Origin of the sequence: Citrobacter sp. Cpo065, assembly GCF_030332805.1 — a bacterium.
Taxonomy (GTDB): Bacteria; Pseudomonadota; Gammaproteobacteria; order Enterobacterales; family Enterobacteriaceae; genus Citrobacter; species Citrobacter portucalensis.
The window spans coordinates 149,976-380,661 of the sequence record NZ_JAOWHC010000034.1 but is presented as its reverse complement, the minus strand read 5'-3'; the positions used below and the strand labels follow the sequence as shown (position 1 = coordinate 380,661).

Annotated in this window: 222 protein-coding genes, 2 tRNA genes and 1 pseudogene (2 of these 225 only partly in view); 113 read left to right on the top strand and 112 right to left on the bottom strand. The window is 50.9% G+C overall.

Annotated elements, in window-relative coordinates:
* The 5 genes in view from OGY68_RS17960 to OGY68_RS17940 are tightly spaced (at most 37 nt apart) and all read right to left on the bottom strand, a layout consistent with a single transcriptional unit that may run on beyond the window.
* Nucleotides 1–991, bottom strand: the 5' portion of a protein-coding gene (locus OGY68_RS17960) for a GntP family permease (RefSeq protein ID WP_196776256.1). 404 nt of this gene lie to the left of the window's left edge; 991 of the gene's 1,395 nt are visible here — the first part of the coding sequence; it begins with the start codon at nt 989–991; its stop codon lies beyond the left edge, outside the window.
* Nucleotides 992–1,028: 37 nt separating this feature from the next.
* A complete protein-coding gene (locus tag OGY68_RS17955; RefSeq protein ID WP_057067743.1) occupies nt 1,029–1,952 on the bottom strand; it encodes a 3-hydroxyacyl-CoA dehydrogenase family protein in 924 nt (307 codons plus the stop codon).
* Nucleotides 1,942–3,147 carry an acetyl-CoA C-acetyltransferase gene (locus OGY68_RS17950; protein ID WP_057067744.1) on the bottom strand — a complete coding sequence of 402 codons (1,206 nt, stop codon included), beginning with the start codon at nt 3,145–3,147 and terminating at the stop codon, nt 1,942–1,944. The genes OGY68_RS17955 and OGY68_RS17950 overlap by 11 nt, the downstream gene beginning before the upstream one ends.
* Nucleotides 3,148–3,157: 10 nt before the next feature.
* Nucleotides 3,158–3,814 (bottom strand): CoA transferase subunit B, encoded by a 657-nt coding sequence (locus OGY68_RS17945; protein WP_032943469.1) that lies wholly within the window; start codon nt 3,812–3,814, stop codon nt 3,158–3,160.
* 1 nt (nt 3,815) lies between these two features.
* Nucleotides 3,816–4,523, bottom strand: a complete 708-nt coding sequence (locus OGY68_RS17940) for a CoA transferase subunit A (protein WP_003020020.1) — start codon at nt 4,521–4,523, stop codon at nt 3,816–3,818.
* A gap of 142 nt (nt 4,524–4,665) precedes the next feature.
* On the opposite strand from OGY68_RS17940, the gene OGY68_RS17935 reads away from it, so the two are divergent.
* Entirely contained in the window at nt 4,666–5,556 is an 891-nt protein-coding gene (locus tag OGY68_RS17935; protein WP_003020016.1) for a LysR family transcriptional regulator, read from the top strand.
* 19 nt (nt 5,557–5,575) lie between these two features.
* Here OGY68_RS17935 and OGY68_RS17930 read toward each other — a convergent pair whose 3' ends face one another.
* From OGY68_RS17930 to OGY68_RS17900, 7 genes are read right to left on the bottom strand one after another with little or no spacing between them, the layout of a single operon-like run.
* On the bottom strand, nt 5,576–6,511 hold the full coding sequence (locus tag OGY68_RS17930) for an ABC transporter ATP-binding protein (RefSeq protein ID WP_286617301.1): 936 nt from the start codon (nt 6,509–6,511) through the stop codon (nt 5,576–5,578).
* Complete coding sequence (locus OGY68_RS17925) at nt 6,504–7,490, bottom strand: ABC transporter ATP-binding protein (RefSeq protein WP_057067748.1); 987 nt, start codon at nt 7,488–7,490, stop codon at nt 6,504–6,506. Before OGY68_RS17925 ends, OGY68_RS17930 begins: the two co-directional genes overlap by 8 nt.
* Nucleotides 7,487–8,383 carry a D,D-dipeptide ABC transporter permease gene (ddpC, locus tag OGY68_RS17920; RefSeq protein WP_008784785.1) on the bottom strand — a complete coding sequence of 299 codons (897 nt, stop codon included), beginning with the start codon at nt 8,381–8,383 and terminating at the stop codon, nt 7,487–7,489. Before ddpC ends, OGY68_RS17925 begins: the two co-directional genes overlap by 4 nt.
* Nucleotides 8,380–9,402 carry an ABC transporter permease gene (locus OGY68_RS17915; protein ID WP_008784784.1) on the bottom strand — a complete coding sequence of 341 codons (1,023 nt, stop codon included), beginning with the start codon at nt 9,400–9,402 and terminating at the stop codon, nt 8,380–8,382. Before OGY68_RS17915 ends, ddpC begins: the two co-directional genes overlap by 4 nt.
* Nucleotides 9,403–9,446: 44 nt before the next feature.
* On the bottom strand, nt 9,447–11,009 hold the full coding sequence (locus tag OGY68_RS17910; RefSeq protein ID WP_057067750.1) for an ABC transporter substrate-binding protein: 1,563 nt from the start codon (nt 11,007–11,009) through the stop codon (nt 9,447–9,449).
* Nucleotides 11,010–11,024: 15 nt separating this feature from the next.
* Nucleotides 11,025–11,612 carry a D-alanyl-D-alanine dipeptidase gene (gene ddpX, locus OGY68_RS17905; protein WP_003832991.1) on the bottom strand — a complete coding sequence of 196 codons (588 nt, stop codon included), beginning with the start codon at nt 11,610–11,612 and terminating at the stop codon, nt 11,025–11,027.
* A gap of 14 nt (nt 11,613–11,626) precedes the next feature.
* On the bottom strand, nt 11,627–12,493 hold the full coding sequence (locus tag OGY68_RS17900; RefSeq protein ID WP_057067754.1) for a MurR/RpiR family transcriptional regulator: 867 nt from the start codon (nt 12,491–12,493) through the stop codon (nt 11,627–11,629).
* A gap of 401 nt (nt 12,494–12,894) precedes the next feature.
* Between OGY68_RS17900 and hdeB the strand changes: the two genes are divergently transcribed.
* The 4 genes from hdeB to OGY68_RS17880 all read left to right on the top strand — a co-directional run bounded on the left by hdeB (nt 12,895) and on the right by OGY68_RS17880 (nt 17,081).
* Entirely contained in the window at nt 12,895–13,224 is a 330-nt protein-coding gene (gene hdeB / locus OGY68_RS17895; RefSeq protein ID WP_003019999.1) for an acid-activated periplasmic chaperone HdeB, read from the top strand.
* Between the two features lie 155 nt (nt 13,225–13,379).
* Nucleotides 13,380–15,326: a methyl-accepting chemotaxis protein gene (locus OGY68_RS17890; protein WP_057067756.1), complete on the top strand. Its 1,947-nt coding sequence runs from the start codon at nt 13,380–13,382 to the stop codon at nt 15,324–15,326.
* A gap of 176 nt (nt 15,327–15,502) precedes the next feature.
* Nucleotides 15,503–15,817 (top strand): helix-turn-helix domain-containing protein, encoded by a 315-nt coding sequence (locus tag OGY68_RS17885; RefSeq protein WP_032943458.1) that lies wholly within the window; start codon nt 15,503–15,505, stop codon nt 15,815–15,817.
* A complete protein-coding gene (locus OGY68_RS17880; protein WP_057067759.1) occupies nt 15,810–17,081 on the top strand; it encodes a type II toxin-antitoxin system HipA family toxin in 1,272 nt (423 codons plus the stop codon). Before OGY68_RS17885 ends, OGY68_RS17880 begins: the two co-directional genes overlap by 8 nt.
* Before the next feature lie 96 nt (nt 17,082–17,177).
* On the opposite strand, the gene OGY68_RS17875 is transcribed toward OGY68_RS17880, so the two are convergent.
* The 5 genes from OGY68_RS17875 to OGY68_RS17855 form a co-directional block, all read right to left on the bottom strand.
* Complete coding sequence (locus OGY68_RS17875; RefSeq protein WP_057067761.1) at nt 17,178–18,545, bottom strand: glycoside hydrolase family 10-like protein; 1,368 nt, start codon at nt 18,543–18,545, stop codon at nt 17,178–17,180.
* Nucleotides 18,546–18,557: 12 nt separating this feature from the next.
* Nucleotides 18,558–18,845, bottom strand: coding sequence for a VF530 family protein (locus OGY68_RS17870; protein WP_032943454.1), 288 nt, complete (start codon nt 18,843–18,845; stop codon nt 18,558–18,560).
* A 134-nt stretch (nt 18,846–18,979) separates the two neighbouring features.
* Nucleotides 18,980–20,308 carry an HlyD family type I secretion periplasmic adaptor subunit gene (locus OGY68_RS17865; protein ID WP_188093468.1) on the bottom strand — a complete coding sequence of 443 codons (1,329 nt, stop codon included), beginning with the start codon at nt 20,306–20,308 and terminating at the stop codon, nt 18,980–18,982.
* Nucleotides 20,308–22,047, bottom strand: coding sequence for a type I secretion system permease/ATPase (locus tag OGY68_RS17860; RefSeq protein ID WP_057067763.1), 1,740 nt, complete (start codon nt 22,045–22,047; stop codon nt 20,308–20,310). The genes OGY68_RS17865 and OGY68_RS17860 overlap by 1 nt, the downstream gene beginning before the upstream one ends.
* A gap of 10 nt (nt 22,048–22,057) precedes the next feature.
* Entirely contained in the window at nt 22,058–27,391 is a 5,334-nt protein-coding gene (locus OGY68_RS17855; protein WP_286579745.1) for a peroxidase family protein, read from the bottom strand.
* A 633-nt stretch (nt 27,392–28,024) separates the two neighbouring features.
* Between OGY68_RS17855 and OGY68_RS17850 the strand changes: the two genes are divergently transcribed.
* Together OGY68_RS17850 and OGY68_RS17845 are read left to right on the top strand one after the other, a co-directional pair.
* Nucleotides 28,025–29,212, top strand: a complete 1,188-nt coding sequence (locus OGY68_RS17850; RefSeq protein WP_286617299.1) for an OmpP1/FadL family transporter — start codon at nt 28,025–28,027, stop codon at nt 29,210–29,212.
* Nucleotides 29,213–29,451: 239 nt separating this feature from the next.
* Entirely contained in the window at nt 29,452–30,081 is a 630-nt protein-coding gene (locus OGY68_RS17845) for a winged helix-turn-helix transcriptional regulator (protein ID WP_008784772.1), read from the top strand.
* Between the two features lie 116 nt (nt 30,082–30,197).
* Here the strand turns inward: OGY68_RS17845 and OGY68_RS17840 are convergent, their stop codons facing one another.
* Nucleotides 30,198–30,584 (bottom strand): KPN_03583 family lipoprotein, encoded by a 387-nt coding sequence (locus OGY68_RS17840; RefSeq protein ID WP_057069443.1) that lies wholly within the window; start codon nt 30,582–30,584, stop codon nt 30,198–30,200.
* 243 nt (nt 30,585–30,827) lie between these two features.
* On the opposite strand from OGY68_RS17840, the gene OGY68_RS17835 reads away from it, so the two are divergent.
* The 3 genes from OGY68_RS17835 to OGY68_RS17825 all read left to right on the top strand — a co-directional run bounded on the left by OGY68_RS17835 (nt 30,828) and on the right by OGY68_RS17825 (nt 33,700).
* Entirely contained in the window at nt 30,828–32,810 is a 1,983-nt protein-coding gene (locus OGY68_RS17835) for an alkyl/aryl-sulfatase (RefSeq protein WP_057067512.1), read from the top strand.
* Nucleotides 32,811–32,963: 153 nt separating this feature from the next.
* The gene (locus tag OGY68_RS17830; protein ID WP_008784769.1) at nt 32,964–33,230 is read left to right on the top strand and encodes a type II toxin-antitoxin system TacA family antitoxin; all 267 of its coding nucleotides are present in this window, start codon (nt 32,964–32,966) and stop codon (nt 33,228–33,230) included.
* Nucleotides 33,218–33,700, top strand: coding sequence for a GNAT family N-acetyltransferase (locus OGY68_RS17825; protein WP_057067513.1), 483 nt, complete (start codon nt 33,218–33,220; stop codon nt 33,698–33,700). Before OGY68_RS17830 ends, OGY68_RS17825 begins: the two co-directional genes overlap by 13 nt.
* Nucleotides 33,701–34,098: 398 nt before the next feature.
* Here OGY68_RS17825 and OGY68_RS17820 read toward each other — a convergent pair whose 3' ends face one another.
* Genes OGY68_RS17820 through OGY68_RS17800 form a run of 5 tightly spaced genes read right to left on the bottom strand, consistent with a single transcriptional unit; the run spans nt 34,099 to nt 40,040 of the window.
* Nucleotides 34,099–35,214 carry a DUF4056 domain-containing protein gene (locus tag OGY68_RS17820; RefSeq protein WP_057067514.1) on the bottom strand — a complete coding sequence of 372 codons (1,116 nt, stop codon included), beginning with the start codon at nt 35,212–35,214 and terminating at the stop codon, nt 34,099–34,101.
* Nucleotides 35,215–36,345, bottom strand: coding sequence for a BamA/TamA family outer membrane protein (locus OGY68_RS17815; RefSeq protein WP_048235381.1), 1,131 nt, complete (start codon nt 36,343–36,345; stop codon nt 35,215–35,217).
* The gene (locus tag OGY68_RS17810) at nt 36,345–37,283 is read right to left on the bottom strand and encodes a hypothetical protein (RefSeq protein WP_008784763.1); all 939 of its coding nucleotides are present in this window, start codon (nt 37,281–37,283) and stop codon (nt 36,345–36,347) included. Before OGY68_RS17810 ends, OGY68_RS17815 begins: the two co-directional genes overlap by 1 nt.
* 28 nt (nt 37,284–37,311) lie before the next feature.
* Nucleotides 37,312–38,427, bottom strand: coding sequence for a BamA/TamA family outer membrane protein (locus OGY68_RS17805; protein WP_057067515.1), 1,116 nt, complete (start codon nt 38,425–38,427; stop codon nt 37,312–37,314).
* Entirely contained in the window at nt 38,427–40,040 is a 1,614-nt protein-coding gene (locus OGY68_RS17800) for a mechanosensitive ion channel family protein (protein ID WP_057067516.1), read from the bottom strand. Before OGY68_RS17800 ends, OGY68_RS17805 begins: the two co-directional genes overlap by 1 nt.
* Nucleotides 40,041–40,409: 369 nt before the next feature.
* Here OGY68_RS17800 and OGY68_RS17795 point away from each other — a divergent pair, with 369 nt between their 5' ends.
* Nucleotides 40,410–40,787 carry a hypothetical protein gene (locus OGY68_RS17795; protein ID WP_057067517.1) on the top strand — a complete coding sequence of 126 codons (378 nt, stop codon included), beginning with the start codon at nt 40,410–40,412 and terminating at the stop codon, nt 40,785–40,787.
* Between the two features lie 52 nt (nt 40,788–40,839).
* Nucleotides 40,840–41,673, top strand: a complete 834-nt coding sequence (locus tag OGY68_RS17790) for a DMT family transporter (protein ID WP_275383130.1) — start codon at nt 40,840–40,842, stop codon at nt 41,671–41,673.
* A 9-nt stretch (nt 41,674–41,682) separates the two neighbouring features.
* Here the strand turns inward: OGY68_RS17790 and OGY68_RS17785 are convergent, their stop codons facing one another.
* Nucleotides 41,683–42,204 (bottom strand): GNAT family N-acetyltransferase, encoded by a 522-nt coding sequence (locus OGY68_RS17785; RefSeq protein WP_048226507.1) that lies wholly within the window; start codon nt 42,202–42,204, stop codon nt 41,683–41,685.
* 110 nt (nt 42,205–42,314) lie between these two features.
* Between OGY68_RS17785 and tam the strand changes: the two genes are divergently transcribed.
* Together tam and OGY68_RS17775 are read left to right on the top strand one after the other, a co-directional pair.
* On the top strand, nt 42,315–43,073 hold the full coding sequence (gene tam, locus OGY68_RS17780; RefSeq protein ID WP_057067518.1) for a trans-aconitate 2-methyltransferase: 759 nt from the start codon (nt 42,315–42,317) through the stop codon (nt 43,071–43,073).
* 131 nt (nt 43,074–43,204) lie between these two features.
* On the top strand, nt 43,205–43,582 hold the full coding sequence (locus OGY68_RS17775) for a GFA family protein (RefSeq protein WP_057067519.1): 378 nt from the start codon (nt 43,205–43,207) through the stop codon (nt 43,580–43,582).
* Here the strand turns inward: OGY68_RS17775 and OGY68_RS17770 are convergent.
* The 7 genes from OGY68_RS17770 to sad form a co-directional block, all read right to left on the bottom strand.
* On the bottom strand, nt 43,579–44,493 hold the full coding sequence (locus OGY68_RS17770) for a bestrophin family protein (RefSeq protein WP_057067520.1): 915 nt from the start codon (nt 44,491–44,493) through the stop codon (nt 43,579–43,581). The genes OGY68_RS17775 and OGY68_RS17770 overlap by 4 nt on opposite strands.
* Nucleotides 44,494–44,708: 215 nt before the next feature.
* Nucleotides 44,709–46,160 carry a tagaturonate reductase gene (locus OGY68_RS17765; RefSeq protein ID WP_008784755.1) on the bottom strand — a complete coding sequence of 484 codons (1,452 nt, stop codon included), beginning with the start codon at nt 46,158–46,160 and terminating at the stop codon, nt 44,709–44,711.
* Between the two features lie 106 nt (nt 46,161–46,266).
* Nucleotides 46,267–46,794, bottom strand: coding sequence for a GNAT family N-acetyltransferase (locus OGY68_RS17760; protein WP_057067521.1), 528 nt, complete (start codon nt 46,792–46,794; stop codon nt 46,267–46,269).
* A gap of 80 nt (nt 46,795–46,874) precedes the next feature.
* Nucleotides 46,875–47,234, bottom strand: coding sequence for a DUF4186 domain-containing protein (locus OGY68_RS17755; RefSeq protein WP_048235398.1), 360 nt, complete (start codon nt 47,232–47,234; stop codon nt 46,875–46,877).
* Nucleotides 47,234–48,160, bottom strand: a complete 927-nt coding sequence (glsB, locus tag OGY68_RS17750) for a glutaminase B (protein WP_003832944.1) — start codon at nt 48,158–48,160, stop codon at nt 47,234–47,236. Before glsB ends, OGY68_RS17755 begins: the two co-directional genes overlap by 1 nt.
* 62 nt (nt 48,161–48,222) lie before the next feature.
* The gene (locus OGY68_RS17745; RefSeq protein ID WP_008784752.1) at nt 48,223–49,800 is read right to left on the bottom strand and encodes a methyl-accepting chemotaxis protein; all 1,578 of its coding nucleotides are present in this window, start codon (nt 49,798–49,800) and stop codon (nt 48,223–48,225) included.
* Between the two features lie 103 nt (nt 49,801–49,903).
* Entirely contained in the window at nt 49,904–51,292 is a 1,389-nt protein-coding gene (gene sad, locus OGY68_RS17740; protein ID WP_057067522.1) for a succinate-semialdehyde dehydrogenase, read from the bottom strand.
* Between the two features lie 102 nt (nt 51,293–51,394).
* Here sad and ptrR point away from each other — a divergent pair, with 102 nt between their 5' ends.
* Complete coding sequence (gene ptrR / locus OGY68_RS17735; RefSeq protein WP_057067523.1) at nt 51,395–52,270, top strand: putrescine utilization regulator PtrR; 876 nt, start codon at nt 51,395–51,397, stop codon at nt 52,268–52,270.
* 222 nt (nt 52,271–52,492) lie between these two features.
* Nucleotides 52,493–53,689: a sugar transporter gene (locus OGY68_RS17730; protein ID WP_032943422.1), complete on the top strand. Its 1,197-nt coding sequence runs from the start codon at nt 52,493–52,495 to the stop codon at nt 53,687–53,689.
* 43 nt (nt 53,690–53,732) lie between these two features.
* Here OGY68_RS17730 and OGY68_RS17725 read toward each other — a convergent pair whose 3' ends face one another.
* Nucleotides 53,733–54,398: a MarC family NAAT transporter gene (locus tag OGY68_RS17725; protein ID WP_003832936.1), complete on the bottom strand. Its 666-nt coding sequence runs from the start codon at nt 54,396–54,398 to the stop codon at nt 53,733–53,735.
* 257 nt (nt 54,399–54,655) lie between these two features.
* Here OGY68_RS17725 and marR point away from each other — a divergent pair, with 257 nt between their 5' ends.
* From marR to marB, 3 genes are read left to right on the top strand one after another with little or no spacing between them, the layout of a single operon-like run.
* A complete protein-coding gene (marR, locus tag OGY68_RS17720; protein WP_003832935.1) occupies nt 54,656–55,090 on the top strand; it encodes a multiple antibiotic resistance transcriptional regulator MarR in 435 nt (144 codons plus the stop codon).
* Nucleotides 55,091–55,108: 18 nt separating this feature from the next.
* Entirely contained in the window at nt 55,109–55,492 is a 384-nt protein-coding gene (gene marA / locus OGY68_RS17715) for an MDR efflux pump AcrAB transcriptional activator MarA (protein ID WP_003032424.1), read from the top strand.
* 30 nt (nt 55,493–55,522) lie between these two features.
* Nucleotides 55,523–55,741: a multiple antibiotic resistance protein MarB gene (gene marB / locus OGY68_RS17710; RefSeq protein WP_003832934.1), complete on the top strand. Its 219-nt coding sequence runs from the start codon at nt 55,523–55,525 to the stop codon at nt 55,739–55,741.
* A 30-nt stretch (nt 55,742–55,771) separates the two neighbouring features.
* Here marB and eamA read toward each other — a convergent pair whose 3' ends face one another.
* Complete coding sequence (eamA, locus tag OGY68_RS17705; protein WP_057067524.1) at nt 55,772–56,671, bottom strand: O-acetylserine/cysteine exporter; 900 nt, start codon at nt 56,669–56,671, stop codon at nt 55,772–55,774.
* Nucleotides 56,672–56,869: 198 nt separating this feature from the next.
* Between eamA and ydeE the strand changes: the two genes are divergently transcribed.
* Nucleotides 56,870–58,057, top strand: a complete 1,188-nt coding sequence (gene ydeE, locus OGY68_RS17700; protein WP_032943415.1) for an efflux MFS transporter YdeE — start codon at nt 56,870–56,872, stop codon at nt 58,055–58,057.
* Between the two features lie 40 nt (nt 58,058–58,097).
* Here ydeE and urtE read toward each other — a convergent pair whose 3' ends face one another.
* From urtE to urtA, 5 genes are read right to left on the bottom strand one after another with little or no spacing between them, the layout of a single operon-like run.
* Entirely contained in the window at nt 58,098–58,796 is a 699-nt protein-coding gene (gene urtE / locus OGY68_RS17695) for an urea ABC transporter ATP-binding subunit UrtE (protein ID WP_048214207.1), read from the bottom strand.
* Nucleotides 58,797–58,805: 9 nt separating this feature from the next.
* Nucleotides 58,806–59,603 carry an urea ABC transporter ATP-binding protein UrtD gene (urtD, locus tag OGY68_RS17690; protein ID WP_032943409.1) on the bottom strand — a complete coding sequence of 266 codons (798 nt, stop codon included), beginning with the start codon at nt 59,601–59,603 and terminating at the stop codon, nt 58,806–58,808.
* The gene (gene urtC, locus OGY68_RS17685) at nt 59,603–60,676 is read right to left on the bottom strand and encodes an urea ABC transporter permease subunit UrtC (protein WP_008784742.1); all 1,074 of its coding nucleotides are present in this window, start codon (nt 60,674–60,676) and stop codon (nt 59,603–59,605) included. Before urtC ends, urtD begins: the two co-directional genes overlap by 1 nt.
* Nucleotides 60,676–62,250: an urea ABC transporter permease subunit UrtB gene (gene urtB / locus OGY68_RS17680; protein ID WP_057067527.1), complete on the bottom strand. Its 1,575-nt coding sequence runs from the start codon at nt 62,248–62,250 to the stop codon at nt 60,676–60,678. The genes urtC and urtB overlap by 1 nt, the downstream gene beginning before the upstream one ends.
* 43 nt (nt 62,251–62,293) lie before the next feature.
* A complete protein-coding gene (gene urtA / locus OGY68_RS17675; RefSeq protein WP_286579731.1) occupies nt 62,294–63,565 on the bottom strand; it encodes an urea ABC transporter substrate-binding protein in 1,272 nt (423 codons plus the stop codon).
* 486 nt (nt 63,566–64,051) lie between these two features.
* On the opposite strand from urtA, the gene mgtS reads away from it, so the two are divergent.
* The gene (gene mgtS, locus OGY68_RS17670) at nt 64,052–64,147 is read left to right on the top strand and encodes a protein MgtS (RefSeq protein ID WP_003032406.1); all 96 of its coding nucleotides are present in this window, start codon (nt 64,052–64,054) and stop codon (nt 64,145–64,147) included.
* Between the two features lie 284 nt (nt 64,148–64,431).
* On the opposite strand, the gene OGY68_RS17665 is transcribed toward mgtS, so the two are convergent.
* Together OGY68_RS17665 and dcp are read right to left on the bottom strand one after the other, a co-directional pair.
* The gene (locus OGY68_RS17665; RefSeq protein ID WP_008784739.1) at nt 64,432–65,358 is read right to left on the bottom strand and encodes a diguanylate cyclase; all 927 of its coding nucleotides are present in this window, start codon (nt 65,356–65,358) and stop codon (nt 64,432–64,434) included.
* 530 nt (nt 65,359–65,888) lie between these two features.
* Nucleotides 65,889–67,934: a peptidyl-dipeptidase Dcp gene (gene dcp, locus OGY68_RS17660; RefSeq protein ID WP_286617296.1), complete on the bottom strand. Its 2,046-nt coding sequence runs from the start codon at nt 67,932–67,934 to the stop codon at nt 65,889–65,891.
* 137 nt (nt 67,935–68,071) lie between these two features.
* Here dcp and ydfG point away from each other — a divergent pair, with 137 nt between their 5' ends.
* The 3 genes from ydfG to ydfZ all read left to right on the top strand — a co-directional run bounded on the left by ydfG (nt 68,072) and on the right by ydfZ (nt 69,986).
* Nucleotides 68,072–68,818 carry a bifunctional NADP-dependent 3-hydroxy acid dehydrogenase/3-hydroxypropionate dehydrogenase YdfG gene (gene ydfG, locus OGY68_RS17655; protein WP_020996406.1) on the top strand — a complete coding sequence of 249 codons (747 nt, stop codon included), beginning with the start codon at nt 68,072–68,074 and terminating at the stop codon, nt 68,816–68,818.
* 86 nt (nt 68,819–68,904) lie between these two features.
* Nucleotides 68,905–69,591 (top strand): GntR family transcriptional regulator, encoded by a 687-nt coding sequence (locus OGY68_RS17650; protein WP_003032396.1) that lies wholly within the window; start codon nt 68,905–68,907, stop codon nt 69,589–69,591.
* Nucleotides 69,592–69,782: 191 nt separating this feature from the next.
* A complete protein-coding gene (gene ydfZ, locus OGY68_RS17645; RefSeq protein ID WP_003032393.1) occupies nt 69,783–69,986 on the top strand; it encodes a putative selenium delivery protein YdfZ in 204 nt (67 codons plus the stop codon).
* A gap of 74 nt (nt 69,987–70,060) precedes the next feature.
* Here ydfZ and OGY68_RS17640 read toward each other — a convergent pair whose 3' ends face one another.
* From OGY68_RS17640 to OGY68_RS17625, 4 genes are all read right to left on the bottom strand, one after another.
* On the bottom strand, nt 70,061–71,527 hold the full coding sequence (locus OGY68_RS17640) for a mannitol dehydrogenase family protein (protein WP_057068710.1): 1,467 nt from the start codon (nt 71,525–71,527) through the stop codon (nt 70,061–70,063).
* Nucleotides 71,528–71,688: 161 nt separating this feature from the next.
* A complete protein-coding gene (locus OGY68_RS17635; RefSeq protein WP_051642672.1) occupies nt 71,689–73,023 on the bottom strand; it encodes an MFS transporter in 1,335 nt (444 codons plus the stop codon).
* Between the two features lie 60 nt (nt 73,024–73,083).
* On the bottom strand, nt 73,084–74,298 hold the full coding sequence (rspA, locus tag OGY68_RS17630; protein ID WP_003832907.1) for a starvation-sensing protein RspA: 1,215 nt from the start codon (nt 74,296–74,298) through the stop codon (nt 73,084–73,086).
* A 107-nt stretch (nt 74,299–74,405) separates the two neighbouring features.
* Nucleotides 74,406–74,732: a YnfA family protein gene (locus OGY68_RS17625; RefSeq protein ID WP_057068708.1), complete on the bottom strand. Its 327-nt coding sequence runs from the start codon at nt 74,730–74,732 to the stop codon at nt 74,406–74,408.
* A 153-nt stretch (nt 74,733–74,885) separates the two neighbouring features.
* Here OGY68_RS17625 and OGY68_RS17620 point away from each other — a divergent pair, with 153 nt between their 5' ends.
* Nucleotides 74,886–75,227, top strand: coding sequence for a DUF1283 family protein (locus OGY68_RS17620; protein ID WP_003032382.1), 342 nt, complete (start codon nt 74,886–74,888; stop codon nt 75,225–75,227).
* Nucleotides 75,228–75,262: 35 nt separating this feature from the next.
* Complete coding sequence (gene speG, locus OGY68_RS17615; RefSeq protein WP_003832900.1) at nt 75,263–75,823, top strand: spermidine N1-acetyltransferase; 561 nt, start codon at nt 75,263–75,265, stop codon at nt 75,821–75,823.
* Nucleotides 75,824–75,828: 5 nt separating this feature from the next.
* On the opposite strand, the gene OGY68_RS17610 is transcribed toward speG, so the two are convergent.
* Nucleotides 75,829–76,539: a YnfC family lipoprotein gene (locus tag OGY68_RS17610; RefSeq protein ID WP_081305663.1), complete on the bottom strand. Its 711-nt coding sequence runs from the start codon at nt 76,537–76,539 to the stop codon at nt 75,829–75,831.
* 102 nt (nt 76,540–76,641) lie between these two features.
* On the opposite strand from OGY68_RS17610, the gene OGY68_RS17605 reads away from it, so the two are divergent.
* The 6 genes from OGY68_RS17605 to clcB all read left to right on the top strand — a co-directional run bounded on the left by OGY68_RS17605 (nt 76,642) and on the right by clcB (nt 83,087).
* The gene (locus OGY68_RS17605; RefSeq protein WP_008784729.1) at nt 76,642–76,950 is read left to right on the top strand and encodes a DUF1161 domain-containing protein; all 309 of its coding nucleotides are present in this window, start codon (nt 76,642–76,644) and stop codon (nt 76,948–76,950) included.
* A 148-nt stretch (nt 76,951–77,098) separates the two neighbouring features.
* Nucleotides 77,099–79,537 (top strand): selenate/tellurate reductase subunit YnfE, encoded by a 2,439-nt coding sequence (gene ynfE, locus OGY68_RS17600; protein WP_057068704.1) that lies wholly within the window; start codon nt 77,099–77,101, stop codon nt 79,535–79,537.
* A 10-nt stretch (nt 79,538–79,547) separates the two neighbouring features.
* On the top strand, nt 79,548–80,165 hold the full coding sequence (locus tag OGY68_RS17595; RefSeq protein WP_286579721.1) for a DMSO/selenate family reductase complex B subunit: 618 nt from the start codon (nt 79,548–79,550) through the stop codon (nt 80,163–80,165).
* Between the two features lies 1 nt (nt 80,166).
* Nucleotides 80,167–81,021 carry a dimethyl sulfoxide reductase anchor subunit family protein gene (locus OGY68_RS17590; RefSeq protein WP_057068699.1) on the top strand — a complete coding sequence of 285 codons (855 nt, stop codon included), beginning with the start codon at nt 80,167–80,169 and terminating at the stop codon, nt 81,019–81,021.
* 42 nt (nt 81,022–81,063) lie between these two features.
* Nucleotides 81,064–81,678, top strand: coding sequence for a Tat proofreading chaperone DmsD (gene dmsD, locus OGY68_RS17585; protein ID WP_057068697.1), 615 nt, complete (start codon nt 81,064–81,066; stop codon nt 81,676–81,678).
* A 119-nt stretch (nt 81,679–81,797) separates the two neighbouring features.
* Entirely contained in the window at nt 81,798–83,087 is a 1,290-nt protein-coding gene (gene clcB / locus OGY68_RS17580) for a voltage-gated ClC-type chloride channel ClcB (protein ID WP_057068714.1), read from the top strand.
* On the opposite strand, the gene bioD is transcribed toward clcB, so the two are convergent.
* The 3 genes from bioD to ynfL all read right to left on the bottom strand — a co-directional run bounded on the left by bioD (nt 83,043) and on the right by ynfL (nt 86,112).
* Nucleotides 83,043–83,738 (bottom strand): dethiobiotin synthase, encoded by a 696-nt coding sequence (bioD, locus tag OGY68_RS17575; RefSeq protein ID WP_020996409.1) that lies wholly within the window; start codon nt 83,736–83,738, stop codon nt 83,043–83,045. The two genes, clcB and bioD, sit on opposite strands and share 45 nt — an antisense overlap.
* Before the next feature lie 125 nt (nt 83,739–83,863).
* Nucleotides 83,864–85,084, bottom strand: a complete 1,221-nt coding sequence (gene mlc / locus OGY68_RS17570) for a sugar metabolism global transcriptional regulator Mlc (RefSeq protein ID WP_003832888.1) — start codon at nt 85,082–85,084, stop codon at nt 83,864–83,866.
* A gap of 128 nt (nt 85,085–85,212) precedes the next feature.
* Entirely contained in the window at nt 85,213–86,112 is a 900-nt protein-coding gene (gene ynfL / locus OGY68_RS17565; protein WP_032943386.1) for a multidrug efflux transcriptional activator YnfL/SxtR(Kp), read from the bottom strand.
* A gap of 107 nt (nt 86,113–86,219) precedes the next feature.
* Between ynfL and ynfM the strand changes: the two genes are divergently transcribed.
* Nucleotides 86,220–87,473, top strand: a complete 1,254-nt coding sequence (gene ynfM, locus OGY68_RS17560; protein WP_003832886.1) for a multidrug efflux MFS transporter YnfM/SxtP(Kp) — start codon at nt 86,220–86,222, stop codon at nt 87,471–87,473.
* 33 nt (nt 87,474–87,506) lie between these two features.
* Here the strand turns inward: ynfM and OGY68_RS17555 are convergent, their stop codons facing one another.
* The 3 genes from OGY68_RS17555 to OGY68_RS17545 all read right to left on the bottom strand — a co-directional run bounded on the left by OGY68_RS17555 (nt 87,507) and on the right by OGY68_RS17545 (nt 90,546).
* Nucleotides 87,507–88,193 carry a CPBP family intramembrane glutamic endopeptidase gene (locus OGY68_RS17555; RefSeq protein WP_057068954.1) on the bottom strand — a complete coding sequence of 229 codons (687 nt, stop codon included), beginning with the start codon at nt 88,191–88,193 and terminating at the stop codon, nt 87,507–87,509.
* A gap of 143 nt (nt 88,194–88,336) precedes the next feature.
* Complete coding sequence (locus OGY68_RS17550) at nt 88,337–89,827, bottom strand: sensor histidine kinase (RefSeq protein WP_057068952.1); 1,491 nt, start codon at nt 89,825–89,827, stop codon at nt 88,337–88,339.
* Nucleotides 89,824–90,546, bottom strand: coding sequence for a winged helix-turn-helix domain-containing protein (locus OGY68_RS17545; protein WP_057068963.1), 723 nt, complete (start codon nt 90,544–90,546; stop codon nt 89,824–89,826). Before OGY68_RS17545 ends, OGY68_RS17550 begins: the two co-directional genes overlap by 4 nt.
* Nucleotides 90,547–90,735: 189 nt before the next feature.
* Here OGY68_RS17545 and msrP point away from each other — a divergent pair, with 189 nt between their 5' ends.
* The 6 genes from msrP to OGY68_RS17520 all read left to right on the top strand — a co-directional run bounded on the left by msrP (nt 90,736) and on the right by OGY68_RS17520 (nt 95,527).
* A complete protein-coding gene (gene msrP, locus OGY68_RS17540; RefSeq protein WP_057068949.1) occupies nt 90,736–91,740 on the top strand; it encodes a protein-methionine-sulfoxide reductase catalytic subunit MsrP in 1,005 nt (334 codons plus the stop codon).
* On the top strand, nt 91,741–92,367 hold the full coding sequence (gene msrQ / locus OGY68_RS17535; protein WP_057068948.1) for a protein-methionine-sulfoxide reductase heme-binding subunit MsrQ: 627 nt from the start codon (nt 91,741–91,743) through the stop codon (nt 92,365–92,367).
* Between the two features lie 47 nt (nt 92,368–92,414).
* The gene (locus OGY68_RS17530; protein WP_057068946.1) at nt 92,415–93,902 is read left to right on the top strand and encodes a carboxypeptidase M32; all 1,488 of its coding nucleotides are present in this window, start codon (nt 92,415–92,417) and stop codon (nt 93,900–93,902) included.
* Nucleotides 93,903–94,039: 137 nt separating this feature from the next.
* Nucleotides 94,040–94,435: an acid resistance repetitive basic protein Asr gene (gene asr / locus OGY68_RS17525; RefSeq protein WP_048214236.1), complete on the top strand. Its 396-nt coding sequence runs from the start codon at nt 94,040–94,042 to the stop codon at nt 94,433–94,435.
* Between the two features lie 86 nt (nt 94,436–94,521).
* On the top strand, nt 94,522–94,605 hold the full coding sequence (gene ydgU, locus OGY68_RS22970; RefSeq protein ID WP_049259791.1) for a small membrane protein YdgU: 84 nt from the start codon (nt 94,522–94,524) through the stop codon (nt 94,603–94,605).
* Between the two features lie 100 nt (nt 94,606–94,705).
* Nucleotides 94,706–95,527 carry a trypsin-like serine peptidase gene (locus OGY68_RS17520; protein WP_057068944.1) on the top strand — a complete coding sequence of 274 codons (822 nt, stop codon included), beginning with the start codon at nt 94,706–94,708 and terminating at the stop codon, nt 95,525–95,527.
* A 34-nt stretch (nt 95,528–95,561) separates the two neighbouring features.
* Here the strand turns inward: OGY68_RS17520 and mdtI are convergent, their stop codons facing one another.
* The 3 genes from mdtI to OGY68_RS22965 form a co-directional block, all read right to left on the bottom strand.
* Nucleotides 95,562–95,891 carry a multidrug/spermidine efflux SMR transporter subunit MdtI gene (mdtI, locus tag OGY68_RS17515; protein ID WP_008784713.1) on the bottom strand — a complete coding sequence of 110 codons (330 nt, stop codon included), beginning with the start codon at nt 95,889–95,891 and terminating at the stop codon, nt 95,562–95,564.
* Nucleotides 95,878–96,243 carry a multidrug/spermidine efflux SMR transporter subunit MdtJ gene (gene mdtJ, locus OGY68_RS17510; RefSeq protein WP_162623449.1) on the bottom strand — a complete coding sequence of 122 codons (366 nt, stop codon included), beginning with the start codon at nt 96,241–96,243 and terminating at the stop codon, nt 95,878–95,880. Before mdtJ ends, mdtI begins: the two co-directional genes overlap by 14 nt.
* A gap of 107 nt (nt 96,244–96,350) precedes the next feature.
* Nucleotides 96,351–96,521: a protein YdgV gene (locus OGY68_RS22965; RefSeq protein ID WP_087050578.1), complete on the bottom strand. Its 171-nt coding sequence runs from the start codon at nt 96,519–96,521 to the stop codon at nt 96,351–96,353.
* Between the two features lie 138 nt (nt 96,522–96,659).
* On the opposite strand from OGY68_RS22965, the gene OGY68_RS17505 reads away from it, so the two are divergent.
* The gene (locus OGY68_RS17505) at nt 96,660–97,694 is read left to right on the top strand and encodes an AI-2E family transporter (RefSeq protein WP_003832866.1); all 1,035 of its coding nucleotides are present in this window, start codon (nt 96,660–96,662) and stop codon (nt 97,692–97,694) included.
* Between the two features lie 31 nt (nt 97,695–97,725).
* On the opposite strand, the gene OGY68_RS17500 is transcribed toward OGY68_RS17505, so the two are convergent.
* The gene (locus OGY68_RS17500) at nt 97,726–98,922 is read right to left on the bottom strand and encodes a multidrug effflux MFS transporter (RefSeq protein ID WP_286617293.1); all 1,197 of its coding nucleotides are present in this window, start codon (nt 98,920–98,922) and stop codon (nt 97,726–97,728) included.
* A 262-nt stretch (nt 98,923–99,184) separates the two neighbouring features.
* Between OGY68_RS17500 and OGY68_RS17495 the strand changes: the two genes are divergently transcribed.
* Entirely contained in the window at nt 99,185–100,036 is an 852-nt protein-coding gene (locus tag OGY68_RS17495; protein ID WP_057068941.1) for an aldo/keto reductase, read from the top strand.
* A 41-nt stretch (nt 100,037–100,077) separates the two neighbouring features.
* On the opposite strand, the gene pntB is transcribed toward OGY68_RS17495, so the two are convergent.
* Both pntB and pntA read right to left on the bottom strand, forming a co-directional pair.
* A complete protein-coding gene (gene pntB / locus OGY68_RS17490; RefSeq protein ID WP_003832859.1) occupies nt 100,078–101,466 on the bottom strand; it encodes a Re/Si-specific NAD(P)(+) transhydrogenase subunit beta in 1,389 nt (462 codons plus the stop codon).
* A gap of 10 nt (nt 101,467–101,476) precedes the next feature.
* Nucleotides 101,477–103,006, bottom strand: a complete 1,530-nt coding sequence (pntA, locus tag OGY68_RS17485; RefSeq protein ID WP_020996412.1) for a Re/Si-specific NAD(P)(+) transhydrogenase subunit alpha — start codon at nt 103,004–103,006, stop codon at nt 101,477–101,479.
* Nucleotides 103,007–103,531: 525 nt separating this feature from the next.
* Between pntA and ydgH the strand changes: the two genes are divergently transcribed.
* The 3 genes from ydgH (at nt 103,532) to folM (ending at nt 106,863) form a co-directional block, all read left to right on the top strand.
* Nucleotides 103,532–104,476, top strand: coding sequence for a DUF1471 family protein YdgH (ydgH, locus tag OGY68_RS17480; protein ID WP_003832856.1), 945 nt, complete (start codon nt 103,532–103,534; stop codon nt 104,474–104,476).
* 245 nt (nt 104,477–104,721) lie between these two features.
* Nucleotides 104,722–106,104, top strand: a complete 1,383-nt coding sequence (locus tag OGY68_RS17475) for an amino acid permease (protein WP_008784707.1) — start codon at nt 104,722–104,724, stop codon at nt 106,102–106,104.
* 36 nt (nt 106,105–106,140) lie between these two features.
* Nucleotides 106,141–106,863 carry a dihydromonapterin reductase gene (folM, locus tag OGY68_RS17470; RefSeq protein WP_020996413.1) on the top strand — a complete coding sequence of 241 codons (723 nt, stop codon included), beginning with the start codon at nt 106,141–106,143 and terminating at the stop codon, nt 106,861–106,863.
* Here folM and OGY68_RS17465 read toward each other — a convergent pair.
* A complete protein-coding gene (locus OGY68_RS17465; protein WP_008784705.1) occupies nt 106,860–107,195 on the bottom strand; it encodes a GlpM family protein in 336 nt (111 codons plus the stop codon). The genes folM and OGY68_RS17465 overlap by 4 nt on opposite strands.
* A 117-nt stretch (nt 107,196–107,312) precedes the next feature.
* On the opposite strand from OGY68_RS17465, the gene rstA reads away from it, so the two are divergent.
* Nucleotides 107,313–108,056, top strand: a complete 744-nt coding sequence (gene rstA / locus OGY68_RS17460; RefSeq protein WP_057095100.1) for a two-component system response regulator RstA — start codon at nt 107,313–107,315, stop codon at nt 108,054–108,056.
* 66 nt (nt 108,057–108,122) lie between these two features.
* Here rstA and OGY68_RS17455 read toward each other — a convergent pair whose 3' ends face one another.
* Both OGY68_RS17455 and OGY68_RS17450 read right to left on the bottom strand, forming a co-directional pair.
* Nucleotides 108,123–109,151: a HoxN/HupN/NixA family nickel/cobalt transporter gene (locus tag OGY68_RS17455; protein WP_286579471.1), complete on the bottom strand. Its 1,029-nt coding sequence runs from the start codon at nt 109,149–109,151 to the stop codon at nt 108,123–108,125.
* Nucleotides 109,152–109,271: 120 nt separating this feature from the next.
* Nucleotides 109,272–110,114 (bottom strand): aminoglycoside phosphotransferase family protein, encoded by an 843-nt coding sequence (locus OGY68_RS17450; RefSeq protein WP_057068937.1) that lies wholly within the window; start codon nt 110,112–110,114, stop codon nt 109,272–109,274.
* A 189-nt stretch (nt 110,115–110,303) separates the two neighbouring features.
* Here OGY68_RS17450 and OGY68_RS17445 point away from each other — a divergent pair, with 189 nt between their 5' ends.
* Nucleotides 110,304–111,095: an MBL fold metallo-hydrolase gene (locus OGY68_RS17445; RefSeq protein WP_286617290.1), complete on the top strand. Its 792-nt coding sequence runs from the start codon at nt 110,304–110,306 to the stop codon at nt 111,093–111,095.
* Between the two features lie 13 nt (nt 111,096–111,108).
* Here the strand turns inward: OGY68_RS17445 and OGY68_RS17440 are convergent, their stop codons facing one another.
* Nucleotides 111,109–111,465: a DUF1294 domain-containing protein gene (locus OGY68_RS17440; RefSeq protein WP_057068958.1), complete on the bottom strand. Its 357-nt coding sequence runs from the start codon at nt 111,463–111,465 to the stop codon at nt 111,109–111,111.
* Nucleotides 111,466–111,699: 234 nt separating this feature from the next.
* On the opposite strand from OGY68_RS17440, the gene OGY68_RS22920 reads away from it, so the two are divergent.
* The 3 genes from OGY68_RS22920 to tus all read left to right on the top strand — a co-directional run bounded on the left by OGY68_RS22920 (nt 111,700) and on the right by tus (nt 114,754).
* Nucleotides 111,700–112,218: a hypothetical protein gene (locus OGY68_RS22920; RefSeq protein ID WP_057068933.1), complete on the top strand. Its 519-nt coding sequence runs from the start codon at nt 111,700–111,702 to the stop codon at nt 112,216–112,218.
* A gap of 230 nt (nt 112,219–112,448) precedes the next feature.
* Nucleotides 112,449–113,750, top strand: coding sequence for a two-component system sensor histidine kinase RstB (gene rstB, locus OGY68_RS17430; RefSeq protein ID WP_286617288.1), 1,302 nt, complete (start codon nt 112,449–112,451; stop codon nt 113,748–113,750).
* A gap of 74 nt (nt 113,751–113,824) precedes the next feature.
* Nucleotides 113,825–114,754 carry a DNA replication terminus site-binding protein gene (gene tus, locus OGY68_RS17425; protein ID WP_057068932.1) on the top strand — a complete coding sequence of 310 codons (930 nt, stop codon included), beginning with the start codon at nt 113,825–113,827 and terminating at the stop codon, nt 114,752–114,754.
* On the opposite strand, the gene fumC is transcribed toward tus, so the two are convergent.
* Nucleotides 114,751–116,154: a class II fumarate hydratase gene (gene fumC, locus OGY68_RS17420; RefSeq protein WP_003028966.1), complete on the bottom strand. Its 1,404-nt coding sequence runs from the start codon at nt 116,152–116,154 to the stop codon at nt 114,751–114,753. The genes tus and fumC overlap by 4 nt on opposite strands.
* Before the next feature lie 141 nt (nt 116,155–116,295).
* Nucleotides 116,296–117,942 (bottom strand): class I fumarate hydratase, encoded by a 1,647-nt coding sequence (gene fumB / locus OGY68_RS17415; protein ID WP_057068930.1) that lies wholly within the window; start codon nt 117,940–117,942, stop codon nt 116,296–116,298.
* Between the two features lie 262 nt (nt 117,943–118,204).
* Here fumB and manA point away from each other — a divergent pair, with 262 nt between their 5' ends.
* Together manA and OGY68_RS17405 are read left to right on the top strand one after the other, a co-directional pair.
* Nucleotides 118,205–119,380 carry a mannose-6-phosphate isomerase gene (gene manA / locus OGY68_RS17410; protein ID WP_008784694.1) on the top strand — a complete coding sequence of 392 codons (1,176 nt, stop codon included), beginning with the start codon at nt 118,205–118,207 and terminating at the stop codon, nt 119,378–119,380.
* Between the two features lie 106 nt (nt 119,381–119,486).
* The gene (locus OGY68_RS17405; protein WP_071446516.1) at nt 119,487–120,995 is read left to right on the top strand and encodes a YdgA family protein; all 1,509 of its coding nucleotides are present in this window, start codon (nt 119,487–119,489) and stop codon (nt 120,993–120,995) included.
* A gap of 47 nt (nt 120,996–121,042) precedes the next feature.
* Here the strand turns inward: OGY68_RS17405 and OGY68_RS17400 are convergent, their stop codons facing one another.
* The gene (locus OGY68_RS17400) at nt 121,043–122,071 is read right to left on the bottom strand and encodes a Mal regulon transcriptional regulator MalI (protein ID WP_048226587.1); all 1,029 of its coding nucleotides are present in this window, start codon (nt 122,069–122,071) and stop codon (nt 121,043–121,045) included.
* 169 nt (nt 122,072–122,240) lie between these two features.
* Here OGY68_RS17400 and malX point away from each other — a divergent pair, with 169 nt between their 5' ends.
* From malX to OGY68_RS17385, 3 genes are all read left to right on the top strand, one after another.
* On the top strand, nt 122,241–123,833 hold the full coding sequence (gene malX, locus OGY68_RS17395) for a maltose/glucose-specific PTS transporter subunit IIBC (protein ID WP_048226592.1): 1,593 nt from the start codon (nt 122,241–122,243) through the stop codon (nt 123,831–123,833).
* Nucleotides 123,834–123,843: 10 nt separating this feature from the next.
* Nucleotides 123,844–125,016: a MalY/PatB family protein gene (locus tag OGY68_RS17390; RefSeq protein ID WP_057068928.1), complete on the top strand. Its 1,173-nt coding sequence runs from the start codon at nt 123,844–123,846 to the stop codon at nt 125,014–125,016.
* 198 nt (nt 125,017–125,214) lie between these two features.
* A complete protein-coding gene (locus tag OGY68_RS17385; RefSeq protein ID WP_071941349.1) occupies nt 125,215–126,564 on the top strand; it encodes a sensor domain-containing diguanylate cyclase in 1,350 nt (449 codons plus the stop codon).
* Nucleotides 126,565–126,608: 44 nt separating this feature from the next.
* Here the strand turns inward: OGY68_RS17385 and OGY68_RS17380 are convergent, their stop codons facing one another.
* On the bottom strand, nt 126,609–127,025 hold the full coding sequence (locus tag OGY68_RS17380; RefSeq protein WP_048235434.1) for a hypothetical protein: 417 nt from the start codon (nt 127,023–127,025) through the stop codon (nt 126,609–126,611).
* A gap of 442 nt (nt 127,026–127,467) precedes the next feature.
* Between OGY68_RS17380 and add the strand changes: the two genes are divergently transcribed.
* Nucleotides 127,468–128,469 (top strand): adenosine deaminase, encoded by a 1,002-nt coding sequence (gene add / locus OGY68_RS17375; RefSeq protein ID WP_057067257.1) that lies wholly within the window; start codon nt 127,468–127,470, stop codon nt 128,467–128,469.
* Between the two features lie 104 nt (nt 128,470–128,573).
* On the opposite strand, the gene OGY68_RS17370 is transcribed toward add, so the two are convergent.
* Nucleotides 128,574–129,614, bottom strand: a complete 1,041-nt coding sequence (locus OGY68_RS17370; protein ID WP_057067252.1) for an oxidoreductase — start codon at nt 129,612–129,614, stop codon at nt 128,574–128,576.
* Between the two features lie 241 nt (nt 129,615–129,855).
* Between OGY68_RS17370 and blr the strand changes: the two genes are divergently transcribed.
* The 12 genes from blr to gstA all read left to right on the top strand — a co-directional run bounded on the left by blr (nt 129,856) and on the right by gstA (nt 140,207).
* Nucleotides 129,856–129,981 carry a division septum protein Blr gene (blr, locus tag OGY68_RS17365; RefSeq protein WP_003029134.1) on the top strand — a complete coding sequence of 42 codons (126 nt, stop codon included), beginning with the start codon at nt 129,856–129,858 and terminating at the stop codon, nt 129,979–129,981.
* Between the two features lie 291 nt (nt 129,982–130,272).
* Nucleotides 130,273–130,488 carry a transcription modulator YdgT gene (gene ydgT, locus OGY68_RS17360; protein ID WP_008784684.1) on the top strand — a complete coding sequence of 72 codons (216 nt, stop codon included), beginning with the start codon at nt 130,273–130,275 and terminating at the stop codon, nt 130,486–130,488.
* Nucleotides 130,489–130,579: 91 nt separating this feature from the next.
* Nucleotides 130,580–131,020 carry a DUF2569 domain-containing protein gene (locus OGY68_RS17355; RefSeq protein WP_003832803.1) on the top strand — a complete coding sequence of 147 codons (441 nt, stop codon included), beginning with the start codon at nt 130,580–130,582 and terminating at the stop codon, nt 131,018–131,020.
* Nucleotides 131,021–131,095: 75 nt separating this feature from the next.
* On the top strand, nt 131,096–131,677 hold the full coding sequence (gene rsxA / locus OGY68_RS17350; protein WP_003029144.1) for an electron transport complex subunit RsxA: 582 nt from the start codon (nt 131,096–131,098) through the stop codon (nt 131,675–131,677).
* Entirely contained in the window at nt 131,677–132,255 is a 579-nt protein-coding gene (gene rsxB, locus OGY68_RS17345) for an electron transport complex subunit RsxB (protein ID WP_032943340.1), read from the top strand. The genes rsxA and rsxB overlap by 1 nt, the downstream gene beginning before the upstream one ends.
* A complete protein-coding gene (gene rsxC, locus OGY68_RS17340) occupies nt 132,248–134,365 on the top strand; it encodes an electron transport complex subunit RsxC (RefSeq protein ID WP_057095115.1) in 2,118 nt (705 codons plus the stop codon). The genes rsxB and rsxC overlap by 8 nt, the downstream gene beginning before the upstream one ends.
* Nucleotides 134,366–135,418 (top strand): electron transport complex subunit RsxD, encoded by a 1,053-nt coding sequence (rsxD, locus tag OGY68_RS17335; protein WP_057067248.1) that lies wholly within the window; start codon nt 134,366–134,368, stop codon nt 135,416–135,418.
* 9 nt (nt 135,419–135,427) lie between these two features.
* Nucleotides 135,428–136,048 (top strand): electron transport complex subunit RsxG, encoded by a 621-nt coding sequence (gene rsxG / locus OGY68_RS17330; protein WP_032943336.1) that lies wholly within the window; start codon nt 135,428–135,430, stop codon nt 136,046–136,048.
* A 2-nt stretch (nt 136,049–136,050) separates the two neighbouring features.
* Nucleotides 136,051–136,743, top strand: a complete 693-nt coding sequence (locus tag OGY68_RS17325) for an electron transport complex subunit E (protein WP_032943332.1) — start codon at nt 136,051–136,053, stop codon at nt 136,741–136,743.
* Nucleotides 136,743–137,378: an endonuclease III gene (nth, locus tag OGY68_RS17320; protein ID WP_003029161.1), complete on the top strand. Its 636-nt coding sequence runs from the start codon at nt 136,743–136,745 to the stop codon at nt 137,376–137,378. The genes OGY68_RS17325 and nth overlap by 1 nt, the downstream gene beginning before the upstream one ends.
* 613 nt (nt 137,379–137,991) lie before the next feature.
* Nucleotides 137,992–139,497: a dipeptide/tripeptide permease DtpA gene (dtpA, locus tag OGY68_RS17315; RefSeq protein WP_020996425.1), complete on the top strand. Its 1,506-nt coding sequence runs from the start codon at nt 137,992–137,994 to the stop codon at nt 139,495–139,497.
* Between the two features lie 104 nt (nt 139,498–139,601).
* Nucleotides 139,602–140,207 carry a glutathione transferase GstA gene (gstA, locus tag OGY68_RS17310; protein WP_003832787.1) on the top strand — a complete coding sequence of 202 codons (606 nt, stop codon included), beginning with the start codon at nt 139,602–139,604 and terminating at the stop codon, nt 140,205–140,207.
* An 83-nt stretch (nt 140,208–140,290) separates the two neighbouring features.
* Here the strand turns inward: gstA and pdxY are convergent, their stop codons facing one another.
* From pdxY to anmK, 5 genes are all read right to left on the bottom strand, one after another.
* On the bottom strand, nt 140,291–141,151 hold the full coding sequence (pdxY, locus tag OGY68_RS17305; protein ID WP_057067246.1) for a pyridoxal kinase PdxY: 861 nt from the start codon (nt 141,149–141,151) through the stop codon (nt 140,291–140,293).
* A gap of 64 nt (nt 141,152–141,215) precedes the next feature.
* On the bottom strand, nt 141,216–142,490 hold the full coding sequence (tyrS, locus tag OGY68_RS17300; RefSeq protein ID WP_020996426.1) for a tyrosine--tRNA ligase: 1,275 nt from the start codon (nt 142,488–142,490) through the stop codon (nt 141,216–141,218).
* Nucleotides 142,491–142,616: 126 nt separating this feature from the next.
* A complete protein-coding gene (gene pdxH, locus OGY68_RS17295) occupies nt 142,617–143,273 on the bottom strand; it encodes a pyridoxamine 5'-phosphate oxidase (RefSeq protein WP_003029169.1) in 657 nt (218 codons plus the stop codon).
* Between the two features lie 59 nt (nt 143,274–143,332).
* Nucleotides 143,333–143,662, bottom strand: coding sequence for a C-type lysozyme inhibitor (gene mliC, locus OGY68_RS17290; protein WP_003029170.1), 330 nt, complete (start codon nt 143,660–143,662; stop codon nt 143,333–143,335).
* Nucleotides 143,663–143,749: 87 nt separating this feature from the next.
* Entirely contained in the window at nt 143,750–144,871 is a 1,122-nt protein-coding gene (gene anmK / locus OGY68_RS17285; protein WP_008784673.1) for an anhydro-N-acetylmuramic acid kinase, read from the bottom strand.
* A gap of 274 nt (nt 144,872–145,145) precedes the next feature.
* Here anmK and slyB point away from each other — a divergent pair, with 274 nt between their 5' ends.
* Nucleotides 145,146–145,613: an outer membrane lipoprotein SlyB gene (gene slyB / locus OGY68_RS17280; RefSeq protein ID WP_003029175.1), complete on the top strand. Its 468-nt coding sequence runs from the start codon at nt 145,146–145,148 to the stop codon at nt 145,611–145,613.
* Between the two features lie 46 nt (nt 145,614–145,659).
* On the opposite strand, the gene slyA is transcribed toward slyB, so the two are convergent.
* On the bottom strand, nt 145,660–146,100 hold the full coding sequence (gene slyA, locus OGY68_RS17275) for a transcriptional regulator SlyA (protein ID WP_008784672.1): 441 nt from the start codon (nt 146,098–146,100) through the stop codon (nt 145,660–145,662).
* 192 nt (nt 146,101–146,292) lie between these two features.
* Between slyA and OGY68_RS17270 the strand changes: the two genes are divergently transcribed.
* The 3 genes and pseudogenes from OGY68_RS17270 to OGY68_RS17260 all read left to right on the top strand — a co-directional run bounded on the left by OGY68_RS17270 (nt 146,293) and on the right by OGY68_RS17260 (nt 149,432).
* On the top strand, nt 146,293–146,529 hold the full coding sequence (locus OGY68_RS17270; protein ID WP_003029180.1) for a DUF1656 domain-containing protein: 237 nt from the start codon (nt 146,293–146,295) through the stop codon (nt 146,527–146,529).
* Nucleotides 146,530–146,531: 2 nt separating this feature from the next.
* Nucleotides 146,532–147,395, top strand: coding sequence for an efflux RND transporter periplasmic adaptor subunit (locus OGY68_RS17265; RefSeq protein ID WP_032941777.1), 864 nt, complete (start codon nt 146,532–146,534; stop codon nt 147,393–147,395).
* A pseudogene (locus OGY68_RS17260) lies at nt 147,392–149,432 on the top strand (FUSC family protein). Before OGY68_RS17265 ends, OGY68_RS17260 begins: the two are co-directional and overlap by 4 nt.
* Here OGY68_RS17260 and sodC read toward each other — a convergent pair.
* The 3 genes from sodC to OGY68_RS17245 all read right to left on the bottom strand — a co-directional run bounded on the left by sodC (nt 149,408) and on the right by OGY68_RS17245 (nt 151,199).
* The gene (gene sodC / locus OGY68_RS17255; protein WP_048214268.1) at nt 149,408–149,932 is read right to left on the bottom strand and encodes a superoxide dismutase [Cu-Zn] SodC; all 525 of its coding nucleotides are present in this window, start codon (nt 149,930–149,932) and stop codon (nt 149,408–149,410) included. The pseudogene OGY68_RS17260 and the gene sodC sit on opposite strands and share 25 nt — an antisense overlap.
* Nucleotides 149,933–150,013: 81 nt before the next feature.
* Nucleotides 150,014–150,910, bottom strand: a complete 897-nt coding sequence (locus OGY68_RS17250) for an aldo/keto reductase (protein ID WP_048214269.1) — start codon at nt 150,908–150,910, stop codon at nt 150,014–150,016.
* A 49-nt stretch (nt 150,911–150,959) separates the two neighbouring features.
* Nucleotides 150,960–151,199 (bottom strand): DUF1289 domain-containing protein, encoded by a 240-nt coding sequence (locus OGY68_RS17245; RefSeq protein WP_003832768.1) that lies wholly within the window; start codon nt 151,197–151,199, stop codon nt 150,960–150,962.
* 101 nt (nt 151,200–151,300) lie between these two features.
* On the opposite strand from OGY68_RS17245, the gene OGY68_RS17240 reads away from it, so the two are divergent.
* The 4 genes from OGY68_RS17240 (at nt 151,301) to rnt (ending at nt 154,299) form a co-directional block, all read left to right on the top strand.
* Nucleotides 151,301–151,900, top strand: coding sequence for a TetR/AcrR family transcriptional regulator (locus OGY68_RS17240; protein ID WP_003832766.1), 600 nt, complete (start codon nt 151,301–151,303; stop codon nt 151,898–151,900).
* A gap of 53 nt (nt 151,901–151,953) precedes the next feature.
* On the top strand, nt 151,954–153,051 hold the full coding sequence (locus tag OGY68_RS17235) for an alkene reductase (RefSeq protein WP_213753028.1): 1,098 nt from the start codon (nt 151,954–151,956) through the stop codon (nt 153,049–153,051).
* Between the two features lie 97 nt (nt 153,052–153,148).
* The gene (gene gloA, locus OGY68_RS17230) at nt 153,149–153,556 is read left to right on the top strand and encodes a lactoylglutathione lyase (protein ID WP_003832762.1); all 408 of its coding nucleotides are present in this window, start codon (nt 153,149–153,151) and stop codon (nt 153,554–153,556) included.
* A 95-nt stretch (nt 153,557–153,651) separates the two neighbouring features.
* Nucleotides 153,652–154,299, top strand: a complete 648-nt coding sequence (gene rnt, locus OGY68_RS17225; protein WP_003029200.1) for a ribonuclease T — start codon at nt 153,652–153,654, stop codon at nt 154,297–154,299.
* 53 nt (nt 154,300–154,352) lie between these two features.
* Here the strand turns inward: rnt and grxD are convergent, their stop codons facing one another.
* The gene (gene grxD / locus OGY68_RS17220) at nt 154,353–154,700 is read right to left on the bottom strand and encodes a monothiol glutaredoxin 4 (protein ID WP_003832760.1); all 348 of its coding nucleotides are present in this window, start codon (nt 154,698–154,700) and stop codon (nt 154,353–154,355) included.
* Between the two features lie 334 nt (nt 154,701–155,034).
* Between grxD and OGY68_RS17215 the strand changes: the two genes are divergently transcribed.
* Nucleotides 155,035–155,865 (top strand): C40 family peptidase, encoded by an 831-nt coding sequence (locus OGY68_RS17215; protein ID WP_003832759.1) that lies wholly within the window; start codon nt 155,035–155,037, stop codon nt 155,863–155,865.
* A 127-nt stretch (nt 155,866–155,992) separates the two neighbouring features.
* Nucleotides 155,993–156,574 carry a superoxide dismutase [Fe] gene (gene sodB / locus OGY68_RS17210; protein ID WP_003029205.1) on the top strand — a complete coding sequence of 194 codons (582 nt, stop codon included), beginning with the start codon at nt 155,993–155,995 and terminating at the stop codon, nt 156,572–156,574.
* A gap of 39 nt (nt 156,575–156,613) precedes the next feature.
* Here the strand turns inward: sodB and OGY68_RS17205 are convergent, their stop codons facing one another.
* Nucleotides 156,614–157,783: an MFS transporter gene (locus tag OGY68_RS17205; RefSeq protein ID WP_008784665.1), complete on the bottom strand. Its 1,170-nt coding sequence runs from the start codon at nt 157,781–157,783 to the stop codon at nt 156,614–156,616.
* Between the two features lie 175 nt (nt 157,784–157,958).
* Nucleotides 157,959–158,048: a cytochrome bd-I accessory subunit CydH gene (cydH, locus tag OGY68_RS17200; protein WP_003029209.1), complete on the bottom strand. Its 90-nt coding sequence runs from the start codon at nt 158,046–158,048 to the stop codon at nt 157,959–157,961.
* A gap of 297 nt (nt 158,049–158,345) precedes the next feature.
* On the opposite strand from cydH, the gene purR reads away from it, so the two are divergent.
* The gene (gene purR, locus OGY68_RS17195; protein ID WP_003832757.1) at nt 158,346–159,371 is read left to right on the top strand and encodes an HTH-type transcriptional repressor PurR; all 1,026 of its coding nucleotides are present in this window, start codon (nt 158,346–158,348) and stop codon (nt 159,369–159,371) included.
* Here purR and punR read toward each other — a convergent pair.
* Nucleotides 159,368–160,300, bottom strand: a complete 933-nt coding sequence (gene punR / locus OGY68_RS17190; RefSeq protein WP_003029215.1) for a DNA-binding transcriptional activator PunR — start codon at nt 160,298–160,300, stop codon at nt 159,368–159,370. The two genes, purR and punR, sit on opposite strands and share 4 nt — an antisense overlap.
* Nucleotides 160,301–160,412: 112 nt before the next feature.
* On the opposite strand from punR, the gene punC reads away from it, so the two are divergent.
* The gene (punC, locus tag OGY68_RS17185; protein ID WP_032943314.1) at nt 160,413–161,618 is read left to right on the top strand and encodes a purine nucleoside transporter PunC; all 1,206 of its coding nucleotides are present in this window, start codon (nt 160,413–160,415) and stop codon (nt 161,616–161,618) included.
* A gap of 290 nt (nt 161,619–161,908) precedes the next feature.
* Nucleotides 161,909–163,057 carry a cyclopropane fatty acyl phospholipid synthase gene (cfa, locus tag OGY68_RS17180; RefSeq protein WP_048214272.1) on the top strand — a complete coding sequence of 383 codons (1,149 nt, stop codon included), beginning with the start codon at nt 161,909–161,911 and terminating at the stop codon, nt 163,055–163,057.
* Nucleotides 163,058–163,098: 41 nt separating this feature from the next.
* On the opposite strand, the gene OGY68_RS17175 is transcribed toward cfa, so the two are convergent.
* Nucleotides 163,099–163,746 carry a riboflavin synthase gene (locus OGY68_RS17175; RefSeq protein ID WP_003832752.1) on the bottom strand — a complete coding sequence of 216 codons (648 nt, stop codon included), beginning with the start codon at nt 163,744–163,746 and terminating at the stop codon, nt 163,099–163,101.
* Between the two features lie 217 nt (nt 163,747–163,963).
* Here OGY68_RS17175 and mdtK point away from each other — a divergent pair, with 217 nt between their 5' ends.
* Nucleotides 163,964–165,337, top strand: coding sequence for a multidrug efflux MATE transporter MdtK (mdtK, locus tag OGY68_RS17170; protein WP_008784661.1), 1,374 nt, complete (start codon nt 163,964–163,966; stop codon nt 165,335–165,337).
* A 37-nt stretch (nt 165,338–165,374) separates the two neighbouring features.
* On the opposite strand, the gene OGY68_RS17165 is transcribed toward mdtK, so the two are convergent.
* Nucleotides 165,375–166,073: an RluA family pseudouridine synthase gene (locus OGY68_RS17165; protein ID WP_057067234.1), complete on the bottom strand. Its 699-nt coding sequence runs from the start codon at nt 166,071–166,073 to the stop codon at nt 165,375–165,377.
* Between the two features lie 129 nt (nt 166,074–166,202).
* Here OGY68_RS17165 and OGY68_RS17160 point away from each other — a divergent pair, with 129 nt between their 5' ends.
* From OGY68_RS17160 to OGY68_RS17130, 7 genes are all read left to right on the top strand, one after another.
* A complete protein-coding gene (locus OGY68_RS17160; protein WP_048214274.1) occupies nt 166,203–166,994 on the top strand; it encodes a PhzF family phenazine biosynthesis protein in 792 nt (263 codons plus the stop codon).
* A 36-nt stretch (nt 166,995–167,030) separates the two neighbouring features.
* Nucleotides 167,031–167,339 carry a monooxygenase gene (locus OGY68_RS17155; protein ID WP_057067232.1) on the top strand — a complete coding sequence of 103 codons (309 nt, stop codon included), beginning with the start codon at nt 167,031–167,033 and terminating at the stop codon, nt 167,337–167,339.
* 245 nt (nt 167,340–167,584) lie between these two features.
* Nucleotides 167,585–167,980 (top strand): RidA family protein, encoded by a 396-nt coding sequence (locus tag OGY68_RS17150; protein WP_003832744.1) that lies wholly within the window; start codon nt 167,585–167,587, stop codon nt 167,978–167,980.
* 27 nt (nt 167,981–168,007) lie between these two features.
* A complete protein-coding gene (locus tag OGY68_RS17145) occupies nt 168,008–168,976 on the top strand; it encodes a threo-3-hydroxy-L-aspartate ammonia-lyase (protein ID WP_057067230.1) in 969 nt (322 codons plus the stop codon).
* 115 nt (nt 168,977–169,091) lie between these two features.
* On the top strand, nt 169,092–169,733 hold the full coding sequence (locus OGY68_RS17140) for a helix-turn-helix transcriptional regulator (protein WP_057067229.1): 642 nt from the start codon (nt 169,092–169,094) through the stop codon (nt 169,731–169,733).
* Between the two features lie 411 nt (nt 169,734–170,144).
* A complete protein-coding gene (locus tag OGY68_RS17135) occupies nt 170,145–170,639 on the top strand; it encodes a putative pterin-binding protein (RefSeq protein WP_003832739.1) in 495 nt (164 codons plus the stop codon).
* A gap of 17 nt (nt 170,640–170,656) precedes the next feature.
* Nucleotides 170,657–172,585 carry a putative bifunctional diguanylate cyclase/phosphodiesterase gene (locus OGY68_RS17130; RefSeq protein WP_048235445.1) on the top strand — a complete coding sequence of 643 codons (1,929 nt, stop codon included), beginning with the start codon at nt 170,657–170,659 and terminating at the stop codon, nt 172,583–172,585.
* Between the two features lie 12 nt (nt 172,586–172,597).
* On the opposite strand, the gene OGY68_RS17125 is transcribed toward OGY68_RS17130, so the two are convergent.
* Nucleotides 172,598–173,557, bottom strand: a complete 960-nt coding sequence (locus OGY68_RS17125) for a YbgA family protein (RefSeq protein ID WP_057067226.1) — start codon at nt 173,555–173,557, stop codon at nt 172,598–172,600.
* 320 nt (nt 173,558–173,877) lie between these two features.
* Between OGY68_RS17125 and OGY68_RS17120 the strand changes: the two genes are divergently transcribed.
* The 4 genes from OGY68_RS17120 to trpS all read left to right on the top strand — a co-directional run bounded on the left by OGY68_RS17120 (nt 173,878) and on the right by trpS (nt 178,776).
* Nucleotides 173,878–174,243: a VOC family protein gene (locus OGY68_RS17120; RefSeq protein ID WP_057067224.1), complete on the top strand. Its 366-nt coding sequence runs from the start codon at nt 173,878–173,880 to the stop codon at nt 174,241–174,243.
* Between the two features lie 299 nt (nt 174,244–174,542).
* The gene (locus tag OGY68_RS17115; RefSeq protein WP_003832733.1) at nt 174,543–175,652 is read left to right on the top strand and encodes an AI-2E family transporter; all 1,110 of its coding nucleotides are present in this window, start codon (nt 174,543–174,545) and stop codon (nt 175,650–175,652) included.
* Between the two features lie 119 nt (nt 175,653–175,771).
* Nucleotides 175,772–177,556: a diguanylate cyclase gene (locus OGY68_RS17110; RefSeq protein WP_057067223.1), complete on the top strand. Its 1,785-nt coding sequence runs from the start codon at nt 175,772–175,774 to the stop codon at nt 177,554–177,556.
* A 215-nt stretch (nt 177,557–177,771) separates the two neighbouring features.
* Nucleotides 177,772–178,776, top strand: coding sequence for a tryptophan--tRNA ligase (gene trpS, locus OGY68_RS17105; protein ID WP_032943285.1), 1,005 nt, complete (start codon nt 177,772–177,774; stop codon nt 178,774–178,776).
* Between the two features lie 109 nt (nt 178,777–178,885).
* Here trpS and OGY68_RS17100 read toward each other — a convergent pair whose 3' ends face one another.
* From OGY68_RS17100 to OGY68_RS17085, 4 genes are all read right to left on the bottom strand, one after another.
* Complete coding sequence (locus OGY68_RS17100; protein WP_057067222.1) at nt 178,886–179,929, bottom strand: ParB/Srx family N-terminal domain-containing protein; 1,044 nt, start codon at nt 179,927–179,929, stop codon at nt 178,886–178,888.
* A gap of 155 nt (nt 179,930–180,084) precedes the next feature.
* On the bottom strand, nt 180,085–181,779 hold the full coding sequence (locus OGY68_RS17095; protein ID WP_286617461.1) for an NAD-dependent malic enzyme: 1,695 nt from the start codon (nt 181,777–181,779) through the stop codon (nt 180,085–180,087).
* A 40-nt stretch (nt 181,780–181,819) separates the two neighbouring features.
* On the bottom strand, nt 181,820–183,202 hold the full coding sequence (gene dcuC / locus OGY68_RS17090) for a C4-dicarboxylate transporter DcuC (protein WP_032943282.1): 1,383 nt from the start codon (nt 183,200–183,202) through the stop codon (nt 181,820–181,822).
* A gap of 108 nt (nt 183,203–183,310) precedes the next feature.
* Complete coding sequence (locus tag OGY68_RS17085; RefSeq protein ID WP_286617286.1) at nt 183,311–184,459, bottom strand: M20 family metallopeptidase; 1,149 nt, start codon at nt 184,457–184,459, stop codon at nt 183,311–183,313.
* A gap of 114 nt (nt 184,460–184,573) precedes the next feature.
* Between OGY68_RS17085 and OGY68_RS17080 the strand changes: the two genes are divergently transcribed.
* Nucleotides 184,574–185,488 carry a LysR family transcriptional regulator gene (locus OGY68_RS17080; protein WP_032943279.1) on the top strand — a complete coding sequence of 305 codons (915 nt, stop codon included), beginning with the start codon at nt 184,574–184,576 and terminating at the stop codon, nt 185,486–185,488.
* A gap of 392 nt (nt 185,489–185,880) precedes the next feature.
* Here the strand turns inward: OGY68_RS17080 and OGY68_RS17075 are convergent, their stop codons facing one another.
* Nucleotides 185,881–186,222: a DHCW motif cupin fold protein gene (locus tag OGY68_RS17075; protein ID WP_048226653.1), complete on the bottom strand. Its 342-nt coding sequence runs from the start codon at nt 186,220–186,222 to the stop codon at nt 185,881–185,883.
* 226 nt (nt 186,223–186,448) lie between these two features.
* The gene (locus OGY68_RS17070) at nt 186,449–187,039 is read right to left on the bottom strand and encodes a GNAT family N-acetyltransferase (RefSeq protein ID WP_057067255.1); all 591 of its coding nucleotides are present in this window, start codon (nt 187,037–187,039) and stop codon (nt 186,449–186,451) included.
* Nucleotides 187,040–187,252: 213 nt separating this feature from the next.
* On the opposite strand from OGY68_RS17070, the gene OGY68_RS17065 reads away from it, so the two are divergent.
* The 7 genes from OGY68_RS17065 to OGY68_RS17035 all read left to right on the top strand — a co-directional run bounded on the left by OGY68_RS17065 (nt 187,253) and on the right by OGY68_RS17035 (nt 190,428).
* Nucleotides 187,253–187,435, top strand: coding sequence for a GNAT family N-acetyltransferase (locus tag OGY68_RS17065; protein ID WP_128611921.1), 183 nt, complete (start codon nt 187,253–187,255; stop codon nt 187,433–187,435).
* A gap of 161 nt (nt 187,436–187,596) precedes the next feature.
* Entirely contained in the window at nt 187,597–187,929 is a 333-nt protein-coding gene (locus OGY68_RS17060; RefSeq protein ID WP_063941528.1) for an EmrE family multidrug efflux SMR transporter, read from the top strand.
* Nucleotides 187,930–187,962: 33 nt separating this feature from the next.
* Nucleotides 187,963–188,511: a GNAT family N-acetyltransferase gene (locus tag OGY68_RS17055; protein WP_057067218.1), complete on the top strand. Its 549-nt coding sequence runs from the start codon at nt 187,963–187,965 to the stop codon at nt 188,509–188,511.
* Between the two features lie 168 nt (nt 188,512–188,679).
* Nucleotides 188,680–189,162, top strand: a complete 483-nt coding sequence (locus tag OGY68_RS17050) for a glutathione peroxidase (RefSeq protein ID WP_032943274.1) — start codon at nt 188,680–188,682, stop codon at nt 189,160–189,162.
* A 199-nt stretch (nt 189,163–189,361) separates the two neighbouring features.
* A tRNA-Val gene (locus OGY68_RS17045) sits at nt 189,362–189,438 on the top strand.
* 4 nt (nt 189,439–189,442) lie between these two features.
* Nucleotides 189,443–189,519, top strand: a tRNA-Val gene (locus OGY68_RS17040).
* Nucleotides 189,520–189,705: 186 nt separating this feature from the next.
* Nucleotides 189,706–190,428 carry a substrate-binding domain-containing protein gene (locus OGY68_RS17035; RefSeq protein ID WP_057067216.1) on the top strand — a complete coding sequence of 241 codons (723 nt, stop codon included), beginning with the start codon at nt 189,706–189,708 and terminating at the stop codon, nt 190,426–190,428.
* On the opposite strand, the gene OGY68_RS17030 is transcribed toward OGY68_RS17035, so the two are convergent.
* The 6 genes from OGY68_RS17030 to puuE form a co-directional block, all read right to left on the bottom strand.
* Nucleotides 190,415–191,167 carry an ABC transporter ATP-binding protein gene (locus OGY68_RS17030; protein ID WP_048235457.1) on the bottom strand — a complete coding sequence of 251 codons (753 nt, stop codon included), beginning with the start codon at nt 191,165–191,167 and terminating at the stop codon, nt 190,415–190,417. The genes OGY68_RS17035 and OGY68_RS17030 overlap by 14 nt on opposite strands.
* Nucleotides 191,164–192,168: a FecCD family ABC transporter permease gene (locus OGY68_RS17025; protein WP_003832715.1), complete on the bottom strand. Its 1,005-nt coding sequence runs from the start codon at nt 192,166–192,168 to the stop codon at nt 191,164–191,166. The genes OGY68_RS17030 and OGY68_RS17025 overlap by 4 nt, the downstream gene beginning before the upstream one ends.
* A complete protein-coding gene (locus OGY68_RS17020; protein ID WP_286617284.1) occupies nt 192,155–193,210 on the bottom strand; it encodes an ABC transporter substrate-binding protein in 1,056 nt (351 codons plus the stop codon). Before OGY68_RS17020 ends, OGY68_RS17025 begins: the two co-directional genes overlap by 14 nt.
* Nucleotides 193,211–193,367: 157 nt before the next feature.
* Complete coding sequence (locus OGY68_RS17015) at nt 193,368–194,378, bottom strand: ABC transporter substrate-binding protein (protein WP_286617281.1); 1,011 nt, start codon at nt 194,376–194,378, stop codon at nt 193,368–193,370.
* Nucleotides 194,379–194,387: 9 nt separating this feature from the next.
* Nucleotides 194,388–196,520: a TonB-dependent receptor gene (locus OGY68_RS17010; protein ID WP_057067211.1), complete on the bottom strand. Its 2,133-nt coding sequence runs from the start codon at nt 196,518–196,520 to the stop codon at nt 194,388–194,390.
* A 213-nt stretch (nt 196,521–196,733) separates the two neighbouring features.
* Nucleotides 196,734–197,996, bottom strand: a complete 1,263-nt coding sequence (gene puuE, locus OGY68_RS17005) for a 4-aminobutyrate transaminase (RefSeq protein ID WP_057067610.1) — start codon at nt 197,994–197,996, stop codon at nt 196,734–196,736.
* A gap of 106 nt (nt 197,997–198,102) precedes the next feature.
* Between puuE and pdxR the strand changes: the two genes are divergently transcribed.
* Complete coding sequence (gene pdxR / locus OGY68_RS17000) at nt 198,103–199,578, top strand: MocR-like pyridoxine biosynthesis transcription factor PdxR (protein ID WP_057067611.1); 1,476 nt, start codon at nt 198,103–198,105, stop codon at nt 199,576–199,578.
* Between the two features lie 43 nt (nt 199,579–199,621).
* Here pdxR and OGY68_RS16995 read toward each other — a convergent pair whose 3' ends face one another.
* The 4 genes from OGY68_RS16995 to OGY68_RS16980 form a co-directional block, all read right to left on the bottom strand.
* On the bottom strand, nt 199,622–200,830 hold the full coding sequence (locus OGY68_RS16995; protein WP_008784634.1) for a c-type cytochrome: 1,209 nt from the start codon (nt 200,828–200,830) through the stop codon (nt 199,622–199,624).
* A 3-nt stretch (nt 200,831–200,833) separates the two neighbouring features.
* Nucleotides 200,834–202,726 (bottom strand): NAD(P)-binding protein, encoded by a 1,893-nt coding sequence (locus OGY68_RS16990; protein ID WP_048235463.1) that lies wholly within the window; start codon nt 202,724–202,726, stop codon nt 200,834–200,836.
* An 88-nt stretch (nt 202,727–202,814) separates the two neighbouring features.
* Nucleotides 202,815–203,288 (bottom strand): ester cyclase, encoded by a 474-nt coding sequence (locus OGY68_RS16985; RefSeq protein ID WP_057067612.1) that lies wholly within the window; start codon nt 203,286–203,288, stop codon nt 202,815–202,817.
* 11 nt (nt 203,289–203,299) lie between these two features.
* Nucleotides 203,300–204,727, bottom strand: a complete 1,428-nt coding sequence (locus OGY68_RS16980; protein WP_057067613.1) for a gamma-aminobutyraldehyde dehydrogenase — start codon at nt 204,725–204,727, stop codon at nt 203,300–203,302.
* A gap of 315 nt (nt 204,728–205,042) precedes the next feature.
* Between OGY68_RS16980 and OGY68_RS16975 the strand changes: the two genes are divergently transcribed.
* Both OGY68_RS16975 and OGY68_RS16970 read left to right on the top strand, forming a co-directional pair.
* Nucleotides 205,043–205,768, top strand: coding sequence for a FadR/GntR family transcriptional regulator (locus tag OGY68_RS16975; RefSeq protein ID WP_008784630.1), 726 nt, complete (start codon nt 205,043–205,045; stop codon nt 205,766–205,768).
* Nucleotides 205,769–205,792: 24 nt separating this feature from the next.
* Nucleotides 205,793–206,491 (top strand): cache domain-containing protein, encoded by a 699-nt coding sequence (locus OGY68_RS16970; RefSeq protein WP_020996432.1) that lies wholly within the window; start codon nt 205,793–205,795, stop codon nt 206,489–206,491.
* Nucleotides 206,492–206,512: 21 nt separating this feature from the next.
* Here OGY68_RS16970 and OGY68_RS16965 read toward each other — a convergent pair whose 3' ends face one another.
* Nucleotides 206,513–207,994, bottom strand: coding sequence for an APC family permease (locus OGY68_RS16965; RefSeq protein ID WP_003832697.1), 1,482 nt, complete (start codon nt 207,992–207,994; stop codon nt 206,513–206,515).
* A 332-nt stretch (nt 207,995–208,326) separates the two neighbouring features.
* Here OGY68_RS16965 and OGY68_RS16960 point away from each other — a divergent pair, with 332 nt between their 5' ends.
* Entirely contained in the window at nt 208,327–208,467 is a 141-nt protein-coding gene (locus tag OGY68_RS16960) for a hypothetical protein (RefSeq protein ID WP_003832695.1), read from the top strand.
* Nucleotides 208,468–208,519: 52 nt separating this feature from the next.
* On the opposite strand, the gene OGY68_RS16955 is transcribed toward OGY68_RS16960, so the two are convergent.
* Nucleotides 208,520–209,413, bottom strand: a complete 894-nt coding sequence (locus tag OGY68_RS16955) for a LysR family transcriptional regulator (RefSeq protein WP_032943239.1) — start codon at nt 209,411–209,413, stop codon at nt 208,520–208,522.
* A gap of 305 nt (nt 209,414–209,718) precedes the next feature.
* Between OGY68_RS16955 and OGY68_RS16950 the strand changes: the two genes are divergently transcribed.
* From OGY68_RS16950 to OGY68_RS16935, 4 genes are read left to right on the top strand one after another with little or no spacing between them, the layout of a single operon-like run.
* Nucleotides 209,719–210,552 carry an ABC transporter substrate-binding protein gene (locus OGY68_RS16950; protein ID WP_032943237.1) on the top strand — a complete coding sequence of 278 codons (834 nt, stop codon included), beginning with the start codon at nt 209,719–209,721 and terminating at the stop codon, nt 210,550–210,552.
* Nucleotide 210,553: 1 nt separating this feature from the next.
* Nucleotides 210,554–211,372 carry an amino acid ABC transporter ATP-binding protein gene (locus OGY68_RS16945; protein WP_032943235.1) on the top strand — a complete coding sequence of 273 codons (819 nt, stop codon included), beginning with the start codon at nt 210,554–210,556 and terminating at the stop codon, nt 211,370–211,372.
* The gene (locus OGY68_RS16940; RefSeq protein WP_057067614.1) at nt 211,372–212,157 is read left to right on the top strand and encodes an amino acid ABC transporter permease; all 786 of its coding nucleotides are present in this window, start codon (nt 211,372–211,374) and stop codon (nt 212,155–212,157) included. The genes OGY68_RS16945 and OGY68_RS16940 overlap by 1 nt, the downstream gene beginning before the upstream one ends.
* Nucleotides 212,147–212,824 carry an amino acid ABC transporter permease gene (locus tag OGY68_RS16935; RefSeq protein ID WP_003832686.1) on the top strand — a complete coding sequence of 226 codons (678 nt, stop codon included), beginning with the start codon at nt 212,147–212,149 and terminating at the stop codon, nt 212,822–212,824. Before OGY68_RS16940 ends, OGY68_RS16935 begins: the two co-directional genes overlap by 11 nt.
* Before the next feature lie 9 nt (nt 212,825–212,833).
* Here OGY68_RS16935 and ydhT read toward each other — a convergent pair whose 3' ends face one another.
* The 9 genes from ydhT to ttrS form a co-directional block, all read right to left on the bottom strand.
* Entirely contained in the window at nt 212,834–213,598 is a 765-nt protein-coding gene (ydhT, locus tag OGY68_RS16930) for a protein YdhT (RefSeq protein WP_411801003.1), read from the bottom strand.
* 51 nt (nt 213,599–213,649) lie between these two features.
* Nucleotides 213,650–214,435, bottom strand: coding sequence for a thiosulfate reductase cytochrome B subunit (gene phsC, locus OGY68_RS16925; protein WP_057067616.1), 786 nt, complete (start codon nt 214,433–214,435; stop codon nt 213,650–213,652).
* Nucleotides 214,432–215,100: a 4Fe-4S dicluster domain-containing protein gene (locus OGY68_RS16920; protein WP_020996435.1), complete on the bottom strand. Its 669-nt coding sequence runs from the start codon at nt 215,098–215,100 to the stop codon at nt 214,432–214,434. The genes phsC and OGY68_RS16920 overlap by 4 nt, the downstream gene beginning before the upstream one ends.
* Before the next feature lie 64 nt (nt 215,101–215,164).
* Complete coding sequence (locus tag OGY68_RS16915; protein WP_057067617.1) at nt 215,165–215,830, bottom strand: YdhW family putative oxidoreductase system protein; 666 nt, start codon at nt 215,828–215,830, stop codon at nt 215,165–215,167.
* Nucleotides 215,831–215,840: 10 nt separating this feature from the next.
* On the bottom strand, nt 215,841–217,943 hold the full coding sequence (locus OGY68_RS16910) for an aldehyde ferredoxin oxidoreductase (protein ID WP_003832676.1): 2,103 nt from the start codon (nt 217,941–217,943) through the stop codon (nt 215,841–215,843).
* Between the two features lie 119 nt (nt 217,944–218,062).
* On the bottom strand, nt 218,063–218,689 hold the full coding sequence (locus OGY68_RS16905) for a ferredoxin-like protein (RefSeq protein WP_003029338.1): 627 nt from the start codon (nt 218,687–218,689) through the stop codon (nt 218,063–218,065).
* 494 nt (nt 218,690–219,183) lie between these two features.
* On the bottom strand, nt 219,184–219,393 hold the full coding sequence (gene fumD / locus OGY68_RS16900; RefSeq protein ID WP_003029345.1) for a fumarate hydratase FumD: 210 nt from the start codon (nt 219,391–219,393) through the stop codon (nt 219,184–219,186).
* Nucleotides 219,394–219,485: 92 nt separating this feature from the next.
* Nucleotides 219,486–220,070, bottom strand: a complete 585-nt coding sequence (ttrR, locus tag OGY68_RS16895; RefSeq protein ID WP_057067875.1) for a tetrathionate respiration response regulator TtrR — start codon at nt 220,068–220,070, stop codon at nt 219,486–219,488.
* A complete protein-coding gene (gene ttrS, locus OGY68_RS16890; RefSeq protein WP_103014617.1) occupies nt 220,045–221,778 on the bottom strand; it encodes a tetrathionate respiration histidine kinase TtrS in 1,734 nt (577 codons plus the stop codon). The genes ttrR and ttrS overlap by 26 nt, the downstream gene beginning before the upstream one ends.
* 227 nt (nt 221,779–222,005) lie before the next feature.
* Here ttrS and ttrB point away from each other — a divergent pair, with 227 nt between their 5' ends.
* Genes ttrB through ttrA form a run of 3 tightly spaced genes read left to right on the top strand, consistent with a single transcriptional unit; the run spans nt 222,006 to nt 226,821 of the window.
* Complete coding sequence (gene ttrB / locus OGY68_RS16885; protein WP_325757434.1) at nt 222,006–222,740, top strand: tetrathionate reductase subunit TtrB; 735 nt, start codon at nt 222,006–222,008, stop codon at nt 222,738–222,740.
* Nucleotides 222,741–223,763, top strand: a complete 1,023-nt coding sequence (gene ttrC / locus OGY68_RS16880) for a tetrathionate reductase subunit TtrC (RefSeq protein ID WP_057067869.1) — start codon at nt 222,741–222,743, stop codon at nt 223,761–223,763.
* A complete protein-coding gene (gene ttrA / locus OGY68_RS16875) occupies nt 223,756–226,821 on the top strand; it encodes a tetrathionate reductase subunit TtrA (protein ID WP_286617277.1) in 3,066 nt (1,021 codons plus the stop codon). Before ttrC ends, ttrA begins: the two co-directional genes overlap by 8 nt.
* A gap of 94 nt (nt 226,822–226,915) precedes the next feature.
* Here the strand turns inward: ttrA and OGY68_RS16870 are convergent, their stop codons facing one another.
* From OGY68_RS16870 to OGY68_RS16860, 3 genes are read right to left on the bottom strand one after another with little or no spacing between them, the layout of a single operon-like run.
* Nucleotides 226,916–227,728 carry a MetQ/NlpA family ABC transporter substrate-binding protein gene (locus OGY68_RS16870; RefSeq protein ID WP_057067865.1) on the bottom strand — a complete coding sequence of 271 codons (813 nt, stop codon included), beginning with the start codon at nt 227,726–227,728 and terminating at the stop codon, nt 226,916–226,918.
* A gap of 21 nt (nt 227,729–227,749) precedes the next feature.
* A complete protein-coding gene (locus OGY68_RS16865; RefSeq protein WP_048214308.1) occupies nt 227,750–228,418 on the bottom strand; it encodes a methionine ABC transporter permease in 669 nt (222 codons plus the stop codon).
* Nucleotides 228,411–229,433 (bottom strand): methionine ABC transporter ATP-binding protein, encoded by a 1,023-nt coding sequence (locus OGY68_RS16860; protein ID WP_032943213.1) that lies wholly within the window; start codon nt 229,431–229,433, stop codon nt 228,411–228,413. The genes OGY68_RS16865 and OGY68_RS16860 overlap by 8 nt, the downstream gene beginning before the upstream one ends.
* Nucleotides 229,434–229,807: 374 nt before the next feature.
* On the opposite strand from OGY68_RS16860, the gene ynhH reads away from it, so the two are divergent.
* Together ynhH and pykF are read left to right on the top strand one after the other, a co-directional pair.
* Nucleotides 229,808–230,002, top strand: coding sequence for a protein YnhH (ynhH, locus tag OGY68_RS16855; RefSeq protein ID WP_244293978.1), 195 nt, complete (start codon nt 229,808–229,810; stop codon nt 230,000–230,002).
* 7 nt (nt 230,003–230,009) lie between these two features.
* A protein-coding gene (gene pykF / locus OGY68_RS16850; protein ID WP_003029366.1) for a pyruvate kinase PykF crosses the window boundary here: on the top strand, nt 230,010–230,686 show its start. The gene runs 736 nt beyond the window's last position; the window shows 677 of its 1,413 coding nt (coding positions 1–677); its start codon is at nt 230,010–230,012; its stop codon lies beyond the right edge, outside the window.

The following is a 230,686-nucleotide window of genomic DNA, read 5'->3' as shown; positions in this document are numbered from 1 at the left end:
CATACTCTGACGCGGTGTTCATCGCCGCGAGGATCGCGCCGCCAACCGCCGTTCTGCTGCCTTCCGCCAGGCGACCTTTTATGTTGCGGTAGCCGAAGAGCACCACCAGCAGGATCCCAGAAATCAGCGCTGCTTCCACTGCCCAGATAGCGGTGATTTTACCGACTTCGGTGGTAATCGGCTTGGCAAGGCCCGGAAGTTCAAGCTGATGCGTGGCGCCATACCATTGTGGGATCCAGCGGGTAAACAGCAGGTTAAATACCCCAACCAGGATCAGCGGAGAGATCGCGATGATCGGGTTCGGCAGATTAATGTTATCCGGCGTTTCCGGCTCGTTTAACAGTTCAGTCCCATAACCCTCATTCTTAGCCTGTGCTTTACGACGCTGACGTTCGAGATAAACCAGACCAACAACGATGATAAATACGGAACCTATCAAACCCAGCCACGGCGCGGCCCAGGCGTTGGTACCGAAGAAACTGGTCGGAATAATGTTCTGGATCTGCGGTGTGCCTGGCAGGGCATCCATGGTGAAGGAGAAGGCACCCAGCGCAACGGTTGCCGGGATCAGGCGTTTAGGAATATTGCTCTGACGGAACAGTTCAGCCGCGAACGGATACACCGCAAAGGCCACCACAAACAGCGATACGCCGCCGTAGGTCAACAACGCACATACCAGCACAATCACCGGGATGGCATGACGACGACCGAGGATGTTGATAGCGGCGGCAACAATGGAACGTGAAAATCCAGATAACTCGATTAACTTGCCAAACACTGCCCCCAGCAAGAACACCGGGAAGTACAGCTTCACAAAACCGACCATTTTTTCCATAAACAGGCCGGTGAAGGCAGGGCCGACGGCGCTGGGTTCGGTAAGCAATACAGCACCTAATGCTGCGATGGGGGCAAACAGAATGACGCTGTATCCGCGATAGGCTGCGAGCATCAGCAGGCCCAGCGCTGCCAGGGCGATTAATACACTCATCATGACTCCTTATTATTATATTGGGGTACAGAAAGAGACGTTATGGCTTCAGGGCAAATCGCAGCTGATGCTCCCTGCGTTGCTGGATGTATTCCTTGCGCGAATCATCCCAATGATAAAAACCCTGACCACTGCGTACACCGGTATTACCGTTGGCGACCTTGTCAGCGACCAGCGTCATCATGTCGCTGCCGGTTGCCAGTTCCGGGAGCAGATGCCGACAAATGTCCTGCACCGTAGAAAGTCCGGTCATATCAGCAGCCTCCAGCGGACCGACCATTGCATAGCGACGTCCGAGCGAGGCGCGCATCACCTGATCAACCACTTCTGCGCTGGCGATGCCGCTTTTAACGATATGTAGCGCTTCACGCAGCAGAGCAAACTGCAGTCGATTGCCAACAAACCCTGGGGCGGCGCGGTCGAGCACCACGGCCTCAAGTTGCATCGCGATCAGTTGTTGTTGCAATTCATGGAGATACTCTGGCTTTGTTGCGGTGCCAGGTACAATTTCGACCAGCGGAATAAAATGTGGCGGGTGCCAGAAATGGGCGATCAGCAACCGTTCGGGATGGGCGAGTTTTTCTGCCAGCGCATCCGGCGGCAGGCCGCTGGTATTACTGGCAATAACGGCCTCCGGCGCGATCAGCTCTTCCAGTTGCGCATACAGTGCGTGTTTGAGTTCGAGCCGCTCCGGGATCGCTTCAATCAGTAACCGGCATGCGGCAATATCCTGTAGTGAGGTTGTGCCGTGCAGGCGAGCCACGACCGACGTTTTTTCACCAATTGCAAATTGATCGGTGACAATCAGCTCATCCAGAATACCGCCGGCTACGGCGCTTATTTCTGCAATTCGGCTGCTATCGGTATCGTATAACCAGACATCGTAACCAAAACGGGCGAAGTGGGTAGCAATGCCGACACCCATTAACCCCGCGCCCAGAACGCAGATAGGCTTACTTTGCATGAGCTACCCCCTGCGGACGTTCTACCGCCAGCGCCACCCCATGACCACCACCTACGCACAGCGTGGCCAATCCTTTGGCTGCGTTGCTACGCGCCATTTCATGCAGCAGCGTCACCAGAATTCGGCAACCTGATGTGCCTATCGGGTGTCCAAGCGCAATCGCACCGCCGTTCACGTTTACCCGGTTGCTGTCCCAGTTCAGGGATTCACCAACCGCCAGCGCTTGCGCGGCAAAGGCTTCGTTGGCTTCGATAAGATCCACGTCATTTAGCGTCCAGCCAGCACGCTTCAGGCACTGGAGTGACGCTTCTACCGGCCCAATCCCCATAATGGCGGGATCGACGCCAGAAACCGCGTAGCCTGCCACCCGGGCAAGCACCGGCAAATTGAGTTCTGCTGCTTTGGCGGCGCTCATCAACATCACCGCGGCGGCACCATCATTGATGGATGATGCGTTTCCAGCGGTCACCGTGCCGTTACCAGGACGAAACGCGGGCTTGAGCTGCGCCAGCTTTTCGGCCTGAGTATCCGGACGAGGTTGTTCGTCACGATCCACCACACGTGACAGCTTTTTGCCCTGCGGGACGCTAACCGGCGTGATTTCCGCGTTAAAACGACCCGCTTCAATGGCGGCGGCGGCTTTTTGCTGGGAGTGCAGGGCAAAAGTATCTTGCTGCTCACGACTGATTACGAACTTATCCGCCAGATTTTCGGCAGTAATACCCATGTGATAGTCGTTGAACGCATCCCACAGGCCGTCATGCACCACGCTGTCTTTCATACTGGCATGACCCAACCGCAAACCGGCCCGCGCGCCGTCGAGAAAATAGGGCGCATTGCTCATGCTCTCCTGGCCTCCGGCGATCACGATTTGCGCATCGCCACAGCGAATCGCCTGTACCGCCTGATGCACCGCCTTCAAACCTGAGCCACACAGCAGGTTGATGGTTAACGCGGGCGTGGTGACCGGCAGTCCTGCCCGTAACGCCGTTTGTCTGGCTGGATTCTGGCCGCAGCCCGCAGTCAAAACCTGACCTAAGATCACCTCATCGATTTGCTCAGGTGCCACAGCCGTTTTTTCCAGCAGCGAACGGACTACCGCTGTACCTAACTCCACGGCGGAAAGTGGTGCCAGTGCGCCATGAAAACTGCCAATCGGGGTGCGCGTTGCCGCGACAATTACAACATCCTGCATGGTCAGCTCCTCAGCTAAAGTGCATTTCGGGGACAGTTTCGGGAACGATCAGCTTGCCGGCGGTTCTGGCGACAATTTCATCCACGCTGATGCCCGGTGCACGCTCACGCAGAATGAACGCACCGTCGGCAATTTCCAGTAGAGCCAGGTCGGTAAGCACGCGTTTGATGCAGGCCACGCCGGTCAGCGGCAGGGTGCAGGCGGGAAGCAGTTTGGACTCACCGCTTTTGGAAGCATGGGTCATTACCACAATGATATTGTCGGCTCCTGCAACCAGGTCCATCGCGCCGCCCATGCCTTTCACCATTTTTCCGGGGATCATCCATGAGGCGATATTGCCGTTAACATCGACTTCAAACGCACCGAGCACCGTCAGATCAACGTGGCCGCCGCGGATCATGGCGAAGGATTGCGCCGAGTCGAAAATCGCCGCGCCTTTGCGCGCCGTCACTGTCTGTTTCCCGGCGTTGATCATGTCGGCATCAATTTCGTCTTCTGTGGGAAACGGGCCCATACCCAGCAAACCGTTTTCTGATTGCAGCATCACATCCATGCCATCAGGGATGTAATTTGCCACCAGCGTGGGAATGCCGATCCCAAGGTTGACGTAATATCCGTCTCGCAGCTCTCGGGCGACGCGCATCGCCATTTGTTCACGCGTTAACATGTCAGGCTCCTTTCTGGCGCAGGGTGCGTTGTTCAATACGTTTTTCAAACTGCCCCTGAATAATGCGGTTAACGAAAATTCCGGGAGTGTGAATCGCAGCAGGGTCCAGTTCTCCGGGAGGGACAATTTCTTCAACTTCCACGACGGTAATGCGCCCGGCGGCGGCCATCAGCGGATTAAAATTCTGTGCGGTGTGGCGATAGATGACGTTGCCGTACCAGTCGGCTTTCCAGCCTTTAACCAACGCAAAATCACCGGTTATCGCCTGCTCAAGGATGTAAGGGCGTCCGGCAAACTCGCGAACCTCTTTCCCTTCCGCCACGGGGGTTCCATATCCGGTCGCGGTAAAAAATGCCGGGATCCCCGCGCCGCCCGCGCGCAACTGCTCTGCCAGCGTACCCTGTGGCGTCAGGATGGCTTCCAGTTCGCCGCTAAGCACCTGTTTCTCAAACAGGGCGTTTTCCCCCACATAGGACGCGACCACTTTGCGCACCTGACGCGTTTCCAGCAGCACGCCAAGGCCAAAGCCATCCACGCCGCAGTTGTTTGATACAACGGTAAGTCCCTGAACCTCCCGACGGCGTACTTCGGTAATCAGGTTTTCAGGGATCCCACATAGACCAAAACCACCTGCCAGCAGCGTCATGTTGTCGGTCAGTCCTTCCAGCGCCTCTTGATAAGTGGCAACACGTTTATCCAGTCCAGCCATACACTTGCCTCCCCAGTTGTCCTTGCCGACATCATTGGGGGTGAAAAATGATTTGTTAATTTTAAATTTGTGACTCACTCATTGGGTTTTTTTATCAATTTAATGTTAATTAAAGGTATTCAACAAGTTAAAGGAATGCGAAATGGGAATGAGCATCAAACAGTTACGCGCGTTTTTAGCGGTAGCTCACACTCTGAATTTTGCTCATGCCAGCGAAAGACTGAATATGTCGCAACCCGCGTTAAGCCTGGCGATTAAAGGACTGGAAGATTCGCTGGGCGGGGCGTTACTGTTAAGAACAACTCGCAAAGTGACCCTGACGCAGGAGGGAGAAACGCTGCTGAATATGGGGCGACAGCTGCTGGCGGACTGGGAGAATACGGAAGAAGCCATGCGCCAGCGCTTTACGCTGCAGCGCGGTAAAATATCGATCGCCGCCATGCCCTCATTTGCCGCTAACGTCCTGCCATCGGTACTGAAAACATTTCGTGATTCTTATTCCGGTATCAACGTAACGGTTCACGATGTGATCAATGAACACGTGATTGAAATGGTCAGTGAAGGCCGGGTCGAGATGGGCATAGCCTTCGAGCCGGACTATTCGGGACATCTGCATTTCACGCCGCTCGGCGTGGATCGTTTTATCGCGATTGTGCCGCCAACCTGTCGACTGGCAGACAGGGATCGTATAGCGTGGCGCGAACTGCTGACGCTGGATTTTATCACCCTGCAACGCCCGTCCGCCGTGCGGCTGATGCTGGAAGAACAACTGGTGCAAAGCGGACATACGCTGGAAGTAGCGCTGGAGAGCCATCAACTGGTGACCGTTGGCCGTCTGGTGGCTAACGGTCTGGGCGGTAGCGCCGTACCTGCACTATGCCGCACGCAAATGACAGAGTTAGGCGCAACCTGTATCGATCTGGATACGCCGGTGATCCAGCGTCGGATCGGGGTTTTGCGTTCGGCGCATCATAAATTATCTACCGCTTCCGAGGTGCTGGTGGATTCACTGAAAAAGGCGTATCGCACCTGACTTTTCTCAACGGCTCAGGTCATGTAACCGCCCGCCAGCAGCGAACGTCACATCCGGTATCACTCTTCAGCAATGCCTGTTTCTTCTCACAACCGTGGGTTGCCAATGGACATCTGTCACGGTAAAAGCAGCCCTGGGGCAACGTTCGGTTTCCCGGTAGCTCGGTTTTACGTAACACCAAATCTTCCGCCAGCGGTGCGCCCGTTTTAGGTACCGAGTCCAGCAATAATTGTGTGTACGGATGGGCGGGGTGAGTGAGAACCTGTTGGGCATCGCCCAGCTCAACAATTTGCCCGAGATACATCACCGCCACACGGTCGCTCATATGGCGGACCACCGACACGTTATGTGATATCAATACGTAGGTCAGGTTTCTGCGCGCCTGTAGTGACACCAGAAGGTTGAGAATTTGCGCCTGCACGGAGATATCCAGCGCTGAAGTGGGCTCATCGAGGACGATAACATCCGGCTCTGACGATAGCGCCCGGGCAATAGCAATACGTTGGCGCTGTCCACCGGAAAACGCGTGCGGCAAGCGGTCGAGATATTCAGGACGAATCCCCACCTGTCGTGCCAAATCCTCGGCAAGCATGCGTCGTTCACGCTCCGGGCTCCGTTTTTGGATCCACACCGGTTCGGTAATTATCCGCCACACCGGTAAGCGCGGATCCAGTGATGAAAGCGGGTCCTGAAAGACCATTTGCATACCGTTATGCTGCTTATCACCACGGCGAGAATAGCTTCCCTGACTGGGTTTCAACATGCCCATCAACAGTTGCGCCAGCGTACTTTTTCCACAGCCGGATTCGCCAACAATCCCCAGCGTTTCACCCTGGCGAATCTGTAAATCCAGACCGTTGAGCGCATGCACCCGTTCCGTAACCTTGCCAAGCCAGTTTTTACGCGCAGGAAAGTTGACATGAACATCCTGCAGCGCCAGTAAAAAATCAGACATGTGTTGTCTCCAGCTGCGGATACCAGCAGGCAGATTGTTGATCTGCACCTCCCTGACTACTTAACACCGGCGTTTCTTCACAACGAGGACCAGCTGCAAAGCAGCGCTCGCGAAACGCGCATCCGGCAGGTAAGCAGGTTAGGTTCGGCACGGTGCCGGGAATGGCGGGCAGCAATGCGCGCGGTTCGCCGTGTTCCGGTGCACATTTCAGCAAGCCGATGGAATAGGGGTGAGTCGGGCGTTGAATAACGGTTTGCGTCGGGCCACTCTCAATCACACTCCCGGCATACATGACATACAACCGGTCACATAACTGTGAAACCACCGCCATATCATGGCTGATAAATAACACGGCTGTTCCGCTGGCGCGTGCTTTTAACTTCAGCAAACGCAGCACCTGCAGTTGCACCGTGACGTCCAGTGCAGTGGTCGGTTCATCGGCAATGATAAGCTCCGGCTCGCACGAAAAGGCCAGCGCAATCATCACGCGTTGGCGCATACCGCCGGAAAGCTCAAACGGAAATCGTTTCATGACCTCCGGCGCGTCCGGGATTTGCATCTCTTCGAGTAGAGCGACGGCTTTCTGGCGGGCATCCGTGCGGCTTAACGCCTGATGATGGCGGATCACCTCCACCATTTGCTGGCCGATACGGCGGGTCGGATTCAGTGCCGTCATGGGCTCCTGAAAGATCATTGCGACACGTGCGCCGCGCCATTGGCGCATTTGTTTCTCACTGGCGTTGAGCACATCTTCACCCAGCAGCGAAACGCGTCCCTGGTGAATACGATAGCTCCCCTCCGGTAGCAGACGCATGGTGAGCATGGCGGTCACGGACTTACCGGAACCGGATTCACCCACCACACCAACGATTTCTCCGCGGTTGATGTGCAGTGATACATGGTTCAGCGCATGCACGTCAGCTTTATAGCCGGGGAAACTCAGATGCAAATCTTCGATTTCCAGTACGGGTTGTGTCATGATTGTTTTCCTCCGGCTTTCGGATCCAGCAGATCGCGAATACCATCGCCAAAGAGATTAAAGCCCACGGCGGTAATCAGAATGGCGGCGCCGGGAAAAGCACAATACCACCACTGATCAAGCACGTAATTGCGGCCAATTGCGACCATCGCCCCCCATTCAGCGCTGGGCTGCTGGGCGCCCAGACCGATAAACCCGAGCGTGGCGGCCATCAGGATCGCGCTGCCGATATCCAGTGATGCCTGCACAATGAGCGGCGGCAGAGAATTGCGTAAAATGTGCCAGCTAATCAGATGCCAGCGTGAAGCGCCGTAGGTCCGGGCAGCCTGTACAAAAGTAAACTGGCGTACCACTAACGTCTGACCACGGGCGAGGCGTACATAGAAAGGGATACGGACGATTGCAATCGCCAGCATGGCGTTAAACAGGCTGGGGCCCAGCGCGGCGGCTAACGCCATCGTCAACACCAGCGAAGGAATGGACAGCATAATGTCCATCATCCGCATAATTATCGCGTCGGCACGCCCACCCATGACACCCGACAAGCAACCCAGCAGTGAGCCCAATCCCCCGGCGATACCCACTACCACCAGACCAGCAACGACAGATTGCTGACTTCCTACCAGAACGCGGCTGAACAGATCGCGACCGACTTCATCGGTTCCAAACCAGTGAGCGGCTGACGGGGGCAGCAGGCGCGCACTCAAATTGATGGCATTCGGATCGTGGGGTGTTATCCACGGCGACAGCACCATCAGCAGCAGTATCAATACGATGATGACCCCGCCAACCAGCGTCAGCGGGCTACTTTTCATCATCCAGAACAGTTTGGCCCAGTCCGTGCGGCGGCGTGCAGTCTGAGGGGCGGTCGGCGTTTCTTGTGTGAGCATCATTCAGCACCTCCACGTCCAATTCGAGGGTCTACCCACAGATAGAGTAAATCCACCACCAGGTTGACCAGCACATAGGCGAACGAGACCACCACCGCAAATCCCATTACCGCCGGGAAGTCGAGAGCCTGAATTGAGGTCACCACCCAGGCGCCCATGCCAGGCCAGGCAAAGACCGTTTCGGTCAATACCGCACCGTAGAGCAGATCGCCCAGCGCCAGGCCGAGGACGGTGATTGATGGGATAAGCGCATTCGGCAACGCGTAACACAACACGATGTACCAGCCCGGCAGCCCGCTGGCGCGCGCGGTACGAATGTAATCTTCACTCAGTTGCTCCAGCATGGCGGAACGAATCTGACGGGCAACGATCCCAAGATGTACAAAAGCCAATGTCAGCGATGGCAAAATCAGGTGCTGAAGCGCATTGAAAAAGACTTCGCCGTTGCCTTCCAGCAGAGCATCAATCAGGTAGAAACCGGTGACGTGAGCAGGTGGATCCAGCCAGTCGTCTAAACGCCCACCGCCGGGTAAAATTTGCAGATGACCGTAAAACAGCACGATAACCCCCAGCCCCAGCCAGAATGCAGGCGTGGAGATACCGGTAATTGCCATTAGCCGAACAAGGTGATCAAGCCAGCGGTTACGCCAGACCGCAGACAAAATACCCAGCGGGATACCTATCACCAGCGCCAGCAACAAAGAGCAGAAAGCCAATTCAAGGGTCGCGGGGAAGAAAATGCGCAGCTCATCCAGTACCGGACGCCCGGTGCGAATGGATATGCCTAAATCGCCGTGAAAAATATCGCTGACATAGCGAAAAAACTGGACATACAGCGGCTGATTCAGCCCCAACTGTTGGCGAATATTTTCGACAATTTCATCACTGGCGCGATCGCCCGCCAGCAGCCGCGCGGGGTCGCCAGGTATCAGGTGTGAAATAATAAAGGTGATTACGCAAACACCGATAACCACCAGAATAAGTCCCCAGCATCGCTGGCGTAAAATACTCCAGAACGTCATTAGCTTCCCCTTGCGGAGCCAGAGCGGCTCCGCATAAACGTGGCTTATTTACTCATGGTGGAGATATTGAAGACCTGTTCCAGCATGGGGTTGAACACAAATCCTTTGACGTCTTTGTTCATCGCCAGCTGATAGTTTTTCTGGAATAAATAGACGTAGGCCGCTTCATCAATCACGATGGTTTGCGCCTGCTGGTAGTCATTGGTTCTGGCCACCTGATCGGTTGTGGCCAGCGCACTGCGCAGCAGTTTATCGACCTCTCCGTTTTCATAGAACGAACGGTTACCCGGCAAGCCTTTCTTATCTGACTCAAACCAGTAGTTCATAAACATGTACGGGTCGGCAAAATCCGGACTCCAGTTGCCAATGGCAATGTCGTAATCGCCTTTGCCCACGCGGTCGCGCATGGTGGCGTTTGCCAGTTTTTCCAGTTTCACCTTAATACCCAGTTTGCCAAGGCTTGCCTGGGTGGCGAGCGCGATAGGTTCCCAGTTAGGGTCATTATCGGAGTACAGGAAGCTCAGGCTTTCAGGTTTGCTAGCAACTTTGTCCCACGCGGCTTTGGCTTTGGCTTCATCGAAGCTGTACTGCATGGCCTTATCGTCAAAACCCCACATGCCTTCAGGGATCGGGCCACGCATTTGCTTTCCATTGCCGCTCAGGATCCCGTTAACCATGCCTTTATAATCAGTGGCCCACGAGATGGCACGGCGTAAATCCACCTGATTGAGCGGGGCTTTACTGTTGTTGAGATACAGATAGGTCACGCGCAGCGAGGGATAATCCGCCACGTTCACTTTGCCTTCCTGTTTCAAAGCGGCAAGCTGGTCAACAGGCAGCGCATCGGCAATGTCGATATCGCCACGCGACAATTGCAGGCGACGGGAGGCGCTTTCACCAATGATTTTGACTGAGACACGCTTAAATGTCGGTTTTGTACCGGGATAATGCGGGTTAGGCACCAGCACCAGTTGTTGTCCCTTTTGCCAGCTCTTCAGCATGAAGGGACCAGATCCAGCCGTGTTCTGCGCCAGGAATCCGCGGGCATCGTCTGCGGCATGCTCTTTTAAGATGGCCGGGTTAATGATTGAGGCACCGTCATTTGCCAGCGTATACAGAAACGGGGCAAACGGCTGGCTGAGGGTAAATTTCACCGTGTTGTTATCAATGACGTCGACCTTCAGATCTTTTGGGAAAGCCTCCGCAGGTCCCTGACCAATCTTGAGCAAACGTTCAAAGGATTGCTTTACCGCATCTGCCGTTACCGGCGTTCCGTCGGCGAATTTGGCATCGTTTTTCAGGGTAAACGTCCACTCTTTCTGATCGTCAGAGGCTTTCCAGCCGCTGGCTAAATCACCTTCAACTTCCGTGGAGCCTTTACCTCCGTCGGTTTTGTATTGAACCAACCGCTGGTAGGAAGGATAGGTGACCGTCCAGTCATTGTTATCGATGGTCACGGCGGGGTCGAGCGTCTGCGGATCGGCGGCTTTACCAATCACCAACATATCTTTGGGAACGGCAGCCTGTGCGGCGGGCAGGGCAAATGCTAACGCAACGGCTATCAGAGCGGGGCGGAAAAACGCGTTTAACGCAGGGGTAGTCTTCATAACCAGGCTCCAGAATTAAAGGGGATGTTGTGTTGTTATAGGCGTGACAGTGTAACAATCTATTTGATCGTCAAGCAGCGGATAGCGAGCGGCATCAGGTAATTCAAAATGCCACCACTCGCTGTTGATACCGACAAAACCACCGCCAAACATAATGGCATTGAGCAGCAGGCGGTTACGCTGCGCTGCCGGAGGAACAGACGGATGCCATGCATGGGAACGGTCGTGCATTTCATCAAAACCGGCCCCCATATCAAGGAGATGGCCGCGATCGTCCATCAACGTGACGTCAATGGCCGTACCCCGACTGTGATTGGAACCAATCGCGACATCGACAACATACTGCGGGTCGGGACAGGCATTCCACAGTATCGCCTGCGCCTGCTGGGGGCGATACGCGTCGTACACCACAAGCTGCAGGCCGGCCAGTTGCGCAATACTGATGCTTTTAGCCAGCGCGGTTACCGCCTCAGTGTGCAACAGACAACGCGCTTCCCGGTAGATTGGTGCGCCGGTAATGTTGTCGGCAGTAGCGTATTTAAGATCGATATGCAGCGACGGAAATATCACCGACAGATCGACCAGTTCTGGGAGTTCTGACATAGCACGTTTCCTGTTTATTGTTCGAATTGACCAAATTGTTGTTGTAACTGGCGATTGGTTTGCAGGCGTCCTGCGAGGGTGTCACCCAGTTGCGCTACCACCGCAGAAAGTAATAAGTTGAACAGACAGCTCACCGGTGCCAGTGAGTCCCAGAAATGCCCGGTGTCAGTTTTTACCTGAAGTAAATCAATGGAATAATCCCTGGCCCATGGGCACCACACATCGGTAATGAGCGCCAGCGGAATACAGCGTTCTGTGGCGACGCGGCAATATTGTCGCGAAATAGCGGAGTAGGCGCGCATATCGGTAATAACCACGTAAGGCTGGCTGAATCCCGAGTTCAGCGACTCTACCCAACTGCCGGAAAGGCCTTCGGAGTAGCTGACTTTAGGTCGCAGGTATTCCAGGTGACTAAAAAAGGCGTTGGCGATCCCGCGGGTGGACTGGATCCCGAGGATGTATACGGCTTCCGCATGCGCCAGCTGCTGCGCAATGCGTTGAAACGTCTCACCCTGGGCAAGTTGATAGACGTGGGTAATGGCGTCGATCTCCAGTAACAGCGACTGCTGTGCCCGATCCGGCAGGCTTTGTTGCTGGTGCCAGGAATCCAGTCGTTCATTCATTCCCCAGGGCTGATACGGAACAACGGGCAGCTCACGCAGACTGGCTTTTGCATCCTCCAGGTTACGAAAACCCAGTTTACGCAGATAACGTCCGACGGTAATGCCGCTGGTTCCGGTTGCTTTGGCGATGCCATCTGCGGTTTCAAATGGGATCTGCACAGCATGGGCTAACAGCCACCCGGCCACGCGCTTTTCGCTGGGCGTCAGCTGGCTAAAGGTTTGCTCTATGCGGGTAAATAACTCTGGTTTGGCTGTCATTACCTTCTCGCTGTTAGTTGCCTGTCAGATACCGTATTTCTGTTAGCGAATTAACAATGCAGGACGCGTGCCATGTGCGTAACAGCGGCACGCCGGCTGTTTTTGTTAAAAACCAACCGATATTCATTAACCAATGATCAACATTTGTGCAGCGTAGTTCAGTTTTGGTGCAACGGTAGAGGAAGATGGGTATGAATCTGCTGATTTCGTCGGAACGATCACATTGTGGGCAACATTTATCCCTCAGACATAAGAATCAGTAATAGGAAATATAAATTTCAGCCATATCAATAACAGCAATCTTTATTCTTATGACGGTAGGGGTATTATTTTTCGCGAGCTACATTAACGGTGTTAAGCGCAAGTGTAGATATTATTTATATTATAAATGGAGTACTACAATGAATAAATTCTCCCTTTCTACAGCAGGTATTCTGGTCGCAGCGCTGTTAACCAGTGTCAGCGTCAATGCAGCAACAGATAACGCTAAAACTGAAGTGACTCCGAAAGGTATGAACTGCCAGGAGTTTATTGATTTGAACCCACAAACTATGGCTCCGGTGGCCTTCTGGGTGCTCAATGAAGACGAAGACTTCAAAGGTGGTGACTACGTCGACTATAACGAAACCGTTACGACTGCAGTTCCTCTGACCGTTGAACTTTGTAAGAAACATCCGCAGAGTGAATTAAGTAAAATAAAAGACGAAATCAAAAAAGAATTATCTAAATAAGATTAAGACGTTATTAAAACCCAGCCAAAGTGCTGGGTTTTGCTATTTGTGACGATGTCACTTATTTGTTTTGCAATACTTAAGAAAACTTTATAAAGATATAAACGCCTGTGCCGATACTGGATAAAAGTTAGCCTTTTGCAGAAGGAGTTTGTATGGCCTGGTATCCTACTCGTATTTCAACGCGTTTAACCATCGGCGGCATTCTGCTGCTTGCAGTAACGACCCTTGTTATCGTGGTGATTATGCTCTGGCGCGGTCAGCCGCGCGTCGTTGAAATCAACACCGCTCTGATCGAAGAAACAGGGCAAGGTTTAACCCGTCAGTTGAGTACCGTATTGTCCCGAATTGAAGGTGAGACCGTCAGCCTGTCGCGACTGGCTGAAGTATTGCCTAACGATGAATCTCTGTACCAAAGCGTTATTCCGCATCTTATTGGTGAAGGTAAAGACTCGATTATTACCGGCGGCGGCATCTGGCCAGAACCAGACGCCTTCACCGCAGGTGTGGAGAAAAGAAGCTTTTTCTGGGCGCGTAATGCTGAAGGAAAGCTGGTGTATTCCAATGATTATAACGTCGAAGGATCGAGTGGATACCACAATGAAAGCTGGTATCAACTGGCCAAAGGCCATTCACAAAACAGCTGTTTATGGTCTGACGTTTACCAGGATGCCAGTTCAGGCGTCAACATGGTGACATGCAGCGTGCCTTATCAACAGGCAGGCAAGTTTGCCGGTGTCGCTACCACTGATATCCGTCTGGATAACGTCGCTACCTTCATGCAGCAGCAGGGAAACAGCACCGGTGGTTACGCATTTGTGGTAGACAAGCAGGGACAAATTCTCTATTTCCCGCAGGCCGACCTGGCAAAATATAAAACCATTAACGATTTGGCGCAAAGCGCGCAGTGGCTTATCCCGGTGCAAAACGGTCTGAAATCTTTGCGCCCGACAGATGGGGTGAAGACTATCACGCTGGCAAACGACAACGTCCTGAATACCGCGTCACAGGTAATGCTGTTCCCGATGCCAGATACCGGCTGGGTCGTAGGACTTGCAACTCCGGAATCTCGTATTGTCGGTCTTGCCAAAGTGATGATGCAGGACGTTCTGGAAGTATTGATCCCTATCATGACGCTATTGCTGGTGGGATCATGGCTGGTGGTTCGTCGACTGATTTCACGTCTCGATGATACCCGTCAGGCACTTGATGACATCGCGCAGGGAGAAGGCGATCTTACCCGTCGTCTGGATGTTCGTGGCAAAGACGAGATTTCGGCTATCGCCGAGGCGTTTAACCTGTTCGTCGATAAAATCTCGGCCATCCTGATCACCGTCAGAAGCAGTAGCACAGTGGTAGCGAATAACGCCGTTAGCCTGGCTGACAGTAATATGGAGCTTTCATCTCGCGTAACGCAGCAGGCCGCTGCGCTGGAAGAGAGTTCGGCGGCCATGGAGCAGTTAAATGCGACCGTTCATCAAAACGCCAGTAATACACAACTGGCGGATGAGCTATCCGATAGCACCGCGCAAACGGCCAACCGCTGCGGCGATGTGATGCAGGGCGTGATCTCAACAATGGATAACGTCAGCGCCTCATCCGGCAGAATGGTGGAAATTGTCGCGGTCATCGACAGCATTGCGTTCCAGACCAATATTCTCGCCCTGAATGCCGCGGTTGAAGCCGCCAGAGCGGGCGATGCTGGCAGAGGATTTGCCGTCGTGGCCTCCGAAGTGCGCACGCTGGCTCAGCGCAGTGCCACCGCCGCCCAGGAAATTAAAACGTTGATTGATGAATCCGTTTCTCATGTTGGTAGCGGAAGTCAGCAAATTCACAATGCCGGTGAGCGTCTGGGAGAACTGGTCAACAATGTGCGTCAGGTGCGCCAGTTGATGGGGGAAATACGCGTTGCGGGTGAAGAACAACGTAAGGGCGTTTCCGAAGTTACGCTGGCCGTTACCGAGATGGACAGCACCGTTCAGCAAAACGCCTCATTAATTGATGATGCCGCAGCACGGACGCAGGCGCTGAAAGAGGAGGCGGAACAACTGGCATTGCTGGTCTCTTCCTTCAGATTACCTGAGCCTGGCGTTGCCGGATAACCACACCATATCCGGGTACAGACAATGTGCCCGGATAACTCCAGTATAATCTCCCTTAAGCAAGATTTTCCGGTTTAACTCCCTTTTATTGTGTCTTATAAGATTTTGAATCATTCCCAACTTAACTCTATAATATTGGGTGTAAAGTCGTTTTTATCCCAATAAGAGCCAATATTATGGATTTAACGCTAAATACTGCAGCTGATATCGTCAAACTGCTTTGCGACAGATTGCGTAAAGAACGACTCGCCCGGCAAATGACGCAGGCTGATGTTGCCGCGCGTTCAGGGGTCGGTGTGAATACCGTGTCGAATCTGGAAGCGGGGAAAAATGTAGGATTTGAGAATCTGGTCAAAGTCGCGATGGTGTTAGGCTATGGCGATGCACTGGAGGGGTTATTCAAACCCAGGATTGATAGTCTGGATGATATTTTGCGTTACGAAAAGAGCGCGGCACGTCAGCGGATCAAAAGGAAAAATTCTGATGCCTGAGCAAGTTGATGTCTTCTATGAAGGCTGGGGTGAGAAATGGCTGTGGGGCAAACTGGTGTCTTCCACAGCCCTGACCGGACGTCCGTTGATCGCCTTTGAATACAGTGAAGAGGCCTTACGTAAGGGGCTGGAACTGTCCCGACTGATGTTACCGCTGAACGGTCCCCGTTTACGCAGGGATTTCCCGGCTCATCAGCTGGGATTACCTGGGCCAGTCTATGATTCGCTTCCAGATGGCTGGGGTATGCTGTTGATGGACCGACTATTTAAACGCCGCGGGCTCAACGCAGCACGCATAGGTCCATTGGAGCGCTTAACCTGGGTCGGCAACAACGCGATGGGCGCCATGACATTCCAGCCCGTTCAGTCAGATGTCGAGACGCTGTCAAAAGAGAATGTTCCTCTCGCACAACTGGCCGCTGAGGTTCAGGAAGTCCTGAGCGGCGAAGGCGGGGAATTCTTGCAAAAACTACTCCAGATGGGCGGTTCGCCACAGGGAGCAAGGCCTAAGGCGTTACTTTATCGTGACACTGTCACGTCTAAATTCACCACGGTGCCGCTACCCGGGAGCGAAAGCTGGCTGATTAAATTTCCCGCCAGGCATGAGCATGCTGAGGTATGTGCCATCGAAGCGGTTTATGCTGAATGCTTGCGCCAATGTGGGATAACCACGCCTGATACGGCGTATTTCAATCTGCCCGGCGGACAGGCGGCATTTGCCACTCGCCGTTTCGACCGTGACCAGTCGACACGAATTCCTATGCAGAGCCTGGCTGCACTTACCGGGGCAAATTACCAGATACCCGGTGCTTTAGACTACCGGGATTTTCTGCGCGCCACGCAGATTTGTACCAATGATGTCAGAGAAAAGGCAAAAGCGTTCGAACGCGTGGTTTTCAACGTGGCTTTTAACAACCGCGACGATCATCCGAAGAATTTTGCCTATTTAATGTCAGCCGATGGAAACTGGACTCTGGCTCCGGCTTACGATGTCACCTGGTGCGAAGGGCCTGGCGGGTATCACCAAATGGACGTGCTGGGAGAGGCGCTGGATATCGAAAGAAAGCACCTTCAGTCGCTTGGCGTTCAGGAAGCTGAGTTATCTGCTGACCATGTGAACGGCATAATCGAAAAAGTCTGTCACTTTGCCACGGCATTGAGCGCTATCGCCAGGGACAAATACCCCGATCAGATAACGCAATCCACGCTGAAGACGATACAGAAACAAATTGATGATAATGTCCGTCGGTTAATGTCCCGGTGACGCAGATACGGCCGCTACACTTACCGGAGAATTAAAGCTGAGCGGGGCAATGTTTCCCCGCTACATTTCCTCGCTAAACTGACCAGAGGACAACTATTAACGTCCCCAACGATTACGAATATAGGTCACGGCTTCCTGCGTTTGAGGTTGATTAAGATAATCTTCGCGAAACAGGATCGTGCCGTTGATGTACGGTTCGGATTCGTTTAAATCGAGCTGCTTTTTCAGTTCCGGCACACCGCCTTTTACTGTCCAGTCCGGCTCTTTTCTCGATGGTTCACCGACTTTATACAGTGCCACACCAATGTAGAGGCGGGTGTTGGTTGATTTCACGACATCTGCCCACCATTTTGTCAGTACATCGTAACGCGCTGCGTCACGGGCAAAAGGCCAGTAGAGTTGCGGTGCAATGTAATCCAGCAAACCTAGTTGCACCCAACGGCGGGTGTCTGCATACGACTCATCATACGCTGCCGCGCCGCGCGTGTCGGAGCCCGCTGGATCGTGCGAACGGTTGCGCCACACGCCCGCAGGACTGACGCCGAATTCAACCTCAGGCTTGAGTTTCTTGATGGTCCGCGAAACCTGGGCAATCAGCCGTTGCGTGTTATCGCGACGCCAGTCTGCCTTGGAAGCGAATCCCTGGCCGTATCTTCTGAAGGTCTGGCTGTCGTTGAGCGCAGAGCCGGGAGATTCGGTATAGAAGTAATCATCAAACTGCACGCCATCAACCGGGTAATTCTCAACCACTTCCGCCACGATGCTGGTGATCCAGTCGCGCACGTCGGGAATACCGGGGTCTAACACAAAACGCTCGCCCGCAGTGCGGATCCAGTCCCGATGCAGGACGTATACGCTGGACGGCGTCTGTGACAGCGTGCTGTTTAGTTCAGAGACCGTCGAAGGTTTGGTGTTTACGGACACGCGGTAGGGGTTAAGCCAGGCATGAACTTTCATTCCGCGTTTATGCGCTTCATCGAGCATAAACTGCAGCGGATCGTAACCCGGATCCTGGCCAATCGTACCGGTCAGGGTATCTGACCACGGTAGAATCTTTGACTTCCACAATGCGGTCCCATCGGGCTTAACCTGGAAAAAAACGGTGTTAATACCAAGCCGTTTCAGGTTGTCCAGCTTATCCGTCAGCGCTTTTTGCTGCTGGCTGATGCGTACGGCAGGCGAACTGATGTTCACGGATGAGATAGGCGGCCAGTCAAGACGTGAAACCGTCGCCAGCCAGATCCCGCGCACTGGCTCCTTGCTCTGCTGTGGTTTGCTCACCGGAGGTAGCGGAGTGGTTTTGGGGCCGGGCGGTTGCGAAGAACAGCTGCCAAGTAACAACATACTGCCTACGAGTACAGCAAACCATTTCATGTTGGTCAGCGGTAGTCTGGCACGAGAACGGGCGAGAATCTTCGCCAGTTTTTTCTGATAATTTCCTGAAAAGAAACCGGATGCTGCCATCTGATTTTGCTCTTATTTCTTTTTATTGCGGCTGTTAGCCCAGGGATCGAAGGCCGGTTCGGGGGTGTTGTTTGAGGCCAGGTCATGCAGCGAATCAAGGTACAGCGCTTCAACTTCTGCCCGCGCCCACGGCGTACGGCGCAGAAACTTCAGACTGGATTTAACGCTCGGTTCATTTTTAAAGCAGTTGATATTAATGCGTTGCGCCAGTTCAGCCCAACCATAACGTTCAACCAGGGCATTGACCTGCATTTCAAGCGTTACGCCATGTAAAGGGTCTTTAGAAATATGAGCATTCATATGAAGTCCAGTTCAGTGGTTCCAGATTTTGTCAGTAGTGTGACGGGAAGAAGGTTACAAGAAAGCAAAGCTGCCAGCAACGGCAGAAAGCGGTATGGCGCGACAAGCCGTACGCCATACCGGCAATGGATGGCTCAATACTCTTTAAAAGCCAGTTCCAGACGGGCAATCAACGGTTTAAACAGGTAACTCATCAGGGTTCGTTCACCGGTCTTGATCGTCACGCTGGCGGGCATTCCCGCTTTAATTTTGTAATCGCCCAGCAAACGCGCGCCCTCTGCTGAAACCTGTACTTCCGCAAGGTAGTATGGCTGCTGAGTGGCTTCATCAATTAAGCGGTCCGCCGAGATAGTCAGAACCCGGGCCGGAACCGACGGCAACAGGGCATGGTTAAGGGCAGGGAAAAGCACATCAACGGTTAAGCCGGGGACCAGTTTATCAATGGCATGCACGGGTATTTTGGCATCAATTTGCATGGGTTGTCCGGCGGCGACAATATCCATAAGATGTTCGCCGGGTTGAATGACGCCGCCCACGGTACTGACTTTAACATCCAGCACGATACCGTTAATCGGTGAGCGGATCTCGGTGTTATCCAGCTCGTGACGTGTGGACACCAGTTCATCCTCCAGCATCGCCACTTCTTTTTGGTTTTCCGTCAGTTCAGACTCAACTTCACGTAAATATTGATGACGCACCTGGTAGGCTTTAATTTTTAATTCGTTTTGCTGCGATTTCAGTTTGGCAATGTTAAGAATATCTTCTGAAACGCTGCCAGATATTTCAGCCGCTTCGCGCTCCAGCACCAGTAATTGCGCTTTGGGGTAATAGTTCTTTTCGCTCAACGCGCGAATAGCCCCCAACTCCCGGTTAATCAGGGAAAACTGGTGGTCGCGATAGCCTTTTATTTTATTGAGATTATCCGTTTGCCCAACCAGACCATCGAGCGTCTCCTCAATCATCGACAGTTCGTCCTGAATCGTTTTGCGACGCGTATCGAAAAGCTTGGCCTGCAGATTTCTGACTTCTGTCAGCCGTTTATTGCCAGAGAATTGCTGCGTCAGCGTCGTATTAAAGACGATCGCTTCCAGGCCATCGCGTTCTGCCAACAGGCGATCTTCGATACTTTTTGCAGAAATATACTGGGCATTTAACGCGCTGAAACGCATTTCAAGCTGCATTTTATCCAACCGGACGAGAACCTGATTTTTCTTCACGAAGTCGCCTTCTTTGATAAAGATATCCGTTACCCGACCGCCGCTCAGATGCTGAATAGTTTTGCGGTTACTCGATACGGTTACCGTACCATCAGCGACCACGCCCGCATCTAATGGAGCTTGCACTGCCCAGAGGATAAAACTACCGACACCAAGCACAATGACGATCACGCCCCGGATAATCGGCGACCAGATATTGGTATCTACGCCAGCAGATGCCGTGTTGTGGGGATTCTTTTTCATCATCAGGCCTCACGTTGCTGTTCAGTCGTGGATGGAGAAGGCGTAGCCACCGGTTTCAGTACGTTGGCCTGACGCAAATGAGCAAAAACCTGATCGCGGGTACCAAACTCCTGTATGGCGCCATCGTTAAGCAGCAAAACCTTATTGACCACGCCGAGCAGCGTCGGGCGGTGTGAGATAATGACGGTAGTTTGTCCCTGTGTACGCAGGGTATTGATGGCTTTAACGAGTGCAAATTCGCCCGCGTCGTCAAGATTAGCATTCGGTTCATCAAGCACGATGAACGCAGGATTGTTATACACGGCGCGTGCCAGTCCGATGCGCTGCCGCTGCCCGCCGGAGAGCTGGTATCCACCTGCGCCCAACAGCGTGTCATAACCTTGTGGCAAGCGCAGGATCATCTCATGAACGCCTGCCAGTAATGCGGCGGCGACGATAAGCTCACTGTCATTCTGCGCGAAGCGGGCAATGTTTTGCGCGATGGTACCGTCAAACAGTTCCACATCCTGCGGCAGATAGCCAATAGACGGGCCCAGCAGCGCTTTATCCCACTGACAAATATCTGCGCCGTCTAATCTGACTTTCCCTGATAGCGGTTTCCAGACGCCAACCAGAACCTTTGCCAGCGAGGTTTTCCCTGAGGCTGAGGGGCCGATAATCCCCAGAACTTCACCTTGCTCCAGCTGGAATGAGATATTACGCAGTAGCGGGGAAGGCTGGCCGGGGGCTGCAGCGAAGACACTTTCGACGCTGATGTTGCCGTTCGGACGCGGCAGGGTCAGTACCTCTTTCGGTGCCGGATACTCCTTCAGCAAGGTTGAGAGCTGATGCCACGCGCTACGAAACTGCACGAACTGCTTCCAGCTGCCAATAACTTGTTCTACCGGGTTGAGGACGCGGCCAAGAATGATCGAGGCGGCGATCATCAAGCCCGGAGTAATATGGCCGCCGATCACCAGTAAAGCCCCGGCACCCAGCGCAATAGATTGCAGCAACACCCGCACAAAGCGGCTGAGGCTGCTTAACCCGGCCGTTTTGTCGGCAATCTGCGTTTGTAGCGCCAGCACTTTGTTATGTTGCTCCTGCCAGTTGGACTTCAGGGTCGAGAGCATACCCATCGCCTCAATGGCATCGGCGTTTTGCAGCTGTTTATTCAGTTTGCTGGCATTGTTAATGGTTAAGGCGTGCGCTTGCTGAATCGGGCGCTTGGTAGAGATTTCAGATACCAGCGTCAGAATGAATAATAACGTTATTCCGCCGAGAGAAAGGTATCCCAGCAGGGGATGGACCAAAAAGGCGATGAACAGATATATCGGCGTCCAGGGAATATCCAGTAAGGCGAATAGACTATTCCCGGAAAGAAACTGACGAACCTGATCCAGCTCGGCTAAAGATTGCGCCGGGTTGTTATCGCCGGTAACCATCTTTCTTTTAAAGGCTGCGTTAAAGACCAACTGGCTTAGCTTTATATCAAGCCTGTTGCCAAGCCTGACCATAACCTGCGCGCGGGCAGATTCAATCATGGCAATAACGATGTACAAGCCGACAATCAATAAGGTCAACATTAACAGCGTGGTGGTATTTTTACTCACCAGCACGCGGTCGTATACTTGTAGCATATAAATTGCCGGCGCCAGCATAAGCATATTAATCACACAACTAAAAAACAGCAGCATCAGAAAAGTGGGTTTCGTTCCTTTTAATGCATCATTCAGTTCTGTTGGCGTATGCTGGCGCGACATAGTCTTCTCCTTATACGATCAATGAACTATTGCCATTGTTACTGGCAAGGGTAGTGGGCATTTCCAGATAAAAGTCACCAATATTCACGGTGGTCGAATTGACGCCCACCAATGTGATGGTATCTGTACCGATAGTCACAATGGTGTTGCCATTGTTTCCGGTGATAGACACGCTGCTGGCAAAATTACCCGCGTTGATACCTAACAAGACGAGATCAAGGAAGTCCTGCCCGCCGTTGGGGTTACTGTCAAAACCGGTAATTCGGTCCTGCCCAAAGTTGGCGCCAAAGGCGAAGATATCGCTCCCGGCACCACCGTCCAGAATGTCGTTACCTTCCTGACCATTAAGAATATCGTCCCCGCTACCGCCGGAAAGGGTATCCGCGCCCGCACCGCCAATCATGACGTCGTTACCAACTCCGCCTTGCAGGTTATCAGCGCCATCTCCGCCATCGAGGAAGTCATTCCCGATACCACCAAACAACTGGTCGTTACCGCCCATGCCGAACAGATAGTCGTTACCGGTCCCTCCCGTAATGGTGTTCGCAATGGCATTACCAGTACCGATAAAACTACCGCTGCCGGTAAATACCAGTTCTTCCACGTTATCGGTGAGGTCGTAGCTGCTGAGGTTGGTTCGGACAACGTCCGTGCCGCCATTCACACCTTCGATAACTACATCACCGAAATCATCAACGATGTAGGTATCATCGCCCGTGCCGCCGGTCATACTGTCGGCACCAAGCCCGCCATCAAGCGTGTCATTACCGGTATCACCTTGCAGAATATCTTGCCCCGCCTGACCAGAGAGGTTGTCGTTTCCCGCACCGCCAATGAGCAGATCGTCACCTGCACCGCCGAGTAAGGTGTCATTACCGCCTTCACCGCGTAGGATATCGCTCCAGGCAGTACCGACGAGGGTGTTAGCCCCGTTGGTACCCACAATCAGATCGCCCACGGGCTGGGTGGTGGTCGACGTCAGGACAACAGGGGGGTTGCCTTCATCGTCGACGACGGTAACGACCACCTGCAACGTTCTGCCAACCATAGCCTGACCCGGCGTATAGGTGGCGGAAGTCGCACCGTTAATGTTGACGAATCCGGTTGGCGAACTCATTCTCCATTGATAAGTGAAATTACCGCCGCTCAGACCATCGGCGTCAGCAATGCCTGAAACCACTGCGGTCAGCGTCAGGCTTTCAGTTGGGGTGAGGTCGTTAATTACCGGCACACCGGTCGTGGCCTGATTTCGCGGTAGGATCGCCTGAGTTTGTGCCGACACCAGGGTTTCAGCGTCACCCATGCGGTCGTTAAAGCTGGCTACCACACGCAGCGGTGCGCCCTGAATAGCACCAGGCACTCTGAACTCAACGCCGGTTGCCTGATCTCGCCATTGGCCGTTGACGAATGCCTGCCAGGTCATGGTGATGGCCACATCCGCCGCAAGCCCGTTACCATCCAGCAAGTTCGCCACGTTGACGCGCAGCAGGTCGCCCACCGAAGGGTTAGGGTTACTGATGGTCAGATCGCCCGTCGCTTGTTGCCCCGTCACCCACAGCTGCTTCCCATCGCCAAACTCCAGTTTTTCGATGTTCAACAGACGATCGATGCCATCATTCAGGTTCAGCGCGGCATCCGGCGTGGCGTGATCGACGCGCAGGCTACCGTCCGCCATACGGGTAAAGACATAGTTGCTGCTGACATCACGGTACACCGCGACGTCAGTTTCCGTGCCGTTACCTTCATGCAGGATTTCTCGCACAATCGACAGCTGATTCGGTTTCAGCGTGCCGGCCAGCATGTACGATTTCAGTTCAGCCATACCTTCGGCGCTGGTGAGTCCTGCCATACCCGTAACGGCAATACGCACGTTGAGCCATGCATCACCATCAATGATATCGTTACCGGCTTTACCCATAATGCGGTCGCTACCGCCACCGCCGAGTAAAATATCGCTACCATCATCAGGATTCAGGAGCACCGCGTCCGGATTTGTAGAACGCTCTACGCCGAGAATAGCCTGTAAACCGGTGATCCGATCCGCACCTTCCTGGGTCAGGTTGTTAGAGAGGGGAACGCCCTGAACAGGCGCAGTACCTATCGGCTGTTCTGTCCCGGTCAGGATATCGTCGTATTTCCAGCCCGACAGCCCTTCAACAAGATCAAAACGGTCGCGTAGAATAAACTCCTGCTGGTTGACGAAAATAGGGATCCCAAGGTCAGAGTTAGCGCCATTTGGGTCGCCTTTATGGATAGCCCAGTCGAAACCGGCCATGCCATTATTGCGCTGGATCCCCGCGCCCTGAACCATGATGTCGTCACCGGCTTCGCCATCGTAGTCGGTGTCGTTACCCTGGCCGTTGAGGACATCGTGACCGATAATGGTACTGTTGAAGAACAACTCAGAGTTGTCACCCGCCAGCGTGTCAAACCCGTCACCGCCTTCCAGCCAGTCATCGCCTTCGTTGCCCATCAGGAAATCACCACCCGAGCCGCCAAGCGCAAAGTCGTTATCCTGACCCGAGAAGACCTCCTGCGCATCTTCGCCGACCACCACGAAGTCGCTACCGCTGCCACCAAAGACCAGATCGTTTCCGTTACCGGAGAAGATAACGTCATGTCCGGCATCACCGTGCAGGAAGTCCGCATCACCAACAGGCGTACCGGTATCGGTAATAATGTCATCACCGTCACCACCATGGACCACGTCTGCTTCGTCGCCGCCGTCCAGTCGGTCATCTCCGCTATCACCCCACAGACTGTCGATCCCTTTACCGCCGATTAACGTATCATTGCCTGCCGTCCCTCCAAGCACCACATGCCCATCGCCGGTATATTTCAGATACCCGCCATCGGCAAAACTATCGCCGTCAACATCCACACCTGGGTCGCGACGCACCAACAACGGCGAGAGCAGATCCTTCAGTGGATTTCCCCATTTCGGGTCGATTTCCGTTTGCAGCACGCGGTTCACTTCAAAAATATGGTCCGGTGTCTGGAACAGATTTGCGGGCAGGTGGGAGGATCCCTCATCACCAAGATCGCTGTTACGCATTACTAGTGCGGAAAACGAGTTGGCCTCCAGTTCATTGAGTAAGTTTAATCCCTGAACGCGGCTCAGATAGTAGAAACGATCGCCGTCCTGAAGCATTTCCATTTGTGTTTCAAAGACGAAGTTGAAGGTTGAGCCGAGCATGCCGCCAAATTCATTTTTGCGCTCTGCCAGCCCGCCAATCCAGAAATCGACCATATTCAGGCCGGTCTCTTTGGTTGCCCACGCTCCGGTACTGTTAAAGAAATCCATCGCATCCGCAGGCGGGGCATTGTTAGCATCACCAAACAACAGGAAGTTTACCGCTGCACGCTTACCTTCAAGGCTGGTGGCATTGAGGATCAGCTCATGCTGACCATAGGCGGCCATAAAGTTAATGATTGAAGCGGGATTTTTCAGGTAGGTAGTGAAGTCAGCCCAACTGGTATAAGGCTTCAGTTGACTATCACCGCTTAATGCAAAAAACTGCTCGCGGGCCTGGTTCAGCGTCGGCATTGCGGTGTCACGGCCACGGGCTATATTAAGCGCGCCTAAATCGAGGGGCAGGCCGATGAGATTATTACGCAGAGCATCGGTAATAAATTCATCAATTTCGTTACCCACCTGACGCGTCATACCACGCACAATTGCGCCAATAGCCTGATCGTCCGTGACGGTGGCCCCGTTGATTTGATTAAATGCTACCGGATTCAGGAATGCTGAAATCAGGTCAATATCGCCGCTTTGCATATCAATGTCGGTGCGCGCCACGGTTTCTGTCAGCATTGAATGCCCGAAACGGTAAACCACATGCGCAAACTCGGCAAAGATCATCGGGTTTATATCCGCCGTGTTGGAGAAAACAAACGGATCGACGGCGGGTTGTACGGTACGGGCAAACTCCTCGAATACGAGGTGCTGATATTGCATTTCCGTGGAGAAACGACCTGCCTGGAATAGGTACTCACCATTCCATACCAGCGTACTGGTATCGGCAGGTAATTCCGTGATTTGATGATTGGGCATCAACCACTGATTAATGAGGTCGATATCACCGGTTTCCAGCAGTGTTGTTTTATATTGCTCAACCAGACGGTTATGCTCGCTGTGAAAAACGGCGTGCACCGCGGTTAAACCTATATTTTCGTTCCCACGCCCGTCACCGGTAATAAAGTGACGATCGAGCAGTTCGTTATCATAGGTTCCTGCCGGTTGCGCTCCTTCGCCCCCAATCGCAGTGTCATCATCTGCCAGCAGACCCGCTTTTGGCGCGGCAGTATGCGCAATATCATCAAGAAACGCATGTCCGGTGCGGAATGTTCCCTCAGGCAACAGACCGCCGTTGGCTTCAACCAGTCCCCCGGTGGTAACAATCTGTACCTTTCCATTTTCACTTAAAATCAAATTACCATAGCGATCCGTAGCCAGCAGGGGAACATTAAACACATCCTGATCGGTGAGTTTAATGCCAAGCAGAGTTTCAGCCTGGTTTTTAACGTCGGCCCAGGTCGCCAGTCCACCGTTCGCACCGCCTAATAAATTCCCGGTAGGCTCAGGTTTCCCATCAATAATGACGTATTCGCGGATGAAAATCTGATGTGAAGGATGGGAGGTGTAGGTTTGGTTTTGGTCGATGAAGGGGGTAGTCAGGTTTACTGTCTCTCGGTTTTCATCCACCGTTGCCCGGGTTAATAGCATAAAGTTTGTCGACGACCCTTCAACATATAAAGGGTCATCCGGCTGTAGCGGAATGAAAACGATACCGTTGCCTCCTTTGGGAATCAAATCCAGACCGTGGTCAAAAAACTGGCCAAAGAAGGTCATCCAGCCGTTAAAAGCAGGGGAGAGACCGATATCGGGAGACTGGTTAGGAATGGATAACGTTTCTCCGTCTCCTGTAATAGTCCCCCCGCCGGGGGCATCTTTTAACGCGTTAAATACCTCCAGTGCGGCTGGGTTAGATGCCGTTTGATCGGAAATTAAGTTACTAATAATACGTGGGTCGGCATCAATAACGGTGCCACCAATTTGGATATAACTGGTCATTTGGTCCGCATCTTGCCAGTTTAACGCGGTTAATCTCGGCATTGTCTGGTCGGCAGAGCCATATAACTCCTGACCCGGTAGAAGATTATTCCATGAACCATCTACCGTGCGAAGTCCATAAGGTAATAGCGGGCTGGAAACTAATTCTCTAAGCAATTCAGCATTAACGCTACCATCTGGGTTAGTTGCCGCTTCGGATATTTTGATCTGCTTAAGAATAAAAGCAAGATCGTGCAGGGTGACAGTAAAGTCATATTGTGAGGCCATAAGTCATTACCCCTATCTTTACCTGTATTAGCTATCATCACTCTTTTCTTCCGCTTACAAAAAATGACAGAAGAATGAGTCGTATCAGATACCTGATTGTTATTGCATGATTAAAAGTCCATATTTTAAAATATGATGTATCCATGACCAGATTAGCGTTATTCTCCTGAGGATTAGTTAGCACAATAAGATATTCACCTCACTTATATATTAGGTTTTAGAGGTTAACGATCATCGTGTCCCATTGAAATCAAAGACATATTTGAGACACGAAGTTTTGAGAAGACAAGGTCTCCTCAAGGCTGTAAAGGTTTTACTTTTTAAAACGCATATTACAGTTATGTGATGATCATAACTATGGTTTTTCCGTTGGCGACTTCACTCATACTTTTTTATGAAAAGATTAAATTTTCATTTCTTTACATTAGAATTTATGTCAAATCACTTATTAAGAAGAGTTCTCATTAAGTCGGCTTTTAAGATGTCGTTGTGTTGAATTATAAAATTTAATATTGGATAAAATTTAACACGACATCATTCCTGATGCCTGATTATGCTATTAGCATAAATCAATACCATGTGATAGCTGACCCTACATTTAGTAAAGAACGACCTCTCCAAACAGGTAATACAATGAAAAAAAATATAATTTTTCTCTCCGGGATGATCTTTTCATCGGTCGGTCACGCCAGTGCGCTCTATTTCTATGAAATCGGAACGGAGGATACCGCACTGGCTGGTGCAGGGCAGGCCGCTCGTGCTCAGGATACCTCTACGCTGTTAACAAACCCGGCGGGGATGACTCGTTTACCTGACCATATGGTCACCGGAGGATTACAGGCGATGGGCGGAGATATTCCCTATACGCTGAATAATACGACAGATGGCAGACAAAGCCCCGGTAATGTAATGACGCTTTTCCCCAATGCCAGCATGTTTTATACGCAACGGCTGAGTGATACCGTTTCTGCCGGTTTGGGTTTGTACGGCAACTATGGGTTAGGTATCGACTTCGGCAACTGGGCAGGGGCTCGGTTAATTAAACAAAGTACCATGGTTGCGATGACGCTGAGTCCCGCCGTTGCATGGAAACTAAGTGATAAGGTGTCGGTTGGCGCAGCTGCAGGGCTAAACTATGGTTTTCTGTCGCTAAGCAGAGATGTCGATGGCCACGATGAGAAACAAAGCGATCATGACTGGGCGATGAATTACCACCTTGGGTTATTAATGGACATAACTGACAATACTCGGGCGGGTGTAACCTGGACCAGCAAGACTGATTATCATTTCAATATTGACGGGACAGCGCGTTTTCCCAATATACCTAATATTGGATATGATCTGCCGATCTCCACACAGGTCCGTGCTCCGCAGCAGGTGATGTTTAGTCTGGTTCACGATATCAACAGGCAGTGGTCAGTAATGGGCGATCTAGGCTGGCAGGACTGGAGCCAGTTTGGCAGCCCGCAGATTACAATGAATGGTCAGCAAAGCGATCGTGATAATCGTCTGAAAGATACATGGCATACAGCGCTTGGCGTGCAATATCATCCCGATGAGCAGTGGCGCATTAATGCCGGTATTGCATATGACAGTTCACCGTACAAATCGCAAAGTGATGTAGCGCTTTCGATGCCAACCGGCGATGAATGGCGACTTGCCACCGGTGCACAGTACCAGATTACGCCAGCCAGCAATATTGGCGTCGCCGTTGAGTATTTGCACATGCAGTCGTCCAACGTCAAATCTGATATCTTTGCAGGCCAATATAAGAACCCGTGGTTATGGTTTGCCAGTGTCAACTACAGCTATCAATTCTAGCGCCGTTATTCCCGATTAAATATCTCACGAATTGTTAATAGTCACCATAGCGGATTATCTATCCGGCGGTGTCTGGTGACCATCTGCTGGTGGTCTTATCACTTACGCTTGTTTAAATAAAAATAAATTTGTACTTTTATTATTGAGCAATTTATGGTTTTAATATGAATCTGTACTACCTTCATGGAATATAGGTAAAAGCATATTGTTTTCTCGATCAAAATAATACAGGTTTGATTATGCAAATTTCACCTCCGGTACGCCCAGAACAAAGCATACAACGCTTAATGCAAGCACTTGAACCGATTGCAGAAAAGATGAAGGTTGTGCCGCGGCGGCGTATCATGTGGAAATACAAGAATAAGCCTCAACTCTACCTTTTTTTGCAAGGGGAGCTGTCCATTTTACGTTCTTCTGATGGTCTGTTAATCGTGACCGTCTATGAACCCCATCTGTTCGGTATTGCCGAAATGATCCAACCGGTACACGGCCATTTATTGCGCGCTGAAGCTGAATCAACCTTATTACGCGTCGATGCCGATAAAGCACGAGAACTCTTTCATCAACAAGGCTTGTGGGAAGATGCGGCGGCAGTGCTTTCATATCATACGGGTTATCTCTTTTATCGTGATGATTTAGTCGTACAGCAGCGTACTTATTCAGTGATACGTAACCACCTCGAAGAGATGATTTTGTTGCCGGAAGAGACGCGCAAGCGAGTTTCTATTTTGGATTATATTCAGGATCGGACCCACTTATCGCGCAGCAGTGTTTTAAATGTTGTATCTGCGTTAAAAAAAGGAGGGTATATTGATTTTGAGCGCGGAGGGTATCTTACTTCCATCAATAAATTACCTGAGCGCTTTTAAATAAACCCACAAACAAGTTACAAATCGATTTTCTAAATTTAATATTCTATTGTAGTGGCATGCTATATATCAATCGCAATAAATCCTCCTCATCATTCTCTGAGGAGGATTTATTGTTATTCAATAAGATAGTTCACGGACTGATTAATGCTTAACAGTCCTGTTTGATTATGCTCCTTATAATAAAAATTGTTCATTTGCTGCATTTGTTCGAGCTTGGTTAAAGAAGCATAAACCTGGTATGCCTGGCTATGAACGTCAAACATCTCTCTTGGCTTAACCTCATGAAGATATTCATTTTTTAACGAACTCACGACGTTTTCAATTTGCTGTTTATTATCCTGGTATAAGGACAGGGATGCCGAGTCACTACTTGATTTTGACTCGGGTTGTGCCTGAACAACAGGGATCACCATTTTATTGATTTTAACAACTTTCTCTGGGGGAGAAGTATTACAGCCAGAAAGTATCCCAGTGATGAGAAGTAGATAGAGAGTGCGCATATATAGTGTTCTAAAGACAATGGATGCCAGCCATTATCTTTTTATACAGTCAGGTGTCTACAGCTATTTTGTTTAAATAAAAACAAAATGAAATTTAAAATTAAATGTCATTGCATTATATTGTTTCATAAGATCATGTTAGCCTACGAGCATTAGATCATAGAAACCTGATAAACACAGTATTACGGAAGCTTCTCAACAATCGGAGCAGCAGGGTTTCTAATATATTATTAGTGAGGATTTATGAAACTTAATAAACTAGTGAGTTATCTGGCATTAGCTGGCGTGTGTTCAACATCATTAATATCACTACCTGTATTGGCACAGGAAGGGGCAAAAGATGCGACTGCTCAGACCAAAAGTGCGAATGACGCCTTATATGGTCAATTGCCATTCACTGATAAAACCGATTTTATGAACGCTCATAAAGGTTTTATTGCTCCACTTCCCAGTGAATTGATTAAAGGTAAGCAGGGAAATGTTGTTTGGGACCCTCAGCAATATGCCTTTATCAAAGAGGGCGAAAAAGCCCCCGACACGGTTAATCCAAGCCTGTGGCGGCAGTCGCAGTTGATCAATATTGGCGGTTTGTTCCAGGTCACCGATGGCGTGTATCAAATCCGTAATCTTGATCTCTCGAATATGACAATTATGGAAGGGAAAGAGGGTATTACGGTCATTGATCCGCTGGTATCGGCAGAAACCGCGAAAGTAGGAATGGACCTTTATTATAAGAATCGCGGTAAAAGACCCGTTGTTGCCGTCATTTATACGCACAGCCATGTTGACCACTACGGTGGCGTTCGCGGCGTGATTGATGAAGCTGATGTAAAATCCGGTAAAGTGAAGGTATATGCACCGGCTGGTTTTATGAAGGAAGCTGTATCTGAAAATATTATGGCAGGTAACGCCATGAGTCGCCGAGCCAGTTACATGTACGGCAATCTGTTGAAACCGGATGCAAAAGGTCAGGTCGGTGCGGGTCTGGGAACGACAACCTCCGCGGGTACGGTGACGCTGATTGAACCCACGAACTATATTACCCACACCGGACAGAAAGAAGTTATCGACGGCCTTACCTATGATTTCATGATGGCGCCGGGATCGGAAGCACCTTCTGAAATGCTGTGGTATGTAGAAGAGAAGGGAATGATCGAAGCTGCAGAGGATGTCACCCATACGCTGCATAACACTTATTCATTACGTGGCGCGAAGATCCGCGATCCGCTGGCATGGTCAAAATATATCAATGACGTTATTAGCCGCTGGGGTGGAAAGGCAAACATTATTATTGCTCAGCATCACTGGCCGACCTGGGGTAATGAAAATGTGGTGAAGTTAATGAAAAGTCAGCGTGATATGTACCGTTACATCAACGATCAGACGCTGCGCATGGCTAACCAGGGGCTGACCCGTGACGAAATCGCCGCTAACTTCAAACTGCCGTCTGGTCTGGAAAAATCATGGGCCAGCCGTGGATACTATGGTTCTGTCAGCCATGATGTGAAAGCAACGTATGTCTTTTACCTCGGCTGGTTCAATGGTAATCCGGCAACACTGAATGAATTACCGCCCGTTGATGCCGCGAAGAAATATGTCGATTATATGGGCGGCGCCGATGCAATCATGCAAAAAGCGAAAACTGATTACGCCCAGGGCAATTACCGTTGGGTGGCGCAAGTCACTAACAATATCGTCTTTGCTGATCCGAGCAATAAAGAAGCCCGTAATCTGGAAGCAGATGCCCTTGAACAAATGGGTTACCAGGCTGAGTCCGGTCCATGGCGTAATTTTTATCTGACAGGTGCACAAGAATTACGCAACGGTGTGGTAAAAGGCGCGACGCCAAATACCGCCAGCCCGGATACCGTTAAGGCCATGTCGCCGGAGATGTTCTTTGATTATCTCGCGGTACATATTAACGGAGAAAAAGCGGCAAATGCGCAGGCAGTCTTCAACGTCGATTTAGGTGCTGACGGCGGTAAATACAAACTGGAACTGGAAAACGGTGTTCTTAACCATAGCGCTGATGCACAGGCCAGCAACGCTGATGCCTCCATTACACTTAACCGTGCAACATTGAACAAAATCATTCTCAAGGAAGAATCGCTGAAACAGGCAGAAGAGAAGGGTGATGTACAAATTTCCGGCAATCATGCCAAGCTTGATGAGTTCCTCGGGTATTTAGATAGCTTTGATTTCTGGTTTAACATGGTAACGCCTTAACTTCAGAGACAAACTATGCCATAACCCGCCAGCACTGGCGGGTTTTTTATTGTTGCTTATCAGAGTATTGAGTCGTACGAGACTGTATAGCAGTTGCTATACATAAGCTTTATGATATGCTTGTAAAGCAATTGCTATACAAGAGGCTTAATAATGAAATCAGATGTCCAGCTCAACCTTAGAGCTAAAGAATCCCAACGCGCGCTTATTGATGCGGCCGCAGAGATTCTACATAAATCGCGTACAGACTTTATTCTGGAAATGGCCTGCCAGGCGGCAGAGAACGTCATTCTCGATCGCCGAGTGTTTAATTTTAATGATGAACAATACGCTGAGTTTATCGAGATGCTTGATGCTCCGGTTGCCGAAGATCCCGCTATCAGGAAGCTACTGGCAAGGAAACCACAGTGGGATTTGTAACCGCACCTGAGCCGCTAACTCACATTCATCAATTGGCGGAATTTGTCAGCGGAGAAATTGTTCTCGATGATTGGTTAAAGCAAAAAGGGTTGAAAAATCAGGCTCTCGGTGCAACCAGGACGTTTGTTGTCTGCAAAACAGACACGCGACAAGTCGCTGGCTTTTATTCACTGGCCACTGGCAGCGTCAACCACACAGAAGCAACAGGCAATCTTCGGCGTAACATGCCAGATCCAATCCCCGTAATTATCCTTGCCAGATTGGCCGTAGATCTTTCTGTTCGTGGAAAAGGGTTAGGGGCCGATCTGCTTCACGATGCGGTACTGCGGTGTTACAAAGTGGCAGAAAATATTGGCGTGCGTGCCGTTATGGTGCATGTGCTCACAGACGAAGCTAAACGTTTTTATCTTCACCACGGATTCAAAGCATCTCAACTGCAGGAACGAACTCTGTTTCTCAGGCTTTCATGATTGTAATGAGCAGAGGAGGTCAATGGCCAAACGTGGGCCACATGGGGACTTAACTGAGTACGTATCAAATTGCATTTAACATAATATACATTATGCGCACTAACGTAGATAAAGGCTGAATCTGATGTTTTATGGTCATCCTTGTGCTGCTCAATAATGACGCCTCAAAACCCTTTCAAGCACAGTTTCCTCAACAGCGCTAACAGTTCTGGATGATGGCTCTCGACTACAGCTGGTTATGCAAATAGCTGTTTATGTCTTCTACAATTCCACCGCGACTCTCACTTCACTGAACATTAAAACTGATAACTGTAGTTCACACTGGCAAACCACAGATACGGATTATCGTAACTCCCCTGATAAATTGATGGTGACTGTTGCCAGGCTAAATCACCGGATTAAAAGCGCGACTTGTGCATACGTTCGAGCTGGATTTTGTCTGCTTCACTCGCTGTGTCAGCCAGGGACTGAAAACTATCTGGTGCGTAATAAGTTTTCGGTCGCGGAAGCGATTGCATGGAAGTGCCCGGGTAAATTTGTAACTCGCCCAGGCGCGCAAGCCGATATCCTTCGATCACGGCGGGAAAAGTCAGTTGCAGTGGCGTGGCGTTCTCGTACGAAACTGGGGTTGGTAACCGGTTATGCTCAAGATTATAGTTACGCTTTAACACCAGAAATTTATCTGGAACCCTACGTTTACTGTTCCACCAGTCACCGTCCAATTCGCGAAACTTACGCTCAGTTTCAGTCCGGGTTGCGACGCCAAGTTGCAGTAAAACCCGCTGCAGTTCGCGATCCACCGCCGCGTTGTATTCCGTAATGGATTCCACCCTGCCCTGTAAAATCACGTTGATGGCGATACGAGCACCCAGTAGATTTGAATAGAGATCTTCCGGGGAAAATGCAGAAATCTGCTCAGAAAAACCGGGAACAGACTCGAATCCATACCACTGTGCAATTTCGTGCCATTGAGCCAGTTCAAAGGCCAGATTCCCCGCCAACCAGGCGGCCAATGTGTAACGCTGCGCCATTGCTGCAGGAGGTGTGAAACCGTGTAGCTGTATCCGTCTGACGCCCAATTCTTCGCTGTAAAAAAAACGCCACTGTTGACCAAGTTTTGGATAAATACGAGAAAAGAGGTAAAAGGTGTTATCCGCCGTATCGCGAACGTGAGCTATGTCGATAAACCCCCCACGGTGGGTATAAAGCAGTCCGTCTTTTTCCTCACTCAGTCCAACGATATTTTTCACGGCCCCCAACGCACTATCGTTATAGTGATGACGCCCCAGTGAATTTAACGTTAATACATTGCCAATCTGGTAGACAGGGATCGGCACACCTATCGCCCTGACATGAAGATCATAGCCAAACGCGCAGCATGGGCGTAGTGACTCCGGCGGTGCTAAATGGCTGACAACGGGATACGCCTTATGCGCTTGTTTAAGAGTGAGGCCAGGAACTTCCGCGCAGGCGAATCCGGCTACCAGCAGTAAAAACAGAAATCCTTTAGCCATTCAGAATGCCTCCGCAATTTGAAAATAGAATCCTGCACTCTCTCTCCCAAATCCTAAATCCAGGCGGATATTCATGGCGGGCTTCACTTCAAAGCGATAGCCGACACCCGCATTAGGTAAGATCGGATGATGTCCCATATCGTCAATGTTTCTGCCTAAAGCTCCTGCGCCCAACCACAACACGTAACCATGTCGCCAGTTGAGTTTTTTTCGATATTCCACCTGCCCACTTACCACATCCTTATCCCGATAACGCCCCTGGTAATACCCCCGCAGACGGCGGTCGTCTCCGGCCATTGATAAACGATCCCACGGCACGTCTCCACGAGTGAAACGTCCCCATAAATCGAACGCCAGCACAGTCCTGTCATCAAGTAAAAGGTAACGATCGTACTGAACCTGTGCTGCCGTAAAATGAGTATCTGAACCAAAAGACGGATCAAACCAGGTGTACTCCAGCTTAAAATAGTGTCCATGCTGTGGCCGCGTGACAACGTCACGCGTGTCGTAACTCAGACTTACACTGGGTCCAGACGATAACGGCGATGTCTGCGCATTATTTAGGCTGAACACGTCCCCCTGATGCGGATCGTCAACGTCCGCCTGCATAGAAGAAAAATCCCAACCCGCGCCGAGATAAACGCGTTCAGCGATTTCTCGCATCAATACAGGATGCAAACTCACAGAGTTGTTGGTGTAATCCTGTTCATTACCCTGGGCTGCGTCGTAGCCAATGCCCCAAAAACCCGTTGGCACTTTGTTCACTGAGCCGTCCACAAACAATCGCCAACGGTCGTCGGTAAAAAAGGTATAACTGCTGATCCCCATTCCCAACGCCCCGCTGGCGCTGACATAACCCGTCAAGGAAACAGAAGAGTTCTGAGTTGTTTTATCTGCCGCATCCACCCGGTAGATCCCCGCCACCGCCATGCCAAGACCCAGCTTCAGCTCTGGAGTGTAAAATGGCCCCGGCAACACGCTCCAGTTCACCCCTTTTGCCGGATCGTACTGGTTATCCGCACCCAGCTTCCCGAGGAAAGCGTCAATTGAGGGTTGATCCAATGTTAACGCCTCCGCAGACCAGGTCGTCAGAGCCAATAGCGATGTCAACATGACGCGATAACCGTTCATCAGAAGCGATATTCACCGGCAATAAAGAAGCTATTGCGTTCGTTAAATCCAAACTCCGTCAGGACGTTAAATTGTGGCGTCATTTCAAACTGAGTCCCCAGCAGCATGTTCCACGGAGAGGTCAGATTCTGTTTAACATCAAATCGCCCGTTGCCATCCTGGTTTACGGCCTGGATCAGTGGCTGAAGCTCAGCGGGCATATGCAGATCGGAGAGGCTACCCCTGAACTCCTGCTGCACGTTCTGGTACATACTCCCCACCCAGACGCTCAGATGCGATTCGCCCACCGGCCCCTGAAATTTAAAGCGATACCCAACACGGGGAGACACGGTAAGGGCTGAAATTTTGCCATCCAGAATGTCAAAATCAGTACGGGTATAGTTGGTATCCACCAGGGCAAACCAGTTTTCGTATCCTCCTGCCAAAGTAATACCGGTTCCCCAGGTTGTGCCTTTAAAATCGAGAACAAAATCAATATCCTGTAGCTCACCGCTCTGATAAAGCTGATGCACAGATGATGCGATAATGCGGTCAACACCGGTGTAGCGCGAAGGGTCTGCATCTACTGAAACATTCGAGACCGACGATCCGCGTGTGTGCCCTACCAGCCCGTAAATGTTCAAAAACGGGAAGACCCACATGTCCAGACGTAGGTTTTCAGTTTTGCTCTGTTCACGCGTATGGCCGGCATCAATATTGAACATATCGACAGGAATCGGGTGATTGCCAAGCGCCAGTCCGGAAAAACTGATGCTATCGACATCAATATTTTGCCGCATGTTCATATAGCTCAGGTTTATGCCAAACGGTAGCGGAATGGCATATCCCCGCGCCCTGGCCTCCTCGCCCCAAATCGGAAACGTGCTGGCATCAGTTTCAGCTGCGCTGGCCACGCCGGAAACCCACAGCAACGGAACAACCGCGTGGAACCATTTCATTATTTGTCCTCATTCATTCCGCTCATCCCTACAGGCCAGAGCCAACATTAAAATAAACTGCTTGTTCGTTATCGCTAAAAGCGACATCTACACCGGTACGCAGTCCGTATTCGCGCGCAATCAAATATCGAATACCGCTGCCCCAGGTCACTTCTGCGCTACGGTAAAGCTCTGATGTACTGTCTGCCGCACTTCCAGCACCGACAAAACCCAAAACAATCCAACGCGACGACATTTGCCAGGCTAACTGCGTCTGAACGGTACTCACGTCATCCCCCTGGTAGCGATAGCGAGAGATACCACGAAGTTCGATATAAGGGCGCGCCATTGGTGGCAGATGTTTATCCTGCTGCGACAGCGTTTGATAGTCCCCTGCAAGTGAAAGCGTCCAGTCGGCGTTCAGTGGCAGGAAAAACTTGCCTTCGAGTGTCAGCAGGTCGTAGCGATAGTCGCCCCCAAGATAGTGGCCGTAGAATTGATACTCGCCGCTAAGAGAAAGCCCGCGTCCGGGCCAAAAGAAGTTATCAGTTGTGTCGTATTCTGCTACCAGCCCCAATGCAGAGGTGATGCTGCTTTCACCCAATAGCTGCCGCCATACCTGGTTGACGAGCGGATTATTGCGGGCAGAGATATCCATCTTTGCCCAGAACTGTGATGCTCCCAGAAAAACGGGAGAATCCCCTGCGCGAAAGAGAAGCTTTTGCATACCGCCATAACCGCGAGTTTCGGTTTCCACGGCCCGGTTATTGCCAAAGCCCAATACGTCACCGGAATATATATCCAGATTGACATCGGCATAGCCTCCTGCAACCAGATAGCGAATGTGGTCATCCTGCCAGGTGTGGCGATGCCCCCCTCCTACAAACCAGGTACCGTTTTGCGTTCCGCCACCGCCAAACGCGCTCATGGCCGGGGGAATAAACTGCCCATCAACCTGTCGTCCCTTGCCATGCAGAAACAGACCGAACAGGCCGCCGCCATAACCAACGGCCGGTTCGGTAATAACCAGCGGAATCGGTAGAAAACCGTACGGGTTTTCTTGTAAATAACGGCTCATGTCCACCATGCCGTCTTCAGGATCAATAAGCCCTGTCGCCATAGCGCGCCAACACAGCAGAGGAATTAGCAGAAAAAGCCAACGCATTATTTCCCGCCTTCTGGCGGTGTTGCGGGTGCGGTATACCAATTCTCTTTGGCCACCATCACGCTGTTTTCTGGCTGTAGCACAAAATTCGGAGACATAATCTGCACGTTAAATTCGTTGAATACGTCCTGGATATTGCTGTGCAGTTCATTGCGGGCATCTGCCAGAGATACATCCGGCAGCAGGCGCACCTGCAATTCATAGGAAATATACCAGTCCATCAGACTCAGCTGACGCACCAACGGCGGCTGTGAAAGGTCGATTCCTTTGGCACGCTTGGCTGCCAACTCCAGCATTGCGTGAACCTGGCGCCAGGGCGTGTCGTAGCCAATGGTAACGCCGACCGTCAGGTTAACGCCGCCGTTGGTGCTTTGCGCGCTAAGGTTAGTAATTTTTCCACTAACCACTACCGCATTTGGCACTGTGACCACGTAATTTTCACGAGTGATAATTTTGGTCGCGAGCATACCAATTTCGCTTACCAATCCCTCGTTGTCCGCTACCCGAATCATGTCGCCTTTGCGCAGAGCGCGCGAATAGATCAAAACCAGTCCGCTCATTGCGTGGTTCATCACCCCGGCCGACCCCAGCGTGAGCATCAGGCCAAAGAAAACGCTGATGCCTTTAAACGCCAGTGAATTGGCTCCAGGCAAAAAGGGATAAGCTGCAGATAGCGCAAAGAGCCACACCACCACAGAGATCAACTTCCTGGTTGCGCCCACGGTTTCAGGGTGAATTCCAGGCAACTGCAAACGCCCTGCCTCCACCTGGTTGAGAACCACCTTAAGCAGCTTCAGGATGAACGCGGTGATGAGAAAAATGATCAGGACGATCATCAAGCCAGGTAACGCTGAGACAATTGACAATGCAATATCACGCACTACGCGTACAGACCAGTCACCAAGGGACTCTCCCCAGACGCGCGTCCAGGGAAACAGGCTAAAGACCCAACTCAGCCAAACATAAAGTGCAACGATACCAAGCAGGATCATCAACAGTGCGTACAGGCGTGTCTCGATAGCGCCGATAAAACGCCGCCAACTCTGGGGGATCCAGCTTTTGTTCTCAAAAATGCGACGACGATAAACGCGTCTAACCCAACGCCAGGAACGGTATGCACCGAACCAAAACAGCACCAGTCCCACCAGACCAGCCACCGTTTTCACCGCCGACAGCGCCAGCCAGGCGCTGTTATACTGATCGCTCAATGCAGACCGCTGCGCCTCCATGCGCGCCAGTACGCGCTGCGCCGCCTGGTCGAGCGTAAGATCGTCTCCTTCGTCGAGATCGCCTTGTGTCAGCAACATCACCGGTTTACCGTTCATCACGATAAGCCTTCCCGGCTGGTTATAACGCGTGACCGACACAACTTGTAGCGGTTCGCGAACATCGGCTTCAGTGAAATTTCGTAGCGTATTGCGGATGCGCAGCACCCGCTCCTCTGGCGTGGTAAGGCCGAATTTCGCCTGGAGCATGACAATCGGTTGATGAAAAATATAAACCGTTCGCGCGCGTTCCTTTTCGGTGGGCTCCTGACGAGGTTCCGCCGCATATGTGTTAACAACCAAAGAGGAAAGGAAGCACATTAAAAAAGCGATCACAATCCTGTTCATATTCGCCACCGAAAACACGAGAATTATCGTTATTATTCAAAAAGCCAACGCAAATTTGATTGCTTTTTTTAGCATAGACCAGCCTTTCACTTACGCAATGTTAGTCAGAATGAGATCTTCATTTGATGTGAACTCTGGGAAGGCTCTTATCTTTATCGTCGCTAATTTGAAACGCATACCTCTGACCAAAAGTACATAGTCTCAATTATTACGTCATGAGATTCTGGCTTTGGTAGCTTTCATTTAAAAATATAAAGCCGCACATCTTTGATTTTTAAGCAATGGTATGTAATCGTTCGTTATATACTGAACCAGGTGACTTCACTTACTTTCAGAAATACGATAATAAAATTGAGTACATATCGGACAATGCGAAACAAAAAAAGCAAAACCATCCTACGCTTCATGCTCTTGCTACTATTTACCTCTACGCTGTCGAGCTGCACATTAACCCGTGTTTCCGACAGCACACATGCCAAAGAGGTCGATGAGCTGAATGTTATTGGTCTGAGCCTGGAGGCAGCAAGGCAAAGAGCAACTGAAAAAGGTTTTGTGTGCAGCGAATACGGAAACGTGAACACGGTTGTAACCGAACAGGGTGAGCATCGATGGCTACAAACTGAGTGCCGCAAGAAAAGTGCAGAGCTGTTCTGCCCGCAAATGCGTTTTGTCGTTCTTAATGTCGATCCCAACACGAATAGAGTCGTTGATGTTGGCAATTATGTTAATCAACACACCTGTTTTTAAAGACAACACCTGCATCTTGCGCTAATAATCGTATCGACTAAAGGACGTTATCTTGCTCATCAGAATCATCATCGCAATGGTCGCATTTGCCGGCAACTCCGTACTTTGCCGACTCGCGTTGAAGGGGATGCATGCTGATGCTATTTCATTCAGCAGTCTCCGGTTGATAAGTGGCGCAATTGCCCTTTTTTTATTTATTACGATAACATCTGACAGCAGAAAATTTGAGTTCAAGTGGTTAAATGCCCTGCTACTTTGCATCTATGTTTTTTCATTCTCCATTGCCTATGTTTCTCTCAGCACCGGCGCTGGTGCCCTGCTGCTCTTTGGTACCGTTCAGCTCGTCATGACAGTATGGGGGATAGCTCAGGGAGAAAAGCTCGTAATTTTAAAAATAACAGGAATACTCGGAGCATTGGCTGGAATAGCCATATTGCTGCTTCCTGGTGCAGAACGCCCTTCCTTGTATGCTGCATTAATGATGGTTATTGCTGGGTTAGCCTGGGCTTTCTACAGTATCACAGGGAAAAAAATCACGGATGCTGCTTCTACCGGGGGAAATTTCATCCTGTCAATCCCGGTCGCATTGATTATCCCTCTGTTCTTCCGCTCTCATCTTCATATTGATATATATGGATTAGTTCTGGGCGTGCTTTCTGGTGCAATTACATCGGGAGGTGCATATCTGCTCTGGTATTCATTGCTCCCCTTACTCAGGTCCACAACGGCCAGTACTATTCAACTCAGCGTACCTTGTCTGGCCACTCTCGGTGGGATCCTATTTTTGGGCGAAACGCTCACCGTCAGAATCCTTCTCGCAAGCGTCATTATTTTGGCTGGAATTGGCTTAGTTATTTTCTCTGATATGAGAAAAGGAGCAAAATAGACTGATTAATTATCGGCAAAGACGATACAGAACATGTTGTGCCAATCGATGATCTGGCGGCAACGCGGGATGCGTGAACTCTTCTGTTTTATTCATACCAAGTCGGATCATCAGATTCTCTGACGGTTTATTCAGCACAGAAGTAAATGAAACGACTTCATTTAGTGCCAGTACGTCAAAAGCAAATGCAAGACTCGCTTGCGCGGCTTCTAACGCCAGACCCTGGTGCCAGTATGCTTTAGCAAGGCGCCAGCCAATTTCGGTACAGGGTGAAAAATGAAATTTATCAGGTTGTGGATGCAACCCCACACAGCCCACAAACTGGTGTGTTTCTTTTAGCTCTACGGCCCAAAATCCCCAGCCGCGTTCTGCAATACCTTCACTAAATCTATCGGCCAGGTTATCGCTTTCAGCTTTCTGTAGCGGCGCGGGGAAAAAACGCATCACGTCAGAATCGGCATTGAGTGCAGCAAAAGGGGCTCGGTCTTTAGCCTCCCACTGTCGTAATATCAACCTTGATGTTTCCAGCATATTCCTGCCCTTATCATTCATTTTCATATAATCTTCTAAAATAAGTGGCTCATCGGCAAGGTCTTATACCGTCCTTTTCCGACTTTTCCTCTCATACTGGAGATTTATACATGGCCGACTGGAACCCTTCGCTTTATCTGCAATATGCAACTGAACGTTCAAGACCCGCAGCAGAATTACTCAGCCGTGTGGCGTTAGAAAATGTCCGCTCAGTTGTTGATCTTGGTTGTGGTCCGGGAAACAGTACGGCATTGCTGCATCAGCGCTGGCCCACGGCAAAGACAACAGGTGTCGATTCTTCACCTGCTATGCTGAATGAAGCACGCAACGCATTACCTGACTGCCATTTTATCGAAGCGGATATTAGCCAGTTTAAGCCCGAGCATCCCGTGGATCTGCTTTATGCAAATGCGTCGTTACAGTGGGTGCCCGATCACTATGAATTATTCCCACATTTGGTCTCACAGCTGAGTCACAACGGCGTTCTGGCCGTGCAAATGCCGGATAACTGGCTGGAGCCCACGCATGTACTGATGCGCGAAGTGGCTTATGAACAAGATTACCCCGACCGGGGGCGTGCTCCGCTTCCTGGTGTTCACGCCTACTATGATATTTTGACCGAAGCGGGTTGTGATGTAGATATCTGGCGTACAACGTATTATCACATTATGGATTCGCATCAGGCGATTATCGACTGGGTAAGCTCAACGGGACTACGCCCCTGGTTGCAGGATTTGAGCGAAAGCGAGCAGCGTCATTACCTGGCTCGCTACCATGAACTACTTCAGGATCAATATCCGTTGCAGGAAAACGGCAATATTTTGCTGGCATTTCCGCGGTTGTTTATTGTTGCCAGACGCAATAGTTAAGCGTTTATCATCAGACAGATCACAGGACTGGGCTACCGAGTATGCGCGCCCTCGCCTTTTTATCATAAGGATCTAGTGACTATGTCTGGCATCTGCTAGTGTCTTGCCACATGTTTCTGACGGGAGTTGTTATGTCTAAAGTCTACATTGGTGGGTGTCTGTGTGGCTCGATCCGCTTCACTGCCAGCAGTCCTAATAATTCCCATACCTGCTCATGCGATATATGCCGGAAACATACGGGGGCCCCGACCGTCGTCTGGATTGAGTTTGATGCAGAAAATGTAGAATGGACAGGAAAAGCCGGAAAACCGACAACCTGGCGCTCATCTGAAACCACCAGTCGGGCTTTTTGCCCTCAGTGCGGTAGTTCCGTGGGCGCCATCGATGACGCTCCGGTCATTGCGCTTTTAGCCGGCGCTTTTGACGATCCTAATGATGAAGCTCTGGCGCCGGAGTTTCATTCGTTTTCTGATATGCGGCCAGCATGGTGGGAAACTGAACGAAACTAAGTTAGTTGGTAATGTTTATCCGGCATATGTTTTGCTGGCACATTGGTTTCATCGTTCATTTGCAGTAAATCGATTTCGATTGCATTGCAAATCGCATCCAGCGGCAGGTCATTGTTCTCAGTACCAAACGGATCTTCAAGCTCTTCCGCAAGCGCATCGAGCGAGATAAAAGTATAGGAAATAAGCACTGAAATAAACGGCGTCATGTAGTGAAGATCCACCACCAACGCGAATGGCAGCATGATACAAAACAGATAAACAGTGCGATGAAGGATCAAAGTATAAGCAAACGGAACGGGTGTATTCGCGATTCGCTCACAACCTGCCAGTACTGCCGACATATCATTTAATCTGTTGTTTAAACTATGAAATAATATATCGGACAGCTGTCCATCACGTCTGCGTACGGCCAACCACTCCCCCATCAGCAACAAAATGCGGTTTGCTGGCGATTGTGCGGCAAATACCGTCTGCAGATCTTTCTCGCTGAGATATTTCGTCAACGGCTCTGCCTGTGGGTTTCGACGTAATGTCATGCGTAAACAGTGGGCAAATGCGATTTGCAGACGAACAAACTGCCCCAGTTCGGCGTCATCCGGTAAGGTGGTTTTCACCTCGCGAAGTAGTGACCGGGAAGCAATCATCAACTGCCCCCACAGGTGTCGGGCTTCGACATAACGTGAATAGCAGGCGTTATTGCGAAAACCTAAAAAGATAGCAATCGCCACGCCCAGAATACTGAACGGTGCCAGGGTAAATTTGATACCCAACATCGTATACCAGGGCAACATGATGATAACGGCGATGGAGAGCAGGAAGTTCAGCAGCAGTCGTGAAAATATTTTAGATAATACGGAACCATGCCAGACGAATATCAGGCGCAGCCAGTGTTGTTGGGGACGAACGATCATGGTTATCTTCGGGAAAATGTGAAATCCGTCACATTAGACGCGATAGCGATCAATGTTGCAAGTTAATCGCAACATTATCCCAACAACTTTGTCCCTGCTTAAAATGAAGCCGCACCTAAGTCACAGACCGGGTTTATGATATAAACCACACAGTATGTTGTAACTAATGTATATCCAGAAAAAACCCGGCCTGAGCCGGGTTGTCGGTAGTCGTCTTAGCACAGTGGCTTAACGGCTTCACGCATACCTTTTGCCAGAATGGTATCCAGATCGGCAGAGACCTGTTCCACCAGTCCAGAAACCTGCGTCAGATCTTGTTCCCAGTGTTCTTTGACACCCAGTACAGATTTGACCAACGCTTCGGTACTTATCTGGCGATCGCGATGCTGGGACCACAGCTGTTGAAAACGTTCTATCCAGTGCGCATCATCCTGAACCGGATAAGACTCACCGTTGCGCTCTCCACGATAAAAAGCAATTAACGCGGCAAGCGCAAACGTCAAACGCGCCGGCAGCTTACCGCTGGCCTGTTGCCCTGCCAGCAGTTGCGGCAATATACGGGTGCGGAACTTGGTCATGCCATTCAGGGCAATCGACAGCAGCTGATGTTTTATATACGGGTTGCAGAATCGACCGGTTACCGCGCTGGCGAAAGAAGCTAACTCATCACGTGGTAAATCCAGTACCGGAATGATCTCTTCATAGATCGCTTTCTCCACGAAAGCACAAATCTCAGCGTCATTCATCGCCTCGCCCACGGTGTCCAACCCTGCCTGCCAGGCAACAGGGACCAGCGCGGTGTGAGCACCGTTGAGAATCGCCACTTTGCGCTCTTTGTACGGTTTGATGTCATCCACGATCAGGACATTCAGCGGATACTTATCCAGACGTAGTTCTGCGGCTAATGACTTCGGCCCCTGAATGACAAACAGATAGAAATGTTCTGCGGTATCGAGGAAAGCATCATGATAGCCCAGTTCAGCTTCGAGCTTAGCTACTTCATCACGCGGATAGCCGGTAACAATACGGTCCACCAGCGTTGAGCAAAATGCATTGGCCTGATCCAGCCACTGAATAAACGCTTCCGGCAGCGCCCATTCCTGAGCGTAGCGCAGAACCAGTTCACGCAGTGCATCACCGTTATAATCAATCAGTTCGCAAGGGATGATAATCCAGCCTTTATCCAATGCGCCGTTAAAATAGCTGAAGCGTTCGAACAGCAGACGCGTCAGTTTAGCCGGATAACTAACCGCTGGCGCGTCGTCAAACTTATCGCCTGCGTGGTAACTGATACCTGCTTCCGTGGTGTTAGAGAACACAAAACGCATATCAGGATTATGCGCCAGCTTCAGGAACTCATCGTATTCGCTATAGACGCTGATTTCACGGTTAACTGAACGAATTAGACGGGCATCACTGACGGCCTCGCCCTTCTCATTCAAACCACGAATGATAGTGGTATAGAGGCCATCCTGCGTACTCAGCGATGGCGGGAAGGAACTTTCGATAGGACGAACAATGACCACACCAGCGTTCAGATCGGTATGCTCGTTGAGCAGATCTACCTGCCAGTCTACAAAGGCGCGCAGGAAGTTTCCTTCACCAAACTGAATAATGCGTTCAGGATACTGAGCACCGGGGAAATCGCGACGATTTAGTGTTTGCACAATGGGTTCCCTTTATGATTAGTCATACAACCTGATTGAATTGGTCCAATAGGTTAGCAAACTTTAATACATTGAAACCCTGTTTTGATCAATCCCCGGCGACAAATTAGAGCGTTTTATAGAAAAGTGTGGTTCCGGTCAGCGTCCCGTTGGGCATTTGGGCATAGTCAGGTATCACCCCTACCTTTTTCCACCCACAATTGTGGTAGAACAACTCCGCACCACTGCCCGTCGCCGTATCAAGCACCAGCAGCGTTTTACCTTGTTGACGCGCGCAACTTTCCAGTTCGTTCATCAATTCACGGGCCAGGCCACCGCGTCGCGCTGAGGGGTGAACCAGCAGTTTGGCGACATCAGCACGATGAGGTTGATTTTCGGGTTGATCGATAATGAGTTGGACGGTACCGACAAGCACCCCCTGCGCATTCTGCGTAGCAAGAACGATCCGTTCTCCGCGAGAAACACTTTGCGCGACCTTCATCCAGAAAGGCTCTGATTTTTCGCGATTAAAGGGCAGCATAAAACTGACGGAGGCACCGTCATTGACGCACTGTTCAAGAACATCGCTGAGCTCGTCGATTCTCGACAGAATCTGTGCCGCGCTCAGCACAAAGCAGGGTTTGCCGGAAGCCATGGTTTCTCCTTAGATTGACCCCTTCATACTGCTTTTAACAATTACACAACTCAAGGGGGCATATCATAGGATAATGTTATCTATGGCTTGTTCATTTGGAGCACTAACCAGTAGTAAATAACCGTGACAACGTAACGTTGCTGTTCATCGTTTAGCGCTACACCCTGAGGTATATCATGCCATTTCGCCAGACACCCTCGACAGCACGTCGCCGTAGCATGTTGAGCAATAAATACCGGGTGACCACGCATAGGGGTCTGTTTACCATCATTGGCGGGAAACGCAGGTGCCAGTCGTTTAGCTATAAAATCCGCAGCATGTTGTTCGATAACTGGCGCCCCTTTATCCAGACAATACTGCCTTTCTTTCTGACCAAGACGAAACCGCGAGCGAAACGTTGATTTCGCCAGCCGGGCAAAAAGAGGATCGAGCGTTTTCATCAGTAAACCGAGCGCCCCAGCTGTTGTGTTAATTGCTCCAGCACGGCGATACCGGCCAGTGAATTTCCCGCCGGATCCAGTTCCGGACTCCAGACAGCAATCGCCATCTCGTGTGGCACGATCGCCACGATGCCGCCACCCACACCAGATTTCGCCGGAAGCCCGACCCGCCAGGCAAATTCCCCTGCGTTCTGATACATGCCACTGGTCGCCATCAGCGCATTGATCTGCCGGGCCTGCATCGGAGTGACCACAGGCTCCGCAAGATGAAAGGCATGCCCTTGATTTGCCAAAAAGACAAAAGTCCGCGCCAGTTCCACACAGCTCATTTTCAGCGCGCAGTAGTGAAAATAGTTCTGCAAAACGGTGGGCACGTCATGGTGAAAATTGCCGAAGGATTTCATCAACCATGCAATAGCGGCGTTACGCGCCGAGTGCTCAAACTCCGATCGCGCGACCGTCGCATCATAGGCGATATCCGACACGCCGCTTAATGCCCGCACCACTTCCAGCATCCGTTGACGCGGTGCGCTTAGACGCCCTTGCAGCATATCGCAAACCACCAGCGCCCCGGCATTAATAAAGGGGTTGCGAGGGATACCCTGCTCCATTTCCAGCTGTACCAGGGAGTTAAAAGGATGACCGGAAGGATCTTTGCCGACGCGCTGCCAGATCTCCTCTTCCTGATAGTGACGCATCGCCACGACCAGACTGAGCACCTTTGAAATCGACTGTATAGAAAAACGTTCTTGCGCATCTCCCGCCTGATAGTGCTGTCCATCAACGGTACAGATAGCAATACCCAGTTTTGAACCGTCGACGGAGGCTAATGCCGGAATGTAATCAGCGACTTTACCCTGACCAATCAGCGGACGAACCTGCTGCACAATGGTCTCTAAAATTGAATTGTCCATGGCCCTGGCCACAACATGCTCCTTGCTCGCAGGTATGAAAGGCCTGCGAGTATAACAGAGCTGAATACGCAGCGTCAGGCCGGAAGACGGAATCTGGCCACGGCCTGCATAAGCTGGTTAGATTCATGGTGAAGCTGTAAGGAAGAATCAGATGCAGCATTCACCAGATCACTGGTTTGTCGGGCTTCGCCGTTCAGGACATGGAGCTGACGGGTTAACTGGTGAATACTGTTCCCCTGATTTAACGTTGCAGTCGAAATATCGTTCAGTAACGCGCCGAGGTTTTCCACCAGTGCGATAACCTGCTGCAAATTCTTATCCAGTCCGTTAACCGCGTGAAAGCCCTCTTCAATGCCCTGTAACGAGTGTTTAATCAGTGTCTGAATGTTTTGCGTAGACTGACCGCTTTTTCGCGCCAGCAGCCCAACTTCTTTCGCAACCACGGCAAACCCGCGCCCTTGCTCCCCGGCATGTGCTGCCTCAATTGCGGCGTTGAGAGCCAGGATATTTGTCTGAAATGCAATGTTGTCGATAAGCGTTGTAATCCCTCGCATTTCAGACGAGCGAGTCACAATCGCCTGCATTGACGCATTTACCGTCGCCATCATTCGGTCTCCACCTGCCGCAATATCACGCGCCTGCACTGCGCGTTGATTCGCCAGTTCAGCAAAGCCACTGTTATCCTCAACATGCGTTTCCAGAACCGAAATATGCGATGTCACAGTGCTCAACTCTTCACTTTGTTTTGCCGACTGCTGGTATAGTTGTTTATTGTTCTGCGCAAGTTCGTTGATATTTCCTACCATTGCGGTGGTGGCATCATTCACCTGCCGCACCAGCGCGCAGAGCCCCTGCTGCATTGCAGCAATACGCGAACTTAATTGCGTCACTTCCCGATTAAACTGACTCACCTGCGGGGCTGGCCGAGAAAGATCACCCGCCGCTAAAATATCGATATGATCGATCAGCCGTCGCAGCGGCATAATCACCCAACGGAACATACTACGCCAGACCAGAAAGGCGATAACCACCAGCACCAGAGGAATAAACAAAAATAGATTCTGTAAACGCTCAAGACTGGTCAACAGCTGCTGACGCCCAGCTTCCGCATGTCGCCCACTGTCCTGCTGAAAGCGCGCGTAATTACCGTTAAAGTCTGTCTGAAAGGCCTGCACGGGTACGGCAAAAAACGCATCAATGGAACCTGACTGCATCAGCCCATCCGCCTGCTCCTGAATACCGCTATAAAAACGCTGATAGCTCTCCGTTAGATCCGGGTCCGACTGCGGCTTCATATCCCGCCAGGCATCCCATGCACTTTTTGACTGCGCCAGCGCCCGATACGCCTCTTCCATTAACGGACGCCAACTCCCGTCCGAACCGGTGGCGGCATCCTGCATAAAATAAATTCCCGCACGGTTGAGTAAATCGCTGGCAGATAATAACGCCACCCGCGCTTCATCGACCTTTGCCTGCTGCAAAAGCGCGAGTTGATTACGCCCTTCATTATGCTGTGCGTCGCTGACTGAGGCCGAGAGCATCAAGGAGGACACGACCTGCAAAACAGAGAACAGCGCAATAATGCAAAAAATGCCGGTTAACAGACCGAACTGACGGGGTATTAGACGATGGAAAATTTGCGTTATGTTCATATTACTCTTCTGTATCAAAGCGTTAGCCGCGAGTGTACGGAGAGTAAATGACAGAAAAATTGCAGAAATAAGACAGGTGCCCCCAGCGGAGGCACCCACACCATCAAAGGCGGTTTTTCCAGACGGTCTGCACGTTACAAAACTCATGCAGGCCAAAGTGAGAAAGTTCGCGGCCAAAGCCACTTTTCTTCACACCACCAAACGCAACGCGGGCATCGCTGGCACTGTAACCATTGATAAATACGCCACCACACTCCAGGCGTGACGCCATCTTCTGCGCCAGCGCTTCATCCGCAGTGAACACCGTGGCGGATAAGCCGAAATCACTGTCATTCGCCAGCGCTAAGGCATGTTCAGCATTCTTCGCCACGGTAATTGCCGCAACCGGACCAAACAGCTCCTGGCGGAACGCCGTCATCTCTGGAGTGACATCGCCCAGTACCGTCACGGCATAGTAATTGCCCTGACCAGCAATTTTTTCCCCGCCGAGAAGTAACCGTGCCCCTTCGGCAAGGGTGGCTTCTACCTGCTGGTGCAGCTCATCACGCAGATCAAATCGCGCCATCGGCCCCAGATCGTTTTCTTCGTTCAGCGGATCACCCATTTTGAGCGCGCTCGCAGCGGTCACAAAGCGTGAAGTAAACTCTGCCGCAATCCCTTCTTCGATAATAAAGCGCTTGGCTGCCGCACAAACCTGCCCGGTGTTCTGATAACGCCCAGCGACTGCCGCCTTAACGGCCAGATCGAGGTCAGCATCATTGAGGACAATAAACGGATCGGAGCCGCCCAGTTCAAGCACACATTTTTTCAGCGCGGCACCCGCCTGGGCGCCAATCGCCGCCCCAGCACGTACACTGCCTGTCACCGTTACCGCCGTAATACGCGGGTCATTGATCATCTGACTGACCCCAGCGTTATCGGCATTAACCCAACCGTAAACCCCCGCGGGTACACCAGCATCAGCGAAAACCTGCGCAATAATTGCAGCACAGCCGGTTACGTTAGGCGCATGCTTTAACAAGTAGCCATTTCCAGCCAACAGTATCGGGACGGCACCTCGCATTACCTGCCAGAGCGGGAAGTTCCACGGCATGATCGCCAGAATGGTTCCTACCGGACGATATTCAATCACCGCCTGATTATTCTCCACCAGCGTAGGTTCCGGATTGAGCATCGCCGGTCCATGCTCGGCGTACCAGTCACACAATGCAGCTGACTTGGCGACTTCAGCACGCGCCTGCTTAATGGGTTTACCCATTTCACGTGAGATACACTGCGCCATCTCTTCCGCACGATGGCGCAGAGATTGCCCGATCTGGCGCAGCGTTTGCGCACGGTGCTCAACGGAAGTATGTTTCCATTCGCTATAGCCATTCGCGGCAAGGTTCAGCGCATGATCAATCTCTTCCGCGCTGGCCCACGGCGTCGCCGTCAGCCTTTCACCGCTGGCAGGGTCAATGGAAATCGCATGTGTTGCTGCTGTGATAGTCATAAGTGCCTCTCTTTATCGCAGGGTATGGTTATATCATGAGCATATTTACTCTTTCTGAAAAATGAATAATATTAACCATACCATTCACGAATAGAGAAGATTATGGATCTGACGCAGCTGGAAATGTTCAATGCCGTCGCGGAGACTGGCAGTATTACGCAGGCCGCCGCGAAGGTGCATCGCGTGCCATCCAATCTCACCACCCGTATACGTCAGCTTGAAGCCGACCTGGGCGTTGATCTGTTTATTCGTGAAAACCAGCGCCTGCGGCTTTCCCCATCCGGGCACAACTTTTTGCGCTACAGCCAGCGGATCCTGGCACTGGTTGAGGAAGCCATGATGGTCGTCGCCGGGGATGAGCCACAAGGACTCTTCTCTCTCGGCTCGCTTGAAAGTACAGCAGCAGTTCGCATCCCCGCTACGCTGGCTGAATATAATCAGCGTTACCCCAAAATTCAGTTCGCGCTGGCGACAGGTCCTTCAGGCACAATGCTGGACGGCGTACTCGACGGAACATTGAACGCGGCCTTTGTCGATGGTCCAATTACCCATCCGGGACTTGAAGGAATGCCGGTCTACCGTGAAGAGATGATGATCGTGACGCCGCACGGCCATCCCCCCATTCAGCGGGCCAGCGACGTCAACGGTTGCAGTATTTACGCCTTTCGCGCCAACTGTTCCTATCGCCGCCATTTTGAAAGCTGGTTTCATGCCGATCGCGCCATGCCCGGCACCATTCATGAAATGGAGTCATATCACGGTATGCTGGCCTGCGTCATTGCCGGCGCGGGTATCGCACTGATCCCGCGATCGATGCTGGAGAGCATGCCAGGGCATCATCAGGTCAACGCCTGGCCGCTAAGCGAGAACTGGCGCTGGCTGAATACATGGCTGGTCTGGCGCAGAGGTGCAATGACACGTCAACTGGAAGCGTTTATTGAGGTGTTGAACCCTCAGTTATCACACGACCCGGAGTAACTGGCGATCCTCAAAGAACATGAATACCTGTAAATCCGGGTGAAGTCATACGCCCGGAATTTCATTATTATTGAAATACTTAAAAATACGAGGAATGTTCGGCAGCAAATTGTAGCGCCCTACCAATGAAATGAGATCCATATCACAAAATGATTGTATTTTCGCCAGCAAACGTTTTAAGATCGTGGCCTTACCTTTTCGCAGCTAATCCTCTTATTTGATATGACAACAGACACTGTTTCCCGCAAGGTCGCGTGGCTACGGGTAGTTACGCTTGCCATTGCCGGTTTTATTTTCAATACCACCGAGTTTGTCCCTGTCGGCTTGCTGTCCGACATCGCACAAAGCTTCAATATGCAGACCGCTCAGGTCGGGATCATGCTGACGATCTACGCCTGGGTTGTAGCCCTGATGTCGCTCCCTTTTATGTTACTTACCAGTCAGGTGGAGCGCCGAAAACTGCTGATCTGTCTGTTTGTTGTGTTTATCGCCAGCCATGTGCTCTCTTTCCTGGCATGGAATTTTACCGTGCTGGTAATTAGCCGTATTGGTATTGCTTTTGCGCACGCTATTTTCTGGTCGATTACCGCATCGCTGGCGATCCGCCTGGCTCCTGCCGGTAAACGTGCACAGGCTCTCAGCCTGATTGCCACTGGCACCGCGCTGGCGATGGTGCTTGGGCTGCCAATCGGGCGTATCGTCGGTCAGTATTTTGGCTGGCGCACAACCTTCTTCGCCATCGGTATGGGGGCGTTAGTTACCTTGCTTTGCCTGATAAAGCTCCTGCCCAAACTACCCAGTGAGCACTCCGGCTCTTTAAAAAGCCTGCCGGTGTTATTCCATCGTCCGGCATTGATGAGTCTGTATCTACTGACGGTGATTGTGGTCACCGCACATTACACGGCCTACAGCTATATCGAGCCGTTTGTGCAGACCGTCGCGGGTCTGAGCGCAAACTTTGCTACCGTGCTGTTGCTGGTTCTGGGTGGCGCGGGAATTGTCGGTAGCGTCATTTTCGGTAAGCTGGGGAATCTGCATGCGTCAGTGCTGATTAGCAGTGCCATTGCCCTGTTGACGGTATGCCTGGTGCTGTTACTTCCCGCTGCTGACAGCGAAATGCACCTTGCTGTCCTGAGTATTTTCTGGGGCGTCGCCATCATGCTGATAGGTCTGGGTATGCAGGTGAAAGTGCTGGCGCTTGCTCCGGATGCGACTGACGTCGCAATGGCACTGTTCTCAGGTATCTTTAATATCGGTATTGGCGCTGGTGCGCTGGTAGGCAATCAGGTGAGTTTGCACTGGTCGATGTCTACGATTGGTTACGTCGGCGCAGTGCCTGCCGTTGCCGCGTTGATATGGTCGGTGATTATCTTTCGTAAATGGCCGGTATCGTTGGAAGAACAGCCTCAGCATTCGTGAAAAATGTGCCCGGTAGACATTAACGATTACCGGGCACAGCGTTCTAAGCGTAGGTTTTAATAATTTCCAGCACGCCGTTAATAATAAACTGCACGCCCATACACACCAGTAAGAAGCCCATCAAACGAGAAATCGCTTCGATACCACCTTTGCCGACGAGGCGCATGATCCCCCCGGAACTGCGCAAACAGCCCCACAGGATAATCCCAACAACCGCAAAAATAATCGGCGGTGCAACCATGATCACCCAGTCCGGAAATTCGGAACCATGACGCACGGTTGACGCGGAACTGATGATCATCGCAATCGTTCCCGGACCGGCAGTGCTTGGCATAGCCAGCGGTACAAAGGCGATATTGGCAGTCGGCTCGTCTTCCAGCTCTTCTGACTTGCTTCTTGCTTCCGGAGAATCATGCGCCTTCTGCTGCGGAAACAGCATCCGGAAGCCGATAAACGCAACGATTAACCCACCCGCAATACGTAGTCCGGGAATCGAAATCCCGAAGGTATTCATCACAAGTTGCCCGGCATAGTACGCCACCATCATGATGGCAAACACGTAAACGGACGCCATGAGTGACTGACGGTTACGCTCTGCGCTGTTCATATTGCCGGCAAGGCCAAGGAACAACGCTACGGTGGTTAACGGGTTTGCCAACGGTAACAGGACTACCAGCCCAAGTCCTATCGCTTTAAACAAGTCCATCATAATGTCATCTTTCCTGTGCGTTAATCGTCAACGGCAAGTATACGGTGAAATCCGCGAGATAAGCCATTTTCGCGATGTAAGGATTCATTTTTCATCCACGCGTATAAACCATAATTATCAGATCGTTAAAATTTCACTCATCGGATGTTGAGTCCGATGATTTAACAAAACGTGGCATTTGCTGACTCATTCATTTGACTTATATTTGCCTAAGCAATAATATCAGCCGTGACTAACTACTTGCCAGGGCAACCATTGTGAAAAACACCAGTGATCTGTTTAACGAAATCATCCCACTGGGTCGTTTGATCTATATGGTTAATCAGAAAAAAGATCGTTTGTTAAACGACTATCTGTCACCGCTGGATATCACGGCATCGCAGTTCAAGGTGCTCTGCTCCATCCGTTGCGCGGTGTGCATCACCCCTGTCGAATTGAAAAAAGTGCTGTCTGTCGACCTTGGCGCCCTGACGCGGATGCTGGACAGACTGGCCTGTAAAGGCTGGATCGAAAGGCTTCCGAATCCACATGACAAGCGTGGCGTGCTGGTGAAACTCACTGAGCATGGCGCAGCAATTTGCGAGCAGTGTCATCAATTAGTAGGGCAAGACCTGCACCAGGAACTAACAAAAAACTTAACGGCGGATGAAGTAGCCACACTTGAGCACTTGCTTAAGAGAATCCTGCCGTAAACAGAAAGAGGTATGACGATGTCCAGACGCAATACTGACACAATCACTATTCATAGCATTTTGGACTGGATCGAAAATAACCTTGAATCGCCGCTCTCGCTGGAAAAAGTGTCTGAGCGTTCAGGTTACTCCAAATGGCACCTGCAACGGATGTTTAAAAAAGAAACCGGTCATTCACTGGGTCAATACATTCGCAGCCGTAAAATGACTGAAATAGCGCAAAAATTAAAAGAGAGTAACGAGCCCATTCTTTATCTGGCAGAGCGTTACGGTTTTGAGTCTCAGCAGACGCTGACCCGGACATTCAAAAACTATTTTGATGTTCCGCCGCATAAGTACCGTATGACGAATATGCACGGCGAATCACGCTATTTGCTTCCACTCAATCAATGTAATTGCTAATCGCCAGTTAACGACGTAACCGAGGAAATCATGAAACTTCTGTCTTATGCAATGCTGGCCCTGCTGTTTGTTGTTTCGGGCCAGAGCATGGCGGAACAGACCGCGCAACCTGCCACCCAGAACAGTCGCGACGCGATGATTATGCCCCCTGCGCACGATCAGTCCCCGTTCGATTTTAATCATATGGGTGCAGGCAGCGACAAGTCCGACGAATTAGGTGTGCCTTATTACAATATGCGCAACCTGTAATTATATTGCCCCGCCACTGCGGGGCTTTTTTTAGCCCCTCACCGACGCAACCTTACTCAACCGAAAGCCAAACACATTGATATACAACCCTGCCATGATCAGTAGCGCACCGAGCAGTTGCAATCCGGTCAGCGTTTCATCCAGCAGCACGACCGCACTCGCCAGTCCAACGACCGGCACCAACAGCGACAACGGCGCGACACGCCAGGTTTCATAGCGTCCGAGTAACGAACCCCAGATACCGTAACCCACAATGGTCGCCACAAACGCCAGATAAACCAGTGAAAGAATGGTGGTCATATCTATCTCCACCAGACTGTGGATCATTTGCGTTGGACCATCGAGAATTAATGAAGCAAGGAAGAACGGAGCAATAGGGATTAACGCGCTCCATACCACCAACGACATAACGGCTGGGCGCGAGGTATGCTGCATGATTTTTTTGTTAAAGATATTACCGCAGGCCCAGCTTAGCGCCGCCGCCAGCGTCAGCATAAAACCGAGCATGCCAACATGCTGACCGTTCAGACTGGCCTCAATCAGCACCAGCACGCCAAATACCGCCAGCGCAATCCCAACCAATTGTTTACCCTGCAGGCGCTCACCGAAAGCAAATGCGCCCAGAACAATGGTAAAAAACGCCTGAGCCTGCAATACCAGAGAAGCTAACCCTGCAGGCATACCGAATTTGATAGCGCTAAAGAGAAATGCGAACTGCCCAAAACTGATGGTCAGGCCATAGCCGAGCAACAGCGAAAGTGGGATTTTCGGCCTGGCAACAAAGAGTATTGCCGGAAACGCAACCAGTAAAAAACGTAATCCCGCCAACATTAGCGGTGGCATATTGTGCAGACCCACTTTAATAACGACAAAGTTCAGCCCCCAAACCACGACAACCAGTAACGCTAACAACCCGTCTTTACGCGACATACCACCGCCCCTGCAAATATTAAATTTTTGTAAACAAGTTAAAGTAACGGAAATCGTTGTGCCGTAACAGATCATTATTTCAGGTAGGCCACGCAAGGCATTTTCGGACAACTTATTGAGTGTACATCACAGTTTTGACATGCTATTTGTTTCTTATATCTAAAAAAAACATAACAACATGCATTGTCGGGCAGGCAAATGAATATCTCCTTGAGAAGGTCCACTCTCGCGTTACTCGCGTCATCTTTGTTATTAACAATTGGCCGTGGCGCCACTCTGCCATTTATGACGATTTACCTCAGTCGGCAGTATCATCTGAGCGTTGACCTGATCGGCTATGCGATGACGGTCGCGCTGACCATTGGCGTGGTGTTCAGCCTTGGCTTTGGTATTCTGGCCGACAAGTTCGATAAAAAACGCTATATGCTGCTGGCAATTTGTGGCTTTGCTTCCGGCTTTATTGCAATCCCGCTGGTGCATAACGTGGTGGTAGTGGTTTTACTCTTTGCCCTGATCAACTGTGCCTACTCCGTCTTCGCCACGGTGCTGAAGGCCTGGTTTGCCGATAATCTGTCAGCCACCAACAAGACTAAAATTTTCTCGCTTAACTATACCGTGCTGAATATTGGCTGGACCGTTGGTCCACCGCTGGGCACTCTACTGGTGATGCAAAGCATTAACCTGCCATTCTGGCTGGCTGCCGCCTGTTCAGCATTGCCACTGGTGTTTATCCAGACCTGGGTAAAACGTTCGACAGCACCATCAGAAGGTTTAAACGCCGCGGTGTGGTCCCCTTCGGTACTCCTGCGCGACCGGGCATTATTTTGGTTTACGTTATCGGCCTTTCTGGCATCGTTTGTTGGCGGTGCTTTTGCGTCCTGTATTTCGCAATACGTTATGGTGGTAGCGGATGGCGATTTTGCCGAGAAAGTGGTAGCAGTCGTCCTGCCCGTTAACGCCGCCATCGTAGTATCACTGCAATACGCACTTGGTCGTAGGCTCACCGCCACGAATATCCGCCCGTTGATGACAGTGGGTACAGTCTTCTTTGTCGTTGGCCTGGTCGGTTTCGCTTTCTCCGGCAACAGTCTGTTGTTATGGGGAATTTCTGCTGCCTTTTTCACTATCGGCGAAGTCATTTACGCGCCGGGTGAATACATGCTTATCGACAACATCGCGCCAGCAGGCATGAAAGCCAGCTATTTTTCCGCCCAGTCGTTGGGCTGGCTTGGCGCAGCGGTTAACCCATTAGTCAGCGGCGTCATTTTAACCACATTGCCGCCATGGTCGCTGTTTGTCGCGCTGATAGTGGCGATCGTTCTTGCCTGGGCGCTCATGATAAAAGGCATGCGCGCCAAGCCCTGGGGGCAGACGGTGGTCTGCTGATGAGTATAGCGACAGAGCCGAAGCCGCTCTGTCGCATACCTCAGATTGCAACCAGTCCCCGAACGCCCTCGGCCTCCATATTTTTACCATCGCCGCTTTGAATAATGCTGCCCCGCGACATGAGCAGGTATTTGTCGGCCAGCTGCTGCGCAAAATCGTAGAATTGCTCCACCAGCAATATAGCCATATCCCCCCGGTGCGCCAGTTGAGAAATCACCTGACCAATCTCTTTAATCACCGACGGCTGGATCCCTTCCGTTGGCTCATCAAGAATCAACAACTGTGGGCGACTTGCCAGCGCTCGTCCAATGGCCAGTTGCTGCTGTTGCCCGCCGGACAAATCTCCGCCACGCCGATGCTTCATCTCCTGTAAAACCGGAAAGAGCGCGTAAATATCATCAGGCACATGTCGGGCCTCCGGTGCTGAAAAACGGGAAAGACCGAGCAGCAGATTCTCTTCGACCGTCAAACGCGGAAAAATATCACGCCCCTGTGGGACATACGCCACACCGGCTCTGACCCGCTGGTGTGGCTTCCAGTGAGTGACATTTTTATCCTGCCAGAGTACGCTTCCGCTACGGGCCGGAATAAGCCCCATCAGACACTTTAGTAGTGTTGTTTTCCCCACGCCGTTACGCCCCAGCAAGCATGTCACCTCACCGATACGCGCTTCAAAGCTCACCCCGCGCAGAATATGGCTGCCACCATAATATTGATTCAGTTCTTTCACCTGCAGCATGTAAACTCCTTAACGCCCGAGATAAACTTCAATAACCTGCTCGTTGGCCTGCACATCGCGAAGACTCCCCTGAGCGAGGACACGTCCCTGATGTAATACTGTGACGCGATCGGCAATGGTTTCAACAAATCCCATATCGTGCTCAACAACCATCAGAGAGTGCTTACCGGCAAGCTGGCGAAACAGCTCCGCCGTGTATTCCGTTTCCGCATCCGTCATCCCCGCCGCGGGTTCATCCAGTAGCAGTAAATGCGGCTCCTGCACCAGCAGCATGCCAATTTCGAGAAACTGTTTTTGCCCATGCGAAAGCAGACCGGCGCGGCGGACCCGCTCATTACCCAGCCGCAACAGCGCCAATACTTCATCAATACGATCCCTTTGTTCGCCTGAGAGTCGTGCCCGTAGAGCCCCCCAGACAGATTTATCATTTTTCAGCGCCAGCTCCAGGTTCTCTTCCACCGTTAATGCTTCAAATACCGTGGGCTTTTGAAATTTCCGTCCAATCCCCTGACGCGCGATGGCAATGGGATCGAGCGTTGTTAAATCGGTCGACTGATCGTATATCGCACGACCACTTTGCGGTCTGGTTTTACCGGTTATGACATCCATTAACGTCGTCTTCCCGGCGCCGTTGGGGCCAATAATACAGCGCAGCTCCCCGACGCCAATATTGAGCGAGAGATCCGTTAACGCCTGGAATCCGTCGAAATTAACGTTAATTTTTTCCAGTTGGAGTACCGGGTCCGTTTGTTCGCGAAACCGATCTCCAGGCATCTGGCGAGTAAAAAGTCCTTCATCCGGCTGCATTATTTGTCTCCTTTGCGAAACAGACCAATCACACCACGGGGTAAAAAAAGCGTAACGCCAATAAAGATCAGGCCAAGAAACAGCTGCCAGTATTCCGGCATAATGACGGTAAACAGGCTTTTAGCACCGTTCACCAGTACAGCGCCAAATACCGGGCCGATCAGGGTTCCACGTCCGCCGAGAGCAACCCAAATCGCCGCTTCAATCGAGTTGGTCGGCGACATTTCGCTGGGGTTGATAATCCCTACCTGCGGGACATAAAGCGCCCCGGCCAGGCCGCACAGTACAGCGGAAAGCGTCCACACCAGTAACTTGAAACCTTTCGGATCGTAACCACAGAACATCAGACGGTTCTCGGCATCGCGCACGGCGGTCAGAATACGACCAAACTTACTGCGGGCCAGCGCAAGTCCCAGCCATATTGCCAGCACCAGCAGCATAACCGTCGCCAGAAACAGCGCGATCCTGGTGGACGTCGCGGTCACCGGAAACCCCAGAATGGTGGTAAAACCAGTAAAACCGTTATTTCCACCAAAGCCGGTTTCATTGCGGAAAAACAGCAGCATTCCGGCGAAAGTCAGGGCCTGGGTCATGATGGAGAAATAGACACCTTTGATTTTTGAACGGAAGGCAAACCAACCAAATACCAGCGCCAGCAGGCCCGGCACCAGAACAACCAGCAGCATCGCCCAGAGAAAATGTTGCGTCCCCCACCAAAACCAGGGCAGCTCGCTCCACGACAGGAACGACATAAAGGCCGGTAATCCTTCGCCGGAAGCCTGGCGCATCAGGTACATTCCCATCGCATAGCCCCCCAGCGCGAAGAAGATACCGTGTCCCAGCGAGAGCATTCCGGCATAACCCCACACCAGATCCAGCGCAACGGCCACAATGGCATAGCAGAGAATTTTCCCGGCCAGCGTCAACGTCCACACTGATATGGCCAGCGGATGCTCCGCAGGTAACAGCGCAAGAAACGGCAGAATAATCAACGCCAGCAGTAAGCCCAGACCCAGCACGCGTGTTGTACGCGGCGCTTTACGCGCCAGCGTTATTGTCATTGGCATCGTCATCAGTCAATAACCCTCCCTTTCAGCGCGAACAGTCCCTGAGGTCGTTTCTGAATAAACAGAATGATCAACACCAGGATCATGATTTTGCCAAGAACCGCCCCCACCTGAGGCTCCAGAATTTTATTGAAGATCCCCAGCCCAAAAGCTGCAGCCACGCTCCCGGCAAGCTGTCCAACGCCGCCCAGTACCACCACCAAAAACGAATCGATAATGTAGCTTTGCCCCAGCTCCGGTCCTACGTTACCTAGTTGCGAGAGCGCCACACCTCCCAGTCCGGCAATTCCTGAACCAAGGCCAAAGGCCAGCATATCGACTCGTCCCGTGGGTACGCCGCAGCAGGCCGCCATATTGCGATTTTGCGTCACGGCACGCACGCGCAGCCCGAGGCGTGTTTTATTCAACAGCAGCCAGGTGAAGAACAGCACCAGCATGGCAAAGCCAAGCACAACTATTCGGTTCCACGGCAATATCAGATTGGCATAAACCTGAATGCCGCCGGAAAGCCATGCCGGATTGGCGACTTCCAGGTTTTGCGCGCCGAAAGTCATACGCACCAACTGGATGAGCATCAGGCTGATACCCCAGGTCGCCAGTAGCGTTTCAAGCGGACGGCCATATAAATGGCGTATCACCCCACGCTCGAGCAGCATTCCTACTGCCGCAGTCAGCAAAAAGGCGACCGGAAGTGCAATAACCGGATACCAGGCTAACCCGTGCGGGAAAAACTGCCCCATCAACTGTTGCACCATCCAGGTACAGTACGCCCCGAGCATTAACATCTCGCCATGCGCCATATTGATGACGCCGAGTAATCCATAGGTTATCGCCAGACCCAATGCCGCAAGCAGCAAAATAGAACCCAGTGACAGTCCCATGAAAGCCTGCCCAAGAAGATCCCCAACCTTCATGCGATGCGAGATGGAATTCAGACTTTCGTCAGCGGCAGCACGCACTCGGGCATCGGGTTCATGTTCAGCCCGGGTGAATGGCTGCAGGCGCGCCTGAGTTTCAGGATCATTTGACGCCCCTAATAGTTCGATAGCCTGAAGCCTGACCTCCGGCGAGGTGCTGCTCAGTTGCAGATTTGCCAGTGCAATAGCGAGTACGGATTTCACATCACCATCTGACTCCTGAGCCAGTCGTTGCTGTAAAAACGGCAGCATGCCCGGCTGCGCCTCACGCTGTAATGTACGAGCTGCCTTTACCCTTACCGTGACACTGTCACTTAAGAGCTGATGGACAGCCAACGCTCCGGCTACCAGATTACGCAGGCGGTTAGTCAGGCGAATTTTTTTTAGCTCGCCGTTTGGGGCTGTCGCTGTTCCTAACGGCTGTACGTGCGAGCCGTTCATGATAAAGGCATTTTTCGTGTTATCGGTCAGCAGGTTCTCATCTCGCAGTGCGCTGAGCAGCGGGATGCGCTGAACGTCAGGATTCACCGCCCATTGTTCAAGCAAGGCGCCCTGCTGAGCACGGTTGGCGGCGGTAAAGGTATCAGCATCTGCGGCCTGGGCTATCCACGGCAAAAACCACATCAGCAACAACACACCACGAATAAAGCGCATAGCTTTCATGAGCGTTCTCCAAAGCATTACCCTCCCGCAGGAGGGCGTTAGATCAGTTGCTGGCGGTTTTCACAGGCTGTTCAGATTTTTTATCATTACCAGCGATGTACGGACTCCACGGCTGGGCGCGGACCGGCTCATCGGTTTGCCACACCACGTTAAACTGGCCGTTGCCTTCAATCTCGCCAATCATGACGGGTTTATGCAGGTGATGGTTGGTCGCATCCATGGTCAGGGTAAAACCTGATGGCGCAGCGAAGGATTGCCCCGCCATAGCAGCACGAACTTTATCCACATCGGTAGTTCCGGCTTTTTCTACCGCCTGCGCCCACATATGCAGGCCAACATATGTGGCTTCCATTGGGTCGTTCGTCACCACCGAATCAGCATTCGGTAATTTGTGCGCTTTGGCATACGCCCGGTAATCAGCGACAAACTTTTTGTTGGCCGCATTATCGACGGACTCAAAGTAGTTCCAGGCGGCAAGGTTACCCACCAGCGGTTTGGTATCAATACCGCGTAGCTCCTCCTCACCCACGGAAAAAGCCACCACCGGCACATCGGTGGCTTTCAGCCCCTGATTCGCTAACTCTTTATAGAACGGTACGTTAGAATCCCCATTGATGGTTGATACCACCGCCGTTTTTCCCCCTGCGGCGAATTTTTTAATGCTGGCGACAATGGTCTGGTAATCGCTGTGTCCGAATGGGGTGTACACCTCTTCGATGTCTTTATCGGCGACCCCTTTTGAGTGCAAAAAGGCGCGTAAAATTTTGTTGGTCGTGCGCGGATAAACATAATCTGTGCCCAGCAGGAAGAAGCGTTTCGCGCTACCGCCGTCCTCACTCATCAGATACTCAACCGCAGGGATCGCCTGCTGATTGGGGGCTGCGCCAGTATAGAAGACGTTAGGCGACATCTCCTCACCTTCATATTGCACCGGGTAAAACAGCAGACCGTTCAACTCTTCAAATACCGGTAGAACCGATTTACGCGAAACCGATGTCCAGCAGCCGAAAACTGCCGCCACCTTGTCCTGACTCAGCAGTTGTCTTGCTTTTTCAGCAAATAACGGCCAGTTCGAGGCCGGGTCAACCACCACCGGTTCCAGCTTTTTACCCAACACACCGCCCTGAGCATTTATTTCATCGATGGTCATCAACGCCACATCTTTTAGCGGCGTTTCGGATATGGCCATCGTGCCGGATAACGAATGCATGATGCCAACCTTAATGGTGTCGGCTGCCTGAACGATAAAACTCACGCCCATTGCGACAACAGAGGCAGAAAGTGCAAAAGCTTTTAAAAATGTACGACGCTGCATAGTTTCACTCCTGAAATTAGACTTGCTGAAAGCTCCGGTGCAGCCGGGCAGACAAAACGGTGCAAATTAAGGGTGTTCAGAAGTGATAAGGCAAAAACGATGCCAGATATTAAAACCTCATATAAAATCAACAAATTAGCATCTCGCGCACATAGATCAGTATTACATTTTCCCGCCAAAAGGATTAATCACACGAAAAATTGAACCACCATGAGACAACTCTGCATTATAAACGTGCAACAATCTGTATCAGCAGCACACCGTCATAACAGCGTCTCAGGGTTTAAAAACAGGGTTATTTGTACGCAGATAAATGTGTCTCGTCACTATTATTTATTTTATTCGACGTGATCATGTCAAAAATTTACTTTTCAGTCGAAATAATCACACAGTTCAGCCTTTGTTTAAGATTGAATTGCTACTATAGTCATAAGCGAGGTGAACTTAAGGTAAGAGAGGAAACTCACAGATAAAGGAGCATTTACTATGCTGGGTAATATGAATATTTTTATGGCTGTTCTGGGAATTATTTTATTTTCCGGTTTCCTGGCCGCGTATTTTAGCCACAGATGGGATGATTGATGAACGGAGATAGTCCTGCACCGACCCGGCCCCTTGTAGCGTAACTGCACAAGGGGCCATTTTTTTACCTGAATCGCACTCGCTGTGCCTTTTTCCTGATTTACAGATAAAAAAAACCGCCGGATAAACCAGCGGTAAATGCTTGCATGGATAGATTTGTGTTTTGCTTTTATACGCTATCTGGCAATTCCCTGCGAAGATAACGGATAGTCAGCTAACCTATCATCGACAACCCCAATGAAAGTTAAACGAAACGCAACTACCTCAAAGCGTTTTTCGAAAACTCACGCACTGAGGGGATACGAGGTTCCGTCATTGGTGTCCACCAACGCAATTTGCTCATTTTCATCCATAAACATGCAGCGATTCCTGCCGGTCTGTTTCCCCTGATACATCGCCCTGTCGGCCCGACCAAGCGCGGTATCCAGCGTTTCACCCTGTTGAACCCGGGTTATGCCTGCCGTCACCGTGATACCGATCTCTCCCTCAGCGTAGGGAATTTTTTTCTGACCAATCAGACGACAAAGTCGCAAACCCGCCTGGCATGCCTGCTCGTCCGTTTTTGTTCTGATGATGATAATGAACTCTTCTCCACCGTAGCGGTACGCCGCCTCATCATATCGCGTCCATGACAATAAATTTGATGCCAGAGCCCGCAATACCACGTCACCAACCAAATGGCCGTAGGTATCGTTAACGTATTTAAAACGATCGATATCTAACAACAATATATAAAGATTAAGCGGTTCGGCATCGAGCAACTGCCGATCAAAAGACTCATCGAGCATTCTTCTGCCAGGTAAACCTGTTAATGCGTCGATATTACTGCGGATACTCAATAAATATATTTTGTAGTCCATTACAGATGAGGTAAATGCCAGCAGCGCATCCTGGAAGCTGTCGAAATGCCATGAATGGCTACGATTCTCCACGATAGCCATTAGCAATTTCTTGCCTGATAAATGCATCTTTTCGTGGGTGGCGCTTATCTTGCTTACGTAACTACAATCATCCTCATTGTACCGTGATTGATTATTAAGCCACTGTCCAAATCGACAAGCAAAATGCGAGTTTTCACCCATAATATCTGGCTGCGTAACATCTGAAGACACCACGCAGCGGAACATGGTCACTAACCATTTGTAGTGGGCATCAATGGACTTGTTCAACTCAATCAAAATTGCATCTATTTCCTTCGTATTTCTCATCATCACGTTCTCCCTCCCTGTTCGAGCGTTTCTGATGGAATTATCTTAACGATAAAAAAGAAAATTTATGTAAATTTTTTAATAGTAATTAATAAGCCGCGATTAACAATAGCGTTGCGCTATGCCACTGGTCGCCGCATAGCGTACATCACTCAGTTCATACCAGACTCAAATTGAACACGGCCATTGAGCTTTTTATTTTCGCGGATAGATAAAAACCGCTAAGAAAGCTGATGTGTATGCTTTAAGCTTTTTATAGCTATCTTTTCCGGTTAGAGACCTAAATTGCAAGGTTATTTCTTAGGTAATATAAAAACCGGGCGTTACACCCGGTTGGGGATGCACGAAAAGATAGTGAGCAGTAGGCCGGATAAGGCGTTTACGCCGCCATCCGGCAATCTGTTACAAGCAGCCGGATGGCGCTTCGCTTATCCGGCCTACAGCGTAATTTCCTTTTCAGCACAATGATGAATTTATCGGCGTCATTATGTTTAGCTAAGCTGAATTGAGGACTTTCCCCCTCTGAACAAACCTTACGCGCTCAAACCACGATGTTCCAGCATCGGCTCCATTTTTGGATCGCGCCCGCTCCATTGGCGATAAAGTTCAGTTAAATCAGTACCGTTACCGCGGGACAAAATCGCTTCGCGGAATTTCTGCCCGTTTTCGCGAGTTAATCCGCCCTGCTCTACAAACCACTGATAGCCGTCATCGGCCAACATTTGCGTCCACAAATAGGCGTAATACCCTGCGGCATAGCCGCCGCCGAAGATATGGGCAAAATAGCTGCTGCGATAACGAGGCGGCACAGCCTTGAGATCCAAACCTTCAGCCGCCAGCGCCTGCTGTTCAAATTGATCGACCGAAAGAGATAACGCGCTCTTTTCCAGACTGTGCCAACGCATATCCAACAATGCGGCACTGAGCAGTTCGGTCATGTCGTAACCTTTGTTAAACAGGCTGGCCAGCTGCATCTTATTCCGCAACGCCTGCGGCATTTGCTCCCCGGTATCAACATGACGAGCAAAACGAGCAAAGACCTGCGGATGACTCGCCCAGTGTTCGTTGATCTGCGAAGGAAACTCAACAAAATCACGCGGAGTGTTGGTCCCTGAAAGCGTGGCATAACGCTGAGTGGCGAACAGGCCGTGCAACGTGTGCCCAAACTCATGAAATAACGTAATAACATCATCCCACAATAACAATGCAGGCTGACCCTTTGCTGGTTTTTGATAATTACACACGTTGTAAATAACCGGCCGGGTTTCATTGAGTTGCGATTGCTCAACAAAATTGCCCATCCAGGCACCACCGCTTTTCGATTCCCGGGCAAAGAAATCGCCGTAAAATAACGCCAGCCCTACGCCATCGTGATCGAATATTTCCCATACCCTAACATCCGGGTGATAAACAGGAATGTCGAACCGTTCTATAAATTTTATGCCAAAGAGTTGATTAGCTGTCCAGAAAACGCCCTCGTTCAGCACCGTATCAAGGGCAAAGTAAGGTTTGAGCTGCGCCTCATCAAGTGCATATTTCTCACGACGAACCTGCTCGGCATAAAATGCCCAGTCCCAGGCCTCGACGTTAAATTTCCCCTGTTCTTGATTGATAACATTCTGGATTTCGGCCTGTTCATCCAATGCCCTGGCTCGCGCAGCGGGAACAATCGCCCGCATGAAATTGAGTGCAGCTTTCGGTGTTTTTGCCATCTGATCGGCAATTTTCCAGGCGGCGTAATTGGCAAAACCGAGTAGTTTCGCCTGCTGCATCCGGATCTCGACCAGTCGCTGAATAATCGCCCGAGTATCGTTAGCGTCATTGTTTTCTGCTCTCGCCCAGGCGCGGTTGAACAGATTCTCACGGGTCTGGCGATCGCGTAACGCCGCAAGCGCCGGTTGCTGAGTCGTGTTCAATAGCGGGATAACCCAACGCGCTTCAAGCCCTTTCTCCTTTGCAGCTTCGGCGGCAACAGCAATTTCCTCTGCGCTGAGTCCGTCCAGGTAACGTGCATCATCCACCACCAGAGCACCGGACTTGTTCGCCGCCAGCAGACGTTGATTAAACTGGCTGGTCAACGTGGCGGACTCTGTATTGAGCGCTTTAAGGTTCGCTTTATCGACCTCATTTAAACGCGCGCCGGCTAATACAAAACGCTGGTGGATGACCTCCAGCAAGCGTAATGATTCGTTATCCAGCCCGAGCGAACCTCGCTGTTGCCAGACCGCTTCAACGCGCGAAAAAAGCGCGCCATTGAGATAAATATCATTGGCAAGGTTCGCCAGTTCTGCGGAAAACTCTTCGTCAAGGCGCTGTAGTTCATCGTTTGTGTGCGCCGCCGTCATCGCGAAGAAAACGCTGGTTACGCGTGTCAGCAAAGCGCCGCTTTGTTCAAGCGCCAGCAACGTATTGGCAAAATCAGGGGCCTGCGGGTTTTGCACAATCGCCTCGATCTCTGCACGTTTTTGCCGCACGCCTTCATCGAACGCTGGGCGATAGTGCTGCACCTCTATCTGATCAAACTTCGGTGCCTGGTACGGCAACGTGCTGTGACGTAAAAAAGGATTCGTTAACGACATCTTTCACTCCTGAAAACGATTTGTTTACCAGAGTAGACTTCCCAGGAATCAACCGCAATCGCGTTACGCAGGAATAGCTCTGAACGGAAATGACGTGCTATGGTAGTACGACATAAAAAGCGTTGAGGAACAGTGAGATGATCGTTTTAGTAACCGGAGCAACCGCAGGTTTTGGTGAGTGCATTACGCGTCGTTTTATTGAGAATGGGCATAAAGTTATTGCCACCGGACGCCGCCAGGAGCGCCTGCAGGAACTGAAAGAGGAATTGGGTGACCGCCTCTATACCGCGCAACTGGACGTACGTAATCGTGCATCGATTGAAGAGATGATGGATGCCCTGCCTGCTGAATGGCGCAATATTGATGTTCTGGTCAACAACGCGGGTCTGGCGCTGGGCCTTGAGCCTGCTCACAAGGCCAGCATTGAAGACTGGGAAAATATGATCGACACCAACAACAAGGGGCTGGTTTATATGACCCGTGCCGTTCTGCCAGGCATGGTTGAACGCAACCGCGGTCATATTATCAATATCGGTTCTACCGCGGGCAGCTGGCCATACGCTGGCGGTAACGTCTACGGTGCGACCAAAGCGTTTGTTCGCCAGTTTAGCTTGAATTTACGTACTGATTTACACGGCACTGCAATTCGCGTTACCGACATCGAGCCGGGTCTGGTTGGCGGTACGGAGTTCTCTAATGTCCGTTTTAAAGGTGATGACGCCAAAGCTGAAAAAGCCTACGAAAATACCACGGCGCTGACTCCGCAAGATGTTACAGAAGCGGTATGGTGGGTGGCTTCTTTACCGGCTCATGTCAATATCAACACCCTTGAAATGATGCCTGTCACACAGTCTTTTGCCGGGCTGAGTATCCACCGGAGCTAATTTCTCTGCCCGGCCTTGCGCCGGGTATAGATAGCCTGAAAGAAGTGATAAAATATCCGGGTTAACTCTCTAAAAAGTAAGAATGAATGACCGTAGAAACGCAGCTCAACCCTACACAGCCAGTAAATCAACAGATTTACCGTATTCTTCGCCGTGATATCGTGCATTGTCTGATTGCACCCGGTACACCGCTGTCGGAGAAAGAGGTTTCCGTACGTTTTAATGTGTCACGCCAGCCGGTACGAGAAGCATTCATCAAACTGGCCGAGAACGGTCTGATTCAGATCCGCCCGCAGCGTGGCAGCTACGTGAATAAAATTTCGCTGTCGCAGGTGCAAAACGGCTGTTTTGTTCGCCAGGCAATTGAATGTGCCGTGGTACGCCGCGCCGCATCGCTGATCAACGATCAACAGTGCTATCAGCTTGAACAGAATTTGCATCAGCAGCGCATCGCAATTGACCGAAAACAGATTAATGATTTCTTCCAGCTTGATGATGAGTTTCATCAGAAACTGGCTTTAATCGCCGAGTGCCAACTCGCCTGGGATACCGTTGAGAATATAAAGGCTACAATTGACCGCGTTCGTTATATGAGCCTGGATCATATTTCCCCGCCTGAAATGCTGCTACGCCAGCATCACGATATCTTTGCCGCCCTTGAGAAGCATGATGGCGATGCGGTCGAGCGCGCAATGATGCTCCATCTTCAGGAAATTGGTGAGTCCGTTCAGCTTATTCGTCAGGAAAATAGCGACTGGTTCAGCGAAGATTAATACTACGCTCACCTCACTCCGGGGTGAGTTTCTCCTGCGTTTTCCCCTCTCCCGCATAACTGCATAAAAAAAGCTGTGATTTTGATCGAAAACAAAAAAAATCATTAACGAGAAGCGTATTTATATTGCGCCCGTTACGTGGGACTAAAAGCCCACGGGCTTTGACGGTAAGTTGGAAAGGAGAAAACACCATGAAAACATACGATCGTAACCGTAACGCAATCACCACTGGCAGCCGCGTCATGATCAGCGACACCGGACTCACAGGCCGCATTACAGCGATAGATACCGATGGCCTGACCGCTGAGCAGATTCGCCGTGGGAAAACAGTGGAAATCGAAGGATGTGAAGGCAAATACGCCCCCCTCGAGCTGATTCGTTTAGGCATGAACTAATTGGTGTGAATGCCAGAAAACACAGCGCCATCTGGCCGTTGCAAGCCAGATGGCGGCATAAAGCATAATCTTTGTTACTTCAGTTTTGCTGCATACTTCGCAACCGTCGCCTTCGCCCCTTCAGCCAGTAAAGTAAGATACGCTTGTGTGACCTGACGGTTGAACAGTTCAACCTGTGGCAGTTCACGGCCAAAAATAGCATCGATTGCCAGCAGCGCCTGAACGCGCTCTTCTCCCTCGTTACTGCTACGCACTGCATTCTGGATCACCGGCAACAGTGGATCGCTAATTTCAATCGCCTGGCCCTGTTCATCCACACCACCGACGTAACGCATCCAACCAGCGACACCCAGTGCCAGCAGCGCAAAGTCACTACCGTGCACAATGTGCCAACGAATGGAATCAAGCATACGCTGCGGCAGTTTTTGGCTACCGTCCATGGCGATCTGCCAGGTACGATGACGCAGCGCCGGATTGCTGTAGCGTTCAATTAACAGATCGGCGTAGCGCTGTAGGTCAACACCTTTTACTTTCAGCGTAGGTGCTTGTTCCTGCAACATCAGCGCACGTGCAGCAAGACGATAGTTTTCATCGCCCATGCAATCGTTAATATGTTGATATCCTGCCAGATACCCAAGATACGCAAGGAAAGAGTGGCTGCCGTTGAGCATACGCAGTTTCATCTCTTCAAACGGAATGACATCAGCCACCAGTTCCGCCCCGGCCTTTTCCCATTCAGGACGGCCGGCAACAAAGTTATCTTCAATTACCCACTGGCGGAACGGTTCGCATGCCACGCCTGCCGGGTCGCGTACACCGGTGATATGTTCAATTTTGTCTAGTGTCTCCTGCGTAACCGCCGGGACAATGCGGTCAACCATTGTTGATGGGAAGGTCACATGTTGTTCGATCCACGCGGCCAGTTCCATATCCACCGCTCGGGCATATGCAGTGACAACATTGCGCATCACATGACCGTTTTCTGGCATGTTATCGCAGGACATCACGGTAAAGGCGGCTAAACCCGCAGCTTTGCGACGCGCCAGGGCTTCAACCACCACGCCCGGCGCAGTTTTAGGCTGTTTGGGGTTTTGCAGATCGGCTGCAATCATTGGGTTGTCTAACATCAGTTGGCCGGTCGCCGGAGAATGGCAGTATCCTTTCTCGGTGATGGTCAGGGAAACGATCGCAACCTGCGGTTCACACATCGCTGCCAGTACGCTTTCCAGACCATCAACCTGCGCATGCAATGCATTTTTCACCACGCCCACGACTCTCGCAGTCCAGGCATCAGCAGACATCTCTGCAACGGTATACAGATTATCTTGCTGTTTCAGATCGAAAATCTGCTGCTCGCCGCCAATCAGGTTCACTTCGCAGTAGCCCCAGTCACTGACGTGATCGGCGGCCAGAATGTCAGCGTAAACACCCTGATGTGCGCGGTGAAACGCGCCAAACCCCAGATGAACAATACGCGGAACCAGTTTTGTACGATCGTAGTCAGGAAGTGCAGCCTTTGCCGCTAAGAGCTTGTTTTGCATGGTATGGCCTACTTATAAATGAAATCAGGACTGTTCCAGAGTAACGCCTGTATGGTTGTATGTTTTGATTTGCATTAAGCTTTTTATGATTGGTATGACATCATTTGTTGAGTTATATACCAAAGTCAGTGAATTTGGCGGCATACTGCCGCCAAAGGATATTAATGTTTCTGCCACTGCTGATATTCACGCTTAAGTCTTTGCGGAGCGGTTTCCGGCATCATCAACAAACCAATAATTGAGATAACTCCAAGTACAATCACATAGGTTGCAAGTCCATAGTAATGTCCACCTGTTACTTGCAGAATTTTTACTGCTACCAGTCCAAGAATGCCACTGCCTATTAGCGACCCCAGTTGCCAAATTAAAGCTATTCCGCTACAGCGAATATGAGTTGGGAAAAGCTCCGGAAAATAAGAAGCCTGAGGTGCATAACACATACTATGCCCAACACTCAGTACCAGGATCATTACTATTTGTGTAAGCCAAAAACTATCCTGATTAATCGCAAGAAAGAAAGGAATAATCATAACGACCTGCAGCAGCGCACCGATAATATAGACTGGTTTACGTCCAATTTTATCGCATAGCGACCCCATCAACGGTATTGCAATTATTTCTATTATGACCGCAACGATCATTGTCTCCATCAAAATATTAGCATCAAGATTGTTTGCCTTGCCGTAAGCCAAAACAATCACTGTGAACATTGCAAATGTGCAAGCTTCAATCAGTTTCGCGCAGACCCCCTTGACAACAATGCCAGGAAAATCGCGGATAACTTCAACTAATGGACGTGATTCTTCTGCTTTTGTCTCCCTAATCTGAGCAAAGACAGGTGATTCATCAATTTTTAAGCGGATAAACAGTCCAACAATAACCAGCAACAGACTCAACAGAAACGGTATACGCCACCCGTAATCCATCATTGCCTCTGGAGAAAGTGTGGCATTTAACAGCGCAAAGAGCGCTAACGGCAGGAGGAAACCAACCGGCGCACCGATTTGAACCCAACTGGAAAAAAATCCACGATGTTTGGGTTCAGAATATTCAGCCGTCATCAGTACTGCACCAGCTTGCTCACCTCCAACGCCAAATCCCTGTAATACACGAATAAAAATAAGTAAAGCTGGAGCCCAGACACCTATTTTCTCATATGTAGGTAATAACCCTATACAGAACGTCCCCAAACCAACAATTAATATAGTAATAACCAGTGCTTTTTTACGCCCAACCTTATCGCCAATATGCCCAAAGACGATTCCTCCTAATGGTCTTGCGAGGAAACCAACAGCATAGGTTGCAAAAGCAGCGAGAGTACTTATTAACGGATCGTCACTCGGGAAAAATAGATGACCAAAAAAGAGTACAGCTGCAGTCCCGTATGCAAAAAAATCATAATACTCAGCAGCAGTACCAATTGCGGATGCTGAAGCCACTCGACGAATAATAGGCTTATTATCTACGTTATTTTTAATATCGACTGAACTAACCATAAGTTTAACCTTCTGTAGGGTATTGGGTTAATCAACATCTTTCGTACGTAAAATTTATATTTACCAGTTCCACAGCGTGCCATCTTCCAGGCGAGCAACGGGCAGATATGCAGGGTCATACGGATATTTCGCTGCCAGTTTTTCGTCAAACTCGATCCCAAGACCAGGTTTGTCTCCTGGGTGCATATAGCCGTTATCAAAGGTCCAGTTATGTGGGAACACTTCCAGCATTTGCTCGGAATAGCCCATATATTCCTGTACGCCGAAGTTCGGCACCCACAGATCAAAATGCAGCGCGGCGGCCATGCACACAGGCGACAGATCGGAAGGTCCATGTGAACCGGTACGAACCTGATACAGCGACGCGAAATCAGCAATCCGGCGCATACCGGTGATACCACCCGCATGGGTGATGGTGGTGCGGATATAGTCGATCAGTTGTTCTTCAATAAGCTGTTTACAGTCCCAGATACTGTTGAACACTTCCCCTACCGCAATCGGCGTGACCGTATGCTGGCGGATCAGGCGGAAGCACTCCTGGTTTTCAGCTGGCGTTGGGTCTTCCATCCAGAACAAACGGTACTGTTCAATGCTTTTGCCAAAACGGGCCGCTTCAATTGGCGTCAGACGGTGGTGCATATCGTGCAGGAGATGTTCGTTGAAACCAAACTTGTCACGCACGGCAGCAAACAATTTTGGTGTGAAATCCAGGTATTTCTCCGTTGACCACAACTGCTCTTCCGGCCATTGCCCTTTGGTGGCGGGTTCGTAGGCCAGTCCTTTGCCTTTAGACATACCGTAAGTGGTTTTCATACCCGGCACGCCGCACTGTACGCGAATCGCTTTAAAGCCCATTTCTTTATGACGCGCATAATCTTCGAGTACGTCATCAACGGTATGGCCTGTGGTGTGGCAGTAGACCATAACCCCTTCACGAGAAGCACCGCCGAGCAACTGGTACAACGGCATATTCGCCGCTTTCGCTTTGATATCCCAGAGAGCCATATCCACCGCAGAAATCGCCGACATGGTGACCGGACCACGACGCCAGTACGCGCCTTTGTAGAAAAACTGCCAGATGTCCTCAATACGATGCGCATCGCGACCAATAAGCTGCGGACACACGTGATCTTTCAGATAGGACGCCACGGACAGCTCGCGTCCATTTAACGTGGCATCTCCCAGCCCGGTGATCCCATCTTCTGTCGTAATTTTCAACGTTACAAAATTACGCCCAGGACAGGTGACAAACACTTCAGCCCCAACAATCTTCATTTCTTATTCCCTACATCTGTTCTTGTGATGCAGGAAATTTACTCAACTGAGCTACTACCATACAAGTATGAAGATCAAAAAAGCGCTGTTTGATCACAAAAAAGGCGCTATGCGCGCCCCCATCCAGCGACAATGATCAGCATGCCGCACAACGCCACCAGCGCGCCAGACCAGTCATATAAACTGAGTTTTACACCATCGACAATACGTAGCCATAGCAGCGCGGTCACCACGTAAACACCGCCATAGGCTGCGTATACACGCCCGCTGGCTGCCGGATGCAGTGTCAGCAACCAGACGAATAAAGCCAATGACACCCCGGCGGGTATCAGCAACCAGGCTGTAACTCCTCGCTTAAGCCAAAGCCAGGGTAAAAAGCAGCCAATGATTTCGCATAACGCGGTGATGAAAAAAAGAAATGTGGTCTTAAGCATTGATGTTTTTCAGTTACCTTCGGTTTAACCATGATACGACAGAATCTCGTTAGCGTATCCATATCCACCGGGTGGGTATGCCCGCAAACTGGAATAGTGTAGAATTTAACCCTGTTTTATCGTTTTTACCCTTTCCCATAAAAGGAATTCACCATGAAAATTACACTGACCAAACGCCTGTGCCTGACGGCTATGCTGACGCTGGCTGCGGCTGTGTACACCTCTTCCGCATTTGCTGAAACCAGTAAACTGGTCATTGAATCCGGAGACAGTGCGCAAAGTCGTCAACAAGCCGCAATGGAAAAGGAACAATGGAACGATACGCGTCAGCTTCGCCAGAAAGTCAATAAACGTGCAGAGAAAGAGTGGGACAAAGCCGATACGGCCTTTGATAGCCGTGATAAGTGCGAGCAAAGCGCTAATATTAATGCGTACTGGGAACCTAACACCCTGCGCTGCCTCGACCGCCGAACTGGCCGCACCGTTGCCCCATAATCATTGCACTTTGAAGGATATTGAAAGGATACGATATGACTAGCGCCCTCAGTGTTAAGTTGCGCCCGCTGGAGCGTGAAGATTTACGATTCGTCCATCAGCTTGATAATAATGCCAGCGTAATGCGCTACTGGTTCGAAGAGCCTTACGAAGCGTTTGTTGAGCTGTCAGACCTGTATGACAAACACATCCACGACCAAAGCGAACGCCGCTTCGTGGTGGAGTGCGACGGTGAAAAAGCCGGGCTGGTGGAATTGGTTGAAATTAACCATGTACACCGCCGGGCCGAATTCCAGATTATTATTTCGCCGGAATATCAGGGGAAGGGTCTGGCCTCACGGGCAGCAAAGCTGGCAATGGACTATGGCTTTACCGTGCTCAACCTCTATAAGCTGTATCTGATCGTCGATAAAGAGAATGAAAAGGCTATCCACATTTACCGTAAACTCGGTTTTATGGTGGAAGGCGAGCTGATCCATGAGTTCTTTATCAACGGCCAATACCGCAACACTATCCGCATGTGCATCTTCCAGCAGCAGTATCTGGCAGAACACAAAACGGCAGGCCCTAACCTGCTGCAACCTACCGCTCAGTAAAGCGATTAGTAGTAATCGATCGTGTTTTCAATCTTGTAATGATGTTCAACTGCCGGCTTCACGCTCTCATCAACGATAACAAGCTGGCAGTTGATCGGATTTGCGTATTCATCGTATTTGCACGTTTGTTTGACATTGCCTAACGGATGATTGTTGAGCAGACTCACCGCGGTGTAATCTAACTTCTTCAATGGGTCAACCGACGGTTTAGCATCAACCTGCAAAGTACTGTCCTTACTGACGGTTGTTTTGCCCAGCGGGTAGCCTTCGGCATCATATCGATACTGCACCTTCATCTCTTTCCCCGTGGCGGAAACGACAAAACCGTTATCGTCGGTATCCCACACCACACCTGCAGCAGGCAGTTCCGCCAGTTGGCATTTGCCCTGTAAACGGATCCGTTTTTCCAGCGTTTCGGCATCCCGATAGTAGTTAGCATCCAGGACCAGCGCCATACCGGTATTGTTTTCGATATCGTGCAGTTCAAGTGTATCGAAACACCCTTCCTGTGACAGGGTACCAGCGACGCGCTTGGTGACCTCACCTTTGTCGTTGAGCAGCGTCTGACTGAAATCTTTCACCGGCCCGCGCAGCGGATCGAAATCAAACTCATTGGAAAAACTGGCCATTTCCGGCGTAAAGGAAACCAGCCCTTTGGCGTTATCACACCCGACCAGCACGACACACAGGAAACCTAACAGGGTCTGTTTCTTCACATTTTTCACCGGGATAAGAAGATAATTCTCAATCATATTAGCAAATACAGTTATTTACACCAGAAATGCTAATCTTAGTCTATGTCGATCATAAAGGAGCTGATGATGAAATACGTAACAGGAATTGCCGCGATCTTACTGGCAGTTGCATCCCCACAGGTTCTGGCCGCACCTGCGTCATGTGAACGCGTGAAAAGCGATATCGAGCAGCGCATCATCAATAATGGCGTCGCAGAGTCCAGCTTTACGCTGAACATTGTCCCCAACGATCAGGCCGATCAACCTGATTCGCTGGTGGTAGGACATTGTGCAAACGATACGCACAAAATTCTCTACACCCGGACTAACAGTGGAAACGCCCCTGCCAACAGCTCGCCTGCACAGGACGGGCACGTCGCCGAACCGCAATAAATCATACCCTCCGTACGCGGAGGGTTACTCCAGTTTGATATGCATTAAGATGCCATACTCATAAATGGGTAAACTCACTCTATTATTAGCATGCTATTAATTTCGCTGTAGAGATTAATATATAGCGATAACTATAATGGAGTGAGTTATGTCTGATACTGAGCAATATGGAGGCATTAGCCGCAGGATGTTAGTGAAATCCTCGGCTATAGGTTCGTTGGCGCTTGCCGCTGGCGGGTTATCGTTACCTTTTGGGATGCGCACCACAGCTGCTGCGGTACAACAGGCGATACAACCGGCTGAAGAGAAAGTGGTTTGGGGCGCTTGTTCCGTGAACTGCGGCAGTCGTTGTGCCCTGCAACTCCACGTCAAAGATGACGAGGTCGTATGGGTGGAGTCTGATACGACCGGAGACGATATTTATGGTCAGCACCAGGTGCGTGCCTGTTTACGTGGACGCTCAATCCGTCGACGGATCAATCATCCGGATCGTCTCAATTATCCTATGAAGCGCGTGGGCAAACGCGGTGAGGGTAAATTCGAACGCATAACCTGGCAGGAAGCGCTGGATACCATCAGCACCAGTTTAAAAAATACCGTACAAAAATACGGTAATGAGGCCGTGTACATCAACTACACCTCTGGCATTGTCGGCGGCAATATTACTCGCTCCTCCCCTTATGCCTCGCTGGTCGCTCGATTGATGAACTGCTATGGCGGATTTCTGAGCCATTACGGCACATACAGTACCGCACAAATCGCGGCGGCAATGCCTTACACCTACGGCTCAAATGACGGCAACAGTACCTCCGACATTGAAAACACGAAGCTGGTGGTGATGTTCGGCAATAACCCTGCCGAAACGCGCATGAGCGGCGGTGGCATAACATACTTCCTTGAGCAGGCCCGCGAGCGTTCTAACGCCCGCATGATCGTCATCGACCCGCGTTATACCGATACCGCTGCGGGTCGTGAAGATGAGTGGATCCCTATCCGTCCGGGAACCGATGCCGCACTGGTGGCGGGAATCGCCTGGGTCCTGATTAACGAAGATCTCGTCGACCAGGCATTCCTTGACACATATTGCGTCGGTTATGACGAGAAAACCCTACCCGCTGACGCCCCCGCTAACGGACATTACAAGGCCTATATACTTGGCAATGGCGATGACGGTGTCGCTAAAACGCCCCAATGGGCCTCGCATGTCACAGGGATCCCGGCCGAGCGCATCATCAAACTGGCACGAGAAATCGGTAGTACAAAACCGGCGTATATTTGTCAGGGTTGGGGTCCACAACGTCAGGCTAACGGCGAACTGACTTCGCGCGCGATCGCAATGCTGCCAATCCTGACCGGCAACGTTGGCATCAACGGCGGCAATAGCGGTGCACGAGAATCAACCTACACCATCACGATTGAACGCATGCCGCTGCCGGATAATCCCATCAAGACCCAGATATCATGCTTTAGCTGGACCGACGCCATCGCCCGGGGTCCGGAAATGACCGCAACCCGCGATGGCGTGCGCGGGAAAGATAAGCTCGATGTACCGATTAAATTTATCTGGAACTACGCGGGTAACACCATTACTAATCAGCACTCAGATATCAATAAAACGCATGAGATCCTTCAGGATGATACGAAATGCGAAATGATAGTGGTCATCGAAAACTTCATGACATCCTCGGCGAAATATGCCGATATTCTGCTGCCGGACCTAATGACCGTCGAACAGGAAGACATCATTCCTAACGACTATGCGGGCAACATGGGATACCTCATTTTTATTCAACCCGCGACGTCACCGAAGTTCGAACGCAAACCGATCTACTGGATAATGAGCGAAGTCGCCAAACGCCTTGGCAATGATATCTATCAACGGTTTACGGAAGGCCGTACTCAGGAACAGTGGCTCCAGTATCTGTATGCAAAAATGCTGGCCAAGGACCCCGCGCTCCCTTCTTATGACGAGCTGAAAAAAATGGGGATCTATAAACGCAAAGATCCTAACGGGCATTTTGTCGCTTATAAAAAATTCCGCGACGATCCGCAGGCCAATCCGCTCAAAACACCGTCTGGAAAGATTGAAATTTACTCCAGCAGGCTGGCGAAAATTGCCAACACATGGGAGTTGCAGAAGGATGAAGTAATTAGCCCACTTCCCGTCTACGCCTCCACGTTTGAAGGGTGGGACGATCCCAAACGCAGCGCATTTCCGCTGCAGTTGTTTGGCTTCCATTACAAATCCCGTACGCACTCCAGCTACGGCAATATCGATGTTCTGCAGGCGTCCTGTCGTCAGGAAGTGTGGATCAATCCCGTCGATGCCCAAAAGCGTGGTATTGCAAATGGCGATATGGTGCGGGTCTTTAACGACCGCGGGGAAGTTCGTATTCCGGCCAAAGTGACGCCACGGATCCTGCCTGGCGTCAGCGCAATGGGCCAGGGTGCATGGCACGATGCCGATATGGCCGGCGACAAAATTGACCATGGCGCCTGCGTCAATACGCTGACAACACAGCGCCCTTCACCGCTGGCAAAAGGCAACCCACAGCACACTAATCTGGTCGAGATCGAGAAGGTTTAAGGACTAACCCATGACAACTCAGTATGGATTTTTTATTGATTCCAGTCGTTGCACCGGGTGCAAAACCTGCGAACTGGCCTGCAAAGACTACAAAGACCTCACTCCTGACGTCAGTTTCCGGCGGATTTACGAATATGCAGGTGGTGACTGGCAGGAAGACAACGGCGTCTGGCACCAGAACGTTTTTGCCTACTATCTCTCCATCTCCTGTAACCACTGCGAGGATCCGGCCTGCACCAAGGTTTGTCCAAGTGGTGCGATGCATAAGCGTGAGGATGGTTTGGTGGTGGTCGATGAAGACGTGTGCATTGGCTGTCGCTACTGTCATATGGCCTGCCCGTACGGTGCGCCACAGTACAATGCTGCAAAAGGACATATGACCAAGTGTGATGGCTGCCATGATCGTGTTGCAGACGGCAAAAAGCCCATCTGCGTCCAGTCCTGTCCGCTGCGTGCGCTGGATTTTGGCCCCATCGACGAACTGCGCAAAAAACATGGTGAACTGGCTGCCGTCGCCCCGCTGCCGGGTGCGCACTTCACCAAACCAAATATTGTGATCAAACCAAACGCCAATTGCCGCCCGACCGGGGATACCACGGGTTTTCTGGCTAATCCAAAGGAGGTGTAAAATGGGAAATGGATGGCATGAATGGCCGCTGGTACTGTTCACGGTGCTGGGCCAGTGCGTAGCCGGGGCGCTGATCGTCAGTGGTTACGGCTGGCTGACCGCTAAAGACGAGCTGGTAAAACAACGTATCGTTCGCAGTATGTTTTTTCTCTGGCTGGTAATGGGCATCGCCTTTCTCGCCTCGGTTATGCATTTAGGTTCGCCGCTGCGCGCGTTTAACTCGCTGAACAGAATTGGCGCATCGGCGCTAAGTAACGAAATCGCCAGCGGTTCGCTGTTTTTCGCCGTCGGTGGCCTGTGGTGGCTGGTGGCGTTTCTCGGTAAAATGCCCGCAGCGTTAGGTAAAATCTGGATGCTGTTGAGCATGTTGCTGGGCCTGGTATTTGTCTTTGCGATGACCAACGTCTACCAGATAGACACCGTCCCAACCTGGTATAACGGCTATACTACACTGGCGTTTTTCATGACGATGCTGCTCAGTGGACCGCTATTTGCCGCTCTGCTGCTGCGTGCTGCAGGTGTTTCTTTTAACGCCGCCAGATACGCCGGTATCAGCGTATTGGCTCTGCTGGTTACGGTGGCCGTTATTGTGCTGCAGGGACTGTCGCTCGGCGAGATCCACAGTTCGGTACAATCCGCCAGCGCGCTGGTTCCCGACTACGGCAGTTTACAGGTCTGGCGTGTGCTGCTGCTGGCCGCGGGTCTGGGTTGCTGGATATGTCCGTTGATCCGTCGCAAAGGACCGTCCGTTGGCGGGTTGGCGCTCGGGTTAATTCTGGTGCTTGTCGGTGAAATCATTGGCCGCGGTTTGTTTTACGGTTTACATATGACAGTCGGAATGGCTGTCGCAGGTTAACTTTCGGGTGCGGGGCAACCCGCACTGTTCAGGATTGTTTGCATGACCCATTTTTCACAACGTGACAACTTTTCTACCGCAGCGCGCGTGCTTGGCGCGCTGTTTTACTATGCCCCAGACGGTGCGGAAGCTTCGGCACTGGTCAGTGCGTTAAGAACCGATGGCTGGCAGGCGCAGTGGCCGCTTGAAAAGACAACGCTTTCGCCGTTAGTCGCTCAGTTTCAGGCTGAGGCCGATGAGTCTCTCCCGCAGGCCTGGCAACGTCTGTTTGTTGGGCCTTATGCGCTCCCTTCTCCGCCATGGGGATCCGTCTGGCTGGATCGTGAAAACGTGTTGTTTGGCGACTCCACGCTGGCATTACGTCAGTGGATGCGGGACAACGGCATCCAGTTTGCCATGCAGCAAAATGAGCCAGAAGATCACTTTGGTTCGCTGCTGCTGCTGACGGCCTGGCTTGCCGAGAACGAACGCCACACCGAGTGCGAGCAACTGCTGGCCTGGCATCTGTTCCCATGGTCATCACGCTTTCTGAATGTTTTTATCGAAAAAGCCGATCACCCGTTCTACCAGGCGCTTGGTGAGCTGGCGCGCCTGACGCTGGCACAGTGGCAATCGCAGTTACTGATCCCGGTAGCCGATAAGCCTTTGTTCCGTTAATTTCGTCACAGGCAGGAATTGTCCTGCCTGTGATGCATCCTGTTGCGCACGCTGAGCTTTTGCTTCTGTTGCCTAATAGCCGCAAAATAGAGCGTCTGAATTTTCCAGTCTGGCCACTCATGCATCATTTACATGCTTACCCTGACCTGCGTGCCATGTTCCGCCGCCTGCTGATCGCCGCGTTGATTGGCGTCCTTGCTGCGCTGGCCGTCGCAGGATTTCGTCATGCCATGCTGCTTCTCGAATGGTTGTTTCTGAGCAACAACACGGGAAGTCTGGTCAACGCAGCGACAAACCTATCGCCTTTAAGGCGTATGCTGACACCTGCACTCGGCGGTCTGGCGGCTGGATTACTACTGTGGGGTTGGCAAAAATTTAACCGTTTACGTCCGCAGGCTCCCACTGATTATATGGAAGCCCTGCAAACCGACGGACAATTTGACGTCAGTGCAAGCCTGGTGAAATCGCTGGCCTCGTTACTGGTCGTCGCCAGCGGGAGCGCCATCGGACGTGAAGGTGCCATGATTTTACTGGCGGCGCTGGCGGCCTCCTGCTTTGCTCAACGCTTTACCCCGCGTACAGAATGGAAGTTATGGATTGCCTGTGGCGCCGCTGCAGGTATGGCTGGAGCCTATCATGCCCCGCTGGCGGGCAGTTTATTTATTGCCGAAGTATTGTTTGGCACGCTGATCCTCGCCTCACTGGGACCGGTAGTGGTATCCGCCGTAGTCGCATTACTCACCACCAATCTGCTTAGCGACAGCAATGCACTGCTGTATACCGTGCACCTGTCGCGGGAATTACATGCTCTGGAATACGTTATGATTGTCAGCACCGGTCTGGCTGCTGGCATCTGCGGACCGCTCTTCATGTGGTTGATGACCGCCAGCCATAATGTATTTTTGCGCTTAAAACTCTCGCCACCGTGGCAACTGGCGCTTGGCGGGTTGATCGTTGGCCTGCTTTCATTGCTCACGCCTACGGTCTGGGGTAATGGCTACAGCGTGGTGCAGTCATATTTACTTTCACCACCGCTGCTGGCCGTGGTTACCGGGATTTTTATCTGCAAATTACTGGCGGTGCTTGCCAGCAGTGGCTCCGGTGCGCCGGGTGGCGTGTTTACGCCAACGCTGTTTGTCGGTCTGTCTGTGGGCATGCTGCTGGGTCAGGTATGGGGATTATGGCTTCCGGGCTCGGATGAAATTGCCATTTTGCTGGGATTAACGGGGATGGCCACGCTGCTGGCAGCAACCACGCATGCGCCAATTATGTCTACATTGATGGTTTGTGAAATGACCGGGGAGTATCGCCTGCTCCCCGGATTACTGATTGCCTGTGTCCTGGCGTCGGTGCTCTCGCGTACGTTACGCCACGACTCTATCTACCGACAGCACGCTGCCGAGCATTGACAGGCGGATGTACTGCGACAACTCACGCTGCTCTGCACGAGGCAGATAAGGCAGTTCACCGATCAGCGGTGCAGGTAATTTTTTACCCAGCACATCAATGATTTCCGCATAATGCGCCAGCCCCGGGTTAATGCGATTCGCAACCCAGCCAATCAACGGCAGTCCGTCGCTGGCTATCGCCTGCGCGGTGAGGATCGCATGATTAATACAGCCTTCCTGGATACCCACTACCATCAGCACCGGCAGTTGTTCCTGCACCACCCACTCCGATAACGGACGCAGATCGTTCATCAAGCTCCGCCAGCCTCCGGTGCCTTCCACGACGACGTGATCGACTTTTTCGCTAAGGCTTGCGAGACCGTTGGATAACAGGGTGTAATTGACCGGACCACTATGCGCCACGCTACTTTCATCTTCGCTTAACGCAATTGGGTTAATTGCCTCATAGGGCAGCTCGATAGATGACACACTTTGCAGCACCAGTGCATCTTTGTTGCGCAGACCTTCGGGCGTCTCTTTGCTGCCTTTGGCTACTGGTTTGTAACCTGCTACGCTTTTACCCCCTGACGCTAACGCTTGTAGTAATGCGCGGGAAACCACGGTCTTCCCAACAGAAGTGTCTGTACCTGTAATAAAGAAACGCTTCAGCATCACTAACTCCACCGTTATGCTTTGAAAATATAAGTCAGGAAAATAAAACAGTGGAGAAAGTCTAAGGTATGACGACCAGGATCAGCTTGAGATAGCGCAATTTTTCGTACAACAGTTAAAAAATGTTAACCCTGTAATAGACGAATCAACAAAGAACCGTTATACATCGCGTCCTTCACGAGCGCCGCCCCCGCCATCGTCCCCTGATTGGTAAACTGGGTACTTTCTACGACTATATGCTGACTGTAAGCCGGAAGCGCCTGCTGACGAATGCTGTCAGCGATGGTTGGGAACAAGATATCTGCCGCTTTACTGAGCGGAGAGCCAATCAATATCTTTTGCGGGTTGAACAAATTCACCATGATGGCAAGAATTCGACCGACGTGGGTCCCAACGCCGCTAATGATATCTTTCGCCAATAAATCACCCTGCATGGCCGCCAGACACAGCGCGTCTACCGTTAACGGTTGCCCATGTAGAGAAGAACTCATTGACTGCTTCAGGCGCACCTGCGCCAATTCGAGCACGCTATCTACGCTGGCGATTGTTTCCAGACAACCATGGTTGCCGCAATAGCAGCGTTTACCGTAGGGATCGACCTGCGTATGGCCAATCTCCACCAGGCTACTGCTGCCTGCATGCAGCAAATGGCCGTCAGTGATCACCCCTGCACCCACGTTATGATCGATCACCACCTGAATGACGTCGCGCGCACCGCGCGATGCGCCAAAAAGCGCCTCGGCCATCGTCCAGGCGCTGATATCGTGCTGAATATACACCGGCACGCCGGTATGGTTCTCAAGCGCTTCGCCCAACGGCATCTCTTTGACATCTTCGTAAAATGGCATGCGATGAACGATACCGTTTTCAGTATCGATAATACCGGGTAAGGTGATGGCGATGGAGGTTAAGCGCTCCAGCTTTTGCTGGTGGCGGATGAAAAACTGATCGACCTGGGTTATCACGCGATCCAGCAACGGTGTTTCGCTGACCAGCGCCATTTCAAGACAATCTTCAACCACCAGCTTGCTGCTCAGATCGCGTAGCGCCAGAAAAATCTCGCCACGACTGATACGAATGGATAAGTAGTGCCAGGCCTCCGTTTCGACAACCAGCCCAACGGCCGGACGACCACGGCTACCCGCTTCCTTAATTTCCAGCTCTTGCACCAGATGCGCTTCGAGCATTTCGCGGACAATTTTGGTAATGCTGGCAGGCGCCAATTGTGCCAGGCGGGAGAGATCAATACGCGATACCGGACCCAGCTGATCAATCAGGCGATAAACCGCACCCGCATTGGTCTGCTTAATTTGATCGATATGCCCAGGCTGACTATCAGCAACCACCACTTACTCCCTTTATTTTCGCGCTCCGAAATAATCTGCGGGCTATGGTGAAGCACTTCAATGGCTTCCGTCAACTTTTTACTTAGCCTTGTGATTTACTGCACATTTTCGCCCATTTTTAAACTAAATTAACCGCTCTGAACGGCCGCCAGAAGCTGCTCGCGAAAGCGTTGCGCGGCGTGACTTTGCTCATGATGCTTTGGCCACACTAACCACATTTCCGAGACAGCATCTTCTTCCGCTATCGGGATCCAACACATTTCATACAGCTGCACCCGTTTAAAAGAAGCAGGAAGTATAGAAACCCCTAATCCTGCGGCCACCAGCCCAATGATAGTCATCGCCTCGCCAACCTCCTGCGCAATCGTCGGTTTCAGTCCATAGCGACGCATCAGGCCCAGAATATCGTCATACAACCCTGTCCCCACATGGGGGTCAAAAAAGACAAATGGCTCATTCGCCAGTTCGGCCAACGTGACCACGGGTTTTTGCGCCAACGGATGCGCACGTGGGATCATTGCCATCAGTGGTTCATGCAGAATGATTTCACGCTCCAGCGTTTCCGGAAGCTGCGTATTACGCAGAAGTCCCAAATCCAGCGTTCCTTCATTGAGCGGGGCTATTTGCTCACGTGTGTTCATTTCACGGGTTTGCATATGCACTGCCGGGTAGCTTTGGCGAAACAGAGATAACGTATCTGAAACCGCTTTGATAAACGGCGCGGACGACGTAAAGCCGATACGCAATTCCCCTGCTTCTCCCAGATGCAAACGCTCAGCCCTGGCGGCGGCTTCATTAACCAGCCCTAAGATCTGCCGACTGTCTGCCAGAAACTGCTTTCCGGCAGAGGTCAGCGCCACGCTACGGTTAGTACGGGCAAGTAACCGGGCGCCAACCTGCTGTTCAAGGATCTGGATCTGCTGACTTAGCGGCGGTTGCGAAATGTTTAACCGCGCCGCCGCCCGACCAAAATGCAACTCTTCGGCAACGGCCACAAAGTAACGTAAATGACGCAGTTCGATATTCATATTTTTAAAATATTATTTGAGATTATTAATATATTAGACAGAATATTGTGATTTTCATACTCTTAAGGCTGGTCCTGTAGACGTAATTGAATGAGCAAGGATTTCAAGTGAGCCGTACAACAACTGTCGATACCGCGCCAACAAGCGATGTTGATGAACAGATAGTTACCCCGCCGGATGGATTTATCAAACGCGGAACATCCCCATTTATGCGCGTCACGCTGGCGCTGTTTTCCGCCGGACTGGCGACTTTTGCCCTCCTCTATTGCGTACAACCCATACTACCAGTGCTCTCGCACGAGTTTGGGGTCTCTCCCGCCAGCAGCAGTATCTCGCTTTCCATCTCGACGGCGATGCTGGCGATAGGGTTACTGTTTACCGGCCCACTTTCAGATGCTATTGGCCGCAAGCCGGTGATGGTTACCGCGCTGCTGCTCGCCTCTTGTTGTACGCTGCTTTCAACGATGATGACCAGCTGGCACGGTATTTTAATCATGCGTGCTCTGATAGGACTTTCACTGAGCGGCGTCGCGGCGGTAGGGATGACCTATCTGAGTGAAGAAATTCATCCTAGTTTCGTCGCCTTCTCAATGGGCCTGTATATCAGCGGTAACTCAATTGGCGGAATGAGTGGTCGCTTGATCAGCGGCGTGTTTACCGACTTTTTTAACTGGCGTATCGCGCTGGCGGCGATCGGCTGTTTTGCCCTTGCCTCTGCGCTGATGTTCTGGAAAATCTTACCGGAATCCCGTCATTTCAGACCTACGTCGCTGCGCCCGAAAACGTTGTTTATCAACTTCCGTTTGCACTGGCGCGACAAAGGTTTGCCGCTGCTGTTTGCGGAAGGTTTTTTACTGATGGGATCGTTTGTCACGCTGTTTAATTACATCGGCTACCGCCTGATGCTCTCCCCGTGGGAGCTCAGCCAGGCGGTGGTAGGTTTGTTATCTGTGGCGTATCTGACCGGGACCTGGAGTTCGCCAAAGGCGGGTTCTATGACCACTCGTTATGGCCGTGGCCCGGTAATGCTCTTTTCAACAGGCGTGATGCTGGTTGGACTTTTGATGACCCTGTTCACATCGCTATGGCTGATCTTCGCCGGGATGCTGCTCTTTTCAGCCGGGTTCTTTGCCGCGCACTCCGTAGCAAGCAGTTGGATTGGACCACGAGCAAAACGCGCTAAAGGCCAGGCTTCTTCCCTGTATCTGTTCAGCTATTATCTGGGATCCAGTATTGCCGGTACGCTGGGCGGTGTGTTCTGGCACAGCTATGGCTGGAACGGCGTGGGCGGATTTATCGCCCTGATGCTGGTGTTGGCGTTGCTGGTCGGTGCGCGTTTGCACCATCGACTGCACGTATAATCCACGATGCCCGGGTTCCGGGCATCACCTTCATCACCCTGGCTGTAACGTCTGAGCCGCGATCTGCAGAGCAATAACCGTCCCGTTCATCACTATATGCAGCAAAATTGGCATCAACAGACCGTTGCTTTTCAGTCTGGCCAGGATCAACACCTGCGACACAAGAAACAACATCAGCAACGTGCGTAGATCCACATACTGCGTATGCATGATGGCAAAAATGACCGATACCACCACTGACGACAGCCAGGTTTTATTATTGAACCAGTACTGGAACGCGTTGAATAAACAGCCTCTGAAAACAATTTCTTCATAAACTGGCGCGATAAATATCAGGGTCAACGTAGATAACCACAACGCATAACTACTTAAGGATATTTGGCTGGTCACCCACGCTTCGGTTTGTCTGAGCCCCAAAATCAATGGCAGGATAAGCTGAATAAACAGCAGCCCCGCGAACAAAATGGCAAACCACCTGGCGTTGAAAATGCCTTTGCCCAGTCCCTCTCTTTTTCTAAAGAAGAAGTAATACAGCGGAACCAGCACTATAAATTCCAGCGCAAACAGCAGCGGAAAAAGTAACCCTTTGGCAAGCAGGTCCTGACTCGCGGGGAAAAACAACGGGGTAAACGTGAGGCCAAACATCAGTAAAAACATTGAAAAGCAGCCAGCAACTGCTTTAGTCCTGGCGATATACAGGTTGTCGGCATCCTGTGACATACGATCTCCTTGCGCTCATCGAAGATAAGTTGATGAATTACCTATGCATGATAAAAATTCTCATTATCACTGACAACCTACCAACTTTTACGCAATGCCCATGAGTACAATACCAAAACCCTCTTTACTCCGGAACTTCACCGTCAACTACTCAGAGGAGAATCCGCCAGCGGCAACGAGAAACGGAAGCAGGCCCCTGCCGTTGAGCTAACCAGATGTATATCTCCTCCATGCAGTTCGAGCATTCTACGCACGATCAGTAAGCCCAGGCCGCCGCGCTCGGCCCGCTGCTCACGGGGAATTAACGCGGTCGGGCGCTGAAACAATACTTCTCGCACAGCTTCTTCTACCCCTGGCCCGCTGTCCTGCACTTCGGCTAACAAACGGTCTTCATCACGCCAGACTTTTAGCCGCACTTCGCCTCCGTCAGGCGTATGACGGATAGCGTTATCCAGCAAATTCGTCACGACTCTTTCTATCATCGATAAATCGGCATTCACCAGCGGTAACGGCCCCGTTACGTCAAGGTGCAACTGCAAATGACGCGTGGCAACAGGGAGATCAAATTTCTGTGCCACATCCTGGATCAATTCACCAATAGCAAAACGTTCACGCTGCGGTTTTATACCGCCATGCTCCAGCCTTGCCAGCTCAAACAGCTGTTGTGACAGATGACGAACTTTATGCCCCTGGCGCAGCGCGATGCTAAGATAATGCCGGTTTTCCTCCGGCGTCATCGTATCGGCTTTCAGCGACAGCATTTCCAGATATCCCAACAGTGAAGTCAACGGCGTGCGTAAATCGTGCGAAATATTGGCAATAAACTCTCTGCGCTGACGATCGCTGTCTGCTAATAAATCCCACTGCTGGGCAATTTTCTGCGCTAACTCGATAAACGCATTGTTCAGCAGCGCTATTTCATTCTCCGGTACCGGTTCGGGATTTTTTTGTGCCAATTGTTTGATGACGGTAATGCTGTCCTTCTCCAGTTTTACCACCTGACCGGTTAGCCTTTTCACTGGATTCGTCACCCATCGCCACACCAGAAAACCTGCAATTCCACCGGCTAATAAAACCAGTATTAACGTCCAGGCCACGGTATTCCAGAGTGTTTTTTGCCAGGCGGTATTCGCCAGCATATTCAGATCTTCGCCCTGCAGAATAATGTACAAATAGCCATGTAGCTCACCGTTATATAAAACTGGCGCGGCGCTGAATACCTTTTGCTGGCTGCTACGCGGATCGTTGCCATAGACAGGCAACGCATCTGAGTTAAGGAAATCCTGTATCGGCTGTACGCTAATTTTCTGCCGCTGGATATGCCCCGGCGGTGCGGCATCAGCAAGTATTTCACCTGACGGTGAAATCAGATACAGCTCCACGCTGGGGTTGAGCGTCATCAGGTGATTAAACAATCCTTTTAAGGTCTGGCGATTAATCTGCCCGCTGGCATCAATAAGCGACTCACTTTTGACAATCTTGCTCGCCAACTCCAGCGAGAGCCTTTGCACCATGGCGTCGCCATACTGTTTACTGCTGCGGATCTGGACAACACTGACGGTAACCGCACAAATCAGCATAATGGCGGTAAAGACGAGGGTCAGACGCTGGCTCAGCGACAGGCGATAAATCATGGCTGATGCTCCGCGTTAACCGCAGCAAGCTTATAGCCTCGTCCCCAAACCGTGAGAATAATTTCCGGCTCGGCAGCATCCTTTTCAATTTTGGTCCGCAGGCGATTAATATGACTGTTCACCGTATGCTCATACCCTTCATGCTGGTAGCCCCACACCTGATCTAACAGCGCCTGACGCGAAAAGACCTCGCCTGGATGACGGGCGAAAAAATAGAGCAGATCGAATTCGCGCGGCGTTAAATCGAGGGATTTACCATGCAGCCGGACTTCCCGTGCTAATGGGTCAATCTCTACGCCATGAACGGTGATAATCCCCGCCTCCAAACGTAGGTTCTGACTCATCGCTTCCTGACGACGAAACAATGCCTTTACCCGGGCCATCAACTCCAGCACCGAGAAAGGTTTGGCCAGATAATCATCGGCACCCATCTCCAGCCCCAATACACGGTGCGTTTCGCTGGTGCGGGCGCTGATGATAATGACGGGCAAATAAAAACTCATTTGGCGAATGCGACGACAAATCTCCAGCCCGTCGACACCCGGCAGCATCAGATCGAGGATAACGGCATCCCAGACGTGTTTCTCCAGTTGTTCAAGCGCACGAGCTCCGTCTGCCTCATGAACAATCTCGTAACCCTCATCCTTCAGGCTAAGCTGCAAAAGTGAGGCAATATCGCTGTCATCTTCCACCAAAAATATCTTTTTCGCGCCTGCCATCAGTGTCATCCCCCTCTCGTCATGCTGAAAGCTTACCTCAGGCAAGGGGCGGAAGTTATCACAAAATTTTTAACTTTTCGTGAGGATCCAGGGATACGCATACGCGCAGTATGTCGTTATAGACACGTCAGGCATAAACAGGGAAACGTCGCTTTGTTTTCCTTAACATGAAAATAAAAAGGAAAAGTTATGCAGAAAAAACGTCCACTTCGGGAAGCTGATGTTACAGCCGAATCAGTTTTTTTTATGCAACGACGACAAATCCTCAAAGCACTTGGGATAGGCGCGGCGGCGGCCACGCTGCCTTACCCAACACAGGCTAATTTGTTGGATTGGTTTAAAGGCAACGATCGTCCACCCGCACCCGCAGGCAAAGCGCTCGAATTTACTAAGCCCGAACGCTGGCAAAACAGCCTGTCTCTGACGCCAGAAGACAAGGTGACGGGCTACAACAACTTCTATGAATTTGGTCTGGATAAAGCCGATCCTGCCGCCAAGGCCGGTAGTCTGAAAACCGATCCCTGGACGTTAACCATCAGCGGTGAGGTCAACAAACCTTTAACCTTAGATCATGATGCGCTGACCACACGCTTTCCATTAGAAGAGCGTATTTATCGGATGCGTTGCGTTGAGGCCTGGTCAATGGTTGTGCCGTGGGTGGGTTTTCCGTTGCATAAATTACTGGCGCTGGTTGAGCCAACCAGTCACGCCAAATATGTTGCCTTTGAAACACGCTACGCCCCTGATGAAATGCCGGGTCAGAAAGACCGTTTTATTGGCGGTGGGTTGAAATATCCCTATGTCGAAGGTCTTCGTTTGGATGAGGCTATGCACCCGCTCACACTTCTCACCGTAGGCGTATATGGCAAAGCATTGCCGCCGCAAAACGGGGCGCCGATACGCCTGACCGTACCCTGGAAATACGGCTTCAAGGGCATTAAATCGATAGTCAGTATCAAGCTGACGCGTGAACAGCCACCGACGACCTGGAATATGTCAGCACCGAATGAATACGGATTTTACGCCAACGTAAATCCTCAGGTGGATCACCCTCGCTGGTCTCAGGCTACTGAGCGTTTTATCGGTTCGGGTGGCATTCTCGATGTACAGCGACAGCCCACGTTACCTTTTAATGGTTATGCCGATGAGGTGGCATCGTTATATCAGGGCATGGATCTTCGGGAGTATTTTTAAGTGAGGTTGACTGCAAAACAGATAACCGGCCTGAAAGTGCTGCTGCATCTCGCCGGTTTTTTACCCCTGCTATGGCTCTTCTGGGCCGCGCAGCATGGCGGGTTAGGCGCCGACCCGGGAAAAGATATCCAGCACTTTACGGGCATTACCGCGCTGAAGTTTTTGCTGGCTACCCTGCTGGTATCGCCGCTTGCGCGCTATGCAAAGCAGCCTTTGTTGTTTCGTACCCGGCGGTTGTTAGGTTTATGGTGCTTTGCATGGGCCACACTGCATATAACCAGCTATGCTCTGCTGGAACTGGGTATACAAAACCTGGGATTGTTGGGTCGTGAACTGGTTTCACGCCCATGGCTAATGCTGGGTACGGCCGGTTGGATTATCTTATTCCTGTTGACGTTGACCTCGACACAAGCCGCTCAGCGTAAAATGGGCAAACGCTGGCAAACATTGCACAACTACGTCTACCTGGCCGCCATTTTGCTACCGCTGCATTATCTGTGGTCGGTAAAAGTGCTATCACCGCTCCCTATTATCTACGCCATCTGTTTTGTGGTTCTGCTGGCTTTTCGCTATAAAAAGCTGTTACGGAAAACCGGGTACAAAGGTGTGTTTATGAAAAGTGAGTGAATCACGGTAAACTTCTTAACCACACCTAAACAGAACGAGAACAAAAAATGAGTAACAATGATAATTACCATCAGCTCACCCGCACGTTCCAGCGGCTCTCTCGCTTCTCCCACCTCTCGGCAATCGCCAGTTGGGACATGTTTACCATGATGCCGCCAGGAGGCAGTAAAGCCCGAGGCGAAGCGCTGGCCGAGCTGAGCGTGCTTGAGCACCAACTGTTAACCGATCCGAAAGTGGCAATGTGGATCGCCGCAGCGCAACAGGAAGATCTCAACGATGTAGAACAGGCGAACCTGCGCGAAATGTCGCGATTGCATCACCAGGCATCCTTGTTGCCCGAATCGTTGGTAGAAGCAAAATCTCTTGCGGGAAGCCGCTGTGAGCATGCCTGGCGTAGCCAGCGACCAGCTAATGACTGGGAAGGATTTTCCGATAACCTGAAAGAAGTTGTGAAGTACAGCCGCGAAGAAGCCCGACTGCGCGCAGAAGCTAAAGGTTGTTCGCCGTATGACGCGCTACTGGACATCTTTGAACCAGGAATGACCAGCGCTCAGTTGGATGTCCTTTTCGCAGACGTTAAAAGCTGGCTGCCCGATCTGCTAAACAAGGTGGTGGCAAAGCAGTCTCAACAATCGCTCATCGCCCCAGTAGGTCCCTTCCCATCAGCTGTACAGCGAGAGCTGGGTCTTGAAACAATGGCACAGCTAGGTTTCGACTTTACCGCTGGTCGGCTGGATATCAGTGCACATCCTTTCTGTGGCGGCGTACCAGAAGATGTTCGCATTACCACCCGCTATGATGAAAACGAATTACTCAGCGCACTGTTTGGCGTGATCCATGAAACCGGTCATGCGCGCTATGAGCAAAACCTGCCACGCAGCTGGTCTGGGCAACCTATTGCTCTGGCACGCTCAACCGCCATTCATGAGTCCCAGAGTCTGTTCTTTGAGATGCAACTGGGACGCAGTAAAGCCTTTCTGATGCGGTTGATTCCGGCTGTAACGCGCCACTTTGGCGATCAGGCAGCGTTTGAAGAAAGCAATTTCATCGCCTGGAACCAGCAGGTCAAACCCGGGTTTATCCGTGTTGATGCCGACGAGGTAAGCTATCCCGCTCACGTGATCCTGCGTTATGAAATCGAACGTGCGCTTATTAATGGCGATATTGAAGTGGATGATATCCCGGCATTGTGGAACGAGAAAATGCAGGCCTGGCTGGGGCTGTCAACGATCGGAAACTACCGTAACGGTTGTATGCAGGATATTCACTGGACTGACGGCGGCTTTGGCTACTTCCCTTCCTATACCTTAGGCGCCATGTATGCAGCGCAGTTGTTCAGTGCCGCTAACCGCGCATTGCCTGATTTGAATCAGTCTATTGCCCAAGGTGAGTTTGGTGCCCTGTTTGACTGGTTACGTCAGAACATCTGGCAGCATGGCAGCCGCTTTACTACTGAACAGCTTATTACCCAGGCGACCGGGGAGCCGCTCAGCAGCCGTTATTTCCGTTCTCATCTGGAAGCCCGCTATTTGTAATCTCATACCGTGAGTCATTGTACATATCGTTACACGCCGAAACCAATGACTCACGGAAGCCCTGTGTTTACAGCGATATAGTTATTTCAACGGCCCCGCAGTGGGGTTGAATGAAAAACCAAATCGAGGGTATGAGAATGAAAAAAGTATTAGCTCTGGTTGTTGCCGCTGCTATGGGTCTGTCTTCTGCTGCGTTTGCTGCTGAGACAACTGCTACTACCGCTCCGACTGCTGCTGCAACCACCAAAGCAGCGCCGGCAAAAACCACGCATCATAAAAAACAGCACAAAGCAGCGCCGCAGAAAGCGCAGGCTGCCAAGAAACACGCTAAAAAATCCACCACTAAACCGGCTGTAGAACAAAAAGCGCCAGAGCAGAAAGCTCAGGCTGCTAAAAAACACACCAAAAAAGCAGCAACCAAGCCAGCAGCAGAACAAAAAGCACCAGAGCAGAAAGCTCAGGCCGCTAAAAAACACACCAAAAAAGCCGTAAAACACGACACCGCTAAACCAGCAGCTCAACCTGCAGCATAACGCATTTGTAGTTACTATGGCGTCCCCCACGCCATAGCATACGGCGCTAGATCGACCTGATGTAGCGCCGCCTTTCGGAGGGTAAAATGGTGTCACATTACCGCTTTGAGTTCATTCTTATTACTCTGATAATTTGCGCCCTTATTGCCATGCATTTTTATCTTTCCTGAGTGTAGTTATCTGATTTTACTCCCACTTTCTCGCCGTCCCGTCTATAGTATTAACTGAGGGTTTGCTGTTTATAATCATAATTCCCCACCAGAGTGTGATATGCATAAAACCATTGCTGTATTACTGGGCTCAATTTGTTTTTTTCCTGTTGTTGCGCATGCGGATCAGCCAGCAACGACCACCGCTGAAGCAGAAAGCATAAAAACGCTGTTTTTTGGTCATGACGATCGCACGAAAGTAACGGACCCAACGCAATCACCGTGGGACGCTATCGGACAACTGGAAACCGCCAGTGGTAATCTGTGTACCGCCACGCTCATTTCACCGCATCTGGCCCTGACTGCCGGACACTGCTTGCTCGCTCCACCGAAAGGCAAACCGGATAAAGCCGTCGCGTTACGCTTTGTGTCGAAAAAGGGTGTCTGGCGCTATGAAATCCATGGAATCGAAGGACGGGTTGATCCCTCACTCGGTAAGCGTTTGAAAGCCGATGGCGATGGCTGGATTGTGCCGCCATCAGCAGCCCCGTGGGATTTTGGTCTGGTGGTGCTGCGTTACCCGCCTTCCGGAATCACGCCCCTACCATTATTTGAAGGTGATAAAGCGGCGTTAACCGCGGCGTTGAAAACCGCCGATCGCAAAGTCACACAGTCGGGCTATCCGGAAGATCATCTGGACGATTTGTACACCCATCAGGATTGCGTGGTGACCGGCTGGGCGCAGAATACCGTCTTGTCGCACCAGTGCGACACGCTCCCGGGCGACAGCGGTTCACCGTTGATGCTGAAGACAGATTCAAGCTGGCAGTTGATTGGCGTACAAAGCTCCGCTCCGGCGGCGAAAGATCGCTGGCGAGCCGATAATCGCGCCATATCCGTGACCGGTTTTCGCGATAAGCTGGAAGAGTTGGCGCAGGAGTAACATATGCTGCCCGCATTAACGGGCAGCACGGATATCAGGCAAGTTTAATCATCACCATTCCGGCCAGCAGCAGCGCCACGCCGATCCAGCCTTTATTATTCAGGCGCTGACCAAACAACACCCAACCAGCCGCTAACGTCGCGGCAATCCCAAACCCGCCCCACAAAGCGTAGGCAACAGAAAGGTCAATACCTTTTACCGCCTGCGACAGCGCGCTAAAGGCCGCTAACACGGCAGCCAGCGACAGCACGCCATAAACCTTGCGGCGAAATCCATCAGAAAATTTCAAAAAGACGTTAGCGACTATTTCCAGCACGATGGCCATGCCAAGCCAGGCACCATGAACCCACTCAAACTGCTGCATGGGTCACCTCTTTGCTCGTTTTGGCAGGTTTTCGAGTACCAGACTTGATCAGCACAATGCCTAATACCAGCGAGACCAGTCCAGCCACTTTCATCGTGGACAAGGTTTCGTCAAATAACAACACACTAAACAGCGTAATAAATAAAATACCGATACCTTCCCACAAGGCATAGGCCACACCAAGGGCAATTTTTTTAACAGCGAAACTAAGAAAAATATATGATAAGGCGATCATTACCAGCATTAAAATAAAGCCTGAATTACCATGGCCAACGCTTGCCCATTTCATTGACAGCGTACCAGTAATTTCAGCCGCGATGGCCAGACCTAATAATATCCAGTAAAACATGATGCTTCTCCTGCTTGAGAATATAGTCCTTTAGGCCTACTGCATGCAGTAAACCAAAAAATAAAATTAGTTAGCTCAGCGCACAGCGCCAGCTCAGGCAGAAGAAGGGACTAAAGCGCGTTGCGCCAGTGTTGCTCACCCGCAAGCAAGAAAGTAGAGGAGGTACGAAGAAGTGTAGGTAAACGCAAAAACATCCTGAACATATTGTCCATAATATTACAATTATCCGCAGTGTTGCTTCTCATCATCGCGGATGATAATTGTCCTCGGTAGTTAAACACAGATGATTTGTATCATAGCTTCAAGACGAACTCAAAGTCTTTTCACTTCTTTACCTGCCCCGTTTGATTTTTGTTATAACGGCTCGACGCAAATCACATTATTATGCAGATTCAAAAATGAAAAATGCGGGAATACACATGGCGAAACCGATCATCACGCTTAACGGTCTAAAAATAGTCATTATGCTGGGCATGCTGGTTATCATCCTGAGCGGTATTCGCTTTGCCGCAGATATCATCGTCCCCTTTATTCTGGCGTTATTTATAGCCGTTGTGCTCAATCCCGTGGTGCAGCGGATGGTCAAGCTTCGCATACCGCGCGTAATTGCGGTGTCATTGCTTATCGTTATTATTGTAATGTTAATGGTGCTGCTGTTGGCGTATTTAGGTACATCCTTAAATGAACTTGCGCGAACGCTACCGCAATATCGCTCTTCACTGGTTATCCCACTAAAAAATCTTGAACCATGGTTACAACGCGCAGGGATCGGCGTTTCCGTGGACGAGCTCGTCAAATATATCGATCCTAACGCGGCAATGACGCTGGTGACCAATTTACTGGCGCAGCTTTCAAATGCTATGTCATCGATATTTTTACTGCTACTGACGGTAGTTTTTATGCTGCTGGAAGTACCGCAACTGCCCAACAAACTCAAACAAATGATGAGTCGCCCCATTGAAGGTATGGCGGCGATTCAACGCGCCATCGACAGCGTCTCCCACTATCTGGTGCTTAAAACGGCAATCAGCATTGTGACCGGGTTGGTCGCCTGGGGCATGCTTGCTGCATTGGATGTGCGCTTTGCCTTTGTCTGGGGATTACTGGCCTTCGCCCTGAACTACATCCCTAATATCGGTTCTGTATTGGCGGCCATTCCCCCTATTGCTCAGGTGCTGGCATTCAGCGGTCTTTACGATGCGCTGGTGGTTCTGGCAGGCTATCTGGTCATCAACCTGGTATTCGGGAATATCCTCGAGCCGCGGATCATGGGCCGCGGGCTGGGGCTGTCCACGCTGGTAGTATTTCTGTCGTTAATCTTCTGGGGCTGGTTGCTCGGTCCCGTGGGGATGCTGCTTTCTGTGCCGCTGACCATCATCGTGAAAATCGCGCTTGAGCAAACCAACGGCGGTCAAAGTATTGCCGTACTACTTAGCGATCTGAACAAAGAATGAGTTTTCGCCCCGCCATTGCGGGGCATTTCCTTTATCGTTTCACGCGGAAAGCCAAAACGGCGCTTAACAGCGTAAATAGCGCTATTATCCACGCCATGGTCCAGGGCGTGCCATCACTGAAGGCGGCCAGCAGCAACGATGAGATAATACCGCTGCCATATTGCAACGCGCCAATCAGCGCCGAAGCTGAACCCGCAATGTTCGGTACCGCGTCCAACGCCGCGGCAGTCGACGTCGCGGCAATAATGCCATTCATCGAGAACAGCAGAAAAATGGAAACGATAATGGCAACAATTCCGCCTGACTCCAGCTTAACCAGCAGTGCAAGCGCCACTGCGGCCAGCGCCGCCAGCATCGTCGCATATTTCAGCAGTTGTTCCAGAGCATGTCGTTGAACCAGACGACGGTTAACCACGCTCATCGCCATAACACCGATAATGTTTAGCGCAAACAACCAGCCGTAATGCTGTGGATCAACATGGTAATAGCTAATATAAACAAACGGTGACCCGGTAATAAACGCGTACGCACCGACGTAATAAAACGTCAGGCTCAGGGTATAGCGCATAAAACGCCCATTCGTTAACAACGAGCGGTAATTACGAAATGCGCCAGCCAAAGAGGCTTTCACTCGTTTATCTTCCGGCAATGTTTCGGGCAGCCAGTTTAGGGAGATAAACATCAGCGCACCAATCACCACCAGCAGCCAAAAAATTGAGTGCCAGGTGCTCAGGCGAATAATTTGCCCGACAATCAACGGTCCGGCGATTGGCGCAATCGCCATCACCAACACCAGGGTCGAGAGCATTTGCGCCGCACGAGTACGTGCAAAGAGATCGCGGATCATCGCTCGCGCCAGCATAGGTCCGGTACAGGCTCCAAGCGCCTGAAATACCCGCCAGAAAACAATTTGCGTGATACTTGTAGACAGCGCACACCCTGCGGAACCAATGATAAATAGCACCATGCCGATAAACAGCGGCTTGCGCCGCCCCATATGATCGCTAATCGGCCCCCAAATCAACTGTGCGATAGTAAAACCAATTAAGAAACCAGTAATCGTCAGCTCAACATTGCCATGTAAATCCTCGGCCATCGTCGGCATTGCTGGAAGATAAATATCGGTAGAAAGCGATGTAAAGGCCATCAGGCCACTGAGGATCAGAATAAAAGTAAGACCGGTCTGGCTTGCGGTAGTTACCGGTGAGGCATGTTCACGTGTACGCATAGTGCCCTGTCATGTTCTAAAAAGTCAGGTCGCAGTATATAGACAACGTATTGCCGTGATTAGACGGTTAAAACCGCATGAGTTTATGAACTGAAATCATGAATGGTGAAATCATATGCGTCATATTTTGTGACTGACTTCCAATAATTACCTTTCAGAAATGAATTCTACTCATAGGTCCATGCGAATTTCACAGACTAATCGTATCAACACAGATTTGCTAATCTGCAGCCAATGCAACGATGATGCTCAGGAGAACCCAATGAATACAACAGTTCTGAATAACGGTGTTGAGATGCCCCTGCTCGGATTTGGCGTTTATCAAATGACCGATGCCAGCGAATGTGAGCAAGCCGTACGGGATGCCATTGATACAGGATATCGCCTGATTGATACCGCTGCCTCCTACCAGAATGAAACTCAGGTCGGCAATGCACTTAAGCAAAGCGGAGTCCCCCGCGAGGCGCTTTTTATGACTACCAAACTGTGGTTACAGGATACCAACTATGCAGGCGCAAAGGCGCAATTCGCACGTTCTCTGCAACGGCTTCAACTGGATTATATTGACCTTTATTTGATTCATCAGCCCTATGGCGATGTGCACGGTGCCTGGCGCGCGATGGAAGAATTATATGAAGAAGGGAAAATCCGCGCGATTGGCGTGAGTAACTTTCATCCGGATCGTCTGGCGGATTTAATCGCTTTCAATCGCATTATTCCAGCCGTTAACCAGATTGAGGTGAATCCTTTTCATCAGCAACCGCATGCCGTAGCCTGGATGCAGAGCCGGAATATTCAACCACAAGCCTGGGCGCCGTTCGCTGAAGGACGCAATGACCTGTTTCAGAACCCGGTCTTATCGGCTATTGGTGAAAAATATGGCAAAAGCGTTGGTCAAGTCGTGCTGCGTTGGATTTATCAACGTGGGATAATTTCGCTGGCGAAAACCGTGCGTAAAACGCGGATGGCCGAGAATATTCAGGTGCTGGACTTTGCCCTAACGGCGGAAGAGATGACGCAAATTGCCGCGATGGACAGCGGAACCAGCGCGTTCTTCTCGCATCGCGATCCGGCTCGTGTGGAATGGATCACCCAACGTAAACTGGATGTTTAAAAAAACGGCCTCCGCAGAGGCCGTCTTACTTTTACTGGCAATTACAGCGCTTTCAGGATCGCATCCACGCTGGCTTTGGCATCGCCAAACAGCATATGGGTGTTATCTTTAAAGAACAGCGGGTTCTGCACACCTGCATAGCCGGTGTTCATTGAACGTTTGAACACAATTACGTTCTGTGCTTTCCACACTTCCAGCACCGGCATGCCGGCGATCGGGCTGCGCGGGTCATCCTGCGCCGCCGGGTTTACCGTGTCGTTGGCACCAATGACCAGCACGGTATCGGTATCGGCGAAATCATCGTTGATCTCATCCATTTCCAGCACGATGTCATAAGGTACTTTGGCTTCCGCCAGCAGCACGTTCATATGACCTGGCAAGCGCCCTGCTACCGGGTGAATACCAAAACGCACTTTGATGCCGCGCGCGCGAAGTTTCTCAGTAATTTCCGCGACCGGATACTGTGCCTGAGCCACTGCCATGCCGTAGCCCGGGGTGATGATCACGGAGTGCGAGTTCTTCAGCATTTCTGCTGTGTCTTCCGCAGTAATCTCACGATGTTCACCAACTTCTTCATCAGATCCGGTAGAAGAACCGTCAGAACCAAAGCCGCCCGCAATAACGCTGAAAAATGAACGGTTCATCGCCTTACACATAATGTAAGACAGGATTGCACCAGAAGAACCGACCAGCGCACCGGTAACGATCAGCAGATCGTTGCTCAGCATAAAGCCCGCCGCCGCCGCCGCCCATCCTGAATAGGAGTTAAGCATTGAAACAACAACCGGCATATCCGCACCGCCAATGGACGCCACCAGATGCCAGCCAAAAGCCAGTGCAATAATGGTCATCACCAGCAGCGCCAGAACCTGCAGGCCCACGCTTTCGGTACGAACAAACACCACCAGCAGCAGGAAAGAAACAACCAGCGCCGCCAGGTTCATTTTGTGACGATTCGGCAGCATCAGCGGTTTAGAGGAGATCTTGCCGCGCAGTTTGCCAAAGGCCACCACAGAACCGGTAAAGGTCACCGCACCGATGAAGATACCCAGGAACACTTCCGTCAGGTGAATGTTCACCAGAATCGGCTCCAGGCCCGTATCGTGATACAGGTAGCTGTTGAACCCCACCAGTACCGCAGCCAGACCGACGAAGCTGTGCAGAATCGCCACCAGCTCCGGCATCTCGGTCATTTCGACTTTCTTCGCCAGACGAATACCAATCGCGCCGCCGATGATCATCGCTACCAGGATCCACGCAACGTTGCCGGTATCCGGGCCAAAAATCGTAGCAATCAGCGCAATCGCCATCCCGGCGATGCCGTAGTTGTTACCCTGCTGAGAGGTTTCGTGTTTCGAAAGCCCCGCCAGACTAAAAATAAACAGGATCGCGGCAACAATGTATGCAGCTGTAACTAATCCTCCAGACATATGTTACCCCTTAGTTTTTCCGGAACATTTTCAGCATGCGCTGAGTCACGGTGAAGCCACCGAAAATATTAATGCTGGCAATAAGCACCGCGATAAAGCTCAGGAAACTCACCCAGCCACCCTGGCCAATTTGCAATAACGCCCCAACCACGATAATCCCCGAGATGGCGTTAGTCACAGACATCAGCGGAGTATGCAACGCATGTGACACATTCCAGACCACGTAGTAACCCACCACGCAGGAAAGCGCGAACACCGTAAAGTGACCAAGGAACTCTTTCGGCGCGACGTCGGCGAGCCAGCCAAACAAAATCACTACCAGCGCCATCAGCGCATATTTGCGCCACGGAGAGACAGGTTTTTTCTCTTCTTTCGGCGCAGGTGCGGCTTTTGGCGCTGCCTGCGGCTGAGCAGAAACCTGGATCGGTGGCGCAGGCCAGGTGATTTCACCATCACGAACCACCGTGACACCACGCACAACCACGTCGTCAAAATCGACAGTGATATTGCCGTCTTTCTCTTTACACAACAGTTTGAGCAGGTTGACGAGGTTCGTGCCGTACAGCTGGGAAGATTGCGTTGGCAAACGGCCAGGCAGATCGGTATAGCCGATAACCTTCACCCCGTTCTCGGTGGTGGTCACCTGATTAGGCACGGTATATTCGCAGTTACCGCCGTTTTGCGCGGCAAGATCGACAATTACGCTGCCCGCTTTCATCGAATCGACCATTTCACGGGTGATCAGTTTCGGGGCCGGTTTGCCCGGAATCAGCGCTGTGGTAACGATAATGTCGACGTCTTTCGCCTGCGCAGCGAAGAGTTCCATTTCAGCTTTGATGAACGCTTCGGACATCACTTTGGCATAGCCATCGCCGCTGCCCGCTTCTTCTTTAAAGTCCAGTTCAAGGAACTCTGCGCCCATACTCTGCACTTGTTCCTTCACTTCCGGACGGGTATCAAAAGCGCGCACGATAGCGCCCAGGCTGTTTGCCGCACCGATCGCCGCAAGACCTGCCACACCCGCACCAATCACCATGACCTTGGCAGGTGGAACCTTGCCTGCGGCGGTGATCTGGCCGGTGAAGAAGCGACCGAATTCATGTGCAGCTTCAACAATAGCGCGATACCCGGCGATGTTCGCCATCGAGCTTAAGGCATCCAGCGACTGCGCGCGCGAAATACGCGGCACGGAGTCCATCGCCATGACCGTCACGTTGCGCTCTGCAAGTTTTTGCAGCAGCTCAGGGTTTTGCGCGGGCCAAAGAAAACTCACCAGCGTCGTGCCCGGATTGAGTAACGGAATTTCCGCCTCCTCCGGCGCATTGACCTTCAGGATGATCTCTGACTGCCAGACTGCATTTCCATCAACAATTTCTGCGCCTGCTTGTACAAACGCCTTATCGTCAAAACTCGCCAGTTGACCTGCACCGCTTTCAACCGCGACGCTGAAACCCAGTTTAAGCAGCTGCTCAACCGTCTTCGGCGTGGCTGCAACGCGGGTTTCATTGGTTAACCGTTCTCTTGGTATGCCAATTCGCATAATGTTCCCTTCCATCTGTAATTATGATGATGGTTTATCAATGTTCGCACGAGGCATGCGCGCACTCTCGAAAGAGGTCAGTGTTACCTCAATAAAATAAAACAGTAACAAACTCTGTATAACCTACTGAAAATGACGCCTGTGATCTAGCGCCAAAAAACAGTATTTATTATGAAATTCGCGAAATAGAGATGAATCGAACCTCAGACAGATAAAATGCCCTAAAAATAGCCCACAAAGGCTGATAATTCGCTCAAGCGAAGCGGCAAAACATGATTACCTACCTGCCAAAAACAATTAATTAACATTAAATTAACTTATGAAATTCAACTGCTTTATCAGTTTTGGTCACCAAACGCCGAAATTTTCGGCATATCACAAAATGTTATCGCTGTTGTTACCTAACGTGACACGATGAGTGAAAAATGACGCAGACACTGACACAATTTAAATGCAATAATCAGCGACGTTTCTAGTCAATAACAATACCAGTACCTGGTTTGCGCAAGGCGAAGGATTATTTTTATGAAGCTTAAGAACACTCTCCTGGCGTCCGCACTAATTTCTGCGACTGCTTTTTCTGTAAATGCAGCGACAGAATTGACGCCGGAGCAAGCGGCTGCCCTGAAACCCTATGACCGCATTGTGGTCACCGGTCGTTTTAATGCTATCGGTGATGCGGTTGCTGCCGTTTCGCGCCGTGCAGATAAAGACGGTGCAGCCTCCTTTTATGTTGTTGATACCTCAGATTTTGGCAGCGGCGGTAACTGGCGCGTTGTTGCCGACGTCTATAAAGCCGACGCTGAAAAAGCGGAAGCGTCAAAAAACCGTGTCATTAACGGCGTTATGGAATTGCCAAAAGATCAGGCCGTTCTGATAGAACCTTACGACACCGTTACAGTGCAAGGTTTCTACCGTAGCCAGCCTGAAGTAAACGATGCCATCACCAAAGCAGCGAAAGAGAAAGGTGCTTACTCCTTCTATATCGTGCGTCAGGTCGATGCCAACCAGGGCGGCAACCAGCGTATTACTGCATTCATCTATAAAGCTGATGCTAAAAAACGCATTGTACAAAGCCCTGATGCGATCCCAGCAGATTCAGATGCTGGTCGTGCCGCATTAGCAGCAGGTGGCGAAGCCGCGAAGAAAGTTGAGATCCCGGGCGTAGCAACTACCGCTTCTCCGAGTGCTGAAGTCGGCCGCTTCTTCGAAACGCAATCGACCAAAGGCGGACGTTACACTGTCACGCTACCGGATGGAACCAAAGTTGAAGAACTGAACAAAGCGACAGCCGCCATGATGGTACCGTTCGACAGCATCAAGTTCACCGGTAACTACGGCAACATGACGGAAGTCTCTTATCAGGTAGCAAAACGCGCAGCGAAGAAAGGCGCGAAGTACTATCACATTACCCGCCAGTGGTCAGAACGTGGTAACAACGTGACGATCAGCGCCGATCTGTATAAGTAATACCCAATGCCTTATCAGGTCTACAGTCCTTGTAGACCTGATAATTTCGCGCAGTTCTGTTTCCAGACAAAACAAAAACAGCAGTATTAAGACAACTTTTCACACTATTAGTCACAAATCTCTCTATCCCCATTGCATGCGTTCTCTTCTCTCCGTAAAATCCCGCGCCTTAGTGGCTTTCACCATTTTTATGCGGTTTGCCAAAATAATTATTCTCTCACTCTCGTTTTTGTAACTGGATACAAATGGAAAAGAAATTGGGTCTGAGCGCACTGACCGCGCTGGTTTTAAGCTCAATGCTCGGCGCTGGCGTTTTCAGCCTGCCACAAAATATGGCAGCAGTAGCCAGCCCGGCCGCATTATTGATTGGTTGGGCGATTACCGGTGCGGGTATTCTTTTGCTCGCCTTTGCCATGCTGATCCTGACGCGTATCCGTCCTGAACTGGACGGCGGTATCTTCACCTATGCACGTGAAGGTTTCGGCGAGTTGATTGGCTTCTGCTCTGCGTGGGGATACTGGCTGTGCGCTGTTATCGCTAACGTTTCATATCTGGTCATCGTCTTCTCTGCGCTCAGTTTCTTTACCGACACACCGGAATTACGTCTGTTCGGCGACGGTAATACCTGGCAGTCGATTGTCGGCGCATCGGTACTGTTATGGATAGTCCATTTTCTGGTGTTGCGGGGAGTACAAACCGCGGCCAGCATTAACCTGGCCGCTACTCTGGCAAAACTATTGCCGCTAGGCCTCTTTATCGTGCTGGCATTCATGCTGTTTAAGCTCGACACCTTTACTCTCGATTTTACCGGCGTCGCGTTGGGCGTGCCTGTCTGGGAGCAGGTCAAAAACACCATGCTCATCACCCTGTGGGTTTTCATTGGTGTGGAAGGCGCGGTGGTGGTATCTGCCCGCGCCAGAAATAAACGCGATGTTGGTCGCGCCACGCTGTTAGCTGTACTCGCCGCACTGGGCGTTTACCTGCTAGTCACCCTGCTATCTCTAGGCGTTGTCGCGCGGCCAGAACTGGCAGAGATCCGCAATCCATCAATGGCCGGTCTGATGGTTAAAATGATGGGGCCATGGGGCGAAATTATTATTGCCGCGGGTCTGATTGTTTCCGTGTGTGGTGCCTATTTAAGCTGGACGATTATGGCGGCTGAAGTGCCGTTCCTCGCCTCCACGCACAAAGCGTTTCCGCGTATTTTTGCGCGACAGAATGCACAGGGTGCGCCATCGGCATCGCTGTGGCTAACCAACATCTGCGTACAAATCTGCCTTGTGCTAATCTGGCTCACAGGCTCCGACTACAATACGTTACTGACAATCGCCTCAGAGATGATTCTGGTGCCCTATTTGCTGGTCGGCGCATTTCTGTTAAAAATTGCCACCCGTCCGATTCATAAGGCTGTCGGTATCGGCGCGAGTATTTATGGCATATGGTTATTGTATGCGTCAGGTCCGATGCACCTACTGCTGTCTGTAGTGTTGTATGCGCCAGGGCTGTTGGTTTTCCTTTATGCCCGTAAAACGCACACGCATGAAAACGTATTAAAACGCCAGGAGATGGCGCTGATCGGCCTGTTGCTTGTTGCTGCTGTGCCGGCTACCTGGATGCTGATGGGATAACGTTATACCCATCGTTCGCGACATATGGAGATTACGATGGGTAAAAAAAACCCTTTGCCAATTCTTATCACCGGAGGCGGTCGTCGTATCGGCCTCGCCGTCGCATGGCACTTTCTGAACCAAAAACAGCCAGTTATCGTCAGCTACCGAACTCACTATCCTGCCATTGACGGCCTGCGAGAAGCGGGCGCGATTTGTATCCCGGCTGACTTTTCCACGGATGAAGGCGTACTGGCCTTTGCTGATGAGGTCAAAGCGCAGACGGATGGCTTGCGCGCCATTGTGCACAATGCCAGCGCCTGGGTCGCCGAAAAACCCGGCACACCGCTTAGCGAAGTACTTTCACGCATGATGCAGATCCACGTCAATACGCCCTACCTGCTCAACCACGCGCTGGAAGGATTGCTACGCGGTCATGGGCACGCAGCCAGCGACATCATCCATTTTACGGATTATGTTGTGGAGCGTGGCAGCGACAAACACATTGCTTATGCTGCCAGCAAAGCGGCGCTGGATAATATGACCCGCTCGTTCGCGCGCAAACTGGCACCGGAAGTGAAAGTGAACGCGATTGCCCCCTCACTTATCCTGTTTAACGAGGGTGACGATGCAGAGTATCGCCAGCAGGCACTAAACAAATCACTGATGAAAACCGCGCCTGGTGAAAAAGAGGTCATTGATTTAATTGACTACCTACTAACCAGTTGTTTTGTCACCGGACGTAGTTTTGCCCTTGATGGCGGGCGTCATCTACGTTAGTGCAGTTTGATCCAACAAAAGATCAGTAACCACGCGCTCAGGCTCCAGCACACTACTGCACCGCCGAGCGCGATGGGTAAGCGCATAAACCCGGTGAAATACCACAGTGAAACAAGGTAGACAAAATAGGGAATAATCGACCACATACTGAATACAATGGTTGTACGTAACGCCTCGATCCCACGCTCACTGGCCACGATGTAGTGGGCAATCAACGCAAACGTCGGGAACAGTGGAATTAATCCAGCAATATAGTAATTCTTTGTTTTCGCCAGCAAACCTATCAACACCACCACCAGCGCACCGAGCGCCGCTTTTATAACGAGTCCCATCACTCTGCCTTAACACATCAATAACATCAGCCTCTAGCATAACGGAAGCGTTCTTGTTTAGAAAAGATTAATGGAAGGAAAAACCGGGGCGGTGTATGTTGGCGTTTTATATTCAAAATGAATGATATGAACACCATCGTATTTGTTGAAGATGATCCCGAAGTTGGCTCACTGATTGCAGCCTATCTGGCCCGGCATGATATTGAGGTTATCCTTGAACCTCGTGGTGATTTGGCCGAGGAGAAAATCCTGCACGTTCAACCCGATCTGGTGTTATTAGATATCATGCTGCCGGGCAAAGACGGGATGACTATCTGCCGCGATTTACGCGGACGCTGGCAAGGCCCGATTGTTCTGCTCACCTCGCTGGACAGCGACATGAACCATATCCTGGCGCTGGAAATGGGTGCCTGTGACTACATCCTGAAAACAACGCCGCCAGCTGTGCTGCTGGCTCGCCTGCGCCTGCACCTGCGCCAGAATGAACACTCAGCACAGTCTAAAGGCATTCAGGCGGCAACCATCACACCGCACACAACGCTTCGTTTTGGCACACTCACTATCGATCCCACCAACCGATCCGTGCTGCTCGGCGGCGAGCAAATCTCTCTTTCCACCGCTGATTTTGAATTACTGTGGGAGTTGGCAACCCATGCCGGGCAGATTATGGACCGTGATGCGTTGCTAAAAAACCTGCGTGGCGTAAGTTATGACGGCATGGATCGCAGCGTCGATGTCGCGATTTCCCGCTTACGCAAAAAACTGCTCGATAACGCGACTGAACCCTATCGAATCAAAACGGTACGCAACAAAGGTTATCTGTTCGCACCGCACGCCTGGGATGACGAGCCTCATAAGTAATCCAACCGGGCCGATCACTTTGATCGGCTCTCTTAATTATCTGGCGTTACACTGTCACATTGATAGCTAACTAAACGTCAGTCCGTCGTATTTTTTCCAACGATAGTTTACGGCGGAGATAATCCAGCAGCCGATAAAGACGCCAATAATCGCAAAACCGACATTCCCCATATGGTCACTCAAATTGCTGACGGTATCCCACCCCCCCCCCTGAAGCGAAAACGCGTCAGAGAGAAGTCCCAGCGCCTCCAGCCCGCCAATAAATAGCGCAACAATCACGGAAGTCCCGGTAATGGTCATATTGTAATAGAGCTTACGTTGCGGCTTATTGAACGCCCATCCGTAGGCCTCAACCATCAGAATACTGTCGAGACAATCAATTAACGCCATACCGCAGGTAAACAGCGCCGGGAATACGAGAATTGACCAAACTGACATGCCGCTGGACGCGCTTGAAGCAGAAATTCCCAGCAAAGAAATTTCAGTGGCGGTATCAAAACCCAGACCAAACAGAAAGCCGACAAAATACATATGCCAGTCTTTACCTACCAGCCGAAACGCTGAGCGGAAAAGCCAGTTCAGAGGGCCTGAAACTGTAATGTCTTCCGTGGTGCCATCGTAAGTACCGGTGCGTTTAAGATGGCGGAATGCCTTCCAGACCTGGCAGAAAATAATGAGATTGATGGTAGCCAGAATCAGCAAAAATACGGCAGAGACCGTAGTTCCTATCAGACCACCGACATTCTGAAACCATGCCATATGTTGCTTAAACACGCTGGTAGTTAGCGCAATGCCAATGCTGGCCAGCACCACAATGGTAGAGTGTCCCAGAGAAAACCAGGCCCCCGTTGTCAGGGCACGTTTTTTCTGCTGCATGAGTTTACGCGTCGCGCTGTCTATCGCGGCGATATGATCGGCATCAACGGCATGGCGCAAACCATAGCACCACGCAATCAGACTCAGTGCCAGTAAGGAAGTATTGTTGCTAAACGCGGTGAAAGCCCACAGCCACGCTACGATGTTTGCCCCGATGAGTAAGACCATCAACAAAAGAATATTCGGGCGTTTTTTTAATAATGAAAACAATGCGTTCATTGTTTCCGGCCTGTCAAATTTTCGCTCAACAACACACCACACCGCCGTTCATTGATTGATTAATACAACGTTTACCAGGCTAATGATAACTCTTAAGAATTACTAACCCAGTGTCGTAGATCAAAATTGATTACCACCTGAAGCAAGTTCTGCCATCGCTAGCTCCTCAATACGCAGAGGTACCGTTGCGCTGTCACCCTCTTGCAGAAACCAGACGGACGACAACCCACACCAGGCAACAATCCACATCAGTAAACGCTGCCGTTCAATTCTGGCGATTTCAGACACAATGTTGACTCGTTGCGTGAATATTTCCGGCTCAATGGCGACAGGTCTGGTAGGTTCGGCAAGATCGGGGTTAGTAAAGATATTGGCGTAATCAAAGCCACGCTCGCCCACCAGCCCTTTGGGATCGATAGCCAGCCATCCTCTCGTTCCGAAATCAAGAATATTGCCGTGGTGTAGATCGCCATGTAATACGACTTCATCATGGGGTGAAGATAGCAGTACGTTTGCCACCGCAGCACAACGCGTTAGGATACCGCCATGCTTTTTCGCGGCTGGAGCCAGATCGCGAAACCAATGGTGCAGAGGTGTTAACGCAGGCGTAGAAGCATTTCGGGAGAGATGGAGTCTACTGGCAGCATGGCAAATAATGCGACAGGCCTGCGCATCGTTGCCAGTCCAGGACATGTCCGCTAAAGACTCTGTCCCCGTCGCACGTTCCAGCAGAATCGCCCCTGCTGCATGAGCAAGTACTTTCGCTGCGCCATTTCCGTTCCACCAGACCATGAGTTCACAGCCGATCCGTTCACTGTCATCATCGGTGATCTTTAGTATGGCTTTCTGCCCGTCCTTGACCACCACCACAGGCAAAAGCTGCGATGTGTGCGTTTCAAACGGTTCACCATCTGGAGTGAGTCCCCAACGGTTAAGCCAGGTGTTGAACAGACGATTTTCCAAACAATATCCTCATTTTTCTCTGGAAGATGGTAATCAAAAAGATCCGTGTCGGCATTATTCCTGTTTTCTTTTGGTTGAGCCACAACCCCCACTTCCATCATCACTGACTTATCGGGTAGAGCACTAACAGGCACATCCTTGTGTATCTGTGTGCCATGCTGACTGTGTTCGGTATATGAGGAGGACACGATGATCACGTTATGCAAAACCTGTGGAACATCCTATGAGGGAACTGGCGCCCATCCGGAACATTGCGATATCTGCCTGGATGAACGTCAATATGTCCCCACAAGCGGGCAGAAATGGATCGATTTTGACACCCTGTGTGCATCGCATACAAATAAGTGGAAGCAACACGACAGTACCCTCCTCAGCATCCGCACCGTTCCTGATTTTGCAATTGATCAGCGCGCGTTTCTTGTGCGTACCCCAGAAGGAAATATTCTGTGGGACTGCATTGCCACGCTCGACGATGCCACAAAAACGCTAATAACGTCCCTTGGCGGCCTTAAGGCTATCGCGATTTCGCATCCTCATTACTACACCACCATGCAGGACTGGGCTGCGGAATTTAACGCGCCGATTTACCTTCATGCCAGCGACAGAAGGTGGGTAATGCGTGACAGCCCGTGGATTAGATTCTGGGATGGCGACACCATTGAGTTAACCCGTGACGTCACGATGATACGTCTCGGCGGGCACTTTGCTGGCGGCTGCATCCTGCACTGGGCGCGTGACGAAGGCGTGGTGCTTTCTGGCGACATCGTTCAAGTTACACCAGGTGCCCATGCAGTCTCATTTATGTGGAGCTACCCCAATATGCTACCGTTGCCAGCCGCCACCGTCAGCGACATCATCCAACGCCTGAGAACAGTGAAATTTAAGCAACTTTACGGCGCATTTGAAGGTAAAGATATTACGCAAAATGCCGATGAAATTGTGCGCCGTTCAGGTGAAAAATATATTTCCTGCCTCAAATAAACCGGCAGTTTATTCACCAACCATGCTCAGGAAGGAAAAATGGATAGAACTTATAAATCATGCCCATCACAGAAACACTCACTATCACACTGATAATAAAGTAGGTTTTGAAAGGCTGCTTTTGTGTTTTATGGCGAAAGATTTGTTGACCCGCTATCGCGCCGCCCCACCCGCCCACAACGCCAAACACCAGCAATGTGGATTCCGGCACTCTGCGCCAGTCCTTGCGTGCCGCCATTTTGTCCACGCCGTATAACAGCAGCGTCAAAACGTTGGCGAGTAGAAACCATATAACAAGAGGATAAGCGGTGAAAATGCAGCCGACCGCTGCGAAAATGAGTAGCGAATAACAACAGCGATTGAGATTCATATTTTCAGTCACAGCACTTTTCAGGAAGTATCGGCACGCATTATACGCAAGGTCAGTCATCCCTGCCACGGGTGAGAATATCCCTTTTATTATTATGCCTATATCCCCAAAGATAGCGCAAATTCTCTGGTCTGCGGGGTACCTAACAATTCAAACAAGAGAGTCGTTTTCATTATTCAAAACAAATGATAATTTATTAAACCCAAATGGAGAAATTGTTCTGGAGTCACAAGGATGAGAAAATACTCATATCCATATTTGTTTTTTATTACCGTCTCATCTCTCGGCGCAATTTTTCTCTTTTACTGGTGGAAGGTAACGGTATACAGAGCGACATTTCTCTACCCGCTCACATCCAAATACCTCATGCTTATTTCTCTGGCAGTGTCATTGTTAATTACCTTATTTCTGGTAGGTAATGGGATAATGAAAAAAAGTCCCTTCCAAACCTATCTGAAATTATTTGGTGGCATCAGCATTGCCATGGTGCTGTTTTCAGTGATCATGGTTATGGCGATAACCTGGTTCATTCCGGGTGTCCCCTCGTCCTATACCGCCACATACGTCTATGCTACAGGAAGTTCTAAAAGCTGTTCGGGGGCTGATGTTGACGATCCGGATCTCGGGACTAACATAAGAATTTGCTATCCCGAAGGTAACTACGAATATAACAACACCATCTACGTTGAGAAACGAAGTAACCTTTTAGGTGCGGTCGTGACATACGCCAGAACAACCCCATCCCGATTTTGATTAACTTACAGCGTAGAAAGCAATGCGTGATCCAGCGAAAGGTCATTCCGCGCCCGTAGGAGCCATAAGAATGCAGAAAAGAGATATACAGTGTACTCTGCGTGGACAAGCACGCCGGATGGTGATCGGAGAACCTTTTTGAACCCACGCATCGGCGGATACCGCTGTGCTCACTTTTCCCCTGTGGGACACGTGCACTCGCTAACTTATTGAGCGTTCGGTGATTTTTTATGAAGAAACTGTTTGTGCAGTTTTACCTCCTGCTGTTTGTCTGCTTTTTGGTGATGACCCTGTTGGTCGGTCTGGTATACAAATTCACCGCAGAACGCGCAGGCAGGCAGTCGCTCGACGATTTGATGAAAAGCTCGTTGTACCTGATGCGCAGTGAACTACGCGAAATCCCGCCACGTGACTGGGGTAAGACGCTGAAGGAGATGGATTTAAACCTCTCATTTGACCTTCGCGTTGAACCGCTGAATAAGTACACACTGGATACCCCAACCATGCAGCGTTTACGCGAAGGCGATATTGTGGCACTTGACGATCAATACACCTTCATTCAACGCATTCCTCGCAGCCATTATGTGCTGGCCGTCGGTCCGGTTCCCTACCTCTATTTTCTCCATCAAATGCGCTTGCTGGACATCGCGCTGATGGCGTTTATTGCTATCTCACTGGCCTTCCCGGTACTGATCTGGATGCGCCCGCACTGGCAGGAAATGCTCAGACTCGAATCCGCCGCACAACGTTTTGGTGAAGGTCATCTGAGTGAACGCCTTCATTTTGACAGCGGTTCCAGCTTTGAGCGCCTGGGCGTAGCGTTTAACCAAATGGCCGACAATATCAATGCGCTGATCGCCAGTAAAAAACAGCTCATCGATGGTATTGCCCATGAGCTTCGTACCCCGCTGGTACGTTTACGTTACCGGCTGGAAATGAGTGATAACCTCACCGAGCAGGAATCTCAGGCTCTGAATCGTGATATTGGCCAACTGGAAGCGTTGATCGAAGAGTTACTGACCTACGCCCGCCTGGATCGCCCGCAAAATGAACTGAAGCTCAGTGTACCGGACTTGCCTGCTTGGTTAACCACCCATCTGGAGGATGTGCAAAGCGTGAATCCTGACCGTGAGGTGCACTTACGTCATCTCGAAACTGGCGACTACGGCGCGTTGGATATGCGCCTGATGGAGCGGGTCCTGGATAATTTGCTGAACAATGCCCTGCGCTATTGCCAGTCTACAGTGCAAGCCAGTCTGCTGCTGAACGGCAATCAAGCCACGCTGGTAGTGGAAGACGACGGTCCCGGCATTGCACCAGACGCTCGCGAACAGATTTTTGAACCGTTTGTACGCCTTGATCCCAGCCGTGATCGGGCGACCGGGGGTTGTGGGCTTGGGTTAGCCATCGTCCACTCAATAGCGTTGGCTATGGGAGGGACGGTCGTCTGTGATAAAAGTGAACTTGGCGGCGCCCGGTTTACTTTCCGTTGGCCCGTCTGGCATAACATTCCTGAAATTTCGGCTGCCTGACCTATTCTGCTCGGTGGCCAGGCGGTGGATGTTGTGCTATAAAAAAAGTATGTTGTAACTAAAATGGTAAATCTATGGCCCGTTACGATCTCGTTGACCGCCTGAACGGCACCTTTCGCCAGATGGAACAAGAACTGGCGCTTCTGAACGAAAACCTGTTGCAGCAAACGCTGCTTATTGCCCGCGTATTCTCGTTACCGGAAGTGGTCAAAGAGGCAGAGCATGCCCCTCTGCAAAACATTGATGTTAAGCAGCATTTAGGCAAAGAGGCTGAAGCTCTGGCACTGCGCCATTACCGTCACCTGTTTATTCAGCAGCAGTCCGAAAACCGCAGCAGCAAAGCGGCCGTCCGCCTGCCGGGTGTATTGTGCTACCAGGTTGATAATGCGGGGCAATGTGCTCTGGAAGAACAAATCCAGCGTATAAACCAGTTGAAAACCACCTTCGAGCGCATTGTTACAGTAGAATCAGGGCTGGCGCCGGCAGCACGTTTCGAATGGGTGCATCGCCACCTGCCGGGGCTGATTACACTGAATGCCTATCGCACGCTCACCGTTGTCAGAGATCCTGCCACCCTGCGATTCGGCTGGGCTAACAAGCACATTATTAAAAACCTGAAACGTGATGAAGTACTGCAGCAACTGGAAAAAAGCCTGACCTCACCGCGCAGCGTACATCCCTGGACACGTGAAGAATGGCAGGCGAAGCTTGAACGCGAATATCAGGATATCGCCGACTTACCGCAGCAGGCCCGCCTGAAAATTAAAAGGCCGGTAAAAGTGCAGCCTATTGCCCGAGTCTGGTACAAAGGAGAGCAAAAACAGGTGCAATATGCCTGCCCGACGCCACTAATTGCACTGCTTAATGACGACAACGGTATGACCGTACCGGATATCGGCGAGTTACTGAATTACGATGCCGATAACGTTCAGCATCGCTTTAAACCTCAGGCGCAGCCGTTGAGATTGATTATTCCCCGGCTGCACCTGTACGTTGCGGATTAACTGCCTGGCCGCATGCTGCCAACCATCAGCTCCGGACGTACCCAGCTGTCGAACTCCGCTTCGGTTAGATATCCCAGCGCCAGAGCGGAGGCTTTTAGCGTCAGCCCTTCTTTATGCGCTTTTTTGGCAATTTCAGCCGCTTTATCGTAACCGATATGGGTGTTGAGCGCGGTCACCAGCATCAGCGACTCATTGAGCAGTTGATCTATTCGTTCACGGTTGGGCTCGATTCCCGTCGCGCAATGTTCATTGAAGCTTTCCATACCGTCCGCCAGCAGGCGTACCGACTGCAGGAAGTTGTGGATGACCATCGGTCGATAGACGTTGAGCTCAAAGTTACCTGACGCCCCGCCCATATTGATGGCGACATCGTTACCCATCACCTGGCAGCACAACATGGTCAGCGCTTCACACTGGGTAGGATTGACTTTACCCGGCATGATCGAGCTGCCCGGTTCGTTTTCCGGAATTGAAATTTCGCCAATACCACAGCGCGGGCCAGATGCCAGCCAGCGTACATCGTTGGCGATTTTCATCAGCGACGCTGCCAGCCCTTTTAGCGCTCCGTGGGCATGAACCAGGGCATCGCAGGTGGCCAGCGCTTCAAATTTATTCGGAGCGGTAACGAACGGCGCGCAGGTAATGACCCGCAGTTCGTCCGCGACCCGGCGGGCGTATTCGGGATGAGTGTTCAGTCCGGTACCTACCGCGGTTCCCCCCAACGCCAGTTCTGCCACATGCGGTAAACTGTTTTCAATGTGTCTGAGGTTATGTTCAAGCATTGCTACCCAGCCGGAAATCTCCTGGCCAAGCGTAAGTGGAGTTGCATCTTGCAGATGTGTACGACCAATTTTAACGATATCGGCGAAAGCGTGGGACTTATCACTGAGCGTTTTGGTCAACACATTTAATTGTGGGATCAAAGATTTACGCAGCGCCAGCAGTGCGGCAACGTGCATTGCGGTCGGGAAGACATCGTTCGAGCTTTGGCTTTTATTGACATCATCGTTGGGGTGTACTTTTCGCTCCATCCCCCGCACGCCGCCCAGCAATTCGCTGGCCCGGTTTGCCAGCACCTCGTTCATGTTCATATTGCTTTGCGTGCCTGAGCCGGTTTGCCAGATGGCCAGCGGAAACTCATCGCGGTGTTTATCTGCCAACACCTCATCTGCAGCCTGCATAATAGCCCTGGCTTTATCCTCCGCCAGCAGCCCCAGATCCTGGTTAACCTTTGCCGCGGCGCGTTTCGTCAGCGCCAGCGCATGGATCAGCGAGACCGGCATTTTCTCCGTAGAGATACGAAAATGCTCCAGCGAACGTTGGGTTTGCGCGCCCCAAAGCTTATCGGCAGGAACATCAATCGCCCCCATTGAATCATTCTCGCGGCGTACCGTTACCATTACCTGCTCCTTACATTAACAGTTGATTAGGTTATGTTTCGACATTGCCCATTTGCATTGGTCTTATGAGTATTAACGAGGATAAAGCTGTCGTTTGGTGGTTCGTGCGGTAAAAAAAACCGCCCCGAAGGGCGGCTGACGTTACTTAACGCAGCGTGCGCACTGCGACGTCTGAATTTGCTTGAAGAAATCGTTGCCTTTGTCATCTACCAGGATAAATGCCGGGAAATCTTCTACTTCAATTTTCCAGATGGCTTCCATCCCGAGTTCCGGGTATTCCACGCACTCCAGGCTCTTAATACTGCCCTGAGCCAGTACCGCTGCGGGGCCGCCAATACTGCCCAAATAGAAGCCGCCATGTTTATGGCAAGCATCGGTCACCTGCTGGCTGCGATTGCCTTTCGCCAGCATAATCATGCTCCCACCAGCGGCCTGAAGCTGGTCAACATATGAGTCCATACGTCCGGCAGTAGTTGGCCCCAGCGAACCAGAGGCATAGCCTTCCGGCGTTTTTGCCGGACCTGCGTAATAGATCGGGTGATCTTTAACATACTGCGGCAAACTTTCGCCGTTATCCAGACGTTCTTTCAGTTTCGCATGCGCAATATCACGGCCAACGATAATTGTACCGTTGAGCGACAGACGCGTGGAAACCGGATACTGGGAAAGCTGAGCCAGAATCTCTTTCATCGGACGATTGAGGTCAACGCGCACCGCTTCCCCCTCTCCCGCCTGGCGCAGTTCTTCCGGTATAAATTTCCCAGGATTATGCTCCAGTTTTTCGATCCAGATACCTTCGCGGTTGATCTTGGCTTTGATATTTCGATCGGCTGAGCAAGAAACGCCCATACCAACCGGACACGACGCGCCGTGACGCGGCAGGCGGATCACGCGGATATCATGCGCGAAGTACTTCCCGCCAAACTGCGCGCCAAGCCCCAAATTCTGCGCCTCAATCAGCAGCTCTTTTTCCAGCTCAACATCGCGGAATGCCTGACCATGTTCGTTACCTTCTGTCGGCAATTCGTCGTAGTATTTTGCAGAAGCCAGTTTGACCGTTTTCAGCGTGGCTTCTGCCGATGTTCCACCGATTACGAACGCGATGTGATACGGCGGACAAGCCGCAGTGCCCAACGTACGCATTTTCTCAACCAGGTAATCTTTTAATTTGCCCGGCGTTAGCAGCGCTTTGGTTTCCTGGTACAGATAGGTTTTGTTCGCCGAACCACCACCTTTGGCAATACACAGGAATTTGTATTCATCTCCGTCGACGGTATACAAATCGATTTGGGCTGGCAGGTTTGTACCGGTGTTCACCTCTTTATACATATTCAGCGCGGCGTTTTGTGAATAGCGCAGGTTGTCTTCGATGTAGGTGTTATAGACGCCTCGTGCCAGCGCCTCCTCATCACCCCCACCGGTCCAGACACGCTGACCTTTTTTACCCACGATAATCGCAGTTCCGGTGTCCTGACAGGTCGGCAAAATGCCTTTTGCCGCGATGTCAGAGTTACGCAGGAATTGCAGGGCCACATATTTGTCGTTTTCGCTGGCCTCCGGGTCGCGCAGAATATCAGCTACCTGCTGTTGATGTGCGGGACGCAGCATAAACGACGCATCATGAAAGGCCTGACGAGCCAGCAGGGTTAAGGCTTGCGGTGCAACTTTAACAATCTCCTGCCCTTCAAATTCGGCAACAGAGACATAGTCGCTGGTCAGCAGATAGTATTCGGTATCATCCTTTTTGAGGGGGAAAGGATGCTGATAATGAAAGGGTTTGTTTGACATTGTGCTCTCACTTACTGCTCGGTCTGGTTATTCTCTGGGCAGATGTTCCATTGCCCTGCTTCCCTGCCGCAGATCCGGTTGTAGAAGGAAGAGCTTTCTGCAACCGGAATTACTCAGGGTATTAAAAGCGAGTCACCATATCCTACACATTTTTTTAACAAAAACTGAGACAAGTACGACTTTTTACATGTGCAGGTTACTTCCCTCAGGGTTTCTTGGTTTAATAGCCGTAGAAAATTCAACATTGAAACAGGGCTTGATAATGCAAAAACTCATCAACTCAGTGCAGAACTACGCCTGGGGAAGTAAAACGGCGTTAACGGAACTCTATGGCATTGCCAACCCCACTCAGCAACCGATGGCTGAGTTGTGGATGGGCGCGCATCCGAAAAGCAGTTCGCAGGTTCTGGGCGCTGACGGTCAGACGGTTGCTCTGCGCGACGTTATCGAGCACGATAAATCCGCACTGCTAGGCGAAGCCGTAGCGCAACGTTTTGGTGAACTGCCCTTCCTGTTTAAAGTACTCTGCGCTGCTCAACCACTTTCGATTCAGGTTCATCCTAACAAGCACAATTCTGAAATTGGATTTGCCAAAGAAAACGCCGCGGGGATCCCGATGGATGCCGCCGAGCGCAACTACAAAGATCCTAACCACAAACCAGAACTGGTATTTGCTTTGACGCCTTTCCTGGCGATGAACGCATTCCGCGAGTTCTCTGACATTGTTGCATTGTTACAACCCGTTTCCGCCGCACATCCAGCTATTGCACATTTCCTGGAAGAACCGAGTGCGGAACGTCTGAGCTATCTTTTCGCCAGCTTGCTGAATATGCAGGATGAGGAGAAATCCCATGCGTTGGCGATCCTGAAATCAGCGCTGAACAGCCAGCAGGGTGAACCCTGGCAAACCATCCGTCTGATCGCCGACGTCTACCCGAACGACAGTGGGCTTTTCTCCCCGCTGCTGCTCAATGTGGTGAAACTCAATCCAGGCGAGGCTATGTTCTTATTTGCCGAAACTCCGCACGCTTACCTGCAAGGTGTGGCGCTTGAGGTGATGGCTAACTCGGACAACGTGCTGCGTGCCGGACTGACACCAAAATATATTGATATCCCGGAACTGGTCGCCAACGTGAAGTTTGTCGCCAAGCCAGCAAACCAGTTACTGACCACGCCGGTTGAATCTGATGGTGAACTGGACTTCCCGATCCCGGTTGACGATTTTGCGTTCTCCCTGCATGAGCTTACTACCAGTGGCGCAGATATCAGCCAGCAAAGTGCGGCTATTTTGTTCTGCATAGAGGGTGAAGCCGTGCTGAGCAAAGGCGAGCAACGTCTGGTTCTGCGACCGGGTGAATCGGCCTTTATTGGTGCGAATGAATCGCCGGTTAACATCAGTGGCGCAGGTCGTTTAGCCCGGGTTTATAACAAGCTATAGCAAGATACTGATATTTTTAACAACTCTTGCTAAGCTGTAGTGAGTTAAAGACATGTCACTCCTCCAGGCGTCTTCAAACGCCTGGTTTTATTTTATGGATATCGAAATGAAAAAATCGCTGGTAGCTGCGGGTGTGGTGGTTGCGCTGGGTATCGTCTGGACGGGCGGCGCCTGGTACACAGGTAAGAAACTTGAAACGCATCTCGCCGAGATGGTGACACAGGCAAACGATCAGTTAAAACGTTTCTCCCCTGAGGCGGGCATTGAACTGAGTTATCAAAACTACCAGCGCGGGGTGTTCAATAGCCAACTGCAATTGGTGGTGAAACCAATCGCCGGGCAGGCAGATTCCTGGCTAAAACCGGGGCAAAGTATTGTCCTGAATGAAACCGTCGATCACGGTCCATTCCCGCTGGCGCAACTGAAATCACTGAATATGGTCCCGGCTATGGCCTCCGTGAAAACGACGCTGGTCAATAACGACGTTACCAAACCGCTGTTTGATATTGCCAAAGGTGAGTCGCCATTTGTCATTAACTCCCGTATCAGCTACAGCGGCGATACCCGTTCCGATCTCTCCCTCAAACCACTGAACTATGAGAAAGGCGACGAAAAAGTAGCCTTCAGTGGCGGGGAATTCCAGTTTACAGCAGACAAAGAAGGTAATGCTGTCTCGCTGACAGGCAATGCGCAAAGCGGCGTGGTCAATGCGGTCAACGAGTATGACCAGAAAGTACAAATGACTTTCAATAACCTGAAAACTGAGGGTTCCAGCAGTATTGCCAGCTTTGGTGAGCGCATCGGCGACCAAAAATTGTCACTCGATAAACTGTCGATTTCCGTCGAAGGTAAAGAGTTGGCGGTACTGGAAGGCATGGGTATTGATGGCAAATCCGATCTGATCAACGAGGGTAAAACTGTCAACAGCCAGCTGGATTACACGCTGAACAGCCTGAAATTGCAGGGTCAGGATATGGGTAGCGGTAAATTGACGCTGAAAGTTGGCCAGATTGACGGTGAAGCATTACACCAGTTCAGTCAGCAGTATAGCGCCCAAACCAAGGCGCTGATGGCGCAGATTGATGTGGTACAAAATCCTGAGCTTTATCAGCAAAAAGTCACTGAAGCCTTCTTCAATGCGCTGCCGATTCTGATGAAAGGCGAGCCGGTTATCACCATTGCCCCGCTGAGCTGGAAAAATGCAAAAGGTGAAACTGCATTTAATCTGTCACTGCTGCTAAAAGATCCGACAGCAAATACTGAAGAACCGCAAACGCTGGCTCAGGAAGTGGATCGTTCGGTCAAATCACTGGATGCTAAGCTGACGATTCCGGTTGATATGGCGACTGAGTTCATGACGCAGATTGCCAAAATTGAAGGCTATCAGCAGGAACAAGCGGCCGATCTGGCGAAGCAACAGGTGAATGGCCTGGCGGCAATGGGTCAGATGTTCCGGATTACAACGATGCAGGACAACGTCATCGGCTCCAGCCTACAATACGCAAACGGCCAGGTTACGTTAAACGGACAAAAAATGCCGCTGGATGAATTTGTTGGCATGTTCGGTATGCCTTCTCTCGGTGAGCCGGATGCCCCGGCTATTCCGCAACAGTAAATACGCGTGACAACAGGCCCGATAACCGAGTGTTTATCGGGCCTTTTTTATTTTGCCACCACCAGACGGGCGGAAAGCGTTAAGTTACGCGAATGACCATCATCGTGCCCAATGCGCTGTAGCATGCGCTCAGCAAGGGTATATCCCATTTCACGCGCGGGCGTACAGGCCCAAATAATGGGGATATCGTCCAGTGCATTTTCCGCTACATCGGCAAATCCAGCTAACGAGATCTGCTGTTCGAAGTAGCGATCTACGCCAATTTCACCACTCTGACGCCCTGCTCTCATCAGGCCAAACCAGGCGCCAACGGCTATGGTTTCGTTGTAGCACACCACTGCGCTGATCGTTGGGTTACGACGTAACAGCGCGGTCACCTCCTCTGCCGCCTGCTTTTGGCTGGATGAGCACTCCAGCACCCAGTCGCTATGAAACGGTAAACCATACTTTAGCAACGTCGTACAATAGCCGCCGACACGCTCTGCGCGGGTCAATGAAGAACTCTGCCCCCCCAACCACGCGATGCGCTGATGCCCATGGCGTATCAGATGTTCAACCAGCAATTGCGCTGCCTGCATGTTGTCAGGCCTGACGGTGTCAACGTCATCCAGATAGCTGGCCCGAGACGCAAACACTACCGGAATCCCCTTATCGGCGGCCAGTTGTTGAAGGTCGTCGCTACTGCCGGCTGCCCCGGCGATCACCACACCATCAACCCCTTGATTAAGCAGCATAGCGAAACGCTGCGCCAGCTGTTCGCCATCTCTGCCACCATGTAATAAAAAAACCATGCGCCCCTGCGCTTCTAATGCTTCCGTCAGACCCGCTGTCAACTCGGCGTAAAACGGGGTGGAAAGGTCGCGCACGATCAAACCAATTACTCCGCTCTGGCCGCCACGCAGCGCTGATGCCTGGCGATTACGCACAAACCCCAGTTGCTCAATAGCGGCATTCACCCGTTCGCCGGTCGCGGATGAAATACGGCCTTTTCCACTGAGCACCAATGAGACGGTACTAACCGAAACGCCCGCGGCCAGCGCAACATCATGGATGGTTATTTTTTTGGCTATAGCCATAAAAACGGAAAACTCCCTGATAACGTGACGGATAAAACGTTTTATCAATCACTTATATTTATACGCCCTATTATCGTTCGATAATGTGATTTATACCGCACTAAAATTAGGTAAAACGTTTTATCTTCTCGCCATCATTAGTCAGCTAGCTTTTACGAGGAGTCGTTTGATGACGACGAGAACCACACCAAAAATTACGTTATGGGAATTTTTCCAGCAGTTGGGCAAAACCTTTATGCTGCCCGTGGCTCTGCTCTCATTCTGCGGGATCATGTTAGGGATCGGCAGCTCGTTAAGTAGTCATGATGTCTTAACGCTGATTCCGGCATTGGGTAATCCGGTACTGCAGGCTATTTTTACCTGGATGAGCAAAGTAGGCTCATTTGCGTTTAGCTTCTTACCGGTGATGTTCTGTATTGCCATACCTCTCGGCCTGGCCCGCGAGAACAAAGGCGTAGCGGCATTTGCCGGTTTTGTTGGTTATGCGGTGATGAACCTTGCCGTCAACTTCTGGTTAACCGCGAAAGGTATCTTGCCTACCACCGATGCCGCGATCCTGAAGGCCAACAACGTGCAGAATATCCTGGGGATCCAGTCGATCGACACCGGGATCCTCGGCGCTGTTATTGCCGGGATCATCGTCTGGATGCTGCATGAACGTTTCCACAACATTCGCCTGCCGGATGCACTGGCGTTCTTCGGCGGTACCCGCTTTGTACCAATTATCTCTTCGGTGGTGATGGGACTGGTCGGCCTGGTCATTCCCCTGGTTTGGCCGGTTTTCGCCATGGGCATTAACGGGCTCGGCCACATCATCAACAGCGCGGGCGAATTTGGTCCAATGCTGTTTGGTACCGGTGAACGTCTGCTGCTGCCGTTTGGTCTGCATCATATTCTGGTGGCGCTCATTCGCTTCACCGAAGCTGGCGGCACGCAGGAAGTCTGCGGTCACAGCGTGAGCGGCGCACTGACTATTTTCCAGGCTCAACTGAGCTGCCCGACAACACAAGGTTTCTCTGAAAGCGCAACCCGCTTCCTGTCGCAGGGTAAAATGCCGGCGTTCCTCGGTGGTTTGCCGGGGGCAGCGCTCGCTATGTACCACTGTGCTCGCCCTGAAAATCGTCATAAAATTAAAGGGCTGTTAATTTCTGGTCTCATTGCCTGCGTGATCGGCGGTACAACCGAACCACTCGAGTTCTTATTCCTGTTCGTTGCCCCTGTTTTGTATGTAATCCACGCCCTGCTGACCGGTCTTGGTTTCACCGTGATGGCTGTGTTAGGCGTCACCATCGGTAACACGGACGGTAACCTGATTGACTTTGTGGTATTCGGCATTCTGCACGGACTCTCTACCAAGTGGTATCTGGTCCCTGTCGTGGCTGCAATCTGGTTCGCTGTGTACTACGTGATCTTCCGTTTCGCCATCACACGCTTCAATCTCAAGACCCCGGGTCGGGACGTCGAAATTGCCAGCAATATCGAAAAAGTCATGGCGGGAGCACCGGGTAAATCCGGTTACAACGTCCCTGCCATTCTGGCGGCGCTGGGCGGTGCGGAAAACATTGTCAGCCTTGATAACTGCATTACCCGTCTGCGCTTGTCAGTGAAGGATATGTCGCTTGTGAACGTACAGGCACTGAAGGACAATCGCGCCATTGGCGTAGTGCAACTCAATCAGCATAATCTTCAGGTTGTTATTGGTCCGCAGGTCCAGTCAGTGAAAGACGAGATCGCAGTTCTGATGAACACCGTACAGGCTTAAGGACAACAATATGTTTGATTTTTCAAAGGTTGTGGACAGGCATGGTACCTGGTGTACTCAGTGGGATTACGTTGCCGACCGTTTTGGTTCAGCCGACCTTCTGCCGTTCACCATCTCCGATATGGATTTTGCCACCGCCCCCTGCATTCTGGAGGCGCTGACTCAGCGCCTGTCACATGGCGTGTTGGGTTACAGTCGCTGGAAAAATGATGAATTTCTGGCGGCGATTAGCCACTGGTTTCTATCGCGTCATAATACCCAAATCGATCCTCAGTCGCTGGTTTATGGCCCCTCGGTCATCTATATGGTATCGGAGCTGATCCGCCAGTGGTCTTCTGCGGGTGATGCGGTGGTTATTCATACGCCGGCTTACGACGCGTTTTACAAATCGATTGAAGGTAATCAGCGCCAGGTATGCGCTATCGGACTTGAAAAACGCGCTGACGGCTGGTTTTGCGACATGGTTGCACTAGAGAAAGCCCTGTCCCGGCCTGAAAGCAAAATTCTCCTGCTTTGCAGCCCGCACAACCCAACCGGTAAGGTGTGGACGCGCGATGAACTGGAAACCATGGCGGAACTGTGTCAGCGCCACGGTGTAAAAGTCATCTCTGATGAGATCCATATGGATATGGTATGGGCAGACCAGCCGCACATCCCGTGGAGTAACGTCGCGCGCGACAGTTGGGCGCTGTTCACCTCCGGTTCAAAGAGCTTCAATATTCCGGCATTAACCGGGGCTTACGGGATTATTGAGGATGAGCAGAGTCGCAACGATTACCTCAGTGCGTTAAAGGGTCGGGATGGTCTTTCCTCACCTGCAGTGCTCGCGCTTAGCGCACATATCGCAGCCTACCAACAGGGCGCTAGCTGGCTTGATGCGCTGCGGGATTATCTTGCCAGTAACCTGCATTACATCGCGCACGAGCTGAATGACGCATTCCCCGAACTGAACTGGCAGGTTCCGCAATCCACCTATCTGGCATGGATTGACTTGCGTCCACTCAACCTTGATGACCACGCACTGCAGGAAGCACTCATCCATCAGCAGAAAGTCGCCATCATGCCCGGATACACATACGGAGAAGAAGGACGCGGTTTTGTGCGCCTCAATGCCGGATGTCCACGTTCCAAACTTGAAAAAGGCGTTAAGGGGTTGATTAACGCCATCCGCACAATACGTTAAATAGTCTTGCGCAATGAAGAACTCATTGCGCAACTCCTTATATAAAAAAACAAATCTGTTTTTTATCGTTTTTTTTAATACCAATTCCTCCCTGACTTTTCCTGCCAGTCAAAATCAACAGCAATAAAAATCAAAAAGACAAAATACAAAGCTGAGAAGATAGCCAAAATATAGCGCTGTTTTATATACATAAAAATCATGAATACAACACAAATAAACATTCACAAAAAGAATTTAACTTTATTTTTACTCCTGTCCCTAACGACATCCATTTTTCTTTGGTATATCCCTTTTAGTAATCAGCGTTATAGCCTCTCTTTTTATCCGGTTATTGCAACCTTTGCTGGTGTATTGCACATTCAGACTGGGTGCTTTATGACGATGAATTACATGAGTTATCGGCGCAAAAAATATCTTTTACCCCTGGCCTGCGCGTTTTATTTCTCGGGGGTTTTCTTATTTCTTGCGCTCTATATTTATTTTTATAAAAACGGCCTTCCTGGTGTCATCTACAATGACATTGCTGTTTTATACTTTATGAGGAACATGTTAATTACGGGGTTGTTTTTTGCAACATACTATTTATATACGTTTAAAAATAAAAAAGAAAAACATGGTAAAACAGTTATTTACGCCACTTATTTATGGTGCATGTTGCATCTGGTAATGGCTATCCTCTACTCCATCCGTATTACGCCAATATCGTTTCAGTTGGTCGACACAGAAACGTTTGAATGGCTTAGACCCTGGCGTGGGAGTTTTATTTATGTCCTCATTATCTTGTGGACCTGTATCGTTTTATTAGGGGCAAAATTAACCCGGCTAAAAACACAGTTTTGGGTAAGTATGTCACTGGTTGCCCTGAGCAATCTGTTAAGTGTCATCATTATGCTGAAGTACACGCATATAGACTCCGCTGGATGGTATCTCGCCAGAGGCCTGGAGTGCCTTAGCGCAATGGCCGTGATGATCGTGCTCATGTCTGATATTTTCAAGCGCTACAAAGCCTCACGTCAGGCCTATGAATTATCCTATGAAAATTCAGTCCGCGACCCGATGACCCGACTTTTCAACCGTGGCTATTTTTATAACGCACTCAGCAATGAGATTAAAATGACAGCGACCCATAAACCCCTGAGCATTGTCTTTTGCGACATTGATTTCTTTAAGTCGGTCAATGACACCTGGGGACATTTGCAGGGTGACAGAGTGATAATTAAACTGTCAGAAATTATGCAGCGACTGAGTCGGCGTAACGACATCGTGGCGCGTATTGGCGGAGAAGAGTTTGCTATTTTGCTACCTGAAACTAACGCTGATGCAGCATTTAACATCGCAGAGCGAATCAGAAAACACGTAGAACAACAAACTCAGGCCACGACTAAAGGTGATTTTCCACGCATCATCACCATCAGCCTGGGTATCGTAACCTCGGTTGACAACCGTTCAGCCCCCGAACAACTAGCTGATTGCGCAGACCGCGCCCTGTATATGGCAAAAAACCGAGGCCGTAATTGCGTTGTGGCTTATTCTGGCGAAGAGGTTTAATAGCAAAGGAAAAGATCACCACCTGGGCGATCTTTTCCTCATGATCAGTTGGTAATTTTCATGTGCAGCTGGAATGCGTTGGTTTTCCCCTCATCCTTCGCCGCGCCTTTTTGATATATTCTGATGGTATATTTACCGCTGGCAGGCAGCGTATTTTTATAAGTATCACCACTCATCATGCCATCAAAAATGAATTGTTCGCCCGGTGCAATAATACTCATGAAAGGATGAGGCCAGGCGCTTTTCAGAACTGCTTGCATGGTCTGCCCTTTTTTGGCGACAAACGTATAATCTTTTGTTTTATCACCCGTAATTGTCCCCTTGATATCTGCGCCACTGGTGCCTTTCTTAAACTGGATTACATGCGTTTCATCCGCTTTATACGCCGCATGCGCAGGCACAGTTGCCAGCAGCAAACTTCCACAGAACATTGTACTGACAATTAGCTTTACACTTTTCACTTTATTAATACCCTCAGTCGTTATTGTGTTTTTATAACATACCTTGCAGCACATTCATAAACTGGAAAGTGTCCATTTTTCGCTATTAGCAATGTTATTCAATAAATATCCGAATGAAATAACACTGACAGACAGTAATTAAATAAAAACGAGGTAAATAATCTTAAATTAAAATCATTTTATTACACACATGCTGCAGGAAATGCGTTATTGCTTACTTTACGCCCGTCTTACCACCGCAAGGCAAAAGCATCGTGATACGGTCTCAAGGATCAGGGAGTCGGAACACCACTCTGTTAGTACGCTAACAGCATGGTCAACAATTTGGCGATGCTTGCTTCCCCATAACCCCGAACTCTGCACTGCTTTTTTTAAAGTTTTTAGAGGAACATTTTTCTGTTGTATAATGGCCTGCACTTTACCTAAATACACGAGTGCGACCATGATTGATACTTCCCTCCCCCTGACCGACGTCCATCGCCACCTTGATGGTAACATCCGTGCACAAACGATCCTGGATCTGGGCCGTCAGTTCAACTTAACGCTTCCGGCACAAACGTTGGAAACGCTGATCCCTCATGTGCAAGTCACATCAACTGAGCCAGATTTAGTGAGTTTTTTATCCAAGCTCGACTGGGGCGTGAAGGTACTGGCCTCGCTGGATGCGTGTCGTCGCGTGGCATTTGAAAATATTGAGGACGCAGCACGTAACGGCCTGCACTATGTTGAACTGCGTTTTTCCCCAAGCTACATGGCGATGGCGCATCAGCTCCCGGTTGCAGGTGTGGTTGAAGCCGTCATCGCAGGCGTACGCGAGGGCTGCAAGACCTTTGGCGTCGAAGCTCGCTTAATTGGCATTATGAGCCGTACTTTCGGCGAAGCCGCCTGTCTGCAGGAACTGGATGCGCTGTTAGCCCACCGAAACCATATTACGGCACTGGATCTGGCCGGTGACGAACTGGGGTTCCCGGGCAGCCTGTTCCTGTCTCACTTCAACCAGGCACGCGATGCCGGCTGGCATATCACCGTACATGCGGGCGAAGCCGCGGGACCAGAAAGCATCTGGCAGGCCATTAAAGAGCTAGGCGCTGAGCGTATTGGTCACGGCGTTAAAGCCGTTGAAGATCGTGCGTTGATGGATTACCTCGCCGAGCACCGTATCGGCATCGAATCCTGCCTGACATCAAACATTCAGACCAGCACCGTTGCCTCACTAGCGAACCATCCGCTGAAAACGTTCCTTGAGCATGGCGTTATCGCCAGTTTGAATACGGACGACCCGGCTGTTCAGGGTGTGGATATTATTCACGAGTACACCATTGCCGCACCAGCTGCAGGCCTAACGCGCGAACAAATCCGTCAGGCCCAAATCAACGGTCTGGAAATGGCATTCCTGAGTAACGAGGAAAAACGAGCCTTGCGCGAGAAAGTCGCCGCAGCGTAACAGGTAAAGTGCCGGATAGCGCTAACGCTTATCCGGCCTACGTTGGTTTTCATTGTAGGCCGGATACGATGCCAGGAAGGTATCGCCTTGCGCCATTTACCTAATCAGGCAAGGCACAGCGTCGAACGATGTTTCGCAGATTCTATACCCAGCTCAATCAGCTCCATAATTTGGATAGCCTGTCTCGCCGGTACCGGGTTTTCACCGTTGCCGTTTAGCGCATCCCGAATGCCAGCATAGTACGCCGGATAGTTGCCCGGTACGGTCAGCCAGGTTTCTTCAACCTGCTCTTCGCCTTCGACTCGCGTCAATACGCCATCGCGCATATCATAACCCCAGTCTTCCTGTGGCAGTCGCTCGCCATTTTTCAGGCACTCTTCCTGCGGGTCAAGACCATACTTCACATAGCTGCCACGCGATCCGTGCACAATATAACGGGCCGATTCTGCAGCAGCAAGCATGGTGCCATGCAGGATCACACGACGCTGCGGATACGTCAGGATGGCATGGAAGTAATCCGTCGCCTGCGCGCCCGGACGCAACTGGGCCAGGTCTACCGTCAGGCTGACGGGCAAACCAAACAGATTAATCGCCTGATCCAAAAGATGCGGTGCTAAATCGTACCAGATACCGCTTCCCGGACCGCCCTGTTCACGCCAACGGTCACGAACCTGTGGGCGGAAACGATCGAAATGGGATTCGAAATACGCTACCTCACCTAAAACACCATCCGCCAGCAGAGCTTTCAGCGTCAGAAAATCACTGTCCCAGCGACGGTTATGGAATACAGACAACACACGCCCCAGGCTACGTGCCAGCGCATCCAACTCACGCGCTTGTGACAGTGTCACGGTAAAGGGCTTATCAACAACCACATGTTTGCCCGCTTCCAACGCTGCTTTCGCTAACGGAAAGTGCGTGTCGTTTGGCGTGGGGATCACAATCAGGTCGATATTTGGATCGTTAAAAAGATGCTTAGGCTCAGCAACAACCGCCACCGTCGGCCAGTCTGCTTTCACTTTTGCTTCATCACTACTGGACACTGCAGCCAGTTCCAGCCCCGGCGTGCCCACAATCAGTGGGGCATGGAAGGTTTTGCTGGCATAACCGTAGCCAATTAGCCCAACGCGGATGTTGTCACTCATGTTATTGCCTCTCAATTCAGGACTGACCTATTTCACACCATACCTTGCAACGTCTCAATAGTTTAATAACCTTTGCGCTACAAAGGTTGTTTTTTAACTTAAGTCAAACATATGCCACTTATGCTTAACTTGCAGCGAAAAAGAGGTAGAAATCGTTCCCAATCATCTTGCTGTATTAATGAGAGATTAGTAACATTTGCAGCCTGTGTTTATGGATAAATCAAAGCAAATGTCATCAGTAATGAATCGTCTTATTGAATTAACAGGTTGGATTGTTCTCGCCGTCTCCGTGATCCTGCTGGGTGTTGCCAATCATATTGACAATTACCAGCCACCAGAGCCCGTTGCGGCAGTGCAGAAGAAATAAGCATCCGCAGCCTTTTATTGCCCGGCAATTAACATTGGTAGTTGCAGGGTCTGCCGGTAAAAGATCGCTTTCTGTCAAAAAAAGCGAATTATGCCGCGTCCCGCTCCGCTGCATATTGCCAGCGATCGCTAAGCGCGTTACCCTTGCTCAAGACGCGCATAGCGCCTGATTTTTCACAGGTATGAACACTCTTCTTACATTTGCACGTAAATGCGCTTTTACCTGTGCTCGTTGTTTATTTTTATATTTTCTACTCCGTTGGTATTATTTTATTAATATGGATCTGCATTTATGACCGTTCAGGATTACTTATTAAAATTCCGCAAAATCAGTTCGCTCGAAAGTCTGGAAAAACTGTTCGACCATCTTAACTACACGCTCACCGATGATAACGACATTATCAATATGTACCGTGCCGCAGACCATCGCCGTGCGGAGCTTATCTCCGGAGGTCGTCTGTTTGATGTTGGTCAGGTACCTAAATCAGTCTGGCATTACGTGCAATAAAGAAGAAAGTAGCGCTCAACGTTAAAAGCTTTATAATAATTGCCCCAAAATGAATGGCATGATTGATTGCGCGCGTAAACCTGGAGAAGAGATGACTACGACACCGGCACAACGTATCGGAGGCTGGCTACTTGGGCCACTGGCCTGGCTGTTAGTCGCGTTGTTGAGCGCTTCGCTGGCGTTATTACTTTATGTCACTGCGCTGGCTACACCGCAAACCTTCAAAACGCTGGGTGAGCAAAGTACGGCCAATTTGCTGTTATGGGGTGTCTCCTTTGTTACCGCGATCGCCATGTGGTATTACACACTGTGGCTGACGATTGCGTTTTTCAAACGCAGAGCCTGTGTACCTAAGCATTATATTCTGTGGCTGCTGATCTCCGTGTTGCTGGCGATTAAAGCGTTTGCGTTTTCACCCGTCCCAGACGCTTTTGCCGTGCGCCAACTGCTGTTCCCATTACTGGCTGCAGCACTGTTGGTGCCCTACTTCAAACGATCGCAGCGCGTTAAATCGACGTTTGTGAACCCGTAATAACCCTACAGTTAACCTGTTGTCGCCTGTTGAAGATTGTCAGATAATAGGCGGCTTTTTATTTCAGGCCGAAAAATGACTGATTACCTGCTGCTGTTTGTCGGAACTGTACTGGTCAATAACTTTGTACTGGTGAAGTTTCTGGGCCTTTGCCCGTTTATGGGCGTTTCCAAAAAACTGGAAACCGCAATGGGTATGGGCCTTGCCACGACGTTTGTCATGACACTGGCATCCATCTGCGCTTGGCTGATTGATACCTGGATCCTAATTCCGCTCAATCTCATCTATCTGCGCACGCTGGCTTTTATTCTGGTTATCGCCGTCGTCGTGCAGTTTACCGAAATGGTTGTGCGCAAAACCAGCCCTGCGCTGTACCGCCTGCTGGGGATCTTTTTACCGCTGATCACCACTAACTGCGCAGTGTTAGGTGTGGCGCTACTGAACATCAACCTCGGCCATAACTTTTTACAGTCGGCGCTATACGGTTTTTCCGCCGCCGTCGGCTTCTCGCTGGTGATGGTACTGTTCGCCGCGATCCGCGAACGCCTCGCCGTGGCGGACGTCCCAGCGCCGTTTCGCGGCAATGCGATTGCGCTGATTACCGCTGGTTTAATGTCATTGGCCTTTATGGGCTTTAGTGGTTTGGTGAAGTTGTAATGAATGCTATCTGGATTGCCGTTGCCGCAGTGAGTCTACTGGGTCTGGCGTTCGGCGCTATTTTGGGGTACGCCTCACGACGTTTTGCCGTTGAAGATGATCCGGTCGTGGAGAAAATTGATGAAATTCTCCCGCAAAGCCAGTGTGGCCAGTGCGGCTATCCGGGCTGTCATCCTTATGCTGAAGCGATCGGGTCTCAGGGTGAAAAAATTAACCGTTGCGCCCCCGGCGGCGAAGCGGTGATGTTAAAAATTGCCGCCCTGCTGAATGTCGATCCGCAGCCTATTGATGGCGATGAACAAGACGTTACGCCGGTGCGAATGCTGGCGGTCATTGATGAAAATAACTGTATTGGGTGCACTAAGTGTATTCAGGCCTGCCCGGTCGATGCCATCGTGGGCGCGACCCGCGCCATGCACACGGTAATGAGCGATCTCTGCACCGGGTGCAACCTGTGCGTTGACCCGTGCCCGACGCAATGTATTGAATTACGCCCGGTAGCCGAGACACCCGATAGCTGGAAATGGGATTTAAACACCATCCCTGTGCGCATCATTCCCGTGGAACAACATGTTTAAGTTATTCTCTGCATTCAGAAAAAATAAAATCTGGGACTTTGATGGCGGCATTCATCCACCAGAAATGAAAACCCAGTCAAACGGAACGCCGTTGCGACAGGTTCCGCTGGCGCCGCGTTTCGTTATTCCGCTGAAACAACATATTGGTGCGGAGGGTGAACTGTGCGTAAACGTGGGTGACACCGTGCTGCGTGGTCAGCCCTTAACCCGCGGACGTGGCAGAATGCTTCCAGTCCATGCGCCAACATCAGGCACCGTTGTTGCCATTGCCCCGCACTCCACCGCGCATCCTTCGGCACTGGCTGAGTTGAGCGTCATCATAGACGCCGATGGCGAAGATCGCTGGATTGAGCGAGACGGCTGGACCGATTATCGCTCCCACAGCCGGGAAGAGCTGATTGCGCGTATTCATCAGTACGGCGTTGCCGGGCTGGGTGGCGCAGGTTTTCCCACCGGCGTTAAACTACAGGGCGGCGGAGATAAAATTGAAACGCTGATCATTAACGCCGCCGAATGCGAGCCGTACATTACGGCAGATGACCGCCTGATGCAGGACTGTGCCGCTCAGGTCGTCGAAGGTATCCGCATCCTGGCGCACATTCTTCAGCCACGCGAGATCCTCCTGGGTATCGAAGATAACAAACCGCAGGCAATATCTATGCTGCGCGCGGTGCTGGCTGATTCACACGACATTAGCCTACGCGTGATCCCCACCAAGTACCCATCCGGCGGGGCCAAGCAGTTAACACAAATCCTGACCGGCAAGCAGGTTCCCCACGGCGGACGCTCCTATGATATCGGCGTATTGATGCAAAACGTCGGAACCGCCTATGCAATTAAACGTGCAGTAATCGACGGAGAGCCGATCACCGAACGTGTCGTGACGCTAACCGGTGAAGCAGTCAGTCGTCCGGGCAACGTTTGGGCGCGTTTAGGTACGCCTGTTCGTCATCTGCTCAACGACGCGGGTTTCTGCCCTTCCGCCGACCAGATGGTGATTATGGGCGGGCCGCTTATGGGCTTTACGCTGCCGTGGCTGGATGTCCCGGTGGTGAAGATAACCAACTGTCTTCTGGCCCCCTCTGCCAGTGAAATGGGTGAAACGCCAGAAGAGAAAGGCTGCATTCGCTGTAGCGCATGCGCCGATGCCTGTCCGGCCGATCTCCTGCCACAACAGCTTTACTGGTTCAGTAAAGGGCAACAGCACGACAAAGCGACGGCCCACAATATCGCCGACTGTATTGAATGCGGTGCCTGCGCCTGGGTATGCCCAAGCAATATTCCACTGGTACAGTATTTCCGTCAGGAAAAAGCCGAGATTTACGCCATTAGTCAGGAAGAAAAGCGCGCCGCAGAAGCAAAAGCTCGGTTTGAAGCCCGACAGGCGCGCCTTGAACGTGAAAAAGCAGCACGTCTTGAACGCCATAAGAGCGCCGCTGCTCAGCCGGCGGCCAAAGATCATGATGCCATTGCCGCCGCACTGGCTCGCGTAAAAGAAAAGCAGGCTCAGGCGCTGCAACCGGTGGTCATTCAGGCAGGTGAAAAACCTGACAATAGCGCCGTGATTGCCGCACGCGAGGCGCGTAAGGCGCAAGCTCGTACTTCCCGTAAGGAAAATCCGCCGCAAAGTGAAGGCAGCAGCACGGGTACAGACCCGCGTAAAGCTGCCGTGGAAGCGGCAATTGCCCGCGCCAAAGCCCGCAAGCTTGAGCAAGAAGCGGTAACGGAAACGGCCGAACCGGTTGATCCGCGTAAAGCTGCCGTGGAAGCGGCAATCGCCCGCGCCAAGGCCCGCAAGCTTGAGCAAGAAGCGGTAACGGAAACGGCCGAACCAGTTGATCCGCGCAAAGCTGCCGTGGAAGCGGCAATCGCCCGCGCCAAAGCCCGCAAGCTCGAGCAGCAGGCGGTAACAGAAACAACCGAACCGGTTGATCCGCGTAAAGCTGCCGTGGAAGCGGCAATCGCCCGCGCCAAAGCCCGCAAGCTAGAGCAGCAGGCGGTAGCCGAAACAGCCGAGCCGGTTGATCCACGTAAAGCCGCCGTCGCGGCCGCCATCGCACGCGCTCAGGCAAAGAAAGCCGCACAGCAGCAGGTTGTAAACGAGGAATAAATGGTATTCAGAATAGCAAGCTCCCCTTATACCCATAACCAGCGCCAGACATCGCGTATCATGATGCTGGTGTTACTTGCTGCATTGCCGGGGATCGCCGCTCAGCTGTGGTTCTTCGGCTGGGGCACGTTGTTCCAGATCGTTCTCGCTGCCATCAGCGCTATTGCTGCCGAAGCGGGTGTGCTTAAACTGCGTAAACAACCCATTGTGGCAATTTTAAAAGACAACTCTGCGTTACTCACTGGGTTGCTTTTGGCCGTCAGTATTCCGCCCCTCGCCCCCTGGTGGATGGTGGTATTAGGCACGGTATTTGCGGTTATCATTGCGAAACAGCTGTATGGCGGGCTCGGGCAGAACCCGTTTAACCCTGCCATGATTGGCTATGTCGTGCTGCTCATCTCATTTCCGGTACAGATGACCAGTTGGCTGCCGCCGCATGAAATTTCGGCCACGGTGCCTGGTTTCTTTGACGCCCTTAACGTTATCTTTAGCGGGCATACCGCCAGCGGCGGGGATATGAATTCGCTGCGTATGGGTATCGATGGTATCAGTCAGGCAACGCCTCTTGATACCTTTAAGACATCCCTGCATGCCGGACGTACCGTTGAGCAGGTGATGCAATACCCGATCTACAGCGGCATGCTGGCAGGCGCTGGCTGGCAGTGGGTGAACCTTGCGTGGCTTGTTGGTGGTATTGTGCTGTTATGGCAAAAAGCGATTCGCTGGCATATCCCGGTTAGCTTCCTGCTGTCGCTCGCTGTTTGCGCCACTTTAGGTTGGATTTTTTCGCCAGACTCACTGGCATCGCCTCAGTTGCACTTGCTTTCCGGCGCGACGATGTTAGGTGCGTTCTTTATTCTTACCGATCCCGTTACGGCATCAACAACCAACCGTGGTCGTCTTATTTTTGGCGCACTTGCGGGCCTGTTAGTGTGGTTGATACGTAGTTTTGGTGGTTATCCTGATGGCGTGGCTTTTGCCGTGTTGCTGGCAAATATCACGGTTCCCCTGATTGATTATTACACCCGCCCTCGCGTGTACGGACATCGCTAAGGACTAGATATGCTGAAAACGATTCGTAAACACGGTATTACACTGGCGCTGTTTGCTGCGGGCTCAACGGGGTTAACCGCAGCAATCAATCAATTAACCAAGTCAACCATTGATGAACAGGCCGCGATACAGCAAAAAACGCTGTTCGATCAGGTTCTGCCTGGCGATCGCTACAATAATAACTTGTCTGAAAGTTGTTATCTGGTCAATGCGCCAGCGTTAGGCAAAGGTACGCACCGTGTATATATTGCCCGTCAGGACGATCGTCCTGTTGCTGCGATTCTTGAAGCTACGGCGCCAGATGGTTATTCCGGGGCGATTCAACTGCTGGTGGGTGTCGATTTCACGGGTACCGTGTTGGGTACGCGGGTTACCGAACACCATGAAACGCCTGGGCTGGGCGATAAAATCGAACTGCGACTTTCCGACTGGATCACCCATTTTAGCGGTAAAACAATTTCTGCGGATAACACCTCTCACTGGGCAGTGAAAAAAGATGGCGGCGACTTTGACCAGTTTACTGGCGCAACCATTACACCACGTGCGGTGGTTAACGCGGTTAAACGTGCCGGCCTGTATGCGCAGACGCTGCCTGCGCAACTCCCTCAACTTAGCGCCTGTGGAGAATAACCATGAGCGAAATTAAAGACGTGATTGTCCAGGGGTTATGGAAAAATAACTCCGCGCTTGTGCAACTACTCGGGATGTGTCCGCTGTTGGCCGTCACTTCTACCGCAACTAACGCGCTGGGTCTTGGACTTGCGACTACGCTCGTCCTGACGCTGACCAACCTGACGATTTCAGCCCTTCGCCGCTGGACACCGCCAGAAATTCGTATTCCGATTTATGTCATGATTATCGCCTCCGTGGTGAGTGCGGTACAGATGTTGATCAATGCCTACGCCTTCGGCCTGTATCAGTCTCTGGGCATCTTCATCCCGCTGATTGTAACCAACTGCATTGTTGTTGGCCGTGCAGAAGCCTTCGCCGCCAAAAAGGGCCCTGCGTTATCCGCACTTGATGGTTTCTCCATCGGCATGGGCGCAACAGGTGCCATGTTTGTTCTGGGCTCGCTGCGTGAAATAATTGGTAACGGTACACTGTTTGATGGTGCAGACGGTTTGTTGGGTAGCTGGGCCAAAGTCTTGCGCATTGAGATCTTCCATACTGATACGCCGTTTCTGCTGGCCATGCTGCCACCGGGCGCGTTTATTGGCCTGGGTCTGATGCTGGCAGTGAAGTATCTGATTGATGAGAAAATGAAGAAACGTCGTGCCGAGGCGGCTGTCGTGGACAGTCCCGCGGGTGAAACAGGGAATGCGTAATGAACAAAGCAAAACGTCTGGAAATACTGACGCGTCTGCGGGATAACAACCCGCATCCGACAACCGAGCTCAATTTTACATCGCCGTTTGAACTGTTGATTTCGGTCTTGCTCTCCGCACAAGCGACCGATGTCAGCGTCAATAAAGCGACAGCTAAGCTATACCCCGTCGCCAATACGCCGGCTGCGATGCTGGAGCTCGGTGTTGAAGGTGTTAAGTCCTACATCAAGACAATCGGTTTGTTTAACAGCAAAGCAGAAAACGTAATTAAAACCTGCCGCATTCTGCTGGAACAACATAATGGTGAAGTGCCAGAAGACCGTGCGGCGTTAGAAGCTCTCCCCGGCGTTGGGCGAAAGACGGCTAATGTGGTGTTAAATACCGCCTTTGGCTGGCCCACTATCGCTGTAGATACCCACATTTTTCGCGTCTGTAATCGCACGCAATTCGCCCCGGGTAAAAACGTCGAGCAGGTTGAAGAGAAGCTGCTGAAAGTCGTACCCAGTGAATTTAAAGTCGATTGCCATCACTGGTTAATTCTTCATGGTCGCTACACCTGCATCGCCAGAAAGCCGCGCTGTGGTTCCTGTATTATTGAAGATCTCTGCGAATTCAAAGAGAAAGTCGATATCTAATGCTGCCGGGGCATCCTCCTAGCCCCTTACATACATAACGATTAGTTATGCACTCCCCTGCGTTTATTTTCCCGACAATGATGCCATTCAATTGCTCATATCTAATGCAATATTCTTGTTAATTAACACCTGAGCAGGTTAATCGTTTTTTTAGCAAAAGAAATTTCTATCTATACGTGATCCAGATCATCCAGCTAACACAATGTTAATAAATTTTTATTTTTTAGTTAAGGTGACAATTAGATGACCTAACTGCACAGTTTCTAAACAAAACATTACACTGCCTATTTTTCAGATAATGGCCTATATCACTGGATTCAACCTTAAATAGCAGAACATATCGCCACATTGCGGTTATGGCGGTGATTAAACAGTGTAAAAATCTGCCATTTTAGAAATGAAGAAATTTAACGCTAGATAACATTTCACAGCCCCGACGATTTCACCAGTCATGATATATGTAACAGATTATTACAAACCACTTGTCTGAATGGTCAAGATAGTGAACATTACTTGCCGTTTCCCCTCCCACTATAACAATCGGACGGATGAACTTGACTCATCACGTACCTGAACACCCCCGTTGATATGGGATGTAAAAAAAGAGGTAAAAGTGTCTACTGCAAACAATAAACCAACAGAAAGCGTAAGTTTAAACGCCTTCAAACAACCAAAAGCGTTCTATCTCATTTTCTCTATTGAGCTGTGGGAACGTTTTGGTTATTACGGCCTGCAAGGGATTATGGCCGTCTACCTGGTTAAACAGCTGGGTATGTCAGAAGCGGATTCCATCACCCTTTTCTCGTCCTTTAGCGCCCTGGTGTACGGTCTGGTTGCCATTGGCGGCTGGTTAGGTGACAAAGTTCTGGGAACAAAACGTGTCATTATGCTGGGTGCCGTTGTGCTGGCCATCGGTTATGCGTTGGTAGCATGGTCCGGTCACGATGCGGGTATCGTTTATATGGGCATGGCGGCCATCGCGGTCGGTAACGGCCTGTTTAAAGCAAACCCATCCTCCCTGCTCTCTACCTGCTATGCCAAAGATGACCCGCGTCTTGATGGTGCATTTACCATGTACTACATGTCCGTCAACATCGGTTCATTCTTCTCTATGCTGGCAACACCGTGGTTGGCTGCGCGCTACGGCTGGAGCACCGCGTTCGCTCTGAGCGTCGTGGGTATGCTGATTACCGTTGTTAACTTCGCATTCTGTCAGCGCTGGGTTAAACAGTACGGTTCTAAACCTGACTTTGAACCGATCAACTTCCGTAACCTGCTGCTGACCATTGCTGGCGTTGTGGTACTGATCGCGATTGCAACCTGGTTGCTGCACAACCAGCAGATCGCACGTATGGTTCTGGGTGTCATTGCGCTGGGTATCGTGTTCATCTTCGGTAAAGAAGCCTTCACCATGCACGGTGCTGCGCGTCGCAAAATGATCGTCGCCTTCATCCTGATGCTGGAAGCGATTATCTTCTTCGTGCTGTACAGCCAGATGCCGACCTCACTGAACTTCTTTGCGATTCGCAACGTTGAGCACTCTATTCTTGGCATTGCTTTCGAACCTGAACAGTACCAGGCACTGAACCCGTTCTGGATCATCATTGGTAGCCCAATCCTCGCTGCTATCTATAACAAGATGGGCGATACCCTGCCAATGCCGACCAAGTTTGCGATTGGTATGGTGCTGTGTTCCGGTGCATTCCTGATCCTGCCGCTGGGCGCGAAATTCGCTACCGATGCAGGCATCGTTTCCGTTAACTGGCTGATTATCTGCTACGGTCTGCAAAGTATCGGTGAGCTGATGATCTCCGGTCTGGGTCTGGCAATGGTGGCACAGTTGGTTCCGCAACGCCTGATGGGCTTCATCATGGGTAGCTGGTTCCTGACCACTGCCGGTGCAAACATCATCGGTGGCTACGTCGCTAACATGATGGCTGTACCAGAGAACGTGACTGACCCGCTGATGTCCCTTGAAGTCTACGGTCGTGTGTTCCTGCAGATTGGTGTCGCAACGGCTGTTATCGCTGTTCTGATGCTGCTGACGGCTCCGAAACTGAACCGTATGACTCAGGACGATGACGTCAATGAGAAAGCCTCTAAGGCCGCGACAGCGTAATTCTCAGGGAAACTCATTTTCAGGCCGCTAACTGTTGTTAGCGGCTTTTTTTTTGCCTGAGGTAGCACTACCATACGATATACCTCAGCCAAAAGGAGTTACCGATGAAACTGTTCTACAAACCGGGCGCTTGTTCTCTCGCTTCCCACATCACACTTCGTGAGAGCGGTAAAGATTTCACGCTGGATGGTGTTGATCTGATGAAGAAACGTCTGGAAAATGGCGATGATTTTTTCGCGGTAAACCCAAAAGGGCAAGTTCCTGCACTGCTGCTGGATGACGGTACGCTACTTACCGAAGGTGTCGCCATCATGCAATACCTGGCGGACAGCGTGCCAGACCGCCAGCTCCTTGCCCCTACCAGCAGCCTCTCCCGTTACAAAACCATCGAATGGCTTAACTACATTGCGACTGAACTGCATAAAGGCTTTACGCCACTGTTCCGTCCCGATACGCCGGAAGACTTTAAGCCAACCGTTCGTGCGCTGCTGGAGAAAAAAATGCAGTATGTGAACGACTCGCTGAAAGATAACCAATGGATCTGCGGCCCGCGCTTCAGCATCGCCGATGCCTATCTGTTTACCGTACTGCGTTGGGCCTATGCGGTTAAGCTGAATATGGCAGGATTAAGTAATATTGATGCCTATATGGCGCGAATGGCTGAACGCCCGGCGGTTGCCGCTGCGCTGAAAGCAGAAGGGTTAAATTAATTGTTGTTGCCGGGTGGCACTTGCACATACCCGGCCTACAGCTAAAAATATGCCCGATAAGCGTGAGCGCCATCGGGCATCGATTACAGCTGCGTTGCGCTAAAGTAGTGTTCAGGCTTGGCGATACGGTCCTGCGCGGCCACGACCTGCAGCTCATACTCGTGCATATTTTTAGTCGCAATCATCACTTCGTACACCGCCGCAGTCACATGCTCAAGCGCCTGCTGTAAAGATGCGCCCTGCAGTAGTTTCACCAGCAACAAGCCACTCGTCACATCACCCACACCAACCGGTTGACGTGTGCCAAAATCGACTAACGGACGACTGATATGCCACGCCTGTTCAGCGGTGACCAGCAGCATCTCGAAACGGTCGGTGCTGATACCTGCGCGTGCCAGATGCTTCACCAGTACAATTTCAGGTCCCTGAGCGATCAGTTCACGCGCTGCTGCAACGGCCTCATCGACGTTGTTCACCGCATGCTCGCACAGAATTTCGAGCTCAACCAGATTCGGGGCAATAATGTCACTGGCCGGGAGCGCATGGCGTACATGAAATTCCGCCACTCCGGGTGCGACAATACACCCCTTTTCAGGGTGTCCCATCACAGGATCGCAAAAGTATTTTGCCTGCGGGTTTGCCGCTTTTACCTTGCGAACAATACCCAGAATATGCTCGCCCTGTTCTGCTGAACCAAGATAGCCGCTTAGTACTGCGTCACAGGTCTGGAGTTTATCAATATCAGCAATGCCCTGAACAATTTCAGTCAGGTGGCTCGGCGGCATAACGCAACCGGTCCATTTACCATACTGCGTGTGGTTTGAAAACTGAACGGTATTCAGCGGCCAGACATTTGCGCCAAGACGACGCATCGGAAATTCTGCTGCACTGTTGCCCGCATAACCAAAAACAACGTGGGACTGGATGGCGAGGATATTCTTCATTTTACTTACCACAACCCTGAAAAAATAAAGGGGCGTAGTTTCCCACGCCCCTGCTAACTCAATCTTACTTCCAGCAAATCAGACAATAGTTCTTCTTGCCACGGCGCAGTAAGGTATAGCGCCCGAACAGGATATCACTATCCTGGAAGAAATATTCCGGATCGGACTGCTTCTCACCGTTGATGGTTACCGCGTTTGACGCAATGGTCTTACGTGCCTGACCGCGAGAAGGTTGCAGCTCGGAGTCCACCAGCGCCTGCATCAAATCGGCACCTTTGTCCATCTCGATCATCGGCACGCCATCCTGCGCCAGCTGTTCGAAATCTGCTTCACTCAAATCGCTGAGATTGCCGTTGAACAAGCTTTCGGTAATGCGTTTTGCCGCGACCAGACCTTCTTCACCGTGAACCAGACGCGTAACCTGTTCGGCCAGAACATACTGGGCACGCGGCGCTTTACCGCTGTTTTTATCTTCTTCTTCCAGCGCATTGATTTCTTCAATGTCCATGAAAGTGAAGAATTTCAGGAAGCGATAAACGTCCGCATCGGCGGTGTTGATCCAGAACTGGTAGAATTTGTACGGACTGGTTTTCTTCGGATCCAGCCACACTGCGCCGCCTTCCGTCTTACCGAATTTGGTGCCATCAGCTTTAGTGATCAGCGGAACGGTCAGACCAAACACCTGATTCTGGTGCAAACGACGGGTTAAATCGATACCCGAAGTAATGTTACCCCACTGGTCAGAACCACCAATCTGCAGTGCCACGCCGTGCAGTTTGTTCAGGCAGGCAAAGTCATAACCCTGCAGCAGGTTGTAAGAAAACTCGGTAAAGGAGATCCCCTGATCGTCACGGTTCAGACGCTGCTTAACCGCTTCTTTGTTGATCATCTGGTTAACGGAGAAGTGTTTGCCGATATCACGCAGGAAAGTCAGTACGTTCATACCGCCAAACCAGTCGTAGTTGTTCGCAGCAATCGCCGAGTTGTCGCCACAGTCGAAATCGAGGAACGGTGCAACCTGTTTGCGGATTTTATCCACCCACTCCTGCACGGTGTCTTCGGTATTCAGTTTACGCTCGGCGGCTTTAAAGCTCGGGTCACCAATCAGACCGGTTGCGCCACCTACCAGTGCAACAGGCTTATGGCCTGCCTGCTGGAAGCGTTTCAGGCATAACAATGGAACCAGATGCCCCAAATGCAAGCTGTCAGCGGTAGGATCGAAGCCGCAATAGAGCGCGATCGGGCCTTGCGCCAGTCGCTCTGCTAACGCTTCCTCGTCCGTCACCTGGGCCACCAGCCCCCGCTCTTGCAATTGTTTAATCAAGTTACTGCTTGCCATCAAAATCTCCATGTATAAAACGACTGCACCTTTGCCGGTACACGACTTTTCGCCTGATGCGAAAGAAACATAGAATAAAGCGCCGGATTGATCAGCACCAGCGCTTAAAACAAGAAATTTGCATCTTTAGGGGGCCAGACGATCAATTTTCCACGCGTTATCTTCGCGTTGGTATAAAAAACGATCGTGCAGACGGTTTTCACCGCCCTGCCAGAACTCCATTTGTTCAATACTCACGCGAAAGCCGCCCCAGAAACTGGGCAGAGGAACTTCCCCTTGCTGAAACTTCTGCTTCAGTTCGAGGAATTTGCTTTCGAGAATACCGCGCGCGGAGATTCGACTGGATTGTTTTGAGACCCAGGCGCCAATCTGACTGTCGCGTGGGCGACTGTGGAAGTATTTCACCACTTCGAGTGTGGAAAGACGCTCTGCCTTGCCGATCACCATCACCTGCCGTTCCAGCGTATGCCAGGGAAATAAAAGGCTGATGCGTGGATTTTTCTCGATCTGATGCGCCTTACGGCTACCAAGGTTGGTATAGAACACCAGCCCTTTGTCATCATAATGTTTGAGTAACACGATGCGCTGATACGGCTGACCATTTTCATCGACGGTCGCAACGACCATTGCGGTGGGATCGGCCAGTTTGGCATCACAGGCTTGCCCCAGCCAGCGCTCAAACAGCGCAAGGGGTTCGGCGGGAAGATCGCGGCGGCGAAGACCGCCTTTCGTGTATTCACGGCGCAGATGCGCGATTTGCTGCAATTCGTCGTTATCAGACATGATGTTGGGCTACGGATTGTCAGTGGGTGACACTATTGTGCGCCGCCCAGGTGAAAATCTCAACGCTTCGGGTTCTGTAACTGACAGTTATTTAGCACAATTCTGTCTCGTTTATAGACCGTTGCCTCGTCGCCTTTAGACCAAAATACGTAGATACCATCGGTATAACGAGCACCTGATGCCGACACGCCCTGTTTGAGGTTCAATAGCTGATTATCATAAACAAAGCTTGCCGTCTGGCGGGTATTGTTCAGCTTCACGGTCAGCGGTTTTTCGTCGCAGCGGTATTCAAGCGTATCCGTTTGCATACGCTCGACAAATTGGTTGTACACACTACAACCGCTAAGCAGTACGGGCAGACACACTAACAACAGTTTTTTCATAGCCATATCCTGAAGACTTTCCTGGTCCTGGAGGGTAATGGCACCCTCCCTAATTTCCTTAGTTTACCGGCACACCGCGCTGAATAATTTCAGTTAACTCTGAGTTCGTGGATTGGCAGGATAAATTGCCCCTAAAACACTCGGCTCTGACGCCCCCGTCACAGAAGGTAAATTTCCCGGTAATCCGGCCAGCGTTCGCCACGCAAGCCAGGCAAAGGCTAACGCTTCCATATCATCACCGCTGATCCCGGCTTCATCAGTAGAGGTAACCTCTGTACCCGGTAATAATGCCGCCAGACGCATCATCAGCAGTGGATTACGGCTTCCTCCACCGCAAACCATGAGTCGATCACAGCCGCCGCTTAACAAGACCTGCTCTGAAATGGTTACTGCCGTCAGTTCGGCAAGCGTCGCCTGTACATCTCGTGGGCTAATTCCCGGAAACTGCGCCAGATGACGCTCTATCCAGCCGTAATTAAAATACTCACGGCCGGTGCTTTTCGGCGCAGGCGCGGAAAAATAAGGGTCGTTAAGCATATTCTGCAGCAACGGCAGGATCACCGTTCCTGAAATGGCCCACTGCGCATCTTTGTCGTAGGGCTGGCCACATTGCCGCCAGATCCATGCATCCATCAGCATATTGCCCGGCCCGGTGTCGTATCCGCGAACGGGTTGTTGCGGAATAAGCAGAGACAGATTGGCAATTCCGCCGATGTTTAACACCATTCGCCGTTCCGTTGGATGTGCCAGAAGTGCCTGGTGAAACGCGGGAACGAGCGGTGCACCCTGCCCGCCGAGGGCGATATCACGTCGACGAAAATCGCCGACTACGGTTATCCCGGTACGCGCGACAATCTGGTTGTTATCACCAATTTGCAGCGTGTGCGGCGCAGCACCGTTCGGTTCATGCCACACGGTTTGCCCGTGGCAACCAATCGCAACGATATCCTGCGGTTTCAATTTTTCTTGCGCCAACAGCGCATTCACCGCCTCAGCAAATAGATAACCGAGCTGTGCATCTAACTGACCAAACTGAGAAAGTGTAAGCTGCTGCCCCTGGCAGATATCCAGAATCGCTTGTTTAACATGAATGGGGATGGGCCAGGTCAGACTCGCCTGCTGCGCAACCATCGTTTCATCTATTGTCGCCAGCACAACATCGACGCCATCAAGGCTGGTTCCAGACATTACACCGATAAAACGGCCCGATTTCATAGGTCATCCTTTTAAGCAAATTAGCCTTGACACTCAACCATAAAGTGTCGACTAATGCCATGCTTCCTTAATGATTTTTGGTGGCTAATCATTACAATGATCGTTTAATTACATCAATTACATGAATGATTCGTTTATACTCGGTTGATCCGATTTCGGTTAAGATTTTCATATTGTTCCAGTAGAACATGTGACCTTAGGCTCACAAATGCCATATAATTTAGCCATGAAGGGTGCTTTATTAGCGTTTCGTGGTGACAAAGGAGATTTGTAAATGATTAAACGTGTGCTGATTGTTTCATTAATGGGCGTATCTTTAGCGGGTTGCGTTAACAATGACAGCCTTTCAGGCGACGTATATACCGCATCCGAAGCGAAACAAGTTCAGAACGTTACCTACGGTACGATTGTTCATGTTCGTCCGGTGCAAATCCAGGGTGGCGATGACGCAAACGTGATTGGTGCTATTGGTGGTGCGGTACTCGGCGGGTTCCTTGGTAACACCGTCGGCGGCGGTACGGGTCGTTCATTAGCGACGGCTGCAGGTGCAGTTGCCGGTGGCGTAGCGGGTCAAGGCGTACAAGGTGCGATGAATAAAACCCAGGGTGTGGAACTGGAAATCCGTAAGGATGATGGTAATACCATCATGGTGGTTCAGAAACAGGGTGCGACCAAGTTTTCAGCCGGCCAGCGCGTTGTTATGGCTAACAACGGCAGCCAGGTTACCGTGTCTCCACGCTAATCGAATTCACGTGTGGTCAGGCTCTGGCCACACGTAACTTATTGTTTCAACCTTGTGACTGCAGTTCAATAATATTGTGTTCGAGTTTGGCAACCAGCTTAATCAGCAGATCAATTTCCTCAGCTGAAATCCCTTCCAGAATTTCTCCACGTGTTTTGTTGATCACCGCTTCCATATCAGCGATCAGCGGCTCAGCCTTCTCTGTCAGTTTAATTCTCTTAGCTCGACGATCGCTGGCGCAAGTCTGTCGTGAAATGAGTCCCTTTTCTTCCAACTGGTCAAGCGTACGTACCAGCGAAGGCTGCTCGATGCCAATCGCTTTAGCCAACTGAATCTGCGATTGATCCGGCGGCAACTGATGAATGTTGTGCAGCGTAACCCAATGCGTCTGCGTCAACTCCAGAGGTTTCAGGCGATGGTCAATCAGAGCACGCCAAATGCGCACCAACCGTGCCAGATCAGAACCTAATGGCGATTCCAATTTCATCTCCTTATAATTAGCTTGCTAAGTTATTGTGCTGATTTTAGAATAGTGTGCAGCATTTGTATTCCCAAAACAAATGTATTGCCAAATTTGCTTACCGGCTGACATTTTTTCAGACATTATGCGTTACGGAGACTCATTGTCTCTTTTTTGCTAAACCTATAGCAATGCTCTCTTCCGTCAAGGATTTTGCCCGTGAAGTTTATGTTTAATGCAACAGGATTGCCCCTACAAGATTTAATGATCGGCGCATCTGTCTACTTTCCTCCTGTTTTCAAGGCGATTGTAGCAGGATTTATTCTCTGGCTGGTTGTTCATCGCCTGCTGCGCGACTGGATTTACTCCGGCGAAATCTGGCATCCCCTGCTAATGGATCTGTCACTCTTTACGCTTTGCGTATGTCTGGCCTTTGTTATGCTGATAGCGTGGTGATTATGTCGCTTAAAACCGTTAAATACTTCTCCACTATTATAGTCGCTGCAATCGCAGTTTTCGCCGGATGGTGGATGTGGAATTACTATATGCAATCGCCCTGGACACGTGATGGCAAAGTACGTGCTGAGCAGGTCAGCATCACGCCGCAGGTGTCAGGTAGCATTAGCGAACTCTATATAAAAGATAACCAGTTTGTGAATAAAGGCGATGTCCTTTTTATTATCGACAAGACGCCATTTCACATTGCTGAACTGAATGCGCAAGCGCAACTGGCAAAAGCGCAGTCTGACCTGGCGAAAGCCAACAACGAAGCCAACCGCCGCCGTCATTTATCGCAAAATTACATCTCAGCCGAGGATCTGGATACCGCAAATCTCAACGTGAAAGCCATGCAGGCAAGCGTTGAAGCGGCTGAGGCCAGTTTGCGCCAGGCCCAGTGGCAACTGACGCAAACTGTGGTCAAAGCCCCCGTGGCGGGTTGGGTCACAAACCTGTCTACCCGTACCGGTGATTACGCCTCAACCGGTAAGCCCCTGTTTGCCCTTGTCGACAGTCACTCTTTTTATGTGATGGGATATTTTGAAGAAACCAAATTGCGCCATATTCGAGAAGGCGCACCTGCGACGATTACACTCTACAGCGGCAATGTAAAGTTACAGGGTCACGTTTCCAGTATTGGCCGTGCCATCTACGATCAAAGTGTGGAAAGTGATTCCGGCCTGATTCCCGACATCAAACCCAACGTGCCGTGGGTGCGTCTGGCGCAGCGTGTCCCGGTACGCATCGAATTCGACGCCCTGCCGCGGGAGGTCACGCTGGTGTCAGGTACAACCTGCAGCGTATCCATCGGCCAGCGTAAATGAAACTGCCCCGCCTGACACCAGGCAATTTGCCGTGGTTTAAAGCCACGGCGGCACAGTGGCGTTATGCGCTGCGTAACACCATTGCGATGTGCCTGGCGTTAACTTTTGCTTATTATCTGAATCTGGACGAGCCCTACTGGGCGATGACCTCGGCGGCGGTGGTCAGTTTTCCCACCGTTGGCGGAGTTATCAGTAAAAGTCTGGGTCGCGTGGCGGGTAGCCTACTGGGAGCCACCGCCGCACTGATTATTGCCGGTCATACTCTCAATGAGCCGTGGCTGTTTTTGCTGAGCATGTCAGTGTGGATCGGTTTTTGTACCTGGGCATGCGCGCACTTCACCAATAACGTTGCCTACGCCTTTCAACTGGCGGGTTATACGGCGGCGATCATTGCGTTTCCCATGGTCAATACCGTGGAAATTACGCAGTTATGGGATATCGCGCAGGCACGCGTGTGTGAAGTCATCGTCGGTATCCTGTGTGGTGGCGTGATGATGATGATCCTGCCCAGCACCTCCGATGGCACCACGTTACTGACTGCATTGAAAAACATGCATTCACGTTTACTGGAACATGCCAGCCTACTCTGGCAACCAGAAACCACGGATGCCATTCGCACAGCCCATGAAGGTGTTATCGGGCAGATTCTGACCATGAACCTGCTGCGTATTCAGGCTTTCTGGAGTCATTACCGCTTTCGTCGCCAGAATGCTTTGCTCAATTCGCTGTTGCACCAGCAGTTACGGATGACCAGCGTTATTTCCAGTCTGCGCAGGATGCTGCTAAACTGGCCTAATCCGCCGTCCAACACCCGGGAAATCATCGAGCAGTTGCTCAGCGAACTAATAAAATCCAATGCGAATAGCTACACCGTCGCACGTATAATTGCCCCACTGCGGCCCGTCGATGCCCGCGACTATCGACACGTCGCCTTCTGGCAACGACTGCGTTATTTTTGTCGGCTCTACCTGCGCAGCAGTCATTATCTGCATTTACTGGAAAATGGTGTTACCGCCGAGCGTATTAATATCGCCCGCACGCCTGGACTTGCCCGTCATACCGATAATGCGGAAGCTATCTGGAGCGGGTTGCGTACGTTCTGCACTTTGATGCTTATCGGCGCATGGAGCATTGGTGCACAATGGGAATCAGGCTCTGGCGCACTCACGCTCGCCGCGATCAGCAGTGTGCTGTATTCCGCCGTTGCCACACCGTTCAAGTCGCTTTCTTTGCTGATGCGTACGCTGGTTCTACTGTCGCTATTTAGCTTTGTGGTTAAGTTTGGCCTGATGGTGCAAATTTCCGACCTCTGGCAGTTTATTCTCTTTCTCTTCCCGCTACTCGCCACCATGCAACTGTTGAAGCTACAAATGCCTGCCCTGGCAGGTCTTTGGGGGCAGTTGATTGTATTTATGGGTTCGTTTATCGCGGTGACCAATCCGCCGGTATATGATTTTGCTGATTTCCTGAATGACAATATGGCGAAAATCACCGGCGTGGCGCTGTCATGGCTGGCCTTCGCCATTCTGCGCCCCGGATCGGATGCACGGAAAAGTCGCCGCCATATTCGCGCCCTGCGCCGGGATTTTGTCGATCAGCTCAGCCGACATCCATCACTGAGTGAAAACGAATTTGAATCGCTGACCTATCATCACGTCAGCCAGCTCAGCAACAGTCAGGATGCGCTGGCGCGACGCTGGTTATTACGTTGGGGGGTCGTTTTACTGAACTGCTCGCACGTGGTGTGGCAACTGCGCACCTGGGAGGCGCGTTCCGATCCGCTGGCTCGCGTCAGGGACGTGTGTATCTCACTGCTACGCGATGTAATGAGCGAACGTGGCGTCCAGCAACGACCACTGAATGCCACGCTGAATGAGCTACAGCGCATCTGCGATACGCTTGCCCACCATCATCAACCCGCTGCGCAGGAACTGTCGGCACTGGTCTGGCGGCTACACTGCTCGCTTTCACAACTCGAACAGGCGCCGCCGCCGGGCACTCTCAGTCGTTGATTATTTGATAACACCACAGGCGTAGCGCGCTCCGCCACCGCCAAGCGGTTTCGGTTGATCGGACATATTATCGCCGCCCACATGGATCATCAGCGCCTTACCTTTAACCTCATCGAGCGTTTTAAGCCGCGGCGCAACGACCGGCGTTGTGGCGTTACCGTCGTTATTCACCACCAATAGCGGCAGGTCGCCCATATGACCTGCGCCTTCCGGGCCTTCATGTTTGCCGGTTTGATGCGGATCATAATGGCCACCAGCCGATTCTGCGGCTGAGGCTTTCCCTTCTTTAATCGCGGGTTGGCAGCTGCCGTTCATATGCACATGGAAGCCATGTTCACCTGGCGGCAACGCTTTCAGATCGGGCGTAAACTCCAGCCCCTTTGCGGTTTCAGCAATAGTGACCGTACCAATCGCCTGGCCGACGCCTTGCGACGTGACCAGATTCATCGTCACTTTTTCTTCACTGGCAGCCTGCGCACCTGCACAGGCGAGTAGAGTGATGATGGCCAAACTCAAACGCTTCATAAGACCTCCGTCCAAAAGGTGTCTGATTGTTAAGTGTAAACCAGTGACACAATTTTGAACGGAGATGCGCCAAAAACGCGATTAGGGTACGTCGTAACCCAGCGCCGCTTTACGAATGCGGAACCATTGCTGGCGAGACATGTTCAGCGACTCAGACTCAATGGCAGCACGTACGCGCTCTATTTTTCCTGAGCCAATAATCGGCAGCGGCTGAGACGGCAGACGTAAAATCCAGGCGTATACCACCTGCTCAATAGATTGCGCATTCAACTCTTCAGCGATCACAGCAAGCTCATTACGTAAAGGCTGGAAAGCATCATCATTAAACAGGCGACCACCGCCGAGACAGGACCAGGCCATCGGGCGAATGCGCAGCTGTTGCAGTTGATCTAAAGTACCATCCAACAGGAGCGGCTGATGTACTGGTGAAATTTCTACCTGGTTGGTCGCCAGAGTAAACGGCAGACGCGATTGCAGCAATGAGAACTGTGCCGGGGTGAAGTTGGAGACGCCAAAGTGACGCACTTTGCCACTATGGTGCAATTTTTTAAAAGCGTCGGCGACATCGTCAGCATCCATTAGTGGATCGGGACGGTGGATCAGCAGCAGATCAATATGATCGGTCGCCAGCAGCTTCAGCGACTCTTCCGCACTGGCAATAATATGTGCACTGTCGGTGATGTAGTGCCCCAGCGCATTTTCCGCGCGCGCCGTCGTCGCGATCCCGCATTTAGTCACAATCTGCATTTTTTCACGCAAATGCGGAGCCAGTTTCATTGCCTCACCAAACGCCGCTTCACACTGGTAGCCACCGTAAATATCGGCGTGATCGACGGTGGTCACGCCAAGATCCAGATGTTCTTCAATAAAGCTGACTAGCTGGCGCGCGGACATATTCCAGTCCATCAGGCGCCAGTACCCCATCACAAAGCGAGAAAATTCCGGGCCTTGCGGCGCAATAGTAATACGCTGAACCATAGCAGCTTCCTTTTAAGTGAATGTGCCTCGAGTATACGCAATTACGCTTTTAAAAGAGTGAAGGTTGTTGCGGTTCTTCCGAAGGGTTGGCTTTGTTTGCACGTAATTTACGCATCAGGCGCTGACGACAAAGCCGCAGCACTTCCTGCTTTTGGGTATCGCTCATCTTTTGCCAGTTAAAACGCTCATCCCGACTGCGAAAACAGCCACGGCAAAAGCCGCGTTCGTCAGACTGACATATTCCACGGCATGGGCTCTGGACGGGGAAAAACTCCAGCTGTTCGGCCACATCCCCTCCTTTAATAAGATTGATATACCTATTGAAGACGTTAACTGAATTTCTCGCAAGCGCTATTGCATTAGACCGACTGGTCTATTACACTCGTTTTCATGAACAAAATCACTGAACACGATACACGCGAACATCTGCTGGCGACTGGCGAACTGCTGTGTATGCAGCGCGGCTTCACCGGCATGGGTTTAAGCGAACTACTGAAAACCGCTGAAGTACCCAAAGGTTCGTTTTATCATTATTTTCGCTCTAAAGAAGCGTTCGGTGTCGCGATGCTGGAACGCCACTATGCGGCCTATCATCGGCGACTGGCTACGCACTTTGATACGGGAGCGGGAAACTATCGCGACCGCATTCTGGCCTACTATCAGGAAACCCTGAATCAGTTTAGTCAGCACGGCATTATTAGCGGCTGTTTAACAGTAAAACTGTCTGCCGAAGTGTGCGATCTGTCAGAAGATATGCGCACTGCGATGGATAAAGGCGCGCGGCACATTATTGTGCTGTTAGCGCAGGCGCTGGAGAAAGGTCAGGCCAGCCATTGTCTGTCTTTTGTTGGCGAGCCGTTACAGCAGGCGCAGGTACTGTATGCGCTGTGGCTTGGCGCCAACCTGCAGGCCAAGATTTCTCGTAGCGCCACTCCGCTGGAAAATGCGCTGGCGCACGTTAAAAACATCATCACAACGCCTGCCGTTTAACAGGCGTTTTTATTTTCTTTATTACTAGACGACCGGTCTATTCAGGAGTGCACATGTCATCTGAAAAACTGTTTTCCCCACTGAAAGTGGGTGCCATTACGGCAGCAAACCGCGTATTTATGGCGCCACTGACGCGTCTGCGCAGTATTGAGCCTGGCGACATCCCTACTCCGCTGATGGCCGAGTATTACCGTCAACGCGCCAGCGCGGGGCTTATCATCAGCGAAGCGACGCAGATTTCCGCACAGGCGAAAGGCTATGCCGGAGCACCCGGCTTACATAGCGAAGCGCAAATTGCCGCATGGAAGAAAATCACTGCTGCCGTACACGCTGAGCAAGGTCATATTGCTGTCCAGTTGTGGCACACTGGACGCATCTCTCACGCCAGTCTGCAGCCAAACGGTCAAGCTCCAGTTGCACCTTCCGCGATTAGCGCTGGAACCCGCACCTCGCTGCGCGATGAAAACGGCCTGGCAACGCGTGCCGATACCTCAATGCCACGTGCGCTGGAAACTGAAGAGATTCCGGGCATCGTTAATGACTTCCGTCTGGCGATAGCCAATGCGCGCGAAGCGGGTTTCGATATGGTTGAACTGCACTCTGCCCACGGCTACCTGCTGCACCAGTTCCTGTCGCCAACGTCTAACCAGCGTACCGATCAATACGGTGGCAGCGTCGAAAATCGTGCGCGTCTGGTGCTGGAAGTGGTTGATGCCGGTATTAAAGAATGGGGTGCCGATCGCATTGGTATTCGCGTCTCCCCGATTGGCACTTTCCAGAACGTAGACAATGGTCCGAACGAAGAAGCCGATGCGCTGTATCTGATTGAACAATTGGGCAAGCGTGGAATCGCTTACCTGCACATGTCTGAGCCGGACTGGGCCGGTGGCGAGCCGTATTCCGATGCGTTCCGCGAAAAAGTGCGCGCGCGCTTCCACGGCCCTATCATTGGTGCTGGTGCTTACACCCCAGAAAAAGCAGAAGCGCTGATCGAGAAAGGTCTGATCGACGCCGTTGCTTTTGGTCGCGCCTATATTGCTAACCCGGATCTGGTGGCGCGTCTGCAACGCAAAGCAGAACTGAATCCGCAACGTGCCGAGAGCTTCTACGGCGGCGGCGCGGAAGGTTACACCGACTATCCTACCCTCTAACGTCACAATCTCCGTTCTGCCATTGATAGCGGCGTAACAACGCCGCTATACTAAAACAACATTTTGAATGTATTAGCCATTTTCGAAGGGGAAAAAGATGCGTTTACTCCATACCATGCTGCGCGTGGGTGACCTGCAGCGTTCCATCGAGTTTTATACCAACGTGCTGGGCATGAAGCTGCTGCGTACCAGCGAAAACCCTGAATACAAGTACTCTCTGGCTTTTGTCGGCTACGGTCCTGAAACCAGTGAAGCAGTAATCGAACTGACCTATAACTGGGGTGTCGACAAGTATGATCTGGGTACTGCCTATGGCCATATCGCCCTGAGCGTAGACAACGCGGCTGAAGCCTGTGAACGTATTCGCCAGAATGGCGGTAACGTAACGCGTGAAGCAGGTCCAGTAAAAGGCGGCACCACAGTGATTGCGTTCGTTGAAGATCCGGACGGCTACAAAATTGAGCTGATCGAAGAGAAAGACGCCGGGCGCGGCCTGGGCGATTAATCTCCCCCTCGGGCGCAGATCGTCTGCGCCCATAGTTTTATACTCATCATTTTGCCATAATACGTGCTGCAATTTTCCCGTATTAAGAGACCCAGATGTCCGATAACGCTCAACTTTCCGGTCTGTGTGACCGTTTTCGTGGTTTTTATCCTGTCGTCATTGATGTCGAAACCGCAGGGTTCAATGCCAAAACCGATGCGCTGCTTGAGATTGCCGCCATCACACTGAAAATGGATGAACAAGGCTGGCTGATGCCGGACACGACGTTACATTTCCACGTAGAGCCGTTTGAAGGTGCCAATTTGCAACCGGAAGCGCTCGCCTTTAACGGTATTGACCCTAACAATCCGCTACGCGGTGCGGTCAGCGAATATGATGCTCTGCATGCCATCTTCAAAATGGTGCGTAAAGGCATTAAAGACAGCGGCTGCAATCGGGCAATCATGGTGGCGCATAACGCTACGTTCGACCACAGTTTCATGATGGCTGCAGCAGAACGCGCCTCGCTCAAACGTAATCCGTTCCACCCATTTGTAACCTTTGATACGGCGGCATTAAGTGGTCTGTCTCTGGGGCAGACGGTGTTGTCAAAAGCGTGCCTGGCGGCGGGAATGGAGTTTGACGGGAATCAGGCGCACTCGGCGCTGTATGACACCGAACGCACGGCCGTGCTGTTTTGCGAAATCGTTAACCGCTGGAAACGTCTCGGCGGTTGGCCTCTTCCCGTGCCTGAAGAAGCGTAACGGCGACATAAAAAAAGCGACCATTTCAGGTCGCTTTTTTACTTCTGCTGGTATTACTCAGCGTCCGGCTCTTCGGTTTTGTATTTCGCTGCTGTTTCTTTAATCAGCTGCTGCAACTCACCGCGCTGGTACATTTCGATAAGAATGTCACAACCGCCAACCAGCTCACCATCAACCCACAGCTGCGGGAAAGTTGGCCAGTTTGCGTATTTCGGCAGTTCGGCGCGAATATCCGGGTTCTGCAGAATATCAACATAAGCAAAGCGTTCACCACAGGCTGACAGCGCCTGCACAGCCTGTGCGGAGAAACCGCAGCTTGGCAGTTTAGGGGAACCTTTCATGTACAGGAGAATCGGGTTTTCAGCGATCTGGCGCTGGATTTTTTCGATAGTGGTGCTCATTATCTTGCTTCCTTAAACTTCTTTTACGGCAGTAGTCTGACATTGTAACGGGTCAGACAGGCAACGGAAAATAACATTTTCATTACGCGTTATTATTTTATCCCCTGACGCTAAAAGTTGCATTCACAATCTCACTTATCCCCTTCAAACATGTGGATTTGATTATCTGTTCACCATTTCTATCTCTATTTGCTGTTTTTTTTTGCGGTCGGTTACGAAACGCAGTTTTAAACTAAAAAAGCTATTAACTTTCCCTCTTTCTATAGATTAGAATCGTCAAGTTTTGAAAATCACACGCAGGCACGATAGACCTGCCTTACCAGAGGACTGCTCAGTGGCGCGGATAAACCGAATCTCGATCACGCTCTGTGCTTTACTTTTTACTACACTGCCCTTTACGCCTATGGCTCATGCTTCCAAGCAGGCCAGGACGACACCTACCAATTCTCACACCATCAAAACGGTAGATAAAAAGAAAAGCGCAACAACCAGCCAAAAAACAACAAAGACCAGCAAGAAAACGGCGACAAAGACCACCAGCAAAACCAGCACCAAAACCGCTTCCTCTTCTAAAAAACGCACAGCCACTCCGGCAAAGTCGACTAAAACTGCAAATCGCCGTGGTAAAACTGCCGCAGCACAAACCGCAGCCGTTACCTGGACGGAAAAATGCACACCGCGCAAAGGTCATAAACCACGCTGCGTGAAGGTGAAAACCACTGCACCGACTACGCTTGCTGACGCACATAAAGTGAAAGTGCAGAAAGCGACTAAAACCGCTATGTCCACCTTGATGAACCAAATCGGCAAACCTTATCGTTGGGGCGGCTCCTCGCCAAGAACCGGGTTTGACTGCAGCGGTCTGGTTTATTACGCCTATAAAGATCTGGTGAAGTTCCGCATTCCGCGTACCGCGAATGAAATGTACCATCTGCGTGATGCCGCACCAATTGAACGTGGCGAACTGAAAAATGGTGATCTGGTATTCTTTCGTACCCAGGGTCGCGGAACAGCCGATCACGTCGGCGTCTACGTCGGCAACGGTAAGTTTATTCAGTCACCGCGCAGCGGGCAGGAAATTCAAATCACCTCTCTGAGCGAAGATTACTGGCAGCGCCACTATGTGGGCGCTCGTCGGGTAATGACGCCAAAAACAATTCGCTAAAAACTTACCCTACAGAACATGCTGTAGGGTAAGTTCTTCTTTTGCATAACCTTTCAATTTGCTACCCTATCCTTACTCACAATGAGGCTATTGTGTGTACTCAATATAAATAATAAGGAGAGAAGCAATGTCGTTTGAATTACCTGCATTACCGTATGCCAAAGATGCTCTGGCACCGCACATTTCTGCCGAAACGCTGGAATATCACTATGGCAAACACCATCAAACCTACGTGACCAATCTGAACAATCTGATTAAAGGCACGGCGTTTGAAGGCAAATCACTGGAAGAGATCGTTCGTAGCTCTGAAGGCGGTGTATTCAATAACGCAGCACAAGTATGGAACCACACGTTCTACTGGAACTGCCTGGCACCGAACGCCGGTGGCGAACCAACCGGTAAACTGGCTGATGCAATTGCCGCCTCCTTTGGCAGCTTTGCAGATTTCAAAGCGCAGTTCACCGATGCCGCTATCAAAAACTTCGGTTCTGGCTGGACCTGGCTGGTAAAAGGAACGGATGGCAAACTGGCTATCGTCTCCACCTCCAACGCAGGTACTCCGCTGACCACCGACGCGACGCCGCTGATGACCGTTGACGTATGGGAACACGCCTACTACATCGATTATCGCAATGCCCGTCCTGGCTACCTGGAACATTTCTGGGCACTGGTGAACTGGGAATTTGTTGCGAAGAACTTCGCAGCATAAAAAAGATAACGCAGAAGGACTTCCTTCTGCGTTTTTGCATTAATTCGCGGTAGTGAAAGCCTCTTCAGGCTGTCTTCTTGCGGAAATGAACACCAGTAGCAGCGCAAGACCCGCCACAATCGCCCCCATCACCGGTACAAAACTGTAGCCCAGGCCGCCAGATATCACCGCCCCACCGGCCGCAGCCCCCAGAGCGTTCCCCAGATTAAACGCGCCAATATTGACTGACGATGATAATCCAGGCGCTTCGCTGGCAACGCGCATCACACGCATCTGCAACGGCGGAACGACCGCAAACGTCGCCGCGCCCCAGACCACCATACTGACCGCCGCTCCCAGCTCATTACGCGCAAGGAAAGGAATGGCCAGCATAATAACCATCAGCAGCAGTAAAAAGCCTTTCAGCGTACCGTTGACTGAACGGTCAGCCAGTTTGCCGCCAAAGTAGTTACCGATCGAGAAGCCAACGCCTATCAACACCAGCATCCCGGTAACAAATGCCGGTGTAGCATGAGTGATAGTATGCAGAACCGGCGAGATGTAGGTATACAGCGTGAACATCGCCCCTGCACCCAGTACGGTAGTCAGTAACGCCGACAACACCTGTGGGCGCATCAACACCGCCAGTTCGCTTCGGACATCCGGGCGCTCTCCTGCTCCACCCTTGGGTAATGAGAAGAACAGGCTGACCATCGCAATGACGCCCAGCCCTGCAGTGGCCATAAACGACATACGCCAGCCGATGGTTTCACCAAGCCAGGTTGCCGCCGGAACGCCGCCAATATTGGCGATGGTTAACCCCATAAACATCGTTGCCACGGCGCTGGCCTGCTTATGTTTGGGTACCACACTGGCTGCAACCACAGAACCGAGACCAAAAAAGGCTCCATGGTTAAGACTGGTCAAAATACGCGATAGCATCAGCGTGGTGTAATCCGGTGAGATAGCCGAAAGCACATTACCTAGCGTGAAAATCGCCATCAGGAATATCAAAGCATTACGTCGCGCACGATGAGACAGCAGTAATGTCATCAGCGGTGCACCTACCATCACACCTACCGCATAAGCGCTGATCAGCATGCCAGCCGCCGGAATCGAGACGTCCACACCTTTGGCAATGACGGGCAACAACCCCATTGGCGAAAACTCGGTGGTGCCAATACCAAACGCCCCGATTGCCAGCGCCAGTAAAGGGTAATTGATTTTCATATTTCGACTCCGTATCGTCGAGCCGTGGCACGACATAAAATAAGAGTCAAAAGCATGACATTGATCGCAAAATTAATAAAGTTAACAAAACTGCAAAAGACTTTTGCTTATTCGCAAACAATAGAGGGGAAAAACGAGTCGAAGGGATGAGGGAGAGCTAACTCCCTCGGGGAAATCAATGCAGCGCTGCGGTCAGACCACCCGCGACGATCAATCCCAGAACAATAATGGTAGTCACTAACGAAAATTTCAGATCGGTGCTCATCAAGTTTTCTCCTTTTTATTCCCACACAAAAAGTGATATTGCGCATTTTTACACACTTGAAAGCAAAAATCTCTCACGATTTATATTGATAACTGCTTTTAACTCTTCCCCTTTTCGTTAAGATCAGACAAAATTCCACGCTTACTTGATTAGCGTACCGGCCATTGACCCCTTCCTGACGTTCCGTGTCGTTTTCCCGGCGTGCCGCAACCCTTACGTTGCGATAAGGGTGTGTAAAGGCAAACGTTTACCTGGAGTATTCTCAGGAGCTTAGGATATGGTCTGGAGTGAGATGTAATGGCAACAATTAAAGATGTAGCGAAGCGAGCAAACGTTTCCACTACAACCGTATCACACGTAATTAACAAGACGCGCTTTGTCGCGGAAGAAACACGTAATGCTGTCTGGGCAGCAATCAAAGAACTGCACTATTCTCCGAGCGCAGTTGCCCGCAGCCTGAAGGTAAATCACACCAAGTCTATCGGCTTGCTGGCGACCAGCAGCGAAGCGGCCTATTTCGCCGAAATTATCGAAGCCGTTGAGAAAAACTGTTTCCAGAAAGGCTATACCCTGATCTTGGGTAACGCATGGAACAGTCTCGAAAAACAGCAGGCTTATCTGTCGATGATGGCGCAAAAGCGCGTTGATGGTTTGCTGGTGATGTGTTCTGAGTATCCGGAGTCGCTGCTTTCTATGCTCGAAGAGTATCGCCATATCCCGATGGTCGTCATGGACTGGGGCGAAGCAAAAGCCGACTTTACTGATACGGTCATTGATAACGCCTTCGAAGGCGGTTATATGGCGGGTCGGTATCTGGTAGAACGCGGTCATCGTGAGATTGGCGTGATCCCTGGCCCAATGGAACGTAACACCGGGGCTGGGCGTCTGGCTGGCTTTATGAAAGCGATGGAAGAAGCGCTGATTAAAGTGCCTGAAAACTGGATTGTCCAGGGCGATTTTGAGCCTGAATCCGGCTATCGTGCCATGCAGCAAATTCTGTCGCAGTCACATCGTCCGACCGCTGTCTTCTGCGGTGGCGATATTATGGCAATGGGTGCGCTGTGCGCCGCTGACGAAATGGGGCTGCGCGTACCGCAGGATGTCTCACTCATCGGCTACGACAACGTGCGCAACGCCCGCTTCTTCACGCCGGCCTTGACGACCATTCACCAGCCGAAGGATTCACTGGGTGAAACGGCCTTCAACATGCTGTTAGACCGTATCGTGAATAAACGTGAAGAGTCACAGTCTATCGAGGTGCATCCGCGCCTGGTTGAGCGTCGCTCCGTTGCCGACGGTCCGTTCCGCGATTACCGCCGTTAAGCCTGTTGTGCGGGAGTCTCATCTGGCTCCCGCAGCCATTCCTTGTTCAACGTTTCACTATCCCCTAAATAGTCCAGCAGCCAACTCAATGCTGGTGACGTATCGTTCTGCTGCCATGTCAGACAACATGCGGCATCAGGAAAGGGGTTCTCCAGTTGCAGTGCAACCCATTTACCACTATCGATCCACGGCTTGGCAAAATGCGTCGGTACCATGCCCACGCACAATCCCGCGGACAAACAGGTCGCAGAGGATTCCCAATCCGGCACGACGACGCGCTTTTGGTTGTCCAGCAGCCAGGTAATACGCTTCGGCAATGTTCGGGAGGTATCTTCGCGCACCAGTGACGGCCAGTTGCGCAACGTGTCATCACTTAACGGTCCGGGCATTGACGCCAGTGGGTGATGACTGGCTACCACGCAGCTCCAGCTCAGCATTCCCATATCGCGGAAGGTATAGCGCCCCCCGACCGGAATGGCCTGTGTGGCCCCGATGGCCAGCTCCACACGCCCATCAGACAGTGCGTCCCACACGCCGTTAAACACTTCCTGAAAAACTAACAACTCCACATCATCAAAGTGACGGTAGAAATCCACGATCATCTGTCGGGTACGATCCGGGCGGACAATGTTATCGACGGCGATCGCCAGCTGTCCGCGCCAGCCGTTGGCAATTTGCTGACATTGCTGGCGCGTGATCTGCATTTTTTTGATAACAGAGCGGCCTTCTTTTAAAAACCATGCCCCGGCAGGCGTTAATTCCACATCCCGATGGCGTCGCTCAAAAAGTGGCACCGCTAGCCATTCTTCCAGCTGGCGTACGGTGTAGCTTACTGCCGAAGGTACACGGTGCAGCTCCTGCGCGGCCGAACTAAAACTGCCGTTACGCGCAACCGCATCAACCACTTCAAGTGAATATTCCGACCACATATTCTGCCTGCAAAAAATTTGAAATCAGTAAGCAAATATTAGCGTTTCACAGCGAGAATTACACTCACTACACTCAGCGGCATTGTTCTACTGCTAAAAAAGAGAAATGATGATGCAACCTGGGAAAGGGTTTTTAGTCTGGCTGGCAGGTCTTAGCGTGCTCGGTTTTCTGGCAACGGATATGTATCTACCCGCCTTTGCTGCTATTCAGTCCGATCTGCAAACACCTGCATCTGCCGTCAGCGCCAGCCTGAGCTTGTTCTTAGCGGGGTTTGCCGTCGCGCAACTGCTGTGGGGGCCGCTTTCTGACCACTATGGTCGCAAGCCTATTTTGCTGCTGGGTTTATCTATCTTCGCACTGGGCAGTCTGGGCATGCTATGGGTTGAAAACGCCACTGGTCTGCTGGTACTGCGATTTGTTCAGGCCGTTGGCGTCTGTGCGGCATCGGTTATCTGGCAAGCGCTGGTTACCGATTATTATCCTTCACAAAAAGTAAACCGCATCTTTGCCACTATTATGCCGCTGGTCGGGTTATCTCCTGCACTCGCCCCGCTTTTAGGCAGTTGGATCCTGGTACATTTTTCCTGGCAGGCCATTTTTGCCACTCTGTTTGCCATTACTCTGATTCTGATGCTTCCGGCTCTGCGTCTAAAGCCAACGGCTAAAGCGCGCGATGACAGCCAGGATAAACTGACTTTCGCCACCTTGCTGCGCTCGAAAACTTACCGTGGAAACGTGCTGATTTATGCCGCCTGTTCCGCGAGCTTTTTCGCATGGCTGACGGGTTCCCCGTTCATCCTAAGCGAAATGGGTTATAGCCCAGCGGTAATTGGTCTGAGCTATGTTCCGCAAACTATCGCCTTCTTAATTGGTGGTTACGGCTGTCGTGCAGCGCTGCAAAAATGGCAGGGTCGTCAGCTGCTACCCTGGTTACTCATTCTGTATGCCTTCAGCGTTGTAGGCACCTGGGCGACCGGCTTTATTCATCATGTTGCATTGGCTGAAATCCTGATCCCATTCTGCGTTATGGCGATTGCGAACGGCGCAATCTACCCTATCGTTGTCGCGCAGGCATTACGCCCTTTCCCACAGGCCACGGGACGCGCAGCCGCATTGCAGAATACGCTGCAACTGGGTTTATGCTTCCTGGCAAGCCTTGTCGTTTCCTGGTTGATTGCCACCCCACTGCTCACCACCACCAGCGTTATGCTGACAACAGTATTGCTGGCTGCTGTGGGTTACAAAATGCAGTCGCAGAAAACTGACGCCCCGCAAACAGATGATCGTGCGCAAGTTGCCCACGGAGAGTCGCACTAATAATGGTTGCGGGCATTTAGTTAGCCCGCTAACAATTATTGGTTGAATCGTCAAAAATTCAGGCATATACTGATTTTCAGTTGTTAAAAAAACGATAATTTTAATGCGTTAACGGGGACAAGAACGTTCCCGTTTTACCACGGATGGCCTTTTCGGCAAGGGTTTCTCCCTTCCTCTGTTCTACGTCGGATTATAGATTCGCGGATTAATTCCGTGAGATTTCTCACAAAGCCCAAAAAAGCGTCTACGCTGTTTTAAGGTTCTGATCACCGACCAGTGATGGAGAAGCTATGAGTTCATCATGTATAGAAGACGTCAGCGTACCGGATGATGACTGGTACCGCATTACCAATGAATTATTGAGCCGTGCAGGCATTGCCATTAATGGCCCTGCACCGGCTGATATTCGAGTAAAGAACCCCGATTTTTTCAAACGCGTATTGCAGGAAGGATCGTTAGGGTTGGGTGAAAGTTATATGGATGGCTGGTGGGAATGCGACCGGCTGGACATGTTTTTTAGTAAAGTCTTGCGCGCCGGTCTTGAAAACCAACTCCCCCGCCACTTTAAAGATACGCTACGTATCGCCACGGCTCGCCTGTTCAATTTACAGACCAAAAAACGTGCGTGGATGGTCGGCAAAGAACATTACGATTTGGGTAACGATCTCTTTACCCGCATGCTTGACCCCTATATGCAGTATTCCTGCGCCTACTGGAAAGATGCCAACACTCTGGAATCTGCCCAGCAGGCGAAGCTCAAAATGATTGCTGAAAAATTGCAACTGAAGCCAGGAATGCGGGTGCTTGATATTGGCTGTGGCTGGGGTGGTTTATCCCAGTTTATGGCATCGCAATATGGCGTGAGCGTGGTGGGTGTGACCATTTCGGCAGAACAGCAGAAAATGGCACAGGAACGTTGCGCTGGGCTGGATGTCACCATCTTGCTGCAGGATTATCGCGACCTGAACGACAAATTCGACCGCATTGTCTCCGTCGGCATGTTTGAACATGTTGGACCGAAGAACTACGCCACCTATTTTGAGGTGGTCGATCGTAATTTAAAACCGGATGGTCTCTTTTTACTGCATAGCATCGGCTCCAAAAAGACCGACAATAACGTTGATCCGTGGATCAATAAGTATATCTTCCCAAACGGGTGTTTGCCGTCAGTTCGCCAGATTGCCAACGCCAGCGAACCACATTTTGTGATGGAGGACTGGCATAATTTTGGCGCGGATTACGACACGACGCTGATGGCATGGCACGAGCGTTTCATGAGCTCCTGGCCTGAAATCGCCGATAACTACACCGAACGTTTCAAGCGGATGTTCAGCTATTATCTGAACGCCTGCGCCGGGGCGTTTCGTGCTCGAGATATTCAGCTATGGCAGGTGGTCTTTTCCCGCGGTGTTGAACACGGTCTGCGCGTTCCCCGCTAATCGTTTTCGCCCCCGTAGCAACGGGGGCTTTACTCTCAGGCTTAGGCTCCCGCTTCGCCCGTTATGTTGCTGATGGCGCTTTCACGCGCCGCCAGGACACGCTCAACGGTATCAACCACCGCCTGCGTTTGGGGATCGATTTCGATATTAACCCGTGCGCCCAGCTTTTTCTTGCCAAGCGTCGTACGCTCCAGCGTTTCCGGGATCAAATGTACACAGAAACGCGTCGGCGTCACTTCACCGACCGTCAGACTGATACCGTCAATACCAATAAATCCTTTGTACAGGATATATTTCATCAGCGACGGATCCTGGACTTTAAACCACACCTGACGGTTATTCTCCGAGGTCAGAATTTTCGACACTTCGGCAGTGGTCATAATATGGCCCGACATTAAATGTCCGCCAATCTCATCACTGAATTTTGCCGCACGTTCAACGTTAACCAAATCTCCAACCTTCAGATCGCCCAGGTTGGTGATACGCAGCGTTTCTTTCATCAGGTCGAAGCTTATCTGGTTACCGTTAATTTCGGTGACCGTCAGGCAGCATCCATTGTGGGCAACCGATGCGCCGGTCTCCAGCGCATCCAGCATATATTCAGGCAACTCCACAACATGCGTACGAAAATTCGGTTTTTCATCAATGGACACCAATTTTGCAGTGCCCTGCACAATACCCGTAAACATACTTCCTACTCCTGAACTCAATTAAGACATCTCTGCACAGCACAATAGCAGGTGGAAATTCAGGTTGCCAGCAATGCGCCACCAGCGCCTGTTTTTTCACTGGAGAATTACGTATTCCTCGCTACAATAGACTGAAATTTCCCCTGCTTTTTCTCCTTGCTGCCATATAAGGCGGCTTTTTTAGTCTCTCAAATAACAACAATATAGTGGTGTACACGTGCAAAAGTATGTAAGTGAAGCGCGTCAGTTATTAGCTCTGGCAATTCCGGTGATTCTTGCGCAAATCGCTCAAACCGCAATGGGATTCGTTGATACCGTCATGGCGGGCGGATACAGCGCGACGGATATGGCGGCAGTCGCCATTGGTACGTCCATCTGGCTACCGGCCATTCTGTTTGGTCACGGACTACTGCTGGCGTTGACGCCGGTGATTGCGCAACTCAATGGTTCCGGACGCCGCGACCGTATCGCCCATCAAATACGTCAGGGATTCTGGCTGGCGGGCAGCGTCTCCGTGCTGATTATGGTTGTGCTATGGAACGCGGGGTACATTATTCGCTCCATGCATAACATCGACCCGGCGCTGGCAGATAAAGCCGTTGGCTACCTGCGTGCCCTGCTGTGGGGCGCACCGGGTTATCTGTTCTTCCAGGTAGCCCGTAACCAGTGCGAAGGATTAGCCAAGACTAAACCGGCGATGGTGATGGGATTTCTCGGCCTGCTGGTGAACATTCCGGTTAACTATGTTTTCATCTATGGGCATTTAGGCATGCCGGAACTGGGTGGCGTGGGTTGTGGTGTGGCAACAGCAGCGGTTTACTGGGTGATGTTTATCGCCATGCTCTCTTACATCAAACGTGCGCGTTCAATGCGCGATATCCGTAATGAGCGTGGTTTCCAGAAACCTGACACCGCAGTAATGAAGCGTCTGGTACAGCTGGGTTTACCTATCGCGCTGGCGTTATTTTTCGAAGTGACGTTGTTTGCGGTGGTCGCGCTGCTGGTTTCTCCACTGGGGATTGTCGACGTAGCCGGACATCAGATCGCACTGAACTTCAGCTCGTTAATGTTCGTCCTGCCAATGTCTCTGGCTGCCGCCGTCACCATTCGTGTCGGTTATCGTCTGGGCCAGGGTTCCACGCTGGATGCGCAAACCGCAGCCAGAACGGGTCTGGGTGTTGGTGTGTGCATGGCGGTCGTAACAGCGATTTTCACCGTGACATTCCGCGAGCATATTGCCCTGCTCTATAACAATAACCCGGAAGTTGTCGCCCTGGCGGCTCAGCTCATGTTACTGGCCGCTGTGTATCAAATTTCGGACTCTATCCAGGTTATTGGCAGCGGGATCCTGCGTGGTTATAAAGATACGCGTTCCATTTTCTTTATTACCTTTACGGCATACTGGGTGCTGGGCCTGCCAAGCGGTTATATTCTGGCGCTTACCGATCTGGTAGTTGACCGGATGGGACCGGCGGGATTCTGGATGGGCTTTATTATCGGCCTGACCTCTGCGGCGATACTGATGATGCTGCGGATGCGGTTTCTACAACGCCAGCCGTCAGCGGTTATTTTACAACGCGCTGCGCGATAACCTCATAAAAGCCGCCACCAGGCGGCTTTTTTTCGCCTCAAAACGGGCTGGCGTTTTTGGCGTTCATCCACGCTTCACTAATGGGATGCCTGAAATGCAGTTCACTGGCATGCAGCATCAGCCGTGGCGTTTGTTCAGTCCCCGGCAGCAGACGTCCACCGTACAGATCGCACCCCAAAATAGGATGTCCCAACTGCTGACAATGGATCCGTAGTTGATGGGTGCGCCCGGTTTCAGGGGTCAGTTGTACCCGCGTCAAGGGGAGCAACGTCCCCTCTTCCTGACGATGATAAAAACGCTCGACAACCTGATAGCGCGAGCGCGCGGGTTTGCCGTTGAGAGCACAAATCGACATCAATGGAAACAGCGCCGGGTCTTTGGCAATTGCGGCGTCGATAACCCCTTCGTCGTTTTCCAGATGCCCGCATAACAGCGCACTGTACACCTTAGTGATCGTCCGCTGGCTGAACTGCTGGCAAAGCGCGGCGTTAATAGCCTTGTTACGAGCGACCACCATCAGCCCAGAGGTGCCGAAATCAAGCCGATGTACCAGCGTGCAGCCAGGGTAAATCTGTACCAGCCGGTGATGTACCGAATCGAGATTCTGCGGATTTTTGCCCGACAGGCTAAGCAACCCGCTGGGTTTATTGATGAGCACCAGATGCTCGTCCTGATAGAGGGTCTCTATCTCGTCATGGCAAGGCGGGGCAATAAAGGTATCGAAGATCGTAGACATCAGGCGGCCAGAATGAGGTGTGGGAACGGATGATAACGAATTTTCACCACAGTGGCGAATCTGAGCATTGACCCAATGGCTGGCATGATAGAGTGTGATTTATCCTGAGTGCGATGAGAGGGTTACTCTGTGCAACAAATCGATTTTTACATGGTGGATGCCTTTACCACCACGACATTTGGCGGTAATGCCGCAGCAGTCTGTCCGCTCACGGACTGGTTGCCCGATGAAACATTATTAAAGATGGCGCAGCAGCATAACCAGTCAGAAACCGCTTTTTTTGTCGCCAATGAGAATGGCTTTGAGCTGCGTTGGTTTACCACTCAGGGTGAAATTAATCTGTGTGGGCATGCCACGCTTGCCGCTGCGCATGTCATCTTTGAACATCTGGATTACCCGGATACGAAAATCCATTTTGCTACCCGCTTTGTAGGACCGCTGACGGTCACGCGCTGCGGTGAATGGCTGACGCTTGATTTTCCAGCCTGGCAAAGCGAATCTGCCATGCCGCCCGCTTTACTGCTGGAAACATTAGGCATCACCGAATACAAAGAGGTGCGTGTGGCACGCGATTACATGGTGGTGCTGGAAAATCAACAGCAGGTTGAGGCTGTTCGCCCCAACATCCACGCCATGATTCCGCTGGGGAAAATGGTATGCATCACCGCGTCGGGTGACGGGGAATACGATTTTGTCAGCCGTTTCTTCTGCCCGGGTGAAGCCGTCGCGGAAGACCCGGTCACAGGCTCAGCACATAGCATGCTGATCCCTTACTGGGCTGAAAAACTGAATAAAACACAGATGCTGGCACGCCAGGTCTCTGAACGCGGCGGGGATTTACGCTGCCAGTTAGCAGGAACCCGTGTTTATATCAGTGGGCAGGCGATAACTTATCTGACCGGTAAAGTGCTGTTGCGCTAGCAGCCTTACCCAAAATAACCAATCCATGGAGGATTTATGTCGAACAAACTCGTGCAGATACACTTTGACTTTCATGGTCCGTTTGGGGCTGAGATGTCGAATCAGCTCGTTGAACTGGCAGAATCAATCAACCAGGAGCCGGGGTTCATCTGGAAAATCTGGACCGAGAACGAAGCAAATCACGAAGCGGGAGGCATCTACCTGTTCCAGGACGAAGACACCGCTCAGGCCTATATCAAAAAGCATACCGCCCGCCTGAAGCACCTGGGTGTGGAGGAAGTAACGTTCAAAATCTTCGATATCAATGAACCGCTAAGTAAAATTAACCACGGTCATATCAGCTAAACTTTTGGCTTAGACGCCCCCTCCCGGGGCGTTTCTTCATTTCCCCCTGCTTTCCCCTTTCAACAGCGATATCCCCGTCACCGCTCCAGGACAGTGATTTAGCCTGGGCCACGTTTGCAGTAGTTCACAAAATCAGCGTTAGCGAAAACTATCGCTGGCCGAACGCACTATGAAGGAGTATAAAATAATACAAACAGTATTATTTTATACAAAATGAATCACAAACTGCGACTGGAGATTCTCATATGACCGCGGACATTACACTGAACTCATCTGCTGGAAGCTTCCCGCCAGCAGGTCATTACTCGCACAGTACAACGGCTGGCGGATTCGTCTTCATTTCCGGGCAATTGCCGGTCACTTTCGACGGCGAGAAAAAAGCGGATGCCTCTTTTGAAGATCAAACCCGGCTGGTACTCAAGAATATTGATGCTTGTCTGGCTGGTGCTGGGGCATCACGTCAGCATCTGGTGTCTGTTCGCGTCTATGTGACGGATATGAACCAGTGGCCGACGTTTAACAAAATCTATGGAGAGTGGATCGGCGATTTCCGTCCATCCCGTGCAGTAGCAGGTGTTGCGGAACTTCATTATGGTTTTGCGCTGGAAGTTGAAGCTATTGCGTTGGCCCCGCAAGCGTGACGTTTAACAACATACAGGTGAACAACAATGACTGAAATGACACTGCCTGATTATAACGATGTTGCCGCTGCGGCAGAGCGCATCGCAGATTATGCTAACAAAACGCCGGTGATGACCTCCCGAACGGTTAACGAAGAATTTGGCGCGGAAGTCTTCTTTAAGTGCGAAAACTTCCAGAGAATGGGCGCCTTCAAATTTCGTGGCGCTATGAATGCGCTACGCCAGTTCACGCCACAACAACGCGCTGCGGGCGTCGTGACGTTTTCCTCCGGCAACCATGCACAGGCCATTGCCCTGTCGGCAAAGTTGTTGGGTATTCCAGCAACAATTATCATGCCGCATGATGCCCCGGCGGCCAAAGTTGCGGCGACGAAAGGCTATGGCGGAAAAGTGGTAACTTACGATCGCTATACTGAAGATCGTGAAAAAATTGGTCGGGACCTGGCGGAGAAACAGGGGTTAACGCTGATCCCCCCTTACGACCATCCGCACGTGATCGCAGGCCAGGGCACCGCCACAAAAGAGCTAATTGAAGAAGTGGGTCAGTTAGACGCCCTTTTCGTGTGTCTGGGCGGTGGCGGCCTGCTCTCAGGATCCGCCCTGGCGGCCAGACATCTGTCTCCTGACTGCATCATCTATGGTATCGAACCTGAGACGGGTAACGATGGTCAACAGTCGTTCCGAAGTGGAAAAATAGTTCATATCGATACGCCCAAAACCATTGCTGACGGTGCTCAGACTCAACATCTCGGGAACTATACGTTTCAGATTATCCAGCAAAACGTGAACGATATTCTGACTGTTTCAGACGCTGAGTTAGTTGCCTCAATGAAATTTATCGCTGAACGCATGAAAATCGTCGTTGAGCCAACCGGGTGTTTGGGTTTTGCTGCCGCCAGAGCGCGTAAAGCTGAGCTTCGCGACAAGAAAATCGGCATTATCATCAGCGGTGGAAACGTGGATATCAGTCGCTACAGTGAATTTCTGGCCGGATGATAAACAGGGTATCTGCCATGCAGATACCCTACTTTTACTGTCTGTACACTCCCGTCTGGAAAAACGCTCCCAGGTCACTGTAAACTGGCAACAGACATCACCGCAGGAGACTGGCATGCCAAAAACCGACAATAACTCGCTTCTCAGCCAAATTGATACTATCGCCAGGGGATTGAGTGAGACCTTCTCTCCGTTTTGCGAAGTGGTGGTTCATGACCTCAAAAATCCAGAACATGCCATTTTATCCATCCATAATAATCTTTCCGGACGTCAACCTGGCCAGCCAGCAACCGAGCTTGGCCTGGCGAGAATCGCATCACCTGACTTTCCCAGCATCATTGCGAACTACAGCAATCAGTTTGCCGATGGCCGCCCGGTGAAAAGTACATCGATTGGCATTAAGGACGAAGACGGCAAATACGTAGCGGCACTTTGCCTGAATGTCGATATGACGCTGTTCCGTGGTATGCAGAGTGCTCTTGCGCGTTTTACTGAAACTGAAAATTCCCCCATTAAGGAACATATCGATCCCGGCAGTAATGAAGTCATCCGCCAGCGTATTGATGACTTTGCCGCTAAACGCGCGACGACGGCCCGAGCCCTTAAACCTCAAGACCGTAAGCTGCTGATTCAACAATTACGCCAGGACGGTTTGCTGAACGTACGCAAATCTATGGATACGGTTGCACAGCATCTGGGCGTATCGAGGGCCACCGCCTATCTGTATGCCCGCCAGTCAGCTCAGGGGGGTGAATAAACGGGTTCAGATAGACCACACTTGCCGCGTATAGAATTTTTGTCCTTGATTACCGACACGAAGCGCTCCCGCTACACTAAAGGCGGCTTCGTGCCCGATATAGTTACCCACCAGTAAACAACCAAATCCAGCTGCAGTGAAAAAAATAAACCTTTATTTTCGTGCGTATTTATTGGCACTGAGTAAATAGATGATTTATTTTTGTACATACATAGTGAAATTTAGCTTTACTCAAATAACACACTAGCATTTTTAATGCACCACAGCAGAACAGGTAACAACTAACTCACTGATTTAAAAGAGTTAAAAAGCTATTGAAGTTATTACACCAATAATACCCATGCAATATATATAAATAGCGTGATATCTAAATTATAATTCTTTAACATCCGGCTGATTGGTGAGGTAAGAATGCGATTAATGGTCATGTTGGTAAGCTTTGTACTCTCCACCCAGCTATGGGCAGGTGAACTTTCCAGGCCCACCGGTAAAGTGCTTTTAACGCTGTCGGGTAATATTGAAAATACAAATGCAGACGGGAAAGCCGTTTTTGATACCGCCAGCCTTGAGAAGCTGGGCATGGTCAGTTTCCAGACCACCTCCCCCTGGTATAATGGGCGCACTACCTTTACGGGTATTCCGCTACAAAAGCTCATGGATTATGTCGGGGCGAACGGCTCTGTTGTTAAGGTCACTGCACTCAATGACTACACCACTGTTATCCCTCTTAGTGATTTCAAAAAATACAATGCTATCCTTGCGTTAAAAATCAACGGAAAATATATGCGCATCCGTGACAAAGGCCCGTTATTCATTGTGTACCCCTATGACAGCATGCCAGAATTGAATAATCAGATTTATTATTCAAGGTCTGCATGGCAGGTCAGTAGTATGGATATTGAGTAAGCGTTCAGAGGAACATCATGAACAGAATACTGGCTGGCATCATCTTTTTTCTTTTTATATCTACCGGGTATATCTCTTTCCTCGTGCATGAACGGCAACAAGAGTTACAGAAACTGACTCACTACACCGATTCCTGGTCTGCTGCTCAGCTGGTATCACAATATTACCGATTTGAATCGTTGCTTGGTCTTTACACTATCGATGATACGATGAATCTCGATGATGTACGCATGCGCCTCGACATTATGCTTAGCCAGAGTGATTTGATAAAAGAAGGTGACCTGGGGCGCTACATCGAAAGCAATATAGCCCACCGCGAGCTGGCGGTAAAACTTGAAAATACCCTTAGTTTTCTGGATGTTAATCTAGAAAAAATGAACCGTTCAGCACTCCAGGCTTATCTGAAAAAAATGCATACTCTGGATGCGCCACTGGGTCGTCTTTCATCTGGTGCGTTAAACAAAGATGTTAACTCGATCAATAACGCCAACCAAAAAATTCAGACGCTGTACTATATTTATTCTGCAACCTCTGTGCTGCTGATAATACTGAGTGCGATTCTGGGCGTGCTCATTTTCTATCAAAACAGAAATATTCTGCGGGCGCACCTGCAGGTCAAGAGTCTTGCCGAAGAACTGCAGAAATCTAAAGAAAAACTGCAAATTCAGAATGCTAAACTGGAATATGACGTCTACCATGACTCTCTTACCGAGATGAATAACCGTCAGCTATTCTGGAGCGATTTAAATAAAACAATTGAGAGAGCAGAAAAAAATCACGATTCTGTGACTGTGATGTTGTTTGATTTAGATCGATTCAAAGAAGTAAATGATACGTATGGTCATGATGCCGGTGATATGTTGCTACGCCAGATATCTGACCGACTGGTTTCGATGAGTCTTACTTCGGATACGCTGTATCGCCTGGGCGGAGATGAATTTGCGTTTCTCTCAAGTGGCCTGACAGAAAGCCACGCTGTTTCGCGCGCCCAGAAAATATGTGAATTTATCAGCCAGCCCTACACTATTTATAACACGATTATCAACATAACCACCTGTGTTGGCATTGTTATCTCAGACACTGAACGTCGTTCCGACTATCTTTATAAATTTGCCGATCTGGCCCTTTATGAAGCCAAAGGTGAAGGCTCTGGTAAGATAAAAGTCTTCCGACAACGAATGTTAGAAAAGCTACAAGAAAGCAGAACGCTTGAGCATGATATGGCATTGGCAATAGTGAACAAAGAATTCGTGGTTTATTATCAGCCCATTGTTGACTCCTTCAGCCAGGAAATTTATAGCTATGAAGCCCTAATTCGTTGGCTCCATCCTCTAAAGGGCCTCCTGTCGCCGGATAACTTTATTCCTGTTGCTGAAAAAACCGGAATGATTAATGAGATGGGGAAAGCTGTGCTTGAAATTGCCTGCCGGGAAGCGGCTTGTTGGGCGGTTCCGGCTAAAATTTCAGTGAATGTCTCTCCTGTCCAGCTAAGCAGCAAAGCCTTTGTCGGTATCGTACTGTCTATTCTGAAAGAAACTGGACTCCCAGCCGATCGTCTTGAACTGGAAGTAACAGAATCCTCTCTGTTCACTGAGAGTACGACGCCGATGAACACACTTAACAAACTCAGAGCCATGGGTGTAAAAATCTCCATCGATGATTTTGGCACCGGATATTCTTCCCTTTCGCGCCTGAGCAGGCTTGCCTTCGATAAAATTAAAATAGACAAGTCGTTTGTCCATTCAATATCCACACAGGAAGATGCGCTTAATATCATCAAACTGATCACCGGCATGGCGAAATCCCTCAATATGAAGGCTGTTGCTGAAGGTGTTGAAACGCAGGAACAACTAAAAAGCCTTCAGGCGCTGGGCTGCGATTTCGCCCAAGGATATCTGTTTGGTAAACCTCAGCCTTGTATCGATGAGAAAATCAGAAACGGTTGAATCGCTCTCAGACTATTTGATCATCAACCGTAGCGCTAATTCATTCGGATAAGGATCAAAATAGTTCTGGGTAAGCAGATAGCTGTCTGGGTATTCAGCCAGATAGTGCTTGAGTAGCGTCAGAGGCGCCAATATTGGCAGCAGCCCACCGCTATAGTTGAGGATAACGTCACGTAACTCTCCGCGCTGGCGGGAGTTCAACCGTTCGCGGAAGTAGCCCTGGATATGCATCAGTACGTTGGTGTGATTTTTTCGTGAGGCGGGCTTTTTGAGGATCGTCATGAGCTTTTCACGATAGACAACGAAAAAAGCGTCCAAATCATCCCACTGGTGAAGCGAGGCAACGAATGGGCCGATTTCCCGGTAACCGGCCTGGTGATGAGCCAGAAGCTGTAGCTTATAGCGACTGTGAAAGTTGAGTAAGCCATGGCGAGTAAGACCATTGGCCCGCAGCCTATTAAGCTCATGCAATGCGAACACGCGTTCGACAAAGTTCTCCCTTAGCACTGGATCGTGCAAGCGGCCATCTTCTTCGACTGGCAACCACGGGTAGGTTTCCATTAACGCGCCAGTAAACAGACCAGTCCCTTCTTTTCGCCCACGATTTCCCTTCTCGTCATACAGTCTCACTCTTTCCATACCGCAACTCGGTGATTTAGCACAGACGATAAACCCCGAGAGGCCACCAAGTCCCTGAAGATATGAGTTGGTGAAATCGGACATTTTATCGGTTACATCCTCACCAGGCGCATGGCTAAAACAGATGCGGACATTCCCTTGGGCGGTTTGAACCAGACGCAACGCGGGACGTGGTACAGGCAAACCGATGGACATCTCTGGGCAGACAGGTTTGAAAGTCACCCACTGAGCCAGCTCGTCCATTACAAACCCCATCCGTTTATGCCCACCGTCGAATCGCACGGCTGAACCAGTTAAACATCCACTAATCCCGATGACAGGCTGAGTGTTCATAACAACCCCCTCGTTAATTGACGACCCTTTTCGGGAAAAAATGACGGTTTCACTATTAAATCATAGCGTACGTTATCTGCTGTGAGTTGAACTGATAGATGCAAGTGTAAGTATCCCCCATAATCGTGCCATTCCTAATGAATATTTAGGCGGGATACAAACCAGGCAATCAAAGAATCCAATTAAAACAGCAAAGGTAGGTACTGTAGATATATAGATCTCTAAATTGATGTTCATCACATTGACAGGTTCTTACGTGAATTCGACTTCAATCTCTTTATATACTCTTTATTTGTTCATATCTTCATGAGGAATAAAGAATGTTCGATCATGTGAAAATCGGTGTAAGTGATTACGAAAAAAGTAAAATTTTCTTTCTCAACGCGCTTCAGCCGCTTGGCGTAGAACTCATCGATGAAGGCACACCAAGCTACGGTGTTGAAATGGGTTCCGATAATGTTTCACTTTGTCTGTTCCACACGAATGACAAACCGGCTCCTCTGCATCTGGCGTTTGTCGCAAAAACCCGGCAGCAAGTTGATGAATTTTACAATGCTGCTTTGCGCACAGGAGCCCAGGATAACGGAGAACCTGGCTTACGTTCCTATAGCGAAAACTACTATGCCGCATTTGTCATTGCACCTGATGGCCATAATATTGAGGCTGTCTGCCATGCGCCGGACTGATTAAGGTGCAGTTTGGATATCGAAAAATTATTCGATGTTGATTTTGAATCTGCCTGAAGAGCTGTAATAACGCTGCTTATTTGAACTCATAGCATAAGAGTATCGTTGAAAAGAAGGAATTCGTATATGTCTAAGATTAAGTTTGAACTGAGGCGAGGATAGCTCTCCCGCCAGTGAAGCAAGGACAATAAGAATGTAGCCTTAGTGCAACATCTTTATTCTAAATATCTGCAGCTAAAGTTGGTAAATCCCCTGAACGGTTCTATAGTCGGGACTGCTTCTCATTACAGGGTTTACTAATGCGATTTAACGGACTGACTAAAGGTTTCTTCATTTTCATACTTGCCCTCGTGACCTGGGCGTTCTTCGATGTATTGTCCCCCTACTTTTCCGCCATTTTGTGGGCCGCGATATTAACGACTATCTTTAACCCGGTAAAAAACAGACTGCGTAGCGCGCTTGGCGAACGCAACGGGCTGGCATCGTTGATTACCATCGTCATTATCTGTCTGATTGTCTTTATCCCGCTGATGGTAATCCTGTCATCGCTGGCCATTGAACTGAACGTGGTATACACCAAACTGCAACAGAATGACACGCAGTTCCCGGAAGTCGTCACTTCTATTCTTTCGTACCTTCCTGACTGGGCCAGAGGATTTCTGGCAGAACACAATCTGGATGATGTCGCGCAGATCCAGAAAAAACTGTCCGATGTCGTGCTGCAAGGCGGGCAATATCTCGCTGGCAGTGCATTTCTGATCGGGAAAGGCACATTCGGCTTTGCTATCAGCTTTGGCATCATGCTGTATCTGCTGTTCTTCTTACTGAAGGATGGACCGTATCTGGTGCGCCAGATTCTGGACTCATTACCCCTTTCTGATTTTGCCAAACAGCACCTGTTTGCCAAATTCGTCGGCGTGACGCGGGCAACCGTTAAGGGCACGGCGGTCGTCGCTTTGGTTCAGGGTATTCTTGGCGGCATCGCGTTTGCAATTGTGGATATCGACGGCAGCGTTCTGTGGGGTGCGTTGATGGCGTTTCTCTCCCTCGTGCCTGCCGTGGGCTCAGCGATCGTCTGGGTACCTGCAGCAATATTCCTGTTCGCCACCCACCAGCTATGGCAAGGGCTGTTTATCGTTGGCTTCTTCGTGATTATCGTTGGGCTGGTGGACAATATCCTGCGCCCGCTGCTGGTAGGTAAAGACACCAAAATGCCGGACTATCTGATTTTGATTACCACTCTCGGCGGCATGGAGATCTACGGCATTAACGGCTTTGTGATTGGCCCCCTGATTGCTGCACTATTCATAACCTGCTGGAACCTGTTTTCCGGGCGTGACCATGAAGGTAACGTGGAAGGAATCGACGAAGCCTTTATGGAAGAAGGAAAAAATCCTCCAGATTTATGATTGCAGGACGATAACAGAAGGCGGTTTCGGGACCGCCTTTTTTATTTTCACGCAAAATCATGCGTTTCCTATAATTGCAATCATGCGTATTCATTAATCGTCGCAGAAGGAGCTAATCAGTGCGAATTGCCACAATCACCAACTGGGCCTATAGCGCGACGGTATGCCTGACCATCGCTTCAGGCGTTGTCATGCTGATGGCATCCAGCGCCGATAACACAGAACGCCAGGTGGTAGAACAGCGTTATCAGTTCGATCAACTTACCGAAGAAGTCGAACTCGATGCCTGGTCGCTGTCAGACCTGGCACGCGACTATGTTATTGCAAAAGATCCTGAGGTGCTTGACGCCTATCGTCAGAAAGAAACGTCGCTGAAAGCTGTTGAGCATCGTCTGTCGAAGCTCAAGGACCTCGGAGCAACGGATGAAGAGCTGGCGCTATTGCACGAAGGGCTGCAGATTGTTGATACCCTGCAGGACGAGCAAGCTGCGGCGTTTGCCAGCATCGCGCGCGCAGAAGAGTCGCAGGCTATTGCCCTGCTCTATGGGAAAAGCTATGAACAGGAACTGGAACGCGCCCAGGACCGGATAGATCATTTCCGCCAACTGCTCGATAACCGCGTACGTAATACGATTGAAGATGCAACCCAGTCATCCCGCATGCTGCGGACGGCCTCTGAAGTGATGGTCGGTCTGACGGCGCTGCTGTTTTTATTCGTTCTCGGTTTCATTTTAAAGCGTCGTGTCCTGCACCCCGTCGTGCGTTTGAGCGATGTCGTAAACCGTCTCGCATCGCAGGATTATGCCGTTGAGACGCCCAGTTTTAACCAGATAGATGAAATAGGCGACATGGCACAGGCGATCCGGATATTTCGCGAGAACGGTCTGGCGCGTCAGAGACTGGAGAAAGAGCGAGATGCCGACTGGGCAATCCGCGATCTGCTGGCGCGCATGACGCAACGTCTGCAGGGTTGCGAGAGTTTTGCCGATGTCATCAATGTGGCAGAGCTGTTTGCACCGAATATTGCTCCAGGTATTGCCGGGCGGCTTTACATACTGGACCAGGAACCCTGGCAAATGCGCTGCGTTGCACAATGGCTTTCTCCGCAGGGTAAAGCGGATGCGTTCCACCCGGACGAATGCTGGGCTGTGCGCCGCGGCCAGAGTCATCCTCCGGTACAAGGTGAACCCGATATCGCCTGCTACCATCTGCCAGAGTCATGCCAGCACCACACCCTGTGTGTTCCGCTGATTGCCCAGGGCGAAGCCATCGGTCTGCTCTCATTCCAGAACCTTAGCGATGATTCCGCCCCCTCCCGTGCATATCTGGAGCTGATGGCAGAAGCACTCGGCCTCGCATTAGCCAACCAGCGTCTGCGTGACGCCCTGCTGGAGAAAGCGCTCTACGACCCGCTAACCGGACTGCGCAACCGTCATCATCTTGAAGATACACTGCGTACCCAGATGAGCCAGGCAGTGCGTAACAAAGAACCAATCAGTTGCTTGATGATCGATATCGATCATTTTAAAAGTATTAATGACCGCTTTGGCCATGAGGCTGGCGATAGCGTGATTAAAAGTATCGCTGCGACTATTCAGCGCGTTGTCCACGACAGCGGCATGGCCTTCCGCTACGGCGGTGAAGAGTTTCTGGTACTGCTGGCCAATACGGATGAACAGGCCGCTAACCGCTTTGCTACAGAAATCTACAACGGCGTACGCGAACTGTCGCTGCGCTTTGGCGTTTCCGATATTGGACACGTGGATGTCTCTATAGGCGTCGCCAGTTACCCGCAGCACGCCCAGAGCGACAACCTGTTACGCGCCGCAGATGTCGCACTGTACCGCGCGAAAGAGTTAGGTCGTTCGCGCATTGTGAGCTTTGGCATGCTGGAAGCGAGCTGATATGCGCCAGCACTTCGGGCATTGCTTTACCTCTACGCCAGGTGGTATGTTAATTAGATGAACACAAAACATGATATCAACGGTTTTAATCTCAACCTGTGGTGGCTGCCTTCTTAAAGGCGGTCAGAATGTGTTTTCCTCATTTTAAATAACCGCCGAAAGGCGGTTATTTGCATTTAGAGACCCCTTTCGGTTTTATGACTAAGGAGTCTTACATGAACAATAAAACCATCATCCTCACTGGCGATCGTCCCACCGGCCCGCTGCATCTTGGCCATTATGTGGGGTCATTGCGCCAGCGCGCCACGCTGCAACACGATTATCAGCAGTTTATATTGGTGGCTGACCTACAAGGGTTAACCGATAACGGCAGCACACCGCAAAAGATCCGCAACAATATTCCCGAAGTACTTGCCGACTATCTTGCCGCAGGAATAGACCCGTCACTTACTACCATCTGTCTGCAATCGGCACTGCCTGCTCTCGCAGAGTTAACCGCGCTTTATATGAACATCGTCACCGTGGCTCGCGTGGAGCGTAATCCTACGGTCAAAAACGAAATTGCGCAGAAAGGGTTCGCTCGCTCGTTACCGGTTGGTTTTCTGGTTTATCCCATCAGTCAGGCGGCAGATATTACGGCCTTCAAAGCCGAAGTCGTTCCCGTCGGCGACGATCAGTTGCCAATGATTGAACAGACTAATGAGATAGTGCATAAGATGAATAGCCTGTTACCGGCCCCCGTCCTATCGCACTGCAAAGCGCTGCTGAGTGAAACCAGCCGCCTTCCAGGGATCGACGGAAATGCCAAAATGTCAAAATCGCTTGGTAACACATTGCTCCTGTCAGCCAGCGAAGAAACCATTCACCGCGCGGTCAGCGCAATGTACACCGACCCTAATCATCTGAAAGTGTCCGACCCAGGGCAAATAGACGGCAATATGGTATTCACTTACCTCGATGCTTTTCATCCGGATAAAGCAAAAGTGGCGGAAATGAAAGCGCATTACCAACGGGGTGGACTGGGTGACCGGACATGCAAAAACGAGCTGGAAGTGTGCTTGCAAGAACTCATCGCGCCTATGCGCGAGCGGCGTGCAACCTACATTCAGGATAAAGGCATGCTGATGGCGATGCTCAAAAAAGGAAGCGAGCAGGCGCACGAGATTACGCAGCAGACATTAAGAGAAGTGAAGCAAGGACTGGGTTTGCCGGTGTTCTGATATCGAGTTGCAACAGGAGAGATAAGTAACGATAACTCCCGTCTGAATGCCACCGCCGGGAGTTATCAGAAGCTGGCTCGCGTTATATAGACAAAATGTAGGGTAAAAATCAATCTCCCTTAACCCGCTGAAAAATCTTGTCCCGATACGCATCAAGATGATGTTTTTGCAGATAACGTTCCACCTCCGTAGCCCATTGGGTTCCCTCACCGAGAATAGCGCGGCTATGCGTTGACGCGTAAAGATATCGTCTGTCATAGAGACTAATCAGCGTCTGATTTACCGCATTGACACTGTAATTGGGGTTGTTAGCCAGCTGCTTTTCCAGCGACTGAACGATACGCGCCTGATGGGCAGCATCGGCAGGATATTCCGTTTCATTAAGCTCGCTCAGCACCAGAAATAAAGGGGGGATCTGCTCTTCGATCGCCGCCTGTAATCGATAATGCCCATCGAGGATCACATAAGATCCTAATCCGGCGATATACCAGACCAGAATCGGCGGCAACATCCCCTCTCGGCATTTTTTACGCCACCATTTTACTCTCCCCGTATTGGGTTGAATGGCATAACGCCCCCGCAGCAAATAACCGCCCCACCACCAGTCAACCAATCTGACGTTTTCCGGCTGCGTCAGATCAGGGAAATCTTCACCGTACAGCGTCCACTGGCAGTTAATATTTTCAGTGCTTTCTGGCGCGGAGAAACGCCAGTTTTCTAACGCAATAGGTTGGGGACTGGAATAGCGCGATGAACATTGAATCGGTAACATCGGTCTTATCAACCAACGCTGCGGTGAGAGTAATGGTGTTGGTGCATTCATTAACTGACGAACAAAATACCGGCACCATTCGCCGATCCGCACCTGCTCGCCTTTGGCTTTTATCCGTTCAATATCTTCAGAAGTTACCGCAGGTAATATCTCCTGGCTCCGTGGATGATCTGCATTAAAAACCAGCCAAACGCCGGAATGATCTTCAAGCATTGAGGCCCAGAATAACGGCTCTCCGGCGAGCTGCAATGCCATACGCCCAAAATGGCCACTGAGCATTTCCATCTCTGGCTCAGTTCTTTGATTTTCTTTGAAGATCAGTTCCAACCCTTGCCACTGGTTATTACGATCAACCAGGTCTTTCCACCAATAATCTGTCATTGCCGCCTTCCCTGAGTAACGGGTTAATATCCCATGACCTTCGCCATCGGTCAGCAAGGGTGTCTTGCGTTGAGAATAAGATGCATTGTGTCAAAATCCAACCTCCCTATCGATGAGTGGCGTCAATCCCCCTCCAGAGAGGGGGTTGATTAGCGTCAGTATGAGGTCCGTCTGTATTGACGATACTGCGGATGCCAAAAAATCTCGTCAATTTTGCGGAGTAATGATTCCTCCGGTATACGAATGGCTACGCCATCGCGTTGCGCTGCAATACCAACACTAAAGGCAATAGCTTTTGTTACTTCCTGAATATTATTTATATCCGGTAATAATGGAGAATCTTTATTGCTTTTCATTGGCGAAAAAGAGGCTAACGTTCGGCTTGCCGTTATTAACATATTTTCTGTAATTCGTGTGGCGCGGCTTGCCAGACACCCTAGACCAATACCAGGGAAGATGTAAACATTATTACATTGTGCAACGGGATACTCCTTTCCTTTGTATATTACGGGATTAAATGGACTTCCCGTTGCAACAATGGCGTTTCCCTCTGTCCATTCAATAATATCTTCCGGCCTCGCCTCGACCCGTGAAGTTGGGTTGGATAACGGCATGATTATTGGGAGCTTACAGTACTTGTACATTCCCCTAATAATAGCTTCGCTAAACAAGCCTGGTTGGCCGGTAACACCTATCAACACCGTAGGATGCGCGTGACAAACAACATCCATCAGCGTCATTTTTTCGCTTTCCACACCCCAGCTTTCGACGATCGTTCGAGGCTGTGACAGTTGTCGCTGAAAAGGTGGAAGGTTTGCCTGGTCATCAGTCAACAATCCGAACCGATCCACCATAAAAATTCTGGCGCGAGCTTCCACTTCAGACAAGCCTTCAGCGACCATCTGCTGAACAATATGCTCAGCAATACCGCAACCAGCCGATCCGGCCCCCAGAAATACGACTGTTTGCTCGCATAATGAACGACCAGAGACTGAGCTTGCCGCCATTAAACATCCTAGCGCGACGGCAGCAGTTCCCTGGATGTCGTCATTAAAACAGCACATCTCATCTCTGTATCGATCCAGAAGAGGAAGTGCCGTTTGCTGAGCAAAATCCTCGAATTGCAGCAGGACCTCAGGCCATCGACGTTTAACCGCGTTTATGAACATATCCACAAACTCAAAATATTCCTCCCCGGTAATTCTTGGGTGACGCCATCCCATATAAAGAGGATCATTTAGCAGTTGAGAATTATTGGTTCCAACATCCAGCAGAATGGGTAATGTATTTGCCGGATTTATACCACCGCAGACGGTATACAAAGACAGTTTGCCGATTGGAATCCCCATGCCGCCAATACCTTGATCCCCAAGTCCCAAGATCCGTTCACCATCGGTGACGACGATGACACGAATATGCTGTTTCGTGGCATTGTGCAATATATCATCGATTTTATGGCGATCCGGCCATGCGATAAATAACCCTCTGGCCCTACGGTAAATATCAGAAAAATGTTCGCATGCATGGCCAACAACAGGTGTATAAATAATAGGTAACATTTCTGCTAAATGTTTATTCACCAGATAATAGAATAGTGTTTCGTTAGTGTCCTGAATGTTCCTAAGGTAGATATGCTGTGCAATAGCAGACTTAAAATCGCTAAACTGGCGATATGCTCGATGGGATTGCTCCTCAATTGTTTCAACTGCATTGGGTAGCAATCCTTCCAGATTGAATATCACTCGTTCCTCTTCGCTAAAAGCACTTCCTTTATTAAGAAGAGGAGATTCGAGTAGGACAGAACCTGAGTAAGGAATATAGAGTAAATTATCTACATTTTCATTTAACATAGTGTTCATCCAGATAAAAACCTTCCGTATTCGGTTACTATTACATACTGGAAATTAGCGTATTAGCGATTAGCATAGTTATGATTCCACCAAGTGCCGGAATGACCGTTCTGCGCACGATCATAAATGGGGAACACTCACCCGATTTACTGACGGCAATAATAATACCGGCTACAGGCGACATTGCGCGCCCCATCCCAGCCATCAGTTGCATCGGCAGAAGCATATGTACGGCGTTCATACCAAACTTTGTTGCAATAGACTGCGCCATACCGGCAAATGAAAAGAAGGCTGCAACCCCCGATCCTGTCAGTACAGCCGTTACCCCGACCAAACATGCCATTACAATCGTCATGCTGGTGAAACCAAAGCCAGCGTTATGTGTCGCATCGAGTAAATAATCCACTGCACCAATTTTTTGTAATCCCTGTGCGAAAATTTCGGCGCATACCAGTAATGAAACGATACTGGTAAACATACTCCCCATACCTTTAAAGAAGACTTGTACTCCCTTGCAGCACTCTTTAAAGTTTCGTTTTACACATAGCTCAAAAATAAAGGCGACAATAGTTCCGATAACCATTGCAGTCACGACATCGACTTTAATGGTATCAACAACCAACGGACTGAACACCAATACCAGAACGACAGGAAAAATGGGCAATAACCCGTAGAACTTAGGTGCTGACGCGTCATCTTTTTCAGCAATCTCGGGAGGCACAGCACGTTGTGACGCAACAACATGTCCATCTTTTTTGTCAAAATATTTCGCCGTAAAATAGATTAATATAGAAACGACAACCATCACCGCCGCAGCTACCGGCATCTGATAATGAGCAAAATACAGTGCTGTTTCCATGCCAGCATATTCAGCAGCTAAGTTCGCGGTGCCAACGGCCGGCCCAAGATCCATAAAGGCACACATGCCAATCATGGCCGCGGCAGCAGCCTTACTTACCCCAAGCCGAACCAAGACCGGGAAAAATGTCACCAGTAATAACATTGCAAGGCCCGCAGCACTGGAGATGGCAACATGGAGCAATTGCGCAAAAATGTAGCCGATGGCAAGGATCAGGTAAGGTGCTTTTAAAGCCTCCAGCGGCCGAATGCAGACATCAACCATGGCCTTTGAAGCTTTAATATGATCCATATAGCTGGCGAAACCACCGGCCGCCATAATAATCAAACCGATCCCTGCTACCTGCGTTGATAATGAACCTTTTACAAAAGCAAATATATCAATCCAGACAGACCCTGTGGATTTTGCATTTCCATATAAGATACTTTTTTCAGGGTAGAAAATGGCTGTAATTGTTAACAAGGAAAGCCCCGCTAACAGCAAAATAGTTTGCGGCTGGTAATTCTTAATAATTAACCAAGCCGCAACGACAGTAATAACTATCGCAATAATAAAAGCACTCATGGATATGTCCTGTTATTTATTCGTCAAGATATTAATAATCCATATAGCCACAGTGGTTACATGAGGATAACAAACAATAATGTCGTTGAGTGTGCATGATGTATTTAGCTAAAATTTTGCCCCATCATCAGAATTGATATCGTTAAGCATCATTCCAGCAACCAGTGCGGTTCTGGTAACGATATTTTCGGGTAATATATGCTCATGGAGCGCATGGATACCGGCTCCTGTCGCACCAAGTCCATCTAATGTAGGAATACCTAACGCCGCGGTGAAGTTTCCATCACTACCACCTCCAGCCGATTTCGCGGCAATCGTAATGCCCAGTATTTCCGCAATCTTTTGCGCTTTTTCAAATAGCTGTTCGGAAGCTGAAGAACGTTCCATCGGTGGGCGAGTTTGCCCTCCTTCAATCCTGAGTTGGCTACCCTGCAAATGAGGTGTCAAACGGGTGATAGCATCATGGATCCGTGCAGCTTCTGACTGATTTTCCACTCTGGAATCAATTTCTAATTCGGCAGAATCCGCGACGACATTGACCCTACTGCCACCCCGTACAATACCAACGTTAACGGTGGTACCGCGCTCAGGATCATTCAACTCTCGCAATTTGAGGATCTGAAAAGCCATTTCCTCAATAGCACTAACCCCCTCACCAGGATTATTGCCTGCATGCGCAGCAAGACCTGTGATAGCAATGCGGTAGCGGCCAGTGCCTTTACGGGCAATTTTTAAATCACCATGAGTTGTCGCCGGTTCAACAACCAATACTTGCTCAGATCCTGTAGCATTACGGATAATCCATTCCTTCGAACTTGGACTTCCGAGTTCTTCATCACTATTGCACAGGAAAACAATGCGCTTACCGCCGAGCTGCCCGCTCTCTTTTAACGCACGAACTGCCCAGATAGACTGAATCATCCCGGCTTTCATATCGAGGATCCCCGGGCCATACCATTTCCCCTCTTCTTCGCGAAGTGAGAGTACCCCTTTATCCCAGACCGTATCAAAATGCCCCAAAATTGTGGTTTGCGGGCCCTCTTTTCCCAGAATAAATTTTAACTGGTTACCGTAATGTGTCTGTTTTTCAGTTTCAGCCTGTATACCCAGACGCTTTTCGAAAATAGCTTTTAAAACGTCACCACAGTGGTCAACAGCAGCTTTATCCGTTGAAGGAGACTCAGCCAGTACCAAATCGCTGATATCTTCCATGATAAGGTCAGTATGTTTCTGTAAGTAATTAACAACGCTCTTCATTGCCACACTCTCCGTATAGGTATTTAGCATTAGTATGTAATGAATCCCGGTTGAAAAAGAATCAGGCTCCTATGCTATTATTGTTGCCTTCAGGTCAACAATAATGGCAAAAACATGACATTGAGCACCTATCCAGAAAAAGCGATCCGTTATTTATATATGGTCGGATTGTACGGTGGGATCCGCAGGGCCGCCGACATCCTTGGCTTTAACCCTTCGGTTGTCAGTCGCCAAATCTCTCTTCTGGAAAGAACAATACAGCTGCCATTGTTGGAGAAAAGAGGACGTAACGTTGTCCTCACCGAGGCAGGAAGATTACTGGCTGATGACTACGCCATTACTCAACAAAAACGCAATGAACTTGAGCGGCAACTCAGCGATATGCGCCATATGCGTGGAGGGACCGTTACGCTGCGCGTTGGACAAGGGATGGTCCAGGAAATCATTACCCACGTCGTGAGCGATTTTGCCCAAATCTACCCGAATGTGTTTGTCGATATCACTTCTGGCAACATGGAAACATCGATGGAACTCATTGCAAGAGGTGAAGTGGATATGGCCGTAGGATTTGGTCCAGTTGGGCAACCGGCACTTAAACGATATAGCTATAACCGGGGAGCCATTTGTGCCATTGTCAGGAAGGATCATGTTATTTCTGGTTTAAAGAAAGTAACGCTTCAGGAACTTTCCCGGCATCGCCTGATTGCTATGCATGACAATTTTGGGCTTCAGCGATATCTCACTGCGATGTTTCGCGATGAAGCGATTATGTTCAGGCCATCCTACTGCTGTAATCTGTTTACCAGCGCAATAGCCCTGTGCCGTGCGGGACTGGGGATTGCTTTTATGACAGAACAAACCGCTAATGCTAATTCTTATCCTGGGGAATTGACGGCAATACCGATTGATCATCATATTGCCAGAGAGTGTCAGTGGCATGTATTGCGTAGCTCCGATCATCGTTTTACACCGGCTGCTCATTACTTATGGAAGTTGCTGTGTAATTATTTAAGTGACTCCAGCACGTAGGAATGCAAAACATCACGCAGTTTAACAATCAGGTGTGACTCGCCCGACGCACAGCCTGAGTAAATAGCATTCTGCAAAATTAACAAAATACAATCATTTCAAAACTCAAAAAAAACATATAAATCATTACGATAAACAATTACTGGGACAGTTAATAGCGGGTTATAGCAGCTATTAATGTGTCCCTTTTTATGTCCCTGCTCCAAAAGATGCCCCCAAAATCACGCTTCAAGTGGGGTAAAACCACTCCAAAACCACACAGGTTATTCAAGCCTCTCATCATCTGTACTTATGGCCTTCAACTATTCAAATTTCACGTGAAAAACAGTACCTCCTCATACGACTGCTCAGTGCCAGGAGCGGACATCGCAAACGCAACAACGACGAATCCGTCAGTCCACAATAAAGAGTTTTGCTCCTGTCTCCGTTCTGGACTGATGTGGTTCTGCGTTATCACCAACCTGATAACTCATCCCCGCAGTTAAAGTGAATTTGCGGCCATCTGCGAGCAGTGTTTCGAGTTCTCCCTCCAGGCATAAAAGGACATGACCTTTACTGCACCAATGATCCGCAAGGTAGCCTGGGGTATATTCAACCATTCGCACACGGATTTGGTTCGGCTTGTGGCCAAAAAATTGTGTGCGCCAGTAGGCTATGCCTGTTTCCCCTGGATGTTCTGTTTTTTCGACTTCACCCCAGTTGGTGGTGCCAAAAGCAAATGCTTCGATATTCATTTTATGGCCTTCCGTCGTTAAGAATGATTTCTTGAGCTCAGGTTAGAATGAATTAACATAAGAAAAAATAATTATACATCAACACTTTATTTTCCATATGTAGTGACGAAGTCGAACCTGATTCAAGTTATATACCAATTTGAAGTGCTACATTAATGAAAATCCGCTGGTGTCGGTAACGACCGCTGTTCGCTCACAGCAGACCTTCTGTCCGCAAAACCTCGAGTTATTTCTCTTTCCTGTAGCTGGAAAGGCGGTGCTCAAGGTTGGTCCGAACCTGCGGCCACTCATCATCAATTATGCTGTACCGTATGGAAGTACGTTTTCGACCATCAGGCATAATTCGTTCATTTCTGATGATGCTTTCCTGGATCGCGCCAATACGGAGAATGGCAGCCTGCGAGCGCTCATTCAATACATCGGTCGTAAACTGAACGCGAACACACTTCAGTTGCTCAAAGGCGTACCGCAGCAATAACAGTTTACTCTCGGTATTTGCAGCTGTTTTTTGCCAGCTTTGTGAATACCAGGTGTGACCAATTTCGAGCTTTCGGTTTTCTCTATCAATCTTCCAGAAACGTGTTGATCCAATGACACGTTGATCGGACGAAAGCGTTACAGCAAACGGCATGACTGTGCCTTCGATCTGCCCCTTGAGGGCTTTCTGAATGTACAAATCTGCGGTATCAGCAGACGGAACCACCGTAAATGGCAGGGACCAGAGTTCCCCATCCGCTGCCGCATCAATCAATAGCTGAGCATCTGTCTCAAGCAGAGGACGGAGCGTGACAAGAGATCCTTGCAATGTAGGCGTCATATTTGTAACCTCACAATTATTTTGTGTCGATTGATTGAGCTGCATAATCCTGTACTGAATGAATTACTATGCCCCGTTTGCATTGAATAATCGACTCATCAAGAGTCGATTATCTGCTCACTGCTCATGATGGTAACTTGTCAACTCCGTGCCAGTAATGGACTTCCCTCTTTTGTTAAACAACGATGTTGAAACGAAACCGTTTCATGATAAATCTATAAATGTAATGAGGCGATTAAAAGAGGGCTGAAACAGTTAACCTTGACCTCAACACCAAACGCACAAACTTTCTACGAAAAGCATGGTTTTATGTTTATCAAGGAAACGACATCCCCATCAAGACTTGCCCAAACAGATCTGCGTTGTATGGATATGTCCATCGCATTATCAGCCTGAGTTTTCTTTTGCTCTTGGCAGGAGAACTCACCAACGGAAATCTAATCGCTATGAGTTCAGTACGGCAGCTTCGAGGTCTTGGGCGGATAACTCCTGTGTTCAAACTCACCCACCCCTTTGTGATACGATATTTGCTTTAAATTGTCATATGGGGTCAGATTTTGAATTCATACATTTTCCTTGCCGGGGCCATCGTAGCTGAAGTCATAGGTACAACCCTGATGAAGTTCTCTGACGGATTCACACGCCTATGGCCATCTGTAGCAACTATTGTGTGCTACTGCACAGCCTTTTATCTTCTCTCCCAAACTCTGTCGACCATTCCAACGGGTATTGCGTACGCAATTTGGTCAGGTGCTGGAATCGTATTAATCAGTCTTTTGGGCTGGTTGGTAAGTGGGCAAAAGCTAGATTTTCCGGCGATCGCAGGTATGCTTCTTATTTGTGCTGGGGTTCTGGTTATTAATATTTTTTCAAAATCCTCCCCACATTGATCCTCTTATCTTGATCGAGTAGGAAAAGTGCATATGAAAATACCAATACTCCATACGGAACGCTTGCTGTTAAAACCATTAGAAGCCAAAGATGCCTCGCAGATTCAGGTGCTTTATCCCCGCTGGGAGATAGTTCGCTATATGGTCTCCTCAGTACCCTGGCCCTATCCTGATAACGGTGCGGAGAATTACGTCAATAACGTTGCCCTGCCTGATATGGAAAAAGGGATTGCGTGGATCTGGACTATCAGACTCCGTGAGGCCCCTGACGTTCTCATAGGTTTAATATGCCTTTATGACGTTGAGGATAATAACCGTGGATTTTGGTTAGCTCCGGAATATCAGGGGCAGGGTTTTATGCGTGAAGCCAGTAATGTCGCTACGGATTACTGGTTTAATACGTTAAATAAGACGGTATTGCGTGCGCCGAAAGCCTCTCTCAATATCCGTTCCAAACGTATTTCAGACAGTAGCGGCATGCGACTTATCAAGACGGAAAAGAAAGAGTATGTCAGCGGTTTGCTGGATTCTGAACTTTGGGAAATCACGCGCGACGAATGGAACGCTCGTCAGGTTGGTTAAAATAAATTATGGAATGTCCATAACCGAACCGCAGAGAATTTCTATTTTTGCCCTGCACCAATGGCAAGTTTATTAATCCTGCAGTTGCGATCATAATAAATAGATACGCAGCGAAGCCTGTCACTCGCGGGCAACATGAGTAATGCTATCTTTTTTGAGGATTCTGGCATGGCCCCCTTTCATCAACTGACTGCCACCAGTTTGCATGGCCAGCCCATCTGTATGGCCGACTACGCTGGCAAACTGGTTCTGGTGGTTAATACCGCCAGCCATTGTGGTTTCACTCCACAATATGCAGGCCTCGAAGCGCTCTACAAGAAGTACGCCGCGCAGGGTCTGGTGGTGCTTGGTTTTCCCTGCAACCAGTTCGGTAACCAGGAGCCCGGTGGAGCCGACGAAATCGCGCAAACCTGTCACATCAACTACGGTGTGAGCTTCCCGATGTTTGAGAAAGTGGAAGTCAACGGTGCCGCTACGCACCCGGTATTTCGTTACCTGAAAGACGAATTACCCGGCGTGCTGGGTGGGCGGATCAAGTGGAATTTTACTAAGTTCCTGATCGGGCGTGACGGCAAGCCGCTCAAGCGATTTGCCCCCTTCACTACCCCAGAGAAAATAGAAACCACTATCCTTACAGCGCTTAAAGTCTGAGCACCTCTGTAATTCAAACCGCCCCTGGTATGCCCCAGTTCGCTGTCTGAATAAAAAACACGCTGCAAAATCAACAAAATATAATCAACTTGCTTAATTACTCTGCAATCGCGTGAGATCAGGAAGAAAAATGCTATTTCCCTCTTGCCTCATTCGGTCTGTGCCGCTAATATTCGTCCCCGTTGTCACCTACAACGTTGCGTTCATAGCTCAGTTGGTTAGAGCACCACCTTGACATGGTGGGGGTCGTTGGTTCGAGTCCAATTGAACGCACCATTTTGCGTCCGTAGCTCAGTTGGTTAGAGCACCACCTTGACATGGTGGGGGTCGGTGGTTCGAGTCCACTCGGACGCACCAAATCATATCCCTTTGATTTGGTGCTATTTCACTTCAAAACTATCTTTTTATCTTCAGTTTGTATCCGTCAGTTTTATCATTTCCCATGATGATTCAATAGCACTGCGCTAAATCATTCTAAATTCCATGCTCAACGCGTATCATTCATCTTCTTCGCATAATGTCATTCGCCAGAGATCGGATACCATGCCCTCTTCCATCTTCCTGTTAGCCGCAGGCAGTTTGCGCCCTGCATTTACGCCACTGATAAGCCAGTTCACGCGCATGAGTGGAATAGACGTTAATGTTGAATATGGTCCGGCAGGTTTATTGCGTGAACGTATTGAAGCGGGAGAACCGTGTGCGCTCTTTGCCTCGGCCAACCGGGAACATCCGCAAAACCTGTTAGCACGTAATAAAGCCGTCTCTACGCACACTTTTTGCTGGAACAAACTGAGCCTTGTCAGCAACCGAACCGGTGTCTGGCTGGATTTACTCCGCGACCCAACGCTGCGACCAGGTACATCAACGCCCGGCTGCGACCCTTCCGGAGACTATACCTGGGCATTTTTCGACAATATGGATGTACTGGAACCAGGGCTCGGGCAGCAGCTTCGGACGCGCGCAATCCCGCTGGTGGGTGGTCGTGATACGGTAAAAATCCCGCAAGGAGAACTGGCGAGCGCCTGGATCCTGCGCCAGGGACTGGCCGATCTGTTTATCGGTTACGCGCATTACGCACACGCGCTGCGCGCGATGCCCGACGTACATTACGTGGCTATTCCCGATGAGCACAATATTCGCTGCGAATACCAACTGGCGGTGCTTGATGCATCCAATGAAGTCATGGCGCTGGTTGATTTCATACTCTCCCGCGGCGGGCAGGAATTTCTTAGCGCCGCAGGATTCTTAACGCTTAACGACGAATAGAAAACAACGGTGCGATAAACGGCGTCTGGTAGTTCTCCACGTTGAGTTTTCTCAGCGTTAAGCCATAGGCCAGGAATAAATTCTCCTCCGTCACAATGCTGTTCGTGGGCCCTGCCCGCCATTTTCCTTCAGGGAGTAGCAGCAAAGTATGGGAAGCAACCTGTAACGCATGAAGCGGATCGTGAGTCGAAAAGAGAATACTGCATCCCTGTTGATGGGCCAGATCGCTGATAAGCTGGAGCACCACCTGCTGATTGGCGAGATCCAGCGCGGAACACGGTTCATCCAGTAACAGCGTTTGACACTCCGTCACCAAAGCCCGGGCAATCATCACCAACTGTTGCTGCCCGCCGGAAAGTGAGCCAAATGAGCTGGAGGCGAGATGCGCGATATTCAACTGCTCTAACGCCTGCATTGCTCTTTTTTGATCCTGCGGACTGGGTTGCGCAAACAACTTCACGTGCTGTGCTCGCCCCATCAGCACCACGTCGCTGACCGTGTACGGAAACGGCAGATGGCTATGCTGTGCCACAATCCCTATCCCACCGTTATTTTCAATATTCCCGCCTAAAGCAGGCAGCGTGCCGGTTAGCGTATCGAGCAGTGTACTTTTACCCAGGCCGTTGCGTCCCAGCACGGCCCAGATCTCACCTTTCTGGCAACAGAACGTTAGCGGCTCAAATAGTGGCGCGCGATACCCATAAGTAAGCTGATGTACACGCAGTGCGGCAGGTATCATGATTTCTCCCGACGGCTGGTACGAATGAGTAAGAAAGCAAACAACGGCGCGCCGAACAATGCGGTAATAATCCCCAACGGTATCTCCGCGTGCATCAGGGTGCGAGCAATATCGTCTACCACAATCATAAATCCGCCCCCCAACCAGAAGGCGCACGGTAGTAAACGACGATGATCAACCCCCACCAGCAAACGCGCCAGATGCGGAATCACTAATCCAACCCAGGCAATACTGCCGCTGACCGCCACCTGAGCAGCGACCAAAAATGCGCAGCACACCAAAACGCTGCGTCGCAGAGGAACCACCGCCACACCCAGTGCTCTGGCATCTTTGTCATTGAGCGACAACAGGTTTATCCGCCAGCGTAGCTGGTACAAAACCGTCGCGGCGATACCGACCGGGACCGCCAACAGCAGCACTTTATGCCAGTTGGCCGTCGCGAAGCTGCCCAGTAGCCAGAACACAATATTAGGTAACGTCTCTTCGGTATCAGCCTGATACTGGATCAGGCTCACCAGCGCGGCAAAAAAACCGCTCAAAATGATACCCGACAGGATCAATACCAGCGTATTCTCCAGCCCCTGTAACGCAGCAATGGCATACACCAGGATCAACGCTGTCAGACCAAAGAAAAACGTTGATCCCATCATCAGCCAGGGAGAAAGACCGAGCAGGATGGCCAGTGTTCCACCAAAAGCCGCCCCCGACGTCACGCCGATAATATGCGGGTCGACCAGAGGGTTATGAAATACCCCTTGCAGCGTCGCGCCGCATAACCCAAGCGCGCCCCCCGCCAGCAGTGCCATCAGAATACGCGGTAGCCTGACCGTCCAGATAACCTGGCTGCCTATTCCCTCAGCGTCGCTATAGTGCGTCAGGTGGTAAAACACTTCGCTTAACGACAGCGGATACTGTCCGAGGCATAGCGAACTGACGCCCAGCAACAGGACCACAACGATTAAGAGCGGTTGCTGGGGCAAAATACGGTTACTTAGCTGCATCAGACTGCCAGTTCACACGATAAAAACGTTGATAGTAGTCCTTGGCCTGCGCATCAACGTCCACGTTTTTATAGGCATCCGGATACAGTTTTTTGGCCATCCAAAGCTCACCGATCGCCAACGCTTCCGGCATCGGATAGCCCCAGGCTTTGGCATATTCAGGCATCAACCAGACGCGATGATTTTTCACCGCATCAATCCCCTGCCAGTTCGGATCGTTTTGGATCTCAGTTACCACCTGCGGATAGCGATCCTGGACAAAAATCACCTGCGGGTTCCACGCTAATACCTGCTCCAGCGCAACCTGACGGGCACCTTTCACACTGGCTGCCGCCACATTTAATCCCCCCGCGTGCTGCATCATCAGTCCCGTGTACTTCCCGGAGCCGTAAGTCATCAGATCGGGGTTAGCCATATAAATACGGACTTTTTGCGCATCCGGGATTTTTGCAACCGGCGCATTGAATTTTGCCCGCGCGGTAAAAACGTAGTCGATTAACGTTTCGGCCTGCGGTTTGCGCCCAACCACGTCAGCGATCATGCGAATCCCCTGCTTCAACCCTTCGTTGTAGACCTGCTCTTCATCGGCCATGGTCGGGTTCATTTTATTCTGTTGCCCGGTGGCATCCTTGCGTAATGAGATAGCCACGACCGGAATACCGGCGTTCTGAATCTGCTGGATCATTTCCGCGGGCGCATAGTTGGCGACAAAAACCACCTGCGGATGAATCGCCAACAGGCTTTCGATGTTCACGCTGGTGAGATCGCCTGGCGTCGGCAATGTAGTAATCGTCGGCATAAAGCGCGCAAATTCAGGCCCGAGCTGCTTTTTCCAGCTCGACATCACACCAACAATGTCCTGCCGGGCATTGAGCTGGACCAGAATATTCAACGTCTGGTGTTGCAGCACGACCACTTTGTCCACGTGGTCAGGAATCGTGACCTGTCGACCAAGCTGATCGGTGATCGTTCGGTCGGCCTGAGCAGAAAACGCAAACAACATGCTGGCGCAAACCAGCACAAAAGAGCGGAAAGTTAACATGGGATACCATCTGAATAGAGGAGTAAAAACGATATGCATTAAATTATATAACGAGAGGCCTGGCAAACCATTTTCATCATGAGCGCACCAAACCCCACATTTCAGAGGGGTAAAAATGGCGTGCAATCCTTATCACGCCTGTCTTTATACGTGAGCGCTACTCCTGTGGGGGTAACGCGTTTAAAACTCGCATCGCCTGCTCCTGAGTGAGCGAATAATCGAAGAACTGGCGATAAAAATCTCGCGTTACGCTGACCATATCCAGGCCGCTAAACAATGCCGGATGCAGTTTCGATGCTGCCCACTGTAGCTGCAACGCGCTTTCAGTGCCGTAGCGATCCCAGGGGAACACGCCCGCCGGATTGCGCCAGACGTTACCCTGTTTCACTGCGTTAAGTTCTTTGAACAATGCTGCGTATGGAGAACTGGCGATATCACCACACCCCGCACCGAGAATAATGACCTGCGGTTGCCAGTAGAGCACCCTCTCGGGCGACACCTCTTTCATGTTGCCGTCAACTTCACCTGCCGCATTCCGTCCACCCGCCAGCGTAATCCAGGTATCGATCAACGTGTTCCTGCCGTCGACTTTAAGCGGATTTAGCGATTGAATATGAAGTACCCGAGGGCGCTGATTTTCCACCTGCTCCGCAGTTTTAGCCTGCACATCCGCGAGTACACGGTTGAGATACTGATTGTAAGCCGTTGCCCGGACGCGAGCCTGCTCGGTACCCAGAACCTCTGCGGTCGTAGTGACCGATTTTTCCATCGAAGCATAGTCAGTAAATGCCATTTCAAGGGCCGGAATACCCGCCTGACTGTAGCTTTGAGCATCCCCTTTTCCTTTTGCCACAAACACGACGTCGACGTGCCGGGCCAGCAAATCCTCGCTATTAAATGATGTTCCTCGTATCTGTAAGGCTTGTCTCAGAGAAGGATTGATTTTGAACATCCATGGCTGGTTTTCCTCATGGTTGACCGTCGCAACAATGTTACGACCAGCACCCAGCGTCATCAGCACCGAATGATGGGCAAACCACCCATCCGCGATACGTTCAACATGCGCGGGAACGTTAACTGTGTGACCAGCATCATCCACAACCTGGCGTGTTGCCAGGGCAGGAAACGCCAGCCACACACAAAGCAGCCATGTGTGGCACGTTTTCATAAGCAACCCCTAAAAATCAACCTGAACAGAAAACTGAGCCTGGCGCGGTGCGCCAAGTTGAGCGCTGGCAGCCCCTGCGCCCGTGTAACCAGTCAATGCGCCCGGAACAATATTGGTCCAATAGTGACGGTCGGTGAGATTGGTGATATCAAACCGGAAAGTGGTTGGTGTGTTCCACAGTCTGGTGGCATAACGCGTACCGATGTCCACCGTGGTGTAACTCCCGACCCAGCTGTCGTTGGTATTATCGGTAGCCCGACGTCCGACGTAATGCACGTTCGTGTCGACATCTAGTCCCGGAACCCGTTCGATGGTGTAGATTGCGAGGATATTCGAGGCGAAGCGCGGCAAACCAACAACTTGCTTACCATCCGCATTGCTGTCCGCGGTATTATGAAGCGTTGGATCAAGCCAGGCTCCGCCGCCTAACACGCGCAAATTACGGGTGATATGCCCATCAGCCATCAGTTCCAGCCCACGGTTTTTCTGCGTACCATCCTGAGCAAAATCGCCATTGTCGTTGGTATAGGCAAAGGGGCGTTTGGCTTCAAAAAGCGCAGCGGTGAGCAGCAGATCTTTTACTGGCGCATATTTTGCGCCCACCTCCAGTTGATGGCTACGGTAGGGATCTAACACCTGCCCGGCATTGCGCGCCCCAGCGGGCGCGGTATCGCCCTGCTGCAAACTGTCCGCCCAGGTGGTATACAGCGTGACGTTCTCCACCGGTTTATACATCAGGCTGGTAGAACCGCTCATGCCATTGTCCTGCTGACGGCTGCTTTCATGTCCAGCTTTGTTGTAGTTACTGACGGTAAACAGGTTCTCACTGCCGGAAAGCAGCAAACTCCACTGCGGGGAAAAATGCAGCGTATCGCTGAGCAAAAATGCATGTTGAGTGGTGGTCGCTGAATGATAGCGATCGTTAAAATCTGGATACGGTGGTCGTGGATAGTCGGGATGTTGATCGAGGGAAGAATGCCCCAGAGTGAAAGTGCCGCCGTTTCTTGGATTATAGTTTTTCCACACAAATCCACGCATTCCGGTAGCAATATCCTGCGTCAGCCAGCCGGTATCAATGCTACCGGTCAGGTTCGCTAAATAACTGTTGATGGTAAACCGACTGGCCGCCGAATTAGAGGTTGTAGTGGTGTAATCGCCCCGGTTATCCGTCAGGGTGTTGGTCACGGCCGTCGACTCGCGGTCTGCAACCTGGTGCAGCGCCCCCAGGTCCAGCATCCAGTTGCCGTCAAAATCATGCTTAATATGCATATCGACGGTAGTCGTTTCGTCATCATGACCCGCATAAGATTGACCATATTTACTGTCCGTAGGATCAAATGCCGCGGGAAAGTGAACGCCTTTCGCCAGGGCAAAGCTACCCGGCATGCCTTTTTCGTAATAATGGTAATAGCTGAAATTACTCTCCAGCACCGTTTGATCTGTCAGTTGAAAGTCCAGCCCCAAGCCAGCGTACTGTCGACGGACATGACTATCGGTGGTGTAGCTATGGCCCTCATCGTTCAGCAAGTTGAGGCGATATTTCACCCGGTCTCCCGCATCGATTGGGCCGCTGAAATCCATCGATGCCAACGTTCCCGACCCTGTACCTTGCCCTACTGTGACGCGATGCAACGGTGTATCGACAGGTCGTTTAGACACCAAATTAAACATCCCTGCTGGATTAGCAGGGCCATACAGCGATCCAGCGATGCCGCTCAACACCTCAATGTTCTGGAACTGTTCGGTCGAATATTCCGTCGTGGAGACGGCGTTCAGGCCATCAATCATATGGTTTTGTACCACGCTCCCTTGCATGCCGCGGGTTTGTGGGCGGACGCCGTCACCCTGAACGGACGGTAGGTAGCGATAGGCGTCTTTCACATCTTTGATTTGTTGCTGATCCAGCACTTTTTTCGACAACGTCTGCACCGACCAGGGAACGTCTATCAACTCTCGCTCGCCGAGGCTACCTAACGTGACTTTTTTTTCGCTCGCCGGAGGTTCATGTTCCGATAACGAGGATTGTGACGTGGCTGGCGCCGAAACGATGACGGTATCTTCAGCATGAGCCGTGACGGCGGTGGAAAAACAGGCAAAGGTTAACAACCCAGAGGCCACTGGGGTAAATTTGTTATTTAACATTCGTTAATTCAATTCGTTAGATAGAAAGACTGGAGGCCGCTAACGCAAGCGCCTTCTCTTGAAGAGTACAGTTATTATATTTGTATGATGAATAGAATAGATCCAATCGATATATATGTAAATATATAACGGCATGTGGTTGGTAAATCCACGGCAACAATAAAGCCGACGGTGATGACGACCGTCGGCTTTGGGTAAATGACAACTAACGAATTACTTGGTTGCTGCTTTGATAATATCGAGCGCTTTGGCGAACTGATCCTGCGGAATTGTCAGCGGGTAAAGGAAACGAATAACGTTGCCATACTGACCGCAGGTCAGCAGCAGTAATCCTTGCTCAAGGGCTTTCTTCTGCACGCGTTGTGCGGCGGCAGCGTTGGGTTCTCCTGTCGCTGCATCACAGAATTCAGCAGCAATCATAGAGCCTAAACCTCGCACTTCGGCCAGTTCAGGACACCCTGCTTGTGCATCTGTCAGAGCGGCGCGCAGCTGTTCACCGAGAGCCGCCGCACACTGGCATAACTGCTCATCACGAATGATATCCAGCACCGCATGGGCCGCTGCAATCGACAGCGGGTTTCCGGCGTAGGTTCCCCCCAGACCACCCGGCGCAGGCGCATCCATAATTTCGGCTTTGCCCACGACGCCTGACAGCGGCATGCCGCCCGCAAGGCTTTTCGCCATGGTCATCAGGTCCGCTTTATCGGCGTAATGATCCATCGCAAACAGCTGACCCGTACGGGCAAACCCGCTTTGTACTTCATCAGCGATCATCACGATGCCATGCTCGTCGCAAATACGGCGGATGGCAGCCACAAATTCTGGCGGTGCCACCACGAAGCCTCCTTCGCCCTGGACGGGTTCGAAAATAATCGCCGCAACCTGGGTTGGATCGATATCGGCTTTAAACAGACGCTCAATCGCTTTTAGGGAATCCGCCGTGGAAATACCCTGCAATTCAGAAGGATACGGCGCATGGTAAACAGAGCCAGGGAACGGGCCGAAACCTTTTTTATAGGGTGCCACCTTGCCGGTTAACGCCATCGTCATGTAAGTACGCCCGTGAAAACCACCGCCAAATGCGATAACGCCAGGACGGCCGGTATGCGCGCGCGCAATTTTCACCGCGTTTTCTACCGCTTCAGCCCCGGTAGTGAAGAATGTGGTTTTACGCTTGCCGTCGATTGGCGCAACGACGTTGATTTTCTCAGCCAAAGACACATAGCTTTCGTACGGGACAATCTGATAAGCCGTATGGGTAAAAGCCTGAAGTTGCGCTTCGACTGCCTGCACCAGGCGAGGATGGCGGTGTCCGGTGTTCAGCACGGCGATCCCGGCGGCAAAATCGATGTACTGATTGCCTTCGATATCGGTAATCGTGCTGTTTTCTGCCGACTGGGCATAAAAATCACACATCACACCCACGCCACGCGGGGTGGCATCCAGACGACGTTGTTGCAGGTTTTTATTGTTCATTCTCTACACCTTGTCCATTAATACATTTCGGTTGAATTACCCTTTAAATTTAGACGCCGTCTGGTACTTTAATCGAGAGCCAAATCGTTTTATTTTAAGGATCCAAATGCGTTCACTTGCCGGAGATGTGATCAAGCATGCATTTAATCAGCAGACTGACGAAAAACTACATCGCCGCCTGTATGCCGCCATTTGTAGTTGCATCCTCGAAGGTAGCCTGAAACCGGCTACCCGAATGCCTCCGTCGCGTGACCTGGCAGGAGAGCTGACACTATCGCGCAATACCGTCCTGCGGGTGTACGAACAGTTGCAAGCTGAAGGGTATATTTCCGCGCGCACCAGCAGCGGCACATTTGTGACCGACAGCGTGCTGGACAATCTCGACCTGCGTCCTGACAAAGAGCCTGTTGCTGCCGCTCTGGAAGATCACACCCGCTTATCCGACCGCTGCCTTGAGCTGCTGGGTCATGCCAGCGCCAGTCCCCGTCAGTGGGGGGCATTTATTCCAGGCGTACCTGATGTAGAGCATTTCCCGCACCGGGTGCTCAAGAAAATTCAGGACAGGCTGGCAAGACGACTGCGCCCGGAGTATCTCACTTACGATGCCACAGGCGGCGTGAATGAGCTAAAAGAAGCACTGGCAGACTATCTGCGCACCGCTCGCGGCGTACGGTGCTCACCGGAGCAAATTCTGATTACTGAAGGTATTCACCAGGCCCTGGATCTGGTGACCCGGACTTTATGCAACCCCGGCGATCACGCCTGGATTGAGGAACCGGGCTACTGGGGAATCAAAAATATTCTGCGCATCAATGCCGTTAATTTTTCGGCTATCCCGGTTGATGAACAAGGCATGGTCCCGCCGGATGCAGGTGATACACCGCCAAAACTTATTTTTGTGACACCGTCACATCAATACCCGCTCGGTTCGGTAATGAGTCTGAGCCGCCGCCGGCAACTTCTCTTTCGCGCACGTGAAACGCGAAGTTGGATAGTGGAAGATGATTACGACAGTGAGTTCCGCTTTTCCGGCCAGCCGATTCCCTCTTTACAGGGGCTGGAAGAAGAGACACCGGTCATTTACATCGGGACATTCAGTAAGACACTCTATCCCGCACTGCGACTCGGGTATGTCGTGCTACCTAAATCGTTAGCCGCTCCGCTGAAAAAGGTTCATAACGACCTCTATCGTGGTGGGCATCTGTTGATTCAGGCCGCACTGGCGGAGTTTATTCGCGAGGGTTATTACGCGGCACACATTCGGAAAATGCGTCAGCTATACAGTCGTCGTCGCCAGATGCTGGTAGAGCTTATCAGCCGCCAACTTGGTGAACATTTTCTTGGTTCTTTCAGCAGCAACGCCGGGCTGCATATGATCTTACAGCTACCCACCGGGAGCGATGATGCGGTCATTGCCCAACAGGCGAATGCGCAAGGGTTGTTGGTGCGCCCACTGTCACGCTACTACGTGAATGAAGAGAAACGCAGCGGCCTGTTGCTGGGATTTGCCAGTATAGAAGAAAATGAAATGACGGCGGCGTTTACCCGACTCGCGGATATTATCAGGGTAAACACCGTGTAAGCACTGCCGGATGACGGTGCAAGCACCTTCTCCGGCAAACTGTTTAATGTGACGCTTTTTTAACGCCAGCCAGGTCTTCCTGGCTTACTTCGCCATTCCCTTCACCCCAGCTTTTACGCACGTAGTTGATCACGTCGCGCATTTCGTTGTCGCTTAACAAGCCACCGTAGGCAGGCATCTTAAAGGAGACGCTGCCACGCGTTGTCGGTGTTTCTGCGCCGTGGGCAATCACTCTGAACAGCGGTGTCGGGTCATCAACCATCACCAGTGGATTGTTAACTAAAGAAGGCGCGTTATCATCCGTACCTTTCCCTTCCAGACCGTGACAAGTTGAACAGTAGCGGTTATAGGTCACTTTGCCCGCCTCAGGTGAATTCGACCAGGATGCTGTAGTCGCCGCAGCACGTACCGTTTCAGGCTTCGCACTTTTCAGGCTCAACAGATATTGGGCGATCGCCGTGGCATCTTCGTCGGTCAGATACTGTGTACTCTGCGTGACGACCTCAGCCATCGAACCTGAAACCGCGGCATGCTTGCTTTTACCGGTCAGCAACAGCGATTTTAACTCCTGCTCAGACATACCGGTGCCGCGCAGCGACGGTGCATACCAGCCGTCAATCATCGCGCCGCTCAGGTATTCGGCATCAGCATTAGTATACGCTTTTTCGTTCATCGCCATTCCTCTCGGGGTATGGCATGAACCGCAGTGTCCGGGGCCTTCCACCAGATAAGCACCTCGTTTTACCAGGGCAGCATTATCATCCGTTTTCGCGCCCTCTACAGCCGTCACTGGCGCGTCGGTAAACAGCCAGTTCCAGATATGCAGCGGCCAGCGGGCGGAGAGTAGCCACGGAATGGCATTCTCTTTATTGGGCTGTGCTGACGGCGTGACGTCATGCATAAAATAGCTATACAGCGCCTTAACATCCTCGTCAGAAAGTTTCGCATAGGAGGGATAAGGCATAGCCGGATAGAGCGGATGACCATCTTTGGCGATCCCCTGCCGTACGGCTTTTTCAAAATCCTCGTAAGAATAATTTCCAATACCCTGTGTTTTGTCTGGGGTAATATTGGTCGAATAAATATCCCCCACCGGAGTAGGAAACTTTTTGCCCCCCGCCATCGCCGCACCACCTTCAGCGGTGTGACAGGCGACGCAGTCTGAAATTCGCGCGATGTATTCACCGTTAGATTCAGCAGCGGAAACCGAAGCGGTAAATAAACAGGCGGCGAGAATGGTTACGTTACGCATAGATCACCCCATATCCTTGAGTTCATTAACCGCACGCCATGCCTGATCGATTGCCGTGTGGGCATAAGCACTCCAGTCAGAATCGGAGTTAGCGATGGCAATGCGACCGACTGGCTTACGCGCCCGTTCGATAATTTCTGGCATCTTATCCATATCATCGAACAGCGAGTTGGCGTAGTACGCATAGCCATGCGCCCAGCGGTTAACCGTAATGGCGGCAATATCGCGTTGATTATCAAATCCGGTTGAGCCAAACATCTCCTGCAACTGGGAGCGAATCATCTCCTCATGCGCCGCAAAGGTGGTCCCCAGCAAATAGGCTCGTCCCAGACGGAACTGCTCTCTGGCCGACAGGTTACTGCCCGGATAGGTCGGCACATAGACCATATGAATGACCATCGGATCGTCCGGGGAGGCCGGATGTTGATACCCACCAATACTGACCGGATAGTCGAGCTTAACCCTGCTATAAGGTGCCGCCGGAGAATAAAACTCATGTACGCCAAGCTGTTTGAACGCCTGCCAGTTTTTGACCACCACGTTGGTGTACACCAGCGGTGCCTTCACGTTCAGTTTAAGATCCGCCTGCTGCTGTTCCGGCATCTCAGGCACCAGATACGGGATCATCATGTTATAGCCTGCCATGATGGTGTTCTTACCGCGCACACGGTGCATTTTACCGTCACGCAGATAGGTCACCGCCACGCCATCCTGCACGTTGGCCGCATTAATCACCGTGCTGTTCAGGCGCAGGCGCGTGGTGTTTTCCGGCAGATCCAGCTTTTCGTAATGTAGTCTGGCGAGGACAGAGTCTTCCATCGTGTTGCCCGGTAGCGCATCCGGCAGCATATATCTGACTAACAGGCGGGCTAACCCGGCGTTACCGTCCGGGAAGTGGTAAACATACGGCTCTTCGAGGTCGGCCAGCGACTCTCCGTCCAGCGGCGGTAACCCCATCCCTTCCATGCCGGGTAAGGCGCACGCCCTGGCATCACTACAAGAAATACCTTCAATACCAATAGCAAAGAAGTCGTTGGAACGCTGCTGGAAATAGAGCAGCGCCATTTTGCTCAAACCGACTTTTGTTGCCAAAAATTCACTGTAGCTGTGGGTATCCAGCCATTCCATTTTCTCATCGACCGTCATTCCCGGCAGGTAATCACCGGGCCGGACGTGCAGGTCGATCAGCGCTTTTCTGTCATTCTCACTTAGCGGAAAATCATTGATAAAGTCTTCAATTTTACGCCCATTGAGCCTGTCCGGCGGAATATCATCAGATACCGCGCGGCCCGGATCGCCGCTGACGATTTTTGTTTCGCCAAAATTCTTCTTATCAAAGAAAACGCCGCGACTGAGCTGCCAGTCGGGGTAGAAGTTTACGTCAAAACTCTCTTTCAACCGCGTGACGCTGACGCCCACGGTTTCCATCAACTTTTGTACTTCAGGGCTGAAATTATGCGCAGGGGACTGGAATGCTTCGCTGCCACCATAACCGAGTAATTTCTTACCCGAGCTGGTAAATTCATTGCGTTTGGCGTGTCCACCAAAGTCGTCATGGTTATCGAGGATCAGGATCCGGCTATTTTGCCCGGCAACTTGACGCCAAAAACAACCGGCAGCTAACCCGCTAATACCGCCACCCACAATCACCAGATCGTACTCTTCCTCAACGGGCAGAGCGTTTAAATCAAAATGTTTATGCTCGCGACCTAGCGCATGCGCCATTTCAAACGATCCAGGATGATTACCCCGCAGCCCCGTCAGCGCAGGAGGATAATAATTTCCATCTATAAATGCGTTTCCCTTTCCTGCCGCCCTGACCCACTCCAGCGGGGTAAGCCCCGCCGCAATAGTCACCGCGACGCCGTTGAGAAAATCACGTCTGGTAATTGCCATTAACTTTTTTCCTTATTGCTACACACTGCCTTTAATACGACACAAATAAGAGAGATACCCCTTCTTATTTATAAAGGGGTACAACCGACTACTTCACTGGCTTTAACTCTTCATCCAGTTTTTTAGAATCATAATAATCACCCTGCCAGGTGATTTTTCCTGCTTTAACATGAATATAGCTGACGCCTTCAAATTTGATCGGATTATTTGTCGACGGACTCCCTGCCCATTCACCACTATTTTTGCCTGAAAATTCCCAACGAAAGGCCACGGTATCTTCGTCGTAGACGGGTTTTCCAACCATTTTCCAGCTAAGATCTGGAACCGCCTTAATAAAAGCGCCGATAACCTCTTTTTCTGCTTTTTCCCTGCCGTTTATCGGTTCTCCTGTGGCGGCATCATAATAGACCGCATCATCAGCAAGAAATTGAGCGGCTCGCGAAGCATCATGCGCATTCCACGCCGCCATATACTCTTTTACGGTATTCAGCGATGTACTTTCTGCCAGGCTATAGCCCGAGAACATCACTAATGAAAGCACCGCGATTTTTAATGTTTTCATCGTAATCCTCTCTATTCAGAAATGTCGCACATGATATGTTTCACCCGAGTGTATTCCTCGAGTGAATAAGATGAGAGATCTTTGCCGTACCCCGATTTTTTGAACCCGCCGTGCGGCATCTCGGCACACAGAGGAATGTGATTGTTAATCCACACCGTGCCAAAATCGAGGTCAATGCTGAAGCGTTGGGCGCGACCATGGTTACTGGTCCAGACGCTGGCGGCAAGACCATACTCCACATCATTCGCTTTGTGTAGTACCTCTTCGTCAGTAGAAAACGACTGAATAGTCATTACCGGGCCAAATACTTCATGCTGAATAGCTTCATCATTTTGATGCAAACCGGAGACGATCGTCGGCTCAAAATAGAAGCCTGGACCAGATCCTGCGCGCCCACCGGTTTCAATTTTTGCATGTGCCGGTAAACGCTCAATAAAGCCTTTCACCTGCTCCAGCTGATTCCGGCTATTCAATGCGCCGTACAGTGCATTTTGATCTTCTGGCGGCCCAAATTTGATACTTTTTGTTTTCTGGATCAGTTTTTCAAGAAACTCTGCGTAGATAGATTGCTCTACCAGAATCCGCGTTGCCGCTGTGCAATCCTGCCCGGCATTGAAAAAGCCTGCTGTGGTAATCGTCGCAATCGCCTTGTCCATATCCGCATCGGCGAACACGATTGCGGGCGCTTTCCCGCCCAATTCCAGGTGTGCTCGGGTCAGATTTGCCGCCGCCGAAGCCGCAACCTGCAAACCCGCACGGACCGAACCGGTAATCGAGACCAGTGAGGCTTTCGGGTTTGAAACCACCAGCGAACCAGTGCTGGCTTTGCCCAACACAACGTTAAACGCCCCTCTCGGGAACAACGGTGCGGCCAGTTCAGCCAACAGCAGCGTACTGACTGGCGTGGTGTCGCTTGGTTTTAACACCACCGTGTTGCCTGCCGCCAGCGCTGGTGCAATCTTCCACACCGCCATCATGAACGGGTAGTTCCACGGCGTCACTTGCCCAACAATACCCAGCGGTTCACGACGAATGGTTGAAGTAAATCCTGCGGAATATTCTCCGGCCGCCTTTCCTTCAAGACAGCGCGCCGCTCCGGCAAAAAAGCGGATGGCATCGCAAGATGCCGCGATCTCCTCTTTCTCAATAAAATGGCGAAGCTGACCGGTTTCCTGACTCTGCGCGGTTACCAGTCGCTCAACGTTACGTTCAATCTCATCGGCCAGCCGCAATAACGCCTTTTGCCGCTGTGCCGGCGTCGATTTTCTCCAGATGCTAAACGCCGCCTCCGCTGCTGAGTAAGCCTGCTCTACCTCCGCCTCGTTAGCGTTGGGAGATATTGCGTACGTTTCGCCGTCAACCGGACTCACCAGTTCAAAGCTATCTTCGCTACTGCCTGCTATATAGTGCCCATTAATAAAATGCTTCAGGGTTTTCATGTTTGTCTCCTGCCAATTAATACATAAAGAATCTTATGTAATATATATATTGTAAAACTTTTTCAAATGCGCAACATTGACACTATGATAAGCCTCGCATTTTTAACTTAATTTTCACATTTGCAGGATGAGGCTTTTTATTGCCAGCTGACGCGTTACGCCCAGCTCATCATAAGGTTATCGGGACACACATCCGCTTGTGCAGTGACGTTGCGCCCAGGCATGTAAAATAACTCGGCCATTCTTACCTTCCTTGCCCGACGGGCATGTGTTAAAAATGGTCGTTGTTTCAGGGAATTGAGTACAGAAAAGATTATGATTACTCACGCGGTCATATTTGCGCCTATCGGGCAGGTCAGTCGTTCAGACCAGATAGTCCAACGCCTTTCAAATGCCATTATCACGGGGTTGCTGGAGCCAAAAGAACAGCTCCCCAACGAAACTGATTTGGCAAAGATGATGGGTGTCTCACATATCACTATCAGAGAAGCGCTAAACACGCTTCGGGCTAATAATCTTATCCATACGGTTCGTGGTCGTAATGGTGGGAGTTTCGTTTGCGAAAATATTGATGGCAAAAATAGCGCCCTGCATCCGTTCAAGGCGATCAGTACGGATTATCTGTCTGATCTGGGTGAAATGCATTGCGCCATTATTAGCCATAGCGCGCGGCTGGCTTCCCGACGGATGACCGGTGCGGATATCGCCAAATTTCGCGAGTTTGTCGAGGTGCTCAGAAAGGCAAACTCACCTGAGCTGATGACTCAGGCCGATATGCGTTGTCTGCTGGCGATTGCCGCCAGTTCGCATTCAGCGCGACTGGCCAATCAGGAGCTGCAGGTTCAGGCTGAATGGGCATCGCTGGTGGCGATACTTTATCGCACAGACAGTATTCATGCAGAAATTATCGCGCTTTATTCGGCGCTGGCCGATGCGCTGGCTGCTCACAACGAGGCAGAGTCAGTACAGTTTGCCACGCAGATCATCGACACGTTTACCTACTACCTTATTGAAAAAAAGCTGAAATATAACTCGAACTGACAATCAGTGAAGGCAGGACAGACAATGAGCTCTTCGACATCCCTAAGCGCATTAATTCGTAAAATTGATGATATTACTGTTTCTACCGTAGATTCTACCGTTGCGCTGGCGAGGAGCATCCATGAGGCGATTTCAGGGGTACAAAAGGCCTCAGCCGAGATCGTTCTCGACCCCTCAGTCAGATCCACCGTTCAACAGCACATCAAGCGCACGCTCAATAACAACCATTACTGCTCAGGGGCAGGATTCGCCAGCCATATTGAGAGCACCGCAACCACAAAAGAGTACTGGTTGCTGGAGTGGTGGTATAAGAAAGATAATGGTTTAAGCCAGGCGCATCTGGATTTGGATCAGGCCACTCAACAACGACTGGATTTCAGAACCTTTGAGTGGTTTAAGCATTCTCCTCCGGCAGGCAAAGCCTATATCCACGGTCCCTACGTCGACTATATTTGCAATATCTCCTATACCTTAACGTCAGCCGTCCCGGTCTACTACAACGATCAGTTTCTCGGTGTTGCCGCGGTCGATCTGCTGGTCAGTCAGATAGAAGCCGAACTGCTTTCCTGTGCCCATCCTGACTATGTGATTCTGACTAATCTGGAAAACAGGATCATTTTCTCCAGTTGGCCACGTTTTCGCGTGGGTGAATTGCTGTCACCTGCAAACAGTACCGTGGTGTATCAGAGCGACTACTTTATCCTTTATCACTATCAAAACTAAGGGCCCGAAGGCCCTTAGTTTTTAGTTATCCTGCCCCATATTGAGCTTATTGGCGTACGCAATGGCGTCGTTTTCCGGCGCCGCTGAACGACCAAACGGACGGGTCAGGAACATATAAATAAGCCCCGAGCCAACAACAATCGCCAGGCCGAACAGGACCGTCCAACGGTCGATGAAGTCGCTGCTGTCTGCCGGTTGCGCCAGTAACCAGATCCCGCACAATCCGTAAGCTAACGCCAACACATTCACGATTACGCCCCAACCGCCAATGGTCCACTCCCCCGCCGGTTTCCAGCCTTTCAGACGCTGACGCAGCGCGGCCAGCACAACCATCTGGAACGAGATATAAATCCCGATAACAGCAAACGCGGTGATACGCGACAGGTTATCTGGCTGGAAATAAACCCAAACGCAGATGATCACTGGCAGCAGGCAACTGACGACCATGGCATTATCCGGAACACCATTTTTAGAGATTTTGGCCATCCATTCACTTCCAGGCAGCATTCTGTCGCGGGAGAAAGAAAAGATAAGACGGCTTAACGCAGCCTGCAGAGACAAAATGCACGACAACATGGCGATAATTGCAACCACGATAAAGACAGTCGCGCCAGTTTCGCCCAGAGCTTCATTAAGGATTGCCGGGATCGGATCGGACGTTTTGCCATTCACGATACTGACCAGATTCGGTGAAGCCAGCAAATAACCCATAACAGAAATAATGGCGGAAATCGCGCCGAATACGATGCTTAAAATCATCGCCACCGGGATCTTTTTACTCGGATTCTGCACCTCTTCCGCAACGTTACCGCAGGCCTCAAAGCCAAAGAACATAAACAGCCCCATCAGTGCAGCAGACATAAATGCGGTGGAGTAGCTGCCGTCATGAGCCAGCACGCCCATCGAGTCAAAAATCACAGAGAACGGCTGTGAACGGTGGAAAATCAGCAGATAAATCCCCAGCGCGATCACGCTGACAATTTCACACCAGAAGCCAATTTTTGCCACCCGGGCCAGATTTTTAGTCCCGGACATATTAACGGCCATCATCAACAGCAGCAGCAGAACAGAAGTCACCAACATCGTGGCCGGCGTCTGGCCATAGTGGAAGAGTGATTCAACGAACGTTGATGTATATTCCGCGATCGACGTAATGGTGACCACCAGCGCCCACAGATAGATCCAGGCGGCGATCCACGCATACTTCTTGCCCCACAACCTTCTGGCCCAGGGGTAAAGCCCGCCGGTTATCGGATACTGGGAAGCGACCTCACCAAACACCAATGCCACCAAAAGTTGCCCACATGCGACGATTAAAATCCACCATACTGCGGGCGGCCCCGCCAGCGTTACGGCCAGTGCAAACAGCGAATAGACGGCGGTAAGCGGCGACAGGTAGGTAAAACCCAACGCAAAGTTTGAAATAAGACCGATCGAGCGATTGAACTGTTCTTTGCCATCTTTTTGAAAATTATCATTTTTCTTATCAGGTGTCTGTTCCATATTGCTTTCTCTTTTGTGGAATAGTCGCAGGGTTGAACAATTAATGTATAAAAGATATTAAGTTATATGTATAGTGATTTTGTCGCAGATTTGTTAAAAATGATCGCGCATCACGTTAATTAAAAAGTGGAGATAAAACGGTAGAGAGAGCGAGAATTTTGCGGTATTTACAACCAACGATTCTTTAGCAATTGCGAACCATAGGCTATTTTGGCGGATAAATACGTACAGCGGATTGCGTTCGATGCTAAGTAGCAAGAATCGCTGCTGTTAAGCAACATTTTTGCAATATAATAACGTGATGTTAAACGCTGAACCTGAGCAGGTGAATGATGGAAATTGATCTCGATAATCTGGTCTTTGATGGACTGGAAGAAGCGCAAGAGCGTAACGCTGAACGTCTGGAAGATGCAGACAAGAAAGCGCAGGAAATTATTGCTGATAATGACTGCGGCGACGCCTGCAAAATCTGATTTCCAAACCGGCGCAATGCCGGTTTTTTGTTGCCTGTTAACCCCACCCACTTCAGCCCGTATACCGTAAGGCCTCAATCAGTTGGGCAAAGGCGGCGGTATGCTGTTTTCGGCTGGGATAGTACAAATAATAGCCAGGAAAAGGTTCGCACCAGTCCTCCAACACTTTTTCCAATGCCCCCTCTGCAACAGCCTGCTCGACGGTGTCTTCCGGCACAAAAGCCAGCCCCATTCCCGCCATCGCTGCGCTAATTCGCGGGGGTAGATTGTTAAAAATAAGCTGCCCTTCCACCCGTACGCGCAAATCTTGCCCGTCTTTAGCAAACTCCCAGGCGTATAATCCGCCCAACGTCGGCATGCGCATGTTAATACAGCTGTGATTTTGCAGGTCGTGAGGGGTTTGCGGTTTGCCATGACGAGCAAAATACGCCGGTGACCCCACCACTACCATGCGCCAGTCCGGGCCAATTCTGACGGCTACCATGTCTTTTGCCACCTGCTCACCGAGCCGAATACCCGCGTCATAACGGCCAGTCACAATATCCGTCAGACTATTGTCGATGGTCATTTCCACATTAACATCAGGGTAAGCCTGCAAAAACGGCTCCAGCGCGGGCCAGACGGTAGATTGCAATGCATGTTCGCCCAGCGTCAGGCGGATGTTACCGGCCACGCGCTGACGGACATCGGTTAATGCCAGCAGCTCTGTTTCAATGTCATCAAAACGCGGGCTGATACTGTTGATAAGCCGTTCTCCGGCTTCGGTCGGCGCAACGCTGCGCGTGGTGCGGGTCAGAAGCCGTACATCCAGCCGCTCTTCAAGCCCACGAATCGCATGGCTTAGCGCGGATTGCGAAACCCCAAGTTTTGCCGCTGCCCGGGTAAAACTACGCTCGCGGGCAACGATAATGAGATAATAGAGATCGTTAAAATTATCACGCAGCATGCTTATCCCCACTCCAGACCTGTTGTGATATATGGTACAGGTCCGGAGGGTATTCCAGTAGCATTTCTGGACATTAGCACAGCTCAATCTTATTCAAGCGTGCTCTCACACAAAAACAAAATGCGAATTATTACCAGGCTTATGCACGATTTTACCTTTCACTCATGCATTATTTTCACCCGCTATTAACACATCCTTCACTAATAACATTTTGTATATAGATAAGAATTTTTTCTTATTTTGTCCCAACCGTAAGTTATGGGAGCGTAAAAAGCACAAACCAAAAACTACAGGGATTTCATACAATGATGGCAACGAAAACTAACCGCGCTAAAAAAACACTGCTGGCATTGGGCGTGCTGCTGGCCTCAGGACTTACCGTCTCGCAGGTTCAGGCTGACCAACTGGCCGATATCAAAGCCGCAGGCGTCGTAAAAGTCGCGACATTTGACGCGAATCCTCCGTTTGGCTCCGTCGATGCCAAAACCCATAAGATTGTCGGCTACGACGTTGATTTTGCCGAAGCGCTGGCCAAATCCCTTGGTGTAAAACTGGAACTGGTAGCGACCAATCCGGCAAACCGCATTCCGTTATTACAATCTGGTAAAGCTGATTTAATCGTCGCGGATATCACGATTACACCTGAACGGGCGCAGGTAATAGATTTCTCCGTCCCATATTTTGTTACCGGCCAGCAGTTCCTTGTGCCAGCAAAATCTCCGGATAAGCTCGATGAATACAGCAAAGCGCGAATCGGCGCGGTAAAAGGCACTACCGGTGAGCAGGCGTTACATCAGCGCTTCCCGCAGTCGCGCGTACTGGCCTATGACGATATTCCCCTGGCATTAACCGCATTACGCAACGGTAATGTGCAGGCCATCACCCAGGACAGTACAATCCTGGCGGGCTTGTTAAGCGGTGCGCCGGATAAAGCGGATTTCAAAATTTTGCCGGACCTGCTGAGTAAAGAAGAGATCGGCGTGGGGGTAAAAAAAGGCGAACCCGCGCTGTTAAAAGCCGTCAACGATGAACTTTTGAAGCTGGAGTCTACCGGTCAGGCAGCAAAAATTTATGATGTGTGGTTCGGCCCTGAAACCAAAAATCCGCAGCCCCGCGCCTTTAAAATAGAAGCCCAGTAATATGCTCTCAGCTCTTTTTCATCGTTCCGCAGCTTCGGCTGCGGATTCTACCCAATTGGGTCAGGCAAGCGTCAAACTGCACAATGTGTTTAAACAGTATGACGCTCACACCGTCCTTAACGGCGTTAGCCTGGCGGTTGAACCCGGTGAAGTGGTGACCATTCTGGGGCCTTCCGGCTCAGGAAAATCCACTCTTATACGTCTTATCAACCAGCTTGAGTCGCTCAGCGGTGGCGAAATTTTCATTGATGGTAAACCGATTAGTCAGTTGCGCGGGGCGGCATTACGCCAGTTACGCAGCCGTATCGGTTTCGTATTTCAGCAATTCAATCTCTATTCGCACCTGACTGCGCTGCAGAACATCGCGCTGGCGCTGGAATATGTTCACGGCTGGAACAAGACGGAAGCGGATCGTCGGGCACTTGAGTTGCTGGAAAAAGTGGGACTGGCGGAAAAAGCCAACGCCTATGCCGCGCAGTTGTCCGGTGGGCAGCAGCAGCGCGTGGCCATCGCCCGCGCACTGGCTTCGTCTCCACAAATTATTCTGTTTGATGAGCCCACTTCCGCGCTGGATCCGGAAATGATCGGCGAGGTATTACAGGTAATGAAAAATCTGGCCCACAGCGGTATCACCATGATCGTCGTGACCCACGAAATGCATTTTGCCCGCGAAATTGCCGATCGGGTGGTTTTCATCGATGGTGGCGATATTCTGGAAGTGGCCGCGCCGGAGGATTTTTTCGTCCGACCACAGCACCCGAGAACCCAGCGTTTCCTGAAAAAAGTGCTCGACCCGTTACACCAGGAGTCATCGTCATAATGCATGCAATGGACTGGCAGGGAGTGCTGAGTGGGCAACCCCTGCAATGGATAATTTCCGGTTTTCTCACCACGCTCTGGGTGACGCTGGCGGGTATTGTGCTCGCCACGCTCATTGCCATCTCACTGCTCGGCCTGCGCCTGACGGGCAATCGTCTCGCTAAAGCGATGGTCGGGGTGTGGGTCTCGGTGTTTCGCAACACGCCTTTACTGGTGCAACTGATGTTCTGGTATTTTGCCGCCTGGAACTGGCTACCCCGTAACGTCATTAGCTTTATCAATGCCGATCATCCATGGTCAATTTTGCCGGGTGATGTCTGGTGGTTAACACCGGAGTTTATCTGTTCAGCATGGGGGCTTGGGGTATTTACCTCGGCATTTTTGGTTGAAGAGATCGCTTCGGGTTTACAGGCTGTTTCTGCCGGACAACGCGAGGCTGCCGTGGCGCAGGGGTTTTCATCCTGGGCGATATTTCGTTACATTCTGCTGCCTCAGGGGCTGGCAAACGCCTGGCAACCGATTGTTGGGCAATATCTCAACCTGATGAAGCTTTCCTCGCTTGCCAGCGGTATTGGATTTGCTGAGCTCACCTACCAGGTACGGCAAATTGAGAGCTACAACGCGCACGCGCTGGAAGCCTTTGCCGTTGGCACCGCACTCTATCTGTTTACCGGCATCGTTCTGGGTATGCTGCTTACGCGTCTTGGCCCGCAGTCTGCGTCGGGTAAATCGTCAAAGATAAGAATGCGCATCTTCAGCGTCAGGAGCATACTGCATGATCGCTAATGTTTCGGTCATTACCGACAATCTTGACTATCTCCTGTGGGGACGTGTAGCTGAGGGGCAACCCGGTGGCGTCCTGCTCACTTTGCTGATGGCTATCGGTGCGGCTTTGCTGGCGCTGCCTGGCGGGATCGTTCTTGCCTGTTGTGCCTGGCGATTTCCGGGCGCGGTTCGCAACGGGTTGTTTATCTGGGCGGAATTTATTCGCGGCATTCCGCTCATCTTTGTGATTTTCTGGATGTGGTATTTGCTACCCATGCTGACCGGAAGCGATCTGCCCGGTGCCGTTACCGTGACGCTGGCGCTGGCATGGTTCACCGCCGCCTCGGTGATGCACTCGGTGTATGCTGGAATTAGCGCACTGCCTGGCGGGCAATATGAAGCGGCAGTCGTTCAGGGTTTTCGCCCGGATCAGGCTCTGTGGCTTATCTTGCTGCCGCAGGTGCTGCGTAACGTACTACCGTCGCTGACAGGGATTTTTATTGGGCTGCTGAAGGACACGTCACTGGCGTTTATCGTTAACGTGCCGGAACTCACGACAGTTGCCGGTCAGGTTAACAGCCGGGTGCAAATTTACCCCGCCGCCATTTTTATCTTTACCGGGCTGGTTTATTACCTGCTGTGCTTTAGCCTTGAAAAAATCACCCAGCGCCGATTCGCACTAAAATGACCTCTCGGCTCAACATTCCACGAACTGATGGTCTTCGTTGAGCCGATATTTCACGCCCGCCCGAACGTTATTTTCCCCTTCAACGGCAAGCGCAAAACGCATTCTTTCGCCATCGTGATAAGCCAGCGCCGCACATCCGCCGGGACCAAGAATTATCGAGTCGACAGCACCGGTACTGGCAACAACGGCGTTCTCTCCGCTGGCAATAATGTGGATATTGTCCGCGCAGTTAGCGATTTTCGCCTCTGCGCCAAAACAGGCCAGTTGGGTTAAATCACCGCTACTGGCAATCCGATTTCGATCGCCGAGCGAACTGATACGTACGCGCATGCCGGTACTGGCAATACGCGTTCCGTCGCCCACACTGCTGATACGCGCCGAGTTTCCCGCAATCGCTATTCGCCCGCGATCGCCTGAACTGCCGATATGCGTGTTATAGCCTACACTGCCAATCCTTGCGCTGTAACCGGCACAGGCGATCTGCGCAGCATACCCGGCGCTGGCAATTTTAACGTTGTCACCCGCACTGCTAAATCGGGCATAATCTTCCGCACTCGCCAACGGACGACTGGTTTCCCCTGCAGCTTGCTCACAGGAAATATTCCCCATTGCGTCAATATCCTGCTGAGCAAAACTCGCCTCTTCCCGCCATTTTGACCAGCCGTATTCCACCAGGCTATTTGCCCAATCGGTATACCCTTCCCGCTGGAGCGCGCGATGAACATCGGCATAGCTTCCTCCTGCGGGAAACGCGCGTAGAAACCAGCGATACATGACGGGCCCAACACGCCAGGCCCGTAAGTCACTTCGCGTAATCATCATCGCTTAATGCCGGTGGTAGCCATCCACCATACACTTAAAGGTTTCGCCCGGCGTGCGACCCGTAGTGCAGAGATAAAGATGCCCAAAAATGAAAAACAGACTGGCTATTGCCAGCGCAAAGTGCGCCTGAAGCAGCCAGTAACGCACTCCGGGGAACAGATCGCCGACGGCTACCGGGTAAAGCGATAACAATCCAGTGATCAGTAGCAGTGGCAACAAACCATACATCACGCCAACATAGGCCGCCTGCTGTAACGGATTAAATTTAGAGCGAGGTGAGGCCGGAAATGGGTGTGACTCGCCCTGCATAATGCCAAACAGGTAAAAACGAGTTTGTCTTTGCGCACGAGCGATCCAGCCCTGACGTTGAATAATATAGTGATGTCCGTTGCCGCCAATCAGGTTGATCAGCACAAAACCAATCCAGCAGGCAAGTAGCAAAAAGCCGCAGACCTCATGAACGGTAAGCAGGCTTTTCATTACCGTCGCGCTGACCGCAGAGAAGTGATTGACCAGGCCACTGACCAGAAGTAACAGAAACAGCAGCGCATTCGACCAGTGCCACAGGCGGACAGCCTTCGAATATAAATAGACCTTCTCACCGTGCCCTGCCGACGCTTTATGCGCAGCCCGAAAGCGCAGCATGGCGTGAAGCGCCAGCACCAGCCACATTCCCACCAGCATTAACCCGGCAACGACTAACCACACAGGCCAGTAGTCCGGTGAAAACAGGGGAACATACTGTGCAAGTTGGGCGTGAAACTGTTCGGCATTCTGCGACGCGTTCATACATTTTCCTTTTTAATCAAATGTTGACCGAACCGACGATACAGATGGGGTTTCCCGGCGCCTGCAAGTTGATATTCGTAATACTTGTTTTCTCGCAACCAGGTCTGAATTTCCGGGCTATCTTCACGACCGAAAATCAGCGCATGTTCCGGGCAAGCGTTAACACAGATCGGAGGGAAACCTTTCGCCAGCCGAGATTCAGCGCAGAAGTCGCATTTATCCGCCACTTTGGTTTGCGGGTTGAGATAGCGCACCTGATAAGGACACGCGCCAATACAGTAACTGCAACCAATACAGCAAGACGTATCTACTCGCACAATACCGTTTTCATCTCGCCAGGAGGCACCGGTCGGACACACCTCAATACAAGGTGCATCATCACAATGCTGGCAGGACTGACGGAAGTAGTGATACAGCGTTTCGTTGTCGTTATCGGTTACCGGAATATGCGCTATAGACAAACGGCTGCCCTGGTCAGGTACATGGTTGGTTTTCCGGCATGCACGAGCGCAAATATTGCATCCGTTACACAGTGATTCGTCGTGAATCATGACGTAACGAACGGCTTTAGGGCTCCTGGTACTCGCTAACAGATTTTGACCCGGGCCGGTAAAAAAAATCACCGTCCCCATGCCAATGACAAATTTTCGTCGAGTGAAGGACATCGGGTTATCCTCTAATGCTGTGACAGTGGTCGTCCACACATTCCATGACATCAACCTGAATAATTCAGGGGTTCTGATACTGCTCAACCTCAAGCCATTCACACAGGCCGTACGCTTTGCCATAACTCATAAAACGTTCGCTGAACAAATAAGGCTCCGCATTTGACGATTCCACAGTACGTATATCTGCGTAATCAGGATGCGTTTCCATGGCCGTGAGCGCCGCTGAAATCTGCTGAGACTCAAAGCTGTACGGCGGTTGCGTCAACATGGCGACCTTATAGGGGCGAGGATACGTACGACCGTCGAAGCGTACCGCCTCGGCAATCGCACGGCAGATGTCGTTTTCCACCACCTGCACGCACATGTCGGCATAGTTTGCCGTCATGGTTTGCGTTGAGTAGAAATAGACATCTTCCGCACCCTGCACACGGGTGATATCCGCGTTATTCGCGTCCTGGCACAGCACATCCAGCAGCGCGGAGAGATCGGCTTCAGGGACCGAATAAGGTGGCTGCAGAAACACGCTGCGCGCTACCAGGTGCCCCGATGCCGAATGCTGGCGGATAAAATCTGCCACAATCGACTCCGGGCTGGCGGCTTCCTGAACCTGCGGCGCAGTCACCTGCTCGACCGGCGGGTGAAACGCCTGTAGCCAGTGTCTCTTTTGGCTATCAACCTCGTCAGGAAGCGCCCCAACGGGTGCCTGAACGTTGCTCACGTTAGTCATCTCGCGTTCCTTACGCTGGCAACAGATCCTGCGCAGCCAAATCGGCTGCCACGTCTTCAAGTCCGAGTCGGTTCAGGGTTTCGCGCGTTGGGCAACCCAACTCGGGATCCCAGCCCATTTCCTGATAGAACATCGTCAGTGACTGACGCATATCCTCCCTGTCCATCTTGTCGGTGCCTTCGGTGAAGACCGGAATTTTTGGGTCTTTATCAAACACCCAGGAGCAGATGAGATCGTGTTCATTACGCATATCTTTGGTTTGCATCAGTTTGACCGTATAGGCACGATGCAGGGTAAAGATGCGTTCAGCGGCCAGGTCCAGACTCGCCTGCGTGGTTTCATCACCGGTGACTGCCTGGAAGAATTTCGCTTCCAGATCCAAATCTCCGCGATAGTTGCGGCTCTTGAGTGGTGAAACCGTCATCGGCCAAACCCAGTTACACAGCGTAACCGCGTTATGCAGGCAGACTTTCAGCAGCGTCCATTTGGCATATTTGATCTTGGCGGCATTGATCGGGGTGTAATTCTTGGTCTCGTCGTAGGCGTCCTGCGACCCAAATAACTCGCCCGCCACTTCGCGCTGTAATTTCAGCGGCAAACCGGAACCGATGAAGTTGATATGGGTGTGCGCCATACAGTCACGGTTAAACATACAGTTGGTGATCGCCCCCACCTGCGCCGAGGCTTCGTTTGCATGATGGACCGGAAAACCAAACGGCGACCACAGTTTATTTTTGGCATAACCCCAGTACTCTTCGCCCAAATCCCAGCGTTCAGCAATGGCATACGAACCGTCCGCAAGATGACTGAGTTCCCCCACGCGATGCGCCAGTCGATAGTAAAAATCTTTGATAAAGTTAGGATCGCCCGCCTCCAGTTGATCCCAACGGATCTCCGCGTACTCTTCGGCTGGCAGCACGCGTTTAAAGACGCCTTTCGAATAACAGTAGGTAAAGTCACGGTGCAGCTGGCCGTAGTTACACCAGATACCGTAATCGTCAAACAGGTTCAGTCCGATCAGGTTCCCTACGACTCGCCCATCGTCTTTATCGTCAAAATCTTTCGGGCCATTGGGGAAAATGGTGGTGTGAACAAAGTTCGCCACGCAGGTGTTGCCGCCGGTACTCGGCACGCCAAAATCCTTCACCCGCGGGACATTGAGCTGCGACATACAACGAATAGGGCATGAATGGCAGCCGCTCATTTTGACCGTGTATTTTTCTGCGGCTGGCCCCAGATCGAACACCGATTTATAGGTACGGAAACCCACTGTATTTTGGTTGCCCGGCGGGATTTCACCGGTTTCGATTGGCCCCCCTTCTGCCGCGCCCCAGAAAAGTCCCTTACGGGCTGTCCAGCGCGAGTTTGGCGAAGAGTATTCTGCCCAGGCCTGCGGGGTGCTTGGCACAACGTGGTTGTTGTTGGCGCCGATAAGCTCGGTCATCATGTAGTCATTGAGCCGCTTCATCTCTTTACGATCGGCAATGTTGACGCCTTTAGTCCCTTCTACCGCAATGGCTTTCAGGTTTTTCGAACCCATCACCGCACCTGTACCGGCGCCTCCGCTGTGGTTGCGGCTGTTGATCATGCAGGACAGTGGCACCAGATTCTCACCCGCCTGCCCAATAGCGGCAACGCAGGTTTCCGGGCTGGTAATCCGACAAATCTCTTCGGTTGTGGCGCGAGTCCCCTTGCCCCACAAGAAATCGGCTTTTTCGATGCTGACTTTATCGTCTTTGATGTTGATCCAGACCGGTGATGCAGACTTGCCTTCAATAATAATTGCGTCGTAACCGGCGAATTTCATTTGTGCAGCAAAGAAACCGCCCATATGGGCATCTACGACTAAGTTACCTTTGGTAAACGTCGATAAGGAGGTGATATTGACGCGGGAGCTACAGGGAGCGCCAGACCCCGTTAATGGTCCGGTGGCAAAAACTAGCTTATTCCCTTCATCAAAAGGCATGGTGCCTGGCGGGACTTCGTCGTACATAATTTTATAACCAAAGCCCATCCCACCGACAAATTTTTTAAATTTACTGGAATCTTCAAGGGTGATATTACCCGTGGTGAGATTGACCCGTAAAATATTACCTGTCCAACCATTAGCCATCATGTTTTCCTTTGCAAGAAGGTTTAATAGATATACCCGCCATTCTTCAGGCAGTTTTTTATCCAAAACTGCAGTATTTTTGGCAATTAATGGCGCGAATCAGGTATGCCTGTTATCTATCAAACAGTAATATCTTTCCACTCGATAATTTTTAATGCTCCAGTCGGACAAGCATTGGCGCATTCCCCGCATAACACACATTTTGAGGACTTTTTCGTTTCGGTATTTACGGTCGCCATCATCCACGGGCAGGCTGTGGTACACGCGCTACAGCCAATACAGCGTTTGTGGTCCACCGCAATACAACCGTCTTCCTGTTTCCAGGTAATTGCACCAATTGGGCAGACCTTCATGCACTGCGGATCTTTACATTGTCGGCAGGTATCAGCGGTATAGTTTAAATCGCCATACAGCCCACCACCGGACCCGACGCCATCATCGCCAAAGAAGAAATTGCGATGGATTTTTATCCGGGAAAAGAAGGTCCCTACGGCACCATCGTTATAATTGGTACAGGAAATTTCACAGCGGTGACAGCCCGTACAGCGGGCTCGCTGGGTCACCAGAACCCCTTTCGGCGTATTGATAAGCCCCACGGTCCCACTATCGACATCTTCCTGCTTACAACCAAATAGGGATAACAGCGCGGGGGCAATCGTTAATCCCGCCAGTCCTTTCCCTGATATCCGCAGGAATTCTAGTCGCGTTAAACCACAATCTAAAAATGGACGATCAACCTGGTTCATTTATTTCGCATCCTCTTCGCAAATGCTGTGGTAGCAACACATCCAGGCTAATTTAAACCAGCGCAGCTCAAGCCATATCGGGCGGTTAATGTTGCCAACAACACGTAAATTTTTGCCCTAACCTGATCGCGTAAATGACGGTGGTTAAACTGAATGAATCTAATCCTTTAGGGTTAGGCGCAGAAATAATGTGGTTATTCAGCATGCATAGTCTTGATCGTCATCAATTAAAAAACGGAAGGGATATAATTAATGCGGAGTGAGATTTATTATCATTAACAAATAGAGTGAAATAGCAGCCTATTTAAATTACAAATATTTGTGAACCCTCTCCCAAATATAATACTGCACGGCCACCGATATATAAATAAATACATATCGATTTATAGTTCTCTACAACTAATTATTAACGGAGATAAATTATATAGATTGATAGATTAACGTATCGAGAATAAGAGGACGGCAAAAAATTTCTGCGGTCCTCTTTTTATGAATTAACCGGCCAATGCTTTAATTACGGTCTCAATAGCCTGTTTTTCTAACTCACTGCGCTTCACGCGCTGGTTAGCAAGGGTGGTTCTCAGCACTCCCGCAATGACGATATGCTTAGGTTCTTGTCCCAGATCGCGCATTTCCAGCACTACTTTACCGACTACTCTGCACATTTCACGGTACAACTCGTCGTCTTTCGTCTGATTTCCCATTTTTGCCCGCTCGTCATTAACTCAAACCAACAGCATATATCACTCTGAGGATTTAGACAAAATTCAATGAAAATCAAATAAATGTCATCATTCTACTGAATTATCTGAAGTCGATTAACGAGCTCAGCAAGACTTCCTGCCTGCATTTTTTCCATCACCCGCGCCCGGTGCACTTCAACCGTACGCACGGCAATATTCATGGCATCAGCAATTTCCCGATTCATTAACCCTTTTGCTACCAGATGCGCCAGTTCCCGTTCTTTTGGCGTAAGTTGTTGGTAGCATGAGATGATCTCTTGTCGCGAGAACGCCGCTGCCGAGACCTGCAAGGCATGTTCTAATGCTGCCTGAAGCGGCACGGCTGACACGGGTTTTTGCAAAAAATCGACCGCGCCACGTTTCATTTGCTCAACCGCCATCGGCACGTCGCCGTGCCCGGTGAGAAAGACCACCGCCAGCGTACTTGCTTTCTGACGCATGATTTCATGCACAGCGTGCCCATCCAGTACCGGCATACGCATATCCAGCAGTAGTACGCCCACCTGGTGCAGATTTGCCTCGGCGAGGAATTTCTCGCCTTGCTCCCAGCAAGACACTTCATATCCCAGACTTTCCAATAAAAACGCACAGGCCTGGGTAACGGCAATGTCGTCATCCAGCAGATGAATTATCGCCACTACGGCCTCCTTCCTGATTTGGTTTAAAATACAATGTCACTCTCGCCCCCGCTTTGCCGTCCGGGGCCTGCTGATTTTTGATCTCAATATCTCCGTTTGCGTAGCGTACCAGTCGCTGACAAATGGCCAGTCCTAGTCCCATACCTTCTTTGCGGGTGGTCATAAACGGCTGAAACGCCTGATACAACTGAGCCTCGTCAATGCCTCCGGCATTATCCTGCACCTGAATACGCACGCCACCATCCTTGTGCAGGGCGCTAAACCATACTGTCGTAGCGCCTGCCTGGGCGGCATTGAGTACCAGATTAGCCAGCACCTGCTCAAGAAGAACGCTTGGCAGCATCAACGTTAACGCCTTGCTAACCTGCGTGTGCAGCGTTACCGCCGGGAATTGCTGGGGCATGCGCAGTAATTGCCAGACGTGATGGATAGCATCGTGAACGTTGATGGCTTGCCAGTCATCGGAGAGTACCGGATTGCCCTGTGCCTGGCTGACCCACTGCCGGAGATTGCGCAGCGTATCGGCTCCTCGTTGTGCCTGGGCGTCTATGTGCTCAAGCGCGGGCAGCAACGGATGCTGCTCATCCTGACCACGCAGGCGAATTAGACAGCCTTGGGCATAATGACGGATAGCAGACAACGGCTGATTGAGTTCATGGGCAAAACCGGAGGTCATCTCCCCCAGCACACTCATTTGGCGGGCAGTCTCCAGCGCCTGTTCCTGTTTGTGCAACAACACGTTGTTCCGCTCCAGCTGCCTGCCACGTCGGCGAACCAACAGCATCACCCAGATGTAATTGAGCGTAAGCAACAGCAATACGATGACCACGCCCCCCATCGCCAGTCGGTGTTGAATAAACCAGCTTTTGACATCCAGCCACAGCTGACGCTGCTGCGGATGCTGTCGGACGTCGCGCAGCAACGCTTCTACTTCACGGGTCGAGGCGGGCGCGCCCCAGCGAAACGTCGCGTTTTGCGGTGCATTGAACAGTACCCGCGTAACGCGATCGGCCAGCTCGTCACTCACTGCAGGTAGTGCGGCAAATGACCAGTCCGGATAGAGCGGCGTACTGGTTAAACAGGGAATTGAAGTCGGATGATTCAACACGGTCATAAAATCGGTTTTACGGATGAGGCCTTCTTCATCCATTTTTTCCAGCAGGCACACCGGCACGATCACCGCCTGCACGGCTTTTTCACGTAATAAATAGAGTAAGGCATCGGCGGGAAATCCGGTAAACGTCAGACGTAAATCACGTTCAGGGCGCAGACCGGCATCACTGAGCGCTTTATATCCCAGCAAATAGCCGCCAAACGCCTGAGCATCAATGGCGCCAACCGTTTTGCCGATCAGATCGTGTGCGGAGGTTAACCCACTGTCGCGCCTGACGAGAATGGCGCTGCCAATCACGTTACTGGTGGCTTTCCCACCACGGGTGGAGCGTAACGACGCCAGCCAGCGTAGCGCTGAGCGGCTGTTAAGCTGGACAAACTGCGCCGGATTGGTGACCACAAAGTGTACCGTTCCACGATTCACCGCCTCCTGCATCTGCCGCAGGTCCAGCGGTTGAATATGAAACTGCTCACCGGGGATTTGCTGATTTAACAAGGTTTCCAGCGGCTGCCAGTGATTACGTGTAGAAACCTCCCCGCGCATCGCCAAAACGCCAATGTTCCATGTCTGCGCCCTGACCGCGCCACTTAGCATCCACAGCGACGCCAGTACCGTCAGACATCTTACTACGTTGCGTCCCACTCAATTGTCCCTGTCAATTATGTTGTTTTAGATCAACAACAAGCCGGGTATGTGGTTAACCACAATAGAGTATACCCCGTCACGATTTTTACACTGTAAATCATTGAGATTCTTTATTCATCACACGCAAATCAACGGCGTGACCAATGTTTCGTTGTTGCATCGTGACGGGAGAAAATATGGACAGCAGTAAACGGCAGTTTCTCCAGCAACTGGGCGTCCTGACCGCTGGCGCATCACTGGTTCCGCTGGCTCAGGCGCAATTTCCCTTTTCGCCTGAACGCCACGAAGGCTCACAACAGCATCGCTACGCCATGCTGGTTGACCTGCGACGCTGTATCGGCTGCCAGGCCTGTACCGTCAGTTGCGCCATTGAAAACCAGACGCCACAGGGCGAATTTCGTACCCTCGTCAACCAGTATCAAGTACAGATTGAAGGCCAGCAAAGCGTTACCAACGTCCTGCTGCCGCGACTGTGCAACCATTGTGATAATCCCCCTTGCGTGCCCGTTTGCCCGGTACAAGCCACTTTCCAACGAAAAGACGGCATTGTGGTGGTCGACAACACACGCTGCGTGGGCTGCGCCTATTGCTTGCAGGCCTGCCCTTATGATGCGCGATTCATCAACCATGAAACGCAAACCGCCGATAAATGTACCTTTTGCGTTCACCGCCTCGAAGCGGGGCTGCTCCCGGCCTGTGTGGAATCCTGTGTCGGCGGCGCGCGCATCATTGGCGATATTAAAGATCCGCACAGCCGCATTTCACAAATGCTGCATGAACACCATGACGCCATCAAAGTCCTGAAGCCGGAAAGCGGTACGTCTCCTCACGTGTTCTATCTGGGACTGGATGAGGCGTTTGTCACCCCATTGATGGGACGAGCTCAACCCGCTCTCTGGCAGGAGGTTTAAATGAACCATTCACTGATTATCGACGAGGTTCTGGCCCATCCCCAGGACGTAAGCTGGTTACCCTGGGCCGTACAATACTTCTTTTTCATCGGCATTGCCGCCTGCGCCGCGCTGTTCGCCTGCGTTCTCCACTGGCGCAAAAAAGAAACGGCAAACCTGGAGAATCTGACGCTGTTAATCGCCCTGACCTGCGCGATTACCGCGCCACTGGCGCTGACCGCTGATCTACACCAAACCGCCCGCGTCTGGCATTTCTATGCGTATCCGACGCCATGGTCCTGGATGCCGTGGGGCGCGCTGTTTTTACCGCTGTTTACCGGTTTTTTAGGTCTGTGGTTTCTGTCGCAGCATGTGAAACTGCTAACGCTAAAAAGTTACAGCGTCACAAAATGGTTAGCACTTGGTAGCGCGCTGTCCGCCATCGGATTGCTGGTTTACACCGGCCGTGAAGTGTCGGTGGTACAGGCGCGTCCCATATGGTTCAGTTACGCCTTTCCGGTTGCGATGTTCCTCAGCGCGCTGCAAACATTTCTTGCCCTGCTTATTGCCACGACAAATAGCAAGGACGCACTACCGCGTAAGCTAGCGTGGGGGCAAATGGTCACGTTGATCGCGCTTGCTATCGTGGTGGCGATCTGGGCGAGTGGTAATACGCTTTCCGGTTCGGCTATCCGTCAGTGGCTGGATGTTGCCTCTTCAGCACAACACTACGCTATCGGTTGGGTTGCGCTATGGCTTGTTTCGCTTGCTCTTTGCGGGTTGGTTGTACGTTACCCCTTGTCGCTACCGCTGCGCATATTACTCGCTTTTAGCGCTATGGCGCTGTGCTGGCTAATGCGCTGGACGTTACTCATCCAGGTGCAGACCGTACCGAAATTTAACGCGCAGTTTAATCCCTATACCCTGCCCGGCGGCACCGATGGCTGGCTGGCTATTGTGGGTACCTTCGGCCTGTGGATAGCACTGATTATTATTGTTCGTGAAGCCCTGAACGCGATCGCAAGGAGAATGCAACATGGCTAATTTAACCCGTCGTCAGTGGCTTAAAGTGGGCCTTGCCGTAGGTGGCATGGTGACTTTTGGCCTGAGTTATCGGGATGTGGCAAAGCGCGCGATAGACGGTTTGTTGGACGGAACCTCGGGCAAAATTACCCGTGACCGCATTTTTGCCAACGCGCTCATCCCAGAAGCCAACGCCCGGCCTCACTGGCAGCAAAACCCGCAGCAGGTGATCTCGATGACGCAGTGCTTTGGTTGCTGGACGCAGTGTGGTGTACGGGTTCGCGTTGACACTGAGCAAGGCAAAGTGCTGCGCATTGCGGGCAACCCTTATCATCCGTTGTCGCACGAGCACCATATAGACGCCTCCGTCCCCTTTGCCACGGCAATGGAACAACTGGCCGGGGAGTCAGGTCTTGACGCACGTTCTACCGCCTGCGCCCGTGGCGCAACCTTACTCGAAGGTCTGTACAGCCCGCTACGAATTCTGGAGCCTATGAAGCGCGTCGGTAAACGCGGTGAAGGAAAATGGCAGCGCATCAGCTTCGAACAGCTGATCAAAGAGGTGGTGGAAGGTGGCGATTTGTTTGGTGAAGGCCACGTTGATGGTCTGAGAGCCATCCACGATCCCACTACACCGCTTGATGCGAAACATCCCGGCTTTGGCCCAAAATCCAATCAACTGCTGGTCACCAATACCAGCGATGAAGGACGTGATACCTTTTTACGTCGCTTCGCACTGAACAGTTTCGGCAGTAAAAACTTCGGTGCTCATGGCGCTTACTGCGGCCTGGCCTATCGGGCCGGTTCCGGCGCGTTAATGGGCGATCTGGATAAAAATACCCACGTGAAACCCGACTGGGATAACGTCGAATTCGCGCTGTTTATGGGCACCTCTCCGGCGCAATCCGGCAACCCGTTTAAGCGCCAGGCCCGCCAATTGGCCAGCGCCCGTTTACGTGACGACTTCCGCTATGTTGTGGTGGCGCCAGCCCTGCCATTAACCACGGTGCTGGCTGACGATCGCGGTCACTGGCAGCCCGTACGACCGGGAAGCGACTCCGCGCTGGCTATGGGGATGATAAGCTGGATTATCGATAAACAACGCTATAACGCTGATTATCTCGCCATTCCCGGCGTGCTGGCCATGCAGCAGGCTGGAGAAAAAAGCTGGACTAACGCTACGCATCTGGTGATTACCAATGAAATTCCAACGCTTGCCGGACAACACCTGACCCTCGCCCATCTGAGTGCAAACGCAGCCCAGGAGCCGGTGGTCGTCAACGAGGCCGGTGAGATTGTCGCCGCCAGCAGTTGCCCGCGCGCTCAGCTGTTTGTTACCCGTGAAGTGACGCTGGCCGACGGGCAGACAGTAACGGTAAAAAGCAGCTTCCAGTGTCTGCGTGAGTCCGCAAAGAAACTGTCGCTAACGCAGTACAGCCAGCAGTGTGGGGTGTCAGAAGCAGACATTGCCGCTCTGGCCGACGCATTCACCCGCCACGGGCGTAAAGCGGCAGTGATCACGCACGGCGGTATGATGGCAGGTAATGGATTTTATAACGCCTGGTCGGTGATGATGCTCAATGCGCTGATTGGCAACCTTAGTCTTGAAGGCGGCGTGTTCGTCGGCGGCGGCAAATTTAATGGCGCCACCGACGGTCCGCGCTACAACATGGACAGCTTCGCCGGGAAGGTAAAACCGAAAGGGTTAAGCATCGCGCGCAGTAAAACCGCTTATGAGTCTTCGGAAGAGTACCGCAATAAGGTGGCTGCCGGGCAATCGCCCTTCCCGGCTAAAGCGCCGTGGTATCCGTTTGTCGCCGGTCAGCTTACCGAACTCCTCGTCTCGGCGCTTGAAGGTTACCCTTATCCGCTGAAAGCCTGGATCTCCAACATGACCAACCCGTTTTACGGCATTGCGGGGTTACGCGGCGTGGCGGAAGAAAAGCTCAAGGATCCTGCTCGTCTGCCGCTGTTTATTGCCATTGACGCCTTTATGAACGAAACCACGGCGCTGGCAGATTACATCGTGCCGGATACCCACAACTTCGAAAGCTGGGGATTCAGCGCTCCGTGGGCGGGCGTGGCCAGCAAAGCCACCACCGCGCGTTGGCCAGTTGTCAGATCGGCGACCAGCCTCACGGCTGACGGCCAACCGGCCTCGATGGAGTCTTTCTGTATTGCAGTGGCAAAGCGCATCGGGCTACCTGGATTCGGCGACAATGCAATTACCGATCCGCAAGGTAATCACTATCCGTTAAACCGTGCGGAAGATTACTACCTGCGTCTCGCGGCCAATATTGCGTTTATGGGCAAAGCTCCGGTTGCTGAAGCACAGCCGGAAGACATAGCGCTGACCGGGGTCCAGCGGATCATGCCTGTGATGACCCAAACGTTGAAAACCGATGAAATCAGCCGAGTGGCGTTTATCTACTCCCGCGGCGGGCGCTTTGCGTCGGACAACAGCGGGCGAGTTGATAACCGCGTCGGCAATGCCTGGGAAAAACCGCTCCAAATCTGGAATGCGAACGTCGCCGCGCACCGCCATGCGATTACCGGCGAGCGCTTCAGCGGCTGCCCGGCCTGGTATCCATCACGTCTGTCAGATGGACGTGCGGTCGAGGAGTTGTTCCCGGAACAAGAGTGGCCGTTGAAACTGATTTCCTTTAAATCCAATACCATGTCCAGCGCCACGGCGGTTATCCCACGCCTTCATCATCTGAAGCCGGTTAATCTGGTGGCGCTCAATCCACAGGATGGTCAGCGGTATGGTTTAGCACACGGCGATATCGTGCGTATCACCACCCCCGGTGGTCAGGCGCAAGCGCAGATAAGCCTGCTGCATGGCGTCATGCCGGGTGTTATCGCCATCGAGCATGGTTACGGGCATAAAGAAATGGGCGCGGCACGGCATACCCTCGACGGTGAGCCGATGGCGTTTGATGAGCAGATTAAGTCGGGGATTAATCTCAACGAGTTGGGTTTTGCGGACCCAACCCGACAGGTAGCCAATACCTGGCTTGACTGGGTGTCGGGTGCGTCGGTGCGTCAGGGGTTGCCAGCGAGAATTGAGCGAGTGTAGCTCTGGTGCCACATGGCAACGCGAACGCGTTTTACCCGGCCTACAGGACGTCGTAGGCCGGATAAAGCACTGCCGCCACCCGGCAAAAAGCAGATTAGTTGTTTACCGGGATCACCGCACCTTTATATTTAGTACGGATCCAGTCCTGGATCTCTTTTGAATGCAGGACATCAACCAGCGCTACGATATCCTTTTTCTTCTCGTCGCCACGATGCACGGTAATGATGTTGGCATACGGGTTGTTTTCACCACTTTCAACAGCAATAGGATCTTTCACTGGATCCAGCCCGGCGTCGATGGCGTAGTTGGCGTTAATCACCACCGCATCGCCTTCGTCGTTGTTATACATCTGCGGTAACAGCGCGGCTTCCACGTTTGGCAGGAACTTCAGCTTTTTCGGGTTTTCGACGATATCGCTAATGCGCGCAGTTACTTTATCCACGCCCGGCTTCAGCTTGATCACCCCCTCTTTTTCGAAAATCGACAGAATACGGCCTTCCTCAGATACCGCATCACGCATGATGACTTTGCCGCCTTCCGGCAGATCTTTAAGTGATTTCACTTTTTTCGAATAGATACCAATCGGCTCAATGTGAATCGCTCCGGCGCTGACGAAGTCATACGTTTTATCGCCTGCATGGTCTTTAATCACGCTGTTCAGGTACGGAATATGCTGGAAGTAGTTGGCGTCAATCCCACGGCCAGCCAGCGCAGTGTTCGGCAGAATGTAATCCTGGAACGGTTTAATCTCCAGATCGATCCCCTGCTTCGCCAGAATCGGTTTGGCCTGTTCAAGGATCTCCGCATGCGGCACGTTAGACGCGCCAACGGTCAGAGTATCAGCCCAGGAGGCAAAGCTCAGGGCGCTTAAGGTTGCTGCGGCGAGTAACGTCAGTGATTTTTTCATGATTATGGTTTCCGTATTTTATTAGCGTTTATCTAACAGAGAGGTGATCACATCGCCGCAAAGCTGGATGATGAAGACAATGAGCAAAATCGTCACCGTCGCCACCAGCGTGACGTCGCTGTGGTTGCGCTGGAATCCTTCCAGATAGGCCAAATTCCCTAAACCACCGGCACCAATTACCCCTGCCATCGCGCTGTAGCTCACCAGCGCAATTAGCGTCACGGTGATCCCGGACACCAGAGCAGGAGATGATTCCGGCAGTAAAACTCGAAAAATAAGTGTGCTCAGTCGTGCGCCCATTGAACGCGTCGCTTCAATAACGCCTTTATCCACTTCACGCAGAGCGATTTCGACCAGACGCGCATAAAACGGCGCTGCCCCCACGATCAGCGCAGGCAACGCGGCATTGGCGCCGAGAATGGTGCCTACCATCGCTTTGGTAAACGGGATCAGCAGCACGATCAAAATGATGAATGGGATCGAACGAAAGATATTCACCACCAGCGAAATAGCGCTATATACCGCGCGATTAGGGAACAATCCGCCGCGCGCGGTCAGGAACAATGCCAGACCAAGCGCGATGCCCAGAATAAAGGTCGCCGCCCCCGAAAGAGCTGTCATATACAGCGTTTCCTGGGTTGCCGCTAACAGTTGATCCCACTTCAGATGGGGAAACAGTTCTTCAGCCATGTTGAATCACCTCGCCTTCAATGTCGCTCTGGCGCAGGTCGGCCAAAATATTGTTCAATTGTTCCTCAGAGGCCACCACGTGCACCCAGAGTTGCCCAAACACGCCGTGTGCGGTTTGCGTCATCTTGCCGTGCAAGATGTTGAACGGCAGGCCATAGCGCAGGGTCAATTCCCCAACCACAGGCCGATGGGTACGTTGCCCGGTAAAGGTTAATTTGATAACCACCCCACCCAACTCGCTTGCCAGCTGCGGATTAAACTCGTCTTCTTCGGTGTACTGGCTCACCTGACGAACAAACTGTCGGGTAATAGGCTGCTGAGGATGGGTAAAGACGCTGAGCACATCACCTTCCTCAACGACCTTGCCGTTTTCCATTACCGCGACGCGATCGCAGATTTTGCGTACCACGTGCATTTCATGAGTGATCAGCACAATGGTCAATTTGAAGCGACGGTTTATATCGAGGAGTAAATCGAGGATCTGATCGGTAGTTTGCGGATCCAGCGCCGAGGTGGCTTCGTCACACAGCAGGACATCTGGATTGTTCGCCAGCGCGCGAGCAATTCCTACACGCTGTTTTTGCCCACCGCTGAGCTGGGAAGGATACGCATTTTCACGACCGCTCAGCCCAACCAGCGTAATCAGTTCAGCAACCCGCGTTTTGATGGACGCTTTGGACGCACCGGCGATTTGCATAGAGAACGCAATGTTTTCGCTAACGGTCCGCGACCACAGCAAATTGAAGTGTTGAAACACCATGCTGATTTTCAGTCGCGCCTGGCGTAACGATTCCCCACTGGCGGCCGAGATATCGTGGCCGTTAATCGTCACGCTGCCGGAGGTCGGTTTTTCGAGACCATTGAGCAAACGAATTAAGGTGCTTTTACCTGCCCCGCTGTAACCAATAATGCCGTAAATCTGCCCCTGTTCAACCGTCAGGTTGACGTTATCGACAGCGGTGATGGCAAGCCTGCCTGGCGTAAACACTTTCGAAATATTTTTCAGGACAATCATGTCGTTTGGGTATCCGCTGCTGCTTATTGTTCTTCTGCTAGCGCTTTTGGCTGTTTAGCAGTATGGATGTCCAAACGAGTGTAATCAGTGGAATTGGCTTTTAAAATGAATTAAAACGCATTTGATATAACTTTTAGAAATATAGTACTGCATCGACGTCAACGGCATAAAACGTAGTCATCGAGATGTTAAATGCAGTTTGTTGCGCAACAAATCGCAAGCCCAATAGCCTCTTTATCCATACCGATGAACAAATTAATGAATAATTTTTGTAAAACTGCACAGAAGTGTTTTGAAACGCTGTTTCCATTTTCCTTTTTGATAATTTTCAGCGTATAATGCGCGCCAATTGTCTCTTGAATGGTTTCAGCACATTGACCTGTAAAACTCAACGACTACAGAACTCACCATCCCGTTGGGCTGAAACACAAGCACACATTCCTCTGCACGCTTTTTCGATGTCACCTATCCTTAGAGCGAGGCATCACAACTTTCGTAACTCAGGTTTAGCTTCCCATCCGTGCGCGATGGGAGCCAGATTTCCATATCCTTCTCAACTTAAAGACTAAGACTGTCATGAAAAAGACGAAAATTGTTTGCACCATCGGTCCGAAAACCGAATCCGAAGAGATGTTAACCAAAATGCTGGACGCGGGCATGAACGTCATGCGTCTGAACTTCTCCCACGGCGACTATGCAGAACACGGTCAGCGCATCAAGAATTTGCGCAACGTCATGAGCAAAACCGGCAAAAAAGCCGCAATCCTGCTCGACACCAAAGGTCCTGAAATCCGTACCATCAAACTGGAAGGAGGTAACGACGTTTCCCTGAAAGCGGGCCAGACCTTCACCTTCACCACCGACAAATCTGTCGTAGGCAACAACGAAATCGTTGCTGTAACTTACGAAGGCTTCACTAAAGATCTGTCTGTCGGCAACACCGTTCTGGTTGATGATGGTCTGATCGGCATGGAAGTTACCGCCATCGAAGGTAACAAAGTTATCTGTAAAGTGCTGAACAACGGCGACCTGGGCGAAAACAAAGGCGTTAACCTGCCGGGCGTTTCCATCGCGCTGCCAGCACTGGCTGAAAAAGACAAACAAGACCTGATCTTCGGTTGCGAGCAAGGCGTTGACTTCGTTGCAGCGTCCTTTATCCGTAAACGTTCTGACGTCGTTGAAATCCGTGAGCACCTGAAAGCGCACGGCGGCGAAAACATCCAGATCATCTCCAAAATCGAAAACCAGGAAGG

Bases quoted from the DNA above. Each gene is read 5' to 3' on its own strand.
- OGY68_RS17955 (WP_057067743.1), bottom strand. From the start codon at position 1,952: ATGCAAAGTAAGCCTATCTGCGTTCTGGGCGCGGGGTTAATGGGTGTC.
- OGY68_RS17950 (WP_057067744.1), bottom strand. From the start codon at position 3,147: ATGCAGGATGTTGTAATTGTCGCGGCAACGCGCACCCCGATTGGCAGT.
- OGY68_RS17945 (WP_032943469.1), bottom strand. From the start codon at position 3,814: ATGTTAACGCGTGAACAAATGGCGATGCGCGTCGCCCGAGAGCTGCGA.
- OGY68_RS17940 (WP_003020020.1), bottom strand. From the start codon at position 4,523: ATGGCTGGACTGGATAAACGTGTTGCCACTTATCAAGAGGCGCTGGAA.
- OGY68_RS17935 (WP_003020016.1), top strand. From the start codon at position 4,666: ATGGGAATGAGCATCAAACAGTTACGCGCGTTTTTAGCGGTAGCTCAC.
- OGY68_RS17930 (WP_286617301.1), bottom strand. From the start codon at position 6,511: ATGTCTGATTTTTTACTGGCGCTGCAGGATGTTCATGTCAACTTTCCT.
- OGY68_RS17925 (WP_057067748.1), bottom strand. From the start codon at position 7,490: ATGACACAACCCGTACTGGAAATCGAAGATTTGCATCTGAGTTTCCCC.
- ddpC (WP_008784785.1), bottom strand. From the start codon at position 8,383: ATGATGCTCACACAAGAAACGCCGACCGCCCCTCAGACTGCACGCCGC.
- OGY68_RS17915 (WP_008784784.1), bottom strand. From the start codon at position 9,402: ATGACGTTCTGGAGTATTTTACGCCAGCGATGCTGGGGACTTATTCTG.
- OGY68_RS17910 (WP_057067750.1), bottom strand. From the start codon at position 11,009: ATGAAGACTACCCCTGCGTTAAACGCGTTTTTCCGCCCCGCTCTGATA.
- ddpX (WP_003832991.1), bottom strand. From the start codon at position 11,612: ATGTCAGAACTCCCAGAACTGGTCGATCTGTCGGTGATATTTCCGTCG.
- OGY68_RS17900 (WP_057067754.1), bottom strand. From the start codon at position 12,493: ATGACAGCCAAACCAGAGTTATTTACCCGCATAGAGCAAACCTTTAGC.
- hdeB (WP_003019999.1), top strand. From the start codon at position 12,895: ATGAATAAATTCTCCCTTTCTACAGCAGGTATTCTGGTCGCAGCGCTG.
- OGY68_RS17890 (WP_057067756.1), top strand. From the start codon at position 13,380: ATGGCCTGGTATCCTACTCGTATTTCAACGCGTTTAACCATCGGCGGC.
- OGY68_RS17885 (WP_032943458.1), top strand. From the start codon at position 15,503: ATGGATTTAACGCTAAATACTGCAGCTGATATCGTCAAACTGCTTTGC.
- OGY68_RS17880 (WP_057067759.1), top strand. From the start codon at position 15,810: ATGCCTGAGCAAGTTGATGTCTTCTATGAAGGCTGGGGTGAGAAATGG.
- OGY68_RS17875 (WP_057067761.1), bottom strand. From the start codon at position 18,545: ATGGCAGCATCCGGTTTCTTTTCAGGAAATTATCAGAAAAAACTGGCG.
- OGY68_RS17870 (WP_032943454.1), bottom strand. From the start codon at position 18,845: ATGAATGCTCATATTTCTAAAGACCCTTTACATGGCGTAACGCTTGAA.
- OGY68_RS17865 (WP_188093468.1), bottom strand. From the start codon at position 20,308: ATGATGAAAAAGAATCCCCACAACACGGCATCTGCTGGCGTAGATACC.
- OGY68_RS17860 (WP_057067763.1), bottom strand. From the start codon at position 22,047: ATGTCGCGCCAGCATACGCCAACAGAACTGAATGATGCATTAAAAGGA.
- OGY68_RS17855 (WP_286579745.1), bottom strand. From the start codon at position 27,391: ATGGCCTCACAATATGACTTTACTGTCACCCTGCACGATCTTGCTTTT.
- OGY68_RS17850 (WP_286617299.1), top strand. From the start codon at position 28,025: ATGAAAAAAAATATAATTTTTCTCTCCGGGATGATCTTTTCATCGGTC.
- OGY68_RS17845 (WP_008784772.1), top strand. From the start codon at position 29,452: ATGCAAATTTCACCTCCGGTACGCCCAGAACAAAGCATACAACGCTTA.
- OGY68_RS17840 (WP_057069443.1), bottom strand. From the start codon at position 30,584: ATGCGCACTCTCTATCTACTTCTCATCACTGGGATACTTTCTGGCTGT.
- OGY68_RS17835 (WP_057067512.1), top strand. From the start codon at position 30,828: ATGAAACTTAATAAACTAGTGAGTTATCTGGCATTAGCTGGCGTGTGT.
- OGY68_RS17830 (WP_008784769.1), top strand. From the start codon at position 32,964: ATGAAATCAGATGTCCAGCTCAACCTTAGAGCTAAAGAATCCCAACGC.
- OGY68_RS17820 (WP_057067514.1), bottom strand. From the start codon at position 35,214: ATGGCTAAAGGATTTCTGTTTTTACTGCTGGTAGCCGGATTCGCCTGC.
- OGY68_RS17815 (WP_048235381.1), bottom strand. From the start codon at position 36,345: ATGAACGGTTATCGCGTCATGTTGACATCGCTATTGGCTCTGACGACC.
- OGY68_RS17810 (WP_008784763.1), bottom strand. From the start codon at position 37,283: ATGAAATGGTTCCACGCGGTTGTTCCGTTGCTGTGGGTTTCCGGCGTG.
- OGY68_RS17805 (WP_057067515.1), bottom strand. From the start codon at position 38,427: ATGCGTTGGCTTTTTCTGCTAATTCCTCTGCTGTGTTGGCGCGCTATG.
- OGY68_RS17800 (WP_057067516.1), bottom strand. From the start codon at position 40,040: ATGAACAGGATTGTGATCGCTTTTTTAATGTGCTTCCTTTCCTCTTTG.
- OGY68_RS17795 (WP_057067517.1), top strand. From the start codon at position 40,410: ATGCGAAACAAAAAAAGCAAAACCATCCTACGCTTCATGCTCTTGCTA.
- OGY68_RS17785 (WP_048226507.1), bottom strand. From the start codon at position 42,204: ATGCTGGAAACATCAAGGTTGATATTACGACAGTGGGAGGCTAAAGAC.
- tam (WP_057067518.1), top strand. From the start codon at position 42,315: ATGGCCGACTGGAACCCTTCGCTTTATCTGCAATATGCAACTGAACGT.
- OGY68_RS17775 (WP_057067519.1), top strand. From the start codon at position 43,205: ATGTCTAAAGTCTACATTGGTGGGTGTCTGTGTGGCTCGATCCGCTTC.
- OGY68_RS17770 (WP_057067520.1), bottom strand. From the start codon at position 44,493: ATGATCGTTCGTCCCCAACAACACTGGCTGCGCCTGATATTCGTCTGG.
- OGY68_RS17760 (WP_057067521.1), bottom strand. From the start codon at position 46,794: ATGGCTTCCGGCAAACCCTGCTTTGTGCTGAGCGCGGCACAGATTCTG.
- OGY68_RS17755 (WP_048235398.1), bottom strand. From the start codon at position 47,234: ATGAAAACGCTCGATCCTCTTTTTGCCCGGCTGGCGAAATCAACGTTT.
- OGY68_RS17745 (WP_008784752.1), bottom strand. From the start codon at position 49,800: ATGAACATAACGCAAATTTTCCATCGTCTAATACCCCGTCAGTTCGGT.
- sad (WP_057067522.1), bottom strand. From the start codon at position 51,292: ATGACTATCACAGCAGCAACACATGCGATTTCCATTGACCCTGCCAGC.
- ptrR (WP_057067523.1), top strand. From the start codon at position 51,395: ATGGATCTGACGCAGCTGGAAATGTTCAATGCCGTCGCGGAGACTGGC.
- OGY68_RS17730 (WP_032943422.1), top strand. From the start codon at position 52,493: ATGACAACAGACACTGTTTCCCGCAAGGTCGCGTGGCTACGGGTAGTT.
- OGY68_RS17725 (WP_003832936.1), bottom strand. From the start codon at position 54,398: ATGATGGACTTGTTTAAAGCGATAGGACTTGGGCTGGTAGTCCTGTTA.
- marA (WP_003032424.1), top strand. From the start codon at position 55,109: ATGTCCAGACGCAATACTGACACAATCACTATTCATAGCATTTTGGAC.
- marB (WP_003832934.1), top strand. From the start codon at position 55,523: ATGAAACTTCTGTCTTATGCAATGCTGGCCCTGCTGTTTGTTGTTTCG.
- eamA (WP_057067524.1), bottom strand. From the start codon at position 56,671: ATGTCGCGTAAAGACGGGTTGTTAGCGTTACTGGTTGTCGTGGTTTGG.
- ydeE (WP_032943415.1), top strand. From the start codon at position 56,870: ATGAATATCTCCTTGAGAAGGTCCACTCTCGCGTTACTCGCGTCATCT.
- urtE (WP_048214207.1), bottom strand. From the start codon at position 58,796: ATGCTGCAGGTGAAAGAACTGAATCAATATTATGGTGGCAGCCATATT.
- urtD (WP_032943409.1), bottom strand. From the start codon at position 59,603: ATGCAGCCGGATGAAGGACTTTTTACTCGCCAGATGCCTGGAGATCGG.
- urtC (WP_008784742.1), bottom strand. From the start codon at position 60,676: ATGACGATGCCAATGACAATAACGCTGGCGCGTAAAGCGCCGCGTACA.
- urtB (WP_057067527.1), bottom strand. From the start codon at position 62,250: ATGAAAGCTATGCGCTTTATTCGTGGTGTGTTGTTGCTGATGTGGTTT.
- urtA (WP_286579731.1), bottom strand. From the start codon at position 63,565: ATGCAGCGTCGTACATTTTTAAAAGCTTTTGCACTTTCTGCCTCTGTT.
- mgtS (WP_003032406.1), top strand. From the start codon at position 64,052: ATGCTGGGTAATATGAATATTTTTATGGCTGTTCTGGGAATTATTTTA.
- OGY68_RS17665 (WP_008784739.1), bottom strand. From the start codon at position 65,358: ATGATGAGAAATACGAAGGAAATAGATGCAATTTTGATTGAGTTGAAC.
- dcp (WP_286617296.1), bottom strand. From the start codon at position 67,934: ATGTCGTTAACGAATCCTTTTTTACGTCACAGCACGTTGCCGTACCAG.
- ydfG (WP_020996406.1), top strand. From the start codon at position 68,072: ATGATCGTTTTAGTAACCGGAGCAACCGCAGGTTTTGGTGAGTGCATT.
- OGY68_RS17650 (WP_003032396.1), top strand. From the start codon at position 68,905: ATGACCGTAGAAACGCAGCTCAACCCTACACAGCCAGTAAATCAACAG.
- ydfZ (WP_003032393.1), top strand. From the start codon at position 69,783: ATGAAAACATACGATCGTAACCGTAACGCAATCACCACTGGCAGCCGC.
- OGY68_RS17640 (WP_057068710.1), bottom strand. From the start codon at position 71,527: ATGCAAAACAAGCTCTTAGCGGCAAAGGCTGCACTTCCTGACTACGAT.
- OGY68_RS17635 (WP_051642672.1), bottom strand. From the start codon at position 73,023: ATGGTTAGTTCAGTCGATATTAAAAATAACGTAGATAATAAGCCTATT.
- rspA (WP_003832907.1), bottom strand. From the start codon at position 74,298: ATGAAGATTGTTGGGGCTGAAGTGTTTGTCACCTGTCCTGGGCGTAAT.
- OGY68_RS17625 (WP_057068708.1), bottom strand. From the start codon at position 74,732: ATGCTTAAGACCACATTTCTTTTTTTCATCACCGCGTTATGCGAAATC.
- OGY68_RS17620 (WP_003032382.1), top strand. From the start codon at position 74,886: ATGAAAATTACACTGACCAAACGCCTGTGCCTGACGGCTATGCTGACG.
- speG (WP_003832900.1), top strand. From the start codon at position 75,263: ATGACTAGCGCCCTCAGTGTTAAGTTGCGCCCGCTGGAGCGTGAAGAT.
- OGY68_RS17605 (WP_008784729.1), top strand. From the start codon at position 76,642: ATGATGAAATACGTAACAGGAATTGCCGCGATCTTACTGGCAGTTGCA.
- ynfE (WP_057068704.1), top strand. From the start codon at position 77,099: ATGTCTGATACTGAGCAATATGGAGGCATTAGCCGCAGGATGTTAGTG.
- OGY68_RS17595 (WP_286579721.1), top strand. From the start codon at position 79,548: ATGACAACTCAGTATGGATTTTTTATTGATTCCAGTCGTTGCACCGGG.
- OGY68_RS17590 (WP_057068699.1), top strand. From the start codon at position 80,167: ATGGGAAATGGATGGCATGAATGGCCGCTGGTACTGTTCACGGTGCTG.
- dmsD (WP_057068697.1), top strand. From the start codon at position 81,064: ATGACCCATTTTTCACAACGTGACAACTTTTCTACCGCAGCGCGCGTG.
- clcB (WP_057068714.1), top strand. From the start codon at position 81,798: ATGCATCATTTACATGCTTACCCTGACCTGCGTGCCATGTTCCGCCGC.
- bioD (WP_020996409.1), bottom strand. From the start codon at position 83,738: ATGCTGAAGCGTTTCTTTATTACAGGTACAGACACTTCTGTTGGGAAG.
- ynfL (WP_032943386.1), bottom strand. From the start codon at position 86,112: ATGAATATCGAACTGCGTCATTTACGTTACTTTGTGGCCGTTGCCGAA.
- OGY68_RS17555 (WP_057068954.1), bottom strand. From the start codon at position 88,193: ATGTCACAGGATGCCGACAACCTGTATATCGCCAGGACTAAAGCAGTT.
- OGY68_RS17550 (WP_057068952.1), bottom strand. From the start codon at position 89,827: ATGATTTATCGCCTGTCGCTGAGCCAGCGTCTGACCCTCGTCTTTACC.
- OGY68_RS17545 (WP_057068963.1), bottom strand. From the start codon at position 90,546: ATGGCAGGCGCGAAAAAGATATTTTTGGTGGAAGATGACAGCGATATT.
- msrP (WP_057068949.1), top strand. From the start codon at position 90,736: ATGCAGAAAAAACGTCCACTTCGGGAAGCTGATGTTACAGCCGAATCA.
- OGY68_RS17530 (WP_057068946.1), top strand. From the start codon at position 92,415: ATGAGTAACAATGATAATTACCATCAGCTCACCCGCACGTTCCAGCGG.
- asr (WP_048214236.1), top strand. From the start codon at position 94,040: ATGAAAAAAGTATTAGCTCTGGTTGTTGCCGCTGCTATGGGTCTGTCT.
- ydgU (WP_049259791.1), top strand. From the start codon at position 94,522: ATGGTGTCACATTACCGCTTTGAGTTCATTCTTATTACTCTGATAATT.
- OGY68_RS17520 (WP_057068944.1), top strand. From the start codon at position 94,706: ATGCATAAAACCATTGCTGTATTACTGGGCTCAATTTGTTTTTTTCCT.
- mdtI (WP_008784713.1), bottom strand. From the start codon at position 95,891: ATGCAGCAGTTTGAGTGGGTTCATGGTGCCTGGCTTGGCATGGCCATC.
- OGY68_RS17505 (WP_003832866.1), top strand. From the start codon at position 96,660: ATGGCGAAACCGATCATCACGCTTAACGGTCTAAAAATAGTCATTATG.
- OGY68_RS17500 (WP_286617293.1), bottom strand. From the start codon at position 98,922: ATGCGTACACGTGAACATGCCTCACCGGTAACTACCGCAAGCCAGACC.
- OGY68_RS17495 (WP_057068941.1), top strand. From the start codon at position 99,185: ATGAATACAACAGTTCTGAATAACGGTGTTGAGATGCCCCTGCTCGGA.
- pntB (WP_003832859.1), bottom strand. From the start codon at position 101,466: ATGTCTGGAGGATTAGTTACAGCTGCATACATTGTTGCCGCGATCCTG.
- pntA (WP_020996412.1), bottom strand. From the start codon at position 103,006: ATGCGAATTGGCATACCAAGAGAACGGTTAACCAATGAAACCCGCGTT.
- ydgH (WP_003832856.1), top strand. From the start codon at position 103,532: ATGAAGCTTAAGAACACTCTCCTGGCGTCCGCACTAATTTCTGCGACT.
- OGY68_RS17475 (WP_008784707.1), top strand. From the start codon at position 104,722: ATGGAAAAGAAATTGGGTCTGAGCGCACTGACCGCGCTGGTTTTAAGC.
- folM (WP_020996413.1), top strand. From the start codon at position 106,141: ATGGGTAAAAAAAACCCTTTGCCAATTCTTATCACCGGAGGCGGTCGT.
- OGY68_RS17465 (WP_008784705.1), bottom strand. From the start codon at position 107,195: ATGGGACTCGTTATAAAAGCGGCGCTCGGTGCGCTGGTGGTGGTGTTG.
- rstA (WP_057095100.1), top strand. From the start codon at position 107,313: ATGAATGATATGAACACCATCGTATTTGTTGAAGATGATCCCGAAGTT.
- OGY68_RS17455 (WP_286579471.1), bottom strand. From the start codon at position 109,151: ATGAACGCATTGTTTTCATTATTAAAAAAACGCCCGAATATTCTTTTG.
- OGY68_RS17445 (WP_286617290.1), top strand. From the start codon at position 110,304: ATGATCACGTTATGCAAAACCTGTGGAACATCCTATGAGGGAACTGGC.
- OGY68_RS17440 (WP_057068958.1), bottom strand. From the start codon at position 111,465: ATGAATCTCAATCGCTGTTGTTATTCGCTACTCATTTTCGCAGCGGTC.
- OGY68_RS22920 (WP_057068933.1), top strand. From the start codon at position 111,700: ATGAGAAAATACTCATATCCATATTTGTTTTTTATTACCGTCTCATCT.
- rstB (WP_286617288.1), top strand. From the start codon at position 112,449: ATGAAGAAACTGTTTGTGCAGTTTTACCTCCTGCTGTTTGTCTGCTTT.
- tus (WP_057068932.1), top strand. From the start codon at position 113,825: ATGGCCCGTTACGATCTCGTTGACCGCCTGAACGGCACCTTTCGCCAG.
- fumC (WP_003028966.1), bottom strand. From the start codon at position 116,154: ATGGTAACGGTACGCCGCGAGAATGATTCAATGGGGGCGATTGATGTT.
- fumB (WP_057068930.1), bottom strand. From the start codon at position 117,942: ATGTCAAACAAACCCTTTCATTATCAGCATCCTTTCCCCCTCAAAAAG.
- manA (WP_008784694.1), top strand. From the start codon at position 118,205: ATGCAAAAACTCATCAACTCAGTGCAGAACTACGCCTGGGGAAGTAAA.
- OGY68_RS17405 (WP_071446516.1), top strand. From the start codon at position 119,487: ATGAAAAAATCGCTGGTAGCTGCGGGTGTGGTGGTTGCGCTGGGTATC.
- OGY68_RS17400 (WP_048226587.1), bottom strand. From the start codon at position 122,071: ATGGCTATAGCCAAAAAAATAACCATCCATGATGTTGCGCTGGCCGCG.
- malX (WP_048226592.1), top strand. From the start codon at position 122,241: ATGACGACGAGAACCACACCAAAAATTACGTTATGGGAATTTTTCCAG.
- OGY68_RS17390 (WP_057068928.1), top strand. From the start codon at position 123,844: ATGTTTGATTTTTCAAAGGTTGTGGACAGGCATGGTACCTGGTGTACT.
- OGY68_RS17385 (WP_071941349.1), top strand. From the start codon at position 125,215: ATGAATACAACACAAATAAACATTCACAAAAAGAATTTAACTTTATTT.
- add (WP_057067257.1), top strand. From the start codon at position 127,468: ATGATTGATACTTCCCTCCCCCTGACCGACGTCCATCGCCACCTTGAT.
- OGY68_RS17370 (WP_057067252.1), bottom strand. From the start codon at position 129,614: ATGAGTGACAACATCCGCGTTGGGCTAATTGGCTACGGTTATGCCAGC.
- blr (WP_003029134.1), top strand. From the start codon at position 129,856: ATGAATCGTCTTATTGAATTAACAGGTTGGATTGTTCTCGCCGTCTCC.
- ydgT (WP_008784684.1), top strand. From the start codon at position 130,273: ATGACCGTTCAGGATTACTTATTAAAATTCCGCAAAATCAGTTCGCTC.
- OGY68_RS17355 (WP_003832803.1), top strand. From the start codon at position 130,580: ATGACTACGACACCGGCACAACGTATCGGAGGCTGGCTACTTGGGCCA.
- rsxA (WP_003029144.1), top strand. From the start codon at position 131,096: ATGACTGATTACCTGCTGCTGTTTGTCGGAACTGTACTGGTCAATAAC.
- rsxB (WP_032943340.1), top strand. From the start codon at position 131,677: ATGAATGCTATCTGGATTGCCGTTGCCGCAGTGAGTCTACTGGGTCTG.
- rsxC (WP_057095115.1), top strand. From the start codon at position 132,248: ATGTTTAAGTTATTCTCTGCATTCAGAAAAAATAAAATCTGGGACTTT.
- rsxD (WP_057067248.1), top strand. From the start codon at position 134,366: ATGGTATTCAGAATAGCAAGCTCCCCTTATACCCATAACCAGCGCCAG.
- rsxG (WP_032943336.1), top strand. From the start codon at position 135,428: ATGCTGAAAACGATTCGTAAACACGGTATTACACTGGCGCTGTTTGCT.
- OGY68_RS17325 (WP_032943332.1), top strand. From the start codon at position 136,051: ATGAGCGAAATTAAAGACGTGATTGTCCAGGGGTTATGGAAAAATAAC.
- nth (WP_003029161.1), top strand. From the start codon at position 136,743: ATGAACAAAGCAAAACGTCTGGAAATACTGACGCGTCTGCGGGATAAC.
- gstA (WP_003832787.1), top strand. From the start codon at position 139,602: ATGAAACTGTTCTACAAACCGGGCGCTTGTTCTCTCGCTTCCCACATC.
- pdxY (WP_057067246.1), bottom strand. From the start codon at position 141,151: ATGAAGAATATCCTCGCCATCCAGTCCCACGTTGTTTTTGGTTATGCG.
- tyrS (WP_020996426.1), bottom strand. From the start codon at position 142,490: ATGGCAAGCAGTAACTTGATTAAACAATTGCAAGAGCGGGGGCTGGTG.
- pdxH (WP_003029169.1), bottom strand. From the start codon at position 143,273: ATGTCTGATAACGACGAATTGCAGCAAATCGCGCATCTGCGCCGTGAA.
- mliC (WP_003029170.1), bottom strand. From the start codon at position 143,662: ATGGCTATGAAAAAACTGTTGTTAGTGTGTCTGCCCGTACTGCTTAGC.
- anmK (WP_008784673.1), bottom strand. From the start codon at position 144,871: ATGAAATCGGGCCGTTTTATCGGTGTAATGTCTGGAACCAGCCTTGAT.
- slyB (WP_003029175.1), top strand. From the start codon at position 145,146: ATGATTAAACGTGTGCTGATTGTTTCATTAATGGGCGTATCTTTAGCG.
- slyA (WP_008784672.1), bottom strand. From the start codon at position 146,100: ATGAAATTGGAATCGCCATTAGGTTCTGATCTGGCACGGTTGGTGCGC.
- OGY68_RS17265 (WP_032941777.1), top strand. From the start codon at position 146,532: ATGTCGCTTAAAACCGTTAAATACTTCTCCACTATTATAGTCGCTGCA.
- sodC (WP_048214268.1), bottom strand. From the start codon at position 149,932: ATGAAGCGTTTGAGTTTGGCCATCATCACTCTACTCGCCTGTGCAGGT.
- OGY68_RS17250 (WP_048214269.1), bottom strand. From the start codon at position 150,910: ATGGTTCAGCGTATTACTATTGCGCCGCAAGGCCCGGAATTTTCTCGC.
- OGY68_RS17240 (WP_003832766.1), top strand. From the start codon at position 151,301: ATGAACAAAATCACTGAACACGATACACGCGAACATCTGCTGGCGACT.
- OGY68_RS17235 (WP_213753028.1), top strand. From the start codon at position 151,954: ATGTCATCTGAAAAACTGTTTTCCCCACTGAAAGTGGGTGCCATTACG.
- gloA (WP_003832762.1), top strand. From the start codon at position 153,149: ATGCGTTTACTCCATACCATGCTGCGCGTGGGTGACCTGCAGCGTTCC.
- rnt (WP_003029200.1), top strand. From the start codon at position 153,652: ATGTCCGATAACGCTCAACTTTCCGGTCTGTGTGACCGTTTTCGTGGT.
- grxD (WP_003832760.1), bottom strand. From the start codon at position 154,700: ATGAGCACCACTATCGAAAAAATCCAGCGCCAGATCGCTGAAAACCCG.
- sodB (WP_003029205.1), top strand. From the start codon at position 155,993: ATGTCGTTTGAATTACCTGCATTACCGTATGCCAAAGATGCTCTGGCA.
- OGY68_RS17205 (WP_008784665.1), bottom strand. From the start codon at position 157,783: ATGAAAATCAATTACCCTTTACTGGCGCTGGCAATCGGGGCGTTTGGT.
- cydH (WP_003029209.1), bottom strand. From the start codon at position 158,048: ATGAGCACCGATCTGAAATTTTCGTTAGTGACTACCATTATTGTTCTG.
- purR (WP_003832757.1), top strand. From the start codon at position 158,346: ATGGCAACAATTAAAGATGTAGCGAAGCGAGCAAACGTTTCCACTACA.
- punR (WP_003029215.1), bottom strand. From the start codon at position 160,300: ATGTGGTCGGAATATTCACTTGAAGTGGTTGATGCGGTTGCGCGTAAC.
- punC (WP_032943314.1), top strand. From the start codon at position 160,413: ATGCAACCTGGGAAAGGGTTTTTAGTCTGGCTGGCAGGTCTTAGCGTG.
- cfa (WP_048214272.1), top strand. From the start codon at position 161,909: ATGAGTTCATCATGTATAGAAGACGTCAGCGTACCGGATGATGACTGG.
- OGY68_RS17175 (WP_003832752.1), bottom strand. From the start codon at position 163,746: ATGTTTACGGGTATTGTGCAGGGCACTGCAAAATTGGTGTCCATTGAT.
- OGY68_RS17165 (WP_057067234.1), bottom strand. From the start codon at position 166,073: ATGTCTACGATCTTCGATACCTTTATTGCCCCGCCTTGCCATGACGAG.
- OGY68_RS17155 (WP_057067232.1), top strand. From the start codon at position 167,031: ATGTCGAACAAACTCGTGCAGATACACTTTGACTTTCATGGTCCGTTT.
- OGY68_RS17150 (WP_003832744.1), top strand. From the start codon at position 167,585: ATGACCGCGGACATTACACTGAACTCATCTGCTGGAAGCTTCCCGCCA.
- OGY68_RS17145 (WP_057067230.1), top strand. From the start codon at position 168,008: ATGACTGAAATGACACTGCCTGATTATAACGATGTTGCCGCTGCGGCA.
- OGY68_RS17140 (WP_057067229.1), top strand. From the start codon at position 169,092: ATGCCAAAAACCGACAATAACTCGCTTCTCAGCCAAATTGATACTATC.
- OGY68_RS17135 (WP_003832739.1), top strand. From the start codon at position 170,145: ATGCGATTAATGGTCATGTTGGTAAGCTTTGTACTCTCCACCCAGCTA.
- OGY68_RS17130 (WP_048235445.1), top strand. From the start codon at position 170,657: ATGAACAGAATACTGGCTGGCATCATCTTTTTTCTTTTTATATCTACC.
- OGY68_RS17125 (WP_057067226.1), bottom strand. From the start codon at position 173,557: ATGAACACTCAGCCTGTCATCGGGATTAGTGGATGTTTAACTGGTTCA.
- OGY68_RS17120 (WP_057067224.1), top strand. From the start codon at position 173,878: ATGTTCGATCATGTGAAAATCGGTGTAAGTGATTACGAAAAAAGTAAA.
- OGY68_RS17115 (WP_003832733.1), top strand. From the start codon at position 174,543: ATGCGATTTAACGGACTGACTAAAGGTTTCTTCATTTTCATACTTGCC.
- trpS (WP_032943285.1), top strand. From the start codon at position 177,772: ATGAACAATAAAACCATCATCCTCACTGGCGATCGTCCCACCGGCCCG.
- OGY68_RS17100 (WP_057067222.1), bottom strand. From the start codon at position 179,929: ATGACAGATTATTGGTGGAAAGACCTGGTTGATCGTAATAACCAGTGG.
- OGY68_RS17095 (WP_286617461.1), bottom strand. From the start codon at position 181,779: ATGTTAAATGAAAATGTAGATAATTTACTCTATATTCCTTACTCAGGT.
- dcuC (WP_032943282.1), bottom strand. From the start codon at position 183,202: ATGAGTGCTTTTATTATTGCGATAGTTATTACTGTCGTTGCGGCTTGG.
- OGY68_RS17085 (WP_286617286.1), bottom strand. From the start codon at position 184,459: ATGAAGAGCGTTGTTAATTACTTACAGAAACATACTGACCTTATCATG.
- OGY68_RS17080 (WP_032943279.1), top strand. From the start codon at position 184,574: ATGACATTGAGCACCTATCCAGAAAAAGCGATCCGTTATTTATATATG.
- OGY68_RS17075 (WP_048226653.1), bottom strand. From the start codon at position 186,222: ATGAATATCGAAGCATTTGCTTTTGGCACCACCAACTGGGGTGAAGTC.
- OGY68_RS17070 (WP_057067255.1), bottom strand. From the start codon at position 187,039: ATGACGCCTACATTGCAAGGATCTCTTGTCACGCTCCGTCCTCTGCTT.
- OGY68_RS17055 (WP_057067218.1), top strand. From the start codon at position 187,963: ATGAAAATACCAATACTCCATACGGAACGCTTGCTGTTAAAACCATTA.
- OGY68_RS17050 (WP_032943274.1), top strand. From the start codon at position 188,680: ATGGCCCCCTTTCATCAACTGACTGCCACCAGTTTGCATGGCCAGCCC.
- OGY68_RS17035 (WP_057067216.1), top strand. From the start codon at position 189,706: ATGCCCTCTTCCATCTTCCTGTTAGCCGCAGGCAGTTTGCGCCCTGCA.
- OGY68_RS17030 (WP_048235457.1), bottom strand. From the start codon at position 191,167: ATGATACCTGCCGCACTGCGTGTACATCAGCTTACTTATGGGTATCGC.
- OGY68_RS17025 (WP_003832715.1), bottom strand. From the start codon at position 192,168: ATGCAGCTAAGTAACCGTATTTTGCCCCAGCAACCGCTCTTAATCGTT.
- OGY68_RS17020 (WP_286617284.1), bottom strand. From the start codon at position 193,210: ATGTTAACTTTCCGCTCTTTTGTGCTGGTTTGCGCCAGCATGTTGTTT.
- OGY68_RS17015 (WP_286617281.1), bottom strand. From the start codon at position 194,378: ATGAAAACGTGCCACACATGGCTGCTTTGTGTGTGGCTGGCGTTTCCT.
- OGY68_RS17010 (WP_057067211.1), bottom strand. From the start codon at position 196,520: ATGTTAAATAACAAATTTACCCCAGTGGCCTCTGGGTTGTTAACCTTT.
- puuE (WP_057067610.1), bottom strand. From the start codon at position 197,996: ATGAACAATAAAAACCTGCAACAACGTCGTCTGGATGCCACCCCGCGT.
- pdxR (WP_057067611.1), top strand. From the start codon at position 198,103: ATGCGTTCACTTGCCGGAGATGTGATCAAGCATGCATTTAATCAGCAG.
- OGY68_RS16995 (WP_008784634.1), bottom strand. From the start codon at position 200,830: ATGCGTAACGTAACCATTCTCGCCGCCTGTTTATTTACCGCTTCGGTT.
- OGY68_RS16990 (WP_048235463.1), bottom strand. From the start codon at position 202,726: ATGGCAATTACCAGACGTGATTTTCTCAACGGCGTCGCGGTGACTATT.
- OGY68_RS16985 (WP_057067612.1), bottom strand. From the start codon at position 203,288: ATGAAAACATTAAAAATCGCGGTGCTTTCATTAGTGATGTTCTCGGGC.
- OGY68_RS16980 (WP_057067613.1), bottom strand. From the start codon at position 204,727: ATGAAAACCCTGAAGCATTTTATTAATGGGCACTATATAGCAGGCAGT.
- OGY68_RS16975 (WP_008784630.1), top strand. From the start codon at position 205,043: ATGATTACTCACGCGGTCATATTTGCGCCTATCGGGCAGGTCAGTCGT.
- OGY68_RS16970 (WP_020996432.1), top strand. From the start codon at position 205,793: ATGAGCTCTTCGACATCCCTAAGCGCATTAATTCGTAAAATTGATGAT.
- OGY68_RS16965 (WP_003832697.1), bottom strand. From the start codon at position 207,994: ATGGAACAGACACCTGATAAGAAAAATGATAATTTTCAAAAAGATGGC.
- OGY68_RS16960 (WP_003832695.1), top strand. From the start codon at position 208,327: ATGGAAATTGATCTCGATAATCTGGTCTTTGATGGACTGGAAGAAGCG.
- OGY68_RS16955 (WP_032943239.1), bottom strand. From the start codon at position 209,413: ATGCTGCGTGATAATTTTAACGATCTCTATTATCTCATTATCGTTGCC.
- OGY68_RS16950 (WP_032943237.1), top strand. From the start codon at position 209,719: ATGATGGCAACGAAAACTAACCGCGCTAAAAAAACACTGCTGGCATTG.
- OGY68_RS16945 (WP_032943235.1), top strand. From the start codon at position 210,554: ATGCTCTCAGCTCTTTTTCATCGTTCCGCAGCTTCGGCTGCGGATTCT.
- OGY68_RS16940 (WP_057067614.1), top strand. From the start codon at position 211,372: ATGCATGCAATGGACTGGCAGGGAGTGCTGAGTGGGCAACCCCTGCAA.
- OGY68_RS16935 (WP_003832686.1), top strand. From the start codon at position 212,147: ATGATCGCTAATGTTTCGGTCATTACCGACAATCTTGACTATCTCCTG.
- ydhT (WP_411801003.1), bottom strand. From the start codon at position 213,598: ATGTATCGCTGGTTTCTACGCGCGTTTCCCGCAGGAGGAAGCTATGCC.
- phsC (WP_057067616.1), bottom strand. From the start codon at position 214,435: ATGAACGCGTCGCAGAATGCCGAACAGTTTCACGCCCAACTTGCACAG.
- OGY68_RS16920 (WP_020996435.1), bottom strand. From the start codon at position 215,100: ATGTCCTTCACTCGACGAAAATTTGTCATTGGCATGGGGACGGTGATT.
- OGY68_RS16915 (WP_057067617.1), bottom strand. From the start codon at position 215,830: ATGACTAACGTGAGCAACGTTCAGGCACCCGTTGGGGCGCTTCCTGAC.
- OGY68_RS16910 (WP_003832676.1), bottom strand. From the start codon at position 217,943: ATGGCTAATGGTTGGACAGGTAATATTTTACGGGTCAATCTCACCACG.
- OGY68_RS16905 (WP_003029338.1), bottom strand. From the start codon at position 218,689: ATGAACCAGGTTGATCGTCCATTTTTAGATTGTGGTTTAACGCGACTA.
- fumD (WP_003029345.1), bottom strand. From the start codon at position 219,393: ATGGGAAATCAGACGAAAGACGACGAGTTGTACCGTGAAATGTGCAGA.
- ttrS (WP_103014617.1), bottom strand. From the start codon at position 221,778: ATGCTAAGTGGCGCGGTCAGGGCGCAGACATGGAACATTGGCGTTTTG.
- ttrB (WP_325757434.1), top strand. From the start codon at position 222,006: ATGGACAGCAGTAAACGGCAGTTTCTCCAGCAACTGGGCGTCCTGACC.
- ttrC (WP_057067869.1), top strand. From the start codon at position 222,741: ATGAACCATTCACTGATTATCGACGAGGTTCTGGCCCATCCCCAGGAC.
- ttrA (WP_286617277.1), top strand. From the start codon at position 223,756: ATGGCTAATTTAACCCGTCGTCAGTGGCTTAAAGTGGGCCTTGCCGTA.
- OGY68_RS16870 (WP_057067865.1), bottom strand. From the start codon at position 227,728: ATGAAAAAATCACTGACGTTACTCGCCGCAGCAACCTTAAGCGCCCTG.
- OGY68_RS16865 (WP_048214308.1), bottom strand. From the start codon at position 228,418: ATGGCTGAAGAACTGTTTCCCCATCTGAAGTGGGATCAACTGTTAGCG.
- OGY68_RS16860 (WP_032943213.1), bottom strand. From the start codon at position 229,433: ATGATTGTCCTGAAAAATATTTCGAAAGTGTTTACGCCAGGCAGGCTT.